Below are 230,686 nucleotides of genomic sequence, written 5' to 3' on the forward strand. Positions count from 1 at the left end.
CGCCCTCGTCGAGGATCTTCTTGCGCAGACGGATCGACTTCGGCGTGACTTCGCAGAGCTCGTCGTCCTGGATGAATTCCAGGGCCTGCTCCAGAGTGAAGCGAACCGGCGGCACCAGGGCGATGGTTTCGTCCTTGCCCGAAGCGCGCATGTTGTCGAGCTTCTTGCCTTTGGTTGGGTTGACGCCCAGGTCGTTGTCACGGCTGTTCAGGCCGATGATCTGACCGTTGTAGACTTCCTGGCCGTGCTCGACGAACAGCTTGCCGCGCGCCTGCAGGGTTTCCAGGGAGTAGGTCAGCGCCTTGCCGGTATCGATCGATACCAGTACGCCGTTCTGGCGGCCGGACATGTGGCCCGACTTCATCACGTCGTAACGGTCGAAGATCGAGGTCAGGATGCCTGCACCGTTGGTCAGGGTCAGGAAGGCGTTACGGAAGCCGATCAGACCGCGAGCCGGGATGTTGTACTCCAGGCGTACGCGACCCTTGCCGTCCGGCACCATGTTGCTCAGGTCGCCCTTACGCAGACCCATTTCTTCCATGACCTTGCCCTGGGATTCTTCCGGGATGTCGATGGTGACGTTCTCGTACGGCTCGTGTTTCACGCCGCCCACTTCACGGATGATCACTTCCGGACGACCAACGCCCATTTCGAAGCCTTCGCGGCGCATGTTCTCGATCAGTACCGACAGGTGCAGTTCACCGCGGCCCGAGACCTTGAACTTGTCGGCCGAGTCGCCTTCCTCGACGCGCAGGGCAACGTTGTACAGCAGCTCCTTGTCCAGACGCTCCTTGATGTTGCGGCTGGTGACGAACTTGCCTTCCTTGCCGCAGAACGGCGAATCGTTGACCTGGAAGGTCATGGAAACGGTCGGCTCGTCGACGGTCAGCGGCTTCATGGCCTCGACGTTGTTCTGGTCGCATAGGGTGTCGGAGATGAACAGCTCGTCCATGCCGCTGACGCAGACGATGTCGCCGGCGGTGGCTTCTTCGACGTCCACACGGTGCAGACCGTGGTGGCCCATCAGCTTGAGGATACGGCCGTTACGCTTCTTGCCTTCGGTGTCGATGGCGGTGACCGGGGTGTTCGGCTTGACGCGACCACGGGCGATACGGCCAACACCGATGATGCCCAGGAAGCTGTTGTAGTCCAGTGCCGAGATCTGCATCTGGAAGGGGCCGTCGATGTCGACGTTCGGCGCAGGAACGTGGTCGACGATGGCCTGGTACAGCGGGGTCAGGTCTTCGGCCATGTCGGTGTGGTCCAGACCCGCGATGCCGTTCAGGGCCGAGGCGTAGACCACCTGGAAGTCCAGCTGCTCTTCGGTGGCACCGAGGTTGTCGAACAGGTCGAAGATCTGGTCCATGACCCAGTCAGGACGCGCGCCCGGACGGTCGATCTTGTTGATCACCACGATCGGACGCAGGCCGGCTTCGAACGCCTTCTTGGTCACGAAGCGGGTTTGCGGCATCGGGCCGTCCTGGGCGTCGACGACCAGCAGTACGGAGTCGACCATCGACATCACGCGCTCTACTTCACCGCCGAAGTCGGCGTGGCCGGGGGTGTCGACGATGTTGATGCGGTAGTCGTTCCACTTGATGGCGGTGTTCTTGGCCAGAATGGTGATGCCGCGCTCTTTTTCCTGGTCGTTGCTGTCCATCACGCGCTCGTCGTTGAGCTCGCTGCGCTCCAGGGTGCCGGACTGACGCAGCAGGGCGTCGACCAGGGTGGTCTTGCCATGGTCAACGTGGGCGATGATGGCGATGTTGCGTAGATTCTCGATCACAGTAGTGGTCTCGTAGGTTGGGTCGGGCTACCCGGCAGTTGCTTCAAGGGCCCAACGCGAAAAATCGGGATTAAGGGTAAAGGCAGTCTGTTAACGCTGTGTGGCGGCAAACTCGCCGCCAATCGGGTCGGGAGGGCGATGGCGGATACTGCCGCCATTGAGCCCGGGCGTCTTATGCCGGACGATAAACGCGCACATTGGCATGCCCCTCGCTCAGCAGGTGATGGGCATGCAGGCGGCTCATCACGCCCCTGTCGCAATAAAGGAGGTACTGGCGGTTCTCGTCCAGCTCCTTGAAACGGTTGTTGATGGCGTAGAACGGCAGCGCCTGGACTTCCACACCCTCGATCTCCAGCGGCTGGTCTTCGGCCTGGTCGGGGTGGCGAATGTCGATCACCACGTGGCCGGGCAGCGCATCAGTGACTTCCTCGACCTGCACGTCCTGACCCAGCTCCTCGATCACCCGGTCGATGGCGATCAGGCGCGCGCGCTCGAGGGCGCGCTCGAGAATCGCCATGTCGAACTGTTCTTCTTCATGGACGACGCGGTGGGGCTTGGCCTTGGTGGTCGGGTTCACCGAGATCACGCCACAGTATTCGGGCATGTGGCGGGCGAACTCGGCGGTGCCGATCTGCTCCGCGGTATCGATGATGTCCTGCTTGTGGCTGGTGATCAGCGGGCGCAGCACCAGCTTGTCGGTGACCGAGTCGATCACCGAGAGGTTCGGCAGGGTCTGGCTGGACACCTGGCTGATCGCCTCGCCGGTCACCAGGGCGTCGATCTGCAGGCGCTCGGCCAGGCGGCTGGCGGCGCGCAGCATCATGCGCTTGAGGGTCACGCCCATGTAGCTGTTGTCGACCTTGCCGAGAATCTCGCCGAGCACTTCTTCGAACGGCACGCTGATGAACAGCACGCGCTGGCTGCTGCCGTACTTCTTCCACAGGTAGTGGGCGACTTCCATCACCCCCAGCTCGTGGGCACGGCCGCCGAGGTTGAAGAAGCAGAAGTGGCTCATCAGGCCGCGGCGCATGATCTGGTAGGCCGCCACGGTGGAGTCGAAACCACCGCTCATCAGTACCAGGGTCTGCTCCAGCGAGCCGAGGGGGTAACCGCCCAGGCCGGGATGCTGGTGATGTATGACGTACAGGCGCTGGTCGCGGATCTCGATGCGCACCTCGACCTGGGGCTTCTTCAGGTCGATACCGGCGGCGCCACACTGCTGGCGCAGCTGGCTGCCGACGTAGCGTTCCACGTCGATGGAGGAGAAGGCGTGGCGGCCGCCGCGCTTGCAACGCACCGAGAAGATCTTGCCGTTCAGCAGTTCGCCATAATGCAGCTTGCACTTGGCGACGATATCGTCGAAGTCGCCGAGCGGGTATTCGTCGATCTGCAGGAAGTGAACGATGCCCGGCACGCAGCTCAGGCGCTCGATGATTTCCTGCAAGACCTTGGGCTCGGCCACCTCGGTCTTCACTTCCAGATTGTCCCAGACACCGGTGACCTGCAGCTGCGGGTCGAGATCACGCAACACCACGCGGATGTTCTTGGCCAACTGCCGGATGAAGTTCTTGCGAACCGGCGGGCTCTTGATGGTGATTTCCGGGAAGACTTTGACGATCAGTTTCATGGGAGCAAATGTCGGGGGCCAGAGCCTGAAAAACAGGGGCGCGGATTATAAAGGAAATTGCTCAACCTTTGATCAAAAATCCGCAAACAATCTGTCATCGCACCAAAACTGAACACAAACCCTCCAAATCGCACCAATAAAGGGCCTAGACGATTCGTTTTGTGGCATCAATACCCGCTACAGCGCTGATTTTCAGGGCACGCGTCCATCACGGGGCACTGGCATGCATATTGCTCCCTTGTGAGGCAGGGTGTCCTGGCAGACTATCTGGCCCGGCGTCACGAACTCAAAGAAGGGTCAACGAAGACCCTATCCACCTGGAGGACAACATGTCTAAGGCTGTTCAACTGATCAAAGAACACGACGTGAAGTGGGTAGACCTGCGCTTCACCGATACCAAAGGTAAGCAGCACCACGTGACCATGCCGGCCCGTGACGCCCTGGACGAAGACTTCTTCGAGCACGGCAAGATGTTCGACGGCTCCTCCATCCATGGCTGGAAAGGCATCGAAGCCTCCGACATGATCCTGATGCCGGTCGACGAAACCGCCGTGCTGGATCCGTTCACCGAAGAGCCGACCCTGATCCTGGTCTGCGACATCATCGAGCCGAGCACCATGCAAGGCTACGACCGCGACCCGCGCTCCATCGCCAAGCGTGCCGAAGAGTTCCTCAAGGGCACCGGCCTGGGTGACACCGTATTCGTGGGCCCGGAGCCCGAGTTCTTCATCTTCGACGAAGTGAAGTTCAAGTCCGACATCTCCGGCTCGATGTTCAAGATCTACTCCGAGCAAGGCTCCTGGATGACCGACCAGGACGTGGAAGGCGGCAACAAGGGCCACCGTCCAGCCGTCAAAGGTGGTTACTTCCCGGTTCCGCCGTGCGACCACGACCACGAAATCCGTACTGCCATGTGTAATGCCATGGAAGAGATGGGCCTGGTCGTCGAAGTGCACCACCACGAAGTGGCCACTGCCGGTCAGAACGAAATCGGCGTGAAGTTCAACACCCTGGTCGCCAAGGCTGACGAAGTTCAGACCCTCAAGTACTGCGTACACAACGTGGCCGACGCCTATGGCAAGACCGCCACCTTCATGCCCAAGCCCTTGTACGGCGACAACGGTTCGGGCATGCACGTCCACATGTCGATCTCCAAGGACGGCAAGAACACCTTCGCAGGCGAAGGCTATGCCGGTCTGTCCGAGACTGCCCTGTACTTCATCGGCGGCATCATCAAGCACGGTAAGGCCCTGAACGGCTTCACCAACCCGTCGACCAACTCCTACAAGCGCCTGGTACCTGGCTTCGAAGCCCCGGTCATGCTGGCCTACTCGGCGCGCAACCGCTCCGCTTCGATCCGCATCCCGTACGTGTCGAGCCCGAAAGCCCGCCGTATCGAAGCGCGCTTCCCGGATCCGGCTGCCAACCCCTACCTGGCCTTCGCAGCACTGCTGATGGCCGGTATCGACGGCATCCAGAACAAGATCCACCCTGGCGATGCCGCCGACAAGAACCTGTACGACCTGCCGCCGGAAGAAGGCAAGCTGATCCCGCAGGTGTGCGGCAGCCTGAAAGAAGCCCTGGAAGAGCTGGACAAGGGCCGCGCGTTCCTGACCAAGGGCGGTGTGTTCTCCGACGACTTCATCGATGCCTACATCGAGCTGAAGTCGGAAGAAGAAATCAAGGTACGCACCTTCGTACACCCGCTGGAATACGACCTGTACTACAGCGTCTAAGGCAGCGTGACCGAAACCTCCCCGGTTCTGCCGGGGAGGTTTTTTTATGCCTGCCATCTGCGGACCGTGGCAGGCCAGGTTGAAAATGGCTTCGGTCATTTTTATGCCGGCTATTTTCGGCGCCAGTGCAAATCCCTGGCGTAGCGCGCTTGCCAGCAGGCGATGGTGGTGCAACGCTAACGCTATCACTCAACGGGGAGACCGGCCCGATGCGCCGCATGCTCGCTTGCCTGCTGCTGATCCTGGCCCTGCCGGTCAGCGCGCAGATCTACAAATACACCGACGCCAACGGCAACACGGTATTCACCAACCAGCCGCCGGAAGGCACCCAGGCCGAGAGCGTCGAGCTCAAGCCGATCAACACTACCGAGCCGACGCCGACCACCACCAGCCCGAGCGAACCGCGCCTGAGCGAACTGCCGCAGAACCCCTACCAGATTCTCGAACTGCGCGACCTGCCGGACGAGGAAGCGCTGCGCGCCAACAACGGCACCTTTTCCGTGGGCGTGACCATCGAACCACGCCTGGGCCCCGGGCATACCCTGCGCCTGTTGCTCGATGGCAAACCCTACGGGCAGCCGAGCAACGTGCCGCGCCTGCAGCTCACCGAAGTCGACCGCGGCGAGCACAGCCTGGCGGTAGCCGTGATGCAGGGCAAGCATATCGTCCAGCAGAGCGAGACGCGCACCTTCACGGTGCAGCGGGTCAGCACCAACAGCCCGGCCCGGGGTAACTGAGCACCATGCGCACGCTGCTCCTCGCCCTGCTGCTGATCGCCCTGCCAAGCGTTGCCCAGGTCTACACCTACGTGGACGCCGAGGGTAACCGGGTATTCACCGACAGCCCGCGCGACGGCAATGCCACGCCGGTGCAGATGGCGCCCTCCAATCGCATCGAGCCACCGACTCGGCGCCTGTCGCCACCTCCAGCCCCTGCTGCCCCCGCCGGGCCGATCCTCAGTTACGAGCTGCTGCGGATCACCATTCCGCAGCCCGACGTGACCATCAACGACAATGCCGGCAACCTGATCGTCACCGTCAATGCCGAGCCGGCGCTGCACCCCGGCCACAGCTACCGCCTGCTGCTCGACGGCCAGCCCTACGGCAACGTCGGGCGCAGCCCGGTGTTTCCCCTGGAGAACATCGACCGCGGCACTCACCAGATCGCCGTGGAGATCATTACCGAAGGCGGCATCATTGTCGAACGCACGCCCAGCCAGCCCTTCCACATGAAGCGCGTGTCCCTGGCCCAGAAGCGCAAGGTGCGCCCCTGCGAGAAGGACGATTACGGCGTGCGCCCCGAGTGCCCGATCGAAGACAAGCCCAAGGAAGAAGACAAAGGCATCATCAGCATCCTGCCCTTCCTTTGACACCTGTTGACGATCTTTCGGCTCGACGGCTGCGCTTTGCCTGCAACGTGGCGGGGAGCGGCCGGTCGCTCCCATAGGATGGACTGGTGATTATCTGTGGGAGCGGGCCATGCCCGCGAAAAAATCACGGTCATGGACTGGGCGTCCCCGCCCGTTCCCACAGTGGAGCGGCAAAAGGCTGCTCTTGCCTTGTAGCTGCCTCTTCAATCTCGCCTGAAAGATCGTAAGCAGGCTCCAGGTCTACCCGGCCCTGGATTCACTCGCCCCCATCCGCACCATTAAGGTGCGCATCGGCGCACCGATTTCTATACTCGTCCCAAATTGGCACACGCCCACCAGGGCCGTTGCGCCGAAAAGAAGCCGAATCCGGGGTTTTATCGCCGCCTGCGCTTCTTTGCGGGGCTTTGGTTTGCTTCTTGCATTTTCTCCGTCACTGCCGCGAACAGGACCAGGTTCCTGTCCGCCGGCCCTTCTGCCCCCACCGCACGAGGAACGACTTTTGGCTGGCCCACATCCGCAACGAGACTTGCCGCGCTGCGCCACGTTGCCAGACAACGGCCCTGCCGTGCCCCAGGCACCCTGCACACCGATGGGCGCAGCACGATGATCATCAACGACGCGCTGCACCGCCTGCTGCTCGACAACCTGACCACGGCGACCCTGTTGCTCAACGCCGACCTGCGCCTGGAATACATGAACCCCGCTGCGGAAATGCTCCTGGCGGTCAGCGGCCAGCGCAGCCATGGCCAGTTCATCAGCGAACTGTTCACCGAAACCCGCGAGGCCCTCGGTGCGCTGCGCCAGGCGGTGGCCGAGGCGCATCCGTTCAACAAGCGCGAGGCGGTGCTGACCACCCAGACCGGCCAGAGCCTGACCGTCGACTACGCGGTGACGCCGATACTCAGCCGCGGCGAAACCATGTTGCTGCTCGAGGTGCACCCCCGCGACCGGCTGCTGCGCATCACCAAGGAAGAGGCCCAGCTGTCCAAGCAGGAAACCACCAAGCTGCTGGTGCGCGGCCTGGCCCACGAGATCAAGAACCCCCTGGGCGGCATTCGTGGCGCCGCCCAGTTGCTGGCCCGCGAGCTGCCGGAAGAAAGCCTCAAGGACTACACCAACGTGATCATCGAGGAGTCCGACCGCCTGCGTAACCTGGTCGACCGCATGCTCGGCTCCAACAAACTGCCGTCCCTGGCGATCACCAACGTGCACGAGGTGCTCGAGCGTGTCGCCAGCCTGGTGGAAGCGGAAAGCCAGGGCAGCGTGGTGCTGGTACGCGACTACGATCCGAGCATTCCCGACCTGATCATCGACCGCGAGCAGATGATTCAGGCCGTGCTCAACATCGTGCGCAACGCCATGCAGGCGCTGGCCGCCAAACCCGAGCTGCGTCCGGGCCGCATCACCCTGCGCACGCGCACCCTGCGTCAGTTCACCATCGGCTACATCCGCCACCGCCTGGTGACCAAGATCGAGATCATCGACAACGGCCCGGGCATCCCGCCGGAACTGCAGGAAACCATCTTCTATCCCATGGTCAGCGGGCGTGCCGACGGCACCGGCCTGGGCCTGGCGATTACCCAGAACATCATCAGTCAGCATCAAGGCCTGATCGAATGCGAGAGCCATCCCGGGCAAACCGTGTTCTCGATCTTTCTGCCGCTGGAACAAGGAGCAACTCCGACATGAGCCGCAGTGAAACCGTATGGATCGTTGACGACGACCGCTCCATCCGCTGGGTCCTGGAAAAGGCCCTGCAACAGGAGGGCATGAGCACCCAGAGCTTCGACAGCGCCGATGGCGTGCTGGGCCGCCTCGCCCGTCAGCAACCGGACGTGATCATTTCCGATATCCGCATGCCCGGCTCCAGTGGCCTGGAGCTGCTGTCGAGCATCCGCGAAATGCACCCGCGCCTTCCGGTGATCATCATGACCGCCCATTCCGACCTGGACAGCGCCGTGGCGTCGTACCAGGGCGGTGCCTTCGAATACCTGCCCAAGCCCTTCGACGTCGACGAAGCGGTGTCGCTGGTCAAGCGTGCCAACCAGCATGCCAAGGAGCAGCAGGGCCTGCACGTGCCGGCCGCCCAGGCGCGCACCCCGGAGATCATCGGTGAAGCGCCGGCGATGCAGGAGGTGTTCCGCGCCATCGGCCGCCTCAGCCATTCCAATATCACCGTATTGATCAACGGCGAATCGGGTACGGGTAAAGAGCTGGTCGCCCATGCCCTGCATCGCCACAGCCCGCGGGCGGCCTCGCCGTTCATCGCGCTGAACATGGCGGCCATCCCCAAGGACCTGATGGAATCCGAGCTGTTCGGCCACGAGAAAGGCGCCTTCACCGGCGCGGCCAACCAGCGTCGTGGGCGCTTCGAACAGGCCGACGGCGGCACCCTGTTCCTCGACGAGATCGGCGACATGCCGGCCGATACCCAGACCCGCCTGCTGCGCGTGCTGGCCGACGGTGAGTTCTACCGGGTCGGCGGCCATACGCCGGTCAAGGTGGACGTGAGGATCATCGCCGCCACCCACCAGAACCTGGAAAGCCTGGTGACCGCCGGCAAGTTTCGCGAAGACCTGTTCCACCGCCTCAACGTGATCCGTATCCATATCCCGCGCCTGTCGGACCGCCGCGAAGACATCCCCACCCTCGCCCGCCACTTCCTCAGCCGCGCGGCCACGGAGCTGTCGGTCGAGCCCAAGCTGCTCAAGAGCGAGACCGAGGATTACCTGCAGCAACTGCAGTGGCCCGGCAACGTGCGCCAGCTGGAGAATACCTGCCGGTGGATCACCGTGATGGCCTCGGGTCGCGAAGTGCATGTCGATGACCTGCCGCCGGAACTGCTGGTGCAGCCCCAGGACAACGCACCGGTCAGCAACTGGGAACAGGCGCTGCGCCAGTGGGCCGACCAGGCCCTGGGTCGCGGCCAGTCGAACCTGCTCGACACCGCGGTGCCGGCCTTCGAACGGATCATGATCGAAACCGCCCTCAAGCACACCGCCGGCCGCCGCCGCGACGCCGCGCTGCTGCTCGGCTGGGGGCGCAACACCCTGACCCGCAAGATCAAGGAGCTGGGCATGAACGTTGGCGGCGGCGAAGACGACGACAGCGACGACAACTAAGCCGCACCGGCAACACCAGGACGCCGCGCCCCGAACAGGGCGCGGCGTTTTTTATGGGCGCTCAGCATTATTGTCCAATGCGCCCGTAGCCTGCGGTTGAGCAGCGCGAAACCCAGGAAGCCCCGGGTGTCGCTGCGCTCGGCATGGGCTACCGCACTGCAGACGTGGTTGTGGGAGCGGGCGGGGACGCCTAGGTGTGATCTCTCAGTAGGTTGTTCATCCGGGGCGTTCCCGGAATTCTGGAAGCGCGACCAACACAGCCTTCCAGGAGCCCCGGATGAACCTGCATAAACATGCCCGTCTTACCCCTCGAGGTCGAGCCCTTCTTGTACAACGCATGCTCAATGGGCTACGTGTCGAGGATGCCGCACAAGCCGCAGGAGTCAGTGTCCGCACAGCCTACAAGTGGCTCAGGCGCTTTCGTGAGGAGGGCGAGGCCGGTCTGATGGATCGTTCATCACGTCCGCATTCATGCCCTCACGAGACGGCAGTCGATCTGATCGCACAATTGATCCAACTACGCCAATCTCGCCATACCTACCGACAGATCGCTCAAGCACTCGGCGTGGCCGTCAGTACAGTTGCGCGCCGTCTCAAACAAGCTGGCTTTCATCGGTTAGCCGAGCTAGAGCCCGCCCCTGTAGTAGTGCGCTACGAATACCCCAACGCCGGCGATCTCCTGCACCTGGACATCAAGAAGCTGGGCCGATTCTGGAGACCAGGGCACCGAGTTACGGGCGATCGTCTGCAGGGCTCCGATGGTGCTGGCTGGGAGTTCGTGCATGTGGCCATTGATGATGCGTCCCGGCTGGCCTTCACTACCCTGCACCCAGATGAGCGCGGCGGTAGCGCTTGTCGAGCCTTGTTGCGGGCGTTGCGTTACTACCGGGGGTTAGGCATCCGCTTCAAACGCCTCATGACAGACAATGGCGCCTGCTACCGCTCTCATTCGTTTCGGCGCTTATGCGCTCGGCTCGGACTTAAGCACATCCGCACCAAACCCTACACACCGAGAACGAACGGCAAGGCCGAGCGCTTCATTCAGACAAGCCTGCGTGAGTGGGCCTATGCACGCAGCTATGACAGCTCCGAGCAACGAGCCAGACATTTGCCTGCCTGGCTGCATCACTACAACTGGCACAGGCCGCATAGCAGTCTTAACTACAAACCGCCAATTAGTCGGGCTCCATTGCCACTGAACAACGTACTGGGTTTACACACCTAGGCCATGCCCGCGATACAGTCACCGCCGATACCAGCGGGAACTGGCCACCGCGTTGATTCATCAAGGCCTGTGTCGCCCACGCCGTCATTCGCGCGCATGGCGCGCTCCCACATTATTAGTGCCGCATGCAAATCTGGCCCTTCCTTCTAACCGAAGAATGCACGCCATCAGCGCACAACAGGTGCGCCCATGCACCCGAGCGGAACATCCGCGGCGGCCCGCCATAACGCCAAGATTCTGAGCGAAACCGCTACAGCCCAGCAACCACAAGCCCTGCAGCGAATTAACGAAAGCTGGCACGCCCCCTGCAATGGTACTGACAACCCAGTTTCGGGGACCTTGGTACAGGCAGGCCGGGGATTCCCCTCTTTCTTTGGGAGCCTCGGTACAGGCAGGCCGGGACCTCCCTTCTTTCTTCGGGGACTCTGATACAGGCAGATCAGATAATCCCCCTTTTCTTCGGGAGCCCTGGTACAGGCAGGCCGGGACCTCCCTCTTTTCTTCCTAGCGCGGCGCCAGACGAACCGTCAGGCGCCAGCGGCCTTCGACCTTCTCGGCATCCAGTTCAGCGTGCAACGGGCGAGCCGCCACCACACGCACCTCCAGCTCTCGTCCTTCGCGCACCACACGCCAGTTGGCGGCGCGCCCGGCGATCTGCAACTGGCCCTGGCGCTCACGGCCCAGCCCCTCGAAGCGCAGCGCAAAGGTGCCATGGGCATCGCTGACCTGCACCTGCGGCTCGACGTTGAACCACAGCAACAAGCGGTCGTCCTGAACCTCGACGTCCTTGAGGTGCATGGCGTCCGGGTGGAACAGCCGGCCGATCATCAGGCCTACCAGGAAACCGAAGATCGCCAGCGAGCCGATCACCCGCACCCAGGGACGCGGCCTTGGCGGCTTATCCGGCGTAGAATGGCGCCCGTCTTCTGGCCTGGAGCCGTGCATGTTTCATGTAATCCTTTTTCAACCGGAAATTCCGCCCAACACCGGCAACGTTATCAGGCTTTGCGCCAACAGCGGCTGCCACCTGCACCTGGTCGAGCCGCTGGGTTTCGAACTGGACGACAAGCGCCTGCGCCGCGCCGGGCTGGATTACCACGAGTATGCGCCGCTCAAGCGCCACGTCAGCCTGGAGGCCTGCCTGGAGAGCCTCGGCCAGCCGCGGGTATTCGCTTTCACCACCAAGGGCTCGCAACCCTTCCATGAAGTGGCCTACCAGCCGGGCGACGCCTTTCTGTTCGGCCCGGAAAGCCGCGGCCTGCCGGCCGAGATCCGCGATGCCCTGCCCGAATCGCAGCGCGTACGCCTGCCGATGCGTGACGGCTGCCGCAGCCTGAACCTGTCCAACACCGTGGCCGTGGCCGTCTACGAGGCCTGGCGCCAGCAGGGTTTCGCCATGAGCTGACAAGCGCTGCAGCTAGCCCGGCGTAGAGCGCAGCGAAACCCGGGAACGGCAACCTGGGTATCACGGCGCTCAACCGCGGGCTACGAATCCAGACCAATAAAAAACGCCCCGAAGGGCGTTTTTTGCGCAGGTCGCGGGCTCAGTTGGCCTGCTGGCGCTGCAGCTCCTGGGCGTACAGGGCGTCGAAGTTCACCGGGGCCAGCATCAGCGCCGGGAACGAGCCGCGTACCACCAGGCTGTCCAGGGTTTCGCGGGCATACGGGAACAGGATGTTCGGGCAGAACGCGCCCAGGGTGTGGCTCATGGAAGCGGCGTCCAGGCCCTTGATCAGGAAGATGCCGGCCTGCTGCACTTCGGCGATGAAGGCGGTTTCTTCGCCATTCTTCACGGTCACCGACAGGGTCAGCACCACTTCGTGGAAGTCGCCTTCCAGGGCTTTCTGGCGGGTATTGAGGTCCATCGAGACGCTCGGCGTCCACTCCTGCCGGAAGATCTCGGGGCTCTTCGGCGCTTCGAAGGACAGGTCACGCACGTAGATGCGCTGCAGGGAGAACTGAGGAGTCTGTTCGCCTTGGGCGGCGCCGTTAGCTTGTTCGGTCATGGGGCAAAGCCTTCTGCTGTAGGACTTAAAGGGAAATCAGGCGTTGAGCAGTGCGTCGAGCTTGCCGGCCCGCTCCAGGGCAAACAGATCGTCGCAACCGCCCACATGGGTCTCACCGATCCATATCTGCGGCACCGAAGTGCGGCCGGCCTTGCGCGTCATTTCGGCGCGCACGTCCGGCTTGCCGTCGACACGGATCTCGTCGAACGACACGCTTTTGCTGTTCAACAGCTGCTTGGCACGGATGCAGTAGGGGCACCAGTCGCTGGAGTAGATGACGACCTTGGCCATGTCACTTCACCACGGGCAGGTTGTCGCCACGCCAGGTAGCGATGCCGCCGCCCAGACGCGCGGCGGTGAAACCGGCCTTCTGCAGTTCGCGGGCGGCGGTGCCGGCCTGCTGACCCAGGGCGTCGACGACGATGATGGTCTTGGCCTTGTGCTTCTCGAGTTCGGCCAGGCGCGAGGCCAGCTTGTCGTTGGGGATGTTCAGGGCACCGACGATATGGCCGGTGTCGAAATCCTTCTTGCTGCGAATGTCGACCACCACGCCTTCGTCGCGATTGATCAGCGCCGTCACCTCACGGCTGCTCAGGCTTTTGCCGCCCTTGCTCAGTTCGGTGAAGATCAGCAGCGAAAGAATGATGACGAACAGGCCGCTGAGGATGAAGTGGTTGGTGGCGAATTCAATGAGGTTGGCAAGCATCACGCGGTTCCGGGACGGTAAAATGCCGGCCAGTATACACAGCCCGGTGAGTCCACCAAAGGCCGCACGGCGGTGACGGGATCTTTTCGGGGTCGTAGAATGTCAGACCGATTTCAGTGGGTCGCCTCCCGGGGCGACCGCCTCCGGACCGCCGCGGGCGAGCATGCGCCCGACGCCGGCCTTCATTGCGTCCCCCAGCAGAGCGAGCCCCGTATGAGCGCAGCGCCCAAACCCCTGGTTCTGGTCATTCTCGACGGCTTCGGCCACAGCGATACTCCCGAGCACAACGCCATTTTCGCCGCCAACACGCCGGTCTACGACCGCCTGCGTGCCACCCAGCCCCACGGGCTGATTTCCGGCAGTGGCATGGACGTCGGCCTGCCGGACGGGCAGATGGGCAACTCCGAGGTCGGCCACATGAACCTGGGTGCCGGCCGCGTGGTGTACCAGGACTTCACCCGGGTGACCAAGGCGATCCGCGACGGCGAGTTCTTCGAGAACCCGGCGATCACTGGCGCTGTGGATAAAGCGGTCGGCGCCGGCAAGGCCGTGCACATCCTCGGCCTGCTGTCCGACGGCGGCGTGCACAGCCACCAGGACCACCTGGTGGCCATGGCCGAACTGGCGGCGCGCCGCGGTGCCGAGAAGATCTACCTGCACGCCTTTCTCGATGGCCGCGACACCGCGCCGAAAAGCGCCCAGAGCTCCATCGAACTGCTCGACGCCACCTTCGCCAGGCTCGGCAAGGGCCGCATCGCCTCGCTGATCGGCCGTTACTTCGCCATGGACCGTGACAACCGCTGGGACCGCGTGGCCCAGGCCTACAACCTGATCGCCGACGGCCAGAGCCAGTACCAGGCCGACACCGCCCTGGCCGGCCTGCAAGCCGCCTATGCTCGCGAGGAAAGCGACGAGTTCGTGAAAGCCACCCGCATCGGCGAACCGGTACGGGTCGAGGACGGCGACGCCGTGGTGTTCATGAACTTCCGCGCCGACCGTGCCCGCGAACTGACCCGCGCCTTCGTCGAGCCGGGCTTCGATGCCTTCGAACGCGCCCGCGTACCGCAGACCGCCGGCTTCATCATGCTCACCCAGTACGCGGCGAGCATCGACACGCCCAGCGCCTTCAAGCCCGAGCCGCTGGTCAACGTGTTCGGCGAGTACCTGGCCAACAACGGCAAGACCCAGCTGCGCATCGCCGAGACCGAGAAATACGCCCATGTCACCTTCTTCTTCTCCGGCGGCCGTGAAGAGCCGTTCCCGGGCGAAGAGCGCATCCTGATCCCCTCGCCGAACGTCGCCACCTACGACCTGCAGCCCCAGATGAACGCGCCCGAGGTGACCGACAAGATCGTCGACGCCATCGAGAACCAGCGCTTCGATGTGATCGTGGTCAACTACGCCAACGGCGACATGGTCGGCCACACCGGCGTGTTCGAGGCCGCCGTCGCGGCGGTGGAATGCCTGGACACCTGCATGGGCCGCATCGTCGAGGCGCTGGACAAGGTCGGTGGCGAAGCGCTGATCACCGCCGACCATGGCAACGTCGAGCAGATGCAGGACGAATGCACCGGCCAGGCGCACACCGCGCACACCTGCGAGCCGGTCCCCTTCATCTACGTCGGCAAGCGCCAGGTGAGCATCCGCGAGGGCGGCGTGCTGGCCGACGTGGCGCCCACCCTGCTGACCCTGATGGGCCTGCCGATTCCAGAGGAAATGACCGGCACCAGCATCGTCACGCTCGGCTGAGCCCCAGGCGCGACCCGACCGGGTGCACGGGGCGGCACAACCGCGCTGCCCCACCGGTCGTGCGCCGGCCACCTCGGGTCGCCATTCGCGATCAGAACGTTTTTTTTACCCGGAACCAAGGGCATACTAAGCCGGTTCCCCGCCAGGTACCGCCTGCACCATGCTCCGTGTCCTCACCTTTATCCTCATGACCAGCCTGCTGGCACCGGCTTTCGCCGATCAGAAAGCCGACACGCAAAAGCAGCTGGATGCGGCACGCGCCGACGTCGCCGAATTGAAGAAACTGCTGGAGCAACTGCAGCAGGAAAAGTCCGGCGTGCAGAAACAGCTCAAGACCACCGAAACCGAGATGGGCGAGCTGGAGAACCAGGTCAAGGGCCTGCGCGAAGAGCTGCAGGAAAGCGAAGAAGAGCTCAAGCGCCTCGATCAGGAGAAAAAAAAACTCCAGGGCGCGCGCCTTGAACAGCAACGGCTGATCGGCATCCAGGCCCGCGCGGCCTATCAAGGCGGGCGTCAGGAGTACATCAAGCTGCTGCTCAACCAGCAGAACCCGGAAAAATTCTCCCGCACCCTGACCTACTACGATTACCTCGCCGAAGCACGCATGGCCCAACTGACGGCCTTCAACGAGACGCTGCGCCAACTGGCCAACGTCGAGCAGGACATCAGCCATCACCAGCAGCAGCTGCAGGCCCAGAAGGGCGAGCTGGACAGCCGCAGCGCCCAGCTCGCCGAGGTGCGCAAGGAGCGTCAGCAGGCGCTGGCCAAGCTGAACAAGGACTACGCCGCCCGCGATCAGCGCCTCAAGGCCCGCGAGCAGGAGCAGGCCGAACTCGGCCGCGTGCTCAAGACCATCGAGCAGACCCTCGCCCGCCAGGCCCGTGAAGCCGAGGCGCAGCGCCAGCGCGAACTGGCCGCGGCGCGCGAGAAGCCCAGCGCACCGGCAGCCACCGGCAAGCGCACCGAAAGCGGTCCACTGGTCAGCTCCGGCGCCACCTACGGCGGCCCGTTCGCCAACGCCAAGGGCAAGCTGCCCTGGCCCGTCAACGGCCGCCTCGTTGCAAGATATGGAACCCCACGGGGCGAAGACGCTCGGACTAAGTGGGATGGCGTACTGATAGGCGCCACCGCCGGCAGCCAGGTACGCGCCGTGCATGGCGGTCGCGTGGTGTTCGCAGACTGGTTGCGCGGTTCCGGGCTTCTGGTCATTCTCGACCATGGCAACGGTTACCTGACCCTGTACGGGCACAACCAGAGCCTGCTCAAGGACGCCGGAGACATCGTCAAGGCCGGGGACCCCATCGCCACCGTCGGTACCAGCGGCGGCCAGGAAACCCCAGCACTGTATTTCGCGATTCGCCAGCAGGGCCGCGCCAGCGATCCGGCCCAATGGTGTCGGGCGCAAGGATAAGCGCCATCTCATTGTCGTAGGAGTTAGTTCGAATGCCGCATCTGTCTCGCCTCACCTCCCTGGCCCTGGCGATTGCCCTGCTCGGTGGCGCACCTGTGCTGCATGCCGACCAGGCTCCGATCACCCCGCCGCCGGCCGCCGACCAGAATGCAGCCCCGCTGCCCCTGGACGAGCTGCGCACCTTCGCCGAGGTGATGGATCGCATCAAGGCCGCCTACGTCGAGCCGGTCACCGACAAGGAACTGCTGGAGAACGCCATCAAGGGTATGCTCAGCAACCTCGACCCGCATTCGGCCTACCTCGACCCGAAAGCCTTCGCCGAACTGCAGGAAAGCACCAGCGGTGAATTCGGCGGCCTGGGTATCGAAGTGGGCACCGAAGACGGCTTCATCAAGGTGGTCTCGCCGATCGATGACACGCCGGCCTCCAAGGCCGGCATCCACCCCGGCGACCTGATCGTCAAGATCGACGGCAAACCCACCAAGGGCCAGTCGATGATGGAAGCCGTGGAGAAGATGCGCGGCAAGGCCGGCAGCAAGATCGTCCTGACCCTGGTGCGCGAAGGCGGCAAGCCGTTCGACGTCGAGCTGACCCGTGCGGTGATCAAGGTCACCAGCGTGCGCAGCCAGATGATCGACCCGGGCTATGGCTACATCCGCGTCACCCAGTTCCAGGTCAACACTGGCGAGGAAGTCGGCAAGGCCCTGAACAAGCTGCGCAAGGAAAACGGCAAGAAGCTCAGCGGCCTGGTGCTCGACCTGCGCAACAACCCGGGCGGCGTGCTGCAGTCGGCCGTGGAAGTGGCCGACCACTTCCTCAAGAAGGGCCTGATCGTCTACACCAAGGGCCGCATTCCCAACTCGGAGCTGCGCTTCTCCGCCGACCCGCTGGACGCCAGCGAAGGCGTGCCGCTGGTGGTACTGATCAACGGCGGCAGCGCCTCGGCCTCGGAGATCGTCGCCGGCGCCCTGCAGGATCACAAGCGTGGCATCGTCATGGGCACCGACAGCTTCGGCAAGGGCTCGGTACAGACCGTGCTGCCGCTGAACAACGACCGCGCCCTGAAGATCACCACGGCCCTGTACTTCACGCCCAACGGCCGCTCCATCCAGGCCCAGGGCATCGTCCCGGACGTGGAGGTGGCACGCGCCAAGCTGACACGCGAGAGCGACGATCCAACCCTCAAGGAAGCCGATCTGCAAGGCCACCTGGGCAATGGCAACGGCGGCGCTGATCGCCCGAGCCAGGGCGCGCCCGGCAAGCCGGCACGCCCGCAGGACGACGACTACCAGCTGAGCCAGGCGCTGAACCTGCTCAAGGGCCTGAACGTCACGCGCGCCGACTGAACGTCGGCCGTCACCGAAAAGCCCCGGCGCAGGCAACTGCACCGGGGCTTTTTATTGCCTGAATGGCTGTCACCCTCGCGGCAAGGCCGGCCGCATTCGCGCCGAGGTCGGCGCTCCCACACGGTCGGTGAACTGCACGAGATCGCGTAGGAGCCGCGACCCGCGGCGAATAGTGGCGGCAACGCCGATAGCACGCTAACGCCGCAATCGTTCGCGCCGAGGTCGGCGCTCCTACACGGTCGGTGAACCACACGGGATCGCGTAGGAGCCCCGACTCACGGCAAATAGTTCGCGGCAACGCCGATAGCACGCTAACGCCGCAAATCGTTCGCGCCGAGGTCGGCGCTCCTACACAGTCGGTGAACCACACGGGATCGCGTAGGAGCCGCGACCCGCGGCGAATAGTCCGCGGCAACGCCGATAGCACGCCAACACCGCAATCGTTCGCGCCGGGGTCGGCGCTCCTACACGGTCGGTGAACCACACGGGATCGCGCAGGAGCCGCGACCCGCGGCAAATAGTTCGCGGCAACGCCGATAGCACGCCAACGCCGCAATCGTTCGCGCCGGGGTCGGCGCTCCTACACGGTCGGTGAACCACACGGGATCGCGTAGGAGCCGCGACCCGCGGCGAATGGTGGCCGCAACGCCGATAGCACGCTAACGCCGCAATCGTTGGCGCCGGGGTCGGCGCTCCTACACGGTCGGTGAGCCACACAGGATCGCGTAGGAGCCGCGACCCGCGGCGAATGGTGGCCGCAGCGCCGAGGGCGTGGTAAGACCACGATCGTTCGCGCCGAGGTCGGCGCTCCTTCACGGTCGGTGAGCCACACAGGATCGCGTAGGAGCCGCGACCCGCGGCGAATGGTGGCCGCAGCGCCGAGGGCGTGGTAAGACCACGATCGTTCGCGCCGAGGTCGGCGCTCCTACACGGTCAGTGAACCACACGGGATCGCGTAGGAGCCGCGACCCGCGGCGAATGGTGGCCGCAGCGCCGAGGGCGTGGTAAGACCACGATCGTTCGCGCCGAGGTCGGCGCTCCTTCACGGTCGGTGAGCCACACAGGATCGCGTAGGAGCCGCGACCCGCGGCGAATGGTGGCCGCAGCGCCGAGGGCGTGGTAAGACCACGATCGTTCGCGCCGAGGTCGGCGCTCCTACACGGTCGGTGAACTGCGCGGGATCACGGCGAATAGGCAACCGTCACAAGTAATTGTTGGTCATCTCGTCGATGAAGCCGTCATTACGCATCTCGTCGAGCGCCTTCTGCAGGCGCTGCACCACTTCGTCCGGGGTGTCCTTGTTGAGCGCCAGGTAGAGCTCCGCCTCGTTGAAACGCAGTACGGTATTGAGCCCCGTGACGCCCTCCTGCTTGGCCAGGTAACGGCCGACCGGATCGGTGGTCGCCCACAGGTCGATCTTGCCGCTGGTGAGCTTCTTGACGTTCTCCTGGTCACGCAGCGCGTTGACCGGTGCCAGGCCCTGGCTTTCCAGGTGCTGGCTCACCGCGTCGTTCTTGTAGGCGCCGATGGTGTATTGACCGGCCTCCTTGAGGCTCTTCACGGTCACCTCGTTGCCCGGCGCCGAGAGCAGCACCCAACCGGTCTTGGCCAGCGGACCGACCCACTTGAACAGCGGCTGGCGCTCGGGGGTGAAGGTGGTGGAGAACAGCCCGTAGTTGGGCTTGTCGAGGGTCAGCTTGTAGAGGCGATCCCAGGGGAAGCGCAGGGTCAGGCTGTACTTGATGTCGGCACGCTTGAACATCTCGCGGACGATCTCGGCATTGATGCCATCGATGCCGTCGTCACGGGCGAAGTTCTTGTCGTCCACCGCCATGTTGAATGGCGGGAAGTTCTCGGTCAGCAGTACCACCTTGTAATCGGCGGGCAGCTCGGCCCTGGCCGTGCAAGCGATCAAGGTCAGCCCGAGTAGTGCAATGGTCTTCAAACTGCTCAACATCTGTCGTCCCCGCCACGTGGTTATGATTATGCTTGGCGGCCTCCTGCCGAACTTCGCACCACCACCGTCCTGGCGGTGGCTGCCTTACGCACCGAATGCGCGGCAGCATGAACGCCGAATCATCGCCACGCCCGCGCCCCTCAGCGACTTGGCGTGCCCTTCGAACGCTCAGGGCTAAAGATAGCTGTTGAGAATGCTGTCGACGATCCCCTCAGCGCGCATCTTGTCCAGTTCCGATTGCAGCTTCTGTACCACCTCGTCCGGCACCTCCCTGTTGAGGGCCAGATACAGCTGCGCGCTGTTGAACCGCAACACGGTCTTCAGCCCGCTGACGCCTTCCTGGCGCGCCAGGTAGCGGCCTGCCGGGTCACCGGTGGCCCACAGGTCGATCTGCCCGGCCATCAGCTTCTTGGCATTCTCCTGGTCGCGCAGCGAAGTCACCGGCTGCAGGCCCTCCTTCTCGAGGTGCTCGGCGATGGCGTCGCCCTTGTAGGCGCCAATACGGTACTGTCTGGCCTGCTGCAGGTTGTTCACCACCAGCTTGCTGTCGCCGCGCGCCAGCAGCACCCAGTCGTCCGGGCCGATGGGGCCGACCCACTTGAACAGCGTCTCGCGCTCGGGCAGCCGCGCGGTCACGAACACGCCGTAGCCGGGCTTCTCGAGGGCGAGCTTGTAGATGCGATCCCAGGGAAAGCGCAGGGTCAGGCTGTACGTGATCCCGGCGCGCTTGAACATTTCACGCACCACGTCGACGGCGATGCCATCAACGTTGTCTTCCTGGGCGAAGTTCTTGCCGTTGATCGCCATGTTGTACGGCGGGAAGTTTTCCGTCAGCAACACCACGTTGTAGTTCGGGTCGATTTCGGCGCGTGCCGCCGATGCCATCAAGAGCAGGGCACTTGCCGCTGCCAACCACAGACGTTTGCACATGTACTGGACTACCTGTCATTCAAAGCGTTGACGGGCGGCCGGAAAGGTAGCGCCCGGCGTGACCGGGCGGCTGGGCAGAAGTGGCGAGCTAGACGCTCTTGCTTGACCCGATCCTTGTCACACGGATGCTAGCTTAGCGCCATTAGCGGGCATCCAAAAGGGCAATTGCACCAACTTGGGGGGGCAACGCCCGCACCAGCCTCTCAGCGCATGACGATTCCGCGGCTGGCCATATAGGCCTTGGCCTCGGGCACGGTGTACTCGCCGAAGTGGAAGATGCTCGCCGCCAGCACCGCGGCAGCCTTGCCTTCGAGGATGCCATCGGCCAGGTGCTGCAGGTTGCCGACGCCGCCGGAAGCGATCACCGGGATGCCCACCGCCTCGCTGATGGCGCGGGTCACGCCCAGGTCGTAGCCACTCTTCACACCGTCCTGATCCATGCTGGTGAGCAGGATCTCGCCGGCACCCAGCCCTTCCATCTTCATCGCCCACTGCACGGCATCCAGGCCGGTCGGCTTGCGGCCACCGTGGGTGAAGATTTCCCAGCGCGGTGCTTCGCCCGGGCCGGACACCTGCTTGGCGTCGATGGCCACCACGATGCACTGCGAGCCGAAGCGCGAGGCCGCCTCGCCGACGAACTCGGGGGTGAACACCGCGGCGGTGTTGATTGACACCTTGTCGGCACCGGCGTTGAGCAGGTTGCGGATGTCCGTCACGCTGCGCACGCCGCCGCCCACGGTCAGCGGGATGAACACCTGGCTGGCCATGCGCTCGACGGTGTGCAGCGTGGTATCGCGGCCATCGACGCTGGCGGTGATGTCCAGGAAGGTGATCTCGTCGGCCCCCTGTTCGTCGTAACGACGGGCGATTTCCACCGGGTCGCCGGCATCGCGGATGTTCTCGAACTTGACGCCCTTGACCACGCGGCCGTTGTCCACGTCCAGGCAGGGGATGATGCGTTTGGCCAATGCCATGCTGAAACCCTCTCTAACCGGCTGCGCCGCACATCCGCGGCGTTGCGTCTGAAGCGGCTCGCGCGCTTGGCGAGGACTTCAGAGCGTGCTTAATTCTTGAAGTGGTCGCAGAACGCCTGCGCCTCGGCCACGTCCAGGGTGCCTTCGTAGATCGCGCGGCCGGTGATGGCGCCGACGATGCCCGGCGAACGGGCCAGCAGCAGCTTCTCGATATCGCCCAGGTTGTGGATGCCGCCGGAAGCGATCACCGGGATGCGGCTGGCCGCGGCCAGGGCGGCGGTGGCTTCGACGTTGCAGCCCTGCATCATGCCGTCCTTGGCGATGTCGGTGTAGACGATCGCCGAGACGCCATCGGCCTCGAAACGTTTGGCCAGGTCGGTGGCCTGCACGCTGCTGACTTCAGCCCAGCCGTCGGTGGCGACGAAGCCGTCCTTGGCGTCCAGGCCGACGATGACCTTGCCCGGGAAGGCCTTGCAGGCATCGGTGACGAACTGCGGATCCTTCACCGCCTTGGTGCCGATGATCACGTAGCTGACGCCGGCCTTGACGTAGTGTTCGATGGTCTCCAGCGAGCGGATGCCGCCGCCGATCTGGATCGGCAGGTTCGGGTAGCGCCTGGCGATGGCGGTGACCACCTCGCCATTGACCGGCTGGCCTTCGAAGGCGCCATTGAGGTCGACCAGGTGCAGACGGCGGCAGCCGCCCTCGACCCACTTGGCGGCCATGCTCACCGGGTCATCGGAGAACACCGTGGAATCTTCCATGCGGCCCTGGCGCAGACGCACGCAGGCGCCGTCCTTGAGGTCGATAGCGGGAATAATCAGCATCTGCAGCACCTTGTCTAGTTCAGCCGGCGTGCGCCGGGATCAATCTTTCTCGAGCGCCCACAGATCGACTTCGAGGCTTTCGAAGCGCTCGCGCAGCAAACTGTGTGCATCGGTGATCGCTCGGTTGTAGTAGTGCGGGGCGATATCGCGGCCGAACAGTTCGAGCAGCTCCAGCACCTCGAAAGAGCCCAGTTCCAACTCGAAACGCTCGCCTAGAAAGCGCTGCAGCTTGTGCACCGCATCGCTTTCCTGCTCGGGCGTGAGCGTCAGGATCGGGCTCTTGAGCCGGGCCATCTACCAGCGGCCATCCCAGGCGGCGAAGTTCTGCAGCAGCTGCAGGCCGTGGGTGTGGCTCTTCTCCGGGTGGAACTGCACGGCGAACCGCGGGCCGTCGGCCAGGGCCGCGGCGAAGTCCTTGCCATAATGGCCACGGCCGACCACCTGTTGCGCCTTGGCCGCCTCGATGTAGTAACTGTGCACGAAGTAGAAACGCGCCTGCTCGGGGATGTTGTGCCACAGCGGATGCTTGACCGCCTGGCTCACCTCGTTCCAGCCCATATGGGGGACTTTCAGCGGCTCGCCGTCCTCGACCATGTCCTTGCCGAAGAAGCGCACCTGGCCGGGGAACAGGCCGATGCAGTCGACCCCGTCGTTCTCCTCGCTGCGCTCGAGCAATGCCTGCATGCCCACGCAGATACCGAGAAACGGGCGATCCTGGCTGACTTCGCGTACCAGATCGTCGAAACCCAGGCGGCGGATCTCGGCCATGCAGTCGCGGATCGCGCCGACGCCGGGAAACACCACGCGATCGGCCTCGCGGATCACCTGGGCATCGCTGGTAACCAGCACGCGACCAGCGCCCACGTGCTCGAGGGCCTTGGACACCGAATGCAGGTTGCCCATGCCGTAGTCGATGACGGCTACCGTCTGCATCAGAGCACGCCCTTGGTCGACGGCATCTGCCCGGCCATGCGCGGGTCGAGTTCGACCGCCATGCGCAGGGCGCGACCGAAGGCCTTGAACACGGTCTCGATCTGGTGGTGGGTGTTCACCCCACGCAGGTTGTCGATATGCAGGCTGACCTGGGCGTGGTTGACGAAGCCCTGGAAGAATTCCTGGAACAGGTCGACGTCGAAGCCGCCAACCACCGCACGGGTGAAGGGTACGTGCATCTGCAGGCCGGGGCGACCGGAGAAATCGATCACCACGCGCGACAGCGCTTCGTCCAGCGGCACGTAGGAGTGGCCGTAACGGGTCATGCCCTTCTTGTCGCCGACGGCCTTGGCGAAGGCCTGGCCGAGAGTGATGCCGACGTCTTCGACGGTGTGGTGATCGTCGATGTGCAGGTCGCCCTTGCAGTAGATGTCCAGGTCGATCAGGCCGTGGCGGGCGATCTGCTCGAGCATGTGCTCGAAGAACGGTACGCCGGTATCGAAGCCGGCCTTGCCGCTGCCATCCAGATTGATCGAGACCTTGATCTGGGTCTCCAGGGTATTGCGCTCGACGGATGCCGTACGTTCGGCCATCACCTGCTCCACAAAATCGTTGGGCGAAAGGGCGAACATTATAGGCTGATAAGCGGCAAAGCTATAAAGCCGTCCGGCAAAAATGCCGCGAAGGCACGAGCTGCACTAAAACGCGGCAAGACGCTCGCCCCTGCGCCGCCGAATCGCAGGCATAAAAAATCCCGCTGACGCAGGGCGTCAGCGGGATCTTAATGTGACTCACGATATCGCGAGCTAGAGCCCTGCAAGGCAAAAACAGGCGAGGAAGCGGAATGTACTTTTGTACATGAGCATTCCGAGCCTGTTTTTAACGCCGCAGGGCCGACGCGCAGCAGATCGTGTTTACTGGAACAGTACGGCAGTCTTCTGCAGAGTGATCCAGACACCCCAGGCCAGCGGCAGACCCACGGCCAGCCAGGCAGCGATCACCAGCGGCTTGCTCGACGGATCGGCAGCCCACTCCAGTTCGGTAGCGGACGGCTTGGATTTCTCGCCATGGGCGCGCTCAGCGGCCAGTTCAGCTTCGGTCATGAAGTACTTGGGATCCACAGGGCGGACCAGCAGGTTGCAGATGAAGCCCAGCACCAGCAGGCCAGCGAGGATGTACAGGGTGATGTCATAGGCGGCAGCGCGCTCGACGCCGATGCTCAACTGATACTCACGCAGGTAGTTGACCAGCACCGGGCCCAGCACGCCGGCGAAGGCCCAGGCGGTCAGCAGGCGACCGTGGATCGCACCGACCATCTGGGTGCCGAACAGGTCGGCCAGGTAAGCCGGAACGGTCGCGAAACCGCCGCCGTACATGGACAGGATCAGGCAGAAGGCGAACACGAACAGCGCGATGCTGCCCAGGTGACCGGTCCACGGAACCAGCGCGTACAGGGTGAAGCCCAGCGCGAAGAACACGAAGTAGGTCGCCTTGCGGCCGATCAGGTCGGAGAACGATGCCCAGAAAAAGCGGCCACCGATGTTGAACAGGCTCAGCAGGCCGGTGAAGCCGGCGGCAATGGCGGCGATCTGGCCCAGCTGTGCAGCATTCAGTTCACTGAATGGCACGTTCAGGCCGATCAGCTTGCCACCGAAGACTTCCTGCAGCATGGGCGAGGCCATGCCGATGATGCCGATACCAGCCGATACGTTCAGGCACAGTACCGCCCAGACCAGCCAGAATTGCGGGGTTTTCCACGCGGTGTTCACGTGGACGTGGCCCTTGGTGATCATCGCGTTGTTGGCCTTGGCAGCCGGAGCGACCCAGCCAGCAGGCTTCCAGCCGGTTGGCGGGACGCGGTAGGCCAGTGCGCCACCGACCATAAAGATGAAGTAGATCACCGCCATGACCACGAAGCTCTGCCATACGCCGACGCTGGTTTCACTGGCGAAATGGCCCATCAGCGCTGCCGCCAGGGGAGCACCGACCATCGCGCCGCCACCGAAGCCCATGATGGCCATACCGGTCGCCATGCCGCGCTTGTCCGGGAACCACTTGATCAGCGTCGATACCGGGGAGATGTAGCCCAGGCCCAGACCGATACCACCGATCACACCGGAGCCGACCCACATCAGCCAGATCTGGTGGGTATAGATACCCAGCGCGGAGATCAGCAGACCACCACACCAGCACACCGCCGAAACCAGGCCAGCCTTACGCGGGCCTGCGTGTTCCAGCCAGCCACCCCATACGGCAGCCGCGCAACCCAGGAACACGAAGAACAGGGTGTAGATCCAGCCCAGCATGGAGATCTGCCAGTCGCAGTTGCTGGCGAAGATCTGCTCGAAGAAACCGATGTCCGGTGCACACGCCACTGGCGCGGTGATACCGATGGCCTTGGACAGCGGCAGCCAGAATACGGAGAACCCGTAGGCCATGCCGATGCACAGGTGGATGGCGAGAGCAGCTGGCGGAACCAGCCAGCGGTTGAAACCGGGCTTGGCGATGATGCGTTCCTTGGACAGGAAAGCAGGCGTCGCCGAAGCACCGTTTTGCACGGTGGCGTCAGTCATGTTTTCTTCTCTGATTAGGTTGGCAAACAGGTAATTACTGGCGAAACCTCGGTGGAGGCGTCGCCAAACAACGAGTAAGTACGGGGAGAATCCATTCGCTCTAGCTGGTCGCTAGCTCCCCCGTGGCATTGTGTCACATCGCCATGGCTGCTTTGCAACTATCCAAACGATACTTTGCGGGCCTACGGCACCTTTCTCGGCATTGATTGGGTCTTTTATCGACGGCCGGTAGAAAAATTGGCGCCAAAATACACACCCATCAATAACTCGCTGCGGCGCAACAGTACCGAGCGCGGGTGACAGTTCGATTGCGAAAGGCAGGCACGGCGAAATCGGCACTTGCGCTGCAGCACAGCCAGGCCTCTGCTTCGCACCCGCCTCATTGCCCTGCCGCTGCGTGAGCGCCGCCAGGCGCGCGCAAGGGCAACGCTGCACGATTCGCTGCCGTAAATCTCGACGACTGATGGTCTACCAGCACGGCTACCGCGGCTCGGCACCTCGGCCAATGGCCGTCTGACCGACCACCGGCATCTGCCACCGCCCTTAACCCTGGGTGCGCCATGGGCGTTATACTCGCGGATTCAAATTCTCGTCACTGCATAGGACTCGTCCATGAAAGCGCTCGGCAAAATCCTGGGTCTGTTCTTCCTCGGACTGCTGCTGATCATCGTGGCGTTGGGCTTTGCCCTGACTCACCTGTTCGACCCCAACGATTACAAGGACGAAATCCGCCAGCTGGCGCGGGACAAGGCCAACCTCGAGCTGACCCTCAACGGTGATATCGGCTGGAGCCTGTTCCCCTGGCTGGGCCTGGAGCTGACCGACGCCACGCTGGCCAGCGCCAGCACGCCGGACAAGCCGTTCGCCAACCTGCGCCTGCTCGGCCTGTCGGTGCGCGTGCTGCCGCTGCTGCGCAAGGAAGTGCAGATGAGCGACATCCGCGTCGACGGTCTGAACCTCGACCTGCAGCGCGACGAGAACGGCCATGGCAACTGGGAAGACGTCGGCCGCCCGGCCGCCAAGCCAGGCGAAACGCCAGCCGAGCAGACTGCCGGCAGTGATGCGCCGTCGTCGCCAAACGAGCCGGTTCAGGAAAGCGGCGGCCAGCCGATCAAGCTGGATATCGACAGCCTGATCGTCAACGGTGCCCGGGTGGACTACCGCGACGCCCAGAAGGGCCAGCAATTCAGCGCCGAGAGCATCCAGCTCACCACGGGTGCGATCCGCGAAGGTGCCGGCGTGCCGATCAAGCTCAGTGCGTTCTTTGGCAGCAACCAGCCGGTGATGCGTGCGCGCACCGAACTGCAGGGCGAGCTGCGCTTCGACCGTGCCCTCAAGCGCTACCAGCTCGAAGACGCGCGCCTGTCCGGCGAGGCGTCCGGCGAGCCGTTCAATGGCCAAACGCTCACCTACGCCGCCCAGGGCCAGCTGCTGGTCGACCTGGCGGCCCAGGTCGCCGAATGGAATGGTCTCAAGCTGTCCGCCAACCAGCTGCGCGCCCTCGGTGAAGTGAAGGTGCGTGACCTGCAGAGCGAGCCCAAGCTGTCCGGTGGCCTGTCCGTGGCGCCGGTCAACCTGCGCGAGTTCCTCGCCAGCCTTGGCCAGAAGCTGCCGCCGATGAGCGACGAGAAAACTCTGGCGCAATTCGAGCTGGTCACCCAGCTGGGCGGTACCGCCAACAGCCTGTCGCTGGACGAATTGACCCTCAAGCTCGACGACAGCACCTTCACCGGCAGGCTTGCCGTGGCCGATTTCGCCAAGCAGGCGCTGCGTGTGCAGCTCAAGGGCGACAAGCTCGACCTCGACCGCTACCTGCCGCCCGCGAGCAAGGACAAGAAGGACGCCGACTCGGCGCGCAAGGCCGAGGTGCGTGAAACCGTCGCCAACGCTGGTCAGGCCGGCACCACGCCGGTGCCCAACGCACCGACCCAGCAAGCCTGGAGTTCCAGCGAGGTGCTGCCGATTCCGGCCCTGCGCAAACTCGACATGCAGGCCAACCTGGCCCTCGGCCAGCTGACCCTGCAAAAGCAGGCGTTCAGTGACGTCAGCCTCAAGGCTCGCAGCCAGGGCGGCGCGCTGAACCTGGAAGAGCTGCGCGGCAAACTCGGCAACGGCAGCTTCGCCATCAAGGCCGATGCCGACGTGCGCCCTGCCGTGCCGGTACTCAGCCTGCACACTCAACTGAGCGGCATACCGGTGGAGCCCTTCCTCAAGGACGAACAGCGCCCATCGCCCCTCAAGGGCCTGCTCGACCTGACCAGCGAACTGACCACCAGCGGTAACAGCCAGAAGGCCTGGATCGATGCCCTCAACGGCACGGCCAGCTTCATGCTCAAGGATGGCGTGCTGGTCGACGCCAACCTGGAGCAGCAACTGTGCCGCGGCATCTCCACCCTCAACCGCAAGCAGCTGAGTGGCGAACCACGCAGCAAGGACACCCCTTTCGAGCGCCTGCAGGGCAGCCTGAGCATCCGCAACGGCGTGGCCAACAACCCTGACCTGCAGGCCCGCATCCCTGGCCTGAGCGTGGCCGGCAACGGTGACGTCGACCTGCGCGTGCTGGGCCTGGACTACCGCGTCGGCATCACCATCGAGGGCGACCAGCGCGAAATGCCGGACCCGGCCTGCGAGGTCAACCGCCGCTACGTCGGCATCGCCTGGCCGCTGCACTGCCGCGGCCCGCTGGAATTGGGCGCCAAGGCCTGCCGCCTGGATCAGGAAGGCATGGGCAAGGTGGCCGCCAAGCTGGCCGGCGATCGCATCAACGAGAAGCTCGAAGAGAAGCTCGGCGACAAGGTCAGCCCGGAACTCAAAGACGCACTCAAGGGCCTGTTCAACCGATGAGCCCCGAGCAATTCTCCAGCGCCGTGCTGCGCTGGTACGACGTGCACGGCCGCAAGGACCTGCCCTGGCAGCAGAACATCACGCCCTACCGGGTATGGGTCTCGGAGATCATGCTGCAGCAGACCCAGGTCAGCACCGTGCTCGGCTACTTCGACCGTTTCATGACGGCGCTGCCGACCGTGCGCGACCTGGCCGAAGCGCCGGAAGACGAAGTGCTGCACCTGTGGACCGGCCTGGGCTACTACACCCGCGCCCGCAACCTGCAGAAGACCGCACGGATCATCATGGCCGAGCACGGCGGCGAATTCCCGCGCAGCGTCGAAGCCCTCACCGAACTGCCCGGTATCGGCCGTTCCACCGCCGGCGCCATCGCCAGCCTGAGCATGGGCCTGCGCGCGCCGATTCTCGACGGCAACGTCAAACGCGTACTGGCCCGTTTCGTGGCCCAGGAAGGCTATCCGGGCGAGCCCAAGGTGGCCAGGCAGCTGTGGGCGGTGGCCGAGCGTTTTCTGCCCGAGGAGCGCGTCAATCATTACACCCAGGCGATGATGGACCTGGGCGCCACGCTCTGTACGCGCAGCAAGCCCACCTGCCTGCTGTGTCCGGTGCAGAGCGGCTGCGAGGCACACCTGCTCGGCCTGGAGATTCGCTATCCGGTCGCCAAGCCGCGCAAGGAACTGCCCCAGAAGCGCACCCTGATGCCGATGCTGGTCAGCCGCGACGGCGCCGTGCTGCTCTACCGGCGGCCTTCCAGCGGCCTCTGGGGCGGCCTGTGGAGCCTGCCGGAACTCGATGACCTCGAAGCACTGCAAACACTCGCCGACCAGCACCAACTGCGCCTCGGCGAACACCGCCAACTCGACGGTTTAACTCACACTTTCAGCCACTTCCAGCTAGCCATCGATCCCTGGCTGGTCGAGGCCGACGGCGTGCCCGGCTACGTGGCCGAGGCCGACTGGCTCTGGTATAACCTCGCCACCCCGCCGCGCCTGGGCCTCGCCGCCCCGGTCAAGAAGCTGCTCAAACGCGCGGCCGACGCACTGCATACAGGAGAAATGGCATGACCCGTACCGTGATGTGCCGCAAGCACAAACAAGAACTCCCCGGTCTCGACCGCGCGCCCTACCCCGGCGCCAAGGGCGAGGACATCTTCCAGAACGTCTCCAAGCAGGCCTGGGACGAATGGCAGAAGCACCAGACCCTGCTGATCAACGAGCGTCGCCTGAACATGATGAACGCCGAAGACCGCAAATTCCTGCAGGCCGAGATGGACAAGTTCCTCTCCGGCGAGGATTACGCCAAGGCCGACGGCTACGTGCCGCCCAGCGAATAAGCGGCCTGAAACGTAAGCGCCCGGAATATTTAAATATTTTCCAAAAAAAGTTTGACACCCCAAGGCTAAAACCGTTTAATACGCGCCGTTGCCCAGGTAGCTCAGTCGGTAGAGCAGGGGATTGAAAATCCCCGTGTCGGCGGTTCGATTCCGTCCCTGGGCACCACCTTCTACTCAGGTGGTGCATGCACCATCCGAGAATTAGAGAACCGGCCTAGCGCCGGTTTTTTATTGTCTGGAATTTATTCCCCTCCCCTGGCACCCACCCTTGGAGCCGCACCCATGAGCATCCGCCTGATCGGGTCGCTGCTGCTCCTGCTGATGCTGCCGGCACCGGGCGATGCCGCCAACACGCCCTGCTCGGGCAGCAAGGGCGGTATCGCCCGCTGCGATGGCCCGCTGTTTCTCTGTAACGATGGCTCGATCAGCGGCAGCCAGCGAGACTGCAGCGCCGGGTACCGCGGCGCAGGCAGCCCGGCACCGCGAGCCACCGGCGACATCGCCAGCGACTGTCCCTGTGGCAGTGGCACGCTCTGTACCGGCCCGCGAGGCGGCCAGTACTGCATGACCGGCAGCGGCACCAAGAGCTACAGGCGTAAATAACAGGCCAGGGCCGCCTGGCGGATACGCTGAACGCTCCCCCTCCCCCGTGCTCCACATGGCATTGCCCACACGGATAACCGCGGGCCTCACGCAGCCGGAGCCAGCCATGCACGTCGATATCGCCCTGAATGCCGCCAACGATCCGCAGCAGCCGCCTGCCGAGCCCCACGAGACGCCGATCAATGATCCGGGCAACGAGGACCCCGGCTCCATCGTCGACGACCCGGACAGCCCGTTCAGCCCACAGCGGCCAATCGAAGAACCGGGAAAACCTGCGCCGGAGAAGCGCTGAATTGGCGAGTTCGCGGGCATGGCCCGCTCCCACTGCCCCGTAGCCAGGGTTGAGCGGAGCGATACCCGGGTTCGCATTGCGTATGGGGGGCGCTCGTGTGGTCGTTGGGCTGCTTGAGGGATTACGGCGCTTGAAGCTGTGCGCCGGCCGCCAGGCCAGATAGCGTCTTTACCCATCTACGTGCTGAACGAGCCAATTCGCGGGCATGGACTAGGTGTCCCCGCCCGCTCCCACAGAATGTCTGCGATGCCAATAGCTGTTTCAGGTTGTGGTCGTGTCGCCCGGGGGGGGGGGAGCGCAGGAATGGCTGGGGTTTGCATTCCATGGGCCAAGGTAAGGGTGTTCGCTGGGTGCTGGGAAGATATGCGCCGGACGTCAGAGTGGGGTAGCGCCTTCACCCACCCTACAGCCTATCCGTCCAGCCCGAGCCCCCTGTGGGAGCGGGCCATGCCCGCGAAATTCTTGGGTTTGACTCGACGTCCCGGCCCGCCCCTCATCGGGTAAGCGAGACCGGCTGCATCCCCCTCTCCTCAATCGAGCAGATGGGCGATCTGCGTGCTCAGGGTTTCCAGCGTGAAGGGCTTGCTCAGCAACGGCGCACAGTCCAGCAGGGCGCTGCCGGTCTCGCGCACTTCGGCGGGGTGGCCGCTGATGAAGATCACCTTGAGGTCCGGGCGCAATAGCAAGGCCGGCTCGGCGATGCGCACGCCGGAAACGCCGCCGGGCAGGCGGAAGTCGGTGATCAACAGGTCCAGGTGCGGCTTGGTGGCGAGGATGGCGAAGGCATCGGTGGCGCAGTCGGCCTGCAGCACGTGGTAGCCCTCGCCCTGCAGGTATTCGGCCAGCAGCATGAGCAGCAGCGGATCGTCCTCGACGATCAGTACGGTTCGTGTCACATCGTTCATTGCCCTGCTCCTGCCTATTTCCGCTCCTTCGCTTCGACCCTTGCGGCGTGGTGAGTTCAACCTATCTCTGCGCGCTTGCCGCGGGGCAGCCAGACGCTGAACAGCGAGCCCTGCCCCAGGCTGCTCTGCACCTCGATACGCCCGCCATGGGCCTTGACGATCTGGTCGGAGATGAACAGCCCCAAACCCAGGCCGGCCACCGACTCGCTGCCCACCGCCCGTTCGAACTGCTGGAAGATGCGGTGCTGGTTTTCCAGGGAAATGCCGATGCCATGGTCGCGCACCTCGACGCGTACACCGCCCTCGTCGGAGCGGGCACGCACTTCGATGGGGCGCCCGGCGCCATAGCGCAGGGCGTTGCTGAGCAGGTTGCTGATCACCTGCTCGATGCGGAACTGGTCCCAACTGCCGTGCAGCACCTCGTTGCTGTCCAGCTGCAGATCGCAGCCGGCCACGGCCATCTGCTGGGCGAAGTTCTCGGCGACGTTGCGCACCGTCTGCGCCAGGTCGAACTCCACCGGGCGGATCGACAACTTGCCGGTGCGGATGCGCGAGACGTCGAGCATGTCCTCGATCAGGCGGATCAGGCTGTGGATCTGCCGTTCGTCGCGGTCGAACATGGCGCCGAGCTTGTCTTCGCTGAACGCGGTGAGATTGCCCTTGGCCAGGTGCATCTTGCGCAGCTGGGTGTCGAGGATCAGCCCGTTGAGCGGCGTGCGCAGCTCGTGGGAGACGATGGACATGAAGTCGTCGCGCATGCGCACCGCATGCTGCAGCTCGCCCTGGGTCGAACGCAGCTCGGCGAGCAGCGCGTCCTGTTCCTGGCGCGCGCGCTCCAGGGCTTCGAGCTGCTGGGCCATGACCTTGCGCTGGCGATACAGGTCGACGAACACCGCCACCTTGCTCTGCACCGCCTGGATATCCAGCGGCTTGTAGAGAAAGTCCACGGCGCCGCTCTCGTAGCCCTTGAACGCATAGTTCATCTCACGGCCGGCGGCGCTGACGAAGACGATGGGGATGTGCTTGGTCTTCTCCGTGCCACGCATCAGCTCGGCCAGCTCGAAGCCGTTCATGCCGGGCATCTGCACGTCGAGAATGGCCAGGGCGAACTCGTGCTCGAGCAGCAGCACCAGCGCGTCATCGGCGCACTGCGCCTTGAACACCTCGCGATCATCGCGGCGGATCAATGCCTCCAGCGCCAGCAGGTTCTCCGGCAGGTCATCGACGATCAACAGTTTGCATCCGGTGCTACTCAACATGGGCGTGAGTCCAGTTCGGCTAGCAATGCGAGAATGCCCCGCAAAGAAAGAAGGTAATCGGGGTGGTGCAGCGCCAGGGCCGCTTCGGGCATGGTCGCAACCTTTGCCTCCTGCGGATCCTGTACCACGGTCACTCCGCCCCGCTGTTTTATTGTGTACAAGCCGGCGGCGCCATCCTGGTTGGCGCCGGTCAGCAAGATGCCCATCAACCGGCTGCCGTAGACGTCGGCCGCCGACTCGAACAGGTAGTCGATCGAGGGCCGGGAAAAATGCAGCGGCTCCTCACGACTATAGGAAAAGCTGCGATCGGCCTCGATGCACAGGTGATAGCCAGGCGCCGCGAAGTACAGCGTGCCCGCCTGCAACGCCTCCTTGTCCTGGGCTTCCTTGACCCGCAGGGCCAGGCGCCGGGCGAACAGGTCCGGCAACAGACTCTCGCGACCGTCGGGCAGATGCAGCACCACCACCAGCGGTAAACCGTAGTCGGCCGGCAAGCCGGCGAACAGGCTCAGCAAGGCTTCCACGCCACCGGCCGAGGCGCCGACCACCACCGCCTCGAGCTTGCGAAGGGGGACGCTCATAACTTGCGAAACACCCGTTCCTGCCGGTTCAGCGCCTCGAAACGCCCGGCGTAGGCCGAGAAATCGAGGCTTTCCTTGCTGCCCAGCCCCAGGAAGGCGCGGTGGCCGAGGGACTCGTGGAACAACCCGAGGGCGCGGTCCTGCAGGGTCTTGTTGAAGTAGATCAGCACATTGCGACAGGAGATGAACTGGGTTTCCGAGAACACGCTGTCGGTGGCCAGGCTGTGATCGGCGAAGGTCACGTTGGCGCACAGGAAGCGCTCGAACAGCGCGCCGTCGTAGGCGGCCGTGTAGTAGTCGGAGAGCGAGCTCTTGCCGCCGGCGCGCTGATAGTTCTCGCTGTACAGGCGCATGTTGTCGATGGGAAAGATGCCGCGCTTGGCCTTGTCCAGCGAGTGCGGGTTGATATCGGTGGCATAGATGATCGAGCGCTCCAGCAGGCCCTCCTCGTGCAGCAGGATGGCCAGCGAATACACCTCTTCACCGGTGCTGCAGCCGGCCACCCAGAGCTTGAGCGACGGGTAGGTGCGCAGGAACGGCACCACCTCCTGGCGCAGCGCCAGGAAGTAGCTCGGGTCACGGAACATCTCGCTGACCGGGATGGTGAGAAACTGCAGCAGCTGCATGAACGCCGCCGGGTCGTGGATGATCCGCGCCTGCAGCTCGGAGATGCTCGCGCAGTCGAACTGGCCCATGGCGTGCACGATCCGGCGCTTCAGCGAAGAGCCGGAGTAGTCGCGAAAATCGTAGCTGTACTGCAGGTAGATCGCCTCGATCAGCAGCCGCAGCTCGATATCCTGGGTACGGTCGGACATGTCAGATGCGTTCCAGCTTCGGCAGCCACACGCGAATCAGCGAGAACAGCCGGTCCAGGTCGATGGGCTTGGCCAGGTAGTCGTTGGCGCCGGCCTTCATGCACAGGTCCTGGTCGTCCTTCATCGCCTTGGCGGTCACCGCGATGATCGGCAGCTTGCGCCAGCGCGGATTCTCGCGGATGCGCCGGGTGGCTTCGTAGCCGTCCATCTCGGGCATCATCACGTCCATCAGCACCAGGTCGATGTCGCCCACCGCCTCGAGCTTCTCGATGGCTTCGCGGCCGTTGCGCGCCACCTCGACCTGGGCGCCCTTGTGCTCCAGGGCGCTGGTAAGGGCGAAGATGTTGCGCACGTCGTCGTCGACCAGCAGCAGGCGCCGGCCTTCGAACACGCGGTCGCGGCTGCGGGCGGTCTTGAGCATGCTCTGCCGTTCGCTGGACAGCTCCGACTCGACCATGTGCAGGAACAGCGTCACCTCGTCGAGCAGGCGCTCCGGCGAGCGTGCGCCCTTGATGATGATCGAGCGCGAATACTTGAGCAGCTCGGCTTCCTCGGCGCGGGTCAGGTTGCGGCCGGTGTAGACGATCACCGGCGGGAAGCAGCGGATCTCCTCGCTGCCCATGCGCGCCAGCAACTCGTCGCCCTGCATGTCCGGCAGTTTCAGGTCGATGATCATGCAGTCGAAGATGTGGTGGCGCAGCTGCTCGAGCGCCTGCTCGCCGAATTCGACGGCGACGATCTCGATGTCGTCGTCGCCGATCAGCCGGGCGATGCTGTCGCGCTGCAGCTTGTCGTCCTCGACCACCAGCACGCGGCGCATCTTCTGGGTCAGGCGCTCCTCGAGCTTGCTGAACACCCCCTTGAGCTGGTCGCGGGTGGCGGGCTTGAGCGCATAGCCGACGGCCCCCATGTGCAGGGCGGCCTCGGCCATGTCCTCGACGGAAATCACGTGCACTGGGATATGCCGGGTGCCGGGATTCTCCTTGAGGCGCTGCAGCACCGACAGCCCGGAGTCGTCCGGCAGGCGCATGTCCAGCAGGATGGCATCGGGATGGTGCGAGGTGGCCAGGTCCAGGCCATCTTCGGCGCTGTGGGCGACCAGGCAGCGGTAATCCAGCTCATGGGCCAGGTCGTAGAGGATATGGGCGAACTGCGGCTCGTCCTCGATCACCAGCACGCTGCGCCCACCGAGCACCGACATGCCGCGGTCATCGGGGAAGGTCGGCACGTTGCGCGCCACGTCGCTCTGGGCGGGCGTGGCCATGGCCGGTGCCACGCTGCGCACCAGCGCCGGCAGCGGTTCGGCCGCCGGCAGCGCGCCGTCTTCATCGCCCGGCGAATAGGTCAGCGGCAGCACCAGGGTAAACACGCTGCCCTCGCCCGGCGTGCTGGAGACGCTGATCGAGCCGCCGAGCAACGCGGCCAGGTCGCGGGAAATCGACAGGCCCAGGCCGGTGCCGCCGAAACGCCGGTTGGTGGTGCCGTCGGCCTGGCGGAACGCCTCGAAAATGTAGTCCTGCTGGTCCTTGGCGATGCCGATGCCGCTGTCGCGTACGGCGAACGCCACGCCGTCGTCGAGCCGGCTGACGCTCAGGCTGACCTGGCCCTGCTCGGTGAACTTGATGGCATTGGACAGCAGGTTCTTGAGGATCTGCTCGACGCGCAGGCGGTCGGTGTACAGCGAGCGCGGCACGTCATCGGCGACCTCCACGCTGAAGCCCAATTGCTTCTCGCCGGCCACCGGCTGGAAGGTGGTCTCCAGGCTCTGCGCCAGGCGCACCACGTTGGCGTTCTCCGGGCGCAGGTCGAGCTTGCCGGCCTCGACCTTGGAGATGTCGAGGATGTCGTTGATCAGGTTGAGCAGATCGTTGCCGGCCGAATAGATGGAGTCGGCGAACTTCACCTGCTCGGCGTCCAGGTTGCCCTTGGGGTTGTCGGCCAGGAGCTTGGCGAGGATCAGCGAACTGTTGAGCGGCGTTCGCAACTCGTGGGACATATTGGCGAGGAATTCGGACTTGTAGCGGCTGGCGCGCTGCAGCTCCTCGGCGCGCTCCTCTAGCTGCTGCTGGGCCTGGCGCAGGGCATTGTTGCGGTCGTCCAGGGCATCGCGCTGCATCGACAGCTGTTCGTTGCTCTGCTCCAGCTCGGCCTGCTGGGTTTCCAGGTGCGCCTGGGATTCCTTGAGCGCCCGCGACTGCTCCTCGAGTTCCTCGTTGGCGGTCTTCAGTTCCTCCTGCTGAACCTGCAGCTCTTCGTTGAGCTGCTGGGTCTCGGCGAGAATTTCCTGCAGGCGATGGCGGTAGCGGGCCGCCTCGACCGAGGCGCCGATGTTCGACGCGACATGCTGGAGAAACTCGCCATCGCGCTCGCCCAGCGGGCGCAGAAAGCCCAGTTCGATCACGCCATTGACGTCGCCATCGTTGCTGATCGGCAGCAGGGCCACCACCAGCGGCGCGCCATCGCCCAGGCCGGAGCTGACCTTCAGGTAGTCGGCCGGCAGCTTGTCGAGGATCAGCAGGCGGCGGTCATGGGCCACCTGGCCGACCAGACCTTCGGCGCTGTAGAAAGACTGCTCGGTATTCTCCTGCTCGCGGCTGAACCCGTAGGTCGCCACACGCCGCAGATTGCCATGCTCCTCGCGCACGTACAGGGCACCTACCACCGTGCCCAGGTGGCTGGCGAGGAATTCCAGCATGTTGCGGCCCAGCACCGGCAGGGCCTGCTGGCCGATCAGCCGCTCGGCCATCTGGGTCTGGCCGTTGCGCAGCCAGGCCTGGGCCTGCAGGCGTTCGTTGTGCTCGTCCTGCTTCTTGAGAATGGCGCCATAGGTGTCGGTCAGGCGCATCAGTTCACGGCGCCCGAAAATCGCCAGGGCACCGCTGAACAGCAGGGTGAACAACAGGAACAGGCCGATGGTGAGCGTGGCGGTATTGCTGGCCGCGTCGTTACGCTCCTTGCGCAGGCGCTGCTCCTGGGCGATGAAGTCCGCGTACTCGGCACGGATGGCATCGGTCAACTGCTTGCCGCGGCCGTCACGCACCGGGTCGATATAGTTGCCACCGTCGCGCTTGGCGGCAATGGCGCTCTGGGCGAAGGCCGTCCATTCCTCCTGCAGCGCCGCGATGCTGCGCAGGCGATCGATCTGCGTCGGGTTGTCGCCCACCAGCTCAGTGAGAATCTCCATCTCGGCGCGGATGCGCGGCTTGGCGACTTCGTAGGGTTGCAGGAAGCGCACGTCGCCGGACAGCAGGTAACCGCGGAACCCGGTCTCCTGGTCGATCGACAGCCTCAGGCCTTCGCTGGCGTTGTTCAGCACCCGGTCGGTGTGCTGCACCCAGCCCAGCACGTTGAGCAGGTAGCCGATCAGGGTCACGAAGAAGATCGCGCTGATCACCCCCACGCCAAGCGGCAAGGCGACGTTGCGCCTGAGAATGCGCTTGAAGCTGTGCTCGTCGATCGAACTGTTGGTCATCGCGGATCCCTGGCTGTGTTGGGGCAGATGGATATAGGTATGGTTATTCTGGCGAACGGCGGATGGTAATGCGCTGTCTGGCATTAATCCAACGCTCGGCACTCAGTCGTCCGCGCGCTTGGATCGCGGCAGGTTGCCCAGGGTTCGAGTTATTTTTTCAGCGTGGCGCCTGGCTCCTGTCGCCATCATTGGATACGTATTTTCAGCCGGGCGGCACGCTTGCGATGCAGCCCGCGCACTCTATTCGTGCCATGCTAGACGGCCTGCCGTTAACACGGCCCGGAAACGCTCTCCGCCGGCCGGCCAACCGCCTGCCGAGACGATCTGCCGTTTCACCATCCTTTATCGAGGTAACGCCGTTGTCAGACCTAGCTCCAGGCGCATCGACCGCCGGCCAGCGCATTCTTCTCGTGGAAGACTCCGACGTGGTGCGCATGCTTACCGTGGAAGTGCTCGAAGAGCTCGACTACCGGGTGATCGAAGCGGGCGAAGCGCAGCAGGCGCTGCAGATCCTGCGTAGCGACGAAACCATCGACCTGCTGATGACCGACATCGGTCTGCCGGGCATGAGCGGCCAGGAGCTGGCCGTTGCCGCGCGCCAGCTGCGCCCCGACCTCAAGGTGCTGTACGCCAGCGGTTATGCCGAAAGCGTCGAGATCGACAAGAGCGAGCCGGCCAGCCGCACCGCGATCATCGGCAAGCCGTTTTCACTCGATGCCCTGCGCGACAAGGTGCAGAGCATGCTCGGCAACTGACGCGCGAGCCCCGGATCGGCCAAACGGCCGACTGGCACTGGAATTGCGAAGCGGATATGAGTAGGGTGCGCGTCTTTTTCACCCTGCAGCCTGCTTGCCCGCGTTTTTTTGCGGCGTGGCGACAACGGACTGCGATGATGCGACACCCCTGCGACCGTGACGGCAACGGGCCAGCAGCGACCTTGGCGCCCCCTGGTGCCTATGCTAGGTTTGCTGCCCACAGCCCTGCCGAACCCGGATCCCATCCGCACAAGAATTAAGAGGACTGCTCGATGGCCGAGGCCCCGCCCGCGCTGGAAATCCGCAATCTGCACAAACGCTATGGCGACCTCGAAGTGCTCAAGGGCATTTCCCTCACGGCACGCGACGGTGACGTGATCTCCATTCTCGGCTCGTCCGGCTCGGGCAAGTCGACCTTCCTGCGCTGCGTCAACCTGCTGGAAAATCCCCATCAGGGCCAGATCATCGTGGCCGGTGAAGAACTCAAGCTCAAGGCGCAGAAGAACGGCGAACTGATAGCGGCCGACAACCGCCAGATCAATCGCCTGCGCAGCGAAATCGGCTTCGTGTTCCAGAACTTCAACCTCTGGCCGCACATGACCGTGCTCGACAACATCACCGAGGCGCCGCGCCGCGTGCTCGGCAAGAGCAAGGCCGAAGCCCGCGAGATCGCCGAGGCGTTGCTCGCCAAGGTCGGTATCGCCGACAAACGCCACGCCTACCCGAACCAGCTCTCCGGTGGCCAGCAGCAACGCGCCGCCATCGCCCGCACCCTGGCGATGCAGCCCAAGGTGATCCTGTTCGACGAACCGACTTCGGCCCTCGACCCGGAAATGGTACAAGAAGTGCTTACTGTGATCCGCGCGCTCGCTGACGAAGGCCGCACCATGCTGCTGGTGACCCACGAAATGAGCTTCGCTCGCCAGGTCTCCAGCCAGGTGGTGTTCCTGCATCAGGGTGTGGTGGAGGAACAGGGGACGCCCGACCAGGTGTTCGACAACCCGACGTCGGCGCGCTGCAAACAATTCATGTCCAGCAATCGTTAAACACGGAGCAATCACGCATGCATAGCTATAAGAAGATTCTGCTGGCAGCTGCCGCCACCCTGGCTTTCGGCACCAGTGCCGTCGCTGCTGACAAACTGAAGATCGGCACCGAAGGCGCCTACCCGCCCTTCAACCTCATCGACGCCAGCGGCCAGGTCGGCGGCTTCGACGTGGAAATCGGCCAGGCCCTGTGCGCCAAGATGAAAGCCGAATGCGAAGTGGTCACCTCCGACTGGGACGGCATCATCCCGGCCCTGAACGCCAAGAAGTTCGACTTCCTGATCGCCTCCATGTCGATCACCGAAGAGCGCCAGCAGGCGGTGGACTTCACCAATCCGTACTACACCAACAAGCTGCAGTTCATCGCCCCGAAAAGCGCTGACTTCAAGACCGACAAGGACAGCCTCAAGGGCAAGGTCATCGGTGCCCAGCGCGCGACCATCGCCGGCACCTGGCTGGAAGACAACATGGGCGGCGTGGTTGACGTGAAACTCTACGACACCCAGGAAAACGCCTACCTGGACCTGGCCTCCGGCCGCGTCGACGGCGTGCTGGCCGATACCTTCGTGAACTGGGAATGGCTCAAGAGCGACGCCGGCAAGGACTTCGAATTCAAGGGCGACCCGGTATTCGACAACGACAAGATCGGCATCGCCGTGCGCAAGGGCGACGCCCTGCGCGAGCGCCTGAACAAGGCCCTCGAGGAAATCGTGGCCGACGGCACCTACAAGAAGATCAACGACAAGTACTTCCCCTTCAGCATCTACTAAGCAGCTTGCCCGCGTCGCCCCTGGCGGCGCGGGCGCTTGAGTCTCCATGAATTTCGATCTTTCCGGATTCGGCCCGGCCCTGGCCGCCGGCACCCTGATGACCGTCCAGCTGGCGCTCAGCGCCCTGTGCGTCGGTCTGGTGCTCGGCCTGCTCGGCGCCTTCGCCAAGACCTCGCCCTACAAGCCGCTGCAGTGGCTTGGCGGCACCTATTCCACCCTGGTTCGCGGCGTGCCCGAACTGCTCTGGGTCCTGCTGATCTATTTCGGCACCGTGGGCCTGATGCGCGGCCTCGCCGAGCTGCTCGGCGTCGAGAGCCTCGAGCTGTCGCCCTTCGCCGCCGGCGTCATCGCCCTGGGCCTGTGCTTCGGCGCCTACGCCACCGAAGTGTTTCGCGGCGCCATCCTGGCCATCCCCAAGGGCCACCGTGAAGCCGGCCAGGCCCTGGGCCTGTCCAAGGGCCGCATCCTCTGGCGCCTGGTGATGCCGCAGATGTGGCGCATCGCCCTGCCCGGCCTGGGCAACCTGTTCATGATCCTGATGAAGGACACCGCGCTGGTATCGGTGATCGGCCTCAATGAGCTGATGCGCCGTTCGCAGATCGCCGTGACCGCCAGCAAGGAGCCCTTCACCTTCTATATGGTCGCCGCGTTCATCTACCTGGGCCTGACCGTCATCGCCATGATTGGCCTGCACTTCCTCGAGAAGCGCGCCAACCGCGGCTTCAAGCGGAGTGCGGCATGAACTGGGACGTCATCATCACCTGGCTGCCGCGCCTGGCCCAAGGCGCCCTGCTGACCATCGAGCTGGTCGCCGTGGCGGTCATCACCGGCCTGATCCTGGCCATTCCCACCGGTATCGCCCGCGCCTCGCGCCACTGGTACGTGCGCGCCGTGCCCTATGGCTACATCTTCTTCTTCCGCGGCACGCCGCTCCTGGTACAGCTGTTCCTGGTCTACTACGGCCTGGCGCAGTTCGACGCCGTGCGCCAGGGCCCGCTGTGGCCGTACCTGCGCGACCCATATTGGTGCGCGGTGATCACCATGACCCTGCACACCACCGCCTATATCGCCGAGATCCTGCGCGGCGCCATCCAGGCCGTACCGCCGGGTGAAATCGAAGCGGCGCGGGCGCTGGGCATGTCACGGCCCCAGGCCATGCTGCATATCGTGCTGCCACGGGCGGCGCGCATCGGCCTGCCGGCCTACAGCAACGAAGTGATCCTGATGCTCAAGGCCAGCGCCCTGGCCAGCACCGTGACCCTGCTGGAGCTGACCGGCATGGCGCGCACCATGAACGCGCGCACCTACCTGCCGGTCGAGGGCTTCTTCGCTGCCGGGGTGTTTTACCTGCTGATCACCTTCGTGCTGATCAACGCCTTCAAGCTTCTGGAACGCTGGCTGCGCGTCGACGCCTGCCAGGGCCGCTAGGGTGACGACGGGGTGCAAGCCCCGCCGCAGTCGCTTATGACAGCCAAGTCTCTCCCGCCAATCAGTGGCGCCGAACTGCTCCAGCGCTTCCAGGCGCTGGAGGCCTTTCTCGTCGCCCACCAGGCGCTGTGGAAACCGCGGCCCTTCACCCACCAGGCACTGCCCTGGGAAAGCCAGCATCCCGAACTGGCCGCCTGGCTGCGCGGCCGCACCCTGGAGCAGGCCGAAGCCAGCCACAACCAGCCAACGGCGCTGGACCGCGCACCAGCACCCTTCCCCGAACTGGCCTTGCAGGCTGACCGTTTGAGCCAGGTCGGCGACCTGCCCCAGCAGCCTTCGGCCGACCTGCCGCCGCGTTTCTCGGTGGACGTTCCGGGTCGCAAATGGCAGCAGATACGCGCGTTCGGCAGCAGCCTGGGCTTCGCCCAAACCCCGCAGCACTGGCTGGACTGGTGCGCGGGCAAGGGCCACCTGGGCCGTGTGCTCGCCCACGACGGCCAGAAGCTGACCTGCCTGGAATACGACCCGGCCCTGGTGGCCAGCGGCGCCGAACTGAGCCAACGCCTGGGGATAACCGCTCAACATATCGAGCAGGACGTACTCGCCGCTGACGCTGCCACCCAGTTGCACGCCGAACACAGCCCCGTCGCCCTGCACGCCTGCGGCGACCTGCATGTGCGCCTGATACACCTGGCCAGCGCCGCAGGCTGTCGCCAGTTGGCCATCGCGCCCTGCTGCTACAACCGCGTGGCAGCAGCCGACTACCAGCCGTTATCCACAGCCGCCCAGGGCTCGCCGCTGCTCCTCTCGCTGGACGACCTGGCCCTGCCCATGAGCGAAACCGTGACGGCCGGCAACCGCGTGCGCCAGCAACGTGACCAGTCCATGGCCTGGCGCCTGGCCTTCGACCTGCTGCAGCGCGAGCTGCGCGGCGTCGACGCCTACCTGCCCACACCTTCACTGCCGCCCGCCTGGCTGAAGAAGTCCTTCGCCGACTACTGCCGTGACCTCGCCGCACTCAAACAGCTGCCCGCAGTTGGCGAGCGCGAATGGCAGCGCCTGGAAGCAGCCGGCTGGCAACGCCTGGCCGAGGTGCGCAACCTGGAGTTGCTGCGCGGCCTGTTCCGCCGCCCCCTGGAACTCTGGCTGGTGCTCGACCGCGCCCTGTATCTGCAGGAACAGGGCTATGAAGTACGCCTCGGCCAGTTCTGCGCCGCGCACCTGACCCCGCGCAACCTGCTGTTGCTCGCCGAGCGCACCGGAGTTGCACACACTATCTGTGGATAACTCTGTTCACAGAAGCTGGGCAAACCACCCCAGCCCACCACCCATAACGCGCGGCGAAGGCTGGTCATTTTTTAACCACCGATAAAATCCCATATAAAACAGCCGCTTGGCAAAACCGTGAAAGGCTGGGTAGAAATTTTCTAAAAATCTTCTAACCGGTGCCCATTTGTGCATAAGCCCCAGCCAGAGCGGCTAAAATAGCCGCAAAAAGCTGTATCGCGTAGCTTTACTCACGGAAACGAATCGATATAATGGCGGCCCTCAAAAGCCGGTATAGCTCAGCTGGTAGAGCAACTGACTTGTAATCAGTAGGTCCCGGGTTCGACTCCTGGTGCCGGCACCATACAAAACGAAGGCCTGCAGCGATGCAGGCCTTTTGTTTGTCCGCCCGACCTAAAAAATGCCAAAAATACTGTCGATACAAACAGTATTGACTTTTACGATGGCGGAAGATCACCCAGCGTGCTAACGTAACAACTCAGCTCGACAATTCATCGTTGAGACTGAAGAAACCCTATAGATAGAGGTTTCTTCGTAATAGAGGGTTGAAGGACTCAACTCCGAGGAGGCACTTATGCATTCAGCACTGCAGATCGCAAACGAAATCATCCGGAGGGGCGCTGCTGAGACGCCTCCACGCTATTTCACACCTATGCAATTGCTTAAGCTGGTCTACCTCTGCCACGGCTGGATGCTGGGGCTATACGGGCGACCTCTTATTAGGGAAGACGTGCAGGCATGGAAATACGGCCCGGTCATTCCGGAGCTTTATCAAAGCTTGAAAAGCTATCGTGATGGACAAGTCCCACGTCCATTGTCAGCCTCGGAATGCCCGCTTGATGTCTACGAATCGACAATGGTTGACCAAGTTATAAAGATGTATGGCCATCAGTCTGGGATAGCACTTTCACAGATCACCCACGCACCTAATACACCTTGGTCTCTTACCTTCCAAGGCGACACGCTTGGGCAGGTAATCTCGAATGATCTGATAATGGATCACTATCAGCGTATTTACAGGGAACGTACGCAGCATGCAGCAGCCGCCGCCGGATAACCCGCTCGGGGCTACAGGTATTATCAACATACCGGACCCCGCTCTACCTCTACCAACATTACCTTCCGACCGAGCCATGTCATCACAAGAGGCGACGGGCTTCGCGGAGGGTAACTTGATAAGAAAGCAGCAGAAACTAAGCACGGTCGTGACGAGCGATTCCGCGATCATCTCTCAAACGCCCGTATAGGGGTGTTTTGGTTACTGGTTGTAGCGTTCATGGGGATGTTGGTGGTCTTGCTGATCCATTGGGTCACTCCATGGTGCTTCCTCAACCAGACGCAGCTAGACACTATCAAAACAATCATTGGCACTGCGCTTGCCTCGAAGCTGTTCGCGGAGCAGGCGAAACACATCTAAGTGCACGTCTCTTATCGCAAATCCGATCTACTTTCTCTGTTGGCACATTTTTGAGCGCCAAGGTGAGTTTTAAGATAGGAGCTGATTGATTAAAAGTCTTTCTTAACAATTAGTTAGGAACAAATTTAAACTTCCGAACCAGCACTGCATAAGGCCTCGCAGAAATGCGAGGCCTTGTCGTTTCCGGGCGATGGAAAAACTCTGCCCAAGCGCCCTTCTTGCGGCCCTCGTGGCAGAGCTCATCAGGATTCAACGCAGCTCAGTCGCGTTTGTGGCCTGGAGCGACTAACCTACGGCCTACCACCAAACGGAGCCACCATGGCAGACACCCCGCCCAGCGCCGGTTTGCGGCTGCCTGAAGACGCACCTCTGGTGCGCAAGATTGGCCATGAACTCATCGAGTTTCTTCCGGTGGGTGTGTACCTGTGCAACGCTGCGGGGCACTTGACCACTTACAACCCCAAGGCGGCGGAGATCTGGGGGGAGGCGCCGGAGCTGGGCAAGGAGCCGATCAAGTACACCGGCGCCTATCGCCTGCGTAGCGAGAATGGCGCGCATATGCCGCTGGAGCAGTCGCCGCTGGCGGCGGTGCTCCTCAGCAAGAAGCCGATCACCAACCTGCGCATGATCGTCGAGCGGCGTGACGGCAGTCAGGTACCGATTCTCGCCAATATCGTGCCGCTGTTCGGTATGGATGGCGTGATGATCGGCTTCATGAACAGCATCCAGGATCTGCGTCAGCACGCGGCCCAGGAGCAGGCGCAGAACAATCTGCACAATGCCCTGGTGCAGGCGCAGAAGATGGAGCAGATTGGCAAGGTCGGCGGTGGCGTCGTCCATGAGTTCACCAACCAGTTGACCAGCCTGTCGATGAGCCTGTCGCTGATGGAAAAGGAGATCATGGACGCCGGCTCGGAGCAGTTGCAGGCGCGTTATGCGCGGTGCCGCGAGGCAACCGATCAGGTCACCCAGTTGGCCGAGGGCCTGCTGCTGTTCGCCCGCACTCGCCCGCGGGCGCTGGAGCGCGTCGACCCCAACCAGTTGCTGCTGGGGATGAGCACGCTGATCAGCAACGAGGCCGGCCAGGCGATCGACTGCCAGCTCAACCTGGCCACCGACAGCAGCTTTCTCAGGGCCAACAAGCAGCATCTGGAAAGCGCCATCATCAACCTGGTGGCCAATGCCCGGGACGCCATGCCGGCGGGTGGCCAGCTGACCCTGAGCACCTTCAATACCCACCTGGACCGCAGCAACTTTCCGCACCACAACGCCAACTTCAAGCCCGGGCGCTACGTGGCGATCCGCATCGTGGACACGGGCACCGGCATCGCGCCGGAGGCGCTGGAGCATATCTTCGCGCCCTTCTATACCACCCGGGCGGTCGACAAGAGCACAGGCCTGGGCCTGACCATGGTCAAGGGCTTCGTCACCGACATGAACGGCCAGCTGACGATCACCAGCAGGCTGGGCGAAGGCACCAGCGTCAGCCTGTATTTCCCCTGCTATGGCACCGAGCACTCGCTGGCGATTACCGGTAGCGACAGGACATCGAGCGGGGAGTGACAGCTGGCCACTGGCCGGATTACTGTATGCACATACAGCAATCCGAGAATCCGCTCATGACTCAAGATGCCAGCCCCGCCACCTCCTATGAACAGCTGGGCGCACGGGTTTCCCGCGCCATCAACGCCCCCGCCGCGCAGCGCTCGCGCTCGGCGGTGCTGCTGCGCGCCGAAGGCGACAGCCCCGAGGACTGGTCGCGCATCCTCGACGAGATAGCCGAGAACGACAACGTCACCATCGCCTGGCGCGACGATGGCGTGCAGCTGTTCTGGACGGTACCGGCAGAGGATTGAGCGCCGCCTGACGAGCGCTCAGGGCTGCTCGTCAGGTCAGGTGGCCACCTGGCTGGAGAACTGACTCACCGCCGCAACCACGCATTCGGCATCGTTCTGGATGTTGTGGATCACCGCATCGGACTCATTGGCCAGCGCCAGTGCCTGCCCCGCCAGCTCGCGGCTGCGGGTGATCACCTCGACCGCGCCGGAAGCCAGCGCCTGGTTCTGCTGCACCACGGCGACGATTTCCTGGGTGGACTTCGAAGTGCGCGAGGCGAGCTGGCGCACTTCATCGGCCACCACGGCGAAACCGCGGCCCTGCTCGCCGGCGCGAGCGGCTTCGATGGCGGCGTTGAGCGCCAGCAGGTTGGTCTGGTCGGCGATCCCGCTGATCGCCGCGACGATGGTCTCGACCGCCTTGCCCTGCTCATCCAGCGCCTGGATGCTCTGGGTGGCGCTTTCCATCGCACTGGCCAGGCGGTGCAGCACCTCGACGGTCTCGCGGATCACCTCGCGGCCCTTGCTGGCACTGGCATCGGTTTGCAGCGAGGTGCTGTAGGCCAGGTTGGCGGCCTTGGCGACGGCCTGCTCCAGATGCACCTGGTCGGTGATCACGGTGGCGAACTTGACCACCTTGTAGAGCTTGCCGTGCAGATCGATGATGGGGTTGTAGGACGCCTCCAGCCAGACGTCGCGACCGGCGCTGTCGATGCGCCGGAAACGGTCGACCACGAATTCGCCACGGCGCAGGCGCTCCCAGAACTGGCGGTAGGCCTCCGAGGCGCTCTCTTCGCTGGTGCAGAACATGCGGTGATGCTTGCCGACCACCTGCGCCAGGGTGTAGCCCATGCCACGCAGGAACAGGTCGTTGGCGGTGATCACCGTCCCGTCGAGGTTGAACTCGATCACCGCGGTCGAGCGCAGCAGCGCCTTGACCAGGCTTTCGTTTTCCAGGGAGGCCTCGATGGTGCGGGTCAGGTTGCTGGAATGGATCACCAGTTGCTGCCTGCCGGTCTGGTGATCACTCATCGGCACCACCACCGAACGCAGCCATACGTGCCGGCCGTCCTTGCCGAGCAGACGCAACGCGCCGCTGAAATGGCGGCGTTCCTTGATCGCTGCCAGCGCCTTTGACTGGTGCGGGTCGCGGGCCAGTTCCGGCGGCGACAGCTGGCTCAGGGACTGACCTTCGACATCGCCAGGGCGATAGCCGAGCTCGCTGTGAAACAGTTCGTTGACCCGCTCGATGCGGCCATCGCCGCCGAGCTCGATGATGATCATTTCCTTGTCGAGGTTTTCCCTTACCTCCTCCTGCATGGCCAAGCGCGCTTCCAGCTGCTTGTTGATCTGTTTGAGGTGAGCGTTGAACACAGCAAGAACTCCAGGATGGATACCGTTTAATCGGCTTGGTAGGAGGAAACTTGAAAGGCGTGATGACGCGTCAACGGTAACTTGAAGCGGCCCGCAGCGGCCTTGGATGCAGAGGCAGAAGCATCTCCAATATACCCTGCTCGGCCTGGGCCAAGCGCCAGAGATCAGGGACTTTACAGGCGCATGGCTAAAAAAGGCTGAACGCAGCTCGCCGCTTCGCTGTCGGACTTTTTGAAGAAGTTCCATGGCGCCGTCCGATAGCTTGTTGCAATACATTGCAAAAATTTCCGAGCCCGCTGGAACTGCTTTCGACGCTGCGTCGTGAGGCCGCAAAACCATTATTCGTAACCGGCCTCGATCGACGACGCCCGTCGTGGATACCCGTGCATCCGCCCGCCGCCCCTGAGGTGGTTCCTTACCAGACAGCCTGAGCCGGACAGCGAATGCCCGGCGTTCGAGGAGATCGCATGTCCAAAGAAACCCTGCGAGGGTTGAGCCGGCGTTCGCTACTCAAAGCCTCGGCCACCACCGTGGCAGCCGGCGTCGCCGCCAGCGCCCAGGCCGCCACCATCAGCGGCGTGCCGCAGTGGCTGCCGTTCGACCATAACGGCCCGCTGCATTACGACGCCAAGGGCTGGCAGTTCCTGACCGCCGAGGAGGCCCGCGAAGTCGAGGCCATCGTCGAGCAACTGATCCCGGCGGACGAGCTGTCGCCCAGCGGCAAGGACGCCGGTTGCGCGGTGTTCATCGACCGCCAGCTGGCCGGCCATTACGGTACCTACGAGCGCCTTTACCAGCAGGGCCCCTTCGTGCCCGACATCGAACCGGGCTCCGAGCAGTTGCCCCGCGAGCGCTATCGCCTGGGCCTGGAGCAGCTCGGCAAGCACTGCCAGCAGGCGTTCGGCAAAGGCTTCAGCGAGCTCGATGGCGAGCAGCGCGACGAGGTGCTCAAGGGCCTGGAGTCGGGCGAGATCGCCTTCGAGGGTATCGAATCCAAGGTGTTCTTCACCCAGGTGTTGCAGAACACCATGGAAGGCTTCTTCGCCGACCCGATCTACGGCGGCAACCGCGACATGGTGAGCTGGAAGATGCTCGGCTTCCCCGGCGCGCGCTACGACTACCGCCCCTACATCGACCGGCACAACGAGAAGCTGAATCTGGTACCGCTGTCGATCATCGGCAGCTCGGCATGGAATCGAAAAGGATGAGCGGCATGGCCAAGAAACTTCCTGCAACCGACGTGGTGGTGGTGGGGCTCGGCTGGGCCGGCTCGATCATCGCCAAGGAACTGGCCGACGAAGGCCTGCGCGTGGCGGGCTTCGAGCGGGGCGCCTGGCGCGACACGGCGAGCGACTTCAACATCGCCTCGGTGGCCGACGAGCTGCGCTACGTGGCGCGCCAGGAGCTGATGCTGCGCACCCGGCAGAACACCTGCACGCTGCGCAACAAGCCCAGCGAAACCGCATTGCCGATGCGCACCTGGGGCTCGTTCCATCCCGGCAACGGCACCGGCGGCGCCGGCAACCACTGGGCCGGCATCACCTTTCGCTTTCAGCCCGAGGAGTTCCGTCTCAAGAGCCACCTGACCGAGCGCTACGGCAGCCAGGCCATCGAGGGCCTGACCCTGCAGGACTGGGGCACCACGTGGGAAGAGATGGAGCCGCACTACGACGCCTTCGACCGCGTCGCGGGTATCTCCGGTAAGGCCGGCAATATCGGCGGGAAAATCATCGACGGCGGCAACCCATTCGAGGGCGCACGCTCGCGGGAATATCCCAATCCGCCGACCAAGCAGACCTACGCCCCCACGCTGTTCGCCGAAGCGGCGCGCAACATGGGCTACAAGCCGTTTCCGGTGCCGTCGGCGTTGGCCTCCCAGGGCTATACCAACCAGTACGGCGTGACCATGGGGCCCTGCACCTTCTGCGGCTTCTGCACCAACTACGGGTGCGCCAACTATTCCAAGGCAAGCGCCATCGTCAACGTGCTGCCGGCCCTGGTGCGCATGCCCAACTTCACCGCCAACACCCATTGCGAAGTGCTGGAGGTGACCAAGGACAGCACCGGCAAACGCGCCACCGGCATCGTCTACGTCGACGCCAACGGCGAGAAGTGGGAGCAGCCGGCCGACATCGTCGTGGTGGCCGCCTTCACCTTCGAGAACGTGCGTCTGATGCTGCTCTCCGGCATCGGCGAGCCCTACGATCCGATCAGCAACACCGGCACCACCGGCCGCAACTACGCCTACCAGACGGCCAACAACGTGCAGCTGTTCTTCGATGACAAGAACTTCAACCCCTTCATCGGCGGCGGCGCCATCGGCATGGGCATCGACGAATTCAACAACGACAACTTCGACCATTCCGGCCTGGGCTTCGTCGGCGGTGGCAGCACCCGGGTGACGCCCATCGGCGCCGCGCCGATCAACTCGCGCCCGGTACCGCCCGGCACGCCCAAGTGGGGCAAGGAGTGGAAGAAGACCACGGCGCAGTACTACGCCGCGAGCATGTCCATCGGCTGCGAGGCGAGCAACTACAGCGCGCGCACCAACTACCTGTCCCTCGACCCGACCTACAAGGACCCCCACGGCCGGCCGCTTTTGCGCATCACCTTCGACTTCACCGAGAACGACCTGCGCATGGCCCAGTACGTGACCGACAAGACCGCCGAGATCGCCAAGGCGCTGAACCCCAAGATGCTGTTCGCCAGCCCGCGCAAGGGGCCCTGGTCGAACACCTCCTACCAGTCGTCCCACGTGGTCGGCGGCTTCGTGATGGGCGCCGACCCGGCGACCAGCTCGGTGAACAAGCACCTGCAGGTGTGGGGCGTGCCCAACCTGTTCGTGGTCGGCGCCTCGGCCTTCCCACAGAACCCCGGCTACAACCCCACCGGCACCGTCGGCGCCCTGGCCTATAAGGCCGCCCACGCGATTCGCACCCAGTACCTCAAGCGCCCCGGGGAGATGATCAGCGTATGAAGACTCTCCTCAGCTTCAGCTTCGCCCTGCTGGCCACGGCCAGCGCCGGGGCCCATGCGGTCGGCGGCCAGGACGCCTACGAGCTGGTGCAGAAAGGCCGCTACATCGCCACCCTCGGCGATTGCACAGCCTGTCACACCATTCCCGGCAAACCGCTGTTCTCCGGCGGCGTGGCCATCGACACGCCGTTCGGCAAGCTGCTGGGCGCCAACATCACCCCGGACCAGCAAACCGGCATCGGCCGCTGGAACTTCGAGGAGTTCGAAGCCAGCATGGCCCGCGGTCACCGCCGCGACGGCAAGCAGCTCTACCCGGCCATGCCCTACACGGCGTACACCAAGGTCACTCGCGAAGATAACCAGGCCCTGTGGGCCTACCTGCGCACCATAGAGCCAGTGCACAACGAGGTGCAGACCAACCAACTGCCCTTTCCCTTCAGCGTGCGAATGAACATGAAGGTATGGAACTGGCTAAACTTCACCGAAGGCGAATTCACGCCCGAGGCGGACAAGAGCGAACAATGGAACCGCGGCGCCTACCTGGTGCAGGGCCTGGGCCACTGTGGCAGCTGCCACACGCCGAAGAACCTGCTCGGCGGCGACAAGAACGACGAGTTCCTGCAGGGTGGCGTGCTGCAGGGCTGGATGGCGCCCAACATCACCGGAGTGGCGCACATCGGCCTCGGCGACTGGAGCGAGGCGGACATCGTCCAGTACCTGAAGACCGGGGCCAACCGCTACGACATCGCCTCCGGGCCGATGGCCGAGGCGGTCGAGCATTCCACCCAGCACTGGCGCGACGACGACCTGATGGCCGTGGCCGTGTACCTCAAGGACCTCGACCATGAGCACGACAAGCCCGAGCCGCTGGCCGCCACTGACCCGGTGATGAAAGCCGGAGGCGCGATCTATGCCGATCGCTGTTCGGGCTGCCACACGCCGAACGGCGAAGGCATCGCCACGCTGTTCCCGAAACTGGCCAACGCGCCGCTCGTCAACACTAGGGATGCCACCTCGATGATTCGCGTGGTGCTGGCCGGCAACCGCGCCGTGAGCACCGCCGCGGCGCCCACCGGCCCGGCGATGCCCGCCTTCGCCTGGAACCTGTCGGACGAGAACGTCGCCGATGTGCTGACCTATATCCGCAACAGCTGGGGCAACGCCGCGGCGCCGATCAGCGCCGATCAGGTGCGCAAGCAGCGCGAGGCCCTGCAGAGCGAATAGGGCTGCCGGGAAAATCGCCGAGTGCCTGTCAGGCCCTCGGCGACGCCCACTGCAGCGCGGCGAAACTGATGCGATAATTGGCGTCCTTCAAGGGCCGGCGGCCTCGTACCGGGCACCGTAACGCAGGAATAACACGATGAAGAACTCTCAGCGTGGCTCGGGCCACCTGTTCAGCCTGATGGTTCTCGGGCTCATTGTCTGGGGCGCTTACGTCACCGTTTACGTGCCCTACGAGCACCGCAAGTCGATGGACGCCTTTCGCAGCAACCCGCCTGCGGTGAGCCCGGCGAAAATGGCGGTGATCGAGGCCTACAAGGCCCGGCCAACACCGACCCAACTGCCCCACGGGCTGTATACCGGCCAGGTCGAGCAGGATGGCTACCCGATGACCATCAGCTTCGCGTTCGACGACCAACAGGTCCTCACCAAGAAGGCGCAGATCAAGACCTACGAATTCGCAGGCACCGCCCGCTATACCTTCGACGGCGCGGTGATGACCTTCAGCGACGTCAAGGGCGATGCCGTGCTGTTCCCCCGGCCGGGCGAGCCGCTTGAAGTGATCAGCGACACCGAGGTGCACATTCCCGGGCCGGACAAGCCGCTGGTGCTGACGCGTCAGTAGGCGCCGTCAAGCGCCGGATTCCTCGTCGCGCTCACGCTCGATCAACTGCGCGACCTTGGCCGCAGCCTCGGTCTCGGTGGCGAAGAAGTGCTGCTGATCATCGGCGGTAACCACCTGGAAGATTTCCTCATCGCCCAGGTGCCTGTGCGCTTCGGGTATGTCGCTGCCCTGCAGTTTCTTCAATCTCACGGCCATCACGGCGCACTCCTGATCGTTATCCCTGCAGCTATGACAGAGCGCCACCCCGCGAAGTGCTGGGTAAATTTCGGGCTGCTCACCGCGTGTGACCTTGACATAGACCGGGCAAATACGGGTTCGCTGTCGATGATTTGGCACTCACCATGGGCCCTGCGCCTGGCCTGATACATTCGCTCGAAGCTGTTCACGATCCTTTAACGCGGCATCAAAGAGGCCGTTACGAGGCAGGAGCGGACACTCAGTGGTCTCGTAGGAGGGGCCGGGCGGCGATCCGCTTTAGCCGCGAGCCTTGTATGAAGGCAAACAAAGAGTTCGGGGCTAAAGCCCCTCCTACGGATCACGTCGAGGCGAAGGATCGTGAACAGGTTCTCAGTCGCGGGCCACGGCGCGCTGGATCGCCCCGGCCAGGATGCGCGACAGCTGCTCCACCGAATACGGCTTGTGCAGCAGCTCGAAGCCATGGCTACCCTGCTGCGCCAGTACCTCGCTGTAGCCGGAGGTCAGCACCACTGGCAGCAGCGGGTGGCTGCGATGAATGGCCTTGCCCAGGTCGATGCCGTTCATGCCCGGCATCACCACGTCGGAGAACACCACATCGAAGCTGTGCGCCGCCTCGCTCAGGCAGACCAGGGCCTGCTCGGCGTTACTGGCCAGGGTGGGCTGGTAACCGAGTTCGAGCAGTGCGCTGACGCAAAAGCTGCCGACCTCCGGATTGTCCTCGACGACCAGTACCCGGCTGCCATGGGCACCACTCAGGGGCTGCGGGTCATCCACCCTGGTGCGAGGCGTGGGCCGTGCCGTGACCCGTGGCAGATACAGCGTGAAGGTGGTGCCTTCGCCCACCACGCTGTCGACCATGATCTCGCCACCCGACTGCTTGGCGAAACCGAACACCTGGGACAGGCCCAGGCCGGTGCCCTTGCCCAGCTCCTTGGTGGTGAAGAACGGCTCGAAGATCGCTTCCAGATGCTCGGGCTCGATACCCGTGCCGGTGTCGACGATGGACACGGCGACGAAATCGCCATTGACCGCCGTACCCATGCGGCTCGCCGGAATCTGCGCGCAGGGCTCGACCCGAATCAGGATGCGCCCCACGCCATTGAGCGAGTCGCGCGCGTTGAGCGCCAGGTTGACGATGGCCGTGTCGAACTGGTTGGCATCGGCGTAGACATGACACGGCTGGCTGGGCATCTCGAGGGCGAGCTCGATGCGGGTGCCGTTCAGGGTTTCCAGCATGTCGGTCAGGGACCGCAGGCTTTCGCCCACTGCGAACACCTCCGGGCGCAGGGTCTGGCGCCTGGCGAAGGACAGCAATTGCCCGGTCAGCCGCGAGGCGCGGTCGACCGTATCGGAAATCGCCTCGATGTAACGCAGCCGTTTCTCATCGGGCAGGCCGGGGCGTTTGAGCAGGTCGCTGGACGACTTGATGACCGTGAGCAGGTTGTTGAAATCGTGGGCCACGCCACCGGTGAGCTGGCCCACTGCCTCGAGCTTCTGCGCCTGGCGCAGGGCCGACTGGGTGCGTTCCAGCTCCAGCTGCGACCTGATCTGCTCGGTGATGTCGTGGGCAAAATGGAAGGCGCCGATCACCTGGCCGTCGGCATCGTGCAGGGGCGTATAGGCCAGCTCGTAGCTGCGCCGCTCACCGTTGGGCTGGCCGTATTCACCCGCCACGCGAAAGGTCTCGCCGCGCAGGGCGCGCTGCATGCAGGCTTGCAGCCCCTGGCGCTGCTGCGCGGTGACCAGGTCGGGCAGCACCTCGCCACCCTGCACCGTGACGCCATAGAGTTCCTGCATGGCGCGGGCATGGGCCTGGTTGAAGGCGATCTGCCGGCACTCGGTATCGAAGATGCAGATGGGCACGGCATTGGCTTCGATCACGTCGCGGAACAGGCGCAGCTTGAGGGTGCGCTCGGCCACCTGCTGCTCCAGGGTGCCGTTGAGCTCGCGCAACTGCGCTTCCCGGGCCTTGAGCGCCGCCTCCGCCTCCTTGCGTGCGCTGATATCGGAGGCCGCCCCCAACCAGCTGGTGACGGTGCCATCGGCGTCGAACAAGGGCACCGCACGCACGTGGGCCCAGCCGATGGTGCCATCCACACGATTGACCGGATGCTCGATATGGTAGGTGCCGGTCGCGATGGCCCGGGCGATTTCCGCGCGCACCATGTCCCGGGCCTCGGCCGGGATGTACTCGTCCAGCCAGTTGCTGTTGGTGGTTTGCGTGTCGGGGATGAAGTTGCCGCCATTGAGCTCGTGCAACTGGCTCCAGTCGGCGCTGATGTAAAAGCGCACTTCGGAGGAGGAACGAACCAGGGCGTCCAGGCGCTGTTCACTGTCACGCAGCGCCTGCGAGGCCTTCACGTGCTCGGAGGTTTCCCGGGTGAAACACAGCACGCCGGCGATCTGCCCGGCATCGTCTCGCAACGGCGAAAACGAATAGCTCCACCAGGTCTGCTCCGGCTCGCCATGGCGGGCCATGCCGATGGGCACATCGACGAAACGTACCGCGTCGCCCTGCAGGGCCTGCGTAAGGGGAACACGCACGGCCTCCCAGGCATCGGCCCACAGCACGGCCAGCGGCTGCCCCAGGGCATGCGCCAGGCGCGGCCCGAGAATCGGCCGGTAGGCATCGTTGTAGAAGAAGGTCAGCTCCGGTCCCCAGACCAGGTACATGCTTTCCGGAGAGTTGAGCATCAGCTCGAGGGCGCTGCACAGGGAGCGCGGCCATGCCGCAGGGACACCCAGCGGGGTCGCCGTCCAGTCATGATCACGGATCAGGGCGCCGGTCTCACCGCCGCCGATCAGAAAGGCTCGTTGTTCCATAGCGACCAACATTCATATCCACTGCAGTTGAACGACGGTGCTCGGGCATGGAGGCAGTTGCAGCCTGGCCAGGCAGGCAGCAGAGCGGATACAGAGTGCGCCAGGTGGCGCGCGGTTCCAGCTATATCGATGCGCTTCGCCGGGCCGGGCAAGCTTCAATAACCTGGATCATACGTCATCGGCCGCCAGTAACGCTGCTGAATACGCGCCAGCTCGCCGCTCAGGCGCAGTTGCTCGAGCGCATCGGCCCAGGCGGCGACCAGGCCATCGTCGCTGTCCTTGCTAAAGGCGATGTACAGCGCCGAGCGATACAGCGCGACGGGCACCCGGCGCAGCGTGCCGGGGGCGATGCCCAGCTGGGCGCTGTAATAGGCCACGCCCGCGTCGGTATCGCCGGCGATGATCCCGGTGCGCCCGGCCAGCAGCATGCGGTAGAGCTGCTGACTGCTGGTGGCACGCTTCTCCAGGTTGTCGAAACCCCGGGACTCGAGCACCTGCGGGATCAGCCCGGCATGCCGGGTGGTGATCTGCGGCGCCTGCCGCAACTGGTCGAGGGAGTCCACCGGCGTTGGCGTGCCCGCCAGTTGGTAAGGATAGATCGACTCCTCGGCGATAGGCCCCACCCATTTGAACAGCGCCTCGCGCTCCGGCGTGCGGAACAGCGAATACATGATGGTCCTGGGGCGGTTCATCAGCCCATGGGTGGCCCGCATGCTCGGCACCACCACGATCTCGAAACCGTCGCCGGTCAGGGTCATGATGGCCCGCACGATATCCGTGGCCATGCCGGTCAGTTGGTCGCCCTGCTGGTAGTTGTAGGGCGCCCATTCCTCGGTGAGGATCTGATAGGGCTCGGCCCGGGCAAAGGCGCCGAGCAGCAGGCAGAACAGCGCAAGGATCGGACGAAGAGGTTTCACAGCGGGTATGGATTCACGGCGGTGCCGGAGCGGCAGATTATGGTGCCGTAAAGCATAGCTGCAGTGACTGCTTACGCGCCGGCGAGTCAGGCTGCCGATGGAGCATCTACGCTCGCCAGCGCCTCGACCATGAAGCACGCGATAGTCTGTACCTGTCCTAGGGCGCGCGGCCGTAGCAGCTAAAGATCTTTCTAGCATCTATCGATACAGCCCACAAATGATATAGATTATTATTCGCTACACTTCTATTTTTTTACGACTCTATTACCTTCGATCACGCGATCAGCAGGATTGCTCATGCCTATCCATCGTGCGCCAAACAAAACCGTACTGACTTCCCTGTGGCTGCCAGTGTGCTTCGCGGCCAGCTTTTCTTCAGCCGCGGTCTACGCGCAAACCTCGCTAGAAATCTCCCCACAGGAAGCACAGTCAGCTGACGCCGATGCAGTGTCGGAAAATGCATTGGAGCTCGAGGAAACGGCCATTTCCGCTAGCGCCGATGCCTCGCGTGAAGGCCTGGTGCCTGAGTTCGAGGGTGGGCAGGTCGCCCGCGGCGGCCGAGTGGGAATTCTCGGCAACAAGGACTACATGGAAACTCCCTTCACCTCCACGTCCTATACCAATCAGCTGATTCAAGATCAGCAAGCACACAGCGTGGCGGACATTCTGCAGAACGATCCATCCGTGCGGATCGCTCGCGGCTTTGGCAACTTCCAGGAGCTCTACGTAGTACGGGGCTTCCCACTGTATTCCGATGATATCTCCTACAACGGTCTTTACGGCCTCTTGCCTCGCCAATACGTGGCGTCCGAGTTCATCGAGCGCGTCGAGGTATTCCGCGGCGCCAACGCCTTCCTGAACGGTGCCGCACCAGGCGGCACCGGCATTGGTGGCGCAATCAATATCCTGCCCAAGCGTGCGCCAAACGATCCACTGACTCGACTAACCGTCGGTGCGCAGACAAACGGCTTCGGCACCGTCAGTGCAGATGTCGCTCGCCGATTTGGTGAGGAGGATCGCTTCGGCGTCCGTTTGAACGTCGCCAAACGCGACGGCGAAACATCAGTGAAAGACCAGGACCGCACTCTGGATATGTTTGCGCTGGGGCTCGATTACCAAGGCGATCGTTTACGCCTGTCCGCTGACATCGGGCACCAGTATCATTTCATCGACACTCCGCTGCCGAGCGTCACTCCTACAGGCAGCATTCCCAGTGCACCAGATGCCAAGGACAATTACGGCCAGCCCTGGACTTATTCGAAAGAGAAACAGACGTTCGGCACCTTCCGTGCGGAATATGACCTGTCCGACGCCGTCACTACCTGGGCAGCCGCGGGCATGCGCAAGGGCGAGGAAAAGAACGTACTGGCCAACCCGTCATCAAATGCCGCTGGCGTGACTACGGCCTCCCGCTTCGATAATTACCGGGAGGAAACCGTAACCACAGGCGAAGTGGGTATGCGCTTCAACCTGCAGACGGGGCCGGTATCCCACGAATGGGTCGTATCAGGCGCCATGTACGACACCGAGGATCGCAACGCTTGGCAAGGCAATTTCAGCAGCCCCATTGCCGGCGATCTTTACAACCCCTATGACGGGGCAAAACCAGACAACAACTCCTTCAGCGGTTCGATGTCCGATCCCCACATCACTGGCCGAACGCACACGCAAAGCCTGGCGATCGCCGACACACTCGGCTTCTTCGATAACCAGTTATTGGTCACCCTCGGAGCTCGTCGCCAGGGATTGGACGTAACGGCATACGACTACAACAGCGGTAATCGAACCTCGAAGTACAAACAGTATGAGACCACACCTGTCGCGGGTGTCGTTTACCAGTTGAACGAACAGGTTTCGGTTTACGGTAATTACATCGAAGGTTTGACCGCAGGCGATACCGCCGGCTCAACCACCACCTTGCCCGACGGAACATCTGCACCGATCCTCAACGCTGGCGAAGCTCTGGCACCCTACGTCGCAAAACAGACCGAGCTCGGCGTGAAATACGACGGCGGCTTCGTGGGTGGCAGCATCGCGGTGTTCCAGACCGAAAAACCTGTGGGCATCGTCGAGAACCAAATCTTCAAGGATGGTGGCGAGCAGCGTAACCGCGGCATCGAACTCTCGGTCTTCGGCGAACCCGCTCAAGGCGTCCGCCTGCTGGGCGGTCTCACGCTGCTGGATGCAGAGCTGACCAAGACACAGAATGGTGAAAACGACGGCAACGAGCCGATCGGCGTTCCCAAAATCCAGGCCAATATCGGAGGCGAATGGGACGTACCGGGCTTCAACGGTCTGTCGCTCAATAGCCGCGTGACCTACACCGACAGCCAGTACACCAACAACGCTAACAGCCTCGAGATTCCATCGTGGACCCGGCTGGATATTGGTGCACGTTATGGCTTCAAGCTCGATGAGCGCGACGTGACCCTGCGCGCCCGCCTCGACAACGTCACGGGCCGCGACTACTGGGCATCCACCGGTGGCTATCCAGGCTCCAACTACCTGACGCTCGGCGAGCCACGCACGCTTTCGGTCAGCGCGACGGTCGATTTCTGATCCAAGAAATCACAGAGTGCCGAACAAAAAGAGCGGGAGTTACGTCCCGCTCTTTTTTGCCTTGGCCAAGGCGCTTCCCAGGATCGGCAGCGGCCAGTTCAGCACTGTCGCACTGCCTCGATCCGCGCAATCTCCTCCGGCTGCACGTAGTAGTCGGTGTCTTCGTCGTAGCTGCGCACGATGAAGCAGGCGATGCTGGCCACGAAGGTCACGCCCACCAGCCACCAGATATGCCAGATCAGCGCGAAGCACATCATGGTCATGAACGCCGAGGCGATCAGGCCGATGCCGGTGTTGCGCGGCATATGGATCGGGCGGAATTTCGTTGGTGCTGGCTTGAGGCCGTCGCGCTTCTGCTCGTGGAACTCGTCGATGCGGTCGCCGCGCGGGGTGACCGCGAAGTTGTAGAACGGCGGTGGCGACGAGGTCGACCATTCCAGGGTGCGCGCATTCCACGGATCGCCGGTGTGGTCGGCCAGCTCCTTGCGCTTGATGATCGACACCGCGAACTGGATCAGCGTGCAGAGAATGCCCAGGCCGATCAGCACGGCGCCGACCACGGCGACGTACAGGTACGGTTCCCACTCCGGGTTGGTGCTGCTGTTCAGGCGCCGGGTCATGCCCATAAAGCCCAAGATATAAAGTGGCATGAAGGCCAGGTAGAAACCGACGATCCAGAACCAGAACGAGGCCTTGCCCCACCCTTCGTGCAGCCGGAAACCGAACACTTTCGGGAACCAGTAGGCGATGCCCGCCATGTAGCCGAACACCGCGCCGCCGATGATCACGTTATGGAAGTGGGCGACCAGGAACAGGCTGTTGTGCAGCAGGAAATCCGCGCCTGGCACGGCCAGCAGCACGCCGGTCATGCCGCCGATGGAGAAGGTGATGATGAAGCCCAGGGTCCACAGCACCGGCGTGGTGAACTCCAGGCGGCCGCGGTACATGGTGAACAGCCAGGTGAAGATCTTCACCCCGGTCGGCACCGCGATGATCATGGTCATGATGCCGAAGAAGGCGTTGACGCTCGCCCCCGAACCCATGGTGAAGAAGTGGTGCAGCCACACCACGAACGACAGCAGGGTGATGGCCACGGTCGCCCAGACCATCGAGTGGTAGCCGAACAGGCGCTTGCGGGCGAAGGTCGCGGTCACTTCGGAGAACACCCCGAAAGCCGGCAGTATCAGCAGGTACACCTCGGGGTGGCCCCAGGCCCACACCAGGTTCACGTACATCATCGGGCTGCCGCCGGCGGTGTTGGTGAACAGGTGGAAATCCAGGTAGCGGTCCAGGGTCAGCATGGCCAGGGCGACGGTGAGGATCGGGAACGCCGCGCAGATGATCACGCTGGTGCACAGGATGGTCCAGGTGAAGATCGGCATCCGGAACAGGCCCATGCCCGGTGCACGCATCTTGAGGATGGTGACCAGGAAGTTGACCCCGGTGAGCAGCGTGCCGAGTCCCGACAGCTGCAGGCTCCAGATGAAGTAGTCGACGCCAACACCGGGGCTGTACTCGATGCCCGACAGCGGCGGATAGGCCACCCAGCCGGTCATGGCAAACTCGCCGACGAACAGCGAGATGTTGGTCAGCAGCACGCCGCCGACGAACAGCCAGAAGCTCAGCGAGTTGAGCAGCGGGAAGGCCACGTCACGGGCGCCGATCTGCAGCGGCGTGACGATGTTCATCAACCCGACCACCAGGGGCGTGGCGACGAAGAAGATCATGATCACGCCGTGGGCGGTGAAGATCTGGTCGTAGTGATGGGGCGGCAGGTAGCCCTCCGCGCCGCCGGTGGCCACGGCCAGCTGGGTGCGCATCATGATGGCGTCGGCGAAGCCGCGCAGCAGCATGATCAGGGCGACGATCACGTACATCACGCCGATCTTCTTGTGGTCGACCGAGGTCAGCCATTCGCGCCACAGCCAGCCCCACTTCCTGAAGTAGGTCAGCGCGGCGAACAGGCCCAGGCCACCGAGCGCCACCAGGATCATGGTGACGACGAGGATGGGCTCGTGCAGGGGTATGGCGTCGAGAGTCAGTTTTCCGAGCATGTGTCGATACGGCGCCGGCTGGCGGCGCACGGGCTCCTTGGGTCAGTGGGAATCAGGATTGGCTGCGGCGACGGAACAGCGGGCGCGGCTCGATGACCGAGCGGCCGTACTGCACGCTCATGCCGGCCAGGCCCTTGAGGGCGTCGTGCACGGACTTGTCCTCGCGCACGGCGAAGCTGTCGAAGCCGCACTGGCGCATGTGGCTGAGCTGGTCGCGCAGGACATCGCCGACTGCACGCAGCTCGCCACGCCAGCCCAGGCGGCTGCGCAGCAGGTAGGCCTGGCTGTAGCCGCGGCCGTCACGAAAACTCGGGAAGTCGATGGCGATCAGCGGCAGCACGCCAAGCCAGGGCTGCAGGTCCATGGGGTCGTCATCCGGGCCCAGCAACAGGCCGTCACGGCTGACGGCTGCGCCCTGCAGCACCGCCGGGGCCTGGCGTTCGAGCCAGGTGGCCAGGGGCAGAAGCACGCTGGCCGCGCCCGCTGCTTCGCCCTCGCCCGGCACCCGCCAGGGATCGTCACTGACGATGCGCGGCTCACCTTCGCGCAGGCTGATCAGGTTGTTCATGCCGGCGCCTCCAGCTTGGGGTACACCCGCGCCTTGAAGGGCTCGATGCCGACCCGCTGCACGGTGTCGATAAAGCGTTCATCGCCCTGGCGCTGCTCGACAAAGGTCTCGACCAGCCGCTCGATGACGTCCGGCACCTCGGCGGCGCTGAACGACGGGCCGATCACCTTGCCCAGCGCACTGGCCTTGCCCTGGGCGCCGCCGATGGTCACCTGGTACCACTCGCTGCCGTTCTTGTCGACGCCAAGGATGCCGATATTGCCGATGTGGTGATGGCCGCAGGCATTCATGCACCCGGAAATGTTCAGGCTGATATCGCCCAGGGCGTGCAGCGCCTCGGCATCCTCGAAACGTTGCTGGATGGCTTGAGCGATGGGAATCGACTTGGCATTGGCCAGGGCGCAGTAATCGCCGCCGGGGCAGGCGATCACATCGGTGAGCAGGCCGATGTTGGCGCTGCCCAGGCCGACGCCGACGGCCTGCTGCCAGAGTGCGTGCAGGTCGGCCTTGCGTACGTCGGGCAGCACCAGGTTCTGCTCGTGGGCCACGCGGATTTCGCCGAAGCCATAGCGCTCGGCCAGCTCGGCCACGGCGTCCATCTGCGCCGAGGTCACATCGCCCGGCGGCAGGCTGGCGCCCGGTTTGGTCGACAGCACCACGCTGGCGTAGCCCGGCACCTTGTGCGGCTGCACGTTGCGCGACACCCAACGGGCGAAGGCGGCATCGCCCGCCACGGCGGTACCGAAATCCAGGTCGGCATGGGGCAGCACGGCATAGGCTGGCGGCGCGAAGGCTGCGGCGACGCGTTGGTACTCGGCCTCGGTCAGCTCGGCAGGGCCATCCTTGATGTGCTGCCACTCGGCTTCGACTTCCCTGGCGAAGGCCTCGATACCGAGCGCCTTGATCAGGATCTTGATACGCGCCTTGTACTTGTTGTCGCGCCGGCCGTGGCGGTTGTAGACCCGCAGGATCGCCTCGACATAGGACAACAGGTGCTGCCACGGCAGACCGTCGCGAATCACCTGGCTGAGAATCGGCGTACGCCCCAACCCGCCGCCGACCATCACCCGCGCCAGCAGCTCGCCGGCGGCATCACGGTACAGGTACAGGCCGACGTCGTGCATCGGCACCGCGGCGCGGTCCTGCTCGGCGGCACACAGGGCGATCTTGAACTTACGCGGCAGGAACAGGAATTCCGGATTGACCGTCGACCACTGCCGGAGGATCTCGGCCAGCGGCCGCGGGTCGAGCAGCTCATCGGCCGCCACCCCGGCGAAGGCTTCGGTGGTGATGTTGCGCACGCAGTTGCCCGAGGTCTGGATGGCGTGCATCTCCACCTCCGCCAGGCGCTCGAGAATGTCCGGCACCTGCTCCAGTTCGATCCAGTTGAACTGGATGTTCTGCCGCGTGGTGAAGTGGCCGTAGTCGCGGTCGTAATCACGGGCGATGGACGCCAGGGTGCGCAGCTGGCGGGCCGACAGGGTGCCGTAGGGAATCGCCACGCGCAGCATGTAGGCGTGCTTCTGCAGGTACAGGCCGTTCTGCAGGCGCAGCGGCAGGAATTCCTCCTCGCTCAGCTCGCCGCTGAGGCGTCGCTGCACCTGGTCGCGAAACTGCGCGACCCGCTCGCGCACCAGCGCATGGTCGTATTCGTCGTAGTGATACATGACAGGCCCCTTGCGCCGTGGAGCGCGGCAGACAGGGCCGCCACTATGGGCAAGCGGGCAAAATCAAAACAGCCCCAGATAATTCGCAAAAAACCATATCAGATGGAGCTGTGCAGATCCTCTCCATCGCTATCGGCGCTTACTGGTTTTACGCAGCCCACAGGTTACAGACGCCCTCATCTGATATGCAAAAATCATGAATTCATATATCTGATATCTTCTGTAACATCCTTGTCCACCGCACCATCGCTGTAAGCCCCAACTTCCTGCCCATCGGATACGCCATGAAACGCTACGAAAAACTCGCCGACGAAATCGCCGCCCTGATTCGCTCCGGCCTGCTGGCGCCGGGTGAGAAGGTGCCCTCGGTGCGCCACGCCAGCCGCACCTACGGTGTCAGCGCCTCGACCGTGTTCCAGGCCTATTACCTGCTCGAGGATCGCGGCCTGATCCAGGCTCGCGCCCGCTCCGGGTACTTCGTACGCGAGCATGCCAAACGCCCGCTGCACGAACCGCAGCAGCGCAGCGGCGCCGTCCAGGCGACCGAGGTGGACGTCAGCGAACTGGTGTTCTCGGTGCTCGGCTCGCTGAAGGACCCGCACACCGTGCCGTTCGGCTCGGCCTTCCCCAGCCCGGAGCTGTTTCCGCTGCCGCGCCTGGCCCGCTCCATGGCGCAGAGCGTGCGCGACATGCCGAGCCACGCGGTGATCGCCGACATGACCGAGGGCAACCCCGACCTGCGCCGGCAGATCGCCCTGCGCTACATGCTCAGCGGCGTGCGCCTGCCACTCGAGGAACTGGTGATCACCAACGGTGCCATGGAAGCCCTCAACCTGTGCCTGCAGTCAGTGACCGAGCCGGGCGACCTGGTGGCCATCGAGAGCCCGGCGTTCTACGCCACGCTGCAGGTGCTGGAGCGGCTCAAGCTCAAGGCCGTGGAAATTCCCGTGCACCCGCGCGAAGGCATCGACCTGGACAGCCTGGCCGACAGCCTGCAGCGCCTGCCGATCAAGGCCTGCTGGTTCATGAGCAGCCTGCAGAACCCGCTCGGCGCGAGCATGAGCGATGACAAGAAGACGGCCCTCTACGCGCTGCTGCAGCGCCATCAGGTGCCGCTGATCGAGGACGACGTGTACGCCGAGCTGTATTACGGCGCCCAGCCGCCAAAGCCGGTAAAGAGCTCTGACCGCGAAGGCCTGGTGATGCATTGCGGCTCTTTTTCCAAATGCCTGGCGCCGGGTTACCGGGTGGGCTGGGTAGCCGGCGGCCGCTACGCCCAGCGCATCGCCCGACTGAAGCTGATGACCACCATCTCGCCCTCGGTGCCCGCCCAGGCGGCGCTGGCCGATTACCTGCAGCACGGGGGCTACGACCGCCATCTGCGCAAGCTGCGCCACCAGCTGGAAAGCCAGCAGGGCTCGATGCTCGCCTCGGCTGCGCGGCACTTTCCGGCGGATACCCGGGTGACGCGCCCCAGCGGCGGCTATTTTCTGTGGTTCGAGTTCGCCGAGCGGGTCGACGCCCTGCAGCTGTTTCGCCTGGCCCTGGCCCAGGGCATCAGCCTGGCACCAGGGCCGATCTTCTCGGCCACCCGCGGCTTCGGCCATTGCGCACGGCTCAATCACGGCCACCCGTGGAGCGCCGGGAGCGAACAGGCGATGGCGACCCTGGGGCGCATCATCGCCTCGTTCTGAGCAGGCAGATGTGCGGCACGCCCAGTCTGTTGTGCGCAGCAGCCAGCCGATAGGCAACAGCGCACGAACCTGCCCTAATAGCGGTTTTCATCGCGCAGGTTCAGCCATGCTCCGTAACACCCTCGCCCTGTTCGTAGCCCTGGCGGCGAGCAGCGCCAGCGCCGCCGAACAGGTGCCGCTGTACAGCAACCTCAAGGACTGGCTGGTGGCCTGCGACAACACCCGCCAGTGCACGGCGCTGTCCAACGCAGCCGAAGAAGACGTACAGGCCCTCCCCACCTGGAGCCTGAGCGTAAGCCGTGATGCCGGCCCGCAAGGCGCGCTGCATGTCGGCCTGTTCAGCTACAACAAGGCCAGCGGCCAGCCGCTGCTCGATGGCAAGCCGCTGCAGGTGAGGCTGCAACCGGGCCAGTTGACCGAAGGCTCGGTGCCGGAGGTGTACAGCGTCGAGGGCGCCGATGCCAGAGCGCTGATCGCCGAGCTGCGCAACGGTCGGCGCCTGGTGCTGCCCACCGAGGAAGGCGAGGCGGTGACCTCGCTCAGCGGCATGAGCGCCGCCCTGCTGCTGATGGATTCGGTACAGGGCCGCCTGGGCACCACCACGGCGCTGCTGCGCAAGGGCAGCAACCCGGCGGGCAGCGTACCGCCCGCTCCGGCCGCGCCCCTTGCCCCAACCTGGCAGGCCCCCAGGCCGCTGAGCGAAGCTGACGGCAAGCGCGTGCTGGACGCGGTGCGCGAGGCGACGCGCAGCGACTGGGAAAAGGACAGGGTCGAGGAAGGCCTGCCAGAAGGTCAGGCCTTCGCGCTCAGTGACCGCGAAGCGCTGGTCATCCTCAAGACCCAATGCGGCGCCTACAACTGCGCCTACAACCTGTACCAGGCGCCCCTCGATCAGCCGCAGCAGGCGCGCAGGGCGAGCATTCCCGAAATTCCCGTCTTCGAGGATTTGCCGCCCCATGGCAGCGTCGAGTTCGACCCGGCCAGCGGTGAGCTGAGCAGTTTCACCCTGGCCATGGGCATGGGCGGCTGCGGCTTCACCCAGCGCTGGCGTTACGACGGCAAGGGCTTCACGCCGATCCACGCCACCATGCTGGGCACCTGCCTCGGCCTGGATTCGACCTACTGGCCGGTGCTGTGGCGCACCGCCGAGAAACGCTGAATCTCTGGGAACAGCTTGCCCAGGGTACGCCGCGCCTGGGCGGCCTGCAGGTACGCATGGAGCAGGTCGGTCAGCGCCTCGATATCCAGACGGCGGCCGCCAAGCATCGGGTTGAACAGCCATAGCCGCAGACGCATGCCCGCGGCGACCAGGCGCGCGTCCGGCGCAGCCAGGGACTTGAAGCGCGGCGGCGTGAGCCCCTGCACACGCTGGCCAGCCATCACCGAGAACACCAGTGCCAGGCTCAGGTGCTGCTGCTCGAGCTCGAAGGCATCGAAGCATTCCCAGGGCGTGGCCTCGCGGGCGTTGGCGAACTGCACGCCGTCGGCGGTCAGCAGCATCACCCGGCGGCCATTACGGCGGCTGAACGCCTCGGCACAAGCGAGCAGTGCCAGACCCGCCGCCAGCAGCAAGGCGCCGGGCACCCAGCACAGCCATTGCGCCGAACGCATGTGGATGATGCTCGGAAGGCTGACCAGCCAGCCGCCGACGAACAGCAGTACCGCGGCCCCCAGGGCGCTGCCCAACGCCTGCCCGGAAGCACGCTCGTGGATTTCGTGACGCTGCTGCGGGCCGTCGGCCTGGGCCTGCAGCTCGCTGAGCAGCGCCGCGCGACCGGCATCATCCATGTTGTTTCAGGGCATCGAGCTGCTGCAGGGCCAGGGCAGCCTGCACGTAGGCGCTCAGCAGGGCGTGCAGGTCATCGATATCGAGCTTGCTGCCGCCAGTGGCCACGCCGGCGGAATTGATGCGCACATGGGGCTGAGGCTTTTTCAGCGCCATCGCCTGATTGCCGAACAGCACCGATACCGCGCGATGGGTCGGCAGCGAGGCGCTGTCGCTCAGGGTCAGTTTTTGCAGGGTCAGCAGGCCTTCGTCCTTGACGAATACGTCGACCACCTTGGTCAGGTCGACCGGCCCACTCAGCGCGGTGTGATGCAGCTCGCGGCGGGTCAGGCGCATGAACACCTCGCGGCCGGCGTTGCGGTGCTGCCAGGTGAGCAACATGAAAAACAGCGTCAGGAAGCCACCGCAAATGATCAGGCCGGTCTTGCCGAAACTGAAGCCGCTCCACAGGATACCCAGCGCGCCCAGGATCAGCACCGGGCCGAGCACCCAATAGCGTTTGGTATTGGTGAACGCCATCTGCTCGGGCACCCGCTCGATGACCTGGGTGAGTTCGGCGATCATGGCGTCGCGCTGGGCACCACGCGGGTACACGACACCGTCATCGGAGAAGCGCGGTGACTGGGGTTGGTTCATCGGGAAAATCCTCGCAGCGAATGATGCGCGGATTATCCGACCCGGCAGACGGGCTGGGCAGCGCGGCGGCTGGCGCTCACAACAATCAGCCGCCTGTTCAAAGCTCTGCCGCCCCGGTCGAGCGCCTTAGCGGGCCTGCAGGTAGTCGGTGAGAAACGCCTGGGCATTGCCCTGCTCCGACAGGCCGTTGTCGTAGCCGACCATCATCGGCTTGGCCTCTCCCGGCAGATACAGCTCGCCCCAGCCGTTGCGCACCAGCAGCACCACGAATTTCTTGCCGTCGACCTGGGTACTGTAGCGGGTGTCTTCGGCGTTCTTCTCCACGTCCATGCGCTGGATACGCAGGTCCCAGTCATGGTCAACGCCCTCGACCTGCACCAGCGCCTGGTTGTCGCTGCGCGCGCCGATGCGCAGCGTCCATACCTTCACGCCCTGCTCACCGGAGAACGCCACCACCTTGGGCGCCACCTCCGGACGCTCCTCGGCCTGCACCAGGCCACCGAAGAGCGCCAGCACCATTGCCAGCACGGCCACACCACCGCGGAAAATCGTCATGCTTCTACTCCCGTCGAAATCGGCCATTGAAATCAACGTGATGCAGCGTGCCTAGCAGCGCAGCCGCGGCCCACAACAATAAGGCGTTCGATCACAACGACTGACGGTCGCAGGTCGATAACGTTAAGATGTCAAAGTGTGTCGACCGCCACCCAAGGATGCACCCTCGCCGATGCAACGCTGGACGCCCTACCTGGATACCCAATTCTGCTTCGAGCAACCTGCCGCGCTGGCCAAGGCAGGCGTGTTCGACGCCAGCACGCCGCGGGTGATGGGCAGCGCCATCGGGCATTACCGTGCCCGTACCGTGCGGCCGCACCTGCAGTATTTCGATTGCGACCTGCAATTCCCCGAGCCGCTGCGTATCCACAAGGTGCTGCCCGGCAGCCTGTGCATCGTGCAGGTGCTCGACGGCAGGTGGGAGCACCGCGTCGACGGTCATCTGCACCGCTACACGCCCGGCACGCCGCATCTGCTGGGGGTGAGTGAAAGCATGGAGGCCATCGACCAACTGCCGGCAGGCAGCCACGCGCGCATGGCCGGCTTGCGCATCGCCGGCGACTACCTGCATGAACTGGCCGAAGAAGACCCCGACCTGCAACCACTGCTCGGCCTGCTCGATGACGGCATCCGTTTCACCGAACTGCAGCGCTGCAAGGCCCTGGGCGGACTGCTGCAGCGCCTGTACCAGTCGCCCTACCACGGCGCCCTGGAGCGCCTGCATCAGGAAAGCCTGAGCCTGGCCGTGCTGGTGGAACTGGCGGCGCACCTCAAGGGCCGTGCCACGGCCGCACCGCAGCCGGTGCGCGGCCAGCGCGACCTGGCCTTCGAGGCACGCCGCCTGCTCGACGCCCGCCTGGAGCAGCCCCCTGGCAGCCAGGCACTGGCGCAGCAACTGGGCGTCGGCGAGACCACCCTGCGCCGTGCGTTCGGCCAGGTGTTCGGGCAGTCCATGTTGCAGTACGTGCGCCAGCAGCGCATGGAGCTGGCCCGCACCCTGCTGCGCCAACGCAAGTGGCAGGTGGCGCAGATCGCCTATCGCCTGGGCTACACCAGCCCGGCCAATTTCAGCCATGCCTATCGGGCGCACTTCGGCCACCCGCCAGGGGCGGAGCGCTAGAGAGAGATGGCCCGCCCCGCCGTCGGCAGGGCGGGCCTGCCGATCAGAGCTGGTCGCCCTTGAGGCCGGCGTACAGGCGGGTCATTTCGTTGAGCTGGCGGAACATCGATTCGGCGTTCACCGCCACGATGGTTGGCACGAACTCCTTGGAGGCGAACGCCTTGGTCGCGAACTGCCAGCGTGCATCGGTCTTGCGCAGGGCGGCAGCGATTTCCGGGTTCGGCGCGCCAGCGGCCTGCAGCTCCTTCATGATGTGATCGAACTCGATCACCGATGCCTCGAAGTTGGCATCCAGGTTCGGCGCCTGCACGCCCCAGGCGCGGGCCATGTAGAACATCGCGGTGCGCTGGGTGAGCACGCGGTTCCAGCCACTGCGGTTGATCGAGTGGGAAGCCGCGTCGCCGTTGTGCTTCTCGAACAGGTCGGTGACGTGCTGAGTCTGCTTCACCAGCTCCTCGGCCTTGGCCAGCACGGCCGGCGCCTGAGCCTTGTCCGGCTTGGCGGTGACCATGGCGCGGTAGGCCGTCCAGATCACCTCGACCTGGGCGAGGCCGGCCTGCACTTCGCTGTTGGTCGGGTGCGCCTTGAGCTTGGCGTGATGATCCTCGAACAGCGCGACGCTGGTATTGAGCTGCTTGGTGGCATCATCGACCTTCACGTCGGAGCCGATCATCATGTAGTCCTTGGCCATGATCTGCCCCAGGCTGCGCTGCAGGCCGGCCATGTTCATCGCTTCCAGCGGCGCCATTTCCGCCCAACTGGCGAAACTGACCAGGCCAAGGCCCAGCACCAGGGCCTGCATGCAACGTTTGATCAACTCGTGCTCCTCACGCGCAGCGCGCTATCGGCTGAATAAGGGTACGTCGAGCAGCCTTGGCTGCCAGCTTTTCGACGCCAACAATAGAACGGATTCTAATCCATACGCCCGCACCTGGGCTGTCGCAGATGGCTAAATGACAGCTAGACGGTCGGTCAGATTGGAGATTGGTGACAGCGATCACATTACCCCCGTCTAACGCGCCGCAGAGGCACTGACCAGGCAACGGCCAAAGCTGCCGAAAAGATAGCGAGGGCGGCCAGGGCGATCGACCGTGGAGGGGAACGAACGGTGCTCCGTGCGCCTGCCGGAACAGGCGCACGGGGCCGGCATCACACCGGGGTCTTGCTCTGCGCGTTGGCCTTGCGCTTGGCCCGCCGGGACAGCATGTTGAGGCCCTCGATGACCGCCGAGAAGGCCATCGCCGCGTACAGGTAGCCCTTCGGCACATGGGCACCGAAGCCTTCGGCGATCAGCGTCATGCCGATCATGATCAAAAAGCCCAGGGCCAGCATCACCACGGTCGGGTTGTTGTTGATGAAGCGCGCCAGCGGATCGGCCGCCAGCAGCATCACGGTCACCGCGGCGACCACGGCGACCACCATGATCGGCACGTGGGGCGTCATGCCCACGGCGGTGATGATGCTGTCCACCGAGAACACCAGGTCGAGCAGCAGGATCTGCACGATCACCGCACCGAAGCCGACGGTGGCGGCGCGGCCGACGAACATGTCGCCCTCGGGCTCGGGGTCCACGGCGTGGTGGATTTCCTTGGTGGCCTTCCACAACAGGAACAGGCCACCGGCGATCAGGATGATGTCCTTCCAGGAAAACGCCTGGCCGAACAGCTCGATCACCGGGTCGACCAATTTGACGATCCACGCCACGGTGCCCAGCAGGGCCAGGCGCAACACCAGTGCGGCACCGATACCCAGGCGGCGAGCCTTGGCGCGCTGATGCTCGGGCAGCTTGTTGGTGAGGATGGAAATGAAGATCAGGTTGTCGATGCCCAGTACCACTTCCATGACCACCAGGGTGGCCAGTGCGACCCAGGCAGCGGGGTCGCTCGTCAATTGCAGGATATAGTCCACGATCACGCACTTTATGGCTGAACAGAAGGCGCATTCTGAGCGTTTGCCCTAGCGGCGAATATGACAATTTGCGACAAATTATTTCCCCTTGTTACACAGCTGAAACGCCCGCAGCATGGGCTTCTGCGCCTGCCCGGGCAGCCGACGAGCAGCACAGATAAAGCGTGAACCGATGGTGCGACGCCGCGATCCATTGCGATCGTGCGCGCCAATCCGGCGCCCCTTGTTCAACTCACCGGGCGGCCAGCAGGATCACCACCAGCAACGCCAGCCCCAGGCAGCTGCCCTGCCAGAACAGCAGCGGGTTGCGCTCCAACAGCGGCACCCGATCGCGACGCAGCAGTGCCTGGCCGGGGTGGCGCAGCGCATGGGCGAATTCGTCGGGATCCTCGTAGCGCTTCAGCGGGTCCGGGTGGCAGCCCTTGCGCAACACGTCGTCGAGCCAGGGCGGCAGTCCGCGCCCCTGCCCGATGGGCGCGTAACGCAGGCGTGCCTGGGCACTGCGGGTGCGTGCCCGCGCCATGCCGGCGCCGTAGGGCAGCCGCCCGGTGAGCATCTGGTAGGCGATCACCGCCAGGGAGAACAGGTCAGAGCGCCCCGAGCCGGGCTCGCCCAGCCAGTACTCGGGGGCGCTGTATTGGGCGGTGCCGAGGATCGGGTCGTGGGCCTGGGGGCTGTCGATTTCCTGCAACCCGGCCACCCGGGTGGCACCGAAGTCGATGATCTTCACCGTGCCGGTGGCATCGATCATCAGGTTGGCCGGGCGCAGGTCCTGATGCAACATTTCCAGGCGATGGAAGGCGCGCAGGCCGCGGGCGATCTGCTCGACGATGCCGCGCACGGTCTCCAGCTCCGGCGCGGGGTGGTCGATCATCCACTGCGCCAGGGTCTGGCCTTCGATGAACTCGCTGACCGCGTACAGGTAGTGGCGCCGCCGTGTCGGCGCACAGGCCTTGAGCACATGGGGGCTGTCGATGCGCCGGGCGATCCACTCCTCCATGAGGAAACGCTCGAGGTAGCCGGCATCGTGCTGTAGGTCCAGCGCCGGGGTCTTGAGCACCACGGTGGCGCCGCTGCTCTCGTCGGTGGCCAGGTACACGTGGCTGCGGGCGCTGGCATGCAGCGGGCGGACGATGCGGTAGCCATCGAACGACTGGCGCGCTTCCAGCACGGGCGGGCACGGCAGCTCGCCGAGCTTGTGCTGCAACTCGTCGGCCTCGGCGTGCGGCAGGCTGTCGATGCGCACCAGTTGCAGGGTCAGGTTGTCGTCGCTGCCATTGGCCAGGGCCTGCTCGACGATGGCCTGGGCGGCCTGTTGCAGGTCGCCCACATGCTCGTCGATGCAGCGCTGCATGGCACGCGCCTCGACGAATTCGTAGACGCCGTCGGTGGCCAGCAGAAACAGGTCGCCCGCCTCCAGAGCCAGCGCCTGGTAGTCGATTTCCAGCTGCGGCCCGATACCCAGAGCGCGGCTCAGGTAGCTCCTGCCCTCGCCGACCCAGAGGCGATGATCGCGGGTCAGCGGCTCCAGATCGCCGCCGCGCAGGCGGTAGATGCGCGTGTCGCCGACGTGGAACAGGTGCGCGGTGGTGGATTTCAGCACCAGCGCGCTGAAGGTGCATACATGGCCACGGTCCATGTCGTAGCGGTGCTGGCCGCGCCGGGTCTGGGCGTGCAGCCAGGCATTGGTGGCGCTGAGCACGCGGGTCACCGAGGTCTTCACCGACCAGGCGTCGCTGGTGCTGAAGTAATCGGAGAGAAACGCCGCCACCGCCGTTTCACTGGCGATATGGCTGACGTCGCTGCTGCTGATGCCATCGGCCAGGGCGACGGCGATGCCCTTGCTGCTCAGTTGCGGCTCAAAGGGCACGCACAGACCGTGGAAGTCCTGGTTGCGGGGCTTGCGACCCTTGTCCGAATACTGGCCGACGCTGACCTGCAGCTGGCTCTTCCTGCCCGTCCACAGGTGTTCGGCAGTGGCCATCTCAGTTGTAGGTGCGCCTGGCGCCGGTCTTCACGTGGGTGGTGTACAGCGTCAGGCCGGTAAAGGCCAGGCCGCCGACCAGGTTGCCCAGCGCGGTGGGGATCTCGTTCCAGATCATGTAGTCCATCACCGAGAAATCACCGCCCAGGATGATGCCCGAGGGGAACAGGAACATGTTCACCACCGAGTGCTCGAAGCCCATGAAGAAGAACAGCATGATGGGCATCCACATGGCGATGGTCTTGCCGCTGACGGTGGTGGAGATCATCGCGCCGACCACGCCCATCGACACCATCCAGTTGCACAGCACGCCGCGCAGGAAGATGGTCGCCCAGCCCGCCGCGCCGTATTCGGCATAGCCCAGGGTGCGGTCTTCGCCGATGTGCGAGATCTTCTCGCCGATCAGGCCGGGGTCCTTGGAAAAGCCGTAGGTGAACACGAAGGCCATCATGAAGGCCACGGTCAGGGCGCCGGCGAAGTTGCCGAGAAACACCAGGCCCCAGTTGCGCAGAATGCCGCCCACGGTGACGCCGGGACGTCGGTCGAGCAGCGCCAGCGGGGTGAGCATGAACACCCCGGTAAGCAGGTCGAAGCCCATCAGGTAGAGCATCACGAAACCGACCGGAAACAGCACCGCGCCGAGCAGCGGCGAGCCGGTGCCGACGCTCACGGCAATGGCGAAGACCGCCGCCAGGGACAGGATGGCGCCCGCCATGAAGGCGCGGATCAGGGTATCGCGGGTCGACATGAAGATCTTCGACTCACCGGCATCCACCATCTTGGTGACGAATTCGGCAGGAACCAGGTAGGACATGCTGACGCTCTCTCAAATGAACCAGACAGGTTGAAAACGGCGACTGCTGATCAGCCGCCAAATACGCTCAGGCCGCCAGGCCGATCTCCACGGTGTCGCCATTGAGGCGCACCGGCCACACGCGCAGGCGCTGCTCCGGGTACTCCAGGCAGGTGCCGTCACGCAGGCGAAAGTGCTGCTTGTAGAGCGGCGAGGCGATAACCAGGTCGCCCTTGATCTGGCCGATCAGGCCGCGGCCGATGACGTTGGCACCGGATTTCGGGTCGCGGTTCTCCACGGCGAACAGCTGCTCGCCGGCTTCGCTGTCCGGCAGGTGGAACAGGGCGATCTGCGCGCCGTCGAGCCAGGCCACCACCCCGGAGTTGGCGACCAGGTCCTGGCTGCGGCACAGCGGCTGCCATTCGGTGGCAGGAAGCGATTGGGCACGCACGGCATTGAACTGGCTCATCAGAGCACCTCCTCGGTAACGGGAATCAGGTGGAGTTCGCTGGCGGTGATGGGGCGGCGCTGACCGCGCTCCTTGACGAAATGGATGTCCGGGTCGGCGCGCTTGTCGTTGACGAAGGTGCGGAAGCGCTTGAGCTTCTCCGGATCCTTGAGGGCGCCCGCCCACTCGCATTCGTAGCGGTCGACCACCAGTTGCATCTGCGCTTCCAGCTCGGCGGCCAGGCCCAGGCTGTCGTCGAGGATCACCGCCTTGAGGTAATCCAGACCGCCCTCCAGCGACTCGCGCCACACCGAGGTGCGCTGCAGCTTGTCGGCGGTACGGATGTAGAACATCAGCACGCGATCGATGGTGCGGATCAGCGCCTCGTCGTCCAGATCGGTGGCAAACAGCTCGGCATGCCGCGGGCGCATGCCGCCGTTGCCGCACACGTAGAGGTTCCAGCCCTTGTCGGTGGCGATCACGCCGATGTCCTTGCTCTGCGCCTCGGCGCACTCGCGGGTGCAGCCGCTGACCGCGAACTTGATCTTGTGGGGCGCGCGCAGGCCCTTGTAGCGATCCTCCAGGCGCAGCGCCATGCCGACGCTGTCCTGTACGCCATAGCGGCACCAGGTGCTGCCCACGCAGGACTTCACGGTGCGCAGCGACTTGCCGTAGGCGTGGCCGGTCTCGAATCCGGCGGCGATCAATTCGCCCCAGATGTCCGGCAGCTCGTGCAACTGCGCGCCGAACAGGTCGATGCGCTGGCCGCCGGTGATCTTGGTGTAGAGGTCGTACTTCTTCGCCACGGCGCCGATGGCCAGCAGGCCGTCCGGGGTGATCTCGCCGCCGGGGATGCGCGGCACCACCGAGTAGGTGCCGTTCTTCTGCATGTTGGCCATGAAGGTGTCGTTGGTGTCCTGTAGCGGAATCAGCGCCGGATCGGTGATCGGCTGGTTCCAGCACGAGGCGAGGATCGAGCCCACCGCCGGTTTGCAGATGTCGCAGCCGGTGTGGCCGCGGCCATGCTTGGCCAGCAGTTCCTCGAAACTGAGCACGCCTTCCACGCGGACGATGGCGTACAGCTCCTGGCGGGTATGGGCGAAGTGCTCGCAGAGGCTCTTGTCGACCGCCACGCCACGGGCGCTCAGCTCGTGCTCGAAGACCTGCTTGAGCAGCGCGCTGCAGCCGCCGCAGCCGCTGCCGGCCTTGGTGATGGCCTTGAGCTCGCCGAGGTCGGTGATGCCGGCGTCGACCTGGCAGCACACCGCGCCCTTGCTGACGTTGTGGCAGGAGCAGATGGTAGCGGTATCCGGCAACGCATCGGCGCCCAGGGTCGGCGCACCGTCGGAGAGCGGCAGGATCAGGCTCGACGGATCGGCCGGCAGCTTGATGCCGTTCTGGGCGTACTGCAGCAGGGTGTCGTAGTAGCTGTTGTCGCCGACCAGCACGGCGCCGATGACCCGCTGGCCATCCGCCGAGACCACCAGGCGGCGGTAACTGGCACCCGCTTCGTCGATGTAGCGGTAGCTCTTGGCGCCCGGCGTGGCCCCGTGGGCATCGCCGATGGAGCCGACATCCACGCCGAGCAGCTTGAGCTTGGTCGACATGTCGGCACCGGTGAAGGGTTCATGGGGCTCACCGGCCAGTTGCGCGGCCACGGCGCGAGCCATGCTGTAGCCGGGCGCCACCAGGCCGAATACCGTGCCGTTCCAGGACGCGCATTCGCCGATGGCATAAATCAAAGGGTCACTGGTGCGGCAATCGTTGTCGACCACTACGCCGCCACGCGGGGCGATATCGAGGCCGGCGGCGCGGCCCAGGGCGTCCTGGGGGCGAATGCCGGCGGAGAACAGGATCAGGTCGGTCTCCAGATACTCACCGTCATTGAAATTCATACGGTAGGCGTATTCCTCACCGATGACGATTTCCTGGGTGGCGCGTGACAGATGCACGCCTACGCTCAGCGCCTCGATGCGCGCCCGCAGCGCGTCGCCGCCATCGGTGTCCAGCTGCACCGGCATCAGCCGCGGCGCGAACTCCACCACATGGGCTTCCAGGCCGAGGGACTTCAATGCATTGGCCGCTTCCAGGCCGAGCAAGCCGCCGCCGACCACCACGCCCCGGCGGGCGCCTGCGGCGGCGCTGCGGATGCCATCGAGATCGTCCAGGGTGCGGTAGACCAGGCGCGAATTGCCTTCGGCACCGGGGATCGGCGGCACGAACGGATAGGACCCGGTGGCCAGCACCAGACGGTCGTAGCCACGACGCCCCTGGCTGGTGACCACTTCGCGCGCCTCACGGTCGATCTCCAGCACCGGCTCACCCAGGTGCAGGTGCACGCCATTGCTGGCGTACAGATCGGCCTCGCCGAGGGCCAGGGCTTCGGCATCCTTGCCGGAGAAGTACTCGGACAGGTGCACGCGGTCATAGGCGCGCTGACGCTCTTCGCCATATACGTGCACCTGATAGCGGTGCAGCGCGCCACTGGCGATCAATTGCTCGATACAGTGGTGGCCGACCATGCCGTTGCCGATGACGATCAGGGTCTCGCGCTTGATCGATGTGACGATGGAGTTCATAGCCTGCCCTCTGTCTGCTGCGCTATCACGGTTTTGCAACGCCCCAAGGCTGGCCAGCAGAAACGGCAGGCCAAAAAAAAGACGCCTGGAGCTGTTGTCAGCTTCAGGCGTCTTTGCCTTGGATTCGGTTATGTGGGGTGAGCATGGCTGCCCACCGGCCCCATCGTTGATGGGTGCACAAGCTCGATAGCAGGTTGCATGCCAGGGCGTTGAAAATAGCGGAAAGGCCAGTGAATACGGGCCTGGCGGGCGACCGCATGCGGGAGTGGCCGGCGAAGGATACGAACCAAGATGAAGCAGCAAGCCCTGAAACTCACCATATCGGGGCAAGCAAAAAGGTGTCCGAGGCAAGCCCGGGAGGGGCGCAGATAACAGCGAAAGCCATCGCTGGCCAACGGGTTTCACCCACATCACACGTGGGAGGGCGCCATGCGCCCGAATGTCGCGGGCATGGCGCCCTCCCACATGGATATGCGACACCATCCTACGCTTGGCTAGCTCCCACGCGGCCTTGTGTCGCAGCAGCACAGTGCCGGGGCAGACGCCATACGCCAGGCGCAACCGCCACTTACAGCACGCCCCATGGCAGGGATCGCCGGCTCCGTTATCATGGTGCGATCAATGCCCCACGAGATGCCCATGCCACGTTTTATCTGCCTCTTGCTGTTGCTCGTCGTCCTGCCTGCCGGCGCCGGGATGTTCGACAGCCGTCCGAATGCCGCGCCCCTGGGCCAGGCGCTGAACAACAGCGCTGACTTCCTGCCGATACGCGAGGCCTTCACGCTCAGCCTGGTCGAGAGCTCGCCGACGTCGGCGAAGGTGCGCTTCGTGGCGGCCGAGGGCTATTACCTGTATCGCCACCAGTTCAAGTTCAAGGTCGAACCGGCCGCGCTGGCCGGCGCCCCCGTCGAGGTGCCGCAAGGCCTGCACAAGAACGATCAGTACTTCGGCGACGTGCAGGTGTTCTACGAAGTACTGGATGTCGACATCCCGTTGAACAACCCGGACAACAAGCCGCTCAACCTCGCCGTCACCTACCAGGGCTGCGCCGACAAGGGCCTGTGCTATCCGCCGGAAACCGAGACGCTGGCCATCAATGGCGGCATTGCCGGCCAGGCCGGCGATGCAGCTACGCCCGCCAGCGGCAAAGCCACCTGGCGCTGGACCGACCTGGCGCTGATGTTCGCCGCCGGCCTGACCCTGACCTTCACGCCTTGCGTGCTGCCCATGCTGCCGATCCTCTCCGGCGTGGTGCTGCGCGGGCGGCCGAGCAAGGGCCGCGGCCTGGTGCTGTCGCTGGCCTACGTGCTGCCCATGGCCGCCTGCTACGCCGCGCTCGGTGCGCTGATGGGTCTGTTCGGCGCCAAGCTCAACCTGCAGGCCATGCTGCAATCACCGTGGATTCTGGTGCCCTTCGCGCTGTTCTTCGCGCTGTTCGCGGTGGCCATGTTTGGCGTCTTCGAACTGCGCCTGCCGGCCTTTATCCGTGAGCGCCTGGACCGCAAGGCGGCGCAGACCAGGGGCGGCACCATCGCCGGCGCGGCGACCCTGGGCGTGTTGTCCAGCCTGATCGTCTCGCCGTGCATCACTGCGCCCTTCACCGCGCTGCTGCTGTATATCAGCAGCACCGGCGATGCAGCGGGCGGCGCCCTGCAGCTGTTCGCCCTGGGCCTGGGCATGGGCACGCCGCTGGTGATCTTCGCCGCAGGCGGTGGCGCCCTGCTGCCCAAGTCCGGCACCTGGATGGTCGCCGTGCGCAACGCCTTTGGCGTGATGCTGCTGGGCGTCTCGGTATGGCTGCTCGAGCGTGTACTGCCGGGACAGGTCGCCCTGGCGCTATGGGGGCTGCTGGCCGCCGGCGTCGCGCTGTTCCTCGGCGCCCTGGAATTCACCGCTAAAGATGCACGGGGCAAGCTCGCCCAGCTGTTCGGGCTGGCGCTGCTGGTCTATGCCCTGGCGGTCTGGACCGGCGCTCTCAAGGGCAACGACGATCCCCTGCAACCGCTGGCCGGCGGCATCGCCAGCACTCAAGCGAGCGCCGCCGGTAGTTGGCAGACGGTCAGCACCCCCACCGAGCTGGACGCCGCGCTGGCCCAGGCCAAGGGCAGCGGCCAGCCGCTGCTGCTCGACTGGTACGCCGACTGGTGCATCAGCTGCAAGAAGATCGAGCGCGACGTGTTCCATTCCCCGCAGATCGGTCCGCAACTGGCCGACTATCAGCTGCTGCGTTTCGACATGACCGACAGCACCGCCGCCCAACGCGCGCTGCTGGATCGCTATGGGCTGTTCGGCCCGCCGGCGATCCAGTTGTTCGCCGCCAACGGGCAGGAAATGCACGAGTTGCGAGTCGTCGGCGAAATCGATGCCGCAGGCTTTGCCGAGCGCCTGAGCAGCGCGCGAGAACGATTCTAGGCAATTCGGTCACATATTCGGCCAACCCTGCACGGATCGTGCTGACTACTCCCAAAAACTGGACAGCCCTACGGCACTTCTGGCAGAGTCCGCGCAGCTAAAAAGAAGGAAGCCCGGATCATGTCGACCCTGCTGGTTTTGCACGGCCCCAATTTGAACCTGCTCGGCACCCGAGAGCCCGGCACCTATGGCGCCACCACCCTGGAGCAGATCAACCTCGACCTGGAACGGCGCGCCCGCGAAGCCGGCCACCATCTGCTGCACCTGCAGAGCAACGCCGAGTACGAGCTGATCGAGCGCATCCACGCCGCCCGCGGCGAAGGCGTCGACTTCATCATCATCAACCCGGCGGCCTTCACCCACACCAGCGTCGCATTACGTGACGCATTGCTGGCAGTGAGCATCCCATTCATCGAAGTGCACCTGTCCAACGTGCACAAGCGTGAGCCTTTCCGGCACCACTCCTACTTCTCCGACGTGGCGGTAGGGGTGATCTGCGGGCTCGGCGCCACCGGCTACCGCCTGGCGCTCGAAGCGTCGCTGGAGCAACTGGCGAGCAAAAACACCTGAAACCGGCGCCTAGACAGATCATGTGAAAGCGTCGCGAGCGAAGGTCAGGCAAGGCAAAAAACGGCGAAAAAGCGCAGTTTACGAGTTGTAAATGAGCATTTTGAGCCGATTTTTAACGCAGCATGACCGAGCGCAGTAGCTTTCACACGATCTGTTCAAGCGGCGGTCATTCGCAAACTTGAACGACCCTGACCAGACTGGGAGTTGAACACCTATGGATATTCGCAAAGTCAAAAAACTGATCGAGCTGCTGGAAGAGTCCGGCATCGACGAGCTGGAAATCAAAGAGGGCGAAGAGTCCGTACGCATCAGCCGTCATGGCAAGCAACCGGCTTACGCCCAACCGACCTACGCCCCAGCGCCTGCTCCGGTCGCAGCAGCAGCCGCTCCGGTTGCGGCTGCCGCTGACGCTGCCCCGGCCGCTGCCAAACTGAACGGCACCGTGGTGCGCTCGCCAATGGTCGGTACCTTCTACCGCGCCGCTTCGCCGACCTCGGCCAACTTCGTTGAAGTCGGTTCGACCGTGAAGAAGGGCGACATCCTCTGCATCGTCGAAGCGATGAAGATGATGAACCACATCGAGGCCGAAACCAGCGGCACGATCGAATCCATCCTGGGCGAGAACGGCCAGCCGGTGGAATACGATCAACCGCTGTTCACCATCGTCTGATGCACGGGGAACCCGTAATGCAGAAGCTGGAAAAAGTTCTGATCGCCAACCGCGGCGAGATCGCCCTGCGCATCCTGCGTGCCTGCAAGGAGCTGGGCATCAAGACCGTGGCCGTGCACTCCACTGCCGACCGCGAGCTGATGCACCTGGCCCTGGCCGACGAGTCCGTGTGCATTGGCCCGGCGCCGGGCAACCTGTCGTACCTGAACATCCCGGCCATCATCAGCGCCGCGGAAGTCACCGGTGCCACCGCCATCCACCCCGGCTACGGCTTCCTCGCGGAAAACGCCGACTTCGCCGAGCAGGTGGAAAACTCCGGGTTCGCCTTCATCGGCCCGAAAGCCGACACCATCCGCCTGATGGGCGACAAGGTGTCGGCCAAGGACGCCATGATCAAGGCCGGCGTACCGGTGGTGCCGGGCTCCGACGGCCCGCTGCCGGAAGACGAAGCCCAAGCCCTGCGCATCGCCCGTGAAGTCGGCTACCCGGTGATCATCAAGGCCGCCGGCGGCGGCGGTGGTCGCGGCATGCGCGTGGTGTGGAAGGAAGAAGACCTGATCAAGTCGGCCAAGCTGACCCGCACCGAAGCCGGTGCCGCGTTCGGCAACCCGATGGTCTACCTTGAGAAGTTCCTCGGCAACCCGCGTCACGTGGAAGTCCAGGTGCTGTCCGACGGCCAGGGCAACGCCATCCACCTGTACGACCGCGACTGCTCGCTGCAGCGCCGTCACCAGAAGGTGCTGGAAGAAGCCCCGGCGCCGCTGATCGACGAGCAGGCCCGCGCCGAAGTGCTCAAGCGTTGCGTCGATGCCTGCATCGAGATCGGCTACCGCGGCGCCGGCACCTTCGAGTTCCTCTATGAAGACGGCCGTTTCTACTTCATCGAGATGAACACCCGCGTCCAGGTCGAGCACCCGGTTACCGAGATGGTCACCGGCATCGACATCGTCAAGGAGATGCTCAGCATCGCCGCGGGCAACAAGCTGTCGTACAAGCAGGAAGACATCAAGCTTCTGGGCCACGCCCTGGAGTGCCGCATCAACGCCGAAGACCCGGACAACTTCATGCCCTGCCCCGGCAAGGTGAAGCATTTCCACGCCCCGGGCGGCTTCGGTGTGCGCGTCGACTCGCACCTGTACAGCGGCTACTCGGTACCGCCGAACTACGACTCGCTGATCGGCAAGCTGATCACCTACGGGGTGACCCGCGACGAGGCTCTGGCCCGTATGCGCAACGCCCTGGACGAGATCGTTGTCGACGGCATCAAGACCAACGTGCCGCTGCACCGCGACCTGGTTCGCGACAAGGGTTTCTGCCAGGGTGGGATCAACATCCACTACCTGGAAAAGAAACTGGGCATGGACAAGCACTAAGCGCGTCCGGCACCACAAGAAGGGGAGCGGCCAAGGCCGCTCCCCTTTTGCATTTCAACGTCTAAAAGGATGGCGACATGAGCCGATCTTGCCAAACCAGCCTGACGCCCGAGGCGCGCAAGCAAGCCTCCATCGCCCGCCTCGAGGCAGCCGGCATTCCCTATATCGAGCACCTGCCGATGATCGAGGATGCCAGCGAGGTGCGCGTGCGCAGCGCCGAGGAAATTGCCCGTCGCGCCATCGCCTGCCTGATCGCCATCCAGGCCGCCTGCGACCGCCAGGCCGGTCAGTACACGCCAGATACCGCCCGGTGGTGCCAGGAGCTGCTGGAGCAGTACGGCATCGCCGAGCTGACGCACCAGGAAGCACGCATCCTCGGCAACGAGGGCGGCGATCAGGATGTGGTCAACATGGTGTGGAAGTACGAGGCCTACTGGGTACTGCTGTGGGCGCTGGGCGTGGTGGAGGAACTGGACTTCCCGGACCACGCCATCGATTGCGACTTCGCCATCCAGGCCGTGGCCCAGCACCCGGACTTCGCTACCTTCATGGCACAGACGAAACGGCGCGACATCGCCAGCATTCTCGACGAAGCCGATCTGATCTACCGCTACCACTGGGCCTGCGTGGATGCCCGCCTGAAGCAGGCGCCCATGCCGGCCGGCCTGAACCCCAGCGTAGTCATGGAACGCCACGCCGCCTTAAACTGGCTTATCGACAACGACGGCCAGGACGACTGGGACAACCCGGACGTCAGCACCTGAACCCGCCCGGCGCTTCGCCGCCTGGTCATCATCCTGCCGCCGCCTGCGCCATGCTAGCGGCCGCCCCAACCGGAGCTCTCCATGCCCTGGCTACAACTGCGCCTCGCCATCACCCCCGAGCAGGCGCCCACCTATGAAGACGCCCTGCTGGACGTCGGTGCGGTATCCGTGACCTTCATGGACGCCGAAGACCAGCCGATCTTCGAGCCCGATCTGGGTACCACGCCACTGTGGAGCCACACCCATCTGCTCGCCCTGTTCGAGGCCGATACCGACGCCGATGCGCTGGTTGCCCACCTGCAACTGCTGACCGACGGCGCGCTGCCCGAGCACCAGATCGAGCGCATCGAAGATCAGGACTGGGAGCGCAGCTGGATGGACGGCTTCGCGCCGATGCGTTTCGGCCAGCGCCTGTGGATCGTGCCGAGCTGGCACGAAGCGCCGCAGCCGGATGCCGTCAACCTGCTGCTCGATCCGGGCCTGGCGTTCGGCACCGGAACCCACCCGACCACCTCGCTGTGCCTGCAGTGGCTCGACGCCCAGCCGCTGGAAGGCTGCAGCGTGCTGGATTTCGGTTGCGGCTCGGGCATCCTGGCCATCGCCGCGCTGCTGCTCGGTGCGCCGCGCGCGGTGGGCACCGACATCGACCCACAGGCCCTGGAAGCGTCGCGCGACAACGCCGGGCGCAACGGCATCGCCGACGAGCGCTTTCCCGTCTACCTGCCGGCCGACCTGCCCCAGGAGCCGGCGGACGTGGTGGTCGCCAATATCCTTGCCGGCCCGCTGGTCAGCCTGGCGCCGCAGATCACCAGCCTGGTCAAGGGCGGCGGCCGCCTGGCGCTGTCGGGCATCCTCGCCGAACAGGCCGAGGAGGTGCGCGCCGCCTACGCCGCCGACTTCGAGCTCGACCCGACCGCCGTGCAGGACGGCTGGGTGCGCATCAGCGGCGTTCGCCGTTAGGCACGCGCCCGTGCCGTGCCCGCATTGGCGCGGCGCGGCACTTAATGCTGCTTTTGCAATCTGTTGGGTTAGACTATCGCCCCGTTTTTGCCGCCCCGCGGCCGTCGGATGACGCATGACCGAAAGCTTCGTGACCCAATGCCCGAACTGCAGCACCAGTTTCCGCGTGAACCTGGCCCAGCTCGCCGTCGCCCAGGGCTCGGTACGCTGCGGCGCCTGCCTGCAGGTGTTTAATGCCGCGCGTCAGTTGCGCGAACAGGGTCATCACATTCCGGACATGCGTGCCGCCGCACCGGCAGCGCCAAAGCCACCTGCACCTGCACCTGCACCTGCACCTGCACCTGCACCTGCACCTGCACCTGCACCGAGCATTGCAGCGGCTCCTCCGCTGCCCGCCAAGCCGGCCGGCAAGCCTGATGACGGCACGCTGTGGATTCACGACGACCTGGATCTCGATGATCTGGACCTCGACGAAGAACTGGCCAAGCTCGAAGCCCAGGAACAGCAGCTGTCGCGCCAGTTCCTCGAACTCGACCTGCCGACCCGGCAAACGCCGCGCTTCGACGACCAGGACGATGACGAACCTGGCGAAGACGAACGCTGGGCCGAAGCCCTGCTGCGTGACGACCCGCCGGTCAGCAAGCTGGAGCTCGAGCCGCTCGCCGAGCGCCAGACATCCAGTATCGATTTCGGCAAACCGCCGACCAGCACCCAGCCGCCGGAGCAGGTGCCGCCGCTACCCAAGACGCCCGGCCTGCGTGATGTACTCGCGCCCACCAAGCCCGTCGTCGCCAGCCGTGACGAGGACGAGCCGCTTTTCAGCCTCAACGCGCAGCGCGATGACGAGCCCGAACCCGATCCGGTTATTGACGCGCACGAAGACGATGAGCCGGAAACACCGCCACTCGCGCCGTCGAAAACCCAGAAAACCCGCCCACGCGCCGAGCCGAATCTGCGCGGCGAAGCCCTGTTCGAGCTCGAAGAGGAACCGCTGCAGCTCGACTGGCGGCCACCGCGCAAACCCTGGGGCCGCTGGATCGGCTGGGGCCTGCTCAACCTGCTGGCGGCCACCGCGCTGGCCGGGCAATACGTGATCTATCACTACGCCGAACTGGCCCGCCAGGATCAGTACCGCCCCTGGTTCGAGCAGGTCTGCCCGACCCTCGGCTGCACCCTGCCGTCCAAGGTCGACATCGACCAGATCAAGAGCAGCAACCTGGTGGTGCGCAGCCACCCGGAATTCAGCGGCGCCCTGGTCGTAGATGCGATCCTCTACAATCGTGCGTCGTTCTCGCAGCCATTTCCACTGCTGGAGATGCGTTTCGCCGATATCAACGGGCAGTTGATCGCCAGCCGCCGCTTCAAGCCTAGCGAGTACCTGGCGGGCGAGCTGGCCGGCCAGGCGGAAATGCCACCGCAGACGCCCATCCACATCGCCCTGGACATCCTCGACCCCGGTGCCCGGGCGGTGAACTACAGCCTCAACTTCCACTCGCCGGAGTAGAGCCGGGCAGCTGATAAACGGCACCATCCCCTAGGCCGTCTGCAATGCACCCGGTCGCCGATACGACCGGGCAGCGCAGCCCAGCTGTTCAGATTTTGTTCAAAACCACCTTTATCCGGTCATTCAGAGCGGGTATGATCTCCCCCCTTTTCGCACTCTCCTACTGGTCTCAACAGCACGTCTCTTGAGCAGGGAAGCCCTATGTCGGCGCTAAGCATCGGCCCCTATACATTGCCCAATCGACTGATCCTGGCCCCCATGGCCGGCGTCACCGATCAGCCATTCCGGCAACTGTGCCGGCGCCTCGGCGCCGGCATGGTCGTGTCCGAAATGGTCACCAGCGATGTGCGCCTGTGGAACACGCGCAAGTCGAGCCTGCGCATGATCCACAGCGGCGATCCGGAGCCACGCTCCGTGCAGATCGCCGGTGGCGACCCGCAGATGCTCGCCGAGGCGGCCCGCGCCAATGTGCAGCTGGGCGCCCAGATCATCGACATCAACATGGGCTGCCCGGCCAAGAAGGTGTGCAACAAGGCGGCGGGTTCCGCCCTGCTCAAGGACCAGCCGCTGGTGCAGGCGATCCTCGAAGCGGTGGTCGCCGCCGTCGACGTCCCGGTCACCCTGAAGATCCGCACAGGCTGGGACCGACAGAACAAGAACGGCGTCGAGGTCGCGCGCATCGCCGAGCAGAGCGGCATCGTCGCCCTGGCCGTGCACGGCCGCACCCGCGCCGACCTGTACACCGGCGAGGCGGAGTACGACACCATCGCCGCGATCAAGCAGGCCATATCGATTCCGGTACTGGCCAATGGCGACATCGACTCGCCGGAAAAGGCCGCCCAGGTGCTGGCCGCCACCGGTGCCGATGGCCTGCTGATCGGCCGGGCGGCCCAGGGCCGCCCATGGATTTTCAGAGAAATTGAGCATTACCTGCGCACCGGAGCCCATTGCCCGGCCCCTGCGCTGGCCGAGATCGAACGCATTCTGCTCGAGCACCTGGCCGCCCTGCACGCCTTCTACGGCGATGTCATGGGCGTACGCATCGCTCGCAAGCATGTGGGCTGGTACCTCGCGACGCTGCCCGGCGCCCGCGAATTCCGTGCCCAGTTCAATCGTCTGGACAGCCAGGAGGCGCAATGTGCAAGCGTTCGCCAGTTCTTCGGCGAACGCTACAACGACGAAAAAGAGGCTGCCGCATGACACTGATGAACGAGACTTTAGGAAGTGGGATTGCACCCGTGAGCGACAACACCAGTTTGAAACAGCACCTCAACACACCGAGCGAAGAAGGCCAGACCCTGCGCGGCAGCGTCGAGAAAGCCCTGCACAACTACTTCGCTCACCTTGAGGGCGCAGACGTCACCGACGTCTACAACCTGGTGCTCACCGAGGTGGAAGCGCCGCTCTTGGAGACCGTCATGAACTACGTGAAGGGCAACCAGACCAAGGCCTCCGAACTGTTGGGCCTGAACCGCGGCACCCTGCGCAAGAAGCTCAAGCAGTACGATCTGCTGTAATCACCGAAATCCTGAAGAAGGGCGGCCTCGATAAGCCGCCCTTTTTACTGATTCCCCTGCTGATGGATCCTGTAATGACCGACCAGACCACCCGCCTCCCCGTCCGCCGTGCGCTGATCAGCGTGTCCGACAAGACCGGCATCCTCGAATTCGCCCGCGAGCTCGTTGCCCTCAACGTGGAAATCCTCTCCACCGGCGGCACCTACAAGCTGCTCAAGGACAACGGCGTGGCAGCGGTGGAAGTGGCCGACTACACCGGTTTCCCGGAAATGATGGACGGCCGGGTAAAGACCCTGCACCCGAAGATCCATGGCGGCATCCTTGGCCGTCGCGCCATTGACGGCGCGGTGATGGACGAGCACGGCATCAAGCCGATCGACCTGGTGGCGGTCAACCTGTACCCCTTCGCCGCCACCGTCGCCAAGCCGGGCTGCGACCTGGCCGATGCCATCGAGAACATCGATATCGGCGGGCCGACCATGGTGCGTTCGGCAGCCAAGAACCACAAGGACGTGGCCATTGTGGTCAACGCCGGCGACTACGCCGCGGTCATCGACTCCCTGAAACTCGGCGGCCTGTGCTATGCCCAGCGCTTCGACCTGGCCCTCAAGGCCTTCGAGCACACCGCCGCCTACGACGGCATGATCGCCAACTACCTGGGCACCATCGACCAGGGCCGCGACACCCTGTCCACCGAAGACCGCAGCCTGTTCCCGCGCACCTTCACCACCCAGTTCGTCAAGGCGCAGGACATGCGCTACGGCGAGAACCCGCACCAGCAAGCGGCGTTCTACGTCGAGCACGCCGACGAAGCCTGCGTGGCCACCGCCGTGCAGCTGCAGGGCAAGGAACTGTCGTTCAACAACGTGGCCGATACCGATGCCGCGCTGGAATGCGTGAAGAGTTTCGTCAAGCCGGCCTGCGTGATCGTCAAGCACGCCAACCCCTGCGGCGTCGCCGTGGTGCCGGAAGACGAGGGCGGCATCCGCAAGGCTTACGACCTGGCCTACGCCACCGACACCGAGTCGGCATTCGGCGGCATCATCGCCTTCAACCGCGAACTGGACGGCGAAACCGCCAAGGCCATCGTCGAGCGCCAGTTCGTCGAAGTGATCATCGCCCCGAGAATCAGCGACGCCGCCCGTGAAGTGGTCGCCGCCAAGGCCAACGTGCGCCTGCTCGCGTGCGGCGAGTGGCCGACCGAACGTGCGCCGGGCTGGGACTACAAGCGGGTCAACGGCGGCCTGCTGGTGCAGAGCCGCGATATCGGCATGATCACCGCCGATGACCTGAAGATCGTCACCCGGCGCGCGCCAAGCGAGCAGGAAGTACATGACCTGATCTTCGCCTGGAAAGTGGCCAAGTTCGTCAAATCCAATGCCATCGTGTACGCCAAGAACCGCCAGACCGTGGGCGTCGGCGCCGGCCAGATGAGCCGCGTCAACTCCGCGCGCATCGCTGCCATCAAGGCCGAGCACGCCGGCCTGCCGGTACCGGGCGCGGTCATGGCCTCGGATGCCTTCTTCCCGTTCCGCGACGGCATCGACAACGCCGCCAAGGCCGGCATCACCGCAGTGATCCAGCCGGGCGGCTCGATGCGCGACAACGAAGTGATCGCCGCCGCCGACGAAGCGGGGATTGCCATGGTGTTCACCGGCATGCGCCACTTCAGGCACTAAATCGGCCGCACTCGGACAGGCATCTGCGGCGTTGCAGCTGGCTCCGATAATGCTCATTGCCAACAGGCAACTCCGCTTATCGAAACCAGCCGCGCCTTGCATCTACCAGCCCGATTGCGACCTCGGAATTTGTAGGGTGGATAACGCTTTGCCTATCCACCGTGCGGGCTCAAGGCCCGACTCCATTGGGAGAGAGACATGAACGTATTGATCATCGGCAGCGGCGGTCGTGAACACGCCCTGGCCTGGAAAGTGGCGCAGGACAAGCGCATCGCCAAGGTCTTCGTCGCCCCCGGCAACGCCGGCACCGCCTTTGAGCCCAAGTGCGAGAACGTCGCCATCGACGTGCTGGACATCCAGGCACTGGCCGACTTCGCCGAAAAGAACGTGCAGCTGACCATCGTCGGCCCCGAAGCGCCGCTGGTGAAGGGCGTGGTCGACCTGTTCCGCTCCCGCGACCTGGACATCTTCGGCCCCACCGCCGCCGCCGCCCAGCTGGAAGGCTCCAAGGCCTTCACCAAGGATTTCCTGGCCCGCCAGAACATCCCGACTGCCGACTACCAGAACTTTACCGAGGTCGAGCCGGCCCTGGCCTACCTGCGCGAGAAAGGCGCACCGATCGTCATCAAGGCCGACGGCCTGGCCGCGGGCAAGGGCGTGATCGTCGCCATGACCCTGGCCGAAGCCGAGGACGCCGTGCGCGACATGCTCGCCGGCAATGCTTTCGGTGACGCCGGCTCGCGCGTGGTGATCGAGGAATTCCTCGACGGCGAGGAAGCCAGCTTCATCGTCATGGTCGACGGCCAGAACGTGCTGCCGATGGCCACCAGCCAGGACCACAAGCGCGTCGGCGATGCCGACAGTGGTCCGAACACCGGCGGCATGGGCGCCTACTCGCCGGCACCGGTGGTGACCGCCGAGGTGCACAAGCGGGTGATGGACGAAGTGATCTACCCGACCGTGCGCGGCATGGCGGCCGAAGGCAACGTCTACACCGGTTTCCTGTACGCCGGCCTGATGATCGACAAGGCCGGCAAGCCGAAAGTCATCGAATTCAACTGCCGCTTCGGCGACCCGGAAACCCAGCCGATCATGGTGCGCCTGGAAAGCTCCCTGGTGCTGCTGGTCGAGGCCGCGCTGGCCAAGGCGCTGGACAAGGTCGAAGCGACCTGGGACCCGCGCCCGACCGTGGGCGTGGTGCTGGCTGCCGGTGGTTACCCGGGCGACTACGCCAAGGGCGACGTGATCGAAGGGCTGGATGACGCCGCGCAGCTCGAAGGCAAGGTATTCCATGCCGGTACCGCCCTGCAGGACGGCCAGGTGGTGACCGCGGGCGGTCGCGTGCTGTGCGCCACCGCCATCGGCGCCAGCGTGGCCGACGCCCAGCAGCAGGCCTATCGCCTGGCCGCCAAGATCCGCTGGAACGGCATGTTCCACCGCAACGACATCGGCTACCGGGCGATCGCCCGCGAGCGCGGCGACAACTGATGTAACACGATGGCGGCATCGCGCGATGCCGCCCATCGGCAATACCGCAGGCAGCCGCTCGATCGGGCGGCCTGGCTGTCAGGATAGGGTTTCAGTTTCATAGTCTGTGCCACCTCGGCTGGCTATAATTCAGCCGTATAACCTAAAAGGGATTGCCACGTGCGACGGCTCAGGATCGCCATAGGTCTACTCGTCAGCCTGCTGCTGGCCGGCGTCTGCCTGTCGAGCACGGCGGCGTCGCGTGTGGTCGCTCCCTATGCCACCGGCTGGTCGGTGTTCGTCGACGACAGCGCCCAGCTGGACCTGGACGACGTGCGCAGCCGGCGCAATCAATTCCTGCCCCTCGACGACCTCGCCTTCACCTACCCGCCCAGTGAGAAAGCCGTGTGGCTGCGCTTCGACGTGCCCGAGCACCAGGCGCCCTACTGGCTGTGGCTGTTCGCCCCCCGGGTACAGTTTCTCGACTATTACCTGCTCAACGGGTCGCTGGTCGAACAGACCGTGCACAGCGGCGAATCGATGCCCATGAGCTCCCGGCCGCTGCCCTCGCGGGCCTACCTGATGTCGCTGCCCAACGATGGGCAGGCCCGGGAAGTCTATGTGCGGATGACCTCCAACCACCCGCTGATGGCCTGGTTCAAGGTCATCGACGAGGCCGAGCTGGTCAGCCTGGAAAAGCCGGCCTACCTGTTCGGTGCCCTGCTCGGCGCGCTGTTGCTGGTGGTGGTCTACAACCTGATCCGCTTCGCCTACATCCGCTCGGTATGCAGCCTGTGGCTCGCCGGGCTGCATGCCGGGCTGGCGGTGTGCGCAGCAGCCAACCTCGGCCTGCTGGCGGCCTGGGTGCCGCGACTGGGCTACAACCAGTCGCTGATCGCCGACACCAGCGCGCTGCTCGCCGCGTTCTGCCTGTCGGCGTTCGTGCTCGGCTTCTTCCGCAACACGCCGATGCAGCGCAGCAAGCTCAATCTGGTCCTGCAGGGGCACGCCCTGGTGACGGCGCTGCTGGGCCTGACCATCCTGATCAGCGGGCTGCTCTGGTACAGCGCGGTGGTCTACCTGCTGGTGTTCCTGGGCACACTGGCGGTGCTGCTGGTCAGCGGTGTGCACTGGCACAACGGCTACCAGTCGGCGCGCCTGCTGGTCGTCGCCATGGTGGTGTTCAACGTCGGCTTCGGCCTGTTCATTCCCATCCTGTTCGGCTTCGAACAGCTCGACCCGGGCTGGCTGGTGATCGGCGTGTTCACCATCGCCACGCTGAGCGGCGTGGTGCTCAGCGCCGCCCTGGCCGAACACCAGCGCCAGCTGCAACGCGCCGCGTCGCGGGCGCGTACGGCCCTGGTCGCCAACGACGCCGAGCTCAAGGCCAAGGCCGAATTCCTGGCCAAGATCAGCCATGAGATCCGCACGCCCATGAACGGCGTGCTGGGCATGACCGAGCTGTTGCTCGGCACGCCGCTGTCGGCCAAGCAGCGCGACTACGTGCAGACCATCCACAGCTCCGGTAACGAGCTGCTCAACCTGATCAACGAGATTCTCGACATTTCCAAGCTGGAGTCCGGGCAGATCGAGCTGGACGACGTGCAGTTCGACCTCAACGCCCTGACCGAAGACTGCCTGGACATCTTCCGCGCCAAGGCCGAGCTGCAGAAGATCGAGCTGATCAGCTTCATCCAGCCCCAGGTGCCGCGCATCGTCAGTGGCGACCCGACGCGCCTGCGGCAGATCCTGCTCAGCCTGCTCGACAATGCCTTCAAGCAGACCAGCGAGGGCGAGATCCTCCTGGTGGTCGCCCTCGACACCAGCGGCGAGCAGCCGCGCCTGCGCTTCGCCGTGCAGGACAGCGGCCACCCGCTCAATGCCAGCGAACGCGACGCACTGCTCAACACCGAGCTGCAGAGCCGCGATTTCCTGTCGGCCACCCGCCTGGGCAGCCGCCTGGGGCTGATCATCGCCCGCCAGCTGATTCTGTTGATGGGCGGCGAGTTCGGTATCCAGAGCGGCGGCACCCAGGGCTCCACCCTGTGGCTGACCCTGCCCCTGGACGACGCCCGCCTGCAGCAGCCGAGCACCGATATCGACGGCACCCTGCAAGGCACCCGCCTCTTGGTGGTGGACGACAACGACACCTGCCGCAAGGTGCTCCTGCAGCAGTGCAACGCCTGGGGCATGAACGTCAGCAGCGTGCCGTCGGGCAAGGAGGCGCTGGCGCTGCTGCGCACCCGGGCGCACATGCGCGAATACTTCGACGTGGTGCTGCTCGACCAGGACATGCCGGGCATGAGCGGCATGCAACTGGCCGCCAAGATCAAGGAAGACCCGAGCCTCAACAACGACATCCTGATCATCATGCTCACCGGCATCAGCCATGCACCGAGCAAGATCATCGCGCGCAACGCCGGCATCAAGCGCATTCTCGCCAAGCCGGTGGCCGGCTACACCCTCAAGGCCACCCTGGCCGACGAGCTCGCCCAGCGCCAGCGCGGCCCGGACGCTCCCGCCCTGGCCAGCCCGGCGACCCTGGAGGTGCCCGAGGACTTCCGCATTCTGGTCGCCGAGGACAACAGCATCTCCACCAAGGTAATCCGCGGCATGCTCGGCAAGCTCAACCTGCAGCCCGATACCGCGAGCAATGGCGAGGAAGCCCTGAATGCCATGAAGGCCCAGCGCTACGACCTGGTGCTGATGGACTGCGAGATGCCGGTGATGGACGGCTTTTCCGCCACCGAACAGTTGCGTGCCTGGGAGATCGCCGAGCGCCGCCCGCGTACCCCGGTGGTCGCGCTGACCGCGCACATCCTCAGCGAGCACAAGGAGCGCGCCCGCCAGGCCGGCATGGACGGCCACATGGCCAAGCCGGTGGAGCTCTCGCAGCTGCGCGACCTGATCGAATACTGGGTGGGCGAGCGCCATACCCAGGCCGAGGACGATACCGTCGTCTCCTGATGCGCCTGCCAGGGCCCGTTGACGTTTCACCCGCGGCCACGCCCCGGTACCGCCCACTCCCCGGATAGAGCGCCCATGGATATCAAGCAGCTCAAGTTTCTGATCGCCCTCGACGAAACCCGCCATTTCGGCCAGGCCGCGGCGCGCTGCCACGTCACCCAGCCGACGCTGTCGATGCGCCTGCGCAACCTGGAAAACGAGCTGGGCCTGGAACTGGTACGCCGTGGCCAGCGCTTCGAGGGCTTCACCGCCGAAGGCGAGCGCGTGCTGGCCTGGGCACGCAGCCTGATGGCCGCCCACGACGGCCTGTATGCCGAGGCCGCCGCCTGCCGCGGCCAACTGGTCGGCACCCTGCGCCTGGGCGTGGTGCCGCTGTCCGGCTTCGACCCGATGGAGCTGGTGCGCCTGTTCGCCGAGCAGCATCCGGGGCTGCGTTTCCAGCTGTTCGCCCTGAGCAGCGACCAGATTCTCGAGCGCCTGGGCAGCAACCAGCTGGACCTGGGGCTGTCGTACCTGGATCGCCTCGACCGCGAGCACTTCGACAGCCTGGAACTGGCCGCCACGCGCATGGGCCTGCTGTACGACCGCCGGCATTTCCAGTTCACGGAAACCACCCTGCGCTGGGAAAGCCTGATCGACCTGCCCCTGGGCCTGCTGTCGGCCGGCATGCACTTTCGCCAGTCGATCGACCACAGCTTCCGCTCACGGGGTCTGACGCCCCTGCCCAAGCTGGAAACCGATGCCGTTCACCAACTGCTGCAGGCGGTCAGCGCCGGGCTGTGCTGTTCGATCATGCCGCTGCGCAACGGCCTGGCCGAGTTCACCAACGAGCTGATCCTCACCCCCATCGAGGACGCCCATACCCTGGCGCCGCTGGGCCTGATCATGCGCCGCGGCGCGCCTCGCTCCCCCCTGGCCGAGGCCTGCTTCAGCGAGGCGCGCACGCTGATCAGCGCCTGACCGCCGCCTCGCGCTCGGCCACCGGCATGCCGGTTTCGCCCCTATCCGCCCGGCCGCCCAGGTACCAGCCCAGTAGTCCCCAGAGCGCCGCGCAGATGGCGCCGACCAGCGCGATCAATGCCACCCCGTAGCCGAGCAGGTCGATCAGGCTCTTGGCCCAGCCGCTTAGCGCATCACCGCCGCGGTAGACCACGGTGTCGATGAAGTTCTTGGCCTTGTACTTGCTCTCGGCATCCAGCGGCGCAAAGAGCATCTCCCGGCCCGGCCTCACGAAGGCGTATTCGCCGATGCGCCGCACGATCATCAGGCCGGCCAGCACCGCGAAGGTCGGCGCCAGGGCCAGGGCCACAAAGCCCACGCCCATCAGCATCGGCACCGCGGCCAGCAGGCTGCGCACGCCGAGGCGCTGGGCGACGCGGCCGGTAATGAACAGCTGGGCCAGCAGCGCGCCGGCCTGCACGACGAAATCGATCAGCCCGAACACCCGCACCTGCTCGTCGCGATCCGGGAACAGCTCGGCCACCAGCCGCGCCTGCTCGAAATACAGAAAGGTGGTGACCGTGGCGAGCAGGATCACGAAGGCGCAGATGCCCAGCAGGTAGGACGAGGTGAACACCCGGGTCATGCCGCTGAACGGGTTGCCCGCCACCGGGCGTCGCGGACTCTCCGTCAGGCAGGCCCCCGGTCGCCCGGCACCGGCCCGCTCTCGCCAGCGCATCAGGTAATGCTTGAGCGCCAGGGCGGCGGCCAGCAACAGCGCCGCCAACAGCGCCAGGCCGCTGGCGCCGATGCTGCCGACCAGCAGCGCGCTCAGCGCCGGGCCGGTCAGCCCGCCGACGCTGGCGCCCGCGGCGATAAAGGCGAACAGCCGCTTGGCCTGGGGCGCGTCGAATACGTCGGCCATCAGGCTCCAGGCCACCGACACCACGAACAGGTTGTAGACCGAAATCCACACGTAGAACGTCCGCGCCAACCACAGGCTGTCGGCCATCAGGCTGAACGCCAGGGCGAAGCCCAGCAGGTTGAGGCAGAAGAAGCCGTAGACCCAGTCGATGAACTGGATGCGCGGCACCCGCGAATTGAGCCAGGCGAACAGCGGCACCGCCGCCAGCATGACCACGAAAGTGGCGGTGAACAGCCATTGCAGGTTGTCCACCCCGGCCTGGATGCCCATCGACTCGCGGATCGGCCGCAGCATGAAGTAGCCGCTGAACAGGCAGAAGAACAGCGCAAATCCGGCCAGGGCGGCAATCAGCTCGCCGGGCTGCGCATTGAGGGCGCGGGCCAGGCGCTGGGGCAGGGAAAGGGGCATGGCGTGGATTCCGGGGCTCGAAACGCTGCAGTATGGCCCACGGCGCCGCGCCCACCTCAGTCACAGCCCGTCAGGCGTCGGCCAGCCAGGCACGAATCTCGCCGTAGGGATAATCCTCCAGCGCAGCGAAACCCCTGATCTGCCGGGCCTTGAGGCGGGTGAACAGTGGCGCACTGAGGCCGCAGAGAAAGCGTGCCAGGCATTCGTTACCGGGCAATTCACCGCCTCGCGCGGCCTGGTGGGCGGCGATGAATGGCGCGCACAACGCATTGCGGTCGTGCTCCGCGAGGGGCGCCAGCACCGGCGGTTCGGGCAGCTGGGCAACCTGGCCGCGGCACACCGAGCAGTGCCCGCAATGCTCGGGGGCCTGCTCGTCACCAAAGTAGCGGGCCAGGCGATGACTCAGGCACTGCCCGCTGGCGAACAACGCGAGCATGGCCTGGATACGGCGGATCTCGCTGCCTTCCTGGGCGACGAAATAGGCATGCAGCTCGCCGGCCAGGGCCTGCACGTCGAAGTCCGCCTGCAGCACGGCATAGACATCGGTCATCTGCTTGCTTTCCAGCTCGATCCAGCCACGCTCCTGCAGGTAGTCCAGCGCCTTGACCACCCGTGCGCGTGGCGCCTGGTGCACGTTGTACAACGCGTCGAAATCCACCGTGCACCAGGTACGCGCCCGCGCCGAGGCATTGAAGATGGCCTCTAGAAACTGCCGCCGCTCACCCTCGAAGCGCGCCAGCAGGGTTTCTGGCTCGGCCAGGTATTTAAAGCGGTACTCGGCGAAATAGGCGTAGCGCGGCGCGATGATGCCGCGCAGCTCCAGTTGCACCAGCAGGGTCTTGAGCGGCAATTGGCGGATGTTGCTGTGATCGCTCAGCGCATTGACGGTCATTTCCCACTGGCCGCCCTGGCTGTTGCCGCGAATCTCCTCGAGCACGCGCACGATGCCGTCGTGCTCCGGCGTATCGCCGTACACGAAGTTCTCCAGCACGTTGAGACTGTCGCGATTGGCCAGCACCAGGCAATCGGAAGCCTCGCCGTCGCGGCCGGCACGGCCGATCTCCTGGCTGTAGTTCTCCACCGACTTGGGCAGGTCGAAATGCACCACGTTGCGGATGTCGCGCTTGTCGATGCCCATGCCGAAGGCGATGGTGGCGACGATGCAGCTCAGCTCACCGGCCATGAAGCGGCGTTGGATCGCCTCGCGCATCTCGTGGCCCATGCCGGCATGGTAGGCGCTGACGGACAGGCCCCGCTGGCTCAGCTGTTCGGCGACCTGCTCGGCGGTCTTCTGCTGGGTGACGTAGACGATGCTCGGCTCGCCCTGCTTGGCGCCCAGCCACTGCTCGAGGCGCCGCTGCTTGTCGCGGCCGGCCACCGGCTCGACCAGCAGATTGAGGTTGGGGCGGTAGAAGCCGGTGGTGACCACATCGCCGGCGGCGATGGCGAATTTCTTCTGCATGTCCTTGATCACCGGCGGCGTCGCCGTGGCGGTGAGCAGCAGCACCTGGGAGATGCCGAACTGGCGCTGATAGTCCGGCAGTTTCAGGTAATCCGGGCGGAAGTTATGACCCCACTCGGAGATGCAGTGGGCTTCGTCGACCACCAGCAGGGAAATCGGCACGTCACTGATGAAGTTGCGAAAGCGCTCGTTCTTCAGGCGCTCGACCGAGATCATCAGGATCTTCAGCTCGCCGGCCTTGGCCTTGGTCATGGTCTCGCTGACCTGCTCGCGGCTCTGCGCCGAATCGATGCTCGCCGCGCTGATGCCATGGCGGTGCAGGAAGGCCAGCTGATCCTGCATCAGCGCCAGGAGCGGCGACACCACCAGGGTCAGATGGGGCAGGTGCAGGGCCGGCAACTGATAGCACAGCGACTTGCCGGAGCCGGTGGGAAAGATCGCGGCCGCCGAGCGGCCGGCGAGCACGGCGCTGATCACCCGTTCCTGGCCGGGACGCAGCTGATCGAAACCGAAGACGCGTTTGAGGGTGGACATGGGCTGTCACTCCGTTGACCGCTGAATGGCCAGTAACCGTAACCTGTGTGGCAAGCGTTTCACAGCGCACAGCCACCCAGGACTGCGAGAAGTGTTGCACCATAAATGACAAAGCCGCCCGAAGGCGGCTTTGTCAGCGAGCGCGGGTCAACTTACAGTTGCGGGCCGGCTTGCTTGATGGCGTCGCTGACGTCGAACTTGGTGAAGTTGTCGATGAACAGCTTGGCCAGGCCCTTGGCGGCCTCGTCGTAGGCGTTCTGGTCAGCCCAGGTGTTGCGCGGGTTGAGCAGGTTGGTCTCGACGCCCGGCACCGACTTCGGCACATCCAGGTTGATGATCGGCAGGTGCTCGGTCTCGGCGCCGATCAGCGCACCGCTCTGGATCGCGGCGATCACGCCACGGGTGGTCGGAATGTTGAAGCGCTTGCCGACGCCGTAGCCACCACCGGTCCAGCCGGTGTTGACCAGGTAGACCTTGGAGCCGAAGGCCTGGATGCGCTTGATCAGCAGCTCGGCATAGACACCGGCCGGACGCGGGAAGAACGGCGCGCCGAAGCAGGTGGAGAAGGTTGACTTGATGCCGCTGCCCGAACCCATCTCGGTGGAACCGACCAGGGCGGTGTAGCCGGACAGGAAGTGGTAGGCAGCCTGCTCGTTGTTGAGGATCGACACCGGCGGCAGTACGCCAGTCAGGTCGCAGGTCAGGAAGATCACCGCGTTCGGCTCGCCACCGAGGTTCTTCTCGCTGCGTTTCTCGACGAACTCCAGCGGGTAGGCGGCGCGGCTGTTCTGGGTCAGGCTGTCGTCGGTGTAGTCCGGCTTGCGCTGCTCGTCGAGCACCACGTTTTCCAGCACGGTGCCGAACTTGATGGCTTTCCAGATCACCGGCTCGTTCTTCTCGGACAGGTCGATGCACTTGGCATAGCAACCGCCCTCGATGTTGAATACCACGCCCTCGCCCCAGCCGTGCTCGTCGTCACCGATCAGGTAACGGCTTTCGTCGGCGGACAGGGTGGTCTTGCCGGTGCCGGACAGGCCGAAGAACAGGGTCACGTCGCCTTCTTCGCCGATGTTGGCGGCGCAGTGCATCGGCAGCACGTCGGCGGCCGGCAGCAGGAAGTTCTGCACGCTGAACATGGCCTTCTTCATCTCACCGGCGTAACGCATGCCGGCGATCAGCACCTTCTTCTGGGCGAAGTTGATGATCACGCAGCCGTCGGAGTTGGTGCCGTCGCGCTCTGGCACGCACTCGAAGTTGGCGACGTTGAGAACCTGCCACTCCTGCTTGCCGGACGGGTTGTACTGGCTCGGCTCGATGAACAGCTGACGGCCGAAGAGGTTCTGCCAGGCGGTGGCAGTGGTCATCTTGACGGGCAGGTAGTGAGCTTCGGCGGAACCTACATGAACGTGGGAAACGAAGCTGTCCTGGGCGTTGGAGAACGCCTGGACGCGCTCCCACAGCGCATCGAACTTGTCGGCTGGAAACTTGCGGTTGATCGGGCCCCAGCCGATGTCGGCCGAAGTGCTCGGCTCGTCGACGATGAAGCGGTCGACCGGAGAACGCCCGGTACGGTGGCCGGTGCGTACAACCAGAGCACCGGTGGACGCCAGTTCGCCTTCACCGCGACGAAGGGCTTCTTCGACCAGTTGGGCAGTGCTGATGTCGGTGTACACAGCGTTGTTGGCTTGCGTCATGTGAGTCCCCGTCGGCCGAACGGCCGAGTCTTCCAAACGTTTGTAGCCATGCAAAGGGCAGGACTACAGCTAAAAAAGTGCGCGGATTATGCCAGAAAAGCGGGCCGCGGGTGCAGCCCCCAATCAGAACAGCCTGCGCGTTGCTGGCAGCCCTCAGTGACGGGTGTCGGAGGGCTGCTGACTGCCTCCGCCAGCGAACAGCTGAGCGATGTCGGCGGCATCGAAGCCGTAGCGTTCGTTGCAGAACTGACAGTCGATTTCCACGCGGCCATGATGCTCGCTGAGCAGCAGCTCGGCATCGGCCCGCCCTAAACTGACCAGCGCTTTGGCCGAGCGTTCACGCGAGCAGCTACAACGGAAGCGAATGCCCCGCGGCTCGAACAGGCGAACCGTCTCCTGGTGGTACAGGCGGTGCAGCAGGGTCTCGTTGTCCAGGCCCAGCAATTCCTCGTTCTGCAGGGTGTCGGCGAGGGTCACCAGATGCTCCCAGCTGGCGGCGCGCTCCTCGTCGTCGGTGAGCCGATCGGGCGGCAGCTGCTGGAGCAGCAGGCCACGGGCGCGCAGGCCGTCGGCGCACAGCCAGAACCGCGTGGCCAGCTGCTCGGAGGTGGCGAAATAGTTGGTCAGAGAGTCGGCCAGGGTGGCGCCGTCCAGCGACACGATGCCCTGGTAACGCTGGCCCTGCTTGGGATCGACGGTCATCGCCAGCACGCCCTCGGGCATCAACTGACGCAGGCCGTCACCCTCGGCGATGCGCTCGGCGTCGTAACGGGCGATGCCACGCACGTCACCGTCGCTGGAGCATTCCACCATCAACAGGGGCACCGGGCCTTCGGAGCGCACCTGCAGCACCAGCAGGCCATCGAACTTCAGGGTGCCGACCAGCAGCGAGGCAGCGGCCAGCAGCTCACCGAGCAGTTGCGCCACCGGGCGCGGATAATCGTGCTTGGCCAGCACCTGCTGATAGCTGCCGGACAGCCCCACCAGTTCACCGCGCACATCGGTGTCGTCGAAAATAAAGCGTTGGGTGAAGTCGGACATAACGGGTCGCCTGCTATGGGATGCTAGACAGGCCAGGGGCGCGCCCACTGGACTGGGGGCCGGCAATTTTAGGCGCAAACGCGGCGCCGACCAAGCCGCACGCGAAGAACGGCTGGCGCACAGCAGCTGAACGCCGGCTGAACAAAGCGCCGATAGCGGCCAGCCGGGCTCGCGGGCTGCCTAGAATCGGCGGTTTTCTCCGAGCCGCCGTCATGCCCCTCGCTCTCAATGCCCAATGGCGCCCACGCGCCCTGCTCATCAGCCACCTGCTCATCGGCCTGCTGTTCGCCAGCTGGCTGTGGCCGGTCACCCGCCTGTACTGGAATCAGTTCGACGTATGGCTGTTCCACCTGCTCAACGACCCGGTGCATGCCGGCGGCCTGTGGGCGCATATCTGGGCCATCGGCAGCATGCGCCCGGTGGACGCCGGGGTCGGCGTGGTGATGCTGGCGATCATGCTGCGCGCCGGTCTGATTTTCCCGGCCAACCAGGTGCGCGTCGGGCTGTACGCCTTTCTGGTCGCGCTGATCGTCATGCTGCTGATGCGCGTGGGCTTTTCCGACCTGGTCGAGTACATGGGCTGGCAGCATGCGAGCCCCTCGTTACAGATTGAAGGCAGTGCACGACTGACCGAGATGTTTCCGGCCTGGGAAGAGCGCTGGGACCTCAAGGACAGCGCCAGCCGCAGCTTCCCGGGCGACCACGCCTCGGTGCTGATGATCTGGGCGATGTTCTGCAGCTTCTTCGTCAGCGGCTGGCGCCGCCTGCTGGTGTGGACGGTGGCGGTGATCGGCATGCTGCCGCGCCTGGTCGCCGGCGCCCACTGGGGCGCGGACGCCTTCGTCGGCGGCGTGCTGCTCAGCGTGCTGGGCATCGCCTGGAGCTGCTACACGCCGTTGGCCTACCGCGCCAGCGCCGCCCTCGAACGGGCGACGGCACCCCTGATGCGCGCCCTGGCACGACTGCCGGTGATCGGCGCCTTCGCGGTGGTCAGCGGGCGCTGACCAACACCGGGCTGCTCCATGACGGGCAGCCTTATTCCACCCATTCCCCGGAGCCGCCACGCAGGTAAAACAGCTGCCGACGCTGTTTCTTGCTCGGCCGCCCCTCGGTCTGCACGCCCAGGGCACCGGCCTTGCGCTGCTCGGCAGCCTTCTCGCGGCGCACGATGCTCTCGCCGGTCTCGGCGTAAAGGGTCTGCGCCTCGGGCGCCCCGCGGCGCACCACCGACAGCGCCTGCACCACCACGGTCCGCTCGTCGAAGCCGGTGCGAATCACGTACTCCTCGCCAACCTTGGGCTCCTTGCCCGGCTTGCAGCGCTCACCCCGGCAATGCACCTTGCCACCCTCGATGGCCGCCTTGGCCAGCGCCCGCGTTTTATAGAAGCGTGCGGCCCACAGCCATTTATCCAAGCGAACCTTGTCATCGGCATCCTGCTTTGCCACCCTTACCTCACTCATTGCTGGCGTGGGTCTGTTCCCGTTTCAGCGCGAGCCGCGTTGCAGCGAGAAATGGCCTCCGGTTAGGCGCAGGACGCAGGGAATGGTTGTTCCCTTGCCAAGTCCTGCAACGACAGCGGAGGTCATTTCCCGCGCAACCCGGAGGGCCGGGCCAGTTTTTGCGCGATGCGGCGTTACTCGATGGCTCATTTGGCCCGCCAAACTTCGCATCTCGTGCCTTGCCTCGCGCAAAAACTGGCTCCGGCGCGGCCGTGCGTGAAACGGGAACAGACCCTATCACAATTCTTTCCACACTCCAGCCTGTGCGCATTGTCCGATGCATGCAAGCCCGAGCGATCCTCATTCTGGAGCAGCGGTGACCCACTTTCCCAGCGACCTCGTCCACCCCGAAAAATGCCGTGGCTGCCAGGGCAGTACCGAGCTGGATTTCGCCTTTCATTTCGCCTTCCAGCCGATCATCGACATCCGCACTCGCCAGGTGTTCGCCCACGAGGCACTGGTGCGCGGACCGGCGGGCGAAGGCGCACTCTCCGTACTCGAACGCGTCAACGACGACAACCGCTACCGCTTCGACCAGCGCTGCCGCACCCAGGCCATCGCCGAAGCCAAGCAACTGGGCATGGCCAGCTACCTGTCGATCAATTTCCTGCCCAACGCCGTGTACCGACCCGAGCTGTGCATCCGCAGCACCCTGGAAGCGGCGCGCCAGCACGACTTCCCACTCGACCGGCTGATTTTCGAGACCCTGGAAAGCGACCACATGGCCGACAGCAAGCACCTGACCAACATCCTGCGCCAGTACCGTGAGTTCGGCTTCAAGACCGCCATCGACGACTTCGGCGCCGGCCATTCCGGGCTTACCCTGCTGGCCGATTTCCAGCCCGACCTGATCAAGCTGGACATGGCGCTGATTCGCAACGTCGACAGGGACAACGCCCGCCAGGCCATCGTGCGCGGCATCCTCGGCATATGTAACGATCTGGGTGTAACGGTGATCGCCGAGGGCATCGAAACGCCGAGCGAGCGGGACTTCCTCGCCGCCAGTGGCATCGACCTGATGCAGGGTTACCTGTTCGCTAAGCCGCAGTTCAGGGGCCTGCCGGCGGTCGCCGACGCGGCGTGGGCATCCGCCACGATCACCCACTGAAAGGCGTGCGGCACGGCGGATTTTCAGTACCATGCGCGCCTGACGCCAGCCCTCTGTAGAAACGGAACGCGTTCTTGAAGACATTCGACCACCTCAACGTGATCGGCCTGCGCGAGTGGGTGAACCTGCCGGAGCTGGGCATCGTCGGCCTGCGCGCCAAGATCGACACCGGCGCCAGCACCTCGAGCCTGCACGCCAGCGACATCCAGCCGTTCGAGCGTGACGGCGAACGCTGGGTGCGCTTCACTGCCTACATCGGCACCCAGGTGCAGCGCCGCCACCGCTGCGAGGCGCGCCTGGTGGCGCTGAAGACCATCAAGAGCTCCAATGGCCAGGCCCAGAGCCGCTACGTGATCCGCACCAGCCTGATGCTGGGCGATCTGCAGTGGCCGGTGGAGTTCACCCTGGCCAGCCGCAAGACCATGCGCTACCGCATGTTGCTCGGTTCCAAAGCGCTGGTCGACGGCCAGTTGGTGGTCAACCCGGCGCTCACTTACGTACAAGACAAACCCGTGCTTCCCGACCCGACCGGTGCCCAATGAAAATCGCTGTGCTGTCGCGCAATCCGCGCCTGTATTCCACGCGTCGCCTGGTCGAAGCCGGGCAGCAGCGCGGCCATGAAATGGTGGTGATCGACACCCTGCGCGCCTACATGAACATCGCCAGCCACAAGCCGCAGATCCACTACCGCGGCAAACCGCTGGAAGGCTTCGACGCGGTGATTCCGCGCATCGGCGCCTCGGTGACCTTCTACGGCTGCGCGGTACTGCGCCAGTTCGAGATGATGGGCGTGGTGCCGCTCAACGAATCGGTGGCCATCGCCCGCTCGCGGGACAAGCTGCGCTCCCTGCAGTTGCTGTCGCGGCGCGGCATCGGCCTGCCGGTGACCGGCTTCGCCCACTCGCCGGACGACATTCCCGACCTGATCCAGATGGTCAACGGCGCGCCGCTGGTGATCAAGGTGCTCGAAGGCACCCAGGGTATCGGCGTGGTGCTCTGTGAAACCGAGAAGGCCGCCGAATCGGTGATCGAGGCCTTCATGGGCCTCAAGCAGAACATCATGGTGCAGGAATACATCAAGGAAGCCGGCGGCGCCGACATCCGCTGCTTCGTGGTCGGCGACAAGGTCATCGCCGCGATGAAGCGCCAGGCCAAGCCCGGCGAATTCCGCTCCAACCTGCACCGCGGCGGCACCGCCAGCCTGATCAAGATCACCCCGGAAGAACGCATGACCGCCATCCGCGCCGCCAAGGTGATGGGCCTGTCGGTGGCCGGCGTCGACATCCTGCGCTCCAACCACGGCCCGCTGGTGATGGAAGTGAATTCCTCGCCGGGCCTGGAAGGCATCGAAGTGACCACCGGCAAGGACGTCGCCGGGATGATCATCGGCTACCTGGAAAAGAACGGCGGTCCCAACCTGACACGCACCAAGGGCAAAGGATGAGCACCACCTTCACCGGCCGCGTGGCCCTGATCGCCCCCGCCTCGGCCATCGCCGACGAGATCTTCGACGCCACCCTGGCGCAGCTCGAGGTGCAGGGCATCGACTACCACCTGGGCCGCCATGTGCGCGCCCGTCATCGCTACCTGGCGGGCACCCCGGCGCAGCGCCTGGATGATCTGCATGAGGCCTTCGCCCTGCCGGACATCGACGCCGTCTGGTGCCTGCGCGGCGGCTATGGCAGTGCGCAACTGCTGCCGGGCATCGACTGGACGCTGCTGCAAAAGGCCAGCCCGCGCCCGCTGATCGGCTACTCCGACCTGTCGATCCTGCTCGATGCCTTCGCCCGCCATGACCTGCCCGGCATCCACGGCCCGGTGGCCACCGCCCTTGGCCTGCAGGCAATGGCCGCGCCGGCCGGCCAACGCGAGCGGCTGGCGTCGATGCGTTCGCTGTGGGATCTGCTGCAGGACCGCAGCCACTCGCTGCCGGTCCGCCATGTCAGCGGCCCGCAATCCACCGTCGAAGGGCCGCTGGTCGGCGGTAACCTCACGGCGCTGGCCAGCGGCTGCGGCACCGTGGCCGGTATGCAGCTGCCGAAGGCTGCCATCCTGATTCTCGAGGACGTCGGCGAGCCCTACTACCGCCTGGAGCGCAGCTTCTGGCAGCTGTTCGAAAGCTTCGGCGAATGCCGCCCGGCGGCGGTATGCCTGGGCAGCTTCACCGACTGCCCACGGCGCGGCGTGCAGCACAGTATCGAGGAAATCATCGGCGAGTACCTGGCGCCCTTCGATATTCCGCTCTACGGCGAGCTGCCCAGCGGCCACGGCGACGCCAACTGCGCCTGGCCTTATGGCCGCCTGGCGCGCCTGCAAGGCGATACGCTGAGCTGGTGACGCCTCAGCGGGGCCGAGCCAGGCGCTCGAGAAAGTCCGCCGCGATCATCGGCCTGCCGAGCAGGTAGCCCTGGCCGACCTCGCACCCCAGCGTTTTCAGGTGCGCGAGCTGCTCCGGCGTTTCGATGCCTTCGGCCACGCATTCCAGGCCCAGGTTGCGGGCGATCATCAGGATGGTTTCCACCAGCAGGACGTTGTTGCCATTGCCGCCGATGCCCAGGTCCTGGGTGAAGCTGCGGTCGATCTTCAGGCGATCCAGCGGCAGGCGCTTGAGGTAGGTCAGGGAGGAATAGCCGGTGCCGAAGTCGTCGATCGAGAAGCGCACGCCGAGGGCCTTGAGCGCCTGCATGTTGGCGATGCACTGCTCGACGTCCTCGAGTAGCACGCCTTCGGTAAGCTCCAGTTCCAGCGCCGTGGCGGGCACGCCGTAGCGCTCCAGGCAGCCGCGTACCCGCTCGACGCACTCGCGGCTGCGCAGCTCGCGCGGGCTGAGGTTCACCGCCAGCACCACGCCGGGGTAGTGCGGCAACCAGTCCTGCAGCGTGGCGCATGCCCGTTCCAGGACCCAACTGCCGATGTCCTGAATCAAACCGGTTTCCTCGGCCAGCGGGATGAACTGGCCCGGCAGGATTTCGCCCTTCTCCGGGTGCGCCCAGCGCACCAGTACCTCGGCGCCGATCAACTGGCCATCACCCAGTTGCAGCTGCGGCTGGAACACCAGGTACAGCTGGTCGCGGGCAATCGCCTGGCGCAGCTCGCCCTGCAGCTGCAGGCGCTGGTCAATGGCCGCCTGCATCTCCGGGGCGAAGAAGTGCAGCGCGTTGCGCCCGGCCTGCTTGGCACGGTACATGGCGGTATCCGCCTGCTTGAGGACGTCGGCAGCGTTCTGCTCGCCGAATGGATGCAGGGCGATGCCGATGCTGGCACTCATCGACAGCTCATGGCCGTCGACCACGCAGGGTCGCTCCAGGCTCTTGAGCAAGCGCTCGCCGACCAGCGCGGCCTGCTCGCCCGCCAGCTGGGCATTGGCGTCCAGCCCCTCGAGCAGCACCACGAACTCGTCGCCGCCCATGCGCGCCAGGGTGTCTTCGTTGCGCAGCTGTGCCTCCAGGCGCGCGGTGACTTCCCGCAGCAGGCTGTCGCCGACCAGATGGCCAAGGCTGTCGTTGACCGTCTTGAAATGGTCGAGGTCGATGAACAGCAGCGCGCCCAGACTGCCCTGGCGAATCTCGCGATCCATGGCGTGCTGCAGGCGATCGAGCATCAGCCGGCGATTGGGCAGGCCGGTCAGCTCGTCGCTGTAGGCCAGGCGCTCGATCTCGCGCTGGTAGCGCTGGCGCTCGGAAATGTCCGTCACGCTGCAGCGGATCAACGTCGGTTCGCCCGGCAAGCGCACCAGACGCACCTCGCAGGGGAACTGCCGGCCCTTGCTGTCGCAGTGCAGCCACTCGAACACCGGTACCTCGCCCGCCAGGGCAGCCTTGAGGTAATGTTTGGCGGCCTCGGACGACGGCCTGCCGTCGCTTTGCAACTGCGGACTCAGTTCGAAGGGCCGGCGGTTGAGCAACTCCTCGCGGCGATAGCCGAACAGGCGCAGGGCATTGGCGTTGAAATCGACCATGCCGCCCTCCTCGCTGTACAGCATGATCGCCTCCGGCGCATGCTCGACGACGGTGCGGTAGCGGGCCTCCGCCTCGAAGCGCGCACTGATGTCCTCCACCAGCACCAGGAACATGCTGACCCCGCCATCGTTGCGCCGCACCGCGCGCAGGTTGAGCCGTGTCGGCACTTGGCTGCCATCGGCGCGCAGGAAGTAGCGGTCACGCTCGAAGCCCTCGCGGCTGCCGGCCAGCACCTCGTCGAGCAGCGGCTGTTCGGCTTCCAGGTCATCCGCCCAACTGATGCCGGCCCAACTGGACTCGAACAACTGCTCACGACTCAGGCCGAGGATGCTGCACAGCTTGAGGTTGACCTCCGACCAGCCGAAGGTCGGGGTGATCAGCGCCATGCCGATCAGCGGCGCCTCGAAGAACAGGCGCAGGCGGTCGTCGCGCTCGCGCAGTTGCTGCTCGGTGCGCCGCCGGGCGGTGATGTCCTGGGCGGCGCCGTAGATGCGCACCAGCTCACCGCCGTCGCGCTCGGCGACCCCGAGCAGCCTCACCCAGCGCGTGCGGCCCCTGGCGGTGGTGGCACGCACCTCGATGTCGAACTGATCCTCGCCCTTGTACATCTTCTGCAGGGTGCGGCCGATCAGCTCGCGGCCAGCGGCATCGAACTGGCTCAGCGACTCCTCGAAGGACGGCGCGCCACTTTTCGGATCCAGTTCGTAGATGGCGAAGCAGCCGGCGCTCCAGTACATGCTCATGTCGCGCATGTTCAGCGACCAGCCGCCCAGGTCGGCGATGTTTTCCGTCTGGGTGAACAGGTGGCTCTGCTGCTGCAGGGTTTCGCGCTGACGCACCATGTCCTGGGCCAGTTGCTCACGGGCGCTGACATCCTGCTGCATGACGATGAAGTGGCTGACGCCCTGCTCGTCGCGCATCGGCGCCAGGATCACCTCGCCCCAGAAGGCTTTACCGTCATGACGTTGCAGGCGCAGGACGGCATTGCCGGGTACTTCACGGCGGATGGCGGTTTCCAGCACATGCAAGCCTTCGTGGCGTTTTTCGCCACGCAGCAGCTCGAGCAGGCTCAAGCCCAGCGTGGCGTCGGCTTCACGCCCGCTGATCTGCTCGAAGGCCGGGTTGCAGTAGACCAGCGGCAGCTGTGCCTGGCGCGCGTCGGCGATCAGCACGCCCAGCGGGCTGGCATCCAGCGCCGAATGCGCCAGGGTCAGCTGGCGTTGCACCGCAGCGCTATGCACCAGGGCCAGGCGCAGATCGGTGAGGCTGCGGCCGATCAGCAGCGCCGCCACCACGAACAGCAGGATGCCGACCTGCAGCTCGAGGCGCTGCGGTTCGATCCAGCTGCTGACCGTCAGCACCTGGCCCCACGGCAGCCCCAGGGTGGCCAGGGCGCTGACCGCCGCCCCGCATACCGCGCCGGAAAACCCCCAGACCAGTGCCAGCCCCAGCATGACCAGGCCGGCGGCCGGCATCTTCAGGGTTGCCGGCAGCAGCTCGAGCAACAGCGGCAGGCACACCAGCACCGGCAGCAACGCGTAGCGCGACGGCAAGGTGCGCAAGGCCGTCGGCACCTGCAGCAGGGGCGTCGCGATGCCCGCGGCCGGCAGCAGCCAACCGCGCCGGCGCAACCAGGGGCTCAGGTAGGTCAGCAGGGCGATGGCGATCACCAGCGAGCTCAGGCTGTCGACCAGCCACAGGGTCAGCACCAGCTGTGGCAACTGCGCCATCGTCAGCTCGCCAAGGAACACGCGGCAGCCGATCAACAGCAGGCTGGTCAACGCCACCGGCAGCAGGACGCCCAGCAGGATGAAGCGCAGCACGTGGCTGATGTCCGGCAGGGCCGCATCGAACGGGCGCCAGCGCAGCAGCAGGTAACAGCAGGCGACGCCGAGGGTTTCCGGGAGTGCATGCAGGGGCGCCTGGTGCCAGTCCAGGCCCCATAGCGGCGTGGAGAGCAGCGCGTTGGCATAGAGCGCCAGCAGCACACGTGGCCCCCACCAGAGCACCAGTACCAGGCCGAGGGCGAACGGCAGGTAGAGGACGCCCAACCCGCTCTCGACCTGGGTGGTCAGCGACAGCTGGGTGGCCAGCTGGAATACCGGCAGCGGTAACCACCAGGTCCAGAACGGCAAGCGCTCGGCAGTGCGGGGCATACGAACCTCATATCGTTATGCCAGCACAGCATGAAGCAGCCCGTCAGGGCTGTACAGGTGCCTGCATCGAGTTAACAGCCTAGTCGAGAATCAGGCCGCGTCGCGTGGCAACAGCAACCCCAGAGGCAGGCAGATACGGGCTTCCAGGCCGCCGCCGGTACGGTTGCGCAGCTCCACGCTGCCACCATGCAGCGAGGCGATGCGCTTGACGATGGCCAGGCCCAATCCGGCGCCCTTGCCACCGCGGGCGCTGTCGCCACGGATGAACGGGTTGACGATATTGCTCAGCTCGCTCGGGTCGATACCGGCGCCACGGTCCATCACGCTCAGCACCACGTAAGGCGCGCTATGGTCACCGGCCACCGACAGCACGATCTCCACCGGGCTGCCGCCATAGCGCAGGGCGTTTTCGATGAGGTTGACGATCAGCCGCTTGATCGACACCCGGCGCAGCGGAAAGGCCGGCACCGCCTCGAGGAACAGGCGCACCTGTTCGCTCTTCTGGTTGTAGGGGGCGACCACCTCGCGAATCAGCTCGGGCAGCACCAGTTCTTCGACCGGCTCGTCGCGACCGTCCCGGATGAAGGCCAGGAACTGGTCGAGAATGGCGTCCATGTCCTCGATATCGCGCACCATGTCGTCGGTCAGCTCCGAATCATGGTCGAGAAACTCCAGGGACAGCCGCAATCGGGTCAGCGGCGTACGCAAGTCATGGGACACCCCGGCCAGCATCAGCTCGCGCTCACGCCCGGCCTGCTCGACGTCCTCGGCCATCTGGTTGAAGGCGCGGTACACCTCGGCCATCTCGCTTGGCGTGTCGCTCACCGGCAACCGCACGCTGCGGCCCTGGCCGAACTGGCGGGCGGCGATCACCAGACGCTTGAGCGGCGCACTGAGCTGGCGCACGAAGATCCATGCCGCTGCCGTGGACAGCAGGCCGATGCCCAGGAACCAGCCCAGCACGCTCCAGATCCGCTGGCCACGCAGCGGATGCGGGTAGAGCGGCACGCGCACCCAGTCCTCACCGAGCGTCGGCGCGTGCACCCAGAGGGCCGGCGGGCTCTTGGCGCGCACCCGGGTTTCGGTATCCGGGCCCAGCTCGGACTGCATCTGCCGCTGGAAGATCTCGCTATAGGGCCAGTGCTCCTCGCTGGCCGGCACTTCCGCCCGGGTCACCCGCTTGAGGCCGGCGGCCTCGGCGATATTGGCGCGGTCGTCGGCATCCGCCGCCCAATAGGCGCGCAGGGTCAGTGCAGCGCCGTGGCTGTACTGACGGTCCACCAGCACGTCCTCGTTCATCATCAGGTAGACGAGGGTCAGCGCCTTGGAGAACAGCACGACGATCAGCACCAGCCAGAGGGTGCGCGAGAAGAAGCTTTGCGGAAACCAGAGTGGAGCTTTCATAGGAACAGGAGCCGGGGCAGAACGCTGAAGGCGGGGGCTGAACGAAAGAGGGCTGGTTTCGGTAGCCAGCCCTCATGCGTTTATCGGTCTACGGTCCGTTGAGAAACGTAGGCGACGACTGCACGGATGCAGGAGGTGAAGCGAAGCAGGAAGCCAGCGCAAGACGAAGATAGCCGATAAAGCGCAGTGTACGGGCAGTACATGAGCATTTTCGCTTACCTTCAACGCCGCGATGGCAACCCAGGCAGTTTCTCACCAGCCTGTTACTTGTTGCCGTCCGGCACGAACACATACCCCACGCCCCACACGGTCTGGATATAGCGCGGCTTGGACGGGTCCGGCTCGATCAGGCGGCGCAGGCGGGAAATCTGCACGTCGATGGAGCGCTCCAGGGCGTCCCACTCGCGGCCACGGGCCAGGTTCATCAGCTTGTCGCGGGTCAGCGGCTCGCGGGCGTGCTGCACCAGCGCCTTGAGTACCGCGAACTCACCGGTGGTGAGCATGTGCACCTCGTTGCCCTTCTTCAGCTCGCGGGTGGCCAGGGACAGCTCGTACTCACCAAAGGTGACACTCTCGTCCTCGCTGCCCGGGGCGCCCGGCACCACCGGCGCCTGGCGGCGCAGCACGGCCTTGATACGGGCCAGCAGTTCGCGGGGGTTGAACGGCTTGGCCAGGTAGTCGTCGGCGCCGATTTCCAGACCCTGGATGCGGCTGCCCTCGTCGCCCTTGGCGGTCAGCATGATGATCGGCACCTGGTTGTTGGCGGCGCGCAGGCGACGGCAGGCACTCATGCCATCCTCGCCTGGCAGCATCAGGTCGAGCACCACCAGGTTGAACAGTTCGCGCGACAGCAGGCGGTCCATCTGCTCGACGTTCTCCACCGCGCGTACGCGGTAGCCCTGCTCGTCGAAGAAGCGCTCGAGCAGACGACGCAGGCGGGCGTCGTCATCGACAATCAGGATCTTCTCGCCTTCGACCGGTTGTACTGCAGTGCTGCTCATAGAGGCTCCTTGAACGAGAGTCCGCGGCGCAATGCGCCGGGCTGAACGGTGGGCATTATGGCTCAAAGGCCGTATGGACCACGCCATGCCCATTGTTAGCAGATTTTTCGCCGCAATTGGCGCACTTGCGCCTGATTCGCGGTCTGACGGCGGGCAAAGGCGGATGGCCTGAGCGCAGCGTTGCGTGGCTATAATGCGCCGTTTTATCGTCCGGCCCATCATGAGCGAGGCCGGTTCCAGTCGTTTCAAGGTGGATTCTTCTTTCTATGCTCAGCATCAACAACCGTATCGCCGAAGAACTGGGCGTGCGCCCGCAACAGGTCGCCGCCGCCGTCGCCCTGCTCGACGAAGGCTCCACCGTGCCGTTCATCGCCCGTTACCGCAAGGAAGTCACCGGCAGCCTCGACGATACCCAGCTGCGCAACCTGGAAGAGCGCCTGCGCTACCTGCGCGAGCTCGATGATCGTCGCGCCAGCATCCTCGCCAGCATCGAGGAACAGGGCAAGTTGACCCCCGAGCTGACCCGCGAAATCAACCTCGCCGACACCAAGACGCGTCTCGAAGACCTCTACCTGCCCTACAAGCAGAAGCGCCGCACCAAGGGCCAGATCGCCCTGGAAGCCGGCCTCGGCGAACTGGCCGACGCGCTGTTCAATGATCCGAGCCTGACCCCGGAGAGCGAAGCGGCGCGCTTCATCGATGCCGAGAAAGGCTTCGCCGACACCAAGGCAGTGCTCGAAGGCGCCAAGTACATCCTCATGGAGCGCTTCGCCGAGGACGCCAGCCTGCTCAGCAGCCTGCGCAGCTTCCTCAAGGACAACGCCACCCTGAGCGCCCGGGTCATCGCCGGCAAGGAAAACGAAGGCGCCAAGTTCCGCGACTATTTCGAGCATGACGAAAAGCTCAAGGGCGCCCCGTCGCACCGCGCCCTGGCGATCTTCCGGGGTCGCAACGAGGGCATCCTCACGGCCAGCCTCAAGGTCGGTGAGGAGCTGCCCGGCACCCTGCATCCCTGCGAGGGCATGATCGCCGAGCGTTTCGGCATCGCCAACCAGGGCCGCGCCGCGGACAAATGGCTGGGCGAAGTGGTGCGCTGGACCTGGAAGGTCAAGCTCTACACCCACCTGGAAACCGACCTGCTCGGCGAGCTGCGCGAAGGCGCCGAAGACGAGGCGATCAGCGTGTTCGCCCGCAACCTGCACGACCTGCTGCTCGCCGCACCGGCGGGCCCGCGCGCGACCCTGGGCCTCGACCCGGGCCTGCGCACCGGCTGCAAGGTGGCAGTGGTCGACGCCACCGGCAAGCTGCTCGATACCGCCACCGTCTACCCGCACGCGCCGCGCAACGACTGGGACGGCACCCTCAACGTGCTGGCCAAGCTGTGCGCCAAGCACGGCGTCGACCTGATCGCCATCGGCAACGGCACCGCCAGCCGCGAGACCGACAAGCTGGCCATCGAGCTGATCAAGAAATACCCGGGCCTGAAGATGACCAAGATCATGGTCAGCGAAGCCGGCGCCTCGGTGTATTCCGCCTCGGAACTGGCGGCCAGGGAATTCCCGGACCTCGACGTGTCGCTGCGTGGCGCGGTAAGTATCGCCCGTCGCCTGCAGGATCCGCTGGCCGAGCTGGTGAAGATCGACCCGAAATCCATTGGCGTGGGCCAGTACCAGCACGATGTGTCCCAATTGAAATTGGCGCGTAGCCTGGACGCCGTGGTGGAAGACTGCGTGAACGCCGTGGGTGTGGACGTCAACACCGCCTCCAGCGCCCTGCTGGCGCGCATCTCCGGCCTCAACGCCACCCTGGCGCAGAACATCGTCGCCCACCGCGATGCCCACGGCGCCTTCAAGACCCGCGACGCCCTCAAGAAAGTCCCGCGCCTGGGCGACAAGACCTTCGAACAGGCCGCCGGCTTCCTGCGCGTGATGAATGGCGACAACCCGCTGGACGCCTCCGCGGTGCACCCGGAAACCTACCCCCTGGTACAGCGCATCGCCGCCGACACCGGCCGCGACATCCGCTCGCTGATCGGCGACGCGGGCTTCCTCAAGCGCCTGGACCCGAAGAAATTCACCGACGAGACCTTCGGCCAGGTGACCGTCAGCGACATTCTCAGCGAGCTGGAAAAGCCCGGCCGCGATCCGCGCCCCGAGTTCAAGACCGCCGAGTTCCAAGAAGGCGTGGAAACCCTGAAGGATCTCGAACTGGGGATGATCCTCGAGGGCGTGGTGACCAACGTGACCAACTTCGGTGCCTTCGTCGATATCGGCGTGCACCAGGACGGCCTGGTGCATATCTCGGCGCTGTCCGAGAAATTCATCAAGGACCCGCACGAGGCGGTCAAGGCCGGCGACGTGGTCAAGGTCAAGGTCATGGAAGTGGACATCCCGCGCAACCGCATCGCCCTGTCGATGCGCATGAGCGACACACCCGGCGAGAAGGTCGATGGCCCCCGTGGTGCTGGCCGTCAGGGCGGCGGCAAGGGTGGCCAGGCGCCGCGCAGCGAGCGTCACTCCGGCCAGGACAAACCGGCTCCGGCCAATGCCGCCATGGCCGCGTTGTTCGCCAATGCCAAGCAGCTGAGGAAGTAGAGAATGAGCCAACCCGTGGACGAGATCGGCAAGAGCAGCGCCTTCGGGCGCCTGCTCGGCCTCAAGATCGTCAAGGCCGAGGCCGGCGAGGCGATCATCGCCCTGAGCATGCACGATGGCCTGCGCAACCTGCATGGCAAGCTGCACGGCGGCGCGCTGTTCTCGCTGATCGACACCGCCATGGGCCAGGCCAGTCACAGCCTGACCGACGGCGAGCCGAGCAGCGTCACCCTGGAGTGCAAGGTCAACTACATCCGCGGCGTCACCGAGGGTGACCTGAGCTGCCGCGCCTGGGTCGTCCACGCCGGGCGCCGCACCCAGGTGATCGAGGCCGAAGTGCACCAGCACGACAAGCTGGTGGCCAAGGCCCAGGCGACCTTCGCCTGCCTCTAAGAACCTGTTTATGATCTTTCAGTAGTTCGTAGGGTGGACGACGCTTCATCCGTCCACCGCCCCGTGATCGCAACGGTGGATGAAAAGAGCGTCATCCACCCTACGGCCGCTTCTGCCTTGTAGCTGTCGCTTCATGCTCATAAAGATCGTGAACAGGCTCCGAGGCCCATGTCACGGGCAGCGGCGCCATGAAAGCCGTCTGCGCATGTCGCTAAAACGTACACGCCTTTCGCCAGACGACCAACGTCAGCAATTCGCCCCTTGTAGAGTCCAGCGTCCACCCCCATATTGGGGCGACCGCTGCGTGAAGGAATGCAATCTTGAGCGACCTGTTCTCCCGCCGTCTGGCCCTGCTCGGCGAGCATGCCAACCTGTCCCTGCTCTCCCAGTGCCTGCATGGCATCGAGCGCGAATGCCTGCGCGTCGATGAAAGCGGCCAACTGGCCCTGAGCGGGCACCCGGCCGCGCTGGGTTCGGCGCTCACCAATGGGCAGATCACCACGGACTACTCCGAATCCCTGCTCGAGTTCATCACCGCCACCGCGGTCGACCCGGGCGACACCCTGGCCGAGCTTGAGCGCATCCACCGCTTCGTGTACAGCAAGCTCGACGGCGAATACCTGTGGAGCCCGTCGATGCCCGGCCCGCTGCCGGATGAAGAGACCATCCCGATCGCCCGCTACGGCAGCTCGCACATCGGCCAGCTCAAGTACGTGTACCGCAAGGGCTTGGCCCTGCGCTACGGCAAGACCATGCAGTGCATTGCCGGCATCCACTACAACTTCTCCCTGCCCGAGCCCCTGTGGGCGGTACTGCAGGAGGCCGAAGGCGATGGGCGCAGCGCCCGCGACTATCAGTCGTCGCGCTACATCGCGCTGATCCGCAACTTTCGCCGCTACAGCTGGCTGCTGATGTACCTGTTCGGCGCCTCGCCGGCACTGGACAAGAACTTCATGCGTGGCCGCCCGCACCAGCTCCAGGAGCTGGACGTCGACACCCTGTACCTGCCCTACGCCACCAGCCTGCGCATGAGCGACCTGGGTTACCAGAGCGAAGCCCAGGCGGGCCTCACGCCCTGCTACAACGACCTGGTCAGCTACACCGACAGCCTGCGCCAGGCGGTTGGCACGCCCTACCCGCCCTATGTCGATATCGGCACCAAGAAAGACGGCGAGTGGCTGCAGCTCAACACCAACGTGCTGCAGATCGAGAACGAGTACTACTCCAATATCCGCCCGAAACGCGTGACCTACAGTGGCGAGCGGCCGATCCAGGCGCTGATGGCCCGGGGCGTGCAGTACGTCGAGGCGCGCTGCCTGGACATCAACCCGTTCCTGCCGATGGGCATCGACCTCGCCGAATCGCGTTTCCTCGACGCCTTCCTGCTCTACTGCGCCCTGCAGGACAGCCCGCAACTGAGCAACGGCGAATGCGGCGCCTGTTCGGACAACTTCCTCAAGGTGGTCAAGGACGGTCGTCGTCCCGGCCTGCACCTGCAACGCCATGGCGCGCCGGTGGTCCTGCAGACCTGGGCCCACGAGCTGCTCGACGGCATCGAGGCGATCACCCGACTGCTCGACCGCAGCAAGGGTACGGACGCCCACGGCGCGGCCCTGCAGGCCCAACGCGCGAAAATCGACGATGCCAGCCTGACGCCGTCGGCCCAGGTGCTCACCGAGTTGCAGAAAGGCGAAAGCTTTGCCGCGTTCTCGCTGCGCCAGAGCAAGCGCCACGCCGAGCACTTCCGCAGCCAGCCACTGAACGCCGAGCAGCAGGCCCAATTCGAACAGGCCGCCCGGCAGTCATTGCAGGAACAGGCCGAACTCGAAGCCCACGAGGAAGGCGACTTCGACAGTTTCGCCGCCGCCTACCAGGCCAGCATCCTCGCCCTGGCCGTGTGACAGCCGGGCTAGGCACGCCTGGCCCGCGACGACTGCGTCACAAAAAAAACCAATGGTCATAAATCCGGGACAGGTGGCCCGGCTTAGCCGAGCGGATTTGGCTAGGATGGTTGGCAAGCACTCTTTGCGAATCCCTCCCATGAGCCACCGCGACAACACGCAGCACTGGAGCCTGGAAAGCCTGACCAAGGCCTACCAGCAAGGCTATATGGCAGGGCTGGCCGGGCACCCCTCCGGCACCCTGCCCTTCGCTGACAGCATGCCCGCTGCCGCCTGGGAAGCCGGCTGGGTCGACGGCGAAGGCCAGCGTCGGCTCAGCGCGGAAAAGCTCAGCCGCGCGCCTGACACCAAGAAACGCGCCTGACACCGACACGCAGCTGAAATCTGTGCGCCCTCGCTCGACCATCCGGCAGCGCCACTGGCCAGTCAGCCCGGCAACGTGCAAAATGCTTAACTCGCTTAACTGAAGAAGCCCTCTCCATGAGCAACGCCTCCAGCCAGATGGACACCACGCCCCAGGCCACCCCCGGAGGCGCTGCCCTGCCCGACAGCTGGCTGGACACCCTGGTGGGCTATGCGTTGCGCCGTGCCCAGCTGAAAGTGTTCCAGCATCTGGTCGGCAACCTGGCCGAGCACGACCTGCGCCCGGCGCAGTTCACCGCCATGGTGATCATCGAGAACGAGCCGGGGCTGATGCAGGCCGACCTGGCGCGCCAGCTGGCCATCGAGCCCCCGCAACTGGTGCCGCTGCTCAACAAGCTGGAAAGCCGCGGCCTGGCCCAGCGCGTACGTGGCGTGCAGGACAAGCGCGCCTATGGCGTGTTTCTCACCAAGGCCGGGATCGCCCTGCTCGGCCAGCTCAAGGCCATTGCCGTGGCCAGCGATGAAGAAGCCACTGCAGGCCTCGACGAGGATGAGCGTGCGCAGTTGTTGCGGTTGCTGCACAAGGTCAACGGTTAAGCGCTATCGAATTAGTGGGCTAAAGCCCAGCCTACAGATCGGCCGCGCCTCGATTAACTGTGGGAGCGCGCCATGCGTGCGAAATCGCGGGCATGGCCCGCTCCCACAGGTATTGCACCAATTATTCACTATCGCTGTTTTCCCAACCTAAAATTCTGGGAATCTGCAGTCAGCAGGCTGCATTAGTTAAGAACCCCAACGGCGCCCGAGCGGCCTCGATCCGGGCGATGCGCAAATCGCTTTCCGGCATTAGATAGCTGAAGAAGAACGCCGCGCCATCGAGCTTCTCCTGATACCAGGGATCATCCGCCAGCAGCGCACTTGCCAGGCGCGCCGAACGCGCCCAGGCGTAGGCCAGCAGCGCCCAGCCGAGCAGGTGCAGAAAATCCCCGGCGATGCGGTACGGGTATTCAGCGTCGCCCTCGGTTCGCTTGAAGATGCCCTTCACCAAGACACGCAACTTCGTGCACAGCCCACTCAGCTGTTCGGCATACGTGCCACCCGCCGCCGCTTCCTGCTCGAACACCGCCAGCAACTCACCCAGAGCCACGCCGTTATCGCCAAGCACCTTGCGCAGCAACAGGTCGTTGGCCTGAATCTCGTTGCTGCCCTCGTAGATCATGGCGATACGGCTGTCGCGCAGGGTCTGCTCGATGGCGTACTCGCCGATATAGCCATAGCCGCCAAACACCTGCAGCGCCTCGCTGGCCAGCTGAAACCCCTGGTCGGTGAAGAACGCCTTGATCACCGGGGTCAGTAGCCCGGTCAGGCGACTGGCCTGCTGGCGCTCGACTTCGGATGCGGCATGCTCGGCCTGATCGAGCAGATGCGCCCCCCAATAACCGATGACCCGCAGCCCCTGGCTGACGGTGCGCAAACGCAGCAACGCCAGACGCATGGCCGGGTGGTAGTGGATCGGGTCGGCAGGCGCTGCAGTGGCGCCTTCTGGCCGGCTGGGCGCGCGCATCTGCCGGCGCTCGCGAGCATAGTCCGCGGCGTTCTGCCAGGCTGCCTCGGCATGCCCCAAACCCTGCAGACCCACATGCAAACGCGCCGAGTTCATCATCACGAACAGCGCCGCCAGGCCGCGATTCGCCTCGCCGATCAACCAGCCCTGGGCGCCGTCGAAACTCAACGAGCAGGTGGCGCTGCCCTTGATGCCCATCTTGTGCTCGATACCGTCGCAGCGCACGGCATTGCGGCGGCCATCGTCCAGCCGCTTGGGTACCAGAAACAGGGAAATGCCGCGGGTACCCGCCGGCGCATCCGCCAGGCGCGCGAGCACCAGGTGCAGAATGTCCTCGGTGAGGTCGTGCTCGCCGCCGGAAATGAACAGCTTGCTGCCGGTGAGCTGGTAACTGCCGTCGGCCTGAGGCTCTGCGCGGCAACGCAGCAGGCCGACGTCGCTGCCGGCCTGGGGCTCGGTGAGGCACATGGTCGGCAGGCTTTCGCCGCTGACGATGGCCGGCAGGTAGCGCTCCCTGAGTGGCAGCGGGGCATGGGCCTGCAGGCACAGGTAAGCGCCGTGGGCGATGCCGGTGTACATCGCCCAGGCGTGATTGCTGGCGTAGAGCATTTCCTGCAGCGCCGCGTCCAACAACTGCGGCAAGCCCTGACCGCCTTGGGCGGGATCGCAGGCCAGCGCTGGCCAGCCGCCCTCCACGTAGGCCCGGTAAGCTGCGGCGAAGCCATCGGGCGTGGTCACGTCGCCGTCCTGCCAGCGGCAGCCGCGCCGATCGCCGCTGGCGTTGAGCGGCGCCAATACGCCAGCGCTGAAACGTGCCGCTTCCTCCAACACCTGCACCGCCAGCGGCAGGTCGAGGTCAGTGAACGCCGGCAGCTCTACCCAGGCAGCAGGCGCCTGTAACCAGTGTTCGAGGACGAAACGCATATCGCGCAGCGGCGCCTTGTATTGCCACATGGTCAACCTCCCTGTAGAGCAAACCTCAGGCCTGGTAGCCCGGATTCTCGATCAGCAGCGCCATGCCCTGCCCGCCACCGATGCAGGCCGCGGCGACGCCATAACGCCGATTGGCGTCGCGCAGTTGCCGCGCCAGGGTCATCACCAGGCGCAGGCCGGTAGCTGCCAGTGGGTGGCCGAGGGCGATGGAGCCGCCGCGTTGATTCAGGCGTGCCGGATCCAGCGCCAACGCCTGGCTGACCGCCAGCACCTGGGCGCCCTGGGCCTCGTTGATTTCCAGCAGGCCGATCTCATCGAGCCCCAGGCCGCTGCGTTGCAGCAGCAGTTGAATAGCTGGGGCGGGGCCGATGCCCATGATCTCCGGCGCCACGCCGACCACACTGCAGGCGCGCAGCAGCGCCAGGGGCGAGCCGGTGCACTCGGACGCTCGCCCGAGCAGCGCTGCTGCCGCGCCATCGACCACTGCGCAGCTGTTGCCGGCGGTCTGCACGCCGTCTGGGTGAATGGCGTTCAGGCGCGCCAGCGCCTCGGCATCGGTGGGCCGCGGGTGGCTGTCCTGCGCTACCTCGGCAACCCGCCTGGGCAGCTCGATGCCGCGGGCCTGGTAGCCGTCCAGCTCGAAACGTTCATTGCCGACGGCAACGATCTCCCCGGCCAGCCAGCCGCTGTCGCGGGCCTGCAGGGCGCGCTGGTGGCTGCCAAGGGCATAGGCGTCCACCTGCTCGCGGCTAATCCCGTATTCACGGGCCAGGCGCTCGGCAGTGGCGATCATGTCCACCCCCGGCGCCGGATCCAGCAGCGCTTCCCAGAGAAAATCCCTGAAGCCGACCGGCGCACCGAGACGAAAGCCGCCGCGGTGCTCGTAGCTGGCAATCGGATTGCGCGACATCGATTCGCTGCCCACGCACAGCGCCAGCTGCCCGCCCGTCTGCAGATGCATGGCGCCCTGGCGCAGCAACTCCAGGCCGGTGCCGCAGATGCGCTGCACCGCCAGCGCCGGCACCTGCTGCGGCACGCCGCTGTACAGGCCGATATGCCGCGGCAGCAGGTAGGCGTCGAAACTGGCCTGGGCCATGGAGCCGGCCAGCACGCTGTCCACCGCCATCGGGTCGAGCCCGGCGCGGGCCAGCACGGCGCGGCCGACCTTGATGCCCAGGTCGATGGGCGAGACCTGGGCCAGCGGCCCGTTCAGATCACTCCAGGGCGTGCGCAGTGCCTCGATGATCGCCACATCCTCGAAGCGGCTGTACTGACCGCCCCTCACGGGTTTTTCTCGGCGCGCAGGATCGACTCGTCACGGCCGCGGTACAGCGCCTCGACCTGCTCGGCGCGCCACTGCAGCACCGCACGCTGGTTGATCGAACCCTTGTCGGTGATCTCGCCGCGGTCGATGGACGGCGCCTGACTCATCAGGGCGATCCATTCCAGCCGTGTGGCATTGCCGGTAGCTTCGCGATTGAGGCGCTGCAGCCAGTCGGCGAACCAGCCCCGTACCGGCGCGCTGGCCAGTACCTCGGCGTCGCTGGCGTCCGCCGCCAGGCCGGCCAGTTGCCGGCATTCGTAAAGACGCGGGAACACCAGCAAGCCCAGGCATTCACGATCCGGCGCGGCGACCACCACGTCCTGCACGTAGGGCGAGCCTTCGAGCACCGCGCGATTGCGCAGCGGGCCGACGCTGACGAACACCCCGGACGACAGCTTGAAGTCCTCGGCGATGCGCCCATCGAACATCAGGCCCAGCTGCGGATCGCTGGCATCGGCCAGCTTGAGCGCATCACCGGAGCAGTAGAAGCCGTCCTCGTCGAACACCTCGGCGGTCTGCTGCTCGGCACGCCAGTAGCCAGGCATGATGTGCGGCCCGCGAAAGCGCCCTTCCAGCTTGCCGTCGACCGGTACCAGGCGCACTTCGCAACCCGGCGCCGGCAGGCCGACGTAGCCGGCCATGGACAGCGGCCCGGTGGTGAAGGTGCAGGACGGCGATGCCTCGGTCATGCCCAGCCCGGCCATCATGCGGATGCGCTCGCCACAATGCTGCTCGGCGATGCGGTCGAGGCGATCCCAGATACTCTGCGACAGCCCGGCGGCGGCGAAGAAGAACAGCTTGATGCGCGCGAAGAAGCTTGCGCGCAGCGTCGCGTCCTGCTCCAGGGCGTTGACCAGTTCCTCCCAGCCCTTGGGCACGGTCAGGTAGGCGGTCGGCGAAATCTCGCGCAGGTTGCGCAGGGTCTCGGCCATGCCCTGGGGCGTCGGCTTGCCGTCGTCGAGGTAGAAGGTGCCACCGTTGTACAGCACGATGCCCAGGTTGTGGCTGCCGCCAAAGGTGTGGTTCCACGGCAGCCAGTCGACCAGCACCGGCGGCTCTTCGCCGAATACCGGGAAGGTCTGCAGCAGCATCTGCTGGTTGGCGCAGAGCATGCGCTGGGTGGTGATCACCGCCTTGGGCAGCTTGGTCGAGCCGGAGGTGAACAGGAACTTGGCGATGGTATCGGGGCCGGTGGCGGCGAAGGCGGCTTGCGCCTCGGCGCCACCGGGCTCTGCCAGCAGGCTGGCGAAATCGAGGTTGCGCCGGCCCGCCACTTCACCGTGCACGGTGATTACCGGCACCTCGGCGGCCATCACGGCGTCGATGGCGCGCTGGTAGGGCGCGGCGTTGTCGACGAACAGCAGGCCAGGCTGCAGCAAGTCGCAGACATGGCGCAGCTTGGCGTGATCCTGGGAGAGCAGCGAATAGGCCGGCGATACCGGGCAGTAGGGAATGCCTGCGTACAGGGCGCCAAGGGCCATCTGCAGGTGCGGCAGGCCGTTGCCGGAAAGAATCGCCAGGGGCCGCTCGGCGCTCAGGCCGAAGCCGAGCAGGCGTTGGGCGATGGCCCGCACCGCCTCGAGCATCTGAGCATAACTGGTGTGCTGCCACTCGCCGTTCTCGCCGCGCACGGCCAGGAAGGTCTGCTGCCCACGCACCTCGGCCCAGTGCACCAGGCGATCGAGCAAGCGCTCGGGCAATGGCGCCAGCGGTTCCAGCGAGCGCATGTGCAACACGCCCTGACGTTCGCTGACCTCAACGGCCGGGCGGCCGATGGACACCTGGCGATAACGCGGTCCGGTATCGGAGTTCACTTTGCTTCTCCACGCGGGCGACTCGGGTCGCCACTATTGTTCTTGTCGAGGCGCCGTGATCGCCCCTTGCAAGAGGCGACCGGCACACGCAGGAATGCAGCAATGGTTTGACTAGATCGGGTAGTGCCGCAGGCCGTTCTGCAGGGTCACCCAGCGCAACTGGGTGAACTGCTCGATGGCCGACTTGCCGCCGAAACTGCCGTAACCACTGGCCTTGACGCCGCCGAACGGCATCTGCGCCTCGTCGTGTACGGTCGGCCCGTTGATATGGCAGATGCCCGACTCGACCCGCTGGGCCAGGGCCAGCGCTCGCGTGGTATCGCGGCTGAAGATCGCCGCCGACAGGCCGAACTCGGAGTCGTTGGCCAGGCGCAGCAGTTCTTCGTCACCGCTACCGCGCAGCACCACGGCCACCGGCCCGAAGGACTCCTCGGCGTACAGGCGCATGGCCGGGGTGACGTTGTCGAGCAGGGTCGCCTGCATGATGCTGCCTTCGACCTGACCACCGGCGACCAGCCGCGCGCCCTTGCCGACGGCGTCGTCGACCAGGGCCCTGATGCGCTCGCCCGCCGAGGTGTCGACCAGCGAGCCGAGCACCGAGGCGCTGTCGGCCGGGTTGCCGGCGCGCAGGGTGGCGATCTTCGCCGCCAGCTTGGCGACGAAGGCATCGGCCACTTTGCTGTCGACCACCAGGCGCTCGGTGGACATGCAGATCTGCCCCTGGTTGAAGTAGGCACCGAAGGCCGCGGCTTCGACGGCGGCGTCCAGGTCGGCATCGTCGAGCACCAGCAGCGGCGCCTTGCCGCCAAGTTCCAGCAGCGCCGGCTTGAGATGGCGGGCCGACAGTTCGCCGACGATGCGCCCGACCTTGGTCGAGCCGGTGAAGTTGACCCGCCGTACCGCCGGGTTGGCGATCAGCCGCTCGACGATCGCCGCCGCGTCGGCCGGGGCGTTGCTGATCACGTTGACCACGCCGTCACCCAGGCCGGCATCCTGCAGCACCTGGCCGATCAGCCGGTGTACCGCGGGGCTCAGCTCGGACGCCTTGAGCACCACGGTGTTGCCACAGGCCAGCGGCATGGCGATGGCGCGGGTGGCGAGAATCACCGGGGCGTTCCATGGCGCGATGCCGAGCACCACGCCGCAGGGCTGACGCAGCGCCATGGCGAAGCTGCCGGGCACGTCGGAGGGAATCACCTCGCCATGGATCTGGGTGGTCAGCGAGGCCGCCTCGCGCAGCATGTTGGACGCCAGGTGCACGTTGAAGCCGTACCAGTTGGCCATCGCCCCGGTTTCCCCGGCAGCGGCAATGAATTCGTCGGCGCGTGCCTGCATCTCCCCGGCAGCCTTGAGCAGGCGCGTGCGCCGCTCGTTGGGCGCCAGCGCGGCCCAGGCGGGAAACGCGGCCTGGGCGGCGGCCACTGCGGCATCGGCATCCTCCAGGGTGGCCGCGGCGACCCGCGACACCACCTCGCCGGTCACCGGGTTACAACGTTCGAAGGTGCGTTCGTCCCGGGACGGGCACGAGCGGCCACCAATCAGCAGGGGCACGTCCAGCATGGTGATTCCTCATTGTTGTCGTTGTAGGAAACGCTCGCGACGCCCTGGCGGACGCCGCGCAATGCAAGGCCAGGCGATCAGCGCTTGTAGGCCTGCAGACCGGGCTTGATGGTCTTGTCGTCGAGGAACTGCTTCATGCCCTGCTCGCGACCGCCCTCTTCGTCGAGCAGGCGCGACTGGTCGAGCTTGGCGTACAGGTAATCCTCGTTCTGCTCCCAGGTCAGCTCGCGGCAACGCTTGAAGCCATGCTTGGCGGCACGCAGCACCACCGGGTTCTTTTCCAGCAGGTTGCGCGCCAGTTCCAGGGTGGTTTCGCGCAGCTGCGCCAGGGGCACGCTTTCGTTGACCAGGCCCATCTCGGCGGCTTTCTTACCGTCGAAGGTCTTGCCGGTCATGATGTAGTACAGCGACTGGCGGTGGCCCACGGTGTCGGCCATGGCCTTGCTGACCAGGTTGCCCGGCGGGATGCCCCAGTTGATTTCGGAGAGGCCGAAGGTGGCTTCGTCGGCGCAGATCGCCAGGTCGCAGGCCACCAGCGGGCTGAAGCCGCCGCCGAAGCACCAGCCGTTGACCATGGCGATGGTCGGCTTGGCGTACATGCGCAGCAGTTTCCACTGCCATTGCGAGGCTTCACGGCGGATCTTCTCCTGGAGAATCTCCGGGCCGGCATCCACCTCGCGGAAGTATTCCTTGAGGTCCATGCCCGCGGTCCACGACTCGCCAGCACCGGTCAGCACCAGTACGCGGGCCTCGGCGTCCTGCTCCAGCACCTCGAGGATCTCGACCATCTCGCGGTTGAGGGTCGGGCTCATGGCATTGCGTTTTTCCGGACGGTTGAGGGTGACCCAGGCGATGCCTTCTTCGACATCGACCTTGACGGTTTGCCAGCGGCCTTCGTACTTGCTCATGGGGTGTGCTCTTGTTTTGGTTGTCGATGAACAGAAGCTAATCCCGAAAAATAGTTATGTCAATTAATCATTAATCAAAATCACCATTCGTGCCGAATTCGGACATTCCGCCGCCAGCGCCATCGTTCGCGGGCGCGAAGAACCTCGAACAGTTCACGCCGCCGCTTCGCTATAGCCAAAGGCTTACACGACGGTGCGCTGGTTCGCTCTGGTGATGACCCCGGCCGCGCCGTAATCTAGCCCCATTCCTGCAGCACAGGACGTGCTCAGGGTCATGGATGACGTGACCATAGCTAGGATGGCAGCCGACAGGACGTTGGCATTGGTCAGTAAAAGCCCGCTTCGGCGGGTTTTTTATTGCCTGCGCAAAAGTGTGGCGGCGCACCGCCGGTTCAAGTTGCCGGCTGACACGCCCGCCGTTTGCCAGGCGCGCCAGCATGCTTACCGGCCCAGGGCCGCTAACGGGATGTGGTCGAGACTGGCGGTGCGTCGACGGCCCGGCGCCGGCTCATGCCGAGCACCACCAGCGCCGCGATCACCAGCCCTGGCGAAGCCGCCAGCAGCACGCCAGTGGCACCGGCCCCCGCAGCGAGAATCTGCCCGGCGGCCAGGGGCCCGGAGACCGAGCCCAGGCGCCCGACCGCCACCGCGGCCCCTACGCCGGTAGCACGAACCGAGGTGGGGTACGCTGGAGGCGCCAACGCGTAAAGCATCAGTTGCGCGGCCAACATGAACAGCCCTGCCGCGAAGCCAGCCGCCGCCATGGCCGCTAGACCGGACACCAGGCCCAAGGCGGCCAGTGCGCCGAGCAGACCGCCGTAACAGATCACCACCACGGCCGTTCGGTTGTAGCGATCCAGCAACACGCCGCCGAGCAGCGAACCAGCGGCCCCACCGATGTTGAAGAGCATCTGCACGGTGCCTGCCTGCGGCTTGCTGAACCCCTGCTCCAACAGCAGTGAAGGCAGCCAGTTGAGCAGCATGTACATTACGGTCAGGGTAAAGAAGTAACTGACCCACAACGCCAGGGTGGTCACCGAACGGCCTTCGCCAAATAACGCGTGCCCGGTGGAAACCCGTGTCGGGGCCGCGGATTGCTGCGCGCTGAAATCCCGCGACTCCGGCAGCATCACCATCAGCAAAGGTGCAATCAGCAATGGCGCCACGCCGCCGACGATGAACACCATTTGCCAGCTCTCACCACCGAGCATGCCCACTACCGCCGCGATGGCGCCGCCGAGCGGCACCCCGCAGTACATGATGCTGATGGCCGTGCCACGGCGCCGTTCCTCGACCGCCTCGGCGCACAGGGCGATCAGGTTCGGCAAGGCGGCGCCAAGGCCCAGGCCGGTCATGAAGCGCGCCAGCAGCAGGCCGTTGACGCTGGCGACAAAGGCGGTCCACAACGAGAAGATGCCGAACAGAATCACCGCGCCGATCAGCACGCGCTTGCGGCCGATGCGGTCGGCCAGCCAGCCGCCGAAGAATGCCCCGGGCAGCAGGCCGATGATGCTGGCGCTGAACATCCAGCCCATCATTTTCTGATCCAGTTCGAACGCCTGGCGAATGCCCGCCGCGGCAATGCCCGCCGATTGCAGATCCAGGCCTTCGATGAGCGCAACGATGAAACACAGCGTGACGGTCAGCGTCGAGCGACGCGATGACGTATCCATGGGGAGACCCTCGATTTTATTGTTGTTGTGATCGCCCGCGACAAACCGCCCTGCGAGCCCTGAAAAGATTAACAAAGATAATGAATAACGAAACTAATTCAGCCCTGAATACCATTTTGAGGATAATTGAAACGTATCAATCACTTAGCTAAAGAATTTTATTAACACTTAAAATAATTAATATTTTTAACGTTCGATTATCGAACACTGCACATTGACCGCTCGTCATTGCCTTTCCATTCTCGCCCCACTGCAACGCGAACAGCGCTGCATCACCGCCGCATCGGCGGGGCCAAGAACAACAATAAAAGGACAATGACATGCACACCCATAGGGCGCTCGACTCCGTTTTCTCTCACCGCCGTTCATTGGCCGGCCTGCTGCTGGCTCCCAGCCTGCTGGCCGGGCATGCCCTGGCCGACGGCTTCGTCGCAGACAGCAGCGCCAGGCTGACCACCCGTAGCTACTACCTGGATCGTGATTACCAGGACGATGGCGCCAAGTCGGCAGCCCGCGAATGGGCCCAGGGCTTCATTCTCAAGATGGAGTCGGGCTACACGCCGGGTGCCGTCGGTTTCGGCCTGGACCTCAGCGGCCTGCTGGGCGTCAAGCTGGACTCCTCACCCGGGCGCAGCGGCACCGAGCTGCTGCCGGTTTCCGCCAGCAGCGGGCGGGCGGCCGACGAGTATTCGCGCCTGGCGCCGACGGCGAAGCTGCGCCCCGGCAAGAGCGTACTGAAGGTCGGCGACGTATCGCCGTTTCTGCCCTCCATCGTCGCCAGCCCGTCACGACTGCTGCCCCAGAGTTTTCGCGGTGCCTATCTGCAGTCCGCCGATATCGACGACCTGACCCTGCATGCCGGCTACCTCGACCGCATCAACCGCCGCGATTCCAGCAACTACCAGGCGATGACCGTCGCCTCGCCGAACCGGCGCTTCAACCCGACGGCCGAAAGCTCCCACGCGGCCTTCTTCGGTGGCGACTATCAGCTCGGCAAGGGGCTGAAGCTGCGCGCCTATCACACCACCGTCGCCGAGCTTTACCGCCAGGAATACCTCGGCCTGCTCCACGAACTGCCGGTTGGCCCCGGCGTGCTGAGCAGCGACCTGCGCGCCTTCTTCAGCAACGAAGACGGCAGCGCCAAGGCCGGCAAGGTGGACAACCGCAACCTCGCCGCGCAGTTCGCCTATGCCCTGGACGGCCATCGCTTCACCCTGGGCTACATGCACCAGCGCGGCGACACGGCCAAGCCCTACATCTCCGGCACCGAATCCATGGTGATCAGCGAGATGGCGATGAGCTCGGACTTCCTCAACCCCAAGGAGCGCACCTGGCAGGCGATCTACGATTACGACTTCGCCGCTGCCGGTGTGCCCGGCCTGAAGACGCGCCTGCGTTACCTGCGCGGCGACAACATCGAACTGCCGACACTGGGCGGCGCCGGCCTCAAGGAGCGCGAGTTGCAGATGGAGATCGGCTACGTGATCCAGAGCGGCACCTTCAAGGGTGTCGGCCTGAAGGCGCGGCACTCGATCTATCGCAACGACTTCGCCGCGGGCGCCGCCTTTCGCGACGAAAACCAGACCCGCCTGCATATCGACTACACCCTGGCGCTCTGGTAACCGCCAGGGCGCGGGGCACCAGCCTCGCGCCCTGGCCGGTTCAGGCCCGGGCCGGCGTCATCGACTGCGGCTTCTGCGCCGGCAACAAGGTCAACAGCAGCACCGCTGCAGCGACGAACACCAGGGCGAACCAGGTATAAAGCTGCAGCGGCTGCCAGCCATCATCGAGCATGAAGCCCGCCACGGTCGGCGACAGGATCGCCCCGCCGCGACCGATACCGATCGCCCAACCCACCCCGGTGGCCCGCACCGAAGCGCCATAGATCAACGGCGACAGCGCATACAGACCGGCGACGCAGCCATTGGAAAACAGCCCGATCAGCAGGCCCATGCCCAGCGCCGCGGTGAACGACGAGCCGAGGCCGGTGAACACCACCAGCAGCACGGCGGTGATCAGCATGAAGCCGGCCAGTACCCGCGCCAGGGAAAAGCGCGCCGACAACAGCCCCAGCAGCGCTGCGCCAAAAATGCCGCCGATGCTCAGCAGCACGCCGCCGGTCACGCCCTGCTGCACCGAGAGACCGGATTGGGTCAGCAGCTTGGGCGTCCAGCTCATGATGAAGTAGAAGCCGAACATCACCAGGAAGAACAGCACCCAGATCAGCAGGGTGCTGCGCCGCTGCTCGGGGTCGAACAGCCGCGCGAAGGATCCGCTGCCGGCGCGCTCGCCCACCGGCAGCGCCGGTAGCACAGCCAGGCCCGGCTGCCCCAGCTTCGCAGCCAGGCGATTGACCCGCACCAGCGCCTTGGCCGGCTGCCTGGAGAGCAGGAAGTCCAGGGACTCGGGCAACCACAGCAGCACCGGCACGATGGCCACGAAGGTCATCAGGCCGCCGGCGAAGAACACCGAGCGCCAGCCCCAGTGCGACAGCAGCCACACCGCCAGCAAACCACCAAGCGTGGCGCCCAGGGCATAACCGGTGGATTGCAGGCTGACCGCCAGGCCGCGCCAGCGCTTGCAGGCGTACTCGCTGGCGATCACGTTGCTGCTGGCCAGGATGCCGCCGATGCCCAGCCCGGTCAGGCCGCGCAGCAGTGCCAATTGGGTGGGCGTCTGGCTGAGTGCCGAAAGCAGCATGCCGCTGCCGGAAATCACCAGGCACAGCAGGATCAGCGGGCGCCGGCCGAGGCGATCGGCCCAGGGCGCGATGAACAGCGAACCGGCCGCCATGCCGAGCAGGCCGGCACTGAGCAGCATGCCGATCTGCGCGCCGCCCAGCGACCAGTCGGCGGCGACTGACGAGGCCGTGAAGGCCATCACCAGCACATCGAAGCCATCGATCATGTTGAGCACGATACAGACGCCGATGGCCACCCACTGAAAGCCACGCATCGGCCCTTGGTCAACGACTTGGCGGAGATCGCTCATCGCGCACCTCCCACCGTAACGGACGATAAGTACAGAGGCAGGCTGCCATCGGCAGCTGACAGAGCTAAGCAAGGGTTCATCGGCGCAGATCCTGGATTGTTTTTATGGGAAAAGCCGCCGCCAACCTTGCAGAAGTGGATCCAATATTCAATCCAGGCAAGCGGGGCGGAAACGCCCCGTTTGCGCTTCGCCCCGGCCCAGGTCCCGCCCCACGCGGCCTGGCGCAATTAACGAGACCTCAAGAATGCGTTCGCTGATCGGACAGTTTGTCTTGTTAACTATTTTCCCGGACAAGCCTTGACATTAGCCTGATTAAAAACCAACCATTGGATCCAATAACACCAACAATAACCGAGGTCGTCATGTACCCGAAAAATGCCTGGTATGTAGCCTGCACCCCTGACGAAATTGCCGAGACGCCTCTGGGCCGGCAGATCTGCGGGGAAAAGATCGTGTTCTACCGCGGCGCCGAGGGCCAGGTGGTGGCCCTCGAGGATTTCTGCCCGCACCGTGGCGCACCGCTGTCGCTCGGCTACGTCGAGAATGGCAACCTGATCTGCGGCTACCACGGCCTGGAGATGGGCTGCGAGGGCAAGACCGTGTCGATGCCAGGCCAGCGCGTGCGCGGTTTCCCCGGCATTCGCGCCTTCGCCGCGGTGGAGCGCTATGGCTTCATCTGGGTATGGACCGGCGATCAGGCCCTGGCCGACCCGGCGACCATCCACCACCTGGAATGGGCGGAAAATCCCGGGTGGGCTTACGGCGGCGGGTTGTTTCACATCAACTGTGATTACCGGCTGATGATCGACAACCTGATGGACCTGACCCACGAAACCTACGTGCATGCCTCCAGCATCGGCCAGAAGGAGATCGACGAAGCGCCGCCGGTCACCAAGGTCGAAGGCGACGAGGTGGTCACCAGCCGCCATATGGAAAACATCATGGCCCCGCCCTTCTGGCGCATGGCGCTTCGCGGCAACGGCCTGGCGGACGACGTACCGGTGGACCGCTGGCAGATCTGCCGCTTCAACCCGCCCAGCCACGTGATGATCGAGGTCGGTGTGGCCCATGCGGGTCACGGCGGCTACGAGGCGCCGGCCAATGTGAAGGCGGCGAGCATCGTGGTCGACTTCATCACCCCGGAGACCGAAACCTCGATCTGGTACTTCTGGGGCATGGCGCGCAGCTTCAAGCCCGGGGATCAGGCGCTGACCGACAGCATTCGCGAAGGCCAGGGCAAGATCTTCAGCGAAGACCTGGAGATGCTCGAACGCCAGCAGCGCAACCTGCTCTGGCAGCCGGAGCGCGGGCTGCTCAAGCTCAATATCGATGCCGGTGGCGTGCAGTCGCGACGCATCATCGACCGCCTGCTGGCTGAAGAGCAGGCCCTCGCCGCCCGGAAAATCGACGTCCGCCAGGTCGGCTGACCCCTGCCCGTCGCGCGCCACAGGGTGGCGCGCGCAAGCCTTCAAGAGAGCGCCACCATGATCGACGTCATCGTCAAATCCATCGAGCAGCAGGCCCAGGACATTCTCGGCTTCGAGCTGGCCCGCGCCGATGGCGAACCGCTGCCCGCCTTCAGCGCCGGCGCCCATATCGACGTGCACCTGCCGGATGGCCTGATCCGCCAGTATTCGCTGTGCAACCACCCCGAGGAGCGGCACCGCTACCAGATCGCCGTGTTGCGCAGCGCCGATTCGCGCGGTGGCTCCAGCGCCATGCACGGCCTCGAGCAGGGCGTCCGGCTGAGCATCAGCGAGCCACGCAACCTGTTTCCCCTGCAGCACGACGCCGGGCGCCATCTGCTGATGGCCGGCGGCATCGGTATCACGCCGATCCTGTGCATGGCCGAACGCCTTAGCCACACCGGTGGCGATTTCACCCTGCACTATTTCGCCCGTTCGGCTCGCCAGGCGGCGTTCGTCGACCGCCTGCGCCAGTCGCCCTTCGCCGACCGCGTGCACCTGCACTTCGACGATGGCGAACCGGGCAAGCGCCCGGACACCGCCGCTCTGCTCGGCGCGGCGGACCCGCACACGCACCTGTACGTCTGCGGCCCGGGCGGCTTCATGGAGCATGTGCTGGACAGCGCCCGCGGGCTGGGCTGGGCGAACGACAACCTGCACCGCGAGTACTTCAGCGCCGCAGCCGACGAGCAGCCGAAAAGCGGTTTCGAGATTCAGCTGGCCAGCAGCGGCGACGTGCTGCAGGTGCCGGAAGGCGTCAGCGTGGTGGAGGTGTTGCGCGGCGTCGGCGTGGAGATCCCGGTGTCCTGCGAGCAGGGCATCTGCGGCACCTGCCTGACCCGGGTGCTCGACGGTGAGCCGGACCACCGCGACCTGTTTCTTACCGAGGATGAACAGGCCGCCAATGATCAATTCACGCCCTGCTGTTCACGGGCGAAAAGCGCGCGGTTGGTGCTGGATATCTGACCCCTGCCGGCAGCGATGGTGGGCTGAAGCCCACCCTACACCCTTGATGTCTGAGTAATAGGCGGAATGCACCTGACGAATGTGGGAGCGCGCCATGCGCGCGAAAAAATCGCGGATATGGCCCGCTCCCACAGGTTGCCACGAATAGATCAGCTAAGTTGGGTGGATGACGCTCTTTTCATCCACCACTGCCATTGCGATCGCAGAACGGTGGACGGGGCGTGCCGCGTAGGTGAAGCGTCGTCCACCCTACCAACTGCGCTTGAGAGATCGGCTCCGCCTTACAGCTCACGCGACATGACAAAGGTTCGCTCATCGCCGTCGACAACCTCGCGAATCACGGCGTAGCCAAGAGCTGTATAGAACGGCACCGCCGTCAGCGAGGCAGGCACCCGCAATTGCTGCGCGCCAGCCGCACGGGCCACACCTTCGACATGTTTCATCAGGGCCTTGCCCAGGCCACGGCCCTGCATCTCGGGCAGCACGAACACCGACCTGACCACATCCTCCGCCAAGCTCGCAGTGGCCACCAGGCACGCGCCATCGAGCGCCACGAACACCTCACGCGAGGCCATCAGCTTACGCACGCCAGCGGCGTCGAAATTGCCGGCCACCCGGTCGATTACCTCGGGTGAGTAATCCTGCGCATTGCTGAGTCGTAGGGTCTGCACGATAAGCCGGCTGATCGCCTCGGCATCGCTGTCGCGTGCGCGACGAATCTGCACGTCAGCCATGGCGCAGGATGGTCATCGCCGCCTCGCCTGCGTCACCCTGCATCGCCCGGGCGTAGCGCAGGGTGGCATTGGCGTGCTCGCGCATGATGTTTTCGGCGCGCGCGCCCTGGCCATTGACCAGGGCGTCGTAAACGGCGTGATGCTGCATATGGGCGAAACTGAAACGCCGGTACTCGCGGGGCATGTCGTTACCGTCCACGGCCAGGGAGCTGACCGAGGCGAACGGCAGGTGATCGTTACGTGCCAGGGCCACGGCGATGGCGCTGTTGCCGCTGGCCTCGATAATCGCCTGGTGGAAGCGCTTGTTGAGGTCGTGATAGCTCTCCAGCTCTTCCATCACCACGTGGCCCTTCTCGAACAGCCGATCGCCCTCCACCAGGCAAGCCTGCAGGCGCTGGCGAATGTCTTCACTGAGGCCGCGCTCGGCGGCCTGGCGGGCGGCCAGGCCTTCGAGCACGCCACGCACCTCCACGGCGCCGGCGATATCTTCGTCGGTCACCGCACGCACCGTGTAGCCACGGCCCGGCGCCTTGCACAGGAGGCCTTCCTGCTCGAGGGTGCGAAAGGCGATGCGAATCGGCGTGCGTGACACCTGCAACCGCTCGGCAGTAGGGATTTCGGCGATGCGCTCGCCAGCCGCCAGTTCGCCCGAGGCGATCATCTGCCGCAACGCCGCCAGTACCCGCTGTCCGGATTTGTACATCACGCCCTCGCCGCCTTTCTGAAGCGCCCCATCATACCGCCCGCCAGCGGCGCAGCGCCCAGCCGGCGAGCAGCGCGGACACAACCTCGAAGAGCATTGCCCACAGGTTGAAGGTCTGCTGCGCGCCGCCATCGAGCCACAGGCCGACAATGCGCCCCAGTGCCAGGCTGGTGTAGAGCACCAGCAACAGCGTCAGGGCCGGCCGGGTCAGCTCGTGCCGCGCTAACGCCAGCCCCAGAAACACCGCCAGCCCGATCTGCAGGGCCCCGTAATAGGCACGCACATCGGTGACCGCGGCGGACTCCATCAGCAGCATGCCGCTGACCGCGCCCATTTCCTGCGGCCATAGAAAATAGGCGGTGCCGAAGCCGGCGAGCAGCAGCACTTGCACGACGAGAAAGATACGGGCGTAGAGCATGGCGCAGTCCTCCTGGGCTCATGGGCAGAGCATAGGCCAGTCAGCGCTGCTGCCGAAAGGCACTGGGCGTCTGCCCGGTCAAACGCTTGAAGAATCGCGAGAAATACGCCGGTTCGGAAAACTGCAGCGCATCGGCGATCTGGCTAAGGGTCATCGACGAGTACACCAGCAGGCGCTTGGCCTCCAGCAACTGGCGCTGATGCACCAGGGCCTGGGCGCTCTGCCCGGCGTAGCGGCGGGTCATGCTGTTGAGGTGCGCGGTGGTGATGCCCAGGCGCCGGGCATATTCCTCGACCGACAACTGCTCGCGAAAATGCTGCTCGACCAGGCGATTGAACGCTGCCAGATGCTGCTCGCCGCGCACCGGGCGATCGGCCGCCTGGCGCCCCAGCACCTGACGGCCAAGCCACACGGCCAGCACGCCGACCAGCGACTGCAGCAGCAGGTTGCGGGCGGGGGCGCTCTGCGCGTATTCCCGGTCGATGGCATCGAACAGCCTGTCCAGATGGGCCTGGTCAGCCCCCACCGGGTACAGCGCCGGTGCGCTGAACACCGGATGCTGGGCGCCGAGGTGCGCTTCCAGCTGGGCCACCAGTGGCGCCGCCAGGGTCAGCACGTAGCCGTCAACGTCATCGGAAAACTGGAAGCCGTGCACGCATAGCGGCGGCAGCACCTGCAGCGCCGCGTCGTCGATGCGCGACTGCACGCCCTCCACCTCGATCAGCGCCCAACCGCTGCGCAGGTACAGGAGCTGCAGCAGATCCGGATGGCGATGGGGCTCGATCACCCAGTCGTGCAGGCGGCTGCGCTTGGGAATCGACTCGCAGTGCAGCAAGTCGGGCGTCGGCCACTCCAGGGCATCGCCATACAACTTGAACACCGGTACGCCGATCTGCAGCTGGCTCATGGACGCTCCCGAAAAGTGGCCGATAGGCGAACGGAGTTTATGAAAGTCCAAGTAAACGACGTGAATTTGCCTTATCCGCCGAATAACGCCAATCAAAAATACAAGCACAAAGGTCCACACAACAATATCGAGGACACCATGAAAACCTCCGTCGCCATCATCGGGGCCGGCCCGTCCGGCCTGCTGCTCGGCCAATTGCTACACAACGCCGGCATCGACACCGTCATTCTCGAACGCCAGAGCCCGGACTACGTACTCGGTCGCATTCGCGCCGGAGTGCTCGAACAGGGCATGGTCGACCTGCTGCGCGAAGCCGGCGTCGGCGCCCGCATGGACCGTGAAGGGCTGGTGCACGACGGCTTCGAGCTGGCCTTCGACGGCCGCCGCGAGCGTATCGACCTCAAGGGCCTGACCGGCGGCAAGACGGTGATGATCTACGGCCAGACCGAGGTCACCCGCGACCTGATGGAGGCCCGCGAGGCGAGCGGCGCCGTGACCCACTACGAGGTCTGCGACGTGCAGCTGCACGACCTGAAGGAGGGCGCGCCGTACGTCACCTACCAGAAGGATGGCCAGGCCTATCGCCTGGACTGCGACTACATCGCCGGTTGCGACGGCTACCACGGCGTGTCCAGGCAATCGATTCCCGCCGAAACCCTCAAGGTGTTCGAGCGGGTCTACCCGTTCGGCTGGCTCGGTGTGCTGGCCGACACACCGCCGGTGGCCGAAGAACTGATCTACGCCAGCCACCCACGCGGCTTCGCCCTGTGCAGCATGCGCTCGCCGACGCGCACCCGCTATTACGTGCAGGTCGGCCTTGACGAGCAGATGCAGGACTGGCCCGACGAACGTTTCTGGGAGGAACTGAAAGCGCGCCTGCCGGCCGACACGGCGGCCAAGCTGGTGACCGGGCCGTCCATCGAGAAAAGCATCGCGCCACTGCGCAGCTTCGTGGTCGAACCCATGCAGTACGGCAAGCTGTTCCTGCTTGGCGACGCCGCCCATATCGTGCCGCCGACCGGCGCCAAGGGCCTGAACCTGGCCGCCAGCGACGTCAGCACCCTGTACCGCATCCTGCTCAAGGTCTACCGCGAAGGCCGCACCGAGTTGCTCGAGCGCTACTCGGCGATCTGCCTGCGCCGGATCTGGAAGGCCGAGCGCTTTTCCTGGTGGATGACCGGTCTGCTGCACAACTTCCCGGATACCGACGCCTTCACCGCGCGCATGCGCCAGACCGAGCTGGACTACTTCGTCGGCTCCGAGGCCGGGCGCACCAGCATCGCCGAGAACTACGTGGGGCTGCCCTACGAACCTGTCGAATAGGTAAACCGCCGCTGGCGGCGCTATGCTCGCGAAATCTTTCAGGAGGATTTGCGTCATGCGCCCACTGCTTCTTGTCGCCGGCCTGTTCGCCGGTCTCGCCCAGGCCGCCGAGCCGCTGACTATCGACGTGCACCGAGACGCCAACTGCGGCTGCTGCAAGGGCTGGATCAGCCACCTGCAGGCCAACGGTTTTAACGTGAACGATCATGTCGAGACCGACATGCACGCGGTCAAGGAGCGCCTTGGCGTGCCCGAGCGCCTGAGCTCCTGTCACACCGGGGTGATCGACGGCAAATTCGTCGAAGGCCACGTGCCGGCCGCCGACATTCTCAAACTGCGCGAGCGCCGCGACCTGATCGGCATCGCCGCGCCCGGCATGCCCACCGGCTCGCCGGGCATGGAGCGCGGCAATATCCGCGATGCCTATCAGGTGGTTGGATTGGACGCACAAGGCGGCGAAAGCGTGGTCAGTAGTTATCCGAGTAACTGACTCGCTCTCTTGAAAGGACATCGCCATGCGCTGGAAACGAGCTCGCCGCAGTGACAACGTCGTGGACGCCCGCGGTGGCGGAGGTGGTGGCATGCGCTTTGGCGGCGGCCGCGGGCTGAGCCTGGGCGGCATCGCCATCGTCGTGGTGGTGGGTTTGCTGATGGGCCAGGACCCGCTGCAGATCCTCGGCCAGCTGGCCGGCCAGTCCGGCGGTTATTCGAGCAGCCAGGTGGATCGCCCGGCGGCCAACGACGAGCAGTCGGAGTTCGTGCGCGCCGTACTGGGCGATACCGAAGACACCTGGCGCACCATCTTCCAAGCCAACAGTCGCCAGTATCAGGATCCGAAACTGGTGTTGTTCGACGGCGGGGTGAATTCGGCCTGCGGCTTCGCCAGTTCGGCGGTCGGCCCCTTCTACTGCCCGGGCGACAGGCAGGTCTATCTGGACCTGAGATTCTTTCGCGACCTGGAACAGCGCTATGGCGCGGCCGGCGACTTCGCCCAGGCCTACGTGATCGCCCATGAGGTCGGCCACCATGTGCAGACTCTGCTGGGGGTTTCCGCCAAGGTCGATGCGGCGCGCCAGCGCGGCGAGAACCTGGAAGGCGCCAACGGCCTGCTGGTGCGCCAGGAACTGCAGGCCGACTGCCTGGCCGGCATCTGGGCACACCACGCCCAGCGCCGCCTCGACTGGCTCGAGCCCGGCGATCTGGAGGAGGCGCTGAACGCCGCCAACGCCATCGGTGACGATCGTCTGCAGCAACAGGCCCGGGGCCGGGTGGTGCCGGACTCCTTCACCCACGGCACCTCGGCGCAGCGCGTACAGTGGTTCACCGCCGGCTTCGAAAGCGGCAAGGTGGGCGCCTGCGATACCTTTTCCAGCGCTCGTCTATAAAGGGTCGAGCAGGCATACTTCACCTTTTCACTGGCTGGGCACCTTTCACATGCGCATTCTCGTCACCGGCGGTGCCGGCTTCATCGGCTCCGCGCTGATCCGCCACCTGATCAAGGACACCGATCACGAGGTGCTCAACCTCGACAAGCTGACCTACGCCGGCAACCTGGAATCCCTGCGCGAGGTCGAGAGCAACCCGCGCTATCGCTTCCTGCAAGCGGATATCGGCGATCAGCCTGCGGTAGCCGATGCGCTGCAAAGCTTCCAGCCCGACGCCATCATGCACCTGGCCGCCGAGTCCCACGTCGACCGCTCCATCGACGGCCCGGCAGCATTCATCCAGACCAATATCGTCGGCACCTATGCGCTGCTGGAGGCCACCCGCGCCTACTGGTCGAAGCTGGACGAGGCCCGTCGCCAGGCGTTTCGCTTCCACCATATTTCCACCGACGAGGTATACGGCGACCTGCACGGCGTCGACGACCTGTTCACCGAAACCACGCCCTACGCCCCCAGCTCGCCCTACTCGGCCAGCAAGGCGGCCTCGGACCACCTGGTGCGCGCCTGGCAGCGCACCTACGGCCTGCCGGTGCTGCTGACCAACTGCTCGAACAACTACGGCCCGTATCACTTCCCGGAGAAGCTGATTCCGCTGGTGATCCTCAACGCCCTGGATGGCAAGCCGCTGCCGGTGTATGGCAATGGCCAGCAGGTACGCGACTGGCTGTTCGTCGAGGACCACGCCCGCGCCCTGCTGCAGGTGGTGACCCGCGGCGCGGTCGGTGAGACCTACAATATCGGCGGCCACAACGAGCAGAAGAACCTCGATGTGGTGCACGCCATCTGCGACCTGCTCGACGAGCTGCAACCGCGTGCCGCGGGCTCCTACCGCGAGCAGATCACCTTTGTCACCGACCGCCCCGGCCATGACCTGCGCTACGCCATCGACGCCAGCAAGATCGAGCGCGAGCTTGGGTGGACCCCCGAAGAGACCTTTCCCAGCGGCCTGCGCAAGACCGTGCGCTGGTACCTGGACAACCTCGACTGGTGCCGCCGCGTGCAGGACGGCAGCTACCAGCGTGAGCGGCTCGGCGCCCCCAGGGAGCAACAACAGTGAAAGGCATCATTCTCGCCGGTGGCTCCGGCACCCGTTTGCACCCGATCACCCTGGGCCTGTCCAAGCAGCTGCTGCCGATCTACGACAAGCCGATGATCTACTACCCGCTTTCGGTGCTGATGCTCGCCGGCATCCGCGAGATTCTGGTCATCTCCACGCCCCACGACCTGCCGCAGTTCCAGAAGCTGCTCGGCGACGGCAGCCAGTTCGGCCTGCAACTGAGCTACGCCGAACAGCCGGAGCCGGACGGCCTGGCCCGCGCCTTCATCATTGGCGAGCAGTTTATCGGCGACGATCCGGTGTGCCTGATCCTTGGTGACAACATCTTCCACGGTCAGCACTTCACCGAAAAACTCCTGCGCGCGGCTGCCGCGGACAAGGGCGCCACCGTGTTCGGTTACTGGGTCAAGGATCCCGAGCGTTTTGGCGTGGTGGAGTTCGACGCCCAGGGCCAAGCGATTTCCATCGAGGAAAAGCCGGCCCAGCCGCGCTCCAGCTATGCCGTCACCGGCCTGTACTTCTACGACAACGACGTGATCGAGATCGCCAAGGCGGTCAAACCATCAAAGCGCGGCGAGCTGGAGATCACCGACGTCAACAACGCCTACCTGCAACGCGGCGACCTGCGCGTGGAGCGCTTCGGCCGCGGCTTCGCCTGGCTCGACACCGGCACCCACGACAGCCTCTTGGAAGCCTCGCAGTACGTGCAAACCATCGAGCACCGCCAGGGGCTGAAAGTCGCCTGCCTGGAAGAAATCGCCTACGGGCAGGGCTGGATCGACCGCGACTGCCTGCTGCGCCAGGCCAAGGCGTTCGGCAAGACCGGTTATGGCCAGTACCTGTTCAGCCTGGCCGAGGACAACTGATGCAGATCATTCAAACCGCCATCCCCGACGTGCTGATACTCGAACCCAAGGTGTTCGGCGATGAGCGCGGCTTCTTTTTCGAAAGCTTCAACGCCCGCGCCTTCAGCGAAGCCACGGGCCTGAATCCCACCTTCGTCCAGGACAACCACTCGCGCTCGCAACAGGGCGTGCTGCGTGGCCTGCACTATCAGGTGCAGCAGGCCCAGGGCAAGCTGGTGCGAGTCACCGCTGGCGAGGTGTATGACGTCGCCGTGGACCTGCGTCGCCAATCGCCGACCTTTGGCCAGTGGGTGGGCGCGCACCTGTCCGCCGACAACAAACGGCAGATGTGGGTCCCCGAAGGTTTTGCCCATGGCTTCGTGGTGCTCAGCGAATTCGCCGAATTCCTCTACAAGACCACCGACTACTACGCGCCTGCACACGAACGTTGCATTCGCTGGAACGACCCGAAGCTGGCTATCGACTGGCCGCTGCAGGGCGAGCCGAGGCTTTCCGCCAAGGATCAGCAGGGCAAGTTCTTCGACGACGCCGAGCTGTTTCCGTGAGGATTCTTCTGCTCGGCCAGCATGGTCAGGTGAGCCGTGAGTTGCAGTTGTTGCTCAGCAAGCAGCATGAGTTGATCGCGCTGGGCCGCGAGCAGCTCGACCTTGCCGACACTGCGCGTTTGCGTGAGGCCGTGCGCCATCTGCGCCCGGAGCTGATCATCAATGCCGCTGCGCACACCGCGGTCGATGCCGCCGAAAGCGAGCCGGAGGCCGCCTTTGCGATCAACGCCATCGCCCCCGGCGTACTGGCCGAAGAGGCCGCGGCGCTCGACGTACCCTTGATCCACTACTCCACCGACTACGTGTTCGATGGCAGCAAAGCCACTGCCTATGACGAGGACGACGTTGCCAACCCACTGGGCGTCTATGGCCACAGCAAGCTGGCTGGCGAGCAGGCCATTGCGGCGGCGGGTGGCAAGTACCTGATCCTGCGCACCAGCTGGGTGTACTCGCTGCATGGGCGCAACTTCCTGCTGACCATGCAGCGCCTGCTGCAGGAACGCGAACAGCTCAGCGTGGTGGCCGACCAGATCGGCGCACCGACCTGGGCCGGCAGCATCGCCGCCGCCACCGGGCAACTGATCGAGCGCTGGCAACAGCAGCAAACCGCAGCCTGGGGCGTTTATCACTTCACTGCCCGGGGCGAGACCTCCTGGTTCGGCTTTGCCGAAGCCATCGCCGCGCAGCTGCTGGCACAGGGCAAGTCCGTCGCCCAGCTCACCGCCATCGCCACCAGCGACTATCCAACGCCGGCCCAGCGCCCGCTCAACTCGCGGCTCGACTGCACGCGCCTGGAACGTGACTGGGGCGTGCGCCTGCCGGACTGGCACGACGGCCTGCTGCAGTGCCTGAGCAGCCCAGGCTGAGGCCATCGCCCAGCCTCGATTGAGCGCGGCGATACCTGGGTGCCCGCCCAGGTGTCGCTGCTCGACGCGGGCTATCTGGCTGAAAGCTTATGCGTTCATAATGCCACGGTCTTTCCGGCGCCGACTCCATGAACTCGATTCCCAGCACCATTCCCAAACGTCCTCGCTGGCGCAGCCTGGCCCTGCTGGCCCTGCTGCTGGCGCCGCTGCTGTGGCCCCTGCATTACGTCGCCGAGCGCTATTACCGCACCGAGCTGACCGAGCAGAATCGCCAGACCCTCGACCTCTACGTGGCCAACCTGCTGGGCACCCTGCGCCGCTACGAAGTGCTGCCGCCGATCCTCGGCGACCTGCCGGGCCTGCGCACCGTGCTGGCCACGCCCGGCGACGAAACGGCGCAGGCGGCGGCCAACCAGTTGCTCAAGCGGGTACGCCAGCAGACCGGCGCCGACGTGATTTACCTGATGAACCCCCGGGGCGAAACCCTGGCCGCCTCCAACTGGGATCAGCAGGACACCTTCGTACGTGGCAACTTCGCCTTTCGACCCTACTTCCAGGAAGCACTGGCCGGGCGCCTGGGCCGCTTCTTCGGCCTCGGCACCACCTCCGGCAAGCGGGGTTACTACTTCGCCTCGGCGGTCTACGACGGTAACCAGAAGATCGGCGTGATGGTCATCAAGGTGGATCTGGACCACACCGAAAGCCTGTGGGGCAGCACTCCGGAACAGCTGCTGGTGACCGACGGCAACGGCGTGGTGATCCTGACCTCGCGCCCCGACTGGCGGTTTCACGCCAGCCGCCCGCTGGACAAGGCGGAGCGCGCCTCCATCGCCGCCATCCAGCCCTACCCGACCCAGGCACCGCCGCCCCTGCAGCTCGATCCGGACGTCTGGCTGACCCAGAGCCGGGTGCTCGACGAAACCGGCTGGAGCGTCAGCATTCTCGCCCCGCGGGTGGTGCTCGACCGCTCGGTGCGCACGGTAATGGCCATCGGCGGCGGCGCCCTGCTGGTGCTGATCCTGCTGGTCGGCCTGATGATGCAGCGCCGCCGTCACTACCTTGATCGCATCGCCCTCAACACCCGCGCCCGCCAGGAGCTGGAGCAGCGCGTGCAGGAGCGCACCCAGGACCTGGAGCGCCTCAACAGCCGCCTCAAGCAGGAAGTGCTGGAGCGTGAACAAGCCCAGCAGGAACTGGTGCAGGCCCAGGACGAACTGGTCCAGGCCAGCAAGCTGACCGCCCTGGGCACCATGAGCGCGAGCATCAGCCATGAACTCAACCAGCCCCTGGCGGCCATCCGCAGCTACGCCGAGAACGCCGGCGTGCTGCTCGACCACGGGCGCACCGAGGACGCCCGCGGCAACCTCAAGCTGATCAGCCAGCTCACCGAGCGCATGGCCTCGATCATCGCCCACCTGCGCGCCTTCGCCCGCCGCGACCGCCATGCCCCGGAAAGCGTCGCCCTGCAGCCGGCCATCGACGATGCCCTGGCGCTGCTGGCCAAGCGCCGGCGGGCCATGGACGTCGAGCTGATCCGCGACCTGCCCGATGCCACGCTGTGGGTGCAGGCTGGCGAGACGCGCCTGCGCCAGGTGCTCAGCAACCTGCTGGCCAACGCCCTGGATGCCCTGGCCGAGCGCCCGCAGCCGCGGCGCATCTGGATCAGCACCGAGGAAAAGGACAACCTGCTCGAGCTGCACCTGCGCGACAATGGCCCCGGCTTCTCGGAAAGCGCCCTGGCCCACGCCCGCGAGCCGTTCTTCACCACCAAGACCAGCGCCCAGGGCCTCGGCCTGGGCCTGGCGATCTGTGACACCCTGATGCGCGCCCTGGGCGGCGAACTGCTGTTCGCCAACCACCCCAAGGGCGGCGCGCACCTGATCCTGCGCCTGCGCACCGCCGGCAACGGCGTGAACATCCAGCCGCCCGAGGACTTCACCGTATGAGCACCATCGACGCCCACACTCAGGTTCTGCTGATCGACGACGACCCGCACCTGCGCCAGGCCCTCAGCCAGACCCTGGACCTGGCCGGCCTCAAGGTCGCCACCCTGGCCGATGCCAAGGGCCTGGCCGAGCGTATCGAACGCGACTGGCCGGGCGTGGTGGTCAGCGACATCCGCATGCCCGGCGTCGATGGCCTGGAGCTGCTCAAGCAGCTGCACGAACAGGACCCGGACCTGCCGGTACTGCTGATCACCGGCCACGGCGACGTGCCCCTGGCCGTGCAGGCCATGCGCGCCGGCGCCTACGATTTCCTGGAGAAACCCTTCGCCAGCGAAGACCTGCTGGAAAGCGTGCGCCGTGCCCTGGCCCTGCGCCGCCTGGTGCTGGACAACCGCAGCCTGCGCCTGGCCCTGGCCGACCGTCAGCAGCTGTCCGGCCGCCTGGTCGGCCATTCACCGGCCATCCAGCGCCTGCGCGAGCAGATCGGCTCCCTGGCCGGGATCAGTACCGACGTGCTGATCCTCGGCGAGACCGGTGCCGGCAAGGAAGTCGTGGCCCGCGCCCTGCATGACCTGTCCAGCCGCCGCGACGGCCCCTTCGTGGCGATCAACGCTGGTGCCCTGGCCGAGTCCGTGGTGGAGAGCGAGCTGTTCGGCCACGAGCCCGGTGCCTTCACCGGCGCGCAGAAGCGCCGCATCGGCAAGTTCGAATTCGCCAACGGTGGCACCCTGTTTCTCGACGAGATCGAAAGCATGACCCTGGACGTGCAGGTCAAGCTGCTGCGCCTGCTGCAGGAGCGGGTGGTCGAGCGCCTCGGCGGCAACCAGCTGATTCCCCTGGATATCCGGGTGATCGCCGCCACCAAGGAAGACCTGCGCACCGCCGCCGACCAGGGGCGCTTTCGCGCCGACCTGTATTACCGCCTCAACGTCGCGCCGCTGCGCATTCCGCCCTTGCGTGAGCGTGGCGAGGACATCCTGGTGCTGTTCCAGCATTTCGCCAACACCGCCAGCGCCCGCCACGGCCTGCCGCAGCGCGAACTGCAACCTGGCCAGCGGGCCATGCTGCTGCGCCACGCCTGGCCGGGCAACGTGCGCGAATTGCAGAACGCCGGCGAGCGCTTCGCCCTCGGGCTGGACCTGGGCCTGGAGCTGAGTGTCGACAGCCAGCTGCACAACGCCCCGTTGTCCGGCAGCCTCAGCGAACAGGTCGAGGCCTTCGAACGCGCGCTGATCGCTGCCGAACTGACCCGCAACCACAACTCCCTGCGCAGCCTCGCCGAGGCCCTGGGCGTGCCGCGCAAGACCCTGCACGACAAGTTGCGCAAGCACGGCCTGAATTTCGCCGATGCTGGCGGAAGCTCGCCAGACGATATCGAGTAAATAAGCGGATTCTTGCCGACTCCTGCCGCCGCTTTCAGTACCTACCGCAATGCCGCCAGCCTCCAGCGCTGGCCGGCTCTTGTGGAAAGATCGTCCACCCCTTACACCATGGGGCTTTGCGCTGCACGCAAAGCTGCCGTGCCATTTCGTCACACAGCCTGGCACAACGCTTGCTCTACTGCTCATAAGCGAAAAACAAGTACAAGTCCAGGCCCAATCGCTGCCAACCGATCCTGCCGCTCAAGCGGCAATCCTCGACTTGCTCTTGTTCGCTCGTTTTGCGCCTCGGCGCCCAGCACGATATCCAACAACAAGAGGAAGCATCCCATGTTCAAATTCACTGCCAAGGCACTGGCTTGCGCCCTGTCGCTGAGCATCGCCGGCATGGCCCAGGCCGCCGATCCGATCACCATCAAATTCGCCCACGTGGTTGCCGAGCACACCCCAAAAGGTCAAGGCGCACTGCTGTTCAAGAAGCTCGTCGACGAGCGCATGGATGGCAAGGTGACCGTGCAGGTCTACCCGAACTCCTCGCTGTTCGGCGATGGCAAGGAAATGGAAGCGCTGCTGCTCGGTGACGTACAGATCATCGCGCCGTCGCTGGCCAAGTTCGAGCACTACACCAAGCAGATCCAGATCTTCGACCTGCCCTTCCTGTTCGATGACATCAATGCCGTCGACCGCTTCCAGCAAAGCCCTGAAGGCAAGGCCCTGCTGACCAGCATGGAAAGCAAAGGCATCACCGGCCTGGGTTACTGGCACAACGGCATGAAGCAGCTGTCGGCCAACAAGAAGCTGGTCGAGCCGAAAGATGCCCGCGGCCTGAAATTCCGCGTACAGGCTTCCGCCGTACTCGACGAGCAGTTCAAGGCCCTGCGCGCCGCGCCGCGCAAGATGAGCTTCGCCGAGGTCTATCAGGGCCTGCAGACCGGTGTGGTCAATGGTGCAGAGAACCCCTACTCGAACATCTACAGCCAGAAGATGCACGAGGTGCAGAAGTTCATCACCGAGACCGACCACGGCGTGCTGGACTACATGGTGATCACCAACACCAAGTTCTGGGAAGGCCTGCCGGAAGACATCCGCAGCGAACTGACCGCGATCCTTGCCGAAGTCACCGTCGAGGTGAACAAGCAGGCCGAGGCGCTGAACCAGAAGGACAAGCAGCGCATCCTCGATGCCGGCACCACCGAGATCGTCACCCTGACGCCCGAGCAGCGTGAAGAATGGCGCGAAGCCATGCGCCCGGTGTGGAAGAAGTTCGAAGGTGAGATCGGTGCCGACCTGATCAAGGCTGCCGAAGCCGCCAATCAGGCCAACTAAGGCCGCCGGCTCCATACGCTGGGGCCATCCGGCGGCGACTCCTGAAAGGGGTTGCCGCCCGCGTTACCGACATTGACACCTGCTGGCTGCAGCGCCGCTGCCGAGCCCCGGGTGCCGCTGTCTCTCATGTCGCCTCGCGACCGCTCTCATACACGGAGATAACCCATGCACGCTGTCGCTCGTGTCTGGAACCAAGCCGAAGAGGTGATGGTGGCATTCCTGCTTGCAGGCATGACCCTGGTCACCTTCTCGTACGTGGTGTTCAACAACCTCTACGGTGTTTTCTACGCCCTGGGTGATGCCCTGCCGTTCGGCAACGATGCGCTGTTCGCCATCGGTGACGGCATCCTCTATGTCGCCCAGGAAATGACCTGGAGCGTGGCCCTGACCAAGGCCATGTTCGGCTGGCTGATCTTCGTCGGCCTGGCTTGGGGTGTGCGCATCGGTGCGCACATCGGCGTCGACCTGCTGGTGCGCATGTTCCAGCCCGCCCTGCAGAAGGCCGTGGCCATCCTCGCGCTGGTGATCTGCCTGGGTTACTGCGCGCTGATGGCCTACTCCAGCGAGCAGTGGGTGGCGCTGCTGTTCACCCTCGGCACCGGTGCCGAGGACCTTGACCGCTTTGGCGTTCAGCAGTGGCACATCGTGATGATCGTGCCCATCGGCTTCACCCTGATGTTCCTGCGTTTCGCCCAGGTGCTGGTGCGGGTGATCCAGGACAAGCAGATTGGTTTCGGTGGTCACGGCGAAGTCGAAGACGCCATCAAACTCGCCGAAGAGACGGAGGCCAAACGATGACCATCGCATTTCTGTTCGTCGCCCTGTTCGCGCTGATGTTCATCGGCATTCCGGTGGCGATTTCCCTGGGTCTTTCCGGGGCCATGACCATCCTGTTCTTCAGCAACGACTCGGTGCGTTCGCTGGCGATCAAGCTGTTCGAGACCAGCGAGCACTACACGCTGCTGGCCATTCCGTTCTTCCTGCTCTCTGGCGCGTTCATGACCAGCGGCGGCGTGGCCCGCCGGCTGATCGACTTCGCCAACGCCTGCGTCGGCCACATCAAGGGCGGCCTGGCCATCGCCGCGATCCTGGCGTGCATGCTGTTCGCCGCGCTGAGCGGCTCGTCGCCGGCCACGGTGGCGGCGGTCGGCTCGATCGTCATCGCTGGCATGGTGCGCTCGGGCTACAAGAAGGAGTTCGCCGCCGGCATCGTCTGTAACGCCGGGACCCTGGGCATCCTGATTCCGCCGTCGATCGTCATGGTGGTCTACGCCACGGCGACCGAGACCTCGGTGGGCAAGCTGTTCATGGCCGGCGTGGTGCCGGGCCTGCTGCTGGGCGTGTTCCTGATGATCACCATCTACATCATCGCCCGGGTCAAGAACATGCCGTCGCTGCCGCGTGCCTCGCTGGCCGAGATCCTCACCGCCGGGCGCAAGGCCGGCTGGGGCCTGGCGCTGATCGTGATCATCCTCGGCGGCATCTACTCGGGCATGTTCACGCCGACCGAAGCGGCCGCAGTGGCAGCGGTGTACGCGGCGTTCGTGGCGATCTTCATCTACAAGGACATGACCGTTCGCGAGTGCCCGAAGGTGTTCATCGAGGCCGGCAAGCTCAGCGTGGTGCTGATGTTCATCATCGCCAACGCCATGCTGTTCGCCCACGTGCTGACCACCGAGCAGATCCCGCAGTCGATCACCGCCTGGGTGGTCGACCAGGGCTTTTCGCCCATCGAGTTCCTGATCGTGGTGAACATCGTGCTGTTGGTCGCCGGCACCTTCATGGAGCCGTCGGCGATCATCCTGATCCTGGCGCCGATCCTCTTTCCGATCGCCATGCAACTGGGCATCGACCCGATCCACCTGGGCATCATCATGGTGGTGAACATGGAGATCGGCCTGATCACGCCGCCGACCGGGCTCAACCTGTTCGTCACCTCGGCGGTCACCGGCATGCCGCTGACCCGCACGGTGCGCGCGGTGTCGCCATGGCTGCTGGTGATGCTGGCGTTCCTGATCCTGGTGACCTACGTGCCGTTCATTTCCCTGGGCCTGCCGAACTGGCTGGGGATGTAAGCGGAACTGTCCTGAGGTTCATCCCGTGACCCAGAAACCCGGCCCAGTGCCGGGTTTCTGCATTTTTGCCCTCGGGCTCACCGCCGATCTGCAGGCGGGTCGTGCCGCAAGCGTCGATAACGGGTAACCTTGTATCCAGTCGTGACTTGTGGGTCATGGATCGCGTCACCATAGGCACCCGATTAGCCATAATGGCGCCTTTCTGGTTAAGAAACGCGCGCCTCGCCTCGATCCGCTGACCCGGTATGCGCCCGTTCCGCATGCCGATCTAATTAGTTGAAGGAGTGTCCGCGTGAAGTCTCGTTTGCCTGTGATCGTCGGTTTCGGTGGCTACAATGCCGCCGGCCGCAGCTCCTTCCACCACGGTTTCCGCCGTACGGTGATCGAATCGCTGGACGAACAGGCACGTCAGGAAACCCTTACCGGTCTGGCGGTGATGACCAAGCTGGTGCGCGTGGTCGACGGCGCGTATCAGAGCCTGGACGGCGAAGCCCTGTCGCCCGCCGACATCGAGCGCCGCTACGGCGCGCAGATTCTCGCCTCGACCCTGGTGCGCCGTATCGAGAAACAGCACCTGGATCCCGATGCTGCCCACTGGCACAAGAGCATCGCCGTCGGTGGCGAAGCCGGCAGCGTGACCTTCGTCAGCAACCGCAAGCAGCTGCCCGAGCCGCTGCCGGCCAACTGGTCGGTCGAGGAACTGGATGGCAACGAGGTGCGCGTCACCCTGCACGACAGCTGTGAGTTCAAGGTCGACAGCTACCGTGCCCTGCCGGTGAAATCCGCCGGCCAGTTGCCCACCGGCTTCGAGCCCGGCGAGCTGTACAACTCGCGTTTCCACCCACGCGGCCTGCAGATGGCCGTGGTCGGCGTGACCGACGCGCTGCGCGCCACTGGCGTGCCATGGCAGACCATCGTCGATCACGTCGCCCCCGACGAGATCGCCGTGTTCGCCGGCAGCATCATGAGCCAGCTCGACGAAAACGGCTTCGGCGGCCTGATGCAGTCGCGCCTCAAGGGCCATCGCGTCAGCTCCAAGCAGCTGGCCCTGGGCCTGAACACCATGCCCGCCGATTTCATCAACGCCTATGTGCTGGGCAGCGTCGGCACCACCGGCAGCGTCACCGGCGCCTGTGCCACCTTCCTGTACAACCTGCAGAAGGGCATCGAGCAGATCAACGCCGGCAAGGCCCGCGTGGTGATCGTCGGCAACAGCGAAGCGCCGATCAACGCCGAATGCATCGAGGGCTACGGCGCCATGGGCGCCCTGGCCACCGAAGACGGCCTGCGCCTGATCGAAGGAAAAGACGACGTCGACTTCCGCCGCGCCAGCCGCCCGTTCGGCGAGAATTGTGGCTTCACCCTGTCCGAAGCCTGCCAGTTCATCGTGCTGATGGACGACGAGCTGGCCCTGCAACTGGGTGCCGACATCCACGGCGCCGCCACCGACGTGTTCATCAACGCCGACGGCTTCAAGAAATCCATCTCCGCGCCTGGCCCGGGCAACTACCTGACCGTCGCCAAGGCCGTCGCCGCGGCTGCCCAACTGGTCGGCATCGACGCCGTGCGCCAGCGCAGCTTCGTGCATGCCCACGGCTCCAGCACCCCGGCCAATCGGGTTACCGAATCCGAGCTGCTGGACCGCGTCGCCGCCGCCTTCGCCATCGACAGCTGGCCGGTGGCCGCGGTGAAGGCCTTTGTCGGTCACTCCCTGGCCACCGCCAGCGGCGACCAGGTGATCTCCGCGCTGGGCACCTTCAAGTACGGCATCATCCCCGGCATCAAGACCATCGATGCCGTGGCCGACGACGTGCACCAGCAGCACCTGAGCATCAGCAACGCCGACCGCCACGACCAGCGCATGGACGTGTGCTTCATCAACTCCAAGGGTTTTGGCGGCAACAATGCCAGCGCGGTGGTGCTCGCCCCCCACGTGGTCGAGCGCATGCTGCGCAAGCGCCATGGCGAGGCGGCGTTCAGCGCCTACCAGCAGCGCCGCGAACAGACCCGCGCCACCGCCCAGGCCTACGACGAGCAGGCGACCAAGGGCCAGCTGGAGATCATCTACAACTTCGGCAACGACCTGATCGACGATACCGAGATCGCCATCGACAGCGAGCAGATCAAGGTGCCGGGCTTCGCCCAGCCGCTGGTGTATAAACAGGATAGTCGCTACAGCGACATGCTGGACTGAAAGGCTTTTTAAAAACTACCTGCGTTGCTATCGCTGCGTTAAAAACAGGCTCGGAATGCTCATGTACAACAGTACAGTCGCTCGCGACCCCGGCCGCTTCCTCGCCTGTTTTTGTGGGGGCGCCTAGCCCTTGCGCTAGCTGCCTCGGCTACGCTTTTAAATAGCCTTTAGCTGCTTATCAACCCAGCGCCTTTGCCTCTTCCACGATCAGTTCACGCCACTTGGCCTGCGCCGGCAGCGCCAGGAAGAACGGATTGAGCAGCGACTCACGGGCCTCATAACGCAGCGGCTCGCCCTGCAGCGTCAGCACCGCACCGCCTGCGCCTTCCAGCACGCCCTGCGCAGCCGCGGTGTCCCACTGCGAGGTGGGCGCCAGGCGCGGGTAGAAGTCGGCGCCGCCCTCGGCCAGTTGGCAGAATTTCAGCGAGCTGCCGACGCTGACCCGCTCGATATCACCGAAACGGGCCACCAGCGCGGTCAGCAGCTGTTCCTGCAGGGCGCTGCCGTGGCGGCGGCTGGCGACCACGGTCAGGCCGCTGGCCGGCGTCTCGCGCACGTTGATCGCACGCGGCGGCTCACCCGGCGCGACCCGCCAGGCGCCGAACGCGCGGCCACCGTGGTAGATCACGCCCGTGGCGGGAATGCCGACCACACCGAACACCACTTCGCCGCGCTCGATCAACGCCACGTTGACGGTGAACTCCTCGCTGTCGGCGATAAATTCCTTGGTGCCATCCAGGGGGTCGACCAGCCACCAGCGCGACCAGCCCGCACGCTCGCTCTGGGCGATATCGGCATCTTCCTCGGACAGCACGGGAATGCTCGGCTCCAGCGCCAGCAGGCCCTCGGCCAGGATGCGATGCGCGGCCAGATCGGCGGCGGTAACCGGTGAGGCATCGGCCTTCTCGACCACCTCCACGCCCTGGCGCCAGAACGGCAGAATGGCTTCGCCGGCCTGCTGCACCAAAGCCAGCACGCCGGGCAATAACGGGTGGCTCATCGGCTCAGTTCCCCGCGCTGTTCCAGCAGGTCACGCACCAGGTACAGGGCGGCCAGGGCACGGCCCTCGCTGAACTGCGGGTGCTGGATGAGCGCGGACAGCTCGCGCAGGCTGACCTTGTCGACCCGAAGCGGCTCCGGCTCGTCGCCCGGCAGGGTCTGTGGATAAAGATCACGGGCCAGCACCACCTGGATCTTCTGGCTCATATAGCCGGGTGACAGGCTCAGCTCGGTCAGGTGCTCCAGCCGCCGGGCGCCGAAGCCGGCCTCCTCCTGCAGCTCGCGATTGGCGGCATCGAGCACGTCTTCGTCCGGCTCGATCAGGCCCTTGGGCAGCGACAGTTCGTACTCGCCGGTGCCGCCGCAGTATTCCTCGACGAGCAGCACGTGCTCGTCATCGGCCATCGCCACGATCATCACCGCGCCATGGCCGGTGCCGCGCCCGACCAGCCGCTCATAGGTGCGCTCGGCGCCGTTGCTGAAGCGCAACTGGATCTCCTCGACGCGGAACAGGCGGCTGCTGGCGACGATCTCGCGGGCAATGACGGTGGGCTTCTGACGCATGGGTGAGTCCTGCTGCTGGGCTGACCGGAACGGTTATCATACCGCGCCTGCCCCGAATGTCTGCGCCCTCGGCGTAGCATTTGACGACCTGCAGGCACCATTCGCCGCGTTTTCACCTCTAGAGAGTTACCTCGCCATGAACCTGCCCTGGTCCGACATCGATACCGTATTGCTGGACATGGACGGCACCCTGCTCGACCTGCACTTCGACAATCACTTCTGGCTCGAACACCTGCCGCAGCGCTACGCCGAGCACCATGGCGTGAGCCGCGCCCTGGCCGATGCCGAGTTGCAGCCGCTGTTCACCGAGCATGCCGGCCAGCTGAACTGGTACTGCACGGACTTCTGGAGCCGCGAGCTAGAGCTGTCGATCAAGGACCTCAAGCGCGAAGTCGCCGACCTGATCGCCCTGCGCCCGGATGCCGACACTTTTCTCGCCGCCATCCGCCAGGCCGGCAAACGGGTGGTGATGATCACCAATGCCCACCGCGACTCGCTGTCGCTGAAGCTGGAGCGCATCGAACTGGCGCCCTACTTCGACCGCATGATCAGCTCCCACGATTACGGCTTTCCCAAGGAAGACCAGCAATTCTGGTCGGCCCTGCAACAGGACCTGGCCTTCGACCCGGCGCGCAGCCTGTTTATCGACGACAACATCCCGATCCTGCGCAGCGCCAGGCGCTTTGGCGTCGCGCACCTGCTCGCGGTGTACGAGCCCGATAGCCGCAAGGGTGTGAAGGACACCGAGGAGTTCGAGGCGGTGGGCGATTACCGGGATTTGTTAGAGGGGTTGTGAGTCAGCACATCAGTCGGCTGGAGCAAGAATTGTGGGAGCGGCCATGCCCGCGAAGCGATCGCGGGCATTCCAATGCTATCGCTGGTTGCCTCTCGATTTCGCGGGCATGGACTGGGCGTCCCCGCCCGCTCCCACAGGTTCTGCACGCGTCCAAAAGAACTGCGCCAACTCGGGAGGGCTTCAGCCCAGCGCAACCAAGTTGCCCGCATCCCGCACCAAAACACTTCACCTCAGCGCCGACACGGTGCAAGAACAGCTCAAAAAATGCCTTAACCAAAATAAAATCCATAAAAATCAATAAGATAAAAACTGGCACCGCAATTGCTCTAGTGATTTCAACTTGGATACAAGATGGAATCTCAGCGCATGTCCCACGCCTCCTTCGCCTTTACCCTCGCCGACTGGCAACAGGCTTACCGTGACGCCGCGCAGCCTGCCGATTTGCTGCATGGTCTGCTCGCCGAGCTCGGCACTGCCGACAATGCCTGGATCAGCCTGGCCAGCGCCGCGCAGCTCGACGCCCAACTGAGCCACCTGCAGGCGCTGCTCGACAAGGCCGAAGGCCAGCAGAGCAGGCTGCCGCTGTACGGCGTGCCCTTCGCCATCAAGGACAATATCGACGCCGCCGGCTGGGCCACCACCGCCGCCTGTCCCGAGTTCGCCTATACAGCCGAAGCCGACGCCACGGTGGTCGCCCGCCTGCGCGCCGCCGGCGCCATCCTGATCGGCAAGACCAACCTCGATCAGTTCGCCACCGGCCTGGTCGGTACCCGCTCGCCCCATGGGGCGGTGGTCAACAGTTTCAACGCCGATTACGTCAGTGGCGGCTCCAGCTCCGGCTCGGCCAGCGTGGTCGCCCGCGGCCTGGTGCCCTTCTCGCTGGGCACCGACACCGCCGGCTCGGGCCGCGTGCCGGCAGGCTTCAACAATATCGTCGGGCTCAAGCCGACCAAGGGCTGGCTGCCGAACACCGGCCTGGTGCCGGCGTGCCGCACCGTGGACTGCATCTCCATCTTCGCCCTGACGGTGGGCGATGCCGAAACCGTGGCGGGCATCGCTGGTGGCTACGACGCTGCCGACGCCTACTCACGGCAAAACCCCAACAGCGCACCAGTGGGTATGCAGGCAGCACCGATCTTCGCCGTGCCGGACAGCCTGGAATTCTTTGGCGATACCCAGACCCAGGCCGTTTTCGAGCAGGCGCTGGAGCAGCTGAAAAGCCTGGGCGTGACGCTCAAGACCATCGACTTCAGCCCGTTCCGCCAACTGGCCGAGCAGCTCTATTACGGCCCCTGGGTCGCCGAGCGCACCGTTGCCGTGGAAGGCGTCGACCCGGCGCATATCGACCCGGTGGTGCGCGGCATCGTCGAAAGCGGCCACCAGTACAGCGCCTGCGATGCCTACAAGGCCGAGTACCTGCGCGCCGAACTGAGCCGCGCAATCAACGACGCGCTGGCCGGCTTCGACGCCCTGGTGGTGCCCACCTCGCCGACCATCCGCAGCCGCGCCGAAATGCAGCAGGAGCCGGTGCTGTTCAACAGCCAGTTCGGCACCTACACCAACTTCACCAACCTCGCCGACCTGTCCGCCCTGGCGGTGCCCGCCGGTTTGCGCGATGACGGTCTGCCCGCCGGCATCACCCTGCTCGCCCCGGCCTGGCACGACCGCGCCCTGGCGGCCTTCGGCAAGCGCTGGCAGGCCAGCCTGGAGCTGCCGCTGGGTGCCACCGGCCGCGCGCTGCCAACCCAAACGCCAGCCGCCGCGGTGCCGGCCGGCAGCGTGCGGGTCGCGGTGGTCGGTGCGCACCTGACCGGCATGCCGCTGAATTTCCAGCTGACCACCCGCGACGCGGTGCTGGTCGAGCAGACCCTGACCTCGCCGCACTACCGCCTCTACGCCCTGGCCGGCACCGTGCCGCCGAAACCGGGCCTGGCGCGCAGCGCCGACGGCACCTCGATCATCGTCGAGCTGTGGGACATCCCCCTGGCACGCTTTGGCGAGTTCGTCGCCGAGATTCCCGCACCGCTGGGCATCGGCAACCTGACCCTGGCCGACGGGCGCAGCGTGAAGGGCTTTATCTGCGAACCCTGGGCGCTCGGTGATGCCCGCGACATCACCAGCTTCGGCGGTTGGCGCGCCTTTATCGCCAGCCAGCAAGCCGCCAAGAACTGAAAAACCGTAGGGTGGATTGGCGCGCATCCTAGACGCCTTTCCCTCACCCATGAAACCGCATGGTGGATCGATAAAGCGTGATCCACCCTACGAAGAGGGATCGAACATGTTCCATACCGTACTGATCGCCAACCGTGGCGAGATCGCCGTCCGCGCCATCCGCACCCTCAAGCGCCTGGGCGTGAAGAGCGTGGCGGTGTATTCCGACGCCGACCGCAACGCCCAGCATGTGCGTGATGCCGACGTGGCCGTGGCCCTGGGCGGCGACAAGGCTACCGACAGCTACCTGCGCATCGACAAGATTCTCGCCGCTGCGAAGGAAACCGGTGCCCAGGCGATCTATCCCGGTTATGGCTTCCTGTCGGAAAGCGCCGAGTTCGCCGAGGCCTGCGAGAACGCCGGCATCGCCTTCGTCGGCCCGACGCCTGCGCAGATCCGCGAATTCGGTCTCAAGCACCGCGCCCGTGAGCTGGCCGCCGAGGCCCAGGTGCCGATGGCGCCCGGCACCGCGCTGCTGCACAGCCTGGACGAAGCCCTGGCCGCAGCGGAGACCATCGGCTACCCGATCATGCTCAAGACCACCGCCGGCGGCGGCGGTATCGGCCTGACCCGCTGCGCCGATGCCGTGGCCCTGGCCAGCGCCTATGACAGCGTCAAGCGCATGGGCGAGCAGTTCTTCAGCGATGCCGGCGTATTCATCGAGCGCTTCGTCGATCAGGCGCGGCACGTCGAAGTGCAGATCTTCGGTGACGGCAACGGCCGCGTGGCCGCCCTCGGCGAGCGCGACTGCTCGCTGCAGCGGCGCAACCAGAAGGTGGTCGAGGAAACCCCGGCGCCAAACCTGCCCCAGGCCACCCGTGAGCGCCTGCATGCTGCCGCCGTGCAACTCGGCGAGTCGGTGAATTACCGCAGCGCCGGCACCGTGGAGTTCATCTACGACGCCGCCCGCGACGACTTCTACTTTCTCGAAGTGAACACCCGCCTGCAGGTCGAGCACCCGGTGACCGAGATGGTCACCGGCCTCGACCTGATCGAATGCATGCTGCGCGTGGCGGCGGGCGACGAGCTGGACTGGGCCGCCCTGAACCGCGCCCCGCACGGCGCCGCCATCGAAGTGCGCATCTATGCCGAAGACCCGCTGAAGAACTTCCAGCCCAGCCCGGGTGTGCTGACCGACGTGTACTTTCCGGATGACGTACGCGTCGACGGCTGGGTAAGCACCGGCAGCGAAGTGTCGGCCTTCTATGACCCGATGATCGCCAAGCTGATCGTCCATGCGCCGAGCCGCGACGAGGCTATCGCCAAGTTGCAGAAAGCCCTGGGCGAAACCCGCCTGCATGGCATCGCCAGCAACCTCGATTACCTGCGCCAGGTGGTGGCCGAACCGCGCTTCCACAGTGCGCAGATCTGGACGCGCCTGCTCGATACCTTCAGCTACACAGCCCGGATGGTCGAAGTGCTGGAGCCCGGCACCTACAGCAGCGTGCAGGATTTCCCCGGCCGCCTCGGCTACTGGGACATCGGCGTGCCGCCGTCCGGGCCGATGGACGATTACGCCTTCCGCCTGGCCAACCGCATCGTCGGCAACCACGAGAGTGCCGCTGGCCTGGAATTCACCTTGCAAGGCCCGAGCCTGCGTTTTCACAGCGACGCGCTGATCGCCCTCGCCGGCGCCGACTGCCCGGCCGAACTGGACGGCGAAGCCGTGCCCTACTGGGCGCCAATCGCCATCAAGGCCGGTCAGGTGCTCAAGCTCGGCCGCGCGCAAAGTGGCTGCCGCACCTACCTGGCGGTGCGCGGCGGCTTCGATGTGCCGGTGTACCTGGGCAGCCGCTCGACCTTCGCCCTCGGCCAGTTCGGTGGCCATGCCGGGCGCACCCTGCGCACCGCCGACATGCTGGCCATCTCCCAGGATCTGCCGGCCTGCACCACGCCGGCGCCGGTCAGCGAGCCGCAGGCGCTGGATGCCAGCCTGATTCCCGCCTACGGCACCACCTGGAACATTGGCGTGCTCTACGGCCCCCACGGTGCGCCGGACTTCTTCACGCCTGAAGCCATCGAGCAGTTCTTCGCCGCCGACTGGCAGGTGCACTACAACTCCAACCGCCTGGGCGTGCGCCTTTCCGGGCCGAAGCCGAGCTGGACCCGCGCCGACGGCGGCGAGGCCGGGCTGCATCCGTCCAACGTGCATGACTGTGAATACGCCATCGGCGCCATCAACTTCACCGGCGACTTCCCGGTGATTCTCACCAAGGACGGCCCGAGCCTCGGCGGTTTCGTCTGCCCGGTGACCATCGCCAAGGCCGAGCTGTGGAAGGTCGGCCAGGTCAAGCCGGGCGATACCTTGCGTTTTCACCCGATCAGCTTCGAGCAGGCCCAGGCGCTGGAACAGGCGCAGCTGGCCAGCCTGCAGAGTCTCAGCGCGGTCAGCGCCGTGCAGTTACCGGCGCCGAGTCTGCAGCCGGGCGAAACGGTATCGGCCACCATCCTCGCCGAGCTGCCGGCCGATGGCAGCCGCCCGCGCGCGGTCTATCGCCAGGCGGGCGATGCCTACATCCTGCTCGAATACGGCGATAACGTGCTCGACCTGGCCCTGCGCCTGCGCGTGCACCTGCTGATGGAAGCGCTCAAGGCCCAGCCGCTCGCCGGCCTGGAAGAACTGGCGCCCGGCGTGCGCTCCCTGCAGCTGCGTTACGACAGCCGCGTGCTGCATCAACAGGCGCTGCTCGATCATCTGCTGCGCCTGGAAGCCGATCTGGGCGACGTGGCAGACCTCAAGGTGCCGACCCGTATCGTCCACCTGCCGATGGCCTTCGAGGACAGCGCCACCCTGGCCGCCGTCACCCGTTACAGCGAAACCGTGCGCAGCCAGGCGCCGTGGCTGCCGAACAACGTCGACTTCATCCAGCGCGCCAATGGCCTGGCCAGCCGCGAGGACGTACGCGACATCCTGTTCGACGCCAGCTACCTGATTCTCGGCCTCGGTGACGTCTACCTCGACGCGCCCTGCGCCGTGCCCCTCGACCCGCGCCACCGCCTGCTCAGCTCCAAGTACAACCCGGCGCGCACCTACACCGCCGAAGGCACCGTGGGCATCGGCGGCATGTACATGTGCATCTACGGCATGGATTCGCCCGGCGGCTATCAGCTGGTAGGCCGCACCCTGCCGATCTGGAACAAGTTCGTGAAGAACGCCCAGTTCGAGGGCGGCCAGCCGTGGCTGCTGCACTTCTTCGACCAGGTGCGTTTCTACCCGGTCAGCGAAGCCGAACTGGATGAGTTCCGCGAGGCGTTCCGTGAAGGCCGGGCGCAGATAACAATCGAGCAGAGCACCTTCGATTTCGCCGAGTACCGGGGCTTTCTGGCCGACAACGCGGCAAGCATCGACGCCTTCCAGCGCCAGCAGAAGCAGGCCTTCGACGCCGAAGTGCAGCTGTGGCGCGACGACGATGCCGACAGCCATACCGCGCCAGCGGCGGGCCTGGACGACGACGAAGCCATCGACGGCCACCTGGTCAGCGCCGACATGTGCGGCAGCGTCTGGAAGGTGCTGGTCGAGCCGGGCCAGTACGTCGAGGCCGGCGCCACGCTGCTGGTGGTCGAGGCGATGAAGATGGAGCTGGCAGTCACCGCCCCCCTGGCCGGCCTGGTCAAGGCCGTGCGCTGCCAGCCGGGCAAGGCGGTCAACCCGGGCGACGCGCTGCTGGTGCTCGAACCGGGCGAGGCGGCCTGAGATGCAACTGGTCGACCCGATCAAGCGCGGCCGGGAGCGCCCGGAGAACCTCGCCGAGCGCATCTACGGGCAGCTCAAGGACGACATCTTCGAGTTTCGCCTGCTGCCCGGTGACCGCTTCAGCGAAGGCGAAGTCGCCGAGCGCATGGCAGCCAGCCGTACGCCGGTGCGCCAGGCGCTGTATCGGCTGGAGCGCGAGGGTTACCTGGAGGTGTATTTCCGCAGCGGCTGGCAGGTCAAGCCGTTCGACTTCGCCCATTTCGAGGAGCTTTACGACGTGCGCATCGTCCTCGAACAGGCGGCGGTCAAGCGCCTGTGCGACCGCGAGGCGGAACAACCGCCCGCCCTGCTGGATGAGCTGAAAGGCATCTGGATGGTGGCGCCCGAACAGCGTCTGGAAGACGGCCGCGAAGTGTCACGGCTCGACGAGCGCTTCCACTGCCAGTTGGTGGAGGCCACCGGCAACCGCGAGATGGCCCGCCTGCACGGCGAGGTCAGCGAAAAGATCCGCATCATCCGCCGCCTGGATTTCACCCAGACGCCGCGGGTGGAAGCCACCTACGACGAACATGCACGGATTCTCGGCGCGATCCTGTCGCGCCGCTGCGAAGAGGCACAGCTGTTGCTGAAGACCCACATCGAGGTCAGCAAGGCGGAAGTGCGCAAGATCACCCTCCACATGCTGCACAGCGCCCGCCAGCGGGCCGTGCAGGCGCAGGGCTGAGCGATGTCCTTGACCAACTGCCAACAACACATAACTCGTTAGTGAATGGAGATCGAACCATGCAACGTCGCAGCCTGATCAAGGCCTTCACCCTTTCCGCATCCATCGCCGCCATGGGCCTGAGCTGGACCGTACAGGCCGCCGAGACCATCAAGGTCGGAATCCTGCACTCGCTGTCCGGCACCATGGCCATTTCGGAAACCTCGCTGAAAGACATGGCGCTGATGACCATCGACGAGATCAACGCCAAGGGCGGTGTGCTCGGCAAGAAGCTAGAGCCGGTGGTGGTCGACCCGGCGTCGAACTGGCCGCTGTTCGCCGAGCGCGGACGCCAGCTGCTGACCCAGGACAAGGTCGCGGTGACCTTCGGCTGCTGGACCAGCGTGTCGCGTAAATCGGTACTGCCGGTCTACGAGGAACTCAACGGCCTGCTGTTCTACCCCGTGCAGTACGAAGGCGAAGAGATGTCGCCGAACGTGTTCTACACCGGTGCCGCGCCGAACCAGCAGGCGATTCCGGCGGTGGAATACCTGCTCAGCGAAGACGGTGGCGGCGCCAAGCGCTTCTTCCTGCTCGGCACCGACTACGTCTACCCGCGCACCACCAACAAGATCCTGCGCGCCTTCCTGCACAGCAAGGGCGTGCAGGACAAGGACATCGAAGAGGTCTACACGCCGTTCGGTCATAGCGACTACCAGACCATCGTTGCCAACATCAAGAAGTTCTCCGCCGGCGGCAAGACCGCGGTGGTGTCCACCGTCAACGGCGACTCCAACGTGCCGTTCTACAAGGAGTTGGCCAACCAGGGCATCGAAGCCACCGACGTACCGGTGGTGGCCTTCTCGGTCGGCGAGGAAGAGCTGCGCGGTATCGACACCAAGCCGCTGGTCGGCCACCTGGCGGCCTGGAACTACTTCCAGTCCGTGGAGAACCCGGTCAACGAGAAATTCGTCGCCGACTGGAAGGCCTACGCCAAGGCCAAGAAGCTGCCGAACGCCGACACCGTGGTGACCAACGACCCGATGGAAGCCACGTACGTGGGCATCCACATGTGGGCCCAGGCCGTCGAGAAAGCCGGCACCACCGACGTCGACAAGGTGCGCGCCGCCATGGCCGGCCAGGAGTTCGCCGCACCGAGCGGCTTCACCCTGAAGATGGACGAGAAGAATCATCACTTGCACAAGCCGGTGATGATCGGCGAGGTCCAGGACGACGGTCAGTTCTCGGTGGTCTGGGAAACCGAAGGGCCGATCCGCGCCCAGCCGTGGAGCCCGTACATCGAAGGCAACGACAAGAAGGGCGATACCCCGGTGAAGTCGAACTGATCCGAGCCGCCGCGCAGGCGCCGGAGGACAAGTCGTCCTTCGGCTCCGCCGCTCCCGTCAGCGACGGGATACCAAGGACACGCCCATGCCTTATGCCTTTGCCCGAATTCTCCTGAGCCTGCTGCTCCTGCTGCCGTTTGCCGCCCAGGCCGGCGAAGCCGACGATTTCGTCGCCGCCAGCGCCACGCAGCAAGCCAAGCTGCTGGAAAGCTGGGCCGCCATGCCCGACCTGAAACGCCAGCCGCTGCTCGATGCTCTGCAGCAGGGCCGTGTGGCCGCCGACGGCGACAAGCGCGCCTTCGTCGAAACCGACGCCGGCTACCGCGCCGCCGAAGGCGATGCCGAGCCGCAAGGCACGCCGCGCAAACTGCGCCTGAACAATCGCCTGCGTGGGCTGATCGCCAACGCCCAGGCCAGCCATGGGCTGCTCGCCGAGGATGCAGCGGTGCGCCTGAGCGCCGCCCGGCAATTGCAGAAGAGCGCTCAGCCGGCGCAACTGCCGCTGCTTGCCCAGGCGCAGGCCAGGGAAGACGACGACGCCGTACGCGACGCCCTGACCCTTGCCCTGGCCAACCTGCAACTGGTCGACGCCAACCCGGCGGTGCGCCTGGCGGCCGTGCGCCTGCTCGGCGAAACCGGCGAGCCGCTGGCCCGCACCCGCCTGGAAAACCTGCTGGAACCCGGCGTGGAGAGCGACGCCGGGGTGCGTACCGCCGCGGAGACCAGCCTCGCCCAGGTCAAGCGCAAGCTGCTGATCGGCGAGCTGCTCGGCCAGGCATTCAGCGGCATGAGCCTGGGCTCGATCCTGCTGCTCGCCGCCCTCGGCCTGGCCATCACCTTCGGCCTGCTGGGGGTGATCAACATGGCCCACGGCGAGATGCTGATGCTCGGCGCCTATTCCACCTACATGGTGCAGATCCTCTTCCAGCGCTTCGCTCCCGAGGCCCTGGCGCTGTACCCGCTGGTGGCCCTGCCGGTGGCCTTCTGCGTGACCGCGGTGATCGGCATGGCCCTGGAGCGCACGGTGATTCGCCACCTCTACGGCCGCCCGCTGGAAACCCTGCTGGCCACCTGGGGCATCAGCCTGATCCTGATCCAGCTGGTGCGCGTGCTGTTCGGCGCGCAGAACGTCGAGGTGGCCAACCCCTACTGGCTGTCCGGGGGCATCCAGGTGCTGCCCAACCTGGTGCTGCCGTACAACCGCATCGTGATCATCGGCTTCGCCCTGGCGGTGGTGGTGCTGACCTGGCTGCTGCTCAACAAGACGCGCCTGGGCTTGAACGTCAGAGCGGTGACGCAGAACCGCAATATGGCCGCCTGCTGCGGCGTGCCCACCGGCCGCGTGGACATGCTGGCCTTCGGGCTCGGCTCGGGCATCGCCGGTCTCGGCGGCGTGGCGCTGAGCCAGATCGGCAACGTCGGCCCGGACCTCGGCCAGAGCTACATCATCGATTCCTTCCTGGTGGTGGTACTCGGCGGCGTCGGCCAGTTGGCCGGTAGCGTCATGGCAGCCTTCGGCTTAGGCATCGCCAACAAGATCCTCGAACCGCAGATCGGCGCCGTGCTCGGCAAGATCCTCATCCTCGCGCTGATCATTCTGTTCATCCAGAAACGTCCGCAGGGTCTGTTCGCCTTGAAAGGGAGGGTGATCGATTGAACACCATGATCTTCTGCACCGTGGGAGCTGGCCATGCCAGCGACTGCCTCCCCACCCTCCTTCGCGCGCATGGCGCGCTCCCACAGATTGGTTCATGGGGGATCGTGCAATGAACGCCGCCAACCAAACGCTATTGGCCCGCGCCAGCCACAAGCTCGGCCCGCAGATGTCCATGGCCGTCGGCCTGCTGGTACTCGCCGTGCTGCTCGCCATGCCCGTGCTGCACCTGCTGCCCGCCGACCACGCGCTGCACGTGTCGGCCTACAGCCTGACCCTGGTCGGCAAGATCCTCTGCTACTGCATCGTCGCCCTGGCCCTCGATCTGGTCTGGGGTTATGCCGGCCTGCTGTCCCTCGGCCACGGCCTGTTCTTCGCCCTCGGCGGCTATGCCATGGGCATGTACCTGATGCGCGAGGCCGCGGGCGACGGCCTGCCGGCGTTCATGGGCTTCCTGGCCTGGAGCGAGCTGCCCTGGTACTGGTACGGCACCGACAATTTCCTCTGGGCCCTGTGCCTGGTGGTGCTGGCGCCTGGCCTGCTGGCGCTGGTATTCGGTTTCTTCGCCTTCCGCTCGCGGATCAAGGGCGTGTATTTCTCGATCATGACCCAGGCGCTGACCTTCGCCGGCATGCTGCTGTTCTTTCGCAACGAGACCGGTTTCGGCGGCAACAACGGCTTCACCAACTTCCGCAGCATCCTCGGCTTCGAGATCACCGCGGCGAACACCCGCGCCACACTGTTCTCGCTCACCGTGCTGCTGCTGGTCGGCAGCCTGTACCTGGGCTGGCGCCTGGCGCGCAGCAAGTTCGGCCGGGTGCTCACCGCCCTGCGCGACGCCGAGAACCGCCTGATGTTCTGCGGCTACGATCCACGCGGCTACAAGCTGTTCATCTGGGTGCTGTCCGCCGTGCTGTGCGGCCTGGCCGGTGCGCTGTACGTGCCCCAGGTGGGCATCATCAACCCCAGCGAAATGGCCCCGACGCAATCCATCGAAGCCGCCGTGTGGGTGGCCCTCGGCGGGCGCGGCACGCTGATCGGCCCGCTGCTCGGCGCCGGCCTGGTCAATGGCATGAAGAGCTGGTTTACCGTGGTCTTTCCCGAGTACTGGCTGTTCGCCCTCGGCGCGCTGTTCATCGTGGTCACCCTGTTCCTGCCCAAGGGCGTCATCGGCCTGCTCAAACGAGGGGACAAGTCATGAGAAGCGCACCGATTCCCGAAATGCTCATTGATCCGGCAGGCAGCAGCCGCGATGCCATCGGCCTGGGCCAGAGTGCGGGCAGTGGCCTGAACACGCGCCACGGCACCATCCTGACCCTGGAAGATATCAACGTCGCCTTCGACGGCTTCAAGGCGCTGACCGACCTGACCCTGTACATCGGCGTCGGCGAGCTGCGCTGCATCATCGGCCCCAACGGTGCCGGCAAGACCACCCTGATGGACGTGATCACCGGCAAGACCCGGCCCAACAGCGGCGTCGCCTTCTTTGGCGAAACCTTCGACCTGACCCAGATGAGCGAGGTCGAGATCGCCCAGGCCGGCATCGGCCGCAAGTTCCAGAAGCCGACGGTGTTCGAGGCCCTGAGCGTGTTCGAGAACCTCGAACTGGCGCAGAAGACCGACAAATCGGTATGGGCCAGCCTGCGCGCCACACTCAGCGGCGAGCAGCGCGACCGTATCGACGAGGTGCTGGCCACCATTCGCCTCGATGCCTCGCGGCAGCGCCCGGCCGGTCTCTTGTCCCACGGCCAGAAGCAGTTCCTGGAGATCGGCATGCTGCTTATGCAGGACCCGCAGTTGCTGCTGCTCGATGAGCCGGTGGCGGGCATGACCGACGCGGAAACCGAATTCACCGCCGAGCTGTTCAAGTCCCTGGCGCGCAAGCACTCGCTGATGGTGGTCGAGCATGACATGGGCTTCGTTGGCAGCATCGCCGACCACGTCACCGTGCTGCACCAGGGTCGCGTACTGGCCGAAGGCTCGCTCGACGCCGTGCAGGCCAACGAGCGAGTGATCGAGGTTTATCTAGGCCGCTAGGAATTCGTGGGAGGGGCCGGGCGGCGATCCGATTAGCCCCGCTCTCAAAATCGATGGTGCCCACGCAGAGCGCGGGCACGAGAGGTACACCATGCTGCAAGTCCAACAGCTTCACCAGTACTACGGCGGCAGCCATATCCTGCGCGGCCTGTCGTTCGACGTGAAGGTCGGCGAAGTCACCTGCCTGCTCGGCCGCAACGGCGTCGGCAAGACTACCCTGCTCAAGTGCCTGATGGGCCTGCTACCGGCCAGGCAAGGCAGCGTGCAGTGGGAAGGCAAGGCCATCACCGGCTGCAAGCCGCACCAGCGGGTGCACGCCGGCATCGCCTATGTGCCCCAGGGCCGGGAAATCTTCGGCCGCCTGACGGTCGAGGAAAATCTGCTGATGGGCCTGTCGCGGTTTCCCGGCAGCCAGGCCAAGGAAGTGCCGGCCTTCATCTACGAGCTGTTCCCGGTGCTGCTGGAAATGAAACAGCGCCGTGGCGGCGACCTGTCCGGCGGCCAGCAGCAACAGCTGGCAATCGGCCGCGCCCTGGCCAGCCAGCCCCGCCTGCTGATCCTCGACGAGCCCACCGAAGGCATCCAGCCCTCGGTGATCAAGGAAATCGGCGCGGTGATCAGAAAGCTCGCCGCCCGCGGCGACATGGCCATCCTGCTGGTCGAGCAGTTCTACGACTTCGCCGCCGAGCTGGCCGATCAGTACCTGGTGATGAGCCGCGGCGAAATCGTCCAGCAGGGCCGCGGAGAAACCATGGAAGCCGATGGTGTGCGCGGGTTGGTGGCGATCTGACCGGTAAAAGACCGCCACTGTACCTACGCGGCAGCTGCCCAAGCCGGTTATTCTTGCCGCCCGTCCACCCCGCTTTCACCTGCCGGCCAACCCGCAGGCGCCAGGGTGGCGACGATCCGTGTCGACGAGCCCACTCCGGCAGTCGATCAGCACGAATCGCCCAGGCCACTGGCCGGGCGGTGTTCACTGACGACAGACAAGAGGCAGAACATGACCCAGGTAGTTTTCATCACCGGCGCCACTTCCGGCTTTGGCCGCGCCACCGCTCGCCGCTTCGCCGAGGCCGGCTGGGCGCTGGTGCTTTCGGGCCGCCGCCAGGAGCGTCTGGAGGAACTCCAGGCCGAGCTGCAAGGCAAGGTGCCGGTGCATATCGCCACCCTCGACGTGCGTGATGCCACTGCCGTGCAGGCCCTGGTCGATTCCCTCGCCGCGCCCTTCGACAAGATCCACGCGCTGATCAACAACGCCGGCCTGGCCCTGGCGCCGGAAGCAGCGCAGAAGGTGGCGCTGCAAGACTGGCACACCATGATCGACACCAACATCACCGGCCTGGTCAACGTCACCCACGCCGTGCTGCCCAAGCTGCTGGAAACCGGCAAGGGCGCCAGCATCATCAACATCGGTTCGGTAGCCGGCGAATGGCCATACCCGGGCGGCCACGTGTACGGCGCCAGCAAGGCGTTCGTCAAACAGTTCAGCTTCAACCTGCGCTGCGACCTGGTGTCCACCGGTGTACGGGTCACCGACATCGCCCCGGGCATGGCGGAAACCGAGTTCACCCTGGTGCGCACCAAGGGCAACCAGGCGGCCTCGGACGCGCTGTACAGCACCACCACGCCGCTGAGCGCGGAAGATATCGCCGAGCAGATCTTCTACGTCGCCACCCTGCCTGCCCATATCAACATCAACCGCCTGGAAATCATGCCCAGCCGTCAGGCCTGGGGCCCGTTCGCGGTCGACCGCGACAAGTGATCCGCTCCGGGGCCGACCTGCCGGCCCCATCCGCCAAGAGAAGCATCATGCCTGCCGTTATCCGCGACGCCATCAGCGAGGACCTCCCTGCCCTCCTCGCCATCTACAACGACGCCGTGCTCAACACCACGGCCATCTGGAACGAGCGCCCCGTGGACCTGGCCAACCGCCAGGCCTGGTTCGAGGCGCGGGCGACCCAGGGCTATCCGATTCTGGTGGCGGTCGACGAGGCGCAGCAGGTGCTCGGCTACGCCTCTTTCGGTGACTGGCGGCCCTTCGAGGGCTTTTGCAACACCGTCGAGCATTCGGTGTACGTACGCCACGACACCCGCGGCCAGGGCCTCGGCCCGCTGCTGATGCAGGCGTTGGTCGAACGGGCGCAGGAGGTTGGCAAGCATGTGATGGTCGCTGCCATCGAAAGCGGCAACGCCGCCTCGGTGCGCCTGCACGAGCGCCTGGGCTTCACCATCACCGGACAGATGCCCCAGGTCGGCTGCAAGTTCGGGCGCTGGCTGGACCTGACCTTTATGCAGCTGATCCTCACGCCACAGCGGAGCACGCCATGAGCCTGCGGATCCGCCAGCTCGACACCACTGATTTCGAAGCCTGCCGCCAGGGCTTGATCACCCTGCTGATCGACGCCGTGGCCAACGGCGCGTCCGTGGGCTTCCTGGCGGATATCGACAGCCAGCAGGCGAATGGATACTTCAACGAGGTGAAAAGCGCCCTGGCCAGCGGCGCGCTGGCGATCTGGGTCGCCGAAGAAGATGACAGGGTACTGGGCTCGGTGCAGCTCAGCCTGTGCCTGAAGCCCAATGGCCTGAATCGCGGCGAGGTGCAGAAGCTGCTGGTGCTGAGCAGCGCGCGGCGCCGCGGTATCGCCCGGCTGCTGATGCAGCGGCTCGAGGCCCATGCCGGGCACCTGAAGCGAGGATTGCTTTATCTGGACACCGAGGCCGGCAGCGAGGCCGAACACCTCTATCGCGCCCTGGGCTACACCAGCATCGGCGGCCTGCCCGATTACGCCTGCGGGCCGGACGGCCAGTACCGGGCCAACGCCATCTACTACAAGACCCTGTCACGCCCCTAACGCAGCTGGCTGTCCTTGCTGCCACGGCGGTTGAAGCCACCGGCCTTGGCCTGCTCCCTGTCGGCCTGGGCCTGGCAGTTCACGCACAGCCGCACGCCTGGAACGGCCTGGCGTCGCGCCTCGGGAATCGGTGCATCGCACTCTTCGCAATGGGTCAGGCTCTCGCCCTTGGGCAGCTGACTGCGCGCGCGCTGCACGGCGTCTTCGATGGTGCTGTCGATCTGTTCCTGCACGGCGCCGTCTTGCGCCCAACCGGTGGCCATAGCGTTCTCCCAATGAGCGGGCTGTTGAACTCCCCTGCAATGCCGCGAAAACAGACGAAACGCCTGATTCGCGCGTTACATGGGACCTATTGCTTGGACTCGTATCCGAGCCTGTTCAACGCAGCAGTTTTTCAACGACCTGATGGTGAGGCTGACTCGAAGATAAGAGCGTGAGGCGGGGCTTGGCAAGGGGCAGCCGACGGCGGACGAATCGGCTCGCATTGCGCGGCCGCTGTCCGGCGTGGCAGGTGAAGCGGGGTTATTCCTTGACGTTCATGAACTCGTCGGCCCAGGCCACGTAGTCCTCGGGCTGGGTGTACTTGTGCGCCAGCTCCGAGGCGCTCAGGTCACTGGCCACGGCGTTGCGCTGCTCGCGCAGGCAGTCGTAGGTGGCCTTGATGGCGGCGAAGTAGGCAGCATGGCCGTTGACCACGATGCGTACGCCCAGTTTGGCGAGGCGTTCGTTGTCGCGCAGCTTGGGGTTGCCGTAGGTCACCAGCATCAGCGGCACGCTGAGGTGCTCGGCGATCTTCTCCAGGTGCTCGAAGTCCTCGACACCGACCATGCAGATGGCATCGGCGCCGGCCTTCTGATAGGCCATGGTGCGTTTGATGACTTCCTCGACGCTGAGCACGCCGGCATTGGTACGGGCGATGATCGCCAGGTCCGGGTCGACCCGCGCCTCCAGGGCGGCACGCACCTTGCCGACGCCTTCGGCGATGCTGATCAGGTCTGTCGACTTGCGGTTGAATTGGGCCGGCAGCAGGGTGTCTTCGATGGTCAGCGCGGAGATGCCGGCGCGTTCCAGTTCGACCACGGTGCGCATCACGTTCAGGGCGTTGCCATAGCCGTGGTCGGCATCGGCGATCACCGGCAGGCGGGAAACGCGGTGGATGCGGGTAGCCTGCTCGACGAACTCGCTCAGGGTGATCAAGGCGAAATCCGGCGCGGCGAGTACCTGGAGGGAGGCCACCGAACCACCGAGAATGCCGACTTCGAAACCGAGATCGCCGGCGATACGCGCGGACATCGGATCGAAGACCGAGGCGGTGTGATAGCAGGCTCCCGAAGCCAGCAGGGTGCGGAAGGCGCGCCGCAATTCATGGTGGGAAGCACGTTGCATGTTGGTCATAGGCATTGTCCAAACGTCGGATGAATCGGTGGCTCGACGGCCTTGTCCCCAGCCGTCTGAAGCGAATTCTTGTGGCGTGCCGCGAGCGATGGGCCAGGTGCCGGCAACTGCGCTGGCTGCCGCGCGGATGCCTTGGCCCTCGGCTGATCCCCGCTTCGCAGCAAATTTCCCGCCAACTCAGCGCAGGGCGGTGGGTGGCTCTACATCGGGCAGCCACTGGCGGAAAATCGCCGAAAAACTGCCGTCCCGGCGCATTTCCGCCAGCGCCTCCTGCCAGGCCGCCACGATGGCCGGGTCGGTCTCGCGGGAAAACGCGATGTAATACGACGACTCCATGAACACCATCTGCGGCTGCACATCCGCCGGTTCCAGCCCTGCCGGGGCGAGCATGTCGCGCAGCAGGATGTCCTCGAGCAGGATCAGGTTGCCGCGCCCATGGGCGAACAGCGTGACCATGGTCTGCGGCGTCGGCACGCCGTACAGGTTCGCCAGCCCCTTGGCCTGCAACGCCTCGTAGCTGTACCACTGCTTGGGCACCGCCAGGGGGCCGCTGGCTGCGACATCATCGAGGCTGTCGACCTGCATACCGCTGGATTTCAGCGAATAGAAGCGCACCTTGCCATGCAGGATCGGCCCGACCCACTGAAAGCGCTGTTCACGCTCGGGTGTCCGCACCATGGCGAACAGGGCCACGTCCGGCCCGCGCTGCGCCAGGGTATAGGCGCGGGTCCAGGGCATCATCTCGATCTGCGCCTGGCTGCCGGTTCGCGCAATCAACTCGCGTACCACATCGACGCCAAAACCGCGTAGTTCGCCGTCCTGCATGAAGGCGGTTGGCGGGCCCGGCTCGGTGAGGATGCGCAGCTCGGCGTTCACGCGTGCGCACAGCAGCAACGCGACAAACAGCACACCATAGCAACGCAGCGGGCCCATCTGGCCATCCCCATCAACACGTGAACAAAAACGGCGGCCGGGCAACGGATCGACGCCGGCGGGTCGTCGACGCTCACGTTGCACCTAAAGCCGGCAATTTTACCCCAGTGACAGGCCAATTTCAGCAAGCAGCGGCGCCGGAGCACTACCGCTCGGCCAACTACCACCCCGAGCACGAAGGACTTTGTGGTGATTGCAGCGACAATCGGGCTGGCGCCAGCGCCTCAGGCAGGCGATCATCGGCGCTCGCCCCTCGACGCACATCGACATGACCGACACCACGCAGACGCCCGCCGCACCGCACAAACCCCGCCCGTTCATCGACCTGCTGATCAGCATCGTGATCCCGTCGCTGATCCTCATGAAGCTCAGCGGCGAAGCCCGCCTGGGCCCGGATGGCGCGCTGGTGCTGGCCCTGGCATTCCCGCTGGGCTGGGGCGCGTTCGAGCTGGTCAAGTACCGTAAATTCAACTTCGTCGCCCTGCTCGGCCTGGTCAGCGTGATCCTCACCGGCGGCATCGGCCTGCTGCACCTGGACAACCAGTGGCTGGCCATCAAGGAAGCGGCGATTCCCGGCTTGATCGGCATCGCCGTGCTGGTGTCGACGCGCACCCGCTACCCGCTGATCCGCACGCTGCTGTTCAACAAGACCGTGCTCAACGTCGACAAGATCCATGATCGCCTGGAACAGGGCGGCCACACCCGGCGCTTCGAAGCACGCCTGCTGCGCGCCACCTACCTGCTCAGCGGTACCTTCTTCTTTTCCTCGGTGATGAACTACGTGCTGGCCAAGTGGATCGTCACCAGTCCGGCCGGCAGCGAGGCCTTCAACGACGAGCTGGGCCGCATGACCCTGCTCAGCTACCCGATGATCGCCATTCCGTCGATGATCATGCTGATGGCCATCTTCTACTACCTGTGGCGCACCATCCATGACCTCACCGGCCTCAAGCTGGAAGAGATCATGGCCAACGCCGAAGCCGACAAGAAGTCCTGACAGCCCATCGCATTGCCGGACCTCTACGCCTACCTGGGGCTGTTCGCTGCCGCATTCGGTGCGGCGACGCTGCTGCCACTGCAGTCCGAGGCGCTTCTGGTGGCGCTGCTGCTCGGCGGCGCGCAGCCGGTGTGGACGCTGGTCCTGGTCGCCAGCCTGGGCAACGTGCTGGGCTCGCTGGTCAACTGGTGGCTGGGCCGTTACCTGGAGCGGTTTCGCGACCGGCGCTGGTTTCCGGTCAGCGATCGGCGTCTGCGGCAGGCGCAGCGCTGGTACGGGCGCTATGGACGCTGGTCGCTGCTGCTGAGCTGGCTGCCGGTGATCGGCGATCCACTGACCCTGGTCGCCGGCATCATGCGTGAGCCCTTGTGGCGCTTCGCGCTGATCGTCACCCTGGCGAAAACCCTGCGTTATGCCGTGCTGGCCGCGGCCACGCTGGGTTTGAGCCCGTAAAAAGACACACGCGGTAACGGCCTGCGAACCGGTGCCAGTTGAGCAACCGGCCCGCCTCCGGGATACTGCGCACCCTGTACACCCACAACCCACCGGGTCATACCCCAGGGAAAGGGTCTGAACGATGGGTGCGACTGCTCATCGAATGCACAATCGACTGCTCGCCAAGACGTGAAACAGGGGATCGCCGTTGCAAGGTACCAAGCCCACGATGAAACGCAGTGACCTGATCTGGACGCTGATCGGGTTGTGCGCCGTGGTCGCGTCCTGCTTCCTGCTCTACCGCGAAGTGCGCAACATTTCCCTCGACGAGATCGCCGGCAGCCTCAAGGCCATCCCGCACCTGAACTGGATGCTCGCTGCCATTGCCACCCTGGGCGCCTATTCGGCACTCGCCTGGTACGACCGCATCGCCATCGCCCACCTGGGCAAGAAGATTTCCTGGCGGTTCATCACCCTGTGCTCCTTCACCACCTACGCCCTGGCCCACAACATCGGCGCCTCGGTGTTCTCCGGTGCCGTGGTGCGTTACCGCGCCTACCGCACCAAGGGCCTGACGCCCCATGAAATCGGCATCCTGATCGTCTTCTGCTCCTTCACCTTTGCCCTTGGCACCCTGCTGGCCAGCGGCTGCGTGCTGGTGCTGCAGCCGGACCTGATCCACCGCGTGCTGGACGTCACCCCGCTGGTTTCGGTAGCCGTCGGCGGCCTCCTGTTGCTGCTGGTCGGCCTCTACGTGCTGGGCTCCTGGCTGCAGTTCAAACCCTGGAAATTCGGCAAGCTGCATGTCGAATACCCGCGTCTGCGCATCGTCGGTCGCCAGCTACTGGCCGGCCCACTGGAGCTGGCCTGCGCCGCGGCGATCATCTATTTCGCCCTGCCCGAGGCCTACAACCCCGGCTACATGGTGGTGCTCGGCGTATTCCTGGCGTCCTTCTCCCTGGCCCTGCTGTCCCACGCGCCCGGCGGCCTGGGCGTGCTGGAAGTCAGCTTCCTGGCCGCGCTGCCGGAGATCCCCGCTTCGGACTTGCTGGCAGCGCTGATCGTGTTCCGCGGCTTCTACCTGCTGCTGCCGTTCGCCCTGTCGCTGATCGTCGTGCTGGGCTTCGAGTGGGGCCAATGGCGCGAACGCCGCGGCGAAGTGCAAAATCCGCCACTGCCCTGACGAAGCGGCAGCACTGCCCGATCATTTGGCCTAGAATGCGCGGCCGTTTTTTCAGGAGCCGTGCGACATGCCACTTTCCACCCCTGCCCGCGCCTGCGGTATCGACTTCGGCACCTCCAACTCCACCGTCGGCTGGCTACGCCCGGGCGGCGACACGCTGATTCCGCTGGAAGACGGCAAGATCACCCTGCCCTCCGTGGTGTTCTTCAACCTCGAGGAGCGCCGTCCGGTCTATGGCCGCCTGGCCCTGCACGAATACCTGGAAGGCTACGAAGGCCGCCTGATGCGCTCGCTCAAGAGCCTGCTCGGCTCCAAGCTGCTGAAGAGCGAGACCGCGGTGATGGGTAGCGCCCTGCCGTTCAAGGATCTGCTCGGCTTCTTTATCGGCGAGCTGAAGAAACGCGCCGAAGCGGTGGCCGAACGCCCGTTCGAGGCCGTGGTGCTGGGGCGCCCGGTGTTCTTCGTGGATGACGACCCGCAGGCCGACCAGGAAGCCGAGAATACCCTGGTCGCCGTGGCGCAGAAGCTCGGTTTCAAGGACGTGTCCTTCCAGTACGAACCGATTGCCGCGGCCTTCGACTACGAATCCACCATCGAGCGCGAGGAACTGGTGCTGATCGTCGATATCGGCGGTGGTACCTCGGACTTTTCCCTGGTGCGCCTGGCACCGCAGCGCCGCCAGCTCGCCGAACGCCAGGGCGACATCCTGGCCACCGGCGGCGTGCATATCGGCGGTACCGACTTCGACAAGCAGCTTTCGCTGGCCGGCGTGATGCCGCTGTTCGGCTATGGCAGCCGGATGAAGAGCGATGCGCTGATGCCCACCAGCTTCCACCTCAACCTGGCGACCTGGCACACCATCAACGTGGTCTATTCGGCCGCCTCGCAGCGGGCGCTGCAGAACATGCGCTACGACATCGTCGACCCGACCGGCATCGACCGCCTGTTCAAGCTGATCGAGCAGCGCGCCGGCCACTGGCTGGCGATGCAGATCGAAGACAGCAAGATCGCCCTGACCGAGCAGCTGCAACACCCCATCGACCTGCAGCGTATCGAGGCGGGCCTGAACGCCGAGCTGACCCGCGGGCTGTTCGAGGACAGCATCGCGGCGCTGCTCGAACGCATCCGCGGCAGCGTGACCACCCTGCTCGGCGACGCAGGCGTGGGCCTGGAGCAGGTCGACACGGTGTTCTTCACCGGCGGCTCCAGCGGCGTACCGGCCCTGCGCCAGAGCGTGGCGGCGCTGCTGCCCAACGCCCGGCACGTGGAAGGCAATACCTTCGGCAGCATCGGCAGCGGCCTGGCCATCGAGGCAAAAAAACGTTACGGCTGACACAGGTCAGCAACGTACCGGCACCTGCAGCGTTACCCGTCCGCCAGCCGCTCACTGCAGGATCAGCTGTTGTCGCCATAGCCTGTGGCTAAGGCGGCAAGTTGCTGGCCGAACGGTAATCGGACAAACAAATCATCGGCGTGGATATCGATCCCGAGACGAACTCCCGCCGGGGCCACCTGCATTAGCGCGGCGCCAACGCGGAGGATTTCGCCAATGGCATCCGCTTCGACAGTAGCGTCAGCCTGGAGACCAACGAACACCTGCCCAGCACCGCTCGCAGGGCGTCGGCAAGGCGGTGCTGACGTATTTGCAGAAACCGTACGATTTTTCTCGATCGTGCGCCATGCACCGAGCAATCGCTATCTGACGTGCCGCTTTAGCGCGGAGCGAGGCAGCCGGTGGATGCCCTGGTCACTCGACACCGCACTACAGGCTTACTTGCTGGCGCCCTGAACCAGGGCTTGCTCACCCGCTCTGCATTAGGCTCAGCTGCCAGGTGGCATCTGGCCGGTTTGATACGCGCTCCTTACAACCGCCACTCACCACGCCGGCAGTCGATTCTTGACGATGCGCCCGCCCTGCAAGATCGCATCGAGCCGCTCCCCCTGACCCACCAAGCAATCGATGGACGAGAGCGGGTCGCCGTCGACGACCAACAGGTCCGCCAGAGCCCCCTCACTGACACAACCCAGCTCGCCCTCGCGCTCGAGGATACGGGCGGCGACCACCGTGGCACTGCGCAGCGCCTCCAGATTTCCCAAGACCTCGGCACGAATACGCAGTTCCTCACCCTGATGCTCGTGCATCTCCCCCAGCAGGTCAGAGCCATAGCCCATCGGTACACCCGCCTCGGCGAAATATTCCAACGCGCGCCGGCCGGCAACCCGTACATCCTCAACCTTGGCCACCGAGTCCGCCGGCAGGCCGTAGCGTTTTCCATGCAGGGCAAGCATTTCGTAGGTCACCTGGGTCGGCACCGCGAAGACCTCGTGCGCCTTCATCAAACGAGCCGTATCGAGGTCGACTAGATTGCCGTGCTCGATGGTGCGTACGCCGCACTCGACCGCACGGCGAATGGCCCGTGCCGTGTAGGCATGGGCCATGACGTAGGTGTTGGCGGCGTGGGCTTCATCGACGATCGCACGAATCTCCGCTTCGCTGTATTGCGTATTGGTGATCGGATCGGTCGGCGAGGATACCCCTCCGGAGGCCATGATCTTGATCTGATTGGCGCCCTGCTGCAGCTCCTCGCGCACCGCTTTGCGCACGTTGTCGACACCGTCGACCACCCGGGCAATAGCCCCTGCACGGAAACAGCAGGTACAGGGTTCATCCAGCAACAGGTCGCCGCGGGCACGCATGTCGCCGTGGCCACCGGTCTGCGACAGCGCCTTGCCCGAGGCGAAGATCCTTGGCCCCGGCACCAGGCCCATGGCGATGGAGCGGGCCAGCGCCCAGTCCGCGCCGCCGGCGTCACGCACCGTGGTGAAGCCCCGCTCGAGCATTGCGGCGAGAATCGGCAGCGCACGGTACATGATGATGGCGTTGGGCTGCAGGGCATTGAAGCCGAGGTTGGCGCTCGAGGCCAGCACATGCACGTGACAGTCGATCAAGCCCGGCATCAGCGTACGCCCCGCCAGGTCAAGCACGGTCATCCCTTGGCTGGCGGCCTCGGGCACATTGCCTACCGCCTGCGGCCGCACCTGGACGATGCGCTCGCCCTCGATGACGACCTCCTGGCCACTGATCAATCGGCCTCGCCCAAGATCGAGAATCTTGCCGTTACGCAGGTGGATTCGCTTGCTTTCAGTCACTGTCGGTCTCCAGTTTGACGGGGCGCGTCGTGAAACAGCGAGGCGCCGAAGGCGCTGACGGCGGCGGCGAACATGATGTAGAAGGCCGGCGCCAGGTTGCTGCCAGTGGCAGCGATCAACCAGGTCACGGTGAAGGTGGCGAAACCGCCGAAGATCGTCACCGCTAAGTTGTAGGCCACGGACAGCCCGGTGGACAGCACTCGAGTCGGCAGCAGTTCGCCGAATGCAGCCAGCAGCCCACCCAGATAGCCGGCGATGAGCAGCCCCATCAGCACTTCGAAGAGCAGCAGCGACAACAGCCCCGGCCACAGGTTGATCAGGGTAAACAGGGGCAGCGCGGCGATGAAGATGGCGATCGCCGAGCCGAGCAACCAGGGCCGCTTTCCATGCCTGTCAGCCATTAGCCCCACCAGCGGGGTCGCCACCAGCAAGATCAGCCCGCCCACGATGCCAGCCGTGAATCCCACCGTGCTGGACAACTGCAGCACACGCGTCGCATAGGACGGAATGTAGAAAAGCACGGCGTAGGTGCAGACCGTCCAAAGTACCACCATTGAGAAGCTGATTAGCGTCTGCCGAGGATAAATGCTCACGACCTCTGACAGCGGCGAGTGAGCACGCTCGGCCTGTTCGTAGACTGGCGTCTCGTCTATGCGGCTACGAATGTAGAAGCCGATCGGCCCTATCAAGGAACCAAGCAGAAACGGAATGCGCCAGCCCCAGCTCTCCAGCTGTTCGGGTGTCAGCAGCGCCGAGAGGGTAGCCCCGAAACCGGCGCCAATGGCCACGGCAAGACCGATGCTGGCCTGAATCCAGCTCGAGTAGTAGGCCTTGCGCCCGACAGGCGCATGCTCGGTGAGGAAGGCCGTGGCGCTGCCCATCTCACCGCCGGCAGAGAAGCCCTGCAGCAGCCTGGCGATGACGATCAACGCCGGTGCTGCCAGGCCGATCTGCGCATAGCCGGGCGTCAGGGCGATGATCAGCGTGCCTAGCGCCATGAGTAGAATGGTTAACGACAAGGCCGCTTTGCGCCCGTGCCGATCACCGTAGACGCCCAATACGATACCGCCCACCGGGCGCATGAAGAAGCCGACACCGAAGGTGGCGAGCGCCAGCAGATAGGACGTGAGCTCATTCTCGCTGGGAAAGAAGACCTTGGCGATGACCACGGAAAAGAAGCTGTAGACGGTAAAGTCGAACCATTCGAGGCCGTTGCCGATAACGGTGGCGACGACGGCCTTGTTGGCTTGCAGATTGCGGACGGGCGGCTTTCGGCCCAGGGTGGTTGATAGGCTCATTGTTGGCTCCTGCATGCGTGACGCGCAGGAAAAAACCTTTCCTGCTACGGATGGCAGTTTTCAGAATTTGAAACAGGAACGAGGATCTTCTGCCCTCTGGCACAAGAGAATAGAGCCAGGCGAACCTAGTGGGAAAACGTTGATTGAGAAGATTTGCATGCGCATGACGCATGCAACGGATTGTCAGCTCGGAAAACCCAGCACATCCAGCAGCCAGGACTCGAAACGCCGGGCGGCGCGGCTGGGCACTCGTCCGCCCGGCCATAGCAGGTGATACCCCCCCTGCCCCTCGACGCGCTCCCGGCAGGCCGGCACCAGCGCACCGGACGCCAGATGACCGTCGATCATCGGGCTCCAGCCCAGCACCACGCCGTGCCCGGCCACCGCCAGATCGACGAGAATCGGGTAATGACTGACGGTCAGTCGTTGGCGGATCGCGGCCGACTCACAGCCCAACCGGGCAAACCACTCCTGCCAGGACAGCCATTGCCGCTGACCGTCCTCTATCATCAGCAAGCGCTCCTCCAGAAGCGCCTCGGGGCTCAGTAGGCCTTGGCGCAGGTAAGCTGGCGAGCAGTACGCCCCCACCGACTCTTCAAACAACAGCCGCCCGTCCAGCCCGGTCGGCAGTGGGTTACGCAGGAAGTACACAGCCAGGTCGAACTCCGGCTTGAGCAGGGAGTCGAGGCTGTCGAGTACCCGCAAGCGCACTTCGACATTGGGGAATGCCTCGGCGAAGCGGCCCACCAAAGGGCCGAGCCAAAGCGCCGCGACGCCAGACGAGCACGCCAGTACCAGTTCCTGCTCACCGCTGTGAGCCATGACCTCGGCGGTCGAGTCGGCCAGCGCCGCGAGCAAGCGATGAATCTGTTCGGCATAATGCTGGCCAGCCACAGTGAGCAGGATGCGTTTGTGCTGACGACGGAACAACGCCCGCCCAAGGAAACTTTCCAGCCCGGCGACCTGCCGACTCACCGCACTTTGCGTGAGGTTCAACTCAACCGCCGCGCGGGTGAAGCTGCCATGGCGCACCGTGGTCTCGAAAGCGATCAGATTCTGCAGTGGAGGCAGGGGCTCGATACGCATCGCATTGACCTGTACGGAAGGGGGAGACCGACAGTCTAACGCAAGCAAATACCGTAGCCCTGCCGGGCAAAAAAGACGTGTGTTGGTGCAGCAGCGCTCATTCACCAATGGCGCAACCCGCTCGCACCTCTACAAGAACGCGCCCGCGCCCGGTAGGGTGAACCGGAAAGCGCAGTCAACGCTCTTTTTGCCCACCGTTCCCACAATCGCAAAGGTGGATGATAACGGCGTCAGCTGGCCCCGATCCACTCTGAGTCCACTTGTGTCTTGAACCCGCGCTTAACGTGGAACCACGGGCTTCTTCAGCGGTTTCCTGCCCTTGCCTCTACCAGCTCCTGCCCGCTCGCGGGCGGCCTGCTGGTTGCGTGCCTCGGCCGCCGCCTTGGCCTGTTCGCGCTTATCCCAGGGCTTGCTGCCGTCACTGCCACGCGGTGGCAGGCCGGTGTGCTGGGTAAGGATGCGGCCACCTGCAGGCTTGCCTGTCCCGCCGACCTTCTTGCTGCCCGCCGGCGTGGAGTTCTTGCGACGCGCGCTCTGGTACTCGTCGGCCTTGGGCTGGTAGGTCGGGATCAACTGGTGCTTGCCGTTGCCGATCAGGTCGGCACGGCCCATGCGTTCCAGGGCCTCGCGCAGCAGCGGCCAGCCTTTCGGGTCGTGGTAGCGCAGGAACGCCTTGTGCAGACGACGCTGCTGCTCGCTCTTGACGATCTCCACGCCATCGCTCTTGTAGGTGACCTTGCGCAGCGGGTTCTTGCCCGAGTGGTACATGGCCGTGGCGGTGGCCATCGGCGACGGGTAGAACGCCTGCACCTGGTCGGCGCGGAAGCCGTTGCGCTTGAGCCACAGGGCGAGGTTCATCATGTCCTCGTCGGTGGTGCCCGGGTGCGCGGCGATGAAGTAGGGGATCAGGTACTGCTCCTTGCCCGCCTCCTTCGAGTACTTCTCGAACATGCGCTTGAAGGTGTCGTAGCTGCCGATGCCCGGCTTCATCATCTTGTCCAGCGGGCCGCGCTCGGTGTGCTCCGGGGCGATCTTCAAGTAGCCGCCGACATGGTGGGTGACCAGTTCCTTGACGTACTCCGGGGACTCCACGGCCAGGTCGTAGCGCAGGCCCGAAGCGATCAGGATCTTTTTCACCCCCGGCAGCGCCCGTGCCTTGCGGTACAGCTCGATCAGCGACGAGTGATCGGTGTTGAGGTTCTCGCAGATGCCGGGGAACACGCAGGACGGCTTGCGGCAGTGCTTCTCGATCTCCGAGTCCTTGCAGGCGATGCGGTACATGTTGGCGGTCGGCCCGCCGAGGTCGGAGACCACGCCGGTGAAGCCCGGCACCTTGTCACGCATCTCCTCGATCTCGCGGATGATCGACTCGTGGGAGCGGTTCTGGATGATCCGGCCCTCGTGCTCGGTGATCGAGCAGAAGGTGCAGCCACCGAAGCAGCCACGCATGATGTTCACCGAGAAGCGGATCATGTCGTAGGCCGGGATCTTCTCCTTGCCATAGGCCGGGTGCGGCACGCGCGCATAGGGCATGCCGAACACGTAGTCCATTTCCTCGGTGGTCATGGGGATGGGTGGTGGGTTGAACCAGACGTCCACCTCACCATGCTTCTGCACCAGCGCGCGGGCGTTGCCCGGGTTGGTTTCCAGGTGCAGCACGCGGTTGGCATGGGCGTAGAGCACCGGGTCGTTGCGCACCTTCTCGAAGGACGGCAGGCGAATCACCGTCCTCTCGCGCTCCAGGCGCGGGTGCGAAAGCAGCTGGACGACCTTGGCCTCGTTGGGATCCTCGACGGCACCGGAGCCGGCCGCACCCTTCTCCTGCTCGATGGCGCAGGCTTCGGTGTCCTGGGTGTTCACGTAGGGGTTGATGATCTTGTCGACCCGGCCCGGACGGTCGATGCGCGTGGAATCCAGCTCGAACCAGTCCGCTGGCGTGTCGCGGCGGATGAACGCCGTGCCACGGATGTCGGAAATGTCCTCGATCTTCTGCCCGTAGGCCAGGCGCTGGGCGATCTCCACCACGGCACGCTCGGCGTTGCCATAGAGCAGGATGTCGGCGGTGGCGTCCATCAGGATGGAGCGGCGCACCTTGTCCTGCCAGTAATCGTAGTGGGCGATGCGGCGCAGCGACGCCTCGATGCCGCCAAGCACCACCGGCACATGGCTGTAGGCTTCCTTGCAGCGCTGGCTGTACACCAGGCTGGCGCGATCCGGACGCTTGCCGGCCAGGCCGCCAGGGGTGTAGGCGTCGTCGGAACGGATCTTCTTGTCCGCGGTGTAGCGGTTGATCATCGAATCCATGTTGCCGGCCGCCACGCCGAAGAACAGGTTCGGCTGGCCGAGCTTCATGAAGTCGTCTTTGGACTGCCAGTTCGGCTGGGCGATTATGCCCACGCGAAAGCCCTGGGCTTCCAGCAGACGGCCGATGATCGCCATGCCGAACGAGGGATGGTCGACGTAGGCATCACCGGTGACGATGATGATGTCGCACGAATCCCAGCCGAGCTGATCCATCTCCGACCGGCTCATCGGCAGGAACGGCGCCGGGCCGAAACACTCGGCCCAGTATTTGGGATAGTCGAACAGCGGCTTGGCGGCTTGCATGGCGGTAACCGTTTTTGATCAGGAATTTCACGGGGCGCGGAATATAGCACAAATTTTAACCAAACCCGACTGCTGCGCTAGGTTGTACCGGGCATCCGATAGCAGGTAACGCGCCTCGCTTTGCTCATCTAAAAGCACGCGTTCAGTGTAAGCTCAGGCTTACACAAAAAGACCCCGCCTGTCTCCAGGAGCCCCGCTTGCAGCGCCTAGCCATATTCCTGTCGCAGATACTGATCCTGGCGACCATGAGCCTGTCGGCCCACGCCGACGGCATCAGCCTGACGGCGACCAGCAGCGGGCAGAGTCTGAACGGGCACATCGAGCTGCTCGAAGACCCGGGCGCGAAGCTGAGCATCGAACAGCTGGGCGACCCCGCCGTGCAGCAGCGCTTCGTGCCAGCCCAGGGCAAGGCCAGCGTCGGCCAGAGCGCCAACCCCTGGTGGATCAAGGTGACCCTGAACGCCGCCGCGGATGCCCCACGCCAGTGGTGGCTGGAGATCGCTTCGGTCACCCTGCTCGACCTGCAGCTGTATCTGCCCGATGGCCAGGGGGGCTGGCACAAGCGCCAGTCCGGGGAAACGGTAGGTTTCGCCGAGGGCCGTGATCATCCGCACCGGCGCATGCTGCTGCGCCTTCCCGAGCTGGGCGAACAGCCGCTCACCTTCTACCTGCGCACCTACGACCCGGCCGGCAACTCCTTCCCGCTGAAGGTATGGCAACTTGCCGACCTGAAAACCCAGGTGGCGACCGAAAACCTCTGGCTTGGCCTGATCTACGGGGTGATCACCGCACTGCTGCTGTACAACCTGTTCCTGTTCCTGGCGCTGCGCGACAGCGCCTACTTCTGGTACGTGGTCACCACCACCGGCGCGCTGCTGATGATTCTCGGCATGACCGGTCACGGCTTCCAGTACCTGTGGCCCGACTCGGCGGTGCCCTTCTGGCTGGACCGTATCAGCGTGCCGGCACTGTGGGGGTTCGGTGCCTGCCGCTTCACCCAGAAGCTGCTGCAAACCCGCCGTCACACCCCCTGGGCCCACCACCTGCTGACCCTGAGCTGCGCGCTCTATCTGCTGGCGGTACTCGCCGATGCGTTCGGCCTGCGCGCGGTCGGCGCCTGGATTTTCGTCCTGCTGGCGATTACCACCATTCCCACCGCCCTGTGGGCCTCGCTGAAGCGCTGGCGCCAGGGCTACTTTCCGGCGTGCCTGTACTTCTGCGGGTACGGCACGATCCTGGCCAGCGTCAACCTGCTGCTGCTGCGCGCCACCGGCGTCATCCAGCCGGCGGCGTGGAACAGCTACGTGTTTCCGGTCGCCGTGGCGCTGGAGTCGATCCTGTTCTCGTTCGCCCTCGCCTACCGCATCCAGCTGCTGAAGAACCAGCGAGCCGAAGCGCTGCAGCGCGCCGATGAGGAAAAAGGCGCCCGCCTGGCCCAGGTGCAGGCCAGTGCCGATGAACTGCAGCTGGCCGTGGATCGGCGCACCGCCGAGTTGAAAAACGCCAACCTGCAGCTCTTCCAGCAGAAACAGGAGCTGCGCCATGCGGCCTTTCACGATGCCCTGACCGACCTGCCCAACCGCCGTCATCTGGTGGAACAGTGCGAGAGCGCCTTGCGCGGGGCGCGGCACAGCGATGAAAACCTGGCATTGCTGCTGATCGACCTGGATCACTTCAAGCCGATCAATGACCAGCATGGCCACGACGCCGGCGACCTGTTGCTGCAGCACATCGGCAAGCGCCTGCGCGAGCACGTACGCGGCAGCGATACGGTGGCACGCCTGGGTGGGGATGAATTCGCGGTACTGATTGGCGGTGCCGATGCCCGGCACTACGCCGGGGATGTCGCCGAGCGCCTGCTCGCCGAGCTGGCCCGGCCGGTGGACTACGCCGGCCACGCCCTGAACGTCAGCATCAGTATCGGCGCGGCGTTCTACCCCCAGCATGCCGAGCAGTTCGCCGGCCTCTACAAGGCCGCCGACCAGGCGCTCTATCAGGCCAAGGCCGCCGGCCGCTCGGGCTACGCGGTGTTCCAGCCGGCGGCAGGCTGAGGCGTCACTCGTCGTCGAACTGGTAGCTGCCGGGCGCCAGGTTCTCGAAACGCGAGTATTTGCCGAGGAAGGCCAGGCGCGCGGTACCCAGGGGGCCGTTACGCTGCTTGCCGATGATGATTTCGGCCACGCCCTTGTACTCGGTTTCCGGGTGGTAGACCTCGTCGCGGTAGACGAAAAGAATGATGTCGGCGTCCTGCTCGATCGCCCCGGATTCACGCAAGTCGGAGTTGATCGGGCGCTTGTTGGGCCGCTGCTCCAGACCCCGGTTGAGCTGCGACAGGGCGATCACCGGGCAGTTGAACTCCTTGGCCAGCGCCTTGAGCGAGCGGGAGATCTCGGAAATCTCGTTGACCCGGCTGTCGCCGCTGGAACCGGGAATCTGCATCAGCTGCAGGTAGTCGACCATGATCAGGCCGATTTCGCCGTGCTCACGGGCCAGGCGCCGGGTGCGCGCACGCATCTCGCTCGGCGAGATACCGGCGGTGTCGTCGATGAACAGCTTGCGGTCGTTGAGCAGGTTGACCGCCGAGGTCAGTCGCGGCCAGTCGTCATCATCCAGGCGACCGGCACGCACCTTGGTCTGGTCGATGCGGCCGAGGGAGGCCAGCATACGAATCACGATGGATTCGGAAGGCATCTCCAGGGAATACACCAGGATCGACTTGTCGCTGCGCATCAGCGCGTTTTCCACCAGGTTCATGGCGAAGGTGGTCTTACCCATGGACGGACGGCCGGCGACGATGATCATGTCGGCCGGCTGCAGGCCGCTGGTCAGGTTGTCCAGGTCGGTGAAGCCGGTGGACAGGCCGGTGATCGCGTCGCCGTTGTTGAACAGCTCGTCGATGCGGTCGATGGCCTTGACCAGGATATCGTTGATGCCCACCGGGCCGCCGGTCTTGGGCCGCGCCTCGGCGATCTGGAAGATCAGCCGCTCGGCCTCGTCGAGGATCTCCTCACCGGTACGGCCCTCGGGCGCATAGGCGCTATCGGCGATCTCGTTGCTGATGCCGATCAGTTTGCGCAGGGTGGCGCGCTCGCGAATGATGCCCGCGTAGGCCTTGATGTTGGCCACCGACGGGGTGTTCTTGGCCAGCTCGCCCAGGTACGCCAGGCCGCCGACCTGGGACAGCTGACCTTCCTTGTCCAGCTGTTCGGACAGGGTGACCACGTCGAACGGCTGGTTGCGCTCGGCGAGCTTGAAGATGGCGCGAAAGACCAGGCGATGGTCATGGCGATAGAAATCGCCGTCGGACACCTGATCCAGCACGCGCTCCCAGGCGTTGTTGTCGAGCATCAGACCACCGAGCACCGCCTGCTCGGCCTCGATCGAGTGCGGCGGCACTTTCAGGGCAGCGGTTTGCAGGTCGTACTGTTCGGGGATGCTGATGTCGTTCATGGGCGCCTGGAAAGAATGCTTGCGGAGAAAAACAAAGGGCACGGTATCGCTTTCGCAATACCGTGCCCGATGTTAGCGGGAAGGCACCTGAGTGCAAACCCGCTAAGCAGTTCGCTGAGACTTAAGCAGCTACTACAACAACCTTGACGGTCGCTTCGACATCGCTGTGCAGGTGCACGGCTACGTCGTATTCGCCAACCTGGCGAATGGTGCCGTTCGGCAGACGCACTTCGGCTTTGGCCACTTCAACGCCGGAGGCGGTCAGGGCGTCAGCGATGTCATGGGTGCCGATGGAACCGAACAGCTTGCCTTCATCGCCAGCGGTAGCGGTGATGGTGACTTCCAGCTCGGCCAGCTGAGCAGCGCGGGATTCAGCCGAAGCTTTCTTCTCGGCAGCGGCTTTTTCCAGGTCAGCGCGACGCGCTTCGAAAGCAGCGACGTTGGCTTCGGTGGCAGCGGTAGCTTTGCCTTGCGGCAGCAGGAAGTTACGGCCGTAACCGGCTTTAACGTTCACTTTATCGCCCAGGTTGCCCAGGTTGGCGATTTTTTCCAGCAGGATGACTTCCATTTGGGTGTTACCTCTTAACTTTTAACCTTCACCGTTGGCGGGACCCGAACCGGGCTTGTCCGCCAGACGACCACGAAAATCAAACAGACTGTCGACGATGGCTAACACCACCAGCAAGGGAAAGATCAGCTGCATGAACAGCAACAGCGTGATGTACAGTCCGACCAGCCAGAACTTCGACAGTCGGCCCTTGGCCACCAGCCCGTGCAACAGGGCGATGGCCGCGAATGCCAGCGGAACACTGCACAACGGCGTGAGCATGGCCATCTCGACACCCAGATTGGGCCCGAGCAGCATGCCGACCAGCAGCAACATCGCCAGCATCGGCGGAAATCTCAGCTCACGGAATTCCGCGCCGAAACCTCCCGGGTTGTACAACGCCGCCTGCCAGAATCGCCCAAGCATCAGGCTCAGCAAGCTGACCACCTGCAGCAACGCTGCCAACAATCCGGTCAGCACCGGTGCAATGAGACCCTGGAGACGCGCCTGATCGTCCACCGACATCTGTTGGTGAACGCCATCGAGCATCTGCGGCAACAGCTTGTTCAGCTCCTGCGCCATGGCTTCGATGGGCTCGCGGAACGTCGCCCCCAATACCAGTCCATACACCAGGCCCAGCGCGATGCTGAACAACAGCACCCGCCTCCAGGAAGGATTGGCGCGCAATACGCACGCCAGCCCCAGCGCGCCCAGCAGCACCAGCAAGGTGCGCGGTTCGCCGAAGTACCACCAGCCAATGGCCGGCAGCAACGCCCAGGCGAGGATGCCGATGGCATCACTCAGGCCACGCCGCAGAAGCACCAGGCATCCGGCGGCGGCACTCAACCAGAACAGCAGCGGCAAAGCTGCAGAACCGACCACCACGAGGGTGGCCTGCATACGGCCGCGCATGATGAATTCTGCCAAGGCGCGCATGCGATCTATCCCTTACTACTTGTCGAACGTCAGATCTTAACGGCCGTGGCTGTCGGTGTAGGGCAGCAGGGCCAGGAAGCGGGCGCGCTTGATAGCGGTAGCCAGCTGACGCTGATAACGAGCCTTGGTACCGGTGATACGGCTAGGAACGATTTTGCCGGTTTCCGAGATGTAGGCTTTCAAGGTGTTGAGATCCTTGAAATCGATCTCTTTCACGCCTTCAGCGGTGAAACGGCAGAATTTACGACGACGGAAGAAACGTGCCATGGGATTGGCTCCTCAATAGATCCGTGGATTACTCGTCAGCGTTGTCGCTGTCGTTGTTGTCGCTGTCATCGCCGTCGTTGGACTCGGCGTTTTCAGGACGTTCACGACGCTCACGGCGCTCACTGCGGTTTTCTTCGGCCTTGAGCATCTCGGACTGACCGGTAACGGCTTCGTCGCGACGGATGACCAGGTTACGGATCACGGCATCGTTGTAGCGGAAGTTGTCTTCCAGCTCGGCCAGGGCCTTGCCGCTGCACTCAACGTTCAGCATCACGTAGTGAGCCTTGTGAACGTTGTTGATGGCGTAGGCCAGTTGACGACGGCCCCAATCTTCCAGACGGTGGATTTTGCCGCCGTCTTCTTCGATCAGCTTGGTGTAACGCTCGACCATGCCGCCGACTTGCTCGCTCTGGTCCGGGTGAACCAGAAAGATGATTTCGTAATGACGCATGAATGCTCCTTACGGGTTGTAGCCTGCCACGAAGATGCGGTCAGGCAAGGAGTGAATGACTCTGTTGGCTTGCCGTGACGGGTGGGCGCGCAAACGCCTGCCATGACGGCAAGGGGCGACATTCTAGAGAAGCCCCCTGACGCACGCAAGGCGATTTGGCGATTTTTTGAACAGCAGCGATTTCAGGGGCAGCACGCCCAGCGCAGACGCCGGGCGATCAGGCGTGCGCTGCGGCTTTTACTTGCGGCCTGCTGCCGCAAGCCCGTGGCCGCGCCGCTGGCGCAGCGCCTCGAACAGGCAGATGCCGGTGGCGACCGACACATTGAGGCTGCTGACGCTGCCGGCCATGGGCAGCTTGACCAGGTAATCGCAGTGCTCGCGGGTCAGGCGGCGCATGCCCTTGCCTTCGGCGCCCATGATCAGCACCGTGGGGCCGGTCAGGTCCTGCTGGAACAACTCCTGCTCGGCTTCACCGGCCGTGCCGACGACCCACAGGCCGCGCTGCTGGAGTTTTTCCAGGCTGCGCGCCAGGTTGGTCACCGCCACAAGAGGAATCACCTCGGCAGCCCCACAGGCGACCTTGCGCACCACCGGGGTCAGCGTGGCCGACTTGTCCTTGGGCACGATCACCGCCAGGGCGCCCGCCGCATCGGCGGTGCGCAGGCAGGCGCCGAGGTTGTGCGGATCGGTCACGCCATCGAGCACCAGCAACAGCGGCGGGCCTTCGCAACGATCGAGCAACTCCTCGAGCATCGCCTCGCCCCACACCTGGCTCGGGCTGACTTCGGCGACCACACCCTGGTGCACGCCCTCGACCCAGGCGTCCATCTCGCGGCGCTCGCACTGGCCGACGGCGACCCGCGCCTGGCCGGCCAGCTCGAGCAGCGGCTGCACCCGTGGGTCGCTGCGGCCATCGGCCAGCCAGATCTGCTTCACCCGCTTGGGGTGATGACGCAGCAGCGCCTCGACGGCATGCACGCCGTAGATCTTTTCCAGCTGACTCATGACTTGGCCTTGCCTTTCGACGGGCCCTTGCGATGGCGACTCGGCTTGCCGCCCTTGTCGGTCGTCTTGGCGCCCTTCTTGCCGGAAGTCTTGGACTCGGCGAGCAGGGCCTTCTTCACGTCACGGCTCTTCTGGACGTCGGCGTTGCCGGCCGGCGCATTGCGCGAACCCCTGCCACCGCGGCTGTCGCTGCCGGTTTCACGGCGCTTGCGGGCGGTCGGCGCCTGCTCGACACCCTGGGCCATCTCGAAATCGATCTTGCGCTCGTCCAGGTCGACGCGCATCACCGTCACCGACACGCTGTCGCCCAGGCGATAGTTGCGGCCGCTGCGCTCACCGGCGAGGCGGTGGTGCACCGGGTCGAAGTGGTAGTAATCCGCCGGCAGCGCGGTGACATGCACCAGGCCCTCGACGTAGATGTCCTTGAGTTCGACGAACAGGCCGAAGCCGGTTACCGCCGTGATCACGCCGGGGAAGGTCTCGCCGACGCGATCCTTCATGAACTCGCACTTGAGCCAGTTGACCACGTCGCGGGTGGCTTCATCGGCACGCCGCTCGGACATCGAGCACTGCTCGCCGAGCTGCTCGAGCATCGGCTCGTCGTACGGGTAGATGCGCGCCTTGGGCATGCTGACGGCACCGGCACGCTCGACGTGCGGGGTGTCCTGCTTGGAACGGATCACACTGCGGATGGCGCGGTGGATCAGCAGGTCCGGGTAGCGGCGAATCGGCGAGGTGAAGTGCGCGTAGGCGTCGTAATTGAGGCCGAAGTGCCCCTGATTGTCGGCGCTGTAAACCGCCTGGCTGAGCGAGCGCAGCATCACGGTCTGGATCAGGTGGTAATCGTCACGCCCGCGGATGCTTTCCAGCAGTGCCTGGTAGTCCTTGGGCGACGGGCCGTCCTTGGACTTGCCACGGTGCAGGGACAGGCCCAGCTCGCCGAGGAAGGCCTTGAGTTTCTCCAGGCGCTCCGGCGGCGGGCCGTCGTGTACGCGGTACAGCGCCGGAATGCCGTGCTTCTGCATGAACGCCGCGGTGGCCACGTTGGCGGCCAGCATGCACTCCTCGATCAGCTTGTGGGCATCGTTGCGCTGGGTCGGGCGGATTTCCGCGATCTTGCGGCCCGAGCCGAAGATGATGCGGGTTTCCTGGGTTTCGAAGTCGATGGCGCCGCGCTCGTGGCGCGCGGTGAGCAGCACCTGATAGAGCGAATAGAGTTGCTTGAGGTGCGGCAGCACCTCCTTGTACTCGTTGCGCAGGGCCTTGCCTTCGCTGCTCTTGGGCTGCTCGAGCATGGCGCTGACCTTGTTGTAGGTCAGGCGCGCGTGGGAGTGGATCACCGCCTCGTAGAACTTGTAGTCGGTCATCTTGCCGGTCTTGGAGATCGAGATCTCGCAGACCATGGCCAGGCGGTCGACCTTGGGGTTCAGCGAGCACAGGCCGTTGGACAGCTCCTCCGGCAGCATGGGAATGACCCGCTCCGGGAAATACACCGAGTTGCCGCGCACCTGGGCCTCGGCATCCAGCGCCGAACCGACCTTCACGTAATGGGAAACGTCGGCGATGGCCACGTAGAGCTTCCAGCCACCGGAGAACAGCCGCCAGTTGCTGCCGTTCTTCTCGCAATACACCGCGTCGTCGAAGTCCCGGGCATCCTCACCGTCGATGGTGACGAAGGGGATATGGCGCATGTCGACGCGGTTCTCCTTGTCCTTTTCCTCGACCTCGGGCTTGAGCTTGCGGGCTTCCTTGAGCACCGCCTCGGGCCAGACGTGGGGGATGTCGTAGCTGCGCAGCGCCACGTCGATTTCCATGCCCGGCGCCATGTAGTTGCCGACCACTTCGGTCACGTCGCCCTGGGGCTGGAAGCGCGGCGTCGGCCAATGGGTGATCGTCACTTCGACGAACTGGCCCTGCTTGGCGCCGCCATTGCGGCCAGCGGTAACCAGCACTTCCTGCTGGATCTTCGGGTTGTCGGGAATCACGAAGCCGATGCCGCTCTCTTCGTAGTAACGACCGACGATGGTCTCGTGACCACGGGAGATCACCTCGACGATGGCGCCTTCGCGACGACCGCGCCGGTCGAAGCCGGATACCCGCGCCAGCGCGCGGTCGCCATCGAATACCAGGCGCATCTGCGCCGGGCTGAGGAACAGGTCGTCGCTGCCGTCATCGGGCACCAGGAAGCCGAAGCCGTCGCGGTGACCGCTGACCCGGCCGAGGATCAGGTCCAGCTTGTCCACCGGGGCATAGGTGCCGCGGCGGGTGTAGATCAGTTGACCGTCGCGCTCCATGGCGCGCAGCCGGCGGCGCAGGGCTTCGATCTGCTCGTCGGTGGTCAGCCCGAATTCGTCGAGCAGTTCCTCGCGACTGGCGGGCGAGCCGCGATCAGCCAGCTGCTGAAGAATCAGCTCGCGGCTGGGGATGGGGTTGTCATACTTTTCCGCTTCTCGAGCGGCCTCGGGATCGAGGGATTGCCAATCGGCCATTAGAAACTGTTCACCTTATCTATAGAGTCGGTTTTTGCCATGTGTGTATTGAAGCGCGAAAGCGCCCTCCGGGTCAGCTTTCGCCGAGAATAATTTTTCGACGTCAGGGGTTTACAAGGTAAAAGCACGACCGTATAGTTCGCGCCCACAGCGTCGAGCAGACGTTGTAACACGGAACAGATGAGCAATCATCAGTTTCAGTGCCCAGGTGGCGGAATTGGTAGACGCGCTGGTTTCAGGTATCAGTGATCGCAAGATCGTGGAAGTTCGAGTCTTCTCCTGGGCACCAAATTTCGTGAAGCAGCTTGATAACCTGCTTTGCAAATAACGGACGTAATGATCCGTACCGGCAACGGTGAACATTACTGCAGTGCCCAGGTGGCGGAATTGGTAGACGCGCTGGTTTCAGGTATCAGTGATCGCAAGATCGTGGAAGTTCGAGTCTTCTCCTGGGCACCAAATTCAAAAAACCGAGCCAATGGCTCGGTTTTTTATTGCCTGCGAAAAAGTACCGCAGAGCCTGGTGAACACCAGGCCCCACGCAGCCAGTCTCATACTTTGAACTGCCCCAGGCTGCCCTTGAGCTGACCCGCCAGGCCATCGAGCACCCGACCGCTATTGGCCGTTGCCGCCACCGCCTCGGCCGCACGCTGGGCTTCGGCATGGATCACCTCGACCCGCCCACGCACCGCATCGGCACCTTCGGCCTGGTGCGCCGCCGCCTGAGTCGCCGTATTGATGGCGCCATGTACGTCCTCCACGGAGCGCTGCACCGCCTGCTGGATTCGCGCACTCTCGCGCAGCGCCGCCAGGCCCTGATCGGCCTGTTGCCCAGCCTGGCCGACCGCCTCGACCGCTTCGCGCGCTCCCTGCTGCAGGGCGACGATATGCGACTGGATATCGCCGGTGGACTGCTGGGTCTTGCTGGCCAACGCCCGCACTTCGTCGGCCACCACGGCAAAACCGCGGCCGCTCTCGCCCGCCCGTGCCGCCTCGATGGCCGCGTTGAGGGCCAACAGGTTGGTCTGCTCGGCGATCGAACGGATCACCGTGAGCACCACCTCGATCTGTTCGCTCTGCTTGGCCAGCCGCTCGATGACCGCCGCCCCGGCATCGACCCGCTGCACCAGCTCTTCGATGGAGCTGCCGACCCGATTGGCGATCGCGGCATTTTCCTGGGTCGATTGGCGAATGGCTTCGACCCGCTGCAGCGCCTCCTGCATGGCGCGGCTCTCCGCCTGGGCCTCGTCGGCCATCGCCGCCAGTGCCTGCAAACTGGCCGCCACCTCGTCACGCTGGCGCTCGGCGGCCGCCTCCGCCGCGGCACTGCGGGTGCTCAGGGCACTGATCTCCTGCCCGGTGCGCACCGCCACTTCGCCCGCCTCACGAACGATGGGCTGCAGCTTGGCGACGAACCGATTGACCGCCGAAGCCATTTCGCCCACCTCGTCACGGCTGTCGATTTCGATTCGCCGGGTCAGATCCCCCTCGCCGGCGGCCAGATCGTCGAGCGCCGCGATCAGGGTACGCAGGCGCACCACCACGCGGCGCCCCAGCACGATGGCCAGCGCCAGCAGCACCCCCAAACCGACCACCGCAAGGCCCAACCCGATGCGCCAGCGCAAGTTGGCGGCAGCGGCATCCACCGCCACATTGGTATTGGTCGCCATGCCCTGGGCGGCCTGCTGTGCCGATGCCAGACGCTGCGACAGCGCCTTGGCACTGTCCGTGGAAGCACCGGCCAGGCTATCGGCGACCAATTGCCCACCGCTGGCCAGCAAGGCCTCGAACCGCTTGTCCACAGCCACCAGTTCGGCATCGATGGCGGCCGTGGAGACGCCCATCAGCACCTTGCCGATTTCCACATCGTTGGGACTGATGCTGGCTTCGACGAAATACACCTTGGGGTCGGTCTTGGCCGCATTGATCACCTTGTCCAGGGCACGCTCGCCCTCCCCCCTGTCGAGCAAGCTCTTGATCTGCTCGTTCTGGCGGTTGAGGTAACGGGTCAGATGGTTACCCTCGGCGTCGTCGTAGATCACGAATAGCACGTTGGGGTTACGCTGCGCACGGCGGGCGAATTCCGACAGTGCGGGAATATCGGAATCCCACATGGCCCGCGGCGCCACGGCGGCGAGCAGCTGCGCCAGATCATTGGCGGAATCACGCAGACTGCGCTCGAGACTGGCGCGGATCTGCACCCGCTCTTCGCCGAGACGGCTCGACAACCCGGCCGACAGGCTCTCGCGGGTACGCACCGAAAGCCCACCCAGGCTTGCCGAAACCTCCTGGTTGGCCTGTTCCAGCTCGCTTGCCAGGCGCTGGGAGTCACTGCCCAACTGGCGCTCCAGATCGGTCACCAGACCGTCCACGGTACTGCGAGTCAGGGCCAGCACCAGCAGCACCTGAACCAACAAGGCCACGCCCAGGGCAATGAACACGGGCAACAGCAGGCGACTACGCAACAGCGATAACACAGCGATCACGGGCAAATCCTCCGACCGCCAGGGGAGCGGCAACTTCAGGGGTAGGATCAAGACGAAGCAAGGCGCGTGCCGGGTAGCGGCACATCGCCAGATTGCGCCGCGCCCTGGCGCCCGTCAAACGAAAAACGGGCCGCCCAAGGGCGACCCGTTTCGTTTACCGACCCAAGGCTCGGAACGAGCCCTCGCCACTCAGGCGAACGGGTGACGCAGCACGATGGTCTCGTTGCGATCCGGGCCGGTGGAGATGATGTCGATCGGCGCGCCGACCAGCTCTTCCAGGCGCGAGATGTAGGCACGGGCATTGGCGGGCAGTTCGTCCAGGGTCTTGGCGCCCAGGGTCGACTCGCTCCAGCCCGGCATCTCTTCGTACACCGGCTCCAGGCCGATGTAGCTGTCGGCATCGGTCGGCGCATCGATGACCGCACCGTTGTCGTTCTTGTAACCCACGCAGATGCGGATGGTTTCCAGGCCGTCGAGCACGTCCAGCTTGGTCAGGCACAGGCCCGAGATGCTGTTGACGTCAATGGCGCGACGCAGGATCACCGCATCGAACCAGCCGCAGCGACGAGCACGGCCGGTGGTGGCACCGAACTCGTGGCCACGCTTGGCCAGGAAGGCGCCGATGTCATCGAACAGCTCGGTCGGGAACGGGCCGGAACCGACGCGGGTGGTGTAGGCCTTGGTGATACCGAGGATGTAGTCGATGTACATCGGGCCAACACCGGAACCGGTGGCGATACCGCCGGCGGTGGTGTTGGAGCTGGTGACGTACGGGTAGGTGCCGTGGTCGATGTCCAGCAGCGAGCCCTGGGCGCCTTCGAACATGATGTCCTTGCCGGCGCGACGCAGGTTGTGCAGCTCGGCGGTGACGTCGAGCATCATCGGCTTGAGCTGCTCGGCGTATGCCATGCACTGATCCAGGGTTTCCTGGAAGTCGATGGCCGGCTCCTTGTAGTAATTCACCAGCTGGAAGTTGTGGTAATCCAGCAGCTCGCCGAGCTTGGCGGCGAAGCGTTCGCGGTGGAACAGGTCACCGATGCGCAGGCCACGACGGGCGACCTTGTCCTCGTACGCCGGGCCGATGCCGCGGCCGGTGGTGCCGATCTTCAGCTCGCCACGGGCCTTCTCGCGCGCCTGGTCCAGGGCCACGTGATAGGACAGGATCAGCGGGCAGGACGGGCTGATGCGCAGGCGCTCGCGCACCGGTACGCCCTTCTCTTCCAGCTTGGTGATCTCGCGCAGCAGGGCGTCGGGGGCGACCACCACGCCGTTGCCGATCAGGCACTGCACGCCTTCGCGCAGCACACCCGACGGAATCAGGTGCAGTACGGTCTTCTCGCCGTCGATCACCAGGGTGTGACCGGCGTTGTGGCCGCCCTGGTAGCGCACGACGGCGGCGGCATGTTCGGTCAGCAGATCGACGATCTTGCCCTTGCCCTCATCACCCCACTGGGTGCCCAGGACGACGACATTCTTACCCATGATACTTGTCCTCTTCGCGCAAGCTTGAGCCGGTCACGGCCGGCGAAAGTAAATCAGAATAGACGACCCCGTGGGCCACTCAGTCCAGCGCCAGCACCTGCCAGCGACCGTCGTGCAATACCAGTTGGCGATCGCAGCGCGCCTGCGCCGCCTCACCCAGTTCCTGCCCCGGCAGCGCCTGCACCACGCGCTCACCATCGGCACGCAAGCGGCGAACCGCCTGCCACAGGTAGACGTCATGGCTGTCCGGTGCCCAGATACCCGCCGGCTCTTCGCCAAGGGGCATGTGGCCGAGCGTCACCAGCGTCTTCAGGTCGGTGGAGAAACCGGTAGCCGGCCGGGCACGGCCGAAGTCGGCGCCGATGTCGTCGTAACGCCCGCCCTGGGCGATGGCCTGCCCCACGGACGGTACGAACGCGGCGAACACCACGCCGGTGTGGTAGTGGTAACCGCGCAGCTCGCCCAGGTCGAAATACAGCGGCAGCTCCGGGTAGCGCAGCTCCAGCGCATCGGCGATGGCCACCAGCTCATCCAGGGCGGCATGCACGTCGTCCGGCGCATCGACCAGGCAGGCCTGGGCCAGATCCAGCACGTCGCGACTCCCGCACAGCTCGGCCAGGGCGCGCAGCATGCGGCGCAACGAGTCGGGCAGCGCCTCGGTGAGCGCATCGATCTCGTCCATGGCCTTGCGCTGCAGGGCGTCGAACAGCTGCTGCTCGGCTTCACCGGAGAGTTCGGCGGCACGCACCAGGCCGCGGTAGATACCGACGTGACCCAGGTCCATGTGCACGTCCGGCACGTCGGCCAGCTCCAGGGTGTCGACCAGCAGGCTGATCACTTCGACATCGCTGGCCGGGCTGGCGTCGCCGTACAGCTCGGCGCCCAGCTGGATCGGGCTGCGCGAGGTGGTCAGCGCCCGCGGCTGCGCATGCAGCACGCTGCCGGCGTAGCACAGACGGCTCGGGCCCTCACGGCGCAGGGTGTGCGCATCGATGCGCGCGACCTGCGGGGTGATGTCGGCACGAAAGCCCATCTGCCGGCCGGACAGCGGATCGGTCACCTTGAAGGTGCGCAGATCCAGGTCCTGGCCCGCGCCGGTGAGCAGCGATTCCAGGTACTCGATGTGGGGGGTAACCACGAATTCATAACCCCAGCGCTGGAACAGATCCAGCACCTGACGACGCGCGATTTCGATGCGCGCCGCTTCCGGGGGCAATACTTCTTCGATCCCATCTGGCAGCAGCCAGCGGTCTACCGTTGCCATTTCGCCATTTCCCTCTTGATTCGGGCGGCACAAGCCTTCAGTGAAGCGGATGGAAAGCCGAGCCCAGCAACAGGCCGGTCGACTCCAGGAACGGGCATCGAGACGATCAGAGATTTGATTGCACGAAGCCCCCACGCCAGCGGCGCGGAAAGGGGCAAGGTCAGGGACCTTGAAAGACAGAACGTAACGCTCAGTTCGTGCCGCATGATTCCCACAGGCGCAAAAAAGCCGGGATTTTCCCGGCTGCCGCATCATACCACGCCAAAAGCCTCAAGCCGCAAGCTTCACACGACAAGCGAACACTCGGCATCGCTTGCGGCGTTTGGCTTGCGGCTCAGGGGCCGCGTTATGGCTTGGACTTCTCCAGGTAACGGAAGAAATCGCTGCTCGGATCCAGCACCAGCACGTCACGCTTGTCGGCGAAGCTCTCGCGATAGGCGTTCAGGCTGCGATAGAAGGAGTAGAACTCCTGATCCTGGCCATAGGCCCTGGAGTAGATGGCAGCGGCCTGGGCATCACCCTCACCGCGCAATTCCTCGGCCTGGCGATAGGCCTCGGCGAGAATCACGCGCTGCTGACGATCGGCGTCGGCACGAATGCCTTCTGCCAGCTCCTTACCCTTGGCACGGTGCTCACGGGCCTCGCGCTCACGCTCCGAGCTCATCCGATCGAAAACGCTGCGATTGACTTCCTTGGGCAGGTCGATGGCCTTGACGCGAACGTCCACCACCTCGATACCCAGTTCACGCTGCGCCGCACGGTTCAGCGAAGCGGTCACGTCAGCCATCAGCGCGTCACGCTCGCCGGACACCGACTCGTGCAGGGTGCGCTTACCGAACTGGTCGCGCAGCGATGCCTCGAGACGACGGGACAGACGCTCGTCGGCGATCTGCTTCATGCCCGAGGTCGCGGTGTAATAACGCTCGGCATCCAGCACGCGCCACTTGGCGTAGGCATCGACCATCAGCGCCTTCTTCTCGAGGGTCAGGAAGCGCGAGTTGACGGTATCCAGGGTCAGCAGGCGGGCATCGAACTTGCGCACCTGGTTGACGTAAGGAATCTTCATGTGCAGACCCGGCTGCACGTCCGCCTCGACGATTCGCCCGAACTGCAGCAATACCGCCCGCTCGGTCTGCGCCACGATGTAGAAGCTGCTCCACGCCACCAGGGCCAGCACCACGCCTGCGATCAGGGTCACCAGTGATTTATTGCTCATCAACGGCTCTCCCTTGTACGCACGTCTGCCTGCCCGACGTTGTTGCCAACGCGTGCGCCGAGATCGGCAGCGCCGGCACCGGCCGCGCCGGACGACGGATTACTGCTGCCACCACGGCTGTCGATCATCTTGTCCAGCGGCAGATAGAGCAGGTTGTTCTGCCCCTTGTCGCCGGTTACCAGAACCTTGCTGGTGTTGCTCATCATCTGCTGCATGGTGTCCAGGTACAGACGCTCACGGGTGACTTCCGGAGCCTTGCGGTACTCGGCCACCAGCGCGGTGAAACGATCCGCCTCACCCTGGGCGCGGGAGATCACTTCGTCACGGTAACCGCTGGCATCCTCGATCAGACGCTGGGCCTGACCACGGGCTTCCGGCACCACGCCGTTGGCGTAGGTTTCCGCCTGGTTCTTCTCACGCTGCTCGTCTTCACGGGCGCGGATCACGTCATCGAAGGCTTCCTGCACTTCACGCGGCGCCGCCGCGCTCTGCAGGTTCACCTGGGTCACGGTGATACCGGTGCGGTAGGTGTCGAGGAAACGCTGCAGACGCTCACGCACATCGCCGGCCATCTGCTCACGACCTTCGGTCAGCACCTGGTCCATCTCGGTGGAACCCACGACGTGGCGCACGGCGCTGTCGGTGGCGTGCTGCAGGCTGGTTTCAGGCATGTCGACGTTGAGCACGAAATCCTGCAGGTTGCTGATCTTGTACTGAACGGTCAGAGGTACTTCGATGATGTTCTCGTCTTCGGTCAACATCTGCCCCTGCTTGCTGTAAGCACGCTCGCGGGTGACGTTTTCCTGGAACTTGCGATCGATCGGCGGGAAATAGATGTTCAGGCCCGGCCCGACCGTCTCGTGGTACTTGCCGAAACGCAGCACGACGGCCTGCTCCTGCTCATCGACCACATAGATAGCGTTGTACAGCCAAAAAGCGCCCACGACGGCCAGTGCAACGAACAGCAGGCCGAAACCGCCACCCTTGCCCCTGGAACCATTGTTGTCACTGCCGCGTTTGTTGCCGCCACCGAACACCCCATTGAGTTTGTCCTGCAGCTTGCGGAAGGCTTCGTCAAGATCCGGTGGTCCCTTGCGGTCGCCGCCACCACCGCCGCCGTTGCCACGACGGCCGCCGCCACCCCAGGGATCCTGATTGTTCGAGTTGCCACCCGGCTCATTCCAAGCCATAGCGCTCTCCATACTGATAAAGCAAAGACGCGCCAACGGCGCGCCCACCAATGCTACAGAATGCCTGCTTCCAGCGGCAAAATCACCGCTGCGGGCTTTATTGCAAAGTGTGTTGCTCGATGAACTCGAGTGGCTGCAGGCCCTCGCGGCTGACCAGACGGTTGAGTTCGACCCGCGGAATGCGCACCTGCAACAGGCTGCTGCCGTCCTGCGCATAGGACTCCTGCAGCACGGCGCCCAGTTCAAAGAATTGCGCCCGCAAGCGCGCCAGGCGCTGCGGCAACTGCAGCGTGGCGACAAACAGGTCGTCACCGAGCAGCTCGGCGACCGCCTGCTTGAGCAGGGGCAAGCCACGACCATCACGCGCCGACAGCCAGACCCGCTCAGGACGCCCATCGGCATTGCGCTGAATCTGCGGCTCGACGCCCTCGAGCAGGTCGAGCTTGTTGTACACCTCGAGCACCGGCAGGTCCTGGGCGCCGATTTCGCCAAGCACCGCGAGCACCTGCTCGATCTGCGCGTCGCGCTCCGGCTCGTGGGAATCGATCACGTGCAGCAGCAGATCGGAGTTGCTCGATTCTTCGAGGGTGGCGCGAAACGCCTCGACCAGCTTGTGCGGCAGGTGACGGATGAAGCCCACGGTATCGGCCAGCACCACCGGGCCCAGGTCGTCCAGTTGCAGACGGCGCAGGGTCGGATCGAGGGTGGCGAACAGCTGATCCGCCGCATAGACCTCGGATTCGGTCAGGGCGTTGAACAGCGTGGACTTGCCGGCGTTGGTGTAGCCGACCAGCGAGACGGAAGGAATGTCCGCCCGCTTGCGGCCACGGCGTGCCTGCTCGCGCTGGCTGCGCACCTTTTCCAGCTTCTGCTTGATCTGGCGAATGCGCACGCGCAACAGGCGGCGGTCGGTTTCCAGCTGGGTTTCACCCGGGCCGCGCAGACCGATACCACCTTTCTGCCGCTCGAGGTGAGTCCAGCCACGCACCAGGCGCGTGCTCATGTGATCGAGCTGGGCCAGCTCGACCTGCAACTTGCCTTCGTGGGTACGGGCGCGCTGGGCGAAGATATCGAGAATCAGCCCGGTACGATCCAGCACACGGCACTCGAACATGCGCTCGAGGTTACGTTCCTGGCTGGGCGTGAGGACATGATTGAAGATGACCAGGTCGGCCTCATGGGCCTTGACCTGGTCACGCAGCTCTTCCACCTTGCCGCTACCGATGAGGAACTTCGCCGTGGGCCGGCTGTTCGGCACACTGAAGAACGCCACGGTATCGGCACCGGCGGAAAGCGCCAGTTCGTGAAACTCCTGGGGATCCTCGCTCGCCTCGGTGTTCTGACTATCCAGATGAACCAGGATGGCCCGTTCACCCCCTTCATGGCGCTCGAAGAACAATGCGACCCCCTGGTTTAGACGTTGCCGGGCTCGGACTCAGCCTGATCGGACTCGGACGCGCTTGGCAGGCGAACCGGACGGCTCGGTACCACGGTGGAGATCGCGTGCTTGTAGACCATCTGGCTGACGGTGTTCTTCAGCAGGATGACGAACTGGTCGAAGGATTCGATCTGGCCCTGCAGCTTGATGCCGTTGACCAGGTAGATGGAAACCGGGACGCGCTCCTTCCGCAGGGTGTTGAGGTAAGGGTCTTGTAGCGAATGCCCTTTTGACATGTGCCGCACTCCTAAATGAATCGATAATTGAATAGTGTTTGAACGGTTGCTTAGCCTGTGAACGGCTTTGGCACGCCTTCCCCCAAGGATAGACGGCCCGCGGCAAGGTCTCAGCTCAATATGGAGACCGTTGCCATGTATTTCAAGGCACGTGGCAGATTGTCGCAAGAAAGACTGTCCAGCCAGTGCACATTTTCCCAACTGCGTAACCAGGTGAACTGCCGCTTGGCCAACTGGCGGGTGGCAATGATGCCGCGCTCGCGCATCTGAGCCGCAGTGAGTCGCCCTTCCAGATGATCCCACACCTGCCGGTAGCCCACCGCCCTGATAGACGGCATTTCGCCGTGCAGGTCACCTCGCCGCTGCAGGCGTTCGACCTCGGCGACGAAGCCCTGTTCCAGCATCAGATCAAATCGGTTGGCGATTCGTTCGTGGAGAATCTGCCGCTGCGCAGGCGCTATGGCCAGCTGCGCGACAGTATAAGGCAAGCCGCCGTCCTGCGCGGCCGCTTCGCTCTGTTGGGCACGCAGCTGGGTCATGGTCACGCCGCTGACCCGGAACACTTCCAGGGCGCGCACCAGACGCTGCGGATCGTTCGGATGAATGCGCGCCGCCGACTGCGGATCCACCGCCTGCAGCTCGGCGTGCAGCGCCGCCAACCCCTCACGCTCGGCACGCGCCTCGAGTTCGCCACGCACCTGTGCATCGGCGCCCGGCATATCGGCCAGGCCCTCGAGCAGCGCCTTGTAATACAGCATGGTGCCGCCCACCAGCAGGGGAATACGCCCCCGTGCGGTGATGTCGGCCATGGCCGCCAGGGCATCACGGCGGAAATCGGCCGCCGAGTAGGCTTCGGCCGGATCGCGAATATCCACCAGGTGATGGGGAAAGGCGTCGAGGGTGGCCCGGTCCGGCTTGGCCGTGCCGATGTCCATGCCGCGATAGACCAGCGCCGAGTCCACGCTGATCAGCTCGCAGGGCAGCACCCGCGCCAGGGCCAGGGCCAGATCGGTCTTGCCGGAAGCGGTCGGGCCCATCAGAAAGATGGCGGGAGGAAACGAAGACATCAGTACGACTCAAATGAACGGCGGCCCATTTTCCCGGCATGGCCCGCCTGCCGCAAGCGCGGCGCCCAAGTTATCAGGCCGTTGCAAAACCCAGGCTAGGCGGCAGGACAAGGCATGGCAAAAGCGGCCGATAGCGCGCAGTTCACCCGTTGTAAACGAACATCTTGGCGGGGCGCCTAGCTTGGCTGACACTCGGCGCCGTTCTCGACGCAGCATTGCCAGCTCAGGAGTTTTTTCAGCGGCCTGTTACTGGCCGCGCAGGAACAATTTGTCCAACTGGTCCAGGCTCATCTGCGTCCAGGTCGGCCGGCCGTGGTTGCACTGGCCGCTGCGTTCGGTCTGCTCCATGTCACGCAGCAGGCCGTTCATTTCCGGCAGGGTCAGGCGGCGGTTGGCGCGTACGGCGCCGTGACAGGCCATGGTCGCCAGCAACTCGTTGAGGTGCGCCTGGATGCGGTCGCTGGTGCCGTACTCGAGCAGATCGGCCAGCACGTCGCCCACCAGGCGCGTTGCCTCGGCCTGCTTGAGCAGCGCCGGAATCTGCCGGATCGCCAGGGTTTCCGGGCCCAGGCGCTGCAACTCGAAGCCCAGCTTCTGGAACCACTGGCCGTGCTCCTCGGCGCAATCCGCTTCGCGCTGGCTCACCGCGATGGATTCGGGCACCAGCAGCGGCTGGCCGCGCAGCCCCTCGCTGGCCATCGCTACCTTGAGGCGCTCGTACATGATGCGCTCGTGGGCCGCGTGCATGTCGACGACCACCAGGCCGTGGGCGCTTTCCGCAAGTATGTAGATGCCCTTGAGCTGGGCGATGGCGTAGCCGAGGGGCGGGATATCGCCCTGCTGCTCCGGCAAGGTGACAGGCGCCGCGCCCGCTGGCAGCGGCGCAAAGAACTCGCGGTAAACGCCCTGGGCCTCTGCCGCGGGAAGCGGCGACTCGCTGCGCGGGCCCTGATAGCCGGCGCCCGGCGAGCGCCAGACCGACTCCACGGGGCGCTCGAGCACGCTGGCGGACAAGCCTATTTCGCCCTGGGGGCCGAACTCGCCCGCCGCCTGGCCGGTTGGCCGCAACACGCTTTCCACGGCAGCCGGGGTGGCCAGCTGATCCTCGGGCCGCACCTCACCGAGCGCGCGGTGCAGGGTGCCATACAGGAAGTCGTGGACCATGCGCCCTTCGCGGAAGCGCACTTCGTGCTTGGTGGGGTGCACGTTGACGTCGACGGCCGTCGGGTCGATCTCCAGGAACAACACGAAGGTCGGGTGGCGGCCGTTGAACAACACGTCGCGATACGCCTGACGCACCGCGTGGGCGACCAGCTTGTCGCGCACCATGCGCCCGTTCACGTAGAAATACTGCAGATCCGCCTGGCTGCGCGAGAAGGTCGGCAACCCGACCCAGCCCCACAGATGCAGGCCGTTACGCTCGATATCGATGGGCAGCGCCTGTTCCAGAAACCCGGCGCTGCACACGGAGGCGACACGCCGGGCGCGGCTGACGTCATCGTTGGCTTCATGCAGGGTCAAGACGTTCTTGCCGTTGTGGCGCAGGTGGAAGGCCACGTCGAAGCGCGCCAGCGCCAGGCGCTTGATGACTTCCTGCAAGTGATCGAACTCGGTCTTCTCGGCCTTGAGGAACTTGCGCCGTGCCGGGGTATTGAAGAACAGGTCGCGCACTTCCACCGAGGTACCGACCGGGTGGGCCGCCGGCTGCACGCGCGGCTGCATGTCGCGGCCTTCGGTTTCAACCTGCCAGGCCTGGTCGGCATCGGCGGTGCGCGAGGTCAGGGTCAGCCGGGCCACCGAACTGATCGACGCCAGCGCCTCACCCCTGAAGCCCATGCTCATCACCTGCTCGAGATCCTCGAGCTCGCGAATCTTGCTGGTGGCATGCCGCGCCAGGGCCAGCGGCAGGTCATCGGCGGCGATGCCGCGACCATCGTCGCGCACGCGCAGCAGCTTCACGCCGCCCTGTTCGACATCCACTTCGATGCGCCTGGCGCCGGAGTCCAGGCTGTTCTCCAACAGCTCCTTGACCACCGATGCCGGGCGCTCGACCACCTCACCGGCGGCAATCTGGTTCGCCAGCCGCGGGCTGAGCAGCTGGATACGGGCCATTTCGCTCATGGCTGGGCAGCCAGCGAGGTCGCCGGGATATGCAGCGTCTGGCCGACCTTGATCACATCGGACTTCAACGAGTTGGCACTGCGCAGATTGGCCAGGCTGACCTGGTAGCGCTGGGCGATCAGCGCCAGGCTTTCGCCGGAGGCGACCACATGCTCACGGGGCCCCTGGGCAATCTTGCCGTTGTCGCGCAGCCAGGCGATATAGGTGCCGGGCGGCGGATTCTGTTCGAAGAACTGTTTCACACCAGTGACGATGGAGCGTGACAGGTTCTGCTGATGACTGGCCGAGTGCAGCTTGCGCGCTTCGCTGGGGTTAGAGATGAAGCCGGTCTCCACCAGGATCGACGGAATGTCCGGCGACTTCAGCACCATGAAGCCGGCCTGTTCGACGCGGCGCTTGTGCAGCGGCGTGACCTGGCCCATCTGGCCGAGCACCTTCTGCCCGACGTTGAGGCTGGACGACAGCGACGCGGTCATCGACAGGTCGAGCAGCACGCCGGCGAGCATGCGGTCCTTGTCTTCGAGGCTGACGTTGCCGGCACCACCGATCAGGTCGGACTGGTTTTCGGCATCGGCCAGCCAGCGCGCGGTTTCCGAGGTGGCGCCGCGGTCCGACAGCGCGTAAACCGAAGCGCCGAAGGCCGCCGCCCGTGGCGCCGCATCGGCGTGAATGGAAACGAACAGATCGGCGCCCTTCTTGCGGGCGATCTCGGTGCGCTTGCGCAGCGGAATGAAATAGTCGCCGGTGCGCACCAGCTCGCCCCGGAAACCCTTCTGGGCGTTGATCTGACGCTGCAGTTCCTTGGCGATGGACAGGGTCACGTTCTTCTCGAACTGGCCCTTGGTCGGGCCCAGTGCACCCGGGTCCTCGCCACCATGGCCGGCGTCGATGGCGATCACGATATCGCGCTTGCCGCCGGGCACCGGTGCCAGCTTGGGTGGTGCCTGGGTCGGCGTGACCGGCACCGGTGGCGCACTGGCGGTGGTGGTGGACGGCAGGCTGGGCGCCGCGTCCGAGGCCTGATCGAACAGGTCGACCACCAGGCGGTTGCCATACTGCTGATTGGGCGCCAGGGTGAAGCTCTTGGGCGTGACCTGGGCCGACAGGTCGATGACCACCCGCAGGTCGTCCGGCGTACGCTGCGCCGAGCGCACGGCGGTGATCGGCGTGTTGCTCAGGGCGAGCTTGTCCAGCGCGGTGACCAGCTTGGCACCGCTGATGTCGATGACGATGCGGTCCGGCGCCGTCAGGGTGAAGACGCTGTGCTGCACCGGGCCGGACAGGTCGAAGACCAGGCGCGTGTTGTCCGGTGCGCGCCACAGGCGAACACTGCGCACATCCGACGCGGCCCACACATCGGCAGCCATGGCCGCCAACATCAGCCCGACCGCGATCATTCGCGCGCCTATGCGCATACCCGCCCCCACTCTCTTGTTCATGCTCCGGGTGCCAAGACGGCACACCAGCGTTCACCCTTCGCGCTATGACTGCGAAGCAGCAGCGACCGGCCACCCGCTCGCGGGCTAATGGTAATGTCAAGGTCGGCCTTTGGCAAAACGCCGGCACCCCGCTGGGGCCACTCGATCAGGCACAGGGCGTCGCCCTCGAAGTAATCGCGAATGCCGAGAAACTCCAGCTCCTCGGGATCGACCAGGCGATAGAGATCGAAATGGAAGGCGCGAACCTCGCCGATCTCGTAGGGCTCGACCAGGGTGAACGTGGGGCTTTTCACCGCGCCACGGTGGCCGAGGCCTTGCAGGATGCCCCGTGACAGCGTGGTCTTGCCGGCGCCCAGATCGCCTTCCAGGTAAATCACGCCGCGCCCACCGGTGGCGACGGCAATGCGCGCGCCGAGCGCCAGCATGGCGTCTTCATCGGCGGCGAACAGTTCTATTTCCGACAAGCGGCTCGCTCCTGTAGCAAATGGCGGATAGCGTCGCACAGATCGCCCGCCGCCAGACCATTTCCTTTTTGTGCCAATGACTCACCCGCGCCAGCGTGTACCCACACCCCCAGACAGGCTGCCTGCCATGCGCTGCAGCCCTGGGCGATCAGGGCACCGATCAAGCCCGCCAGTACATCGCCCAGGCCGGCGCCGGCCATCACCGGGTCACCGCGATCACACACCAGCAGACGACCGGCCGGATCGGCGACCAGGGTGCCGGCGCCTTTGAGTACGCAGATCACCTCATGGCGCTGGGCCAGCGCCCTGGCCGCTGCAGGCCGATCGGCCTGCAGCGCTGCCGTCGAGATGCCCAGCAGGCGTGCCGCTTCGCCGGGGTGCGGAGTGATCACGCTGCCGGGCGCAATACGCGCTGCGCCCGCCGCCAGCAGATTGAGTGCATCGGCATCCCAGACCTGGGCGCCTCCAGCGGCGACCGCCGCCGACAACAGGCTGCGCCCCCAGGCGCCCTGGCCAAGGCCGGGCCCGACGACCCACACGGTGATCTTGTCAGCGAGCGCATGCAACTGATTGGCCGAGGCGACCGCCAGGCTCATCACCTCGGGCAGGCGCGTTTGCGCGGCGCCGATATGTTCCGCGCGGGTGGCCAGGGACACCATGCCGGCGCCGCTGCGCAGCGCGCTCTGCGCCGAGAGCAGCGCCGCGCCGCCAGTCCCCTGATCACCGCCGACCACCAGCAGGTGGCCGAGTTGGCCCTTGTGGGTGGTCGGCTGGCGGGCCGGCACCCGGGGCAGCAGGTCACCCGCCAGGCGCCGTGCAGCGGATTGCTGCTTGGCGACGATTTCGGCATCCGCCTGCAACGCATCGAACACCACACGGCCGACATGATCGAGCGCCGGGCCGACGTACAGGCCGAGCTTCAAGCCGATCAGGGTGACGGTGAGCTGCGCCTTTACCGCAGCGCCCAGCACCTGCCCGGTATCGGCGCAAATCCCCGAAGGAATATCCACGGCCACTACCGGGCAGCCACTGCGATTGACCCAGTCGATAGCCGCCCCGTAGGGCTCGCGCACCTCGCCGGCCAGGCCCGTGCCGAGTAGCGCATCGACCAGCACACCCTGCGGCTCGAAATCGGCCTGCCAGGCCAGCACCTCGACACCGGCCGCCAGGGCCTCGTCATAAGCCAGGGCGGCGTCGCCGTGCAACCGTCGCGGCTCGTCCACGGCCAGCACCCGTACCTGCCAGCCGGCGCGCTGGGCCAGCGCTGCCACCAGATAGCCGTCCCCAGCATTGTTGCCGTGCCCGGCCAGCACGGTCACCGCGCCAGCCTCCGGCCATTCGCGGCGCAGGGCCCGCCAGATGGCGTGGGCGGCGCGCTGCATCAGCTCGAAACCTGGCGTGCCGGCCGCGATCAGCGCGGCATCCAGCGCCCGCACCTGGGCGGCGCTGTAGAGCGTGAGGGGAAGATCGTCTGATGAATGCCGCATGCCTGAGCTCCGATGTCTGGCAGAATTATACGCCGCCTACTGCAGATTCCCGCCCAGCATGACCGACGCCACGCTCGACCTCGCCAGCCTCGCCCAGTCCATCAAGGACTGGGGCCGTGAGCTGGGCTTCCAGCAGGTGGGCATCAGCGGCCTGGAGCTGGGCGAGCACGAAGCCCACCTGCAGCGCTGGCTGGATGCCGGCTACGGGGGCGAGATGGACTATATGGCCGCGCATGGCCGCAAACGTTCACATCCCGACGAGCTGGTGCCCGGCACCCTGCGCGTGGTCTCGCTGCGCATGGACTACCTGCCCGGCGACACGCAGATGGCCCAGCGCCTGCAGGAGGCGGAAAAAGCCTATGTGTCGCGCTACGCCCTGGGCCGCGACTACCACAAGCTGATCCGCAAGCGCCTGCAACAGCTGGCCGAACGGATCCAGCAGGCCATCGGTCCCTTTGGCTACCGCGCCTTCGTCGACAGCGCACCGGTACTGGAGAAGGCCATCGCCGAGCAGGCTGGGCTCGGCTGGATCGGCAAGAACACCCTGGTGCTCAATCGCAAGGCCGGCAGCTACTTCTTTCTCGGCGAGCTGTTCGTCGACATCCCGTTGCCAGAGGACGCGCCCCACGCCAGCGAACATTGCGGGCGCTGCAGCGCCTGCCTGGACATCTGCCCGACCGCCGCCTTCGTCGGCCCCTATGTGCTCGATGCACGGCGCTGCATCTCCTACCTGACCATCGAGCTCAAGGGGCCGATCCCGGAAGAGCTGCGCGCGCCCATCGGCAACCGGGTGTTCGGCTGCGACGACTGCCAGATGGTCTGCCCCTGGAACCGCTTCGCCAAACCTACCGAGCAGAGTGATTTCCAGCCGCGGCACAGCCTGGACAATGCCGAGCTGGCCGAGCTGTTTCGCTGGAGCGAGGAGGAGTTTCTCAGCCGCACCGAAGGCTCACCGCTGCGCCGCGCCGGGTACGAGCGCTGGCTGCGCAACCTGGCCGTCGGCCTGGGCAACGCGCCGTCGAGCATTCCGGTACTGGAAGCGCTGCAGGCGCGTCGCGACTATCCGTCGGAGCTGGTGCGCGAGCATGTGCAGTGGGCGCTGGCGCAGCACGCCCAGCGCCAGGAGTGATCAGACCTTGAGCAGGTGCTGGCGGTAGTACCTGAGCTCGGCGATGGACTCGCGGATGTCGTCCAGCGCCTGGTGAGTACCGGTCTTCACGAAGCCTTCCTTGACGCCCGGCGCCCAGCGTTCAGCGAGGATCTTCAGGGTCGAGACATCCAGGTAGCGGTAGTGGAAGTAGGCTTCCAGCGCCGGCATGTACTTGTAGAGGAAGCGGCGATCCTGGCCGATGCTGTTGCCGCAGATCGGCGACTTGCCCTTAGGCACCCACCTTTCCAGAAAGGCGATGGTCTGCGCCTCGGCTTCGGCCTGGCTGATCTTGCTGTCGCGCACGCGCTGGGTCAGGCCGCTCTCGCCATGGGTGCGGGTGTTCCACTCGTCCATCGCCGCCAGGCGCTCGTCGCTCTGGTGCACGGCGATCACCGGGCCTTCGGCCAGCACGTTGAGTTCGCTGTCGGTGACGATGGTCGCCATCTCGATGATGACGTCCGTCTCGGGATCGAGGCCGGTCATTTCCAGGTCGATCCAGATCAGATTCTCTGGGTTCTGCATGCTGCGCTCCTCTTTGGGTTCGTCATTCTAGCCAATCTCCCAGAGCAGCAGGCGTGAATCGCGCCAGTCCCCGAGTTCCACCACACGCTGCGGCACCACGCCGGGAATCTCGAAGGTATTGCTGATCAGCCAGGCGCCCTGCGGCAGCTCGACACGGGCCTTGTCCCACAGCGCGGGCATGGGCGCGGGCGATAGAAAGCAGTAGGCCACGTCCATGGCGCCCAGCTCGGTGCGCCACAGGTTCTGGTAGCGAATCCGGCAATTGCCCTGGCCGAGGCAACGCAGCCAGGCGATGGCGAAGGAGAGCGGCGCGGTTTCCACCCCCGTGAACTGCGCCTGTGGAAAACGCCGCGCCAGCCAGAGCAAGGTGCCGGCCGGGCCGCAGCCCAGGTCGACGAAGCCGAAGCGCTCACCACGCCCCTCCAGCAGGCGCGCCAGTTCATGGCGCGTGCCGGCGCCGGTCAGGTAGAGCGGCACGCGCTCGCCGAAACTGTTCCAGTTGAGCAACAACAACAGCACAAACCCGAGCAGGAACAGCCACGAGGGCAAGGGCGCGCCGCTGGCCAGCAGCAGCCCCGGCACGAACAGCAGGTTCAGCCACCACCACCAGCGCGACAGGCCCAGCCAGCGCGCCAGGCTGGCGCAGAGCAGGCCGTGCAGCAAACCGGCGGCCAAAGGACTGGCACGCCACTCCAATAGCCGGGCAGCAGCAATGATCGCCACGCCCATGGCCAGGGTGACCACCAGCTGGATAAGCAAGGCCAATAAGGCAGGATAGCGTTCGCCCAGGCGGTGCAACGCGCGATAAGAAGCAGCCATGCCGACAGGGCTCGCTGGAAGACGGTTGGGCAGTCTAGCATCCGCAAATTGCCGCTTCTTCAGGCATGCTAGAATCGCTGCCATTTCAAGCGCAGCACGACTCGGAAGCCCCATGGCCAAACGCCAACTCAACCGCCGGCAAAACTGGCGCATCGAAAAGATCCAGGGTGAACGCGCCGCACGCGCCGCCAAGCGCGAATCGCGCATGGTGGAAACCCTGGAAGGGGGCGACCTGGGCCCGGAGCAGACCGGCCTGGTGATCGCCCACTTCGGCGTGCAGGTGGAAGTCGAGGCCACCGACGGCGAGCTCGACGGCCAGGTGTTCCGCTGTTACCTGCGCGCCAACCTGCCGACGCTGGTCACCGGCGACCGCGTGGTGTGGCGCCCGGGCAACCAGGGCAATGGCGTGATCGTCGCCCAGTTGCCCCGCGACACCGAGCTGTGCCGCCCGGATACCCGTGGCCAGCTGAAGCCGGTGGCGGCCAACGTCGATTTGATCGTCATCGTCTTTGCGCCACTGCCCGAGCCCCATGCCAACCTGATCGACCGCTACCTGGTCGCCGCCGAGCACGCCGGCATTCGCCCGCTGCTGCTGCTCAACAAGGCCGACCTGATCGACGCGCAGAACGAAACCGCCCTCAATGCCCTGCTCGGCGTCTATCGCCAGCTGGGTTACCCACTGCTGGAAGTCTCGGCACTGGAAGGCGACGGCATGGAGCAGCTCAAGAAGCAGCTCGACGGCAACATCAGCGTGTTCGTGGGCCAGTCGGGCGTCGGCAAGTCGTCGCTGGTCAACAGCCTGCTGCCGGGCGTCGACACCCGGGTCGGCGCGCTGTCGGAACTGACCGGCAAGGGCACCCACACCACCACCACCGCGCGCCTGTTCCATTTCCCCGGCGGCGGCCAGCTGATCGACTCACCGGGCATCCGCGAGTTCGGCCTCGGCCACGTCAGCCGTGACGATGTGGAGGCGGGTTTCATCGAGTTCGCCGACCTGCTCGGCCATTGCCGCTTCCGCGACTGCAAGCACGACCGCGAGCCCGGCTGCGCGCTACTTAAGGCGCTTGAAGAGGGGCGGATTCAACCGCAGCGGATGAACAGCTACCGGCACATCCTGGCCAGCCTGCCGGAACCGGAGTACTGATCGGCCGGCACGCCGGAGCGCTGGCCGATCACTCGGCCGGCTGATCCACCTTCAGCGCGCCATCCTCGAAGATATTCAGCCGTTCGCGCAACTGGTCATTGGACAGCGGCTCGCCGGCTGGCGCTGCCCCTGCGCCACCCGCCGGTGCGGGATCGGGCGCCAGCGCGCCGCCGCTCTGCTCGCCCTCGATGTCGCGCTGCGCCTTCTTGTTCAGCACCACGATATCGATACGCCGGTTGACCGGGTTGAACGGATCGTCACGGTCGAACAGTGCCGACGACGCATAGCCGACCACCCTCGCCACCTGGGCGTCGTCGTAGCCCGCCGCGATCAGCACGCGCCGCGCCGCGTTGGCGCGGTTGGCCGACAATTCCCAGTTGCCGAAGCCACCCGCCCCGGCAAAAGGCTTGGCATCGGTATGCCCGCTGATGCTGATCTTGTTGGGTACCGCCTTGATGGTGTCGGTCAGGGCGAACAGGATGTCCTCGAAATACGGCTGCAACTGCGCGCTGCCGAGGGCGAACATCGGCCGGTTCTCGGCGTCGACGATCTGGATGCGCAGGCCGTCCTGGGTGATCTCGAAGAGAATCTGATCCTTGAAGCGCTGCAACTGCGGGTCCAGTTCGACCTTGTTCTGCAACTCCTGCAACAGCAACTCCAGGCGCTCGCGCTCGACCTCCTCGGCCTTGGCTTCGGCCTGCTCGGCATCCAGCTCGGCGGGGTCCTTGGGATCGGTATCGGCCTGGTCGCCCGGTGATTCCTGGGGCTGCTCGTTGAGGGTGCGGTCCGGCGACGGCGTCGGCGAGCCACCCAGATCGATCACGTAGGGGCTGGCGCTCTCGGAAAAGCCGATGGGGTCCTTGAAGTAACCGGAAATCAGCTTTTTCTGCTCGGGGGTGGCCGAGGACATCAGCCACATCACCATGAAGAAGGCCATCATCGCCGTGGCGAAGTCGGCAAAGGCGATCTTCCAGGCGCCACCGTGGTGGCCGCCGGCAACCTTTTTGACCCGTTTGACGATAATCGGCTGGTTGTTTTCCATGGTACTTAGCTTCCGCGCATGGCCTGTTCAAGCTCGCTGAAGCTTGGGCGATGCGCCGGATACAGGGTCTTGCGCGAAAACTCCACGGCCAGCGTCGGCGGCATGCCGGAGGCGGATGCCACCAGGCCGGCCTTGATGGCCTCGTAGACGTTCAACTCTTCCTTGGCGTCGTGCTCGAGGGCACCGGCCAGCGGGCCGAAGAAGCCGTAGGAGGCGAGAATGCCGAGAAAGGTACCGACCAGCGCGGTGCCGACCTTTTCACCGATCTGGGCGTTATCCGCTTCGGCCAGGATCGACATGGTGATCACGATCCCCAGTACCGCGGCAACGATCCCCATCGCCGGCATGCCGTCGGCGACCTTCGCCACGGCGTGGGCAGGATGCTCCAGCTCCTCCTTGAGGCCCACCAGTTCCATGTCGAACAGGCCTTCCAGCTCATGGGGCGCCATGTTGCCCGAGGACATGATGCGCAGGTAATCGCAGATGAACGCGACCATTCGCTCGTCACCCAGCACCGCCGGATACTTGCTGAAGATCGGGCTCGCCGCCGGGTCTTCGAGGTCGGCCTCAATGGCCATCATGCCCTCGCGACGCGCCTTGTTGAGGATCTCGTAGAGCAGGCGCAGCACTTCCAGATAATAGTCGTGGGTGAAGCGCGACTTGAACATCTTCAAGGACTTCTTGAAGACGGTCATGAACATGCTGCCCGGGTTGGACTGCAGGAAGGCGCCCAGGGCAGCCCCGCCGATGATCAGCACCTCGAAGGGGTGGACCAGTGCCATGATCTTGCCCCCGGACGCGACGAAACCGCCGAGTACGCAAGCGAATACAACGATGATGCCGATGATTTTGGCCATAGAAGGAAAACTTGAGCAGGTGAAAAGAAAGGGCGACCGCGCGAATCCCCTTCTACTTATCGGAAGATATGCGCCAGACTATAGTCAGTTAAGTCTAAAAAAAGCCATTCTGGCACACCCCCATGGTCGCAAGCACGCCGTTACCGCGCACCCTCGAGGCCTGGCTCAAGCAGCTGGATGGGCAGCTATTGCCCATCGCGGCCGATCATCACCAGCAGGTTCGCCGCGCCCTGGGTGACAGCCGCCGCTCGCTGCGCGAAATCGCCGACCTGATGCAGGACAGCCCGGCACTGGTGCTCAGCGTGCTGCGCGAGGCCAACAGCAAGGGTAGCGCCCTGGGTGAAGCGGCAGAAAGCCTGGAAACGGCACTGACCCGCCTGGGCCTCAAGCGCGCCGAAGAGTTGCTGGCTCGCCTGCCCGCCCGGGCGCTCGCCGACATCCCCGTGCCGCTTCGGCAGATCCAGCTGATCAGCCAGCACGCCGCCTACCAGGCCAATGGCTTGTTCGCCGCACGCCTGGCGCGCCTGTGGCAGGAAATCCACTGGGGCAGCCTGCTGTTTCTGTCGCCGGTGTGGGCCCTGCTGGCCGCCCACCCCCATCTGTTCGAGGCCTGGGAACAGCGGGTGCTGATAGACGGCAAGCCGCCGGTCAAGGTCGAGCGCGACATGCTCGGCGTTTCGCTGTTCGACTTGTGCCTGGCGCTGGCCGAGCGCTGGCGGCTGCCGGCCTGGATCGTCCAGGGCTATCGCCTGCTTATCGATGACCGTCGGCTGCTGGGCAAGGCCCTGTACCTGGCGCGTCGCCATGATGAGCCGCTGCGCCAGCAGCAGGAGCTGGACGCCGACCCGGCCCTGCAGCGCTGGCTCACCCAGCCCGCCAACAGCATCCTGCTGGCCAACGTGATCGCCGTATCGGCCCACAACGCCTGGAGCGGCATCCACACCAGGCGCTGGCACGGGCTCAACAGCCTGTACCTGCAGTTGCCGCTGGCCGACCTGCAACAGCAGATCCACCAGAACGCGGCGCACAGCGCACGGCAGCTGGATACCGTCGGTCTCTGGCACCCCGCCGAAGCCCTGCTGTGGCCGTGGCATGCCCGCCACTTTCAACCGCGCAAGCCGGCGCCCGCGCCGCAGGTGGCTGACTGGCGGCAACTGTGCACCCAACTGCTCGCCCAGCCCTCGGCATTCAACAATGTGCAGCAACTCACCACCTGCGCCCGCCAGGCGGTGCAGGCCGCCGGCATGTCACGGGTGGTGATGCTGCTCGCCGACCGCACCCACACGCGCCTGCAGCTGCAGCAGCACGCCGGCGTGGCCGCCAGCGCCAGCGGCCTGACCCTCGACCCGGCGCAAAGCCAGGTGCTGCGTCGCCTGCTGCAGAAGCCCGCGCAACTGCGCCTGACACCGGCCAATATCGCGCAATTTTCCGCCCTGCTGCCCGGCGACCTGAAAGCCCTGCTGCCCAGCGAACACCTGCTGATTCGCTCCCTGGCCAGCAACGAACGGGTGGTGATGCTGCTGTTCGCCGACCAGGGTGGCCAGCCGATCGGCGACACCGTCGTGCAGGCTTTCACCAAGACCACGCAATGCATCGAGCGCGCGCTGGACACCTTCAGCAAACGTCAGCGTTGAGCACCGCCGTTTTCCGCCATTCTTCTGCGCTACAATCGCGCTCTCAATTCCGCCAACGAGGCCTGTATGACAGCCTTCGACGAACTGCCGCTGGTCATCGAGCCGGCGGATCTCGCCCCGCGACTGCAAGCGCCCGAGCTGATCCTGGTCGACCTGAGCAGCCACTCGCGTTATCTGGACGGCCACATTCCCGGTGCCCGCTTCGTCGACGGCAAACGCACCCAGTCCGGCAAGCCGCCGGCACTCGGCCTGCTGCCCGACCAGGCGCAGCTCGAGCAGCTGTTCAGCGAGCTGGGCCATCACCCACAAGCGACCTACGTGGTCTACGACGACGAGGGTGGTGGCTGGGCCGGTCGGTTCATCTGGCTGCTGGACGTGATCGGTCACTCGCGTTATCACTTCCTCAATGGCGGCCTGACGGCCTGGGAAGCCGAAGACCGGCCGCTGAGCCAGGACACGCCTGCGCCGCAACGCACGCCGGTCTCGCTGTCGCTCAGCGAGGAGCCGACGGCCAGCGCCAGCTACCTGCAGTCGCGCCTGGGCGCCGCCGACCTGGCCATCTGGGACGCACGCTCGGCCGAAGAGTACCGCGGCGAAAAGGTGCAGGCAGCTCGGGGTGGGCACATCCCCGGCGCGATCAACTTCGAGTGGACCGCCGGCATGGACCCCGCCCGCGGCCTGCGCATTCGCCAGAACATCGCCGAACTGCTCGCGCAGCGCGGGTTGAGCGCCGACAAGGAAATCATCACCCACTGCCAGAGCCATCGCCGCTCCGGCTTCACCTACCTGGTCGCCAAGGCCCTGGGCTACCCGCGGGTCAAGGCCTACGCCGGCTCCTGGGGCGAGTGGGGCAACCTGCCCGACACACCTGTCGAACGTTGAGCTCGACCTGACTGTCCATTCTCATATGCCCGGCATGCATCGCCGGGCAGCCAAGGAATAACGATGAAAGAACGCCTGTTTATCCTCAGCCAGCACCTGACCCCGCACCACCTGCTGTCGCGCCTGATCGGCTGCGCCGCGGAGTGCCGCGCTGCCTGGTTCAAGAATCGCCTGATCGGCTGGTTCGCCAGGCAGTACCAGGTCGACATGAGCGAGGCACAGGTCGAAGACCTCACCGCCTACGAGCACTTCAACGCCTTCTTCACCCGTGCCCTGAAAGAAGGCGCGCGGCCGCTGGACAACCAGCCCGGTGCCGTTCTGTGCCCCGCCGACGGTGCGATCAGCCAGCTGGGCCGCATCGAACATGGCCGGGTGTTCCAGGCCAAGGGCCACAGCTACAGCGTGACCGAACTGCTGGGCGGCGACAGCGCGCGCGCCGCCCCCTTCATGGGCGGCGACTTCGCCACCGTGTACCTGTCGCCCAAGGACTATCACCGCGTGCACATGCCGCTGGCCGGCACCCTGCGCGAGATGATCTACGTGCCGGGCCGGCTGTTCTCGGTGAACCAGACCACCGCGGAAAACGTACCCGAGCTGTTCGCCCGCAACGAGCGCGTGGTGTGCCTGTTCGACACCGAACGCGGGCCGATGGCCGTGGTGCTGGTCGGCGCGATGATCGTCGCCTCCATCGAAACCGTATGGGCCGGGCTGATCACGCCGCCCAAGCGCGAGTTGAAGACCGTGCGCTACGACGAAGCCGCGCGGGCACCGATCAGCCTGGAAAAAGGCGCCGAGCTGGGCCGCTTCAAACTGGGTTCCACGGCTATCGTGCTGTTCGGCCCCGAGCAGGTGAAATGGGCCGAGGAACTGGGTGCCAACAGCCCGGTGCGCATGGGCCAACTGCTCGGCCAGTGAACCGCGCCCCCGTCCCGCAGCCCCGGCCCGTGGCGCGGCAAAGGCTGCGATGATGGCCGGATGCTGCTAGAGTCGCTTCACCCCTAACGAATGAATCGCTCGAATGCTGGCGCTGGAGTAACGAAGCTAGATGGATAAACAGAGCCCCCACCTTTTGCTCCGCGTCCCGACGCCGACCAAGCAGGGCCTGACTTTCTGCGACGCCACGCCACGCGACCTGAAACGCTGGATCGCCGGCCTGCCCAAGGCCAATATCGGCGAAACCGCCCGGCAGCTGTACCAGGCGCTGATCGAGCTCAACCAGTTGCTGACCCCGTCTGACAACCGCATCCAGTTGCTCGAGCTGCTGCGCCCCGAGGTGTATTTCGTCTGCCAGCACCTGGAGCGCCACTTTCTCAACCAGGCCATCGTGCTCGATGAGCGCCCGCGCAAGGTCGCCAACCTCTGCCAGGCGCTGCAGAACCACCTGGCCATCGGCTACAAGTTGATCATCTCGCGCCTGGCCGCGCAGCCGAATCGCGAGCGCAACGCGCTGCTCGGCATGGCCCTGCAGCGGGCCGTGCACAGCCTCAACGGCCCGTTGATCCGTACCAGCCAGCTGTATTGCCCGGTGCCCGAAGGCCTCTGGCTGGAGCTGCACCAGCTCTACCTGATCGCCCGGCGCCACGAGCTGCACAAGGTGGTGATTCGCGACCCGCTGGCCCGCCATACCCAAGGGCTGAGCGTCGAACAGGGTTACATCGTCGCCCTGCTGATCGGTTGCTCGCGCTGCAACCAGATGCGCCAGAGCGCCATCGCCCGCCTCGCCGAAGCGCTGGAGGCCTGGAGCACGCTGGTCAACCTGCAGGCCGGCGGCCAGCCGAGCAGCATCTTTGCCGTGGCGCCGCAGCTGGATGGCCCGCCCCGCTACACTTCGCTGTTCCAGCCGAGCGAGCTGCAGGGCGCCCTGGGTATCGATCCGACCCCGCTGGTCAACGCCATCAAGGATCACCTGGCGCTGCTCCCCGAAGAGCGTCCCCGCTCGCGCCTGCCGGTGCCCGAAGGCTTCAGCGTGGACATGCTGCAGCACGCCGCCGCGGCCTGGGGCGATATTTCCGAGCGCACCTTCCAGCGCACCCAGGGTACCGGCAGCATGACCCTGTGCATCGGCATGAGCGCCCTGAACTATTACCTGGCCAATGGCCGCGCATTCAGCGAGATTCTCAAGCAGCAGGTCGACACCACCGCTTCGTTCAAGCCACTGAGCGGCGAGCCCGACGTCTGGGCCAGCGCCCACGACGCACGCCGGGTCAACGACTGGGACAATGGCTTGCCCTTCGAAGAAATCGAATACCCCAAGCCCGCGTCCGAGCAGGATGAACAAGCCAACGCAGGTGAAAACTACCCGACCTTCGTGCTGGCCATCGTCAACCACAGCCCCGGCGGCTACTGCCTGTCGTGGCCCAAGGAAGTGCCCAGCCAGCTGCAGGCCGGCGAGATTCTCGGCATCCGCGACAACCCCCAGCAGGGCTGGAGCGTCGCCGTGGTGCGCTGGATCCGCCAGGTACGCGGTGGCGGCACGCAGATGGGCATCGAGCTGATCGCCCCCCACGCGCAATCCTGTGGCCTGCAACTGGTGCGCAAGGCCGAGCAGAACAGCCAGTACCTGCGCGCCCTGCTGCTGCCGGAAATCGCCGCCATCTCCCGGCCGGCCACGCTGATCACCCCGCGCCTGCCGTTCCAGGAAGGCAGCAAGGTGCTGATCAACATCAATGGCAAGGAGCGCCGTGCGGTGCTCAGCCAGAAGCAGGTCAGCACCGGCAGTTTCAGCCAGTTCGAGTACCACGATCTGGAGCAGAAAACCACGGATCACGCGACCTCCGTCACAGCCTCCGGCACCCAGCGCCCAGCCGGGGAGGAAGACTTTGACTCACTCTGGAAGTCGCTGTAGATTGCCGGGAAACCCTTAATTTCCCGCCCTCTTCTGCTGTTCTATCGCAGATTCGACTTCGCTAATGGCCATCGAAAAGAAAACCATCCGCCTGCTGATTCTCGAAGACTCGCAGAACGAGGCCGAGCGTCTCGTCAGCCTGTTCCGCAATGCCGGTAATGCCACCCGCGTACACCGCGTGGTCTCCAGCGAAGACCTGCTCGACGCCCTCAAGCACGCCTGGGACCTGCTGATCTGCTCGCCGGCGAGTGACTGCCTGGATCCCCACGACGCGCTCGCCTGCATCCGCCACCAGGGCAAGGACATCCCGGTGATCCTGCTGCTGGCCGACAACGAACCGGACAGCGTCACCGAGGCGCTGATGCTCGGTGCCCAGGACGCCCTGCCGCAAGGCGAGGACGAGCGCCTGGTACTGGTCGCCCGCCGCGAACTGGTCAACCTTGAGGAACGCCGCGCCCGCCGCGCCGCCGAAGTGGCCCTGCGTGAAGCCGAGAAACGTTGCCAGCTGCTGCTCGACAGCTCGGTCGATGCCATCGCCTACGTACACGATGGCATGCATATCTATGCCAACCGCGCCTACCTGGAGCTGTTCGGCTTCGATGACGCCGAGGAGCTCGAAGGCCTGCCGATGATCGACCTGATCGGCGCCAGCGATCAGGCTGCCTTCAAGGACTTCCTGAAGAACCATCAGCAGATGGACAAGCATGAACTCGGCTGCGCCGGCGTGCGCACCGACGACAGCAGCTTTCCGGCGCGCATCACCCTGTCGCCGGCGGCCTACGATGGCGAGCCGTGCATTCAGGTGGTGATCCGTGCCGAGACCGCCAATGCCGAGCTGGAAGAAAAGCTGCGCGAGATCAGCAGCCTGGATCTGGTCACCGGCCTGTACAACCGCAGCCACTTCCTCGAGCTGATGGACAACGCCGCCCACCACGCCGTCCACGACGAGCAGCCGGCCAGTCTGGCCTACATACGCGTCGACCGCTACGCCGCGCTGCTCGCCGACATGGGCCTGGGCGCCATCGACCTGTTGCTCACCGACCTGGCCGCCCTGCTACGCGCCCACTTCCCCCAGGAGGCGCAACTGGCGCGCTTTGGCGACGACGTGTTCGCCGTCCTGCAGACCGGCCTGTCACCGCAGCAGCAACGCCCGCTGCTCGAAGCGCTGCTGAAGAAGGCCGAAGCGCACCTGTTCGATATCAACGGGCGCACCGCGCAGACCACGCTGTCGATCGGCGTCGCCGGCCTCAACGACACCACGCCCAAGGCCGGGGAAGTCATCGACCGGGCCCAGCGCTGCGCCGACCAGCTGGACGAGCCGGGCACCCTCAAGCTGTTCGACCCGGCCGCGGAGCTGGCGGCCGCCGCCAACCGTGGCAGCGTGGTGGCCATGGTGCAGCAGGCGCTGGAACAGAACAGCTTCCGCCTGCTGTTCCAGCCGGTCATCAGCCTGCGTGGCGACGAGCACGAACATTACGAGGTGCTGCTGCGCCTGCTCAGCCCGTCCGGCCAGGAAGTGCCGCCGGATGAATTCCTCGCCGTGGCCAGGGAGTCGGGCATGGGCGAGAAGATCGACCGCTGGGTGATCCTCAGCTCGATCAAGCTGCTCGCCGATCACCGCGCCAAGGGCCACGCGACACGCCTGTTCGTGCACCTGTCCAGCGCCAGCCTGCAGGACCCGACCTTGCTGCCGTGGCTGAGCGTGGCGCTGAAAGCCGCACGGTTGCCGTCCGACGCCTTGGTGTTCCAGTTCAGCGAGCCGGATGCGATCACCTACCTGAAGCAGGCCAAGGCCCTGGCCCAGGGCCTCAAGGACCTGCATTGCCACCTCGCGCTCAGCCAGTTCGGCTGCGCCCTGAACCCGTTCAACACCCTGCGTCACCTGCCGGTCGACTTCGTCAAGGTGGACGGCTCCTTCACCAAGGAGCTGAACGATCCGGCCAACCAGGAAACCCTGAAAACCATGCTGGCCAGCCTGCACAGCCAGGCCAAGCTGACCATCGTGCCGTTCGTGGAATCGGCCAGCGTGCTGGCCACCCTGTGGCAGGCGGGCACCAACTATATCCAGGGCTACTACCTGCAGGGCCCGAGCCAGTCGATGGACTACAACTTCTCGTCGGACGATTGATCGGCGGAGCAGCCCGGCTGCCCCGCTCCCGCCTCAAATACCTTAGAACCTGGTCATAATCTTTCAGCCCAAGTTCGTCGATTTTGGCAGCTAGGTGGCGCAAGTGGCCTTTCGTAGGGTGGACGACGCTTTACCCGTCCACCGCTCCGCGATCGCAATGGTGGACAAAAAGAGCGTTGTCCACCCTACGCTGGGAGCGGCCGCTTTTGCCTTGTAGTTGCCGCTTCATGCGCACAAAGATCGTGAACAGGCTCTTAGCGCTGCAAGTCGCGCTCGTGCACACCCAGCAGATACAGGACGCCATCCAGGCCCAGGGTCGAGATCGCCTGCCTGGCCGATTGCTTGACCAGCGGTTTGGCGCGGAATGCCACGCCCAGGCCGGCGATGGCCAGCATCGGCAGGTCATTGGCGCCGTCGCCCACGGCGATGGTCTGCTCCAGCTGCAAGCCTTCCTTGTGCGCCAGTTCGCGCAGCAGATCGGCCTTGCGCTGGGCATCGACGATCGGCTCGACGGCGACGCCGGTGACCTTGCCATCGACCACCGCGAGCTCGTTGGCGAACACGTAGTCGATGCCCAGCCTGGCCTGCAGCTGCTTGGCGAAATAGGTGAAGCCGCCGGACAGGATGGCGGTCTTGTAGCCCAGGCGCTTGAGTTCGGCGAACAGCTTCTCGGCGCCTTCGGTCAGGCGCAGCGAGGCACCGATCTCGTCCAGCACACCGACGTCCAGCCCCTTGAGCAGCGCCAGGCGCTCCTTGAAGCTGGCGCGGAAATCCAGCTCACCGCGCATCGCCCGCTCGGTGATCGCCGACACCTTGTCGCCGATACCCGCGGCCTTGGCCAGCTCGTCGATCACTTCGGCTTCGATCAGTGTCGAGTCCATGTCGAACACCGCCAGACGGCGGTGGCGGCGCTGCAGCGAATCGGCCTGGAAGGCGATGTCCACGTTCAGTTCGTCGGCCGCACGCAGGAACTCGGCGCGCAGCGCGGCGGCGTCGCCCGGCGACCCGCGCAGGGAGAACTCGATGCAGGCGTTGCCCGGCTGCCCATCCAGCGCCACCGGCAGGGACAATCGCTCGATACGTTCGATAGCCAGGCCCTGCTCGGCGCTCAGCGCGCTGACGCGCTGCACCTGCTCGGCGCTGACCTGACGGCTCAGCAAGGTGACGATATGGCGCTCGTTACCCTGCCCCTCGACCCAACGCCGGTAACCGGCTTCATCGACCTGGGTGAAACGCGCCTGCTGGCCCAGCGCCTGGGCGGCGCCCAGCAGGTCCTTGGAGAGAGCCGGCAGCGACGCGCCATCGGCCACGTCGATCAGGATGCCCAGCGACGAGGTGCCGTGCACCGCGGCCTGGGTGATGTCGAGGATGTTCACGCCAGCCTGGGCCAGCACGCCGGTAACGGCTGCCGTGAGGCCGGGCCGATCTTCACCGGTAACGTTGATCAGGACGATTTGGCGCAAGGCGTACTCCGGGGCTCGCAGGACTATGAACGGTCTGCCGAACGGCAATGTGCAGCAGGGCCGGTGAAAAAACGCACATTCTAACCATTTCGGCACCCCGCGGGCACGCGCGGCGCTTTGCCCTGTGCGGGCCGCTCGCTATACTGCGCGCCACCTCCAGTCAACGAGAGCCGAGCTCTGTGAACCGGCCCGCCCCCGTAAAGCCCGACAATTTCTTCCTCCTGCTCTTTCGTGCACTGCGCCAACGTCGCGTGCCGCTGGCATTGCGCATCGTCAGTCACAGCCTGTTGCTGGTGGCCATGGCGCTGGTGATCTATGCCTGGGTGATCGGCATGCAGTTCAAGCAGGCCATGCAGCAGCAGGCCGAAGCGCTGGGCAGCAGCCTGATCACCCAGACGGCCGCCTCGGCCACCGAGCTGTTGGTGTCCAACGACATCCTCAGCCTCAACGTGCTGCTCAACAACCTGGTGAAGAACCCGCTGGTGGCCCACGCGGCGATCTACAGCGTGGATAACCGCATTCTCGCCGAAGCCGGTACGCGCCCGAGCAAGAGCATGCTCGGCGAAACCGAAGGCCTGTATTCGACACCCATCACCTTTCAGGAGGTGATGGCCGGGCAGTTGCGCATCAGCCTGGACATGCAGCAGTTCGAACAGCCGATGACCATCAGCCTGCAGAGCATGGGCATTCTCAGCCTGATCCTGCTGGCCCTGACCCTGTCGCTGAGCCTGCGCCTGGGCCGGCAGATCTCCACGCCGCTGATGCAGATGCGCGTGTGGCTGCGCGACCCGGACGATTACGCCCCGGGCGGTAACCGCCAGGACGAGATCGGCGACCTGGCCCGCCAGCTCCAGGCACGCCTGGCCCCCGAGAAGCCGGAACCTGAACCCGAGCCGGAATTCGACGACCTCGATGACCTGGGCGAGGAGTTCCTCGACGACGACCGCGCGGATCACGATCAGCGTGACGAGCGCGCCGCCCCGACCTTCGCGATGCGCGACCTGCGCGACAGCCGCTTCGACAGCGAGGACGACTACGATCCGCCGAGCCGTCGCCGTGACGAGCATGACGACGATGCCTTCGCCGATCTGTACGACGACGAGGACAGCCCGGCCAAGCCTGCACCTGCAGCCCCGCTGGCGCCCCGCAAGAGCGCCGTGCTGGCCGTGCAACTGGGCGCCCAGGAACAGCTGCGTCGCCTGCCGCGCACGCGCCTGATGGAGTTGCTGGAAAGCTATCGCGGCTGCCTGGACAAGGCGGCGACGCTCTACAAGGCCGAGCTGCACACCCTCAACGACGGCAGCAGCCTGATGCTGTTCCACCACGACACCAGCGGCGACGACTACCTGACCCACGCCATCTGCTGTGGCGAATTGCTGCGCGCCCTCGGCCATGCCCTGCAGATCGAGGTGGCCGACAGCGGCATCACCCTGCACCTGCAGTTGGGCCTGACCCTCGGCGAAGGCCTGCAGGGGTTGAGTCAGGGTGACCTGCTGCTCAGCGAAACCGCCCAGGATGCCCTGGCCCTCTCCCAGCACAGCCGCAACCTGCTGCTGGTCGAGCGCCGCGTCGGCGAAGATGCCACCCTGCGCCAGCGTGCACGCATCCGCGCCATCGCCAGCCCCGAGGGCGCCAGCTGCGTCGAGCGCCTGCTCGACCCGTACCCGGCGCTGCTGGAGCGGCAGATGGCCAAGCTGCGCGAAGAGCGCTAGGGATTCAGCGGTAGGGATGAGAAAGGCCGGCGTATATGCCGGCTTTTCTATTTGGGGTTGTTCGACTGCAGGTCACCTATGGGCGGAAGGCGCCCCCGCGATTTTTCGCGGGCATGGCCTAGGCGACCCCGCCCGCTCCCACACAATGTTCCTGCAGGCGAAGAGTGCGATGTCAGCCTTTCTCACAGCGAGTTTGTGATCAAGCGAGAAGGGAAGCCAAGGCAACAGCCTGTGGGAGCGCGCCATGCGCGCGAATTTTCGCGGGCACGGCCCGCTCCCACAAACTGTTAACTGCAGCAATCAGAGCTTGGCGATCGACACTTCGGTGGACTTCACGAAGGCGATCACTTCGCTGCCCACCCCCAGTTCCAGCTCGCGTACGGAACGGGTGGTGATCACCGAGGTGACGATGCCGGCGGCGGTCTGCACGTCGATTTCCGACAGCACATCGCCTTCGACGATTTCCTTGATGGTGCCCTTGAACTGGTTGCGAACGTTGATGGCTTTGATGGTCATGGCTAGATCTCCAGGGGTCGTAAGGTGCCCACAACGGGCTTCGAGTCAGGGTTAGAGCGCCCAGCGCAGCTGGGTCGGCAGGGGTGAAACCGGGTCGGGCTGCGCCGGCAGCGCAGGGATTTGCAGCACACGGTTGAGCACATCGGCTTCCAGCTCGGCCAGGTAGGCGGAGCCGCGATGGCGGGGGCGCGGCAGGTTCACCTCTAGGTCGAGGCCGATCTCGCCGTCTTCGATAAGGATCACCCGGTCCGCCGTGGCCACCGCTTCGCTGACATCGTGGGTGACCAGCAGCACGGTGAAGCCATGCTTTTTCCACAGCCCTTCGATCAGTTGCTGCATCTCGATACGGGTCAGCGCATCCAGGGCACCCAGCGGTTCATCGAGCAGCAGCAGGCGTGGTTCGTGGATCAGTGCCCGGGCCAGGGCGACGCGTTGCTTCTGGCCGCCGGACAGCGCGGCCGGCCACTCGTTGGCGCGATCGGCCAGGCCCACGGCTTCCAGCACCTGCTGGGCCTTGGGCCGCCAGTCACCGGTGAGGCCCAGGCCGACATTGTCGATCACCCGCTTCCAGGGCAGCAGCCGCGCCTCCTGAAACATCAGCCGGGTATCGTCGCGGCTGGCGGCCAACGACCCGTTGCCGGCCAGCAGTTCACCGCCAGTCGGTTGATCGAGGCCGGCGAGCAGGCGCAGCAAGGTGCTCTTGCCGCAACCGCTGCGGCCGACCACGGCGACGAACTGGCCGGCCGGAATGGTCAGGTCGATACCCTTGAGCACCTCACGCTCACCGAAGGATTTACGGATGCCGCGAATGGTCAGCGGGGTGCCTCGTTTGATGTCATGCAAAACATTCAATGGCGCATTCATTTCGCAGCCGCTCCCTGATAAGCCGGGTGCCAGCGCAACCAGGCACGTTCGAGGCCACGCGCAGCCACGTCGGCCAGCTTGCCGAGCACGGCGTAGAGCAGAATGGCCAGTACCACCACGTCGGTCTGCAGGAATTCGCGGGCGTTCATCGCCAGGTAACCGATGCCGCTGCTGGCGGAAATGGTCTCGGCGACGATCAGAGTCAGCCACATCAGGCCGAGGGCGAAGCGCACGCCGACCAGAATCGACGGCAGCGCGCCGGGCAGGATCACCTGACGGAACAGGGCGAAGCCGGACAGGCCATAGCTGCGCGCCATTTCCACCAGCGCCGGGTCGACGTTGCGGATGCCGTGGTAGGTGTTCAGGTAAATCGGGAAAAGGGTGCCAAGGGCGACCAGAAAGATCTTCGCGCTCTCGTCGATGCCGAACCACAGGATCACAAGGGGAATCAGCGCCAGGTGCGGCACGTTGCGGATCATCTGCACCGAGCTGTCGATCAGCCGCTCACCCCACTTCGACAGGCCGGTGATAAAGCCCAGCGCCAGGCCGATGCCACCGCCGATGGCGAAGCCGACCGCCGCACGCCAGCCACTGATCGCCAGGTGCGTCCAGATTTCACCGCTGGACAGCAGCTGCCAGCCGGCCTCGAATACCGCGCTGGGCGCCGGCAGGATGCGCGTGGACAACAGCCCCAGCGCCACCGAGCCCTGCCAGGCGACCAGCAGCGCCACCGGCAGTGCCCAGGGCGCCAGGCGCAGGGCCAGGCTGTTGGAAAATGTCTTGCTCATCGCGTACCTCGACGATCATCGCGAAGGCCGGGCTCTGCCGCCCGGCCGTTGTTCAACTGGCCGAAGCCGCCTTGGGCAGAATGTCGTTGGCGACCATTTCACCGAACGGGCTCACGTAGTTAGCGCCTTCCGGCAGCGCCGGGCGGTTCACCTCCAGATGGGGGAACAGCAGCTCGGCGACGCGATAAGATTCTTCGAGGTGTGGATAACCGGAGAAGATAAAGGTATCGATCCCCAGCGCGGCGTATTCCTTGACCCGTTCGGCAACCGTCGGGCCATCGCCGACCAGCGCGGTCCCGGCACCACCGCGCACCAGGCCGACACCGGCCCAGAGGTTGGGTGACACCTCCAGGTTGTCCTTGCTGCCGCCGTGCAGGGCGGCCATGCGCTGCTGGCCGACCGAATCGAAGCGCGCCAGGGACGCCTGGGCGCGGGCGATGGTGTCGTCGTCGACATGGGCGATCAGCTTGTCGGCGGCCTTCCAGGCCTCTTCATTGGTTTCCCGCACGATCACGTGCAGGCGAATGCCGAAGCGCACTTCGCGGCCCTGAGCCGCAGCCTTTTCGCGCACCTGGGCAATCTTCTCGGCCACCGCGGCAGTCGGCTCGCCCCAAGTCAGGTACAGCTCGACCTGCTCGGCAGCGAGATCCTGGGCCGCTTCCGAGGAGCCGCCGAAGTACAGCGGCGGGCGGGGTTGCTGAACCGGCGGATAAAGCAGCTTGGCGCCCTTGACCTGAATGTGTTTGCCGTCGTAATCGACCACCTCGCCTTCCAGCACGCGGCGCCAGATGCGGGTGAACTCGACCGAGGCTTCGTAACGCTCGGCATGGGACAAATTAAGGCCATCGCCGGCCAGCTCGTCCGGGTCGCCACCGGTGACCAGATTGAACAGCGCGCGGCCGCCGGACAGGCGATCCAGGGTCGCCGCCTGACGCGCCGCCACGGTGGGCGAAATGATCCCTGGGCGCAGGGCAACGAGGAATTTCAGGCGCTGGGTCACCGGGATCAGCGAGGCGGCGACCAGCCAGGAATCCTCGCAGGAACGCCCGGTGGGAATCAGCACGCCACCGAAACCGAGGCGGTCGGCGGCCTGGGCGATCTGTTGCAGGTAGCCGTGGTCGACGGCGCGGGCCCCTTGGGAGGTACCGAGGTAATGGCCATCGCCGTGGGTGGGCAGGAACCAGAAGATGTTGAGGCTCATGGAGTGGTCTCCTTGGAAATCGCAATGCCCCGCCCGACAGGCGGGGTGGGAATTTATTGCTGGGCGACCTTGCTGGCCGGCGCGTGCCAGATCACCTCGCTGATGTTCAGCTGTTTGGGAATCAGCTTGAGCGCGGTGAAGGTGTCGGCGATCTTCTGCTGCGCCTCGACCACCTCCGGGGTGATGGGCTGGGCGCCGTAGCTCTGACGCTGCACCGCCAGGCGGGTGATGTCCGCGGACAGGCCGAGCAGCGGCGCGACCTGGGCAACGGTCTGCTCGTTATTGGCCTTGACCCACTCGCCGATGCCGCGGATTTCCTCGACCAGCGCTTCGATCACTTCCGGGTGCTGCTCGGCATAGGGACGGGTCGCCAGGTAGAACTGGTGGTTGCTGACCAGGCCCTTGCCGTCGACCAGGGTGCGCGCCTGCAGTTGCTGTTCGGCAGCGGCCTGGAAGGGATCCCAGATCACCCAGGCGTCGACGCTGCCACGCTCGAAGGCGGCGCGGGCATCGGCAGGTGGCAGGTAAACCGGCTGGATGTCGCTGTATTTCAGGCCGGCCTCTTCCAGGGCGCGCACCAGCAGGTAATGCACGTTGGAGCCCTTGTTGAGGGCGACCTTCTTGCCCTTGAGCTCGGCGACCGATTTGATCGGCGAATCCTTCGGTACCAGGATCGCTTCGCTGGTCGGTGCAGGTGGTTCGAAGGCCACGTAGAGCAGATCGGCACCGGCGGCCTGGGCGAATACCGGCGGCGTTTCGCCGGTGGTGCCGAAGTCCACCGAGCCGACGTTCAGGCCTTCGAGCAGTTGCGGCCCGCCGGGAAACTCGGTCCATTTGACGTCGATGCCCTTGGCAGCCAGGCGTTTTTCCAGCGCGCCGTTGGCCTTGAGCAGCACCAGGGTGCCGTACTTCTGATAACCGATACGCAAGACGCTCTTGTTATCAGGCGCTGCTTGAGCGTGAGTAATGGCGCCGAAGGAAATGGCCGCGGCAAACAAGGCGACCAGACTCCGACGCAGGGTGACAGTGCGCATGGCGCTCTCCTCTGCATTGAGTGTTTGGCCACCTGCTGCCTCGTTGACGGGCTAGTAAGGTGGGGCGGCAGCGAACTGCCGGACATGTGAGTGTGGGTACTTCAGGCGCTCCAGCGCCCGCTTAGCAATCGCTCGTTCAGCAGGCCCGGCGCGATGGGCTGGGGCCGACGATCGAGCGCCTGGATCAGCTGTTGCAAGGCATCTTCCAGCCGCTGTTCCAGGGCCGGCGACAGATCGCCGCCGTCCTCGGTGTAACTGATCTGACTGTCATCGGCGAATACGCCGTGCAGCACCTCCTGGGCCTTGAGCGCGGACAACACCGGCTTCAGGGCGTAATCCACCGCCAGCATGTGCGCGTTGCTGCCGCCGGTAGCCACCGGCAACACCACCTTGTGCTGCAACGCGCGCTCGGGCAGCACGTCGAGCAGGGTTTTCAGGGCGCCGGAGAACGACGCCTTGTACACCGGCGTCGCCACCACCAGCCCGTCGGCCGCCGCCACATGGGCTTGCAGGCCTTGAATACGGGGGCTGTCGAAGCGGGCGAACAGCAGATCCTCGGCTGCGAAGTCGCGCACCTGATAGGTCACCACTTCCACGCCACGGGCCTGCAGCCACTGCCTGGCCTTGCCCAGCAACACGTTGGAGCGGGACTTCAGGCTCGGGCTGCCGCCCAGAAAAACCACCAGCATGGGGCGTCCTTACTTGTTGGGCTGCGGGGTGAGACGCAGGTAGGGCTTCACGGCGCGATAGCCTTTGGGGAAGCGCTGCTTGATTTCGTCTTCGTCCTTGAGCGAGGGCACGATCACCACCTCGTCGCCGTCCTGCCAGTTGGCGGGCGTGGCCACCTTGTGGCTGTCGGTGAGCTGCAGCGAATCGATCACCCGCAGGATTTCATGGAAGTTGCGCCCGGTACTCGCCGGGTAGGTGATGGTCAGGCGCACCTTCTTGTTCGGGTCGATGACGAACAGCGAACGCACCGTCAAGGTGTCGTTGGCGTTCGGATGAATCAGGTCATAGAGCTCGGACACCTTGCGGTCGGCATCGGCCAGAATCGGGAAGTTGACCGCGGTGTTCTGGGTCTCGTTGATGTCGTCGATCCACTTGATATGCGAATCGACCGGGTCGACGGACAGGGCGATGGCCTTGACGTTGCGCTTGGCGAACTCATCCTTCAGCTTGGCGGTGAAACCCAGCTCGGTGGTGCACACCGGCGTGAAGTCGGCCGGATGGGAGAACAGGATGCCCCACTGATTGCCCAGCCACTCGTGGAAACGAATGGGGCCTTCACTGGAGTCCTGCTCGAAGTCGGGGGCGATGTCGCCCAGGCGGATGCTCATGGCTGTGCTCCTCAGGTGAGTCGTTGCGTGGCGCTCACTATGCTGAGGAACAGAAAATATTAAAAAGAATAAATAATGATTTATTTATAACCAAAAAGCTCGCCGCTTTTATTGCCGGCGAGCCCATGTTCATTCGCTCAGAGAACCCTTGCCGGATTGCCCACCACCGTGGCACCGGCTGGCACGTCGCGGGTCACCACGCTGCCGGCGCCGATCAGCGCATCGTCGCCAATCGTCACACCCGGCAGGATCAGCGCCCCGGCGCCAATCCACACGTTGCGACCGATACTCACCGGCCGACCGAACTCCAGGCCGGATTCGCGCTCGGCCGGGTCGCGTGGGTGGTCGGCGGTAAGGATCTGCACGCCCGGGCCGATCTGCGTCCTGTCGCCGATGCTTACCGCCACCACGTCGAGAATCACGCAGTTGAAGTTGATGAACACGCCGTCGCCCAGGCTGATATTGAAGCCGTAGTCGCAGTGAAACGGCGAGCGCACCACCACCCCCTTGCCGACCGCCGCCAGGCGCTCGCCCAGCACCTGGTTGCGCTCGGCCGGCGACAACCCCAGGTTGCCGTTGTAGCGCGCCAGCCAGGCCATGGTCGCCGCGCTGTCGGCCTGCAGTTCCGGGTCACTGGCCAGGTAGAGTTCGCCGGTGAGCATCTTGTGTTTTTCACTGAGCGCCATGGCGGGTCGCCTCCTTACGAATGTTCAGTAAGGAACTCACTGGGAGGGTGAGGTTCCGGCTAATCGGCCGACGGTCGCTCGGCGTCGACGATCAGGAAATGATGCAAGGCCAGGATCGGCAGGTCACCGATCAGCGCCTCGAAGCCATCGCTCAGCGCTTCGATGCGCGCATTCTCCGCTTCGCTGAGCCAGCTGCAGATGTCCCACAGCGCGATGTCCTCGGGCTCGTCCTGCAGGCGGGCGAACACCGCATACAGCTCGCGCAGCGCCTGGCAGGCAGCCGGCAGGCCGATCAGCGTCAGCGCCTGCTGCGCCAGTTCGAAGGTCGGCATGCCCCAGTTGGCGAAGAACTGCATCAGGCCGCCGTTGTAGTAATCGGCCTGCAGGCGCCACAGCACGACCAACCGACGATCACGCAGGCTGATGGCCTCCAGGTCCCAGCCGGCTGCGTGCAGACGCCTGAGGGCCTGGTCCTGCAGCTCGTCCCAGGCCAGGTCGATGCTGTCGCACTGCCCCGCGTCATGATGCCGCCAACTGGCGACGAAGCCGCCGTCCTCCAGCCTCGCGTCGTCACGCTGCGCGGCCGACAGGGGGTCGAGGCGCAGGTAGCCGTCAAGCCTGAGGGAAAACTGCTGGCCGGTGCGCAGGTGGATATGGGCGGCCTGGCTATCGACGGCGACACGTTCGATCTGCAGGCAGCCGAGTTCGGCATGCAGGGGATGGCTCATCGGGGCTCCAGCGGGTGGTGAGTGCGGTCACGACGATGCCAGAGCGACGGCCAGAGAGCCAGGCGCACCGCCATGCCCATTCAGAACAGCTCCAGCTGCCCACCGATCAGCGCCGTGAAATCGTCGTCCACGAACGGCAGGATGGCGTCGGCCACCGGCTGCAGCTGTTTGCCCAGGTAATGGCCGTAGTCGACCGGCGCGCGGCGCAGCTCCAGGGGTTCCGGGCCGGCGACACTGATCACGTAGCTGATCCAGCCGCCGCTCTGGTACTGGCGCGGTCGGCCCATCTCGTCGTTGTGGGCATCGGCCAGGCGCGCCGCCCGCACGTGGGGTGGCACGTTGCGCTGGTAGTCGTCGAGGCGCCGGCGCAGGCGCTTGCGGTACACCAGGCGCTCCTCGAACTCGCCGGCCAGGGTGCGCTGCACGTAGTCGCGCACGTAGTCCTGGTAGGGCTGGCCCTTGAAGATGCGCAGGTACAGCTCCTGCTGGAACTGCTGGGCCAGCGGCGACCAGTCGCTGCGCACCGTTTCCAGGCCCTTGAAGACCATGTCCTCGCGGCCGTCGGCACGACGGATCAGCCCGGCATAACGCTTCTTGCTGCCCTCCTCCATGCCGCGGATGGTGGGCATCAGAAAGCGCCTGAAGTGGGTTTCGAACTGCAGTTCCAGGGCGCTCTGCAAGCCGAACTCGGCCTGCAGGTGCTCGCGCCACCAGGCATTGACCCGCTGCACCAGGGCGCGGCCGATGCGCTCGGCGTCTTCCTCGCCGTGGGCGCGGCGCAGCCACACGAAGGTGGAGTCGGTGTCGCCGTAGATCACCGCATGGCCCTCGGCCTCGATCAGCTCGCGGGTACGGCGCATCACTTCATGGCCTCGCAGGGTGATCGACGACGCCAGCCGCGTATCGAAGAAGCGGCAGCCGCTGGAACCGAGCACGCCGTAGAAGGCGTTCATGATGATCTTCAGCGCCTGGGACAGCGGCGCGTTGCCGGCGCGTTTGGCCGCCTCGCGGCCCTGCCATACGCGCTCGACGATGGCCGGCAGGCAATGGCGGGTGCGCGAGAAGCGCGCGCCACGAAAGCCGGGAATCGAATGCGCATCGTCGGGCTGGCGCAGGCCTTCGATCAGCCCCACCGGGTCGATCAGAAAGGTGCGGATCAGCGACGGATACAGGCTCTTGTAATCGAGCACCAGCACCGACTCGTACAGCCCCGGCCGCGAATCCATGACGAAGCCACCGGGGCTGGCCTCGGGCGGGCGCTCGCCCTGGTTGGGCGCGACGAAGCCCTGGCGATGCATCAGCGGCATGTACAGGTGGCTGAACGCCGCCACCGAGCCACCGCTGCGATCCACCGGCAGGCCGGTGACCGTGGCGCGTTCGAGCAGGAAGGTGAGCAGCTCGGTCTTGGCGAAGATGCGCGTGACCAGCTCGCAGTCCTTGAGGTTGTAGCGAGCCAGGGCCGGCTTGTCCTCGGCGAACATGCGGTTGATTTCGTCCATGCGTTGGTAGGGGTTGTCGATCGCCTTGCCCTCGCCAAGCAGCTGCTGTGAGACGCTCTCCAGGCTGAAGGACGGGAAGCTCCAGGTCGCCGAACGCAGCGCCTCGATGCCATCGATGATCAACCGCCCCGGCGCACTGGCGAAGAAATGCTGCTTGGCGCCGTGTTCGCGCCAGCTCAGCAGCTCGCCGCCACGCCCCAGGCGCAGTGGCACCTGCAGGCGCTGGGCGTGTTCGTGCAGCACGCGCAGGTCGAACTGCACCACATTCCAGCCGATGATGGCGTCCGGGTCATGGCGCTCTAGCCAGTCATTCAGTGCCTCCAGCAGTGCCGCGCGACTGTCGAGGTAGGCAAGGTCGAAATCCACCTCAGCCTCGCGGTTCGGCGGCCCGAGCATGTACACCTGGCGCTGCCCGCAGCCTTCCAGGGCAATGGAATACAGCTCGCCACGGGCGGTAGTCTCGATATCCAAGGACACCAGCTTGAGCTGCGGGCGGTAGTCCGGCGCCGGCTTGAGCTGGGCGTCGACCAGCACGCCGTCCGCCGCCTCGGTGCCGCCGAACAGCACCGGCGCGGTGATGAAGCGCTCCATCAGGTAGCGTTCGGGCGGGCGGATATCGGCTTCGTAGACATCCACCCCGCCCTGGCGCAGGGTCTGTTCCAGCTGGATCAGCGGGCGCTGCTGCGGGCAGTAAAGGCCGAGCACCGGCCGCTGGCGGAAATCACGCAGCTGCAGCGGGCGCAGTTCGAACTGCCCGTCGCCGGCGATCAGTGCCTCGGCGCGGGCACGCTGTTCGGCGGGGATAAAGGCCACCGAGGTTTGCGGCGGCAGGCGCACCAGGCGCGGGCCGGCGTCGGTCGACAGCCAGAATTCCACCTGGCTGCCGGCCGGCGTGTCGCGCCAGTGCCGGGTCAGGACGAAGCCCTGCTGTAGATCCACCCTGCCACCTCGAATGCTGTTCAGGGTGCGATGGTAACCCGCCCGCGCAACCGCTGCAGAATGGGGTTAAATGGTCGCCAGGTTTTATACGGAGGCTCGCCATGCCCCTCGATCATCAACAGCTGCAACAGATCACCCGCCGCACCCTGGCCCATTACCAGGCCGGCGCCGAAGACTTTCGTGAGGGCACCCGCGACCACGACGTCAGCCAGAACATCTCGGCGCTGCTACGTCATGTGCACGGTAGCGCGCCACTGAGCATCCTCGAC

The 230,686-nt window shown here is 65.1% G+C and carries 195 protein-coding genes, 4 tRNA genes and 2 pseudogenes (2 of these 201 running past the window's edge); 101 read left to right on the top strand and 100 right to left on the bottom strand.

Annotation, left to right across the window (positions count from 1 at the left end; genetic code table 11):
- Positions 1 to 1,786, bottom strand: the 5' portion of a protein-coding gene (typA, locus tag K8U54_RS06955) for a translational GTPase TypA (protein ID WP_249909455.1). It extends 35 nt beyond the left edge of the window; only the first 1,786 of its 1,821 coding nucleotides appear in the window; the start codon lies at positions 1,784 to 1,786; its stop codon lies off the left edge, out of view.
- 172 nt (positions 1,787 to 1,958) lie between these two features.
- Positions 1,959 to 3,413 carry a tRNA uracil 4-sulfurtransferase ThiI gene (thiI, locus tag K8U54_RS06960; protein ID WP_249909456.1) on the bottom strand — a complete coding sequence of 485 codons (1,455 nt, stop codon included), beginning with the start codon at positions 3,411 to 3,413 and terminating at the stop codon, positions 1,959 to 1,961.
- A 329-nt stretch (positions 3,414 to 3,742) separates the two neighbouring features.
- On the opposite strand from thiI, the gene glnA reads away from it, so the two are divergent.
- From glnA to K8U54_RS06990, 6 genes are all read left to right on the top strand, one after another.
- Entirely contained in the window at positions 3,743 to 5,149 is a 1,407-nt protein-coding gene (gene glnA / locus K8U54_RS06965) for a glutamate--ammonia ligase (protein WP_070884552.1), read from the top strand.
- A 209-nt stretch (positions 5,150 to 5,358) separates the two neighbouring features.
- Positions 5,359 to 5,886: a DUF4124 domain-containing protein gene (locus K8U54_RS06970; protein ID WP_249909457.1), complete on the top strand. Its 528-nt coding sequence runs from the start codon at positions 5,359 to 5,361 to the stop codon at positions 5,884 to 5,886.
- 5 nt (positions 5,887 to 5,891) lie between these two features.
- Complete coding sequence (locus K8U54_RS06975; protein WP_249909458.1) at positions 5,892 to 6,518, top strand: DUF4124 domain-containing protein; 627 nt, start codon at positions 5,892 to 5,894, stop codon at positions 6,516 to 6,518.
- A gap of 603 nt (positions 6,519 to 7,121) precedes the next feature.
- On the top strand, positions 7,122 to 8,207 hold the full coding sequence (gene glnL, locus K8U54_RS06980) for a nitrogen regulation protein NR(II) (RefSeq protein WP_434059989.1): 1,086 nt from the start codon (positions 7,122 to 7,124) through the stop codon (positions 8,205 to 8,207).
- Positions 8,204 to 9,640: a nitrogen regulation protein NR(I) gene (ntrC, locus tag K8U54_RS06985; protein WP_249909459.1), complete on the top strand. Its 1,437-nt coding sequence runs from the start codon at positions 8,204 to 8,206 to the stop codon at positions 9,638 to 9,640. The genes glnL and ntrC overlap by 4 nt, the downstream gene beginning before the upstream one ends.
- A 277-nt stretch (positions 9,641 to 9,917) precedes the next feature.
- Positions 9,918 to 10,865, top strand: coding sequence for an IS481 family transposase (locus K8U54_RS06990; RefSeq protein ID WP_249909460.1), 948 nt, complete (start codon positions 9,918 to 9,920; stop codon positions 10,863 to 10,865).
- A 504-nt stretch (positions 10,866 to 11,369) separates the two neighbouring features.
- On the opposite strand, the gene K8U54_RS06995 is transcribed toward K8U54_RS06990, so the two are convergent.
- Positions 11,370 to 11,810 carry a hypothetical protein gene (locus K8U54_RS06995; protein ID WP_249909461.1) on the bottom strand — a complete coding sequence of 147 codons (441 nt, stop codon included), beginning with the start codon at positions 11,808 to 11,810 and terminating at the stop codon, positions 11,370 to 11,372.
- Between K8U54_RS06995 and trmL the strand changes: the two genes are divergently transcribed.
- On the top strand, positions 11,809 to 12,270 hold the full coding sequence (gene trmL, locus K8U54_RS07000) for a tRNA (uridine(34)/cytosine(34)/5-carboxymethylaminomethyluridine(34)-2'-O)-methyltransferase TrmL (RefSeq protein WP_249909462.1): 462 nt from the start codon (positions 11,809 to 11,811) through the stop codon (positions 12,268 to 12,270). The two genes, K8U54_RS06995 and trmL, sit on opposite strands and share 2 nt — an antisense overlap.
- A gap of 139 nt (positions 12,271 to 12,409) precedes the next feature.
- Here the strand turns inward: trmL and secB are convergent, their stop codons facing one another.
- From secB to K8U54_RS07015, 3 genes are read right to left on the bottom strand one after another with little or no spacing between them, the layout of a single operon-like run.
- Positions 12,410 to 12,871, bottom strand: coding sequence for a protein-export chaperone SecB (secB, locus tag K8U54_RS07005; RefSeq protein WP_013792982.1), 462 nt, complete (start codon positions 12,869 to 12,871; stop codon positions 12,410 to 12,412).
- Positions 12,872 to 12,907: 36 nt separating this feature from the next.
- Complete coding sequence (gene grxC / locus K8U54_RS07010) at positions 12,908 to 13,162, bottom strand: glutaredoxin 3 (protein ID WP_249909463.1); 255 nt, start codon at positions 13,160 to 13,162, stop codon at positions 12,908 to 12,910.
- A 1-nt stretch (position 13,163) separates the two neighbouring features.
- Positions 13,164 to 13,577 carry a rhodanese-like domain-containing protein gene (locus K8U54_RS07015; protein ID WP_249909464.1) on the bottom strand — a complete coding sequence of 138 codons (414 nt, stop codon included), beginning with the start codon at positions 13,575 to 13,577 and terminating at the stop codon, positions 13,164 to 13,166.
- A gap of 213 nt (positions 13,578 to 13,790) precedes the next feature.
- Here K8U54_RS07015 and gpmI point away from each other — a divergent pair, with 213 nt between their 5' ends.
- From gpmI to K8U54_RS07030, 3 genes are all read left to right on the top strand, one after another.
- Positions 13,791 to 15,326 (top strand): 2,3-bisphosphoglycerate-independent phosphoglycerate mutase, encoded by a 1,536-nt coding sequence (gpmI, locus tag K8U54_RS07020; RefSeq protein ID WP_249909465.1) that lies wholly within the window; start codon positions 13,791 to 13,793, stop codon positions 15,324 to 15,326.
- Between the two features lie 160 nt (positions 15,327 to 15,486).
- Complete coding sequence (locus K8U54_RS07025) at positions 15,487 to 16,737, top strand: murein hydrolase activator EnvC family protein (RefSeq protein ID WP_249909466.1); 1,251 nt, start codon at positions 15,487 to 15,489, stop codon at positions 16,735 to 16,737.
- Between the two features lie 32 nt (positions 16,738 to 16,769).
- Positions 16,770 to 18,083, top strand: a complete 1,314-nt coding sequence (locus K8U54_RS07030) for a S41 family peptidase (RefSeq protein ID WP_249909467.1) — start codon at positions 16,770 to 16,772, stop codon at positions 18,081 to 18,083.
- A gap of 1,201 nt (positions 18,084 to 19,284) precedes the next feature.
- On the opposite strand, the gene K8U54_RS07035 is transcribed toward K8U54_RS07030, so the two are convergent.
- The 8 genes from K8U54_RS07035 to K8U54_RS07070 form a co-directional block, all read right to left on the bottom strand.
- Positions 19,285 to 20,040, bottom strand: coding sequence for a substrate-binding periplasmic protein (locus K8U54_RS07035; RefSeq protein ID WP_249909468.1), 756 nt, complete (start codon positions 20,038 to 20,040; stop codon positions 19,285 to 19,287).
- 174 nt (positions 20,041 to 20,214) lie between these two features.
- Complete coding sequence (locus K8U54_RS07040) at positions 20,215 to 20,970, bottom strand: substrate-binding periplasmic protein (protein ID WP_249909469.1); 756 nt, start codon at positions 20,968 to 20,970, stop codon at positions 20,215 to 20,217.
- 203 nt (positions 20,971 to 21,173) lie between these two features.
- Positions 21,174 to 21,944, bottom strand: a complete 771-nt coding sequence (gene hisF, locus K8U54_RS07045) for an imidazole glycerol phosphate synthase subunit HisF (RefSeq protein WP_249909470.1) — start codon at positions 21,942 to 21,944, stop codon at positions 21,174 to 21,176.
- 89 nt (positions 21,945 to 22,033) lie between these two features.
- Positions 22,034 to 22,771, bottom strand: coding sequence for a 1-(5-phosphoribosyl)-5-[(5-phosphoribosylamino)methylideneamino]imidazole-4-carboxamide isomerase (gene hisA / locus K8U54_RS07050; protein ID WP_249909471.1), 738 nt, complete (start codon positions 22,769 to 22,771; stop codon positions 22,034 to 22,036).
- 39 nt (positions 22,772 to 22,810) lie between these two features.
- Positions 22,811 to 23,065, bottom strand: a complete 255-nt coding sequence (locus K8U54_RS07055) for a DUF2164 domain-containing protein (RefSeq protein WP_249909472.1) — start codon at positions 23,063 to 23,065, stop codon at positions 22,811 to 22,813.
- Complete coding sequence (gene hisH, locus K8U54_RS07060) at positions 23,066 to 23,704, bottom strand: imidazole glycerol phosphate synthase subunit HisH (RefSeq protein WP_249909473.1); 639 nt, start codon at positions 23,702 to 23,704, stop codon at positions 23,066 to 23,068. It lies immediately after the preceding gene.
- Positions 23,704 to 24,297, bottom strand: a complete 594-nt coding sequence (gene hisB / locus K8U54_RS07065) for an imidazoleglycerol-phosphate dehydratase HisB (RefSeq protein WP_249909474.1) — start codon at positions 24,295 to 24,297, stop codon at positions 23,704 to 23,706. The genes hisH and hisB overlap by 1 nt, the downstream gene beginning before the upstream one ends.
- Positions 24,298 to 24,618: 321 nt before the next feature.
- On the bottom strand, positions 24,619 to 26,277 hold the full coding sequence (locus K8U54_RS07070; protein WP_249909475.1) for an OFA family MFS transporter: 1,659 nt from the start codon (positions 26,275 to 26,277) through the stop codon (positions 24,619 to 24,621).
- A 612-nt stretch (positions 26,278 to 26,889) separates the two neighbouring features.
- Between K8U54_RS07070 and K8U54_RS07075 the strand changes: the two genes are divergently transcribed.
- The 6 genes from K8U54_RS07075 to K8U54_RS07100 all read left to right on the top strand — a co-directional run bounded on the left by K8U54_RS07075 (position 26,890) and on the right by K8U54_RS07100 (position 31,349).
- Positions 26,890 to 29,121: an AsmA family protein gene (locus tag K8U54_RS07075; RefSeq protein WP_249909476.1), complete on the top strand. Its 2,232-nt coding sequence runs from the start codon at positions 26,890 to 26,892 to the stop codon at positions 29,119 to 29,121.
- Complete coding sequence (gene mutY, locus K8U54_RS07080) at positions 29,118 to 30,185, top strand: A/G-specific adenine glycosylase (protein WP_249909477.1); 1,068 nt, start codon at positions 29,118 to 29,120, stop codon at positions 30,183 to 30,185. The genes K8U54_RS07075 and mutY overlap by 4 nt, the downstream gene beginning before the upstream one ends.
- Complete coding sequence (locus K8U54_RS07085) at positions 30,182 to 30,454, top strand: oxidative damage protection protein (RefSeq protein WP_249909478.1); 273 nt, start codon at positions 30,182 to 30,184, stop codon at positions 30,452 to 30,454. Before mutY ends, K8U54_RS07085 begins: the two co-directional genes overlap by 4 nt.
- Before the next feature lie 90 nt (positions 30,455 to 30,544).
- Positions 30,545 to 30,620: transfer RNA gene (locus tag K8U54_RS07090), tRNA-Phe, on the top strand.
- A gap of 116 nt (positions 30,621 to 30,736) precedes the next feature.
- Positions 30,737 to 31,057 carry a hypothetical protein gene (locus tag K8U54_RS07095; RefSeq protein WP_249909479.1) on the top strand — a complete coding sequence of 107 codons (321 nt, stop codon included), beginning with the start codon at positions 30,737 to 30,739 and terminating at the stop codon, positions 31,055 to 31,057.
- Between the two features lie 106 nt (positions 31,058 to 31,163).
- The gene (locus tag K8U54_RS07100; RefSeq protein WP_249909480.1) at positions 31,164 to 31,349 is read left to right on the top strand and encodes a hypothetical protein; all 186 of its coding nucleotides are present in this window, start codon (positions 31,164 to 31,166) and stop codon (positions 31,347 to 31,349) included.
- A 530-nt stretch (positions 31,350 to 31,879) separates the two neighbouring features.
- On the opposite strand, the gene K8U54_RS07105 is transcribed toward K8U54_RS07100, so the two are convergent.
- Genes K8U54_RS07105 through K8U54_RS07125 form a run of 5 tightly spaced genes read right to left on the bottom strand, consistent with a single transcriptional unit; the run spans position 31,880 to position 38,381 of the window.
- The gene (locus tag K8U54_RS07105) at positions 31,880 to 32,254 is read right to left on the bottom strand and encodes a response regulator (protein ID WP_249909481.1); all 375 of its coding nucleotides are present in this window, start codon (positions 32,252 to 32,254) and stop codon (positions 31,880 to 31,882) included.
- A 56-nt stretch (positions 32,255 to 32,310) separates the two neighbouring features.
- Positions 32,311 to 33,513 carry a hybrid sensor histidine kinase/response regulator gene (locus tag K8U54_RS07110; RefSeq protein ID WP_249909482.1) on the bottom strand — a complete coding sequence of 401 codons (1,203 nt, stop codon included), beginning with the start codon at positions 33,511 to 33,513 and terminating at the stop codon, positions 32,311 to 32,313.
- Complete coding sequence (locus K8U54_RS07115) at positions 33,507 to 34,094, bottom strand: chemotaxis protein CheB (RefSeq protein ID WP_249909483.1); 588 nt, start codon at positions 34,092 to 34,094, stop codon at positions 33,507 to 33,509. Before K8U54_RS07115 ends, K8U54_RS07110 begins: the two co-directional genes overlap by 7 nt.
- Entirely contained in the window at positions 34,091 to 34,909 is an 819-nt protein-coding gene (locus K8U54_RS07120; RefSeq protein ID WP_249909484.1) for a CheR family methyltransferase, read from the bottom strand. Before K8U54_RS07120 ends, K8U54_RS07115 begins: the two co-directional genes overlap by 4 nt.
- A gap of 1 nt (position 34,910) precedes the next feature.
- Positions 34,911 to 38,381 (bottom strand): response regulator, encoded by a 3,471-nt coding sequence (locus K8U54_RS07125; protein ID WP_249909485.1) that lies wholly within the window; start codon positions 38,379 to 38,381, stop codon positions 34,911 to 34,913.
- A gap of 359 nt (positions 38,382 to 38,740) precedes the next feature.
- On the opposite strand from K8U54_RS07125, the gene K8U54_RS07130 reads away from it, so the two are divergent.
- The 10 genes from K8U54_RS07130 (at position 38,741) to K8U54_RS07175 (ending at position 46,940) form a co-directional block, all read left to right on the top strand.
- Complete coding sequence (locus K8U54_RS07130) at positions 38,741 to 39,136, top strand: response regulator (RefSeq protein WP_434059990.1); 396 nt, start codon at positions 38,741 to 38,743, stop codon at positions 39,134 to 39,136.
- A 272-nt stretch (positions 39,137 to 39,408) separates the two neighbouring features.
- Positions 39,409 to 40,182, top strand: coding sequence for an ABC transporter ATP-binding protein (locus K8U54_RS07135; RefSeq protein ID WP_249909486.1), 774 nt, complete (start codon positions 39,409 to 39,411; stop codon positions 40,180 to 40,182).
- Positions 40,183 to 40,199: 17 nt separating this feature from the next.
- Positions 40,200 to 40,952, top strand: a complete 753-nt coding sequence (locus tag K8U54_RS07140; RefSeq protein WP_070884583.1) for an ABC transporter substrate-binding protein — start codon at positions 40,200 to 40,202, stop codon at positions 40,950 to 40,952.
- A gap of 46 nt (positions 40,953 to 40,998) precedes the next feature.
- The gene (locus tag K8U54_RS07145) at positions 40,999 to 41,694 is read left to right on the top strand and encodes an ABC transporter permease (protein WP_070884584.1); all 696 of its coding nucleotides are present in this window, start codon (positions 40,999 to 41,001) and stop codon (positions 41,692 to 41,694) included.
- Positions 41,691 to 42,380 carry an ABC transporter permease gene (locus K8U54_RS07150; RefSeq protein ID WP_070884585.1) on the top strand — a complete coding sequence of 230 codons (690 nt, stop codon included), beginning with the start codon at positions 41,691 to 41,693 and terminating at the stop codon, positions 42,378 to 42,380. Before K8U54_RS07145 ends, K8U54_RS07150 begins: the two co-directional genes overlap by 4 nt.
- Before the next feature lie 36 nt (positions 42,381 to 42,416).
- The gene (locus K8U54_RS07155; RefSeq protein ID WP_249909487.1) at positions 42,417 to 43,667 is read left to right on the top strand and encodes a methyltransferase; all 1,251 of its coding nucleotides are present in this window, start codon (positions 42,417 to 42,419) and stop codon (positions 43,665 to 43,667) included.
- 267 nt (positions 43,668 to 43,934) lie between these two features.
- Positions 43,935 to 44,010, top strand: a tRNA-Thr gene (locus K8U54_RS07160).
- A gap of 231 nt (positions 44,011 to 44,241) precedes the next feature.
- Positions 44,242 to 44,724, top strand: a complete 483-nt coding sequence (locus tag K8U54_RS07165) for a Panacea domain-containing protein (RefSeq protein WP_249909488.1) — start codon at positions 44,242 to 44,244, stop codon at positions 44,722 to 44,724.
- A gap of 678 nt (positions 44,725 to 45,402) precedes the next feature.
- Entirely contained in the window at positions 45,403 to 46,647 is a 1,245-nt protein-coding gene (locus K8U54_RS07170; RefSeq protein WP_249909489.1) for a two-component system sensor histidine kinase NtrB, read from the top strand.
- Between the two features lie 56 nt (positions 46,648 to 46,703).
- Entirely contained in the window at positions 46,704 to 46,940 is a 237-nt protein-coding gene (locus K8U54_RS07175) for a DUF1654 domain-containing protein (RefSeq protein ID WP_075929120.1), read from the top strand.
- 36 nt (positions 46,941 to 46,976) lie between these two features.
- Here the strand turns inward: K8U54_RS07175 and K8U54_RS25310 are convergent, their stop codons facing one another.
- Together K8U54_RS25310 and K8U54_RS25315 are read right to left on the bottom strand one after the other, a co-directional pair.
- Entirely contained in the window at positions 46,977 to 47,387 is a 411-nt protein-coding gene (locus K8U54_RS25310; protein WP_434060017.1) for a methyl-accepting chemotaxis protein, read from the bottom strand.
- A 177-nt stretch (positions 47,388 to 47,564) separates the two neighbouring features.
- Positions 47,565 to 48,632, bottom strand: a pseudogene (locus K8U54_RS25315) (PAS domain-containing protein); the annotation flags it as partial.
- Between the two features lie 128 nt (positions 48,633 to 48,760).
- Between K8U54_RS25315 and K8U54_RS07185 the strand changes: the two are divergent.
- From K8U54_RS07185 to K8U54_RS07200, 4 genes are all read left to right on the top strand, one after another.
- Positions 48,761 to 49,501 (top strand): gluconate 2-dehydrogenase subunit 3 family protein, encoded by a 741-nt coding sequence (locus K8U54_RS07185; protein ID WP_249909491.1) that lies wholly within the window; start codon positions 48,761 to 48,763, stop codon positions 49,499 to 49,501.
- A gap of 5 nt (positions 49,502 to 49,506) precedes the next feature.
- Positions 49,507 to 51,270: a GMC family oxidoreductase gene (locus tag K8U54_RS07190; RefSeq protein WP_249909492.1), complete on the top strand. Its 1,764-nt coding sequence runs from the start codon at positions 49,507 to 49,509 to the stop codon at positions 51,268 to 51,270.
- Positions 51,267 to 52,493: a cytochrome c gene (locus K8U54_RS07195; RefSeq protein ID WP_249909493.1), complete on the top strand. Its 1,227-nt coding sequence runs from the start codon at positions 51,267 to 51,269 to the stop codon at positions 52,491 to 52,493. The genes K8U54_RS07190 and K8U54_RS07195 overlap by 4 nt, the downstream gene beginning before the upstream one ends.
- A 136-nt stretch (positions 52,494 to 52,629) precedes the next feature.
- The gene (locus K8U54_RS07200) at positions 52,630 to 53,115 is read left to right on the top strand and encodes a hypothetical protein (protein WP_249909494.1); all 486 of its coding nucleotides are present in this window, start codon (positions 52,630 to 52,632) and stop codon (positions 53,113 to 53,115) included.
- A 6-nt stretch (positions 53,116 to 53,121) separates the two neighbouring features.
- On the opposite strand, the gene K8U54_RS07205 is transcribed toward K8U54_RS07200, so the two are convergent.
- From K8U54_RS07205 to K8U54_RS07215, 3 genes are all read right to left on the bottom strand, one after another.
- Complete coding sequence (locus tag K8U54_RS07205) at positions 53,122 to 53,310, bottom strand: hypothetical protein (RefSeq protein ID WP_249909495.1); 189 nt, start codon at positions 53,308 to 53,310, stop codon at positions 53,122 to 53,124.
- A 372-nt stretch (positions 53,311 to 53,682) separates the two neighbouring features.
- Complete coding sequence (locus tag K8U54_RS07210; protein ID WP_249909496.1) at positions 53,683 to 56,136, bottom strand: PAS domain-containing protein; 2,454 nt, start codon at positions 56,134 to 56,136, stop codon at positions 53,683 to 53,685.
- Positions 56,137 to 56,291: 155 nt separating this feature from the next.
- Complete coding sequence (locus K8U54_RS07215) at positions 56,292 to 57,053, bottom strand: substrate-binding periplasmic protein (RefSeq protein ID WP_249909497.1); 762 nt, start codon at positions 57,051 to 57,053, stop codon at positions 56,292 to 56,294.
- Between the two features lie 297 nt (positions 57,054 to 57,350).
- On the opposite strand from K8U54_RS07215, the gene K8U54_RS07220 reads away from it, so the two are divergent.
- On the top strand, positions 57,351 to 59,612 hold the full coding sequence (locus K8U54_RS07220) for a TonB-dependent receptor (RefSeq protein WP_249909498.1): 2,262 nt from the start codon (positions 57,351 to 57,353) through the stop codon (positions 59,610 to 59,612).
- A 98-nt stretch (positions 59,613 to 59,710) separates the two neighbouring features.
- On the opposite strand, the gene cyoB is transcribed toward K8U54_RS07220, so the two are convergent.
- From cyoB to K8U54_RS07235, 3 genes are read right to left on the bottom strand one after another with little or no spacing between them, the layout of a single operon-like run.
- A complete protein-coding gene (gene cyoB / locus K8U54_RS07225; protein WP_249909499.1) occupies positions 59,711 to 61,666 on the bottom strand; it encodes a cytochrome o ubiquinol oxidase subunit I in 1,956 nt (651 codons plus the stop codon).
- 52 nt (positions 61,667 to 61,718) lie between these two features.
- Complete coding sequence (locus tag K8U54_RS07230) at positions 61,719 to 62,234, bottom strand: DUF934 domain-containing protein (RefSeq protein WP_249909500.1); 516 nt, start codon at positions 62,232 to 62,234, stop codon at positions 61,719 to 61,721.
- On the bottom strand, positions 62,231 to 63,901 hold the full coding sequence (locus tag K8U54_RS07235) for a nitrite/sulfite reductase (RefSeq protein ID WP_249909501.1): 1,671 nt from the start codon (positions 63,899 to 63,901) through the stop codon (positions 62,231 to 62,233). The genes K8U54_RS07230 and K8U54_RS07235 overlap by 4 nt, the downstream gene beginning before the upstream one ends.
- A gap of 284 nt (positions 63,902 to 64,185) precedes the next feature.
- On the opposite strand from K8U54_RS07235, the gene mapR reads away from it, so the two are divergent.
- Both mapR and K8U54_RS07245 read left to right on the top strand, forming a co-directional pair.
- Positions 64,186 to 65,595, top strand: coding sequence for a GntR family transcriptional regulator MpaR (gene mapR, locus K8U54_RS07240; protein ID WP_249909502.1), 1,410 nt, complete (start codon positions 64,186 to 64,188; stop codon positions 65,593 to 65,595).
- A 106-nt stretch (positions 65,596 to 65,701) separates the two neighbouring features.
- Positions 65,702 to 66,754 (top strand): DUF1176 domain-containing protein, encoded by a 1,053-nt coding sequence (locus K8U54_RS07245; protein WP_249909503.1) that lies wholly within the window; start codon positions 65,702 to 65,704, stop codon positions 66,752 to 66,754.
- Here K8U54_RS07245 and K8U54_RS07250 read toward each other — a convergent pair.
- The 3 genes from K8U54_RS07250 to K8U54_RS07260 form a co-directional block, all read right to left on the bottom strand.
- Positions 66,715 to 67,383: a hypothetical protein gene (locus tag K8U54_RS07250; RefSeq protein WP_249909504.1), complete on the bottom strand. Its 669-nt coding sequence runs from the start codon at positions 67,381 to 67,383 to the stop codon at positions 66,715 to 66,717. The genes K8U54_RS07245 and K8U54_RS07250 overlap by 40 nt on opposite strands.
- Positions 67,376 to 68,017 carry a hypothetical protein gene (locus tag K8U54_RS07255; protein ID WP_249909505.1) on the bottom strand — a complete coding sequence of 214 codons (642 nt, stop codon included), beginning with the start codon at positions 68,015 to 68,017 and terminating at the stop codon, positions 67,376 to 67,378. Before K8U54_RS07255 ends, K8U54_RS07250 begins: the two co-directional genes overlap by 8 nt.
- Before the next feature lie 126 nt (positions 68,018 to 68,143).
- The gene (locus K8U54_RS07260; protein ID WP_249909506.1) at positions 68,144 to 68,572 is read right to left on the bottom strand and encodes a hypothetical protein; all 429 of its coding nucleotides are present in this window, start codon (positions 68,570 to 68,572) and stop codon (positions 68,144 to 68,146) included.
- Between the two features lie 172 nt (positions 68,573 to 68,744).
- On the opposite strand from K8U54_RS07260, the gene K8U54_RS07265 reads away from it, so the two are divergent.
- A complete protein-coding gene (locus K8U54_RS07265) occupies positions 68,745 to 69,692 on the top strand; it encodes a helix-turn-helix transcriptional regulator (protein WP_249909507.1) in 948 nt (315 codons plus the stop codon).
- 43 nt (positions 69,693 to 69,735) lie between these two features.
- On the opposite strand, the gene K8U54_RS07270 is transcribed toward K8U54_RS07265, so the two are convergent.
- From K8U54_RS07270 to nirB, 6 genes are all read right to left on the bottom strand, one after another.
- Positions 69,736 to 70,509, bottom strand: coding sequence for a type IV pili methyl-accepting chemotaxis transducer N-terminal domain-containing protein (locus tag K8U54_RS07270; protein WP_249909508.1), 774 nt, complete (start codon positions 70,507 to 70,509; stop codon positions 69,736 to 69,738).
- 332 nt (positions 70,510 to 70,841) lie between these two features.
- On the bottom strand, positions 70,842 to 71,600 hold the full coding sequence (locus K8U54_RS07275; protein ID WP_249909509.1) for a TerC family protein: 759 nt from the start codon (positions 71,598 to 71,600) through the stop codon (positions 70,842 to 70,844).
- Between the two features lie 232 nt (positions 71,601 to 71,832).
- Positions 71,833 to 73,584 carry a bifunctional protein-serine/threonine kinase/phosphatase gene (locus K8U54_RS07280; protein ID WP_249909510.1) on the bottom strand — a complete coding sequence of 584 codons (1,752 nt, stop codon included), beginning with the start codon at positions 73,582 to 73,584 and terminating at the stop codon, positions 71,833 to 71,835.
- A gap of 1 nt (position 73,585) precedes the next feature.
- On the bottom strand, positions 73,586 to 74,398 hold the full coding sequence (locus K8U54_RS07285; protein ID WP_249909511.1) for a formate/nitrite transporter family protein: 813 nt from the start codon (positions 74,396 to 74,398) through the stop codon (positions 73,586 to 73,588).
- A gap of 67 nt (positions 74,399 to 74,465) precedes the next feature.
- Positions 74,466 to 74,846 carry a nitrite reductase small subunit NirD gene (gene nirD / locus K8U54_RS07290; RefSeq protein ID WP_249909512.1) on the bottom strand — a complete coding sequence of 127 codons (381 nt, stop codon included), beginning with the start codon at positions 74,844 to 74,846 and terminating at the stop codon, positions 74,466 to 74,468.
- Positions 74,846 to 77,404, bottom strand: a complete 2,559-nt coding sequence (gene nirB, locus K8U54_RS07295; RefSeq protein ID WP_249909513.1) for a nitrite reductase large subunit NirB — start codon at positions 77,402 to 77,404, stop codon at positions 74,846 to 74,848. The genes nirD and nirB overlap by 1 nt, the downstream gene beginning before the upstream one ends.
- 639 nt (positions 77,405 to 78,043) lie before the next feature.
- Here nirB and K8U54_RS07300 point away from each other — a divergent pair.
- The 13 genes from K8U54_RS07300 (at position 78,044) to K8U54_RS07360 (ending at position 94,247) form a co-directional block, all read left to right on the top strand.
- A complete protein-coding gene (locus K8U54_RS07300; RefSeq protein ID WP_434059991.1) occupies positions 78,044 to 79,816 on the top strand; it encodes a protein-disulfide reductase DsbD in 1,773 nt (590 codons plus the stop codon).
- 120 nt (positions 79,817 to 79,936) lie between these two features.
- A complete protein-coding gene (aroQ, locus tag K8U54_RS07305) occupies positions 79,937 to 80,386 on the top strand; it encodes a type II 3-dehydroquinate dehydratase (protein ID WP_249909514.1) in 450 nt (149 codons plus the stop codon).
- Positions 80,387 to 80,600: 214 nt separating this feature from the next.
- Positions 80,601 to 81,056: an acetyl-CoA carboxylase biotin carboxyl carrier protein gene (gene accB, locus K8U54_RS07310; RefSeq protein WP_074889115.1), complete on the top strand. Its 456-nt coding sequence runs from the start codon at positions 80,601 to 80,603 to the stop codon at positions 81,054 to 81,056.
- Positions 81,057 to 81,073: 17 nt separating this feature from the next.
- A complete protein-coding gene (gene accC / locus K8U54_RS07315; protein ID WP_249909515.1) occupies positions 81,074 to 82,429 on the top strand; it encodes an acetyl-CoA carboxylase biotin carboxylase subunit in 1,356 nt (451 codons plus the stop codon).
- Positions 82,430 to 82,506: 77 nt separating this feature from the next.
- Positions 82,507 to 83,193 (top strand): DUF4272 domain-containing protein, encoded by a 687-nt coding sequence (locus K8U54_RS07320; RefSeq protein ID WP_249909516.1) that lies wholly within the window; start codon positions 82,507 to 82,509, stop codon positions 83,191 to 83,193.
- Positions 83,194 to 83,274: 81 nt separating this feature from the next.
- The gene (gene prmA / locus K8U54_RS07325; protein ID WP_249909517.1) at positions 83,275 to 84,153 is read left to right on the top strand and encodes a 50S ribosomal protein L11 methyltransferase; all 879 of its coding nucleotides are present in this window, start codon (positions 83,275 to 83,277) and stop codon (positions 84,151 to 84,153) included.
- A gap of 115 nt (positions 84,154 to 84,268) precedes the next feature.
- Complete coding sequence (locus tag K8U54_RS07330; RefSeq protein ID WP_249909518.1) at positions 84,269 to 85,657, top strand: DUF3426 domain-containing protein; 1,389 nt, start codon at positions 84,269 to 84,271, stop codon at positions 85,655 to 85,657.
- Between the two features lie 201 nt (positions 85,658 to 85,858).
- Positions 85,859 to 86,857: a tRNA dihydrouridine synthase DusB gene (gene dusB, locus K8U54_RS07335; RefSeq protein ID WP_249909519.1), complete on the top strand. Its 999-nt coding sequence runs from the start codon at positions 85,859 to 85,861 to the stop codon at positions 86,855 to 86,857.
- Complete coding sequence (gene fis, locus K8U54_RS07340; protein WP_070884611.1) at positions 86,854 to 87,174, top strand: DNA-binding transcriptional regulator Fis; 321 nt, start codon at positions 86,854 to 86,856, stop codon at positions 87,172 to 87,174. Before dusB ends, fis begins: the two co-directional genes overlap by 4 nt.
- Before the next feature lie 74 nt (positions 87,175 to 87,248).
- A complete protein-coding gene (gene purH, locus K8U54_RS07345; RefSeq protein ID WP_249909520.1) occupies positions 87,249 to 88,853 on the top strand; it encodes a bifunctional phosphoribosylaminoimidazolecarboxamide formyltransferase/IMP cyclohydrolase in 1,605 nt (534 codons plus the stop codon).
- Between the two features lie 198 nt (positions 88,854 to 89,051).
- Positions 89,052 to 90,341 carry a phosphoribosylamine--glycine ligase gene (gene purD, locus K8U54_RS07350; RefSeq protein ID WP_249909521.1) on the top strand — a complete coding sequence of 430 codons (1,290 nt, stop codon included), beginning with the start codon at positions 89,052 to 89,054 and terminating at the stop codon, positions 90,339 to 90,341.
- 159 nt (positions 90,342 to 90,500) lie between these two features.
- Positions 90,501 to 93,287, top strand: a complete 2,787-nt coding sequence (locus tag K8U54_RS07355) for a hybrid sensor histidine kinase/response regulator (protein WP_249909522.1) — start codon at positions 90,501 to 90,503, stop codon at positions 93,285 to 93,287.
- Positions 93,288 to 93,362: 75 nt separating this feature from the next.
- Positions 93,363 to 94,247 (top strand): LysR family transcriptional regulator, encoded by an 885-nt coding sequence (locus K8U54_RS07360; RefSeq protein ID WP_249909523.1) that lies wholly within the window; start codon positions 93,363 to 93,365, stop codon positions 94,245 to 94,247.
- Here K8U54_RS07360 and K8U54_RS07365 read toward each other — a convergent pair.
- The 4 genes from K8U54_RS07365 to hslO form a co-directional block, all read right to left on the bottom strand.
- Complete coding sequence (locus tag K8U54_RS07365; protein ID WP_249909524.1) at positions 94,237 to 95,559, bottom strand: NTP/NDP exchange transporter; 1,323 nt, start codon at positions 95,557 to 95,559, stop codon at positions 94,237 to 94,239. The genes K8U54_RS07360 and K8U54_RS07365 overlap by 11 nt on opposite strands.
- 70 nt (positions 95,560 to 95,629) lie before the next feature.
- Complete coding sequence (locus tag K8U54_RS07370; RefSeq protein ID WP_249909525.1) at positions 95,630 to 97,555, bottom strand: RecQ family ATP-dependent DNA helicase; 1,926 nt, start codon at positions 97,553 to 97,555, stop codon at positions 95,630 to 95,632.
- Positions 97,556 to 97,707: 152 nt separating this feature from the next.
- A complete protein-coding gene (locus tag K8U54_RS07375; protein ID WP_249909526.1) occupies positions 97,708 to 99,249 on the bottom strand; it encodes a phosphoenolpyruvate carboxykinase in 1,542 nt (513 codons plus the stop codon).
- Between the two features lie 153 nt (positions 99,250 to 99,402).
- Positions 99,403 to 100,290: an Hsp33 family molecular chaperone HslO gene (gene hslO, locus K8U54_RS07380; protein WP_249909527.1), complete on the bottom strand. Its 888-nt coding sequence runs from the start codon at positions 100,288 to 100,290 to the stop codon at positions 99,403 to 99,405.
- 212 nt (positions 100,291 to 100,502) lie between these two features.
- Here hslO and K8U54_RS07385 point away from each other — a divergent pair, with 212 nt between their 5' ends.
- Positions 100,503 to 101,294, top strand: coding sequence for a phosphatase PAP2 family protein (locus K8U54_RS07385; protein WP_249909528.1), 792 nt, complete (start codon positions 100,503 to 100,505; stop codon positions 101,292 to 101,294).
- A 31-nt stretch (positions 101,295 to 101,325) separates the two neighbouring features.
- On the opposite strand, the gene K8U54_RS07390 is transcribed toward K8U54_RS07385, so the two are convergent.
- Positions 101,326 to 101,736 carry an RNA-binding S4 domain-containing protein gene (locus K8U54_RS07390; RefSeq protein ID WP_167364718.1) on the bottom strand — a complete coding sequence of 137 codons (411 nt, stop codon included), beginning with the start codon at positions 101,734 to 101,736 and terminating at the stop codon, positions 101,326 to 101,328.
- A 370-nt stretch (positions 101,737 to 102,106) separates the two neighbouring features.
- Between K8U54_RS07390 and K8U54_RS07395 the strand changes: the two genes are divergently transcribed.
- The 4 genes from K8U54_RS07395 to K8U54_RS07410 all read left to right on the top strand — a co-directional run bounded on the left by K8U54_RS07395 (position 102,107) and on the right by K8U54_RS07410 (position 105,235).
- The gene (locus K8U54_RS07395; RefSeq protein ID WP_249909529.1) at positions 102,107 to 102,898 is read left to right on the top strand and encodes an EAL domain-containing protein; all 792 of its coding nucleotides are present in this window, start codon (positions 102,107 to 102,109) and stop codon (positions 102,896 to 102,898) included.
- Positions 102,899 to 103,038: 140 nt separating this feature from the next.
- A complete protein-coding gene (locus K8U54_RS07400; RefSeq protein WP_236101235.1) occupies positions 103,039 to 103,440 on the top strand; it encodes an ATP-dependent zinc protease family protein in 402 nt (133 codons plus the stop codon).
- A complete protein-coding gene (gene rimK / locus K8U54_RS07405) occupies positions 103,437 to 104,342 on the top strand; it encodes a 30S ribosomal protein S6--L-glutamate ligase (protein ID WP_070884623.1) in 906 nt (301 codons plus the stop codon). The genes K8U54_RS07400 and rimK overlap by 4 nt, the downstream gene beginning before the upstream one ends.
- Positions 104,339 to 105,235 carry a S66 peptidase family protein gene (locus K8U54_RS07410; RefSeq protein ID WP_249909530.1) on the top strand — a complete coding sequence of 299 codons (897 nt, stop codon included), beginning with the start codon at positions 104,339 to 104,341 and terminating at the stop codon, positions 105,233 to 105,235. The genes rimK and K8U54_RS07410 overlap by 4 nt, the downstream gene beginning before the upstream one ends.
- 4 nt (positions 105,236 to 105,239) lie before the next feature.
- On the opposite strand, the gene K8U54_RS07415 is transcribed toward K8U54_RS07410, so the two are convergent.
- The 3 genes from K8U54_RS07415 to ompR form a co-directional block, all read right to left on the bottom strand.
- Complete coding sequence (locus tag K8U54_RS07415) at positions 105,240 to 109,013, bottom strand: EAL domain-containing protein (RefSeq protein WP_249909531.1); 3,774 nt, start codon at positions 109,011 to 109,013, stop codon at positions 105,240 to 105,242.
- 90 nt (positions 109,014 to 109,103) lie between these two features.
- On the bottom strand, positions 109,104 to 110,417 hold the full coding sequence (locus tag K8U54_RS07420) for an ATP-binding protein (protein ID WP_249909532.1): 1,314 nt from the start codon (positions 110,415 to 110,417) through the stop codon (positions 109,104 to 109,106).
- A 263-nt stretch (positions 110,418 to 110,680) separates the two neighbouring features.
- Entirely contained in the window at positions 110,681 to 111,418 is a 738-nt protein-coding gene (gene ompR, locus K8U54_RS07425) for an osmolarity response regulator transcription factor OmpR (RefSeq protein ID WP_249909533.1), read from the bottom strand.
- A gap of 266 nt (positions 111,419 to 111,684) precedes the next feature.
- Between ompR and K8U54_RS07430 the strand changes: the two genes are divergently transcribed.
- The 5 genes from K8U54_RS07430 to K8U54_RS07450 all read left to right on the top strand — a co-directional run bounded on the left by K8U54_RS07430 (position 111,685) and on the right by K8U54_RS07450 (position 117,266).
- Positions 111,685 to 114,012, top strand: a complete 2,328-nt coding sequence (locus tag K8U54_RS07430) for a Tex family protein (RefSeq protein WP_249909534.1) — start codon at positions 111,685 to 111,687, stop codon at positions 114,010 to 114,012.
- Between the two features lie 3 nt (positions 114,013 to 114,015).
- A complete protein-coding gene (locus tag K8U54_RS07435) occupies positions 114,016 to 114,405 on the top strand; it encodes a PaaI family thioesterase (RefSeq protein ID WP_249909535.1) in 390 nt (129 codons plus the stop codon).
- A gap of 320 nt (positions 114,406 to 114,725) precedes the next feature.
- A complete protein-coding gene (gene gshA, locus K8U54_RS07440) occupies positions 114,726 to 116,306 on the top strand; it encodes a glutamate--cysteine ligase (protein ID WP_249909536.1) in 1,581 nt (526 codons plus the stop codon).
- A gap of 139 nt (positions 116,307 to 116,445) precedes the next feature.
- A complete protein-coding gene (gene rmf / locus K8U54_RS07445) occupies positions 116,446 to 116,670 on the top strand; it encodes a ribosome modulation factor (RefSeq protein WP_249909537.1) in 225 nt (74 codons plus the stop codon).
- Positions 116,671 to 116,786: 116 nt separating this feature from the next.
- Positions 116,787 to 117,266 (top strand): MarR family winged helix-turn-helix transcriptional regulator, encoded by a 480-nt coding sequence (locus K8U54_RS07450; protein WP_249909538.1) that lies wholly within the window; start codon positions 116,787 to 116,789, stop codon positions 117,264 to 117,266.
- Positions 117,267 to 117,435: 169 nt separating this feature from the next.
- Here the strand turns inward: K8U54_RS07450 and K8U54_RS07455 are convergent, their stop codons facing one another.
- The 6 genes from K8U54_RS07455 to mhpT all read right to left on the bottom strand — a co-directional run bounded on the left by K8U54_RS07455 (position 117,436) and on the right by mhpT (position 126,445).
- A complete protein-coding gene (locus K8U54_RS07455; protein WP_249909539.1) occupies positions 117,436 to 119,187 on the bottom strand; it encodes an acyl-CoA dehydrogenase family protein in 1,752 nt (583 codons plus the stop codon).
- A 25-nt stretch (positions 119,188 to 119,212) separates the two neighbouring features.
- Entirely contained in the window at positions 119,213 to 120,451 is a 1,239-nt protein-coding gene (locus K8U54_RS07460) for a thiolase family protein (RefSeq protein WP_249909540.1), read from the bottom strand.
- Positions 120,448 to 122,304, bottom strand: coding sequence for a feruloyl-CoA synthase (locus K8U54_RS07465; RefSeq protein WP_249909541.1), 1,857 nt, complete (start codon positions 122,302 to 122,304; stop codon positions 120,448 to 120,450). Before K8U54_RS07465 ends, K8U54_RS07460 begins: the two co-directional genes overlap by 4 nt.
- 111 nt (positions 122,305 to 122,415) lie before the next feature.
- A complete protein-coding gene (locus tag K8U54_RS07470; RefSeq protein ID WP_249909542.1) occupies positions 122,416 to 123,864 on the bottom strand; it encodes an aldehyde dehydrogenase in 1,449 nt (482 codons plus the stop codon).
- Positions 123,865 to 123,941: 77 nt separating this feature from the next.
- Positions 123,942 to 124,772, bottom strand: a complete 831-nt coding sequence (locus K8U54_RS07475) for a p-hydroxycinnamoyl CoA hydratase/lyase (RefSeq protein ID WP_249909543.1) — start codon at positions 124,770 to 124,772, stop codon at positions 123,942 to 123,944.
- Positions 124,773 to 125,230: 458 nt separating this feature from the next.
- The gene (mhpT, locus tag K8U54_RS07480) at positions 125,231 to 126,445 is read right to left on the bottom strand and encodes a 3-(3-hydroxy-phenyl)propionate transporter MhpT (protein WP_249909544.1); all 1,215 of its coding nucleotides are present in this window, start codon (positions 126,443 to 126,445) and stop codon (positions 125,231 to 125,233) included.
- A 320-nt stretch (positions 126,446 to 126,765) separates the two neighbouring features.
- Between mhpT and K8U54_RS07485 the strand changes: the two genes are divergently transcribed.
- Entirely contained in the window at positions 126,766 to 128,067 is a 1,302-nt protein-coding gene (locus K8U54_RS07485; RefSeq protein ID WP_249909545.1) for an OprD family porin, read from the top strand.
- A gap of 40 nt (positions 128,068 to 128,107) precedes the next feature.
- Here K8U54_RS07485 and K8U54_RS07490 read toward each other — a convergent pair whose 3' ends face one another.
- Positions 128,108 to 129,436: an MFS transporter gene (locus K8U54_RS07490; protein ID WP_249909546.1), complete on the bottom strand. Its 1,329-nt coding sequence runs from the start codon at positions 129,434 to 129,436 to the stop codon at positions 128,108 to 128,110.
- 362 nt (positions 129,437 to 129,798) lie between these two features.
- Here K8U54_RS07490 and K8U54_RS07495 point away from each other — a divergent pair, with 362 nt between their 5' ends.
- Complete coding sequence (locus K8U54_RS07495) at positions 129,799 to 130,863, top strand: aromatic ring-hydroxylating oxygenase subunit alpha (protein ID WP_249909547.1); 1,065 nt, start codon at positions 129,799 to 129,801, stop codon at positions 130,861 to 130,863.
- 57 nt (positions 130,864 to 130,920) lie between these two features.
- Entirely contained in the window at positions 130,921 to 131,868 is a 948-nt protein-coding gene (locus tag K8U54_RS07500; RefSeq protein ID WP_249909548.1) for a PDR/VanB family oxidoreductase, read from the top strand.
- Between the two features lie 281 nt (positions 131,869 to 132,149).
- Here the strand turns inward: K8U54_RS07500 and K8U54_RS07505 are convergent, their stop codons facing one another.
- The 4 genes from K8U54_RS07505 to K8U54_RS07520 are packed head-to-tail and all read right to left on the bottom strand — an operon-like array spanning position 132,150 to position 134,630.
- Positions 132,150 to 132,602 carry a GNAT family N-acetyltransferase gene (locus K8U54_RS07505; protein ID WP_249909549.1) on the bottom strand — a complete coding sequence of 151 codons (453 nt, stop codon included), beginning with the start codon at positions 132,600 to 132,602 and terminating at the stop codon, positions 132,150 to 132,152.
- Positions 132,595 to 133,305: a GntR family transcriptional regulator gene (locus K8U54_RS07510; RefSeq protein ID WP_249909550.1), complete on the bottom strand. Its 711-nt coding sequence runs from the start codon at positions 133,303 to 133,305 to the stop codon at positions 132,595 to 132,597. Before K8U54_RS07510 ends, K8U54_RS07505 begins: the two co-directional genes overlap by 8 nt.
- A gap of 31 nt (positions 133,306 to 133,336) precedes the next feature.
- Positions 133,337 to 133,723, bottom strand: a complete 387-nt coding sequence (locus K8U54_RS07515) for a DUF4345 domain-containing protein (RefSeq protein ID WP_249909551.1) — start codon at positions 133,721 to 133,723, stop codon at positions 133,337 to 133,339.
- Positions 133,724 to 133,763: 40 nt separating this feature from the next.
- On the bottom strand, positions 133,764 to 134,630 hold the full coding sequence (locus tag K8U54_RS07520; RefSeq protein WP_249909552.1) for a helix-turn-helix domain-containing protein: 867 nt from the start codon (positions 134,628 to 134,630) through the stop codon (positions 133,764 to 133,766).
- 138 nt (positions 134,631 to 134,768) lie between these two features.
- Between K8U54_RS07520 and pobA the strand changes: the two genes are divergently transcribed.
- The 13 genes from pobA (at position 134,769) to K8U54_RS07585 (ending at position 149,652) form a co-directional block, all read left to right on the top strand.
- Positions 134,769 to 135,953 carry a 4-hydroxybenzoate 3-monooxygenase gene (pobA, locus tag K8U54_RS07525; RefSeq protein WP_249909553.1) on the top strand — a complete coding sequence of 395 codons (1,185 nt, stop codon included), beginning with the start codon at positions 134,769 to 134,771 and terminating at the stop codon, positions 135,951 to 135,953.
- A gap of 55 nt (positions 135,954 to 136,008) precedes the next feature.
- Positions 136,009 to 136,443, top strand: a complete 435-nt coding sequence (locus K8U54_RS07530; RefSeq protein WP_249909554.1) for a DUF411 domain-containing protein — start codon at positions 136,009 to 136,011, stop codon at positions 136,441 to 136,443.
- Positions 136,444 to 136,468: 25 nt separating this feature from the next.
- The gene (ypfJ, locus tag K8U54_RS07535; protein WP_249909555.1) at positions 136,469 to 137,338 is read left to right on the top strand and encodes a KPN_02809 family neutral zinc metallopeptidase; all 870 of its coding nucleotides are present in this window, start codon (positions 136,469 to 136,471) and stop codon (positions 137,336 to 137,338) included.
- A gap of 49 nt (positions 137,339 to 137,387) precedes the next feature.
- Positions 137,388 to 138,455 carry a dTDP-glucose 4,6-dehydratase gene (rfbB, locus tag K8U54_RS07540; protein ID WP_249907867.1) on the top strand — a complete coding sequence of 356 codons (1,068 nt, stop codon included), beginning with the start codon at positions 137,388 to 137,390 and terminating at the stop codon, positions 138,453 to 138,455.
- Positions 138,452 to 139,321: a glucose-1-phosphate thymidylyltransferase RfbA gene (gene rfbA, locus K8U54_RS07545; RefSeq protein WP_249909556.1), complete on the top strand. Its 870-nt coding sequence runs from the start codon at positions 138,452 to 138,454 to the stop codon at positions 139,319 to 139,321. The genes rfbB and rfbA overlap by 4 nt, the downstream gene beginning before the upstream one ends.
- Positions 139,321 to 139,866: a dTDP-4-dehydrorhamnose 3,5-epimerase gene (gene rfbC, locus K8U54_RS07550; protein WP_249909557.1), complete on the top strand. Its 546-nt coding sequence runs from the start codon at positions 139,321 to 139,323 to the stop codon at positions 139,864 to 139,866. The genes rfbA and rfbC overlap by 1 nt, the downstream gene beginning before the upstream one ends.
- Complete coding sequence (rfbD, locus tag K8U54_RS07555; protein WP_249909558.1) at positions 139,863 to 140,732, top strand: dTDP-4-dehydrorhamnose reductase; 870 nt, start codon at positions 139,863 to 139,865, stop codon at positions 140,730 to 140,732. Before rfbC ends, rfbD begins: the two co-directional genes overlap by 4 nt.
- Positions 140,733 to 140,860: 128 nt before the next feature.
- On the top strand, positions 140,861 to 142,678 hold the full coding sequence (locus tag K8U54_RS07560) for a sensor histidine kinase (RefSeq protein ID WP_249909559.1): 1,818 nt from the start codon (positions 140,861 to 140,863) through the stop codon (positions 142,676 to 142,678).
- Positions 142,675 to 144,060, top strand: a complete 1,386-nt coding sequence (locus tag K8U54_RS07565; protein WP_249909560.1) for a sigma-54-dependent transcriptional regulator — start codon at positions 142,675 to 142,677, stop codon at positions 144,058 to 144,060. Before K8U54_RS07560 ends, K8U54_RS07565 begins: the two co-directional genes overlap by 4 nt.
- A gap of 327 nt (positions 144,061 to 144,387) precedes the next feature.
- Positions 144,388 to 145,383, top strand: coding sequence for a C4-dicarboxylate TRAP substrate-binding protein DctP (dctP, locus tag K8U54_RS07570; RefSeq protein ID WP_249909561.1), 996 nt, complete (start codon positions 144,388 to 144,390; stop codon positions 145,381 to 145,383).
- A 165-nt stretch (positions 145,384 to 145,548) separates the two neighbouring features.
- Positions 145,549 to 146,181 (top strand): TRAP transporter small permease, encoded by a 633-nt coding sequence (locus K8U54_RS07575; protein ID WP_249909562.1) that lies wholly within the window; start codon positions 145,549 to 145,551, stop codon positions 146,179 to 146,181.
- Entirely contained in the window at positions 146,178 to 147,458 is a 1,281-nt protein-coding gene (dctM, locus tag K8U54_RS07580) for a C4-dicarboxylate TRAP transporter large permease protein DctM (RefSeq protein ID WP_249908372.1), read from the top strand. Before K8U54_RS07575 ends, dctM begins: the two co-directional genes overlap by 4 nt.
- Positions 147,459 to 147,750: 292 nt before the next feature.
- Positions 147,751 to 149,652 (top strand): beta-ketoacyl synthase, encoded by a 1,902-nt coding sequence (locus tag K8U54_RS07585; protein WP_249909563.1) that lies wholly within the window; start codon positions 147,751 to 147,753, stop codon positions 149,650 to 149,652.
- Between the two features lie 178 nt (positions 149,653 to 149,830).
- Here K8U54_RS07585 and cysQ read toward each other — a convergent pair whose 3' ends face one another.
- Together cysQ and nudE are read right to left on the bottom strand one after the other, a co-directional pair.
- Positions 149,831 to 150,652, bottom strand: a complete 822-nt coding sequence (cysQ, locus tag K8U54_RS07590) for a 3'(2'),5'-bisphosphate nucleotidase CysQ (RefSeq protein ID WP_249909564.1) — start codon at positions 150,650 to 150,652, stop codon at positions 149,831 to 149,833.
- Positions 150,649 to 151,215, bottom strand: a complete 567-nt coding sequence (gene nudE, locus K8U54_RS07595) for an ADP compounds hydrolase NudE (RefSeq protein ID WP_013793147.1) — start codon at positions 151,213 to 151,215, stop codon at positions 150,649 to 150,651. Before nudE ends, cysQ begins: the two co-directional genes overlap by 4 nt.
- A gap of 136 nt (positions 151,216 to 151,351) precedes the next feature.
- Here nudE and yrfG point away from each other — a divergent pair, with 136 nt between their 5' ends.
- The 12 genes from yrfG to K8U54_RS07655 all read left to right on the top strand — a co-directional run bounded on the left by yrfG (position 151,352) and on the right by K8U54_RS07655 (position 166,508).
- Positions 151,352 to 152,011 (top strand): GMP/IMP nucleotidase, encoded by a 660-nt coding sequence (gene yrfG, locus K8U54_RS07600; RefSeq protein ID WP_249909565.1) that lies wholly within the window; start codon positions 151,352 to 151,354, stop codon positions 152,009 to 152,011.
- 366 nt (positions 152,012 to 152,377) lie between these two features.
- Positions 152,378 to 154,183, top strand: coding sequence for an allophanate hydrolase (gene atzF, locus K8U54_RS07605; protein WP_249909566.1), 1,806 nt, complete (start codon positions 152,378 to 152,380; stop codon positions 154,181 to 154,183).
- 106 nt (positions 154,184 to 154,289) lie between these two features.
- A complete protein-coding gene (uca, locus tag K8U54_RS07610; RefSeq protein WP_249909567.1) occupies positions 154,290 to 157,916 on the top strand; it encodes an urea carboxylase in 3,627 nt (1,208 codons plus the stop codon).
- A 1-nt stretch (position 157,917) separates the two neighbouring features.
- Entirely contained in the window at positions 157,918 to 158,640 is a 723-nt protein-coding gene (locus tag K8U54_RS07615; RefSeq protein WP_249909568.1) for a GntR family transcriptional regulator, read from the top strand.
- A 59-nt stretch (positions 158,641 to 158,699) separates the two neighbouring features.
- Positions 158,700 to 159,965 carry an urea ABC transporter substrate-binding protein gene (urtA, locus tag K8U54_RS07620; protein ID WP_249909569.1) on the top strand — a complete coding sequence of 422 codons (1,266 nt, stop codon included), beginning with the start codon at positions 158,700 to 158,702 and terminating at the stop codon, positions 159,963 to 159,965.
- 85 nt (positions 159,966 to 160,050) lie between these two features.
- Entirely contained in the window at positions 160,051 to 161,622 is a 1,572-nt protein-coding gene (gene urtB, locus K8U54_RS07625; protein ID WP_249909570.1) for an urea ABC transporter permease subunit UrtB, read from the top strand.
- A gap of 166 nt (positions 161,623 to 161,788) precedes the next feature.
- Positions 161,789 to 162,820: an urea ABC transporter permease subunit UrtC gene (urtC, locus tag K8U54_RS07630; RefSeq protein ID WP_249910413.1), complete on the top strand. Its 1,032-nt coding sequence runs from the start codon at positions 161,789 to 161,791 to the stop codon at positions 162,818 to 162,820.
- Positions 162,817 to 163,656 (top strand): urea ABC transporter ATP-binding protein UrtD, encoded by an 840-nt coding sequence (gene urtD, locus K8U54_RS07635; RefSeq protein ID WP_249909571.1) that lies wholly within the window; start codon positions 162,817 to 162,819, stop codon positions 163,654 to 163,656. The genes urtC and urtD overlap by 4 nt, the downstream gene beginning before the upstream one ends.
- A 91-nt stretch (positions 163,657 to 163,747) precedes the next feature.
- Positions 163,748 to 164,446, top strand: coding sequence for an urea ABC transporter ATP-binding subunit UrtE (urtE, locus tag K8U54_RS07640; RefSeq protein WP_249909572.1), 699 nt, complete (start codon positions 163,748 to 163,750; stop codon positions 164,444 to 164,446).
- A 210-nt stretch (positions 164,447 to 164,656) separates the two neighbouring features.
- On the top strand, positions 164,657 to 165,418 hold the full coding sequence (locus tag K8U54_RS07645; RefSeq protein ID WP_249909573.1) for an SDR family NAD(P)-dependent oxidoreductase: 762 nt from the start codon (positions 164,657 to 164,659) through the stop codon (positions 165,416 to 165,418).
- A gap of 47 nt (positions 165,419 to 165,465) precedes the next feature.
- Positions 165,466 to 165,984 (top strand): GNAT family N-acetyltransferase, encoded by a 519-nt coding sequence (locus tag K8U54_RS07650; RefSeq protein ID WP_249909574.1) that lies wholly within the window; start codon positions 165,466 to 165,468, stop codon positions 165,982 to 165,984.
- Positions 165,981 to 166,508 (top strand): GNAT family N-acetyltransferase, encoded by a 528-nt coding sequence (locus K8U54_RS07655; protein WP_249909575.1) that lies wholly within the window; start codon positions 165,981 to 165,983, stop codon positions 166,506 to 166,508. The genes K8U54_RS07650 and K8U54_RS07655 overlap by 4 nt, the downstream gene beginning before the upstream one ends.
- Here K8U54_RS07655 and K8U54_RS07660 read toward each other — a convergent pair.
- The 3 genes from K8U54_RS07660 to K8U54_RS07670 all read right to left on the bottom strand — a co-directional run bounded on the left by K8U54_RS07660 (position 166,505) and on the right by K8U54_RS07670 (position 168,836).
- Positions 166,505 to 166,771 (bottom strand): DksA/TraR family C4-type zinc finger protein, encoded by a 267-nt coding sequence (locus K8U54_RS07660; protein ID WP_249909576.1) that lies wholly within the window; start codon positions 166,769 to 166,771, stop codon positions 166,505 to 166,507. The two genes, K8U54_RS07655 and K8U54_RS07660, sit on opposite strands and share 4 nt — an antisense overlap.
- 259 nt (positions 166,772 to 167,030) lie before the next feature.
- The gene (locus K8U54_RS07665; protein WP_249910414.1) at positions 167,031 to 167,894 is read right to left on the bottom strand and encodes an isocitrate lyase/PEP mutase family protein; all 864 of its coding nucleotides are present in this window, start codon (positions 167,892 to 167,894) and stop codon (positions 167,031 to 167,033) included.
- Positions 167,895 to 168,080: 186 nt separating this feature from the next.
- On the bottom strand, positions 168,081 to 168,836 hold the full coding sequence (locus K8U54_RS07670; protein WP_249909577.1) for a substrate-binding periplasmic protein: 756 nt from the start codon (positions 168,834 to 168,836) through the stop codon (positions 168,081 to 168,083).
- A gap of 268 nt (positions 168,837 to 169,104) precedes the next feature.
- Between K8U54_RS07670 and K8U54_RS07675 the strand changes: the two genes are divergently transcribed.
- From K8U54_RS07675 to K8U54_RS07690, 4 genes are all read left to right on the top strand, one after another.
- On the top strand, positions 169,105 to 169,833 hold the full coding sequence (locus K8U54_RS07675; protein WP_249910415.1) for a VC0807 family protein: 729 nt from the start codon (positions 169,105 to 169,107) through the stop codon (positions 169,831 to 169,833).
- A 12-nt stretch (positions 169,834 to 169,845) separates the two neighbouring features.
- Positions 169,846 to 170,286 (top strand): YqaA family protein, encoded by a 441-nt coding sequence (locus K8U54_RS07680; protein WP_249909578.1) that lies wholly within the window; start codon positions 169,846 to 169,848, stop codon positions 170,284 to 170,286.
- 211 nt (positions 170,287 to 170,497) lie between these two features.
- On the top strand, positions 170,498 to 171,451 hold the full coding sequence (locus tag K8U54_RS07685) for a lysylphosphatidylglycerol synthase transmembrane domain-containing protein (protein ID WP_249909579.1): 954 nt from the start codon (positions 170,498 to 170,500) through the stop codon (positions 171,449 to 171,451).
- Positions 171,452 to 171,518: 67 nt separating this feature from the next.
- Positions 171,519 to 172,784, top strand: a complete 1,266-nt coding sequence (locus K8U54_RS07690) for an Hsp70 family protein (protein WP_249909580.1) — start codon at positions 171,519 to 171,521, stop codon at positions 172,782 to 172,784.
- 62 nt (positions 172,785 to 172,846) lie between these two features.
- On the opposite strand, the gene K8U54_RS07695 is transcribed toward K8U54_RS07690, so the two are convergent.
- The 5 genes from K8U54_RS07695 to K8U54_RS07715 all read right to left on the bottom strand — a co-directional run bounded on the left by K8U54_RS07695 (position 172,847) and on the right by K8U54_RS07715 (position 179,592).
- A complete protein-coding gene (locus K8U54_RS07695; protein ID WP_249909581.1) occupies positions 172,847 to 173,047 on the bottom strand; it encodes a hypothetical protein in 201 nt (66 codons plus the stop codon).
- Between the two features lie 279 nt (positions 173,048 to 173,326).
- Positions 173,327 to 174,601, bottom strand: a complete 1,275-nt coding sequence (locus K8U54_RS07700) for a metal-dependent hydrolase family protein (RefSeq protein WP_249909582.1) — start codon at positions 174,599 to 174,601, stop codon at positions 173,327 to 173,329.
- Positions 174,598 to 175,899 carry an MFS transporter gene (locus K8U54_RS07705; RefSeq protein WP_249909583.1) on the bottom strand — a complete coding sequence of 434 codons (1,302 nt, stop codon included), beginning with the start codon at positions 175,897 to 175,899 and terminating at the stop codon, positions 174,598 to 174,600. Before K8U54_RS07705 ends, K8U54_RS07700 begins: the two co-directional genes overlap by 4 nt.
- A 183-nt stretch (positions 175,900 to 176,082) precedes the next feature.
- Positions 176,083 to 176,985, bottom strand: coding sequence for a LysR substrate-binding domain-containing protein (locus tag K8U54_RS07710; RefSeq protein ID WP_249909584.1), 903 nt, complete (start codon positions 176,983 to 176,985; stop codon positions 176,083 to 176,085).
- A gap of 279 nt (positions 176,986 to 177,264) precedes the next feature.
- The gene (locus K8U54_RS07715; RefSeq protein ID WP_249909585.1) at positions 177,265 to 179,592 is read right to left on the bottom strand and encodes a YgiQ family radical SAM protein; all 2,328 of its coding nucleotides are present in this window, start codon (positions 179,590 to 179,592) and stop codon (positions 177,265 to 177,267) included.
- Between the two features lie 245 nt (positions 179,593 to 179,837).
- Here K8U54_RS07715 and K8U54_RS07720 point away from each other — a divergent pair, with 245 nt between their 5' ends.
- Complete coding sequence (locus tag K8U54_RS07720; RefSeq protein WP_249910416.1) at positions 179,838 to 181,643, top strand: diguanylate cyclase domain-containing protein; 1,806 nt, start codon at positions 179,838 to 179,840, stop codon at positions 181,641 to 181,643.
- Between the two features lie 4 nt (positions 181,644 to 181,647).
- Here K8U54_RS07720 and dnaB read toward each other — a convergent pair whose 3' ends face one another.
- The 7 genes from dnaB to rnr all read right to left on the bottom strand — a co-directional run bounded on the left by dnaB (position 181,648) and on the right by rnr (position 188,737).
- Positions 181,648 to 183,042 (bottom strand): replicative DNA helicase, encoded by a 1,395-nt coding sequence (gene dnaB, locus K8U54_RS07725; protein WP_075932396.1) that lies wholly within the window; start codon positions 183,040 to 183,042, stop codon positions 181,648 to 181,650.
- A gap of 121 nt (positions 183,043 to 183,163) precedes the next feature.
- Entirely contained in the window at positions 183,164 to 183,610 is a 447-nt protein-coding gene (rplI, locus tag K8U54_RS07730; protein WP_073266321.1) for a 50S ribosomal protein L9, read from the bottom strand.
- 21 nt (positions 183,611 to 183,631) lie between these two features.
- Positions 183,632 to 184,525 (bottom strand): hypothetical protein, encoded by an 894-nt coding sequence (locus K8U54_RS07735; protein WP_070885221.1) that lies wholly within the window; start codon positions 184,523 to 184,525, stop codon positions 183,632 to 183,634.
- Between the two features lie 36 nt (positions 184,526 to 184,561).
- The gene (gene rpsR / locus K8U54_RS07740; RefSeq protein ID WP_013793173.1) at positions 184,562 to 184,792 is read right to left on the bottom strand and encodes a 30S ribosomal protein S18; all 231 of its coding nucleotides are present in this window, start codon (positions 184,790 to 184,792) and stop codon (positions 184,562 to 184,564) included.
- A gap of 28 nt (positions 184,793 to 184,820) precedes the next feature.
- Positions 184,821 to 185,243, bottom strand: a complete 423-nt coding sequence (rpsF, locus tag K8U54_RS07745) for a 30S ribosomal protein S6 (RefSeq protein WP_013793174.1) — start codon at positions 185,241 to 185,243, stop codon at positions 184,821 to 184,823.
- Between the two features lie 237 nt (positions 185,244 to 185,480).
- Positions 185,481 to 186,248, bottom strand: a complete 768-nt coding sequence (gene rlmB, locus K8U54_RS07750) for a 23S rRNA (guanosine(2251)-2'-O)-methyltransferase RlmB (protein ID WP_249909586.1) — start codon at positions 186,246 to 186,248, stop codon at positions 185,481 to 185,483.
- The gene (gene rnr, locus K8U54_RS07755) at positions 186,245 to 188,737 is read right to left on the bottom strand and encodes a ribonuclease R (RefSeq protein WP_249909587.1); all 2,493 of its coding nucleotides are present in this window, start codon (positions 188,735 to 188,737) and stop codon (positions 186,245 to 186,247) included. The genes rlmB and rnr overlap by 4 nt, the downstream gene beginning before the upstream one ends.
- Positions 188,738 to 188,939: 202 nt before the next feature.
- On the opposite strand from rnr, the gene K8U54_RS07760 reads away from it, so the two are divergent.
- Both K8U54_RS07760 and K8U54_RS07765 read left to right on the top strand, forming a co-directional pair.
- Positions 188,940 to 189,026: transfer RNA gene (locus K8U54_RS07760), tRNA-Leu, on the top strand.
- An 83-nt stretch (positions 189,027 to 189,109) separates the two neighbouring features.
- Positions 189,110 to 189,196 (top strand) — tRNA-Leu (locus K8U54_RS07765).
- Between the two features lie 92 nt (positions 189,197 to 189,288).
- Here the strand turns inward: K8U54_RS07765 and K8U54_RS25320 are convergent.
- From K8U54_RS25320 to K8U54_RS07825, 13 genes and pseudogenes are all read right to left on the bottom strand, one after another.
- Positions 189,289 to 190,173 (bottom strand): methyl-accepting chemotaxis protein, encoded by an 885-nt coding sequence (locus tag K8U54_RS25320; RefSeq protein WP_434060018.1) that lies wholly within the window; start codon positions 190,171 to 190,173, stop codon positions 189,289 to 189,291.
- Between the two features lie 21 nt (positions 190,174 to 190,194).
- Positions 190,195 to 190,851: pseudogene (locus tag K8U54_RS25325) on the bottom strand (methyl-accepting chemotaxis protein); the annotation flags it as partial.
- 561 nt (positions 190,852 to 191,412) lie between these two features.
- A complete protein-coding gene (locus tag K8U54_RS07775) occupies positions 191,413 to 192,705 on the bottom strand; it encodes an adenylosuccinate synthase (RefSeq protein ID WP_249909589.1) in 1,293 nt (430 codons plus the stop codon).
- Positions 192,706 to 192,784: 79 nt separating this feature from the next.
- Positions 192,785 to 193,969, bottom strand: coding sequence for an ATP phosphoribosyltransferase regulatory subunit (locus K8U54_RS07780; RefSeq protein WP_249909590.1), 1,185 nt, complete (start codon positions 193,967 to 193,969; stop codon positions 192,785 to 192,787).
- Between the two features lie 346 nt (positions 193,970 to 194,315).
- Entirely contained in the window at positions 194,316 to 195,185 is an 870-nt protein-coding gene (gene hflC / locus K8U54_RS07785; RefSeq protein ID WP_249909591.1) for a protease modulator HflC, read from the bottom strand.
- Positions 195,185 to 196,375, bottom strand: a complete 1,191-nt coding sequence (gene hflK / locus K8U54_RS07790) for an FtsH protease activity modulator HflK (protein WP_249909592.1) — start codon at positions 196,373 to 196,375, stop codon at positions 195,185 to 195,187. The genes hflC and hflK overlap by 1 nt, the downstream gene beginning before the upstream one ends.
- Positions 196,376 to 196,472: 97 nt before the next feature.
- Positions 196,473 to 197,774 (bottom strand): ribosome rescue GTPase HflX, encoded by a 1,302-nt coding sequence (hflX, locus tag K8U54_RS07795; RefSeq protein ID WP_249909593.1) that lies wholly within the window; start codon positions 197,772 to 197,774, stop codon positions 196,473 to 196,475.
- Positions 197,775 to 197,788: 14 nt separating this feature from the next.
- A complete protein-coding gene (gene hfq / locus K8U54_RS07800; RefSeq protein WP_013793183.1) occupies positions 197,789 to 198,049 on the bottom strand; it encodes an RNA chaperone Hfq in 261 nt (86 codons plus the stop codon).
- A 110-nt stretch (positions 198,050 to 198,159) separates the two neighbouring features.
- On the bottom strand, positions 198,160 to 199,116 hold the full coding sequence (gene miaA, locus K8U54_RS07805) for a tRNA (adenosine(37)-N6)-dimethylallyltransferase MiaA (protein ID WP_249909594.1): 957 nt from the start codon (positions 199,114 to 199,116) through the stop codon (positions 198,160 to 198,162).
- A 246-nt stretch (positions 199,117 to 199,362) separates the two neighbouring features.
- Positions 199,363 to 201,237: a DNA mismatch repair endonuclease MutL gene (gene mutL, locus K8U54_RS07810; RefSeq protein WP_249909595.1), complete on the bottom strand. Its 1,875-nt coding sequence runs from the start codon at positions 201,235 to 201,237 to the stop codon at positions 199,363 to 199,365.
- Complete coding sequence (locus K8U54_RS07815; RefSeq protein WP_249910417.1) at positions 201,234 to 202,664, bottom strand: N-acetylmuramoyl-L-alanine amidase; 1,431 nt, start codon at positions 202,662 to 202,664, stop codon at positions 201,234 to 201,236. Before K8U54_RS07815 ends, mutL begins: the two co-directional genes overlap by 4 nt.
- A gap of 8 nt (positions 202,665 to 202,672) precedes the next feature.
- On the bottom strand, positions 202,673 to 203,101 hold the full coding sequence (gene tsaE, locus K8U54_RS07820; protein ID WP_434060019.1) for a tRNA (adenosine(37)-N6)-threonylcarbamoyltransferase complex ATPase subunit type 1 TsaE: 429 nt from the start codon (positions 203,099 to 203,101) through the stop codon (positions 202,673 to 202,675).
- Positions 203,102 to 203,127: 26 nt separating this feature from the next.
- Positions 203,128 to 204,627, bottom strand: coding sequence for an NAD(P)H-hydrate dehydratase (locus K8U54_RS07825; protein ID WP_249909597.1), 1,500 nt, complete (start codon positions 204,625 to 204,627; stop codon positions 203,128 to 203,130).
- 58 nt (positions 204,628 to 204,685) lie between these two features.
- On the opposite strand from K8U54_RS07825, the gene queG reads away from it, so the two are divergent.
- Positions 204,686 to 205,756, top strand: a complete 1,071-nt coding sequence (gene queG / locus K8U54_RS07830) for a tRNA epoxyqueuosine(34) reductase QueG (RefSeq protein WP_249909598.1) — start codon at positions 204,686 to 204,688, stop codon at positions 205,754 to 205,756.
- On the opposite strand, the gene orn is transcribed toward queG, so the two are convergent.
- Positions 205,757 to 206,299, bottom strand: coding sequence for an oligoribonuclease (gene orn / locus K8U54_RS07835; RefSeq protein ID WP_249909599.1), 543 nt, complete (start codon positions 206,297 to 206,299; stop codon positions 205,757 to 205,759). It lies immediately after the preceding gene.
- A 27-nt stretch (positions 206,300 to 206,326) separates the two neighbouring features.
- Positions 206,327 to 207,118 (bottom strand): class I SAM-dependent methyltransferase, encoded by a 792-nt coding sequence (locus tag K8U54_RS07840; RefSeq protein WP_249909600.1) that lies wholly within the window; start codon positions 207,116 to 207,118, stop codon positions 206,327 to 206,329.
- Positions 207,119 to 207,230: 112 nt separating this feature from the next.
- Here K8U54_RS07840 and rsgA point away from each other — a divergent pair, with 112 nt between their 5' ends.
- Positions 207,231 to 208,262 (top strand): small ribosomal subunit biogenesis GTPase RsgA, encoded by a 1,032-nt coding sequence (gene rsgA / locus K8U54_RS07845; protein WP_249909601.1) that lies wholly within the window; start codon positions 207,231 to 207,233, stop codon positions 208,260 to 208,262.
- A gap of 28 nt (positions 208,263 to 208,290) precedes the next feature.
- Here the strand turns inward: rsgA and motB are convergent, their stop codons facing one another.
- Complete coding sequence (motB, locus tag K8U54_RS07850) at positions 208,291 to 209,304, bottom strand: flagellar motor protein MotB (RefSeq protein ID WP_249909602.1); 1,014 nt, start codon at positions 209,302 to 209,304, stop codon at positions 208,291 to 208,293.
- A gap of 5 nt (positions 209,305 to 209,309) precedes the next feature.
- Positions 209,310 to 210,161: a flagellar motor stator protein MotA gene (motA, locus tag K8U54_RS07855; protein WP_249909603.1), complete on the bottom strand. Its 852-nt coding sequence runs from the start codon at positions 210,159 to 210,161 to the stop codon at positions 209,310 to 209,312.
- Between the two features lie 122 nt (positions 210,162 to 210,283).
- Here motA and K8U54_RS07860 point away from each other — a divergent pair, with 122 nt between their 5' ends.
- The 5 genes from K8U54_RS07860 to K8U54_RS07880 all read left to right on the top strand — a co-directional run bounded on the left by K8U54_RS07860 (position 210,284) and on the right by K8U54_RS07880 (position 217,650).
- A complete protein-coding gene (locus K8U54_RS07860) occupies positions 210,284 to 211,795 on the top strand; it encodes an HDOD domain-containing protein (RefSeq protein WP_249909604.1) in 1,512 nt (503 codons plus the stop codon).
- Positions 211,796 to 211,861: 66 nt separating this feature from the next.
- Positions 211,862 to 212,677 (top strand): rhodanese-like domain-containing protein, encoded by an 816-nt coding sequence (locus tag K8U54_RS07865; protein WP_249909605.1) that lies wholly within the window; start codon positions 211,862 to 211,864, stop codon positions 212,675 to 212,677.
- Positions 212,678 to 212,734: 57 nt separating this feature from the next.
- Positions 212,735 to 213,592 carry an archaetidylserine decarboxylase gene (gene asd / locus K8U54_RS07870; RefSeq protein WP_249910418.1) on the top strand — a complete coding sequence of 286 codons (858 nt, stop codon included), beginning with the start codon at positions 212,735 to 212,737 and terminating at the stop codon, positions 213,590 to 213,592.
- Between the two features lie 130 nt (positions 213,593 to 213,722).
- A complete protein-coding gene (locus tag K8U54_RS07875; RefSeq protein ID WP_249909606.1) occupies positions 213,723 to 215,522 on the top strand; it encodes a molecular chaperone in 1,800 nt (599 codons plus the stop codon).
- 64 nt (positions 215,523 to 215,586) lie between these two features.
- Positions 215,587 to 217,650, top strand: a complete 2,064-nt coding sequence (locus K8U54_RS07880) for a GGDEF/EAL domain-containing response regulator (protein ID WP_249909607.1) — start codon at positions 215,587 to 215,589, stop codon at positions 217,648 to 217,650.
- Between the two features lie 254 nt (positions 217,651 to 217,904).
- Here the strand turns inward: K8U54_RS07880 and serB are convergent, their stop codons facing one another.
- Positions 217,905 to 219,113, bottom strand: coding sequence for a phosphoserine phosphatase SerB (gene serB / locus K8U54_RS07885; protein WP_249909608.1), 1,209 nt, complete (start codon positions 219,111 to 219,113; stop codon positions 217,905 to 217,907).
- 179 nt (positions 219,114 to 219,292) lie between these two features.
- On the opposite strand from serB, the gene K8U54_RS07890 reads away from it, so the two are divergent.
- Positions 219,293 to 220,825 (top strand): AhpA/YtjB family protein, encoded by a 1,533-nt coding sequence (locus K8U54_RS07890; RefSeq protein WP_249909609.1) that lies wholly within the window; start codon positions 219,293 to 219,295, stop codon positions 220,823 to 220,825.
- Between the two features lie 300 nt (positions 220,826 to 221,125).
- Here the strand turns inward: K8U54_RS07890 and K8U54_RS07895 are convergent, their stop codons facing one another.
- The 10 genes from K8U54_RS07895 to K8U54_RS07940 form a co-directional block, all read right to left on the bottom strand.
- Entirely contained in the window at positions 221,126 to 221,341 is a 216-nt protein-coding gene (locus K8U54_RS07895; RefSeq protein WP_013793202.1) for a TOBE domain-containing protein, read from the bottom strand.
- Positions 221,342 to 221,392: 51 nt separating this feature from the next.
- Positions 221,393 to 222,205 carry an aliphatic sulfonates ABC transporter ATP-binding protein gene (ssuB, locus tag K8U54_RS07900; protein ID WP_249909610.1) on the bottom strand — a complete coding sequence of 271 codons (813 nt, stop codon included), beginning with the start codon at positions 222,203 to 222,205 and terminating at the stop codon, positions 221,393 to 221,395.
- Positions 222,202 to 222,993: an aliphatic sulfonate ABC transporter permease SsuC gene (gene ssuC / locus K8U54_RS07905; RefSeq protein WP_249909611.1), complete on the bottom strand. Its 792-nt coding sequence runs from the start codon at positions 222,991 to 222,993 to the stop codon at positions 222,202 to 222,204. Before ssuC ends, ssuB begins: the two co-directional genes overlap by 4 nt.
- 52 nt (positions 222,994 to 223,045) lie before the next feature.
- Complete coding sequence (ssuD, locus tag K8U54_RS07910) at positions 223,046 to 224,194, bottom strand: FMNH2-dependent alkanesulfonate monooxygenase (protein ID WP_249909612.1); 1,149 nt, start codon at positions 224,192 to 224,194, stop codon at positions 223,046 to 223,048.
- Between the two features lie 53 nt (positions 224,195 to 224,247).
- A complete protein-coding gene (locus K8U54_RS07915; RefSeq protein WP_249909613.1) occupies positions 224,248 to 225,228 on the bottom strand; it encodes a sulfonate ABC transporter substrate-binding protein in 981 nt (326 codons plus the stop codon).
- Positions 225,229 to 225,329: 101 nt separating this feature from the next.
- Positions 225,330 to 225,917: an NADPH-dependent FMN reductase gene (ssuE, locus tag K8U54_RS07920; protein WP_249909614.1), complete on the bottom strand. Its 588-nt coding sequence runs from the start codon at positions 225,915 to 225,917 to the stop codon at positions 225,330 to 225,332.
- Positions 225,918 to 225,926: 9 nt separating this feature from the next.
- Entirely contained in the window at positions 225,927 to 226,565 is a 639-nt protein-coding gene (locus K8U54_RS07925; RefSeq protein ID WP_249909615.1) for a peroxiredoxin, read from the bottom strand.
- Between the two features lie 137 nt (positions 226,566 to 226,702).
- The gene (locus tag K8U54_RS07930) at positions 226,703 to 227,251 is read right to left on the bottom strand and encodes a sugar O-acetyltransferase (protein WP_249909616.1); all 549 of its coding nucleotides are present in this window, start codon (positions 227,249 to 227,251) and stop codon (positions 226,703 to 226,705) included.
- A gap of 59 nt (positions 227,252 to 227,310) precedes the next feature.
- A complete protein-coding gene (locus tag K8U54_RS07935; RefSeq protein WP_249909617.1) occupies positions 227,311 to 227,979 on the bottom strand; it encodes a DMP19 family protein in 669 nt (222 codons plus the stop codon).
- Between the two features lie 80 nt (positions 227,980 to 228,059).
- Positions 228,060 to 230,417, bottom strand: a complete 2,358-nt coding sequence (locus tag K8U54_RS07940; protein ID WP_249909618.1) for a DNA polymerase II — start codon at positions 230,415 to 230,417, stop codon at positions 228,060 to 228,062.
- A 101-nt stretch (positions 230,418 to 230,518) separates the two neighbouring features.
- Between K8U54_RS07940 and K8U54_RS07945 the strand changes: the two genes are divergently transcribed.
- Positions 230,519 to 230,686: the 5' portion of a class I SAM-dependent methyltransferase gene (locus K8U54_RS07945; protein WP_249909619.1), read on the top strand. The gene runs 468 nt beyond the window's last position; only the first 168 of its 636 coding nucleotides appear in the window; the start codon lies at positions 230,519 to 230,521; its stop codon lies off the right edge, out of view.

The organism is Pseudomonas fulva (assembly GCF_023517795.1).
GTDB classification, from domain to species: domain Bacteria; phylum Pseudomonadota; class Gammaproteobacteria; order Pseudomonadales; family Pseudomonadaceae; genus Aquipseudomonas; species Aquipseudomonas fulva_D.

Bases quoted from the DNA above. Each gene is read 5' to 3' on its own strand.
- thiI (WP_249909456.1), bottom strand. From the start codon at position 3,413: ATGAAACTGATCGTCAAAGTCTTCCCGGAAATCACCATCAAGAGCCCG.
- glnA (WP_070884552.1), top strand. From the start codon at position 3,743: ATGTCTAAGGCTGTTCAACTGATCAAAGAACACGACGTGAAGTGGGTA.
- K8U54_RS06970 (WP_249909457.1), top strand. From the start codon at position 5,359: ATGCGCCGCATGCTCGCTTGCCTGCTGCTGATCCTGGCCCTGCCGGTC.
- K8U54_RS06975 (WP_249909458.1), top strand. From the start codon at position 5,892: ATGCGCACGCTGCTCCTCGCCCTGCTGCTGATCGCCCTGCCAAGCGTT.
- glnL (WP_434059989.1), top strand. From the start codon at position 7,122: ATGATCATCAACGACGCGCTGCACCGCCTGCTGCTCGACAACCTGACC.
- ntrC (WP_249909459.1), top strand. From the start codon at position 8,204: ATGAGCCGCAGTGAAACCGTATGGATCGTTGACGACGACCGCTCCATC.
- K8U54_RS06990 (WP_249909460.1), top strand. From the start codon at position 9,918: ATGAACCTGCATAAACATGCCCGTCTTACCCCTCGAGGTCGAGCCCTT.
- trmL (WP_249909462.1), top strand. From the start codon at position 11,809: ATGTTTCATGTAATCCTTTTTCAACCGGAAATTCCGCCCAACACCGGC.
- K8U54_RS06995 (WP_249909461.1), bottom strand. From the start codon at position 11,810: ATGCACGGCTCCAGGCCAGAAGACGGGCGCCATTCTACGCCGGATAAG.
- secB (WP_013792982.1), bottom strand. From the start codon at position 12,871: ATGACCGAACAAGCTAACGGCGCCGCCCAAGGCGAACAGACTCCTCAG.
- grxC (WP_249909463.1), bottom strand. From the start codon at position 13,162: ATGGCCAAGGTCGTCATCTACTCCAGCGACTGGTGCCCCTACTGCATC.
- K8U54_RS07015 (WP_249909464.1), bottom strand. From the start codon at position 13,577: ATGCTTGCCAACCTCATTGAATTCGCCACCAACCACTTCATCCTCAGC.
- gpmI (WP_249909465.1), top strand. From the start codon at position 13,791: ATGAGCGCAGCGCCCAAACCCCTGGTTCTGGTCATTCTCGACGGCTTC.
- K8U54_RS07025 (WP_249909466.1), top strand. From the start codon at position 15,487: ATGCTCCGTGTCCTCACCTTTATCCTCATGACCAGCCTGCTGGCACCG.
- K8U54_RS07030 (WP_249909467.1), top strand. From the start codon at position 16,770: ATGCCGCATCTGTCTCGCCTCACCTCCCTGGCCCTGGCGATTGCCCTG.
- K8U54_RS07035 (WP_249909468.1), bottom strand. From the start codon at position 20,040: ATGTTGAGCAGTTTGAAGACCATTGCACTACTCGGGCTGACCTTGATC.
- K8U54_RS07040 (WP_249909469.1), bottom strand. From the start codon at position 20,970: ATGTGCAAACGTCTGTGGTTGGCAGCGGCAAGTGCCCTGCTCTTGATG.
- hisF (WP_249909470.1), bottom strand. From the start codon at position 21,944: ATGGCATTGGCCAAACGCATCATCCCCTGCCTGGACGTGGACAACGGC.
- hisA (WP_249909471.1), bottom strand. From the start codon at position 22,771: ATGCTGATTATTCCCGCTATCGACCTCAAGGACGGCGCCTGCGTGCGT.
- K8U54_RS07055 (WP_249909472.1), bottom strand. From the start codon at position 23,065: ATGGCCCGGCTCAAGAGCCCGATCCTGACGCTCACGCCCGAGCAGGAA.
- hisH (WP_249909473.1), bottom strand. From the start codon at position 23,704: ATGCAGACGGTAGCCGTCATCGACTACGGCATGGGCAACCTGCATTCG.
- hisB (WP_249909474.1), bottom strand. From the start codon at position 24,297: ATGGCCGAACGTACGGCATCCGTCGAGCGCAATACCCTGGAGACCCAG.
- K8U54_RS07070 (WP_249909475.1), bottom strand. From the start codon at position 26,277: ATGACTGACGCCACCGTGCAAAACGGTGCTTCGGCGACGCCTGCTTTC.
- K8U54_RS07075 (WP_249909476.1), top strand. From the start codon at position 26,890: ATGAAAGCGCTCGGCAAAATCCTGGGTCTGTTCTTCCTCGGACTGCTG.
- mutY (WP_249909477.1), top strand. From the start codon at position 29,118: ATGAGCCCCGAGCAATTCTCCAGCGCCGTGCTGCGCTGGTACGACGTG.
- K8U54_RS07085 (WP_249909478.1), top strand. From the start codon at position 30,182: ATGACCCGTACCGTGATGTGCCGCAAGCACAAACAAGAACTCCCCGGT.
- K8U54_RS07095 (WP_249909479.1), top strand. From the start codon at position 30,737: ATGAGCATCCGCCTGATCGGGTCGCTGCTGCTCCTGCTGATGCTGCCG.
- K8U54_RS07100 (WP_249909480.1), top strand. From the start codon at position 31,164: ATGCACGTCGATATCGCCCTGAATGCCGCCAACGATCCGCAGCAGCCG.
- K8U54_RS07105 (WP_249909481.1), bottom strand. From the start codon at position 32,254: ATGAACGATGTGACACGAACCGTACTGATCGTCGAGGACGATCCGCTG.
- K8U54_RS07110 (WP_249909482.1), bottom strand. From the start codon at position 33,513: ATGTTGAGTAGCACCGGATGCAAACTGTTGATCGTCGATGACCTGCCG.
- K8U54_RS07115 (WP_249909483.1), bottom strand. From the start codon at position 34,094: ATGAGCGTCCCCCTTCGCAAGCTCGAGGCGGTGGTGGTCGGCGCCTCG.
- K8U54_RS07120 (WP_249909484.1), bottom strand. From the start codon at position 34,909: ATGTCCGACCGTACCCAGGATATCGAGCTGCGGCTGCTGATCGAGGCG.
- K8U54_RS07125 (WP_249909485.1), bottom strand. From the start codon at position 38,381: ATGACCAACAGTTCGATCGACGAGCACAGCTTCAAGCGCATTCTCAGG.
- K8U54_RS07135 (WP_249909486.1), top strand. From the start codon at position 39,409: ATGGCCGAGGCCCCGCCCGCGCTGGAAATCCGCAATCTGCACAAACGC.
- K8U54_RS07140 (WP_070884583.1), top strand. From the start codon at position 40,200: ATGCATAGCTATAAGAAGATTCTGCTGGCAGCTGCCGCCACCCTGGCT.
- K8U54_RS07145 (WP_070884584.1), top strand. From the start codon at position 40,999: ATGAATTTCGATCTTTCCGGATTCGGCCCGGCCCTGGCCGCCGGCACC.
- K8U54_RS07150 (WP_070884585.1), top strand. From the start codon at position 41,691: ATGAACTGGGACGTCATCATCACCTGGCTGCCGCGCCTGGCCCAAGGC.
- K8U54_RS07155 (WP_249909487.1), top strand. From the start codon at position 42,417: ATGACAGCCAAGTCTCTCCCGCCAATCAGTGGCGCCGAACTGCTCCAG.
- K8U54_RS07165 (WP_249909488.1), top strand. From the start codon at position 44,242: ATGCATTCAGCACTGCAGATCGCAAACGAAATCATCCGGAGGGGCGCT.
- K8U54_RS07170 (WP_249909489.1), top strand. From the start codon at position 45,403: ATGGCAGACACCCCGCCCAGCGCCGGTTTGCGGCTGCCTGAAGACGCA.
- K8U54_RS07175 (WP_075929120.1), top strand. From the start codon at position 46,704: ATGACTCAAGATGCCAGCCCCGCCACCTCCTATGAACAGCTGGGCGCA.
- K8U54_RS25310 (WP_434060017.1), bottom strand. From the start codon at position 47,387: ATGGAAAGCGCCACCCAGAGCATCCAGGCGCTGGATGAGCAGGGCAAG.
- K8U54_RS07185 (WP_249909491.1), top strand. From the start codon at position 48,761: ATGTCCAAAGAAACCCTGCGAGGGTTGAGCCGGCGTTCGCTACTCAAA.
- K8U54_RS07190 (WP_249909492.1), top strand. From the start codon at position 49,507: ATGGCCAAGAAACTTCCTGCAACCGACGTGGTGGTGGTGGGGCTCGGC.
- K8U54_RS07195 (WP_249909493.1), top strand. From the start codon at position 51,267: ATGAAGACTCTCCTCAGCTTCAGCTTCGCCCTGCTGGCCACGGCCAGC.
- K8U54_RS07200 (WP_249909494.1), top strand. From the start codon at position 52,630: ATGAAGAACTCTCAGCGTGGCTCGGGCCACCTGTTCAGCCTGATGGTT.
- K8U54_RS07205 (WP_249909495.1), bottom strand. From the start codon at position 53,310: ATGGCCGTGAGATTGAAGAAACTGCAGGGCAGCGACATACCCGAAGCG.
- K8U54_RS07210 (WP_249909496.1), bottom strand. From the start codon at position 56,136: ATGGAACAACGAGCCTTTCTGATCGGCGGCGGTGAGACCGGCGCCCTG.
- K8U54_RS07220 (WP_249909498.1), top strand. From the start codon at position 57,351: ATGCCTATCCATCGTGCGCCAAACAAAACCGTACTGACTTCCCTGTGG.
- cyoB (WP_249909499.1), bottom strand. From the start codon at position 61,666: ATGCTCGGAAAACTGACTCTCGACGCCATACCCCTGCACGAGCCCATC.
- K8U54_RS07230 (WP_249909500.1), bottom strand. From the start codon at position 62,234: ATGAACAACCTGATCAGCCTGCGCGAAGGTGAGCCGCGCATCGTCAGT.
- K8U54_RS07235 (WP_249909501.1), bottom strand. From the start codon at position 63,901: ATGTATCACTACGACGAATACGACCATGCGCTGGTGCGCGAGCGGGTC.
- mapR (WP_249909502.1), top strand. From the start codon at position 64,186: ATGAAACGCTACGAAAAACTCGCCGACGAAATCGCCGCCCTGATTCGC.
- K8U54_RS07245 (WP_249909503.1), top strand. From the start codon at position 65,702: ATGCTCCGTAACACCCTCGCCCTGTTCGTAGCCCTGGCGGCGAGCAGC.
- K8U54_RS07250 (WP_249909504.1), bottom strand. From the start codon at position 67,383: ATGGATGATGCCGGTCGCGCGGCGCTGCTCAGCGAGCTGCAGGCCCAG.
- K8U54_RS07255 (WP_249909505.1), bottom strand. From the start codon at position 68,017: ATGAACCAACCCCAGTCACCGCGCTTCTCCGATGACGGTGTCGTGTAC.
- K8U54_RS07260 (WP_249909506.1), bottom strand. From the start codon at position 68,572: ATGACGATTTTCCGCGGTGGTGTGGCCGTGCTGGCAATGGTGCTGGCG.
- K8U54_RS07265 (WP_249909507.1), top strand. From the start codon at position 68,745: ATGCAACGCTGGACGCCCTACCTGGATACCCAATTCTGCTTCGAGCAA.
- K8U54_RS07280 (WP_249909510.1), bottom strand. From the start codon at position 73,584: ATGGCCACTGCCGAACACCTGTGGACGGGCAGGAAGAGCCAGCTGCAG.
- K8U54_RS07285 (WP_249909511.1), bottom strand. From the start codon at position 74,398: ATGTCCTACCTGGTTCCTGCCGAATTCGTCACCAAGATGGTGGATGCC.
- nirD (WP_249909512.1), bottom strand. From the start codon at position 74,846: ATGAGCCAGTTCAATGCCGTGCGTGCCCAATCGCTTCCTGCCACCGAA.
- nirB (WP_249909513.1), bottom strand. From the start codon at position 77,404: ATGAACTCCATCGTCACATCGATCAAGCGCGAGACCCTGATCGTCATC.
- K8U54_RS07300 (WP_434059991.1), top strand. From the start codon at position 78,044: ATGCCACGTTTTATCTGCCTCTTGCTGTTGCTCGTCGTCCTGCCTGCC.
- aroQ (WP_249909514.1), top strand. From the start codon at position 79,937: ATGTCGACCCTGCTGGTTTTGCACGGCCCCAATTTGAACCTGCTCGGC.
- accB (WP_074889115.1), top strand. From the start codon at position 80,601: ATGGATATTCGCAAAGTCAAAAAACTGATCGAGCTGCTGGAAGAGTCC.
- accC (WP_249909515.1), top strand. From the start codon at position 81,074: ATGCAGAAGCTGGAAAAAGTTCTGATCGCCAACCGCGGCGAGATCGCC.
- K8U54_RS07320 (WP_249909516.1), top strand. From the start codon at position 82,507: ATGAGCCGATCTTGCCAAACCAGCCTGACGCCCGAGGCGCGCAAGCAA.
- prmA (WP_249909517.1), top strand. From the start codon at position 83,275: ATGCCCTGGCTACAACTGCGCCTCGCCATCACCCCCGAGCAGGCGCCC.
- K8U54_RS07330 (WP_249909518.1), top strand. From the start codon at position 84,269: ATGACCGAAAGCTTCGTGACCCAATGCCCGAACTGCAGCACCAGTTTC.
- dusB (WP_249909519.1), top strand. From the start codon at position 85,859: ATGTCGGCGCTAAGCATCGGCCCCTATACATTGCCCAATCGACTGATC.
- fis (WP_070884611.1), top strand. From the start codon at position 86,854: ATGACACTGATGAACGAGACTTTAGGAAGTGGGATTGCACCCGTGAGC.
- purH (WP_249909520.1), top strand. From the start codon at position 87,249: ATGACCGACCAGACCACCCGCCTCCCCGTCCGCCGTGCGCTGATCAGC.
- purD (WP_249909521.1), top strand. From the start codon at position 89,052: ATGAACGTATTGATCATCGGCAGCGGCGGTCGTGAACACGCCCTGGCC.
- K8U54_RS07360 (WP_249909523.1), top strand. From the start codon at position 93,363: ATGGATATCAAGCAGCTCAAGTTTCTGATCGCCCTCGACGAAACCCGC.
- K8U54_RS07365 (WP_249909524.1), bottom strand. From the start codon at position 95,559: ATGCCCCTTTCCCTGCCCCAGCGCCTGGCCCGCGCCCTCAATGCGCAG.
- K8U54_RS07370 (WP_249909525.1), bottom strand. From the start codon at position 97,555: ATGTCCACCCTCAAACGCGTCTTCGGTTTCGATCAGCTGCGTCCCGGC.
- K8U54_RS07375 (WP_249909526.1), bottom strand. From the start codon at position 99,249: ATGACGCAAGCCAACAACGCTGTGTACACCGACATCAGCACTGCCCAA.
- hslO (WP_249909527.1), bottom strand. From the start codon at position 100,290: ATGTCCGACTTCACCCAACGCTTTATTTTCGACGACACCGATGTGCGC.
- K8U54_RS07385 (WP_249909528.1), top strand. From the start codon at position 100,503: ATGCCCCTCGCTCTCAATGCCCAATGGCGCCCACGCGCCCTGCTCATC.
- rimK (WP_070884623.1), top strand. From the start codon at position 103,437: ATGAAAATCGCTGTGCTGTCGCGCAATCCGCGCCTGTATTCCACGCGT.
- K8U54_RS07410 (WP_249909530.1), top strand. From the start codon at position 104,339: ATGAGCACCACCTTCACCGGCCGCGTGGCCCTGATCGCCCCCGCCTCG.
- K8U54_RS07415 (WP_249909531.1), bottom strand. From the start codon at position 109,013: ATGCCCCGCACTGCCGAGCGCTTGCCGTTCTGGACCTGGTGGTTACCG.
- K8U54_RS07420 (WP_249909532.1), bottom strand. From the start codon at position 110,417: ATGAAAGCTCCACTCTGGTTTCCGCAAAGCTTCTTCTCGCGCACCCTC.
- ompR (WP_249909533.1), bottom strand. From the start codon at position 111,418: ATGAGCAGCACTGCAGTACAACCGGTCGAAGGCGAGAAGATCCTGATT.
- K8U54_RS07430 (WP_249909534.1), top strand. From the start codon at position 111,685: ATGCTCAGCATCAACAACCGTATCGCCGAAGAACTGGGCGTGCGCCCG.
- K8U54_RS07435 (WP_249909535.1), top strand. From the start codon at position 114,016: ATGAGCCAACCCGTGGACGAGATCGGCAAGAGCAGCGCCTTCGGGCGC.
- rmf (WP_249909537.1), top strand. From the start codon at position 116,446: ATGAGCCACCGCGACAACACGCAGCACTGGAGCCTGGAAAGCCTGACC.
- K8U54_RS07450 (WP_249909538.1), top strand. From the start codon at position 116,787: ATGAGCAACGCCTCCAGCCAGATGGACACCACGCCCCAGGCCACCCCC.
- K8U54_RS07455 (WP_249909539.1), bottom strand. From the start codon at position 119,187: ATGTGGCAATACAAGGCGCCGCTGCGCGATATGCGTTTCGTCCTCGAA.
- K8U54_RS07470 (WP_249909542.1), bottom strand. From the start codon at position 123,864: ATGCTGGACGTGCCCCTGCTGATTGGTGGCCGCTCGTGCCCGTCCCGG.
- K8U54_RS07475 (WP_249909543.1), bottom strand. From the start codon at position 124,772: ATGAGCAAGTACGAAGGCCGCTGGCAAACCGTCAAGGTCGATGTCGAA.
- mhpT (WP_249909544.1), bottom strand. From the start codon at position 126,445: ATGGATACGTCATCGCGTCGCTCGACGCTGACCGTCACGCTGTGTTTC.
- K8U54_RS07485 (WP_249909545.1), top strand. From the start codon at position 126,766: ATGCACACCCATAGGGCGCTCGACTCCGTTTTCTCTCACCGCCGTTCA.
- K8U54_RS07490 (WP_249909546.1), bottom strand. From the start codon at position 129,436: ATGAGCGATCTCCGCCAAGTCGTTGACCAAGGGCCGATGCGTGGCTTT.
- K8U54_RS07495 (WP_249909547.1), top strand. From the start codon at position 129,799: ATGTACCCGAAAAATGCCTGGTATGTAGCCTGCACCCCTGACGAAATT.
- K8U54_RS07500 (WP_249909548.1), top strand. From the start codon at position 130,921: ATGATCGACGTCATCGTCAAATCCATCGAGCAGCAGGCCCAGGACATT.
- K8U54_RS07505 (WP_249909549.1), bottom strand. From the start codon at position 132,602: ATGGCTGACGTGCAGATTCGTCGCGCACGCGACAGCGATGCCGAGGCG.
- K8U54_RS07510 (WP_249909550.1), bottom strand. From the start codon at position 133,305: ATGTACAAATCCGGACAGCGGGTACTGGCGGCGTTGCGGCAGATGATC.
- K8U54_RS07515 (WP_249909551.1), bottom strand. From the start codon at position 133,723: ATGCTCTACGCCCGTATCTTTCTCGTCGTGCAAGTGCTGCTGCTCGCC.
- K8U54_RS07520 (WP_249909552.1), bottom strand. From the start codon at position 134,630: ATGAGCCAGCTGCAGATCGGCGTACCGGTGTTCAAGTTGTATGGCGAT.
- pobA (WP_249909553.1), top strand. From the start codon at position 134,769: ATGAAAACCTCCGTCGCCATCATCGGGGCCGGCCCGTCCGGCCTGCTG.
- K8U54_RS07530 (WP_249909554.1), top strand. From the start codon at position 136,009: ATGCGCCCACTGCTTCTTGTCGCCGGCCTGTTCGCCGGTCTCGCCCAG.
- ypfJ (WP_249909555.1), top strand. From the start codon at position 136,469: ATGCGCTGGAAACGAGCTCGCCGCAGTGACAACGTCGTGGACGCCCGC.
- rfbB (WP_249907867.1), top strand. From the start codon at position 137,388: ATGCGCATTCTCGTCACCGGCGGTGCCGGCTTCATCGGCTCCGCGCTG.
- rfbC (WP_249909557.1), top strand. From the start codon at position 139,321: ATGCAGATCATTCAAACCGCCATCCCCGACGTGCTGATACTCGAACCC.
- K8U54_RS07560 (WP_249909559.1), top strand. From the start codon at position 140,861: ATGAACTCGATTCCCAGCACCATTCCCAAACGTCCTCGCTGGCGCAGC.
- K8U54_RS07565 (WP_249909560.1), top strand. From the start codon at position 142,675: ATGAGCACCATCGACGCCCACACTCAGGTTCTGCTGATCGACGACGAC.
- dctP (WP_249909561.1), top strand. From the start codon at position 144,388: ATGTTCAAATTCACTGCCAAGGCACTGGCTTGCGCCCTGTCGCTGAGC.
- K8U54_RS07575 (WP_249909562.1), top strand. From the start codon at position 145,549: ATGCACGCTGTCGCTCGTGTCTGGAACCAAGCCGAAGAGGTGATGGTG.
- dctM (WP_249908372.1), top strand. From the start codon at position 146,178: ATGACCATCGCATTTCTGTTCGTCGCCCTGTTCGCGCTGATGTTCATC.
- cysQ (WP_249909564.1), bottom strand. From the start codon at position 150,652: ATGAGCCACCCGTTATTGCCCGGCGTGCTGGCTTTGGTGCAGCAGGCC.
- nudE (WP_013793147.1), bottom strand. From the start codon at position 151,215: ATGCGTCAGAAGCCCACCGTCATTGCCCGCGAGATCGTCGCCAGCAGC.
- yrfG (WP_249909565.1), top strand. From the start codon at position 151,352: ATGAACCTGCCCTGGTCCGACATCGATACCGTATTGCTGGACATGGAC.
- atzF (WP_249909566.1), top strand. From the start codon at position 152,378: ATGTCCCACGCCTCCTTCGCCTTTACCCTCGCCGACTGGCAACAGGCT.
- uca (WP_249909567.1), top strand. From the start codon at position 154,290: ATGTTCCATACCGTACTGATCGCCAACCGTGGCGAGATCGCCGTCCGC.
- K8U54_RS07615 (WP_249909568.1), top strand. From the start codon at position 157,918: ATGCAACTGGTCGACCCGATCAAGCGCGGCCGGGAGCGCCCGGAGAAC.
- urtA (WP_249909569.1), top strand. From the start codon at position 158,700: ATGCAACGTCGCAGCCTGATCAAGGCCTTCACCCTTTCCGCATCCATC.
- urtB (WP_249909570.1), top strand. From the start codon at position 160,051: ATGCCTTATGCCTTTGCCCGAATTCTCCTGAGCCTGCTGCTCCTGCTG.
- urtC (WP_249910413.1), top strand. From the start codon at position 161,789: ATGTCCATGGCCGTCGGCCTGCTGGTACTCGCCGTGCTGCTCGCCATG.
- urtD (WP_249909571.1), top strand. From the start codon at position 162,817: ATGAGAAGCGCACCGATTCCCGAAATGCTCATTGATCCGGCAGGCAGC.
- urtE (WP_249909572.1), top strand. From the start codon at position 163,748: ATGCTGCAAGTCCAACAGCTTCACCAGTACTACGGCGGCAGCCATATC.
- K8U54_RS07645 (WP_249909573.1), top strand. From the start codon at position 164,657: ATGACCCAGGTAGTTTTCATCACCGGCGCCACTTCCGGCTTTGGCCGC.
- K8U54_RS07650 (WP_249909574.1), top strand. From the start codon at position 165,466: ATGCCTGCCGTTATCCGCGACGCCATCAGCGAGGACCTCCCTGCCCTC.
- K8U54_RS07655 (WP_249909575.1), top strand. From the start codon at position 165,981: ATGAGCCTGCGGATCCGCCAGCTCGACACCACTGATTTCGAAGCCTGC.
- K8U54_RS07660 (WP_249909576.1), bottom strand. From the start codon at position 166,771: ATGGCCACCGGTTGGGCGCAAGACGGCGCCGTGCAGGAACAGATCGAC.
- K8U54_RS07665 (WP_249910414.1), bottom strand. From the start codon at position 167,894: ATGCAACGTGCTTCCCACCATGAATTGCGGCGCGCCTTCCGCACCCTG.
- K8U54_RS07670 (WP_249909577.1), bottom strand. From the start codon at position 168,836: ATGGGCCCGCTGCGTTGCTATGGTGTGCTGTTTGTCGCGTTGCTGCTG.
- K8U54_RS07675 (WP_249910415.1), top strand. From the start codon at position 169,105: ATGACCGACACCACGCAGACGCCCGCCGCACCGCACAAACCCCGCCCG.
- K8U54_RS07685 (WP_249909579.1), top strand. From the start codon at position 170,498: ATGAAACGCAGTGACCTGATCTGGACGCTGATCGGGTTGTGCGCCGTG.
- K8U54_RS07690 (WP_249909580.1), top strand. From the start codon at position 171,519: ATGCCACTTTCCACCCCTGCCCGCGCCTGCGGTATCGACTTCGGCACC.
- K8U54_RS07705 (WP_249909583.1), bottom strand. From the start codon at position 175,899: ATGAGCCTATCAACCACCCTGGGCCGAAAGCCGCCCGTCCGCAATCTG.
- K8U54_RS07710 (WP_249909584.1), bottom strand. From the start codon at position 176,985: ATGCGTATCGAGCCCCTGCCTCCACTGCAGAATCTGATCGCTTTCGAG.
- K8U54_RS07715 (WP_249909585.1), bottom strand. From the start codon at position 179,592: ATGCAAGCCGCCAAGCCGCTGTTCGACTATCCCAAATACTGGGCCGAG.
- K8U54_RS07720 (WP_249910416.1), top strand. From the start codon at position 179,838: ATGAGCCTGTCGGCCCACGCCGACGGCATCAGCCTGACGGCGACCAGC.
- dnaB (WP_075932396.1), bottom strand. From the start codon at position 183,042: ATGAACGACATCAGCATCCCCGAACAGTACGACCTGCAAACCGCTGCC.
- rplI (WP_073266321.1), bottom strand. From the start codon at position 183,610: ATGGAAGTCATCCTGCTGGAAAAAATCGCCAACCTGGGCAACCTGGGC.
- K8U54_RS07735 (WP_070885221.1), bottom strand. From the start codon at position 184,525: ATGCGCGCCTTGGCAGAATTCATCATGCGCGGCCGTATGCAGGCCACC.
- rpsR (WP_013793173.1), bottom strand. From the start codon at position 184,792: ATGGCACGTTTCTTCCGTCGTCGTAAATTCTGCCGTTTCACCGCTGAA.
- rpsF (WP_013793174.1), bottom strand. From the start codon at position 185,243: ATGCGTCATTACGAAATCATCTTTCTGGTTCACCCGGACCAGAGCGAG.
- rlmB (WP_249909586.1), bottom strand. From the start codon at position 186,248: ATGAGTCAGCTGGAAAAGATCTACGGCGTGCATGCCGTCGAGGCGCTG.
- rnr (WP_249909587.1), bottom strand. From the start codon at position 188,737: ATGGCCGATTGGCAATCCCTCGATCCCGAGGCCGCTCGAGAAGCGGAA.
- K8U54_RS25320 (WP_434060018.1), bottom strand. From the start codon at position 190,173: ATGGCTTCGGCGGTCAATCGGTTCGTCGCCAAGCTGCAGCCCATCGTT.
- K8U54_RS07775 (WP_249909589.1), bottom strand. From the start codon at position 192,705: ATGGGTAAGAATGTCGTCGTCCTGGGCACCCAGTGGGGTGATGAGGGC.
- K8U54_RS07780 (WP_249909590.1), bottom strand. From the start codon at position 193,969: ATGGCAACGGTAGACCGCTGGCTGCTGCCAGATGGGATCGAAGAAGTA.
- hflC (WP_249909591.1), bottom strand. From the start codon at position 195,185: ATGAGCAATAAATCACTGGTGACCCTGATCGCAGGCGTGGTGCTGGCC.
- hflK (WP_249909592.1), bottom strand. From the start codon at position 196,375: ATGGCTTGGAATGAGCCGGGTGGCAACTCGAACAATCAGGATCCCTGG.
- hfq (WP_013793183.1), bottom strand. From the start codon at position 198,049: ATGTCAAAAGGGCATTCGCTACAAGACCCTTACCTCAACACCCTGCGG.
- miaA (WP_249909594.1), bottom strand. From the start codon at position 199,116: ATGTCTTCGTTTCCTCCCGCCATCTTTCTGATGGGCCCGACCGCTTCC.
- mutL (WP_249909595.1), bottom strand. From the start codon at position 201,237: ATGAGCGAAATGGCCCGTATCCAGCTGCTCAGCCCGCGGCTGGCGAAC.
- tsaE (WP_434060019.1), bottom strand. From the start codon at position 203,101: ATGCTGGCGCTCGGCGCGCGCATTGCCGTCGCCACCGGTGGGCGCGGC.
- K8U54_RS07825 (WP_249909597.1), bottom strand. From the start codon at position 204,627: ATGCGGCATTCATCAGACGATCTTCCCCTCACGCTCTACAGCGCCGCC.
- queG (WP_249909598.1), top strand. From the start codon at position 204,686: ATGACCGACGCCACGCTCGACCTCGCCAGCCTCGCCCAGTCCATCAAG.
- orn (WP_249909599.1), bottom strand. From the start codon at position 206,299: ATGCAGAACCCAGAGAATCTGATCTGGATCGACCTGGAAATGACCGGC.
- K8U54_RS07840 (WP_249909600.1), bottom strand. From the start codon at position 207,118: ATGGCTGCTTCTTATCGCGCGTTGCACCGCCTGGGCGAACGCTATCCT.
- rsgA (WP_249909601.1), top strand. From the start codon at position 207,231: ATGGCCAAACGCCAACTCAACCGCCGGCAAAACTGGCGCATCGAAAAG.
- motB (WP_249909602.1), bottom strand. From the start codon at position 209,304: ATGGAAAACAACCAGCCGATTATCGTCAAACGGGTCAAAAAGGTTGCC.
- motA (WP_249909603.1), bottom strand. From the start codon at position 210,161: ATGGCCAAAATCATCGGCATCATCGTTGTATTCGCTTGCGTACTCGGC.
- K8U54_RS07860 (WP_249909604.1), top strand. From the start codon at position 210,284: ATGGTCGCAAGCACGCCGTTACCGCGCACCCTCGAGGCCTGGCTCAAG.
- K8U54_RS07865 (WP_249909605.1), top strand. From the start codon at position 211,862: ATGACAGCCTTCGACGAACTGCCGCTGGTCATCGAGCCGGCGGATCTC.
- K8U54_RS07875 (WP_249909606.1), top strand. From the start codon at position 213,723: ATGGATAAACAGAGCCCCCACCTTTTGCTCCGCGTCCCGACGCCGACC.
- K8U54_RS07880 (WP_249909607.1), top strand. From the start codon at position 215,587: ATGGCCATCGAAAAGAAAACCATCCGCCTGCTGATTCTCGAAGACTCG.
- K8U54_RS07895 (WP_013793202.1), bottom strand. From the start codon at position 221,341: ATGACCATCAAAGCCATCAACGTTCGCAACCAGTTCAAGGGCACCATC.
- ssuB (WP_249909610.1), bottom strand. From the start codon at position 222,205: ATGAATGCGCCATTGAATGTTTTGCATGACATCAAACGAGGCACCCCG.
- ssuC (WP_249909611.1), bottom strand. From the start codon at position 222,993: ATGAGCAAGACATTTTCCAACAGCCTGGCCCTGCGCCTGGCGCCCTGG.
- ssuD (WP_249909612.1), bottom strand. From the start codon at position 224,194: ATGAGCCTCAACATCTTCTGGTTCCTGCCCACCCACGGCGATGGCCAT.
- K8U54_RS07915 (WP_249909613.1), bottom strand. From the start codon at position 225,228: ATGCGCACTGTCACCCTGCGTCGGAGTCTGGTCGCCTTGTTTGCCGCG.
- ssuE (WP_249909614.1), bottom strand. From the start codon at position 225,917: ATGCTGGTGGTTTTTCTGGGCGGCAGCCCGAGCCTGAAGTCCCGCTCC.
- K8U54_RS07925 (WP_249909615.1), bottom strand. From the start codon at position 226,565: ATGAGCATCCGCCTGGGCGACATCGCCCCCGACTTCGAGCAGGACTCC.
- K8U54_RS07930 (WP_249909616.1), bottom strand. From the start codon at position 227,251: ATGGCGCTCAGTGAAAAACACAAGATGCTCACCGGCGAACTCTACCTG.
- K8U54_RS07935 (WP_249909617.1), bottom strand. From the start codon at position 227,979: ATGAGCCATCCCCTGCATGCCGAACTCGGCTGCCTGCAGATCGAACGT.